Consider the following 228568-nt stretch of genomic DNA (forward strand, 5'->3'; position numbering starts at 1 on the left):
TCCGGTATTAGACCCCGTTTCCAGGGCTTGTCCCAGAGTGAAGGGCAGATTGCCCACGTGTTACTCACCCGTTCGCCACTAATCCCCCACCGAAGCGGGTTCATCGTTCGACTTGCATGTGTTAAGCACGCCGCCAGCGTTCGTCCTGAGCCAGGATCAAACTCTCCGTGAATGTTTACCGGTAATCCGGTGTCAACACTCGCGTTGAGCGGAACCGGAGGGGAGGAATGATCCCCTCGGTTCACAGCGTCCTCGCTGTGTTTCTTCAAAGGAACCTCATCTCCGTGATGGAGACGGGGTATCAACTAATCTGGCGTTGATTTTTGGCACGCTGTTGAGTTCTCAAGGAACGGACGCTTCCTTTGTACTCACCCTCTCGGGCTTTCCTCCGGGCGCTTCCCTTCGTTGTTTCCAACCTTACCAGATCCGTTTTCCGTTCCGTTTCCGGTTCGGATTCTGTTTCCGGCGGCCGTTGGAGGGCCTTTGCCTTTCGGCTGCCTTTCGACCGGACCGACTTTATCAGAGATTCTGAGTCGGTTTTCCCGGTCCTCCGGGGACCCTCATCGGCGCACTGCTGCGCCGGGTCCCCGTCGGGCGGAGCCGTAAACGTACTGGAGCGGGGAGCCCCGATGCAAATCGGGGCTCCCCGCTCCGGAGGACGGTCCGACGGAGCGTCAGACCTCCACCACCACAGGGAGGATCATCGGCCGGCGGCGGTAGGTGTCGGAGACCCACTTGCCGATCGCGCGGCGGATCAGCTGCTGGAGCTGGTGGGGTTCCGCGACGCCGTCGGCGGCCGAGCGGGACAGGGCGTCCTGGATCCTCGGGATGACCGCGTCGAACGCGTTGTCCTCGATACCGGAACCGCGGGCGTGGATGTGCGGGCCGCCGGTGATCTTGCCGGTCGTGGAGTCGACCACGACGAACACCGAGATGATGCCCTCCTCGCCCAGGATGCGGCGGTCCTTCAGCGAGGTCTCGGTGACGTCGCCGACCGAGAGGCCGTCGACGTACACGTACCCGGCCTGGACCTTGCCGACGATGCGGGCACGGCCGTCGACCAGGTCGACCACGACGCCGTCCTCGGCGATGACGATGTGGTCCTTGGGGACACCCGTCAGCGCGCCGAGCTCGGCGTTGGCGCGCAGGTGGCGCCATTCGCCGTGGACCGGCATGAGGTTGCGCGGCTTGCAGATGTTGTAGAAGTACAGCAGCTCGCCCGCCGACGCGTGGCCCGAGACGTGGACCTTGGCGTTGCCCTTGTGGACGACGTTGGCGCCCCAGCGGGTGAGGCCGTTGATCACGCGGTAGACCGCGTTCTCGTTGCCCGGGATGAGGGACGACGCCAGGATCACCGTGTCGCCCTGGACGATGCGGATCTGGTGGTCCCGGTTGGCCATGCGGGACAGGGCCGCCATCGGTTCGCCCTGGGAGCCCGTGCAGACGAGCACGATCTCGTGGTCGGGCAGGTCGTCGAGCGTCTTGACGTCGACGACCAGGCCCGGCGGGACGCGCAGGTAGCCCAGGTCGCGGGCGATGCCCATGTTGCGGACCATCGACCGGCCGACGAAGGCCACCCGGCGGCCGAACTCGTGCGCCGCGTCGAGGATCTGCTGGATGCGGTGGACGTGGCTGGCGAAGCTCGCCACGATGATCCGCTTCTGCGCGCCCGCGAAGACCGTCCGCATGACGTTGGAGATGTCGCGCTCGTGCGCGGTGAAGCCGGGGACCTCGGCGTTCGTGGAGTCCGACAGCAGGAGGTCGATGCCCTCCTCGCTGAGGCGGGCGAACGCGTGCAGGTCGGTGAGGCGGTTGTCCAGCGGCAGCTGGTCCATCTTGAAGTCGCCGGTGTGCACGACCATTCCCGCGGGGGTGCGGATGGCCACGGCCAGGGCGTCCGGGATGGAGTGGTTCACCGCGATGAACTCGCAGTCGAACGGACCGAGCCGCTCCCGCTGCCCCTCGGCGACCTCGAGGGTGTAGGGGCGGATGCGGTGCTCCTGGAGCTTGGCCTCGATCAGGGCGAGGGTCAGCTTGGAGCCGATCAGCGGGATGTCCGGCTTCAGCCGGAGCAGGAAGGGGACGCCACCGATGTGGTCCTCGTGACCATGGGTGAGGACGATGCCCTCGATGTCGTCGAGGCGGTCCCGGACGGTGGTGAAGTCGGGCAGGATCAGGTCGATGCCGGGCTGCTCCTCCTCGGGGAACAGGACACCGCAGTCGACGATCAGCAGCCGGCCGTCGTATTCGAAGACGGTCATGTTCCGGCCGATCTCGCCGAGACCGCCGAGCGGGGTGACGCGCAGGCCGCCCTTGGGCAGCTTCGGGGGCGCGCCCAGTTCAGGATGCGGATGACTCAAAAGACTCTCCTCACCACACGCGCCACGTACCGCTTGGGCACGTGGCGCGCGTGACATTCGTGCACTTGCTGTTGTCTTGGGATGATCTCGTATTCAGTTGATCGCTTATTCAGTTATGAAGTCTGTGGTTACAGCTCTACCCCGCCCGCGGCAAGGTCGATCTTGAGCTGTGCCGTTTCCTCCGGCGAGAGCTCCACGAGCGGCAGGCGCAGGGGGCCCGCCGGGAGGCCCAGGAGGGCGAGGGCCGCCTTGGTGGTGATGACGCCCTGCGTACGGAACATGCCGGTGAAGACCGGGAGCAGCTGCTGGTGGATCTCGGTGGCCTTCTGGACGTCACCGGTGAGGTGGGCGTCGAGGAGGGCGCGCAGCTCCGGGGTGACGACGTGGCTGACGACGGAGACGAAGCCGCAGGCGCCGACGGAAAGCAGCGGGAGGTTGAGCATGTCGTCGCCGGAGTACCAGGCCAGGCCGCTGCGCGCGATGGCCCAGCTGGCGCGGCCCAGGTCCCCCTTGGCGTCCTTGTTGGCGACGATCCGGGGGTGGTCGGCGAGGCGGACGATCGTCTCGGTGTCGATCGGAACGCCGCTGCGGCCGGGGATGTCGTACAGCATCACGGGGAGCCCGGTGGCGTCCGCGATGGCGGTGAAGTGGCGGAGCAGGCCCTCTTGCGGGGGCTTGTTGTAGTACGGCGTGACGGCGAGCAGGCCGTGCGCTCCGGCGCGCTCGGCGGCGCGGGCGAGCTCCAGGGAGTGGTGCGTGTCGTTGGTGCCGATGCCGGCGACGACGTGGGCCCGGTCGCCGACCGCCTCGACGACCGCTCGTACGAGCTGGTCTTTCTCCGCGTCGCTGGTGGTCGGGGACTCGCCGGTGGTGCCGCTGATGATCAGGCCGTCGTTGCCTGCATCCACCAGGTGGGTGGCGAGCCGCTGAGCGCCGTCGAGATCGAGTGCGCCGTCCGCCGTGAAGGGCGTGACCATAGCGGTGAGGACCCGCCCGAAGGGGGTCTGCGGAGTCGAGATCGGAGCCATGGGTAACACGCTACTCGCTGCTCAGCGCGCGGGGTCCCCTCGGGGGACGCGGGAGTGGAGCCCGGCACTGCCTGCTCGGGGGTTCAAGCAGTGCCGGGTCCGTTTGATCAGCCTAGATGAACTTCTCGGAACGCCGCAATACGGACACTTCGGGCGGCTGAACCGTACATCTGTGCCGTGTGGGGCTTATGGGGCGACGCGGCCGTTGGCGTTGAAGGCGGCGTACGTGAGCGGCATCAGGCGCGCCCAGTGCTCCTCCATCTTCTCGCCGACCATCTCGATCTCCCGCTGGGGGAAGGACGGGACCTTCGCCAGCTCGTGCTGCGTGCGCAGGCCGAGGAAGTGCATCAGCGAGCGGGCGTTGCAGGTGGCGTACATGGAGGAGAAGAGGCCCACGGGGAGCACCGAGCGGGCGACCTCGCGGGCGACACCGGCGGCCAGCATCTCCTGGTACGCCTCGTACGCCTGGACGTACGAGGTCTCCATGGTGCGCTCGACGAGCTCCGCCTGGGCCTCGGTGCCCTCGACGAAGACGTACTTGCCCGGGCGGCCCTGCTGGACCAGCTTGCGGGAGCCGCCGGGGACGTAGAAGACGGGCTCCAGCTCGCGGTAGCGGCCGGACTCCTCGTTGTACGACCAGCCCACGCGGTGCCGCATGAACTCGCGGAAGACGAAGATCGGGGCGCTGATGAAGAACGTCATCGAGTTGTGCTCGAAGGGGCTGCCGTGGCGGTCCCGCATCAGGTAGTTGATCAGGCCCTTGGAGCGCTCCGGGTCCTTCTGCAGCTCGTCGAGGGACTGCTCGCCGGCCGTGGAGACACGGGCCGCCCACAGCACGTCGGAGTCGGCGGCGCTGTGCTTGACCAGCTCGACGGTCACATCGCTGCGGAAGCTGGGCTTGAGGTCTGCGGCGGGGGTGTCGGTCACCGGCGGGGGTCCTTCCAATTGCGTCGCTCGGGCGGCGCCCACTCTACGGCCCGGCACCGACAGCCCCCGACCGGACGGACCGCGGGGACATTGTTCGGCCGATCCGTGGAAACCGGGCACCAAAGTGGTGCTTCATGCGTCTGTCCCAGTAGCAGCGTCCGTCACGAGTCACAAGGAGGGTTCTCACATCATGTTCCGCCGGCGTGAGGCAGTCCCGTTCGCTTTCGTCGCCGAAGCCGACCGCTTCCGGAGTAACGTCACTCCTCCGCCCCGCGAGCGTCCCAGTCTGTCCGAGGTCGCCGGTCGTACGCTGATCGGACTGACCGTCGTGGCCGGCCTGGCGGGATCGCTGCTCTTCGGGATCCCGGCGCTGGAGAGCGGCCCGGCGACCGGTCATGCGCAGCAGTCCGAGGCGTCCCGAAGCCGGTAGCCCTTTCGGCCACCCTGAGGTGGCCCGTCCGGAAGGTGCTGGGTAGCCTCACCGGGCACAGCCCCATCGAGCGTGCGTATGAGTGAGGATCAGTCGTGCCCCTGCCCTTCCTGACGGCCGACAGTGCTTTCGACACCAGCGAGGACGACGTCGCGCTCCCTTACGAGGACCTCGACCAGTGGCGTCGTCCGTACCGGCCGGGGCCCTACCGGGTGGGCGCCGCGGCGCTGGCCCTCCTCCTGGCGTCGTTCGTGCTGCTGGCCGCGATGATCATCGCCTTCGCCGGGGCGCTGCCCGGCGCGGTGAGCTGTCTGGCGGTGGCCGCGCTGGTGATCGGCGCAGCGCTGCGGCTGCTGCGCATGGGCACCTGGGTGAGCCGGGAAGGGGTGCGGCGCGTCGGGTTCTTCCGGACGGCGACCGTGCCGTGGGCGCGGGCGACCGCCGTACGGACCGTGCAGCAGCCCGTGCGCTGGCTCGGGCTGCCGCGCACCGTGCAGGGGCAGGCCCTCGTCCTCGTACGGCAGGGGGAGGGTGAGCCGCTGACGCTGCTCACCGATCACAACGCGGACTTCCTGGCGCGGGTCGAGGCGTTCGACCGGGCGGCGGACGCGGTCGAGGCGTGGAGCGCGGAGTACGCGGTCAGTTCCTGACCGGCCGCCGGCCCTCGTGGAGGGCGATGGCGTGCTGCATCGCCTTGCGGGCGCGCGGGGTGTCACGGGCGTCGTGGTAGGCGACCGCGAGACGGAACCAGCAGCGCCAGTCGTCGGGGGCGTCCTCGGTCTCCGCGCGGCGGGCGGCGAAGACGGCGTCGGCCGAGTCGCGGTCGATGCGGCCGCCGGGCGTGCGCTTCAACTCGTCGACGGGCAGGCCGCCTTCGGCCTCCAGTGCGGCGGCGAGCCGGTTGGCCTTGGTGACGAACTGCGTGTTCTTCCAGAGGAACCAGACACCGATGACCGGCAGGACGAGCACCGCGCCGCCGAAGGCGACGGTCAGCGCGGTGCCCTGCTGGATCAGCATCACGCCACGGCTGCCGACCAGGACGAAGTAGACGACCAGGACGGCTGCCGTGACGAAGTAGGTGATCTTGGCGCGCATGACTCAGTTCAGGTCGAGGAAGTTTTCCAGGCCGAAGGTGAGGCCGGGAGTGGTCACCACCCGGCGGGCGCCGAGCAGGATGCCGGGCATGAAGCTGCTGTGGTGCAGCGAGTCGTGCCGGATGGTCAGCGTCTCGCCCTCGCCGCCGAGCAGCACCTCCTGGTGGGCCAGCAGGCCCCGCAGGCGTACGGCGTGGACCGGGACGCCGTCGACGTCCGCGCCGCGGGCGCCGTCCAGGGCGGTCGTGGTCGCGTCCGGCTGGGGGGCGCTGCCGGCCTCGCGGCGGGCGGCGGCGATCAGCTGGGCGGTGCGGGTGGCGGTGCCGGACGGGGCGTCCACCTTGTTGGGGTGGTGCAGCTCGACCACCTCGACCGACTCGAAGTACGGCGCCGCGATCTGCGCGAACTTCATGGTGAGGACCGCGCCGATGGAGAAGTTCGGGGCGATCAGGACACCGGTGCCGGGGGATCCGTCCAGCCAGCCGGACAGCCGGCCGAGGCGCTCCTCGGTCCAGCCGGTGGTGCCGACGACCGCGTGGATGCCGTGGCGCACGCAGAAGTCGAGGTTGCCCATGACGGAGGCCGGGGTGGTGAGTTCCACGGCCACCTGCGCACCGGCCTCGACCAGGGTCTCCAGCTTGTCGCCCCGGCCGAGGGCGGCGACCAGTTCCATGTCGCCGGCGGCCTCGACCGCGCGGACGGCCTCCGAGCCGATGCGTCCCCTGGCCCCGATGACCGCGACCCGCAGCTTGCTGCTCATGCTCGTACTTCCTTCGGTTCCGTCATGAGTGTCGTCAGGCGACCGCTTCGTGGAGGCGGTCGGCCTGCTTGTCCTTGAGGGGGCCGATCACGGACAGCGACGGGCGCTGTCCGAGCAGCTCGGCGGCCACGTCTCGTACGTCGTCGGGGGTGACCGCCGCCATGTGGGCGAGCATGTCGTCGACCGACATCTGGTCGCCCCAGCACAGTTCGCTCTTGCCGATGCGGTTCATCAGGGCACCGGTGTCCTCCAGGCCGAGGACGGTGGAGCCGGAGAGCTGGCCGATGGCCCGCCGGATCTCGTCGTCGGACAGGCCTTCGCGCGCGACGCGGTCGAGCTCGTCCCGGCAGATCCTCAGCACGTCGTGGACCTGGCTGGGGCGGCAGCCCGCGTACACGCCGAACAGGCCGCAGTCCGCGAAGCCGGAGGTGTACGAGTAGACGCTGTAGGCCAGACCGCGCTTCTCCCGCACCTCCTGGAAGAGGCGGGAGGACATGCCGCCGCCGAGGGCGGTGTTCAGGACGCCCAGCGCCCAGCGGCGGTCGTCGGTGCGGGCGAGGCCCGGTACGCCGAGGACGACGTGCGCCTGCTCGGTGCGCCGGTTGAGCACCTCGACGCGGCCGGCCGTGCGCAGGGCGCGCGAGCCGCCGCGCGGGGCGACCGGGACGGCGTCGGTGCGGGTGAGGGCGCCGGCCTTCTCGAAGGTCTTGCGGACGTGGCGCACGACCGTGGCGTGGTCGATGTTGCCCGCGGCGGCGACGACCAGGTGGGTCGGGTCGTAGTGCTTCTTGTAGAAGCGGCGGATGCGGTCCGCGGTGAGCGCCTCGATGGTGTCGACGGTGCCGAGGACGGGGCGGCCCAGCGGTGTCTCGCCGAACATCGTCCGGGCGAAGAGGTCGTGGACGACGTCGCCCGGGTCGTCCTCGGTCATCGCGATCTCTTCGAGGATGACGCCGCGCTCGGCGTCGACGTCCTCCTGGCGGATCAGCGAGCCGGTGAGCATGTCGCACACCACGTCGATGGCGAGCGGCAGGTCGGTGTCCAGCACCCGCGCGTAGTAGCAGGTGTACTCCTTCGCCGTGAAGGCGTTCATCTCGCCGCCTACCGCGTCGATGGCGGAGGAGATGTCGAGGGCGCTGCGCTTGCGCGTGCCCTTGAAGAGGAGGTGCTCCAGGTAGTGGGTGGCGCCGTTGAGGGCGGGCGTCTCGTCGCGGGAGCCGACGTGCGCCCAGATGCCGAAGGTGGCGGAGCGTACGGACGGCAGGGTCTCGGTGACGATGCGCAGGCCGCCGGGGAGGGTGGTGCGGCGGACCGTGCCGATGCCGTCCTTGCCCTGGAGAAGCGTTTGGGTACGGGCGACGGCCCGCGCCTCCGAGGAGGTGCGGGCCGTCGCCTGTGAGCTACGGGACGTCACTGGTCGGTGTCGTCCTTCGCGTCGTCGGAGGCAGCGTCCTCGTCCGCGACCACGGGGATCAGGGAGAGCTTGCCGCGCTGGTCGATCTCGGCGATCTCCACCTGGACCTTGGAGCCGACCGCGAGCACGTCCTCGACGTTCTCCACGCGCTTGCCGCCGGCGAGCTTGCGGATCTGCGAGATGTGCAGCAGGCCGTCCTTGCCCGGGAGCAGGGAGACGAACGCGCCGAAGGTGGTGGTCTTGACGACCGTGCCCAGGTAGCGCTCGCCGACCTCCGGCATGGTCGGGTTGGCGATGCCGTTGATCGTGGCGCGGGCGGCCTCGGCCTGCGAGCCGACCTGGGCACCGATGTAGATGGTGCCGTCGTCCTCGATCGTGATCTCGGCGCCGGTGTCCTCCTGGATCTGGTTGATCATCTTGCCCTTGGGGCCGATGACCTCGCCGATCTTGTCCACGGGGATCTTGACGGTGATGATCCGCGGGGCGTTGGGGGACATCTCGTCCGGGCGGTCGATCGCTTCCATCATCACGTCGAGGATGTGGAGGCGGGCGTCGCGGGCCTGCTTGAGGGCCGCGGCCAGGACGGAGGCCGGGATGCCGTCCAGCTTGGTGTCGAGCTGGAGGGCGGTGACGAACTCCTTGGTGCCGGCGACCTTGAAGTCCATGTCGCCGAAGGCGTCCTCCGCACCGAGGATGTCGGTGAGGGTGACGTAGTGCGTCTCGCCGTCGATCTCCTGGGAGATCAGGCCCATGGCGATACCGGCGACGGGGGCCTTCAGCGGCACACCGGCGTTCAGCAGCGACATGGTGGAGGCGCAGACCGAGCCCATGGACGTCGAACCGTTGGAGCCGAGAGCCTCGGACACCTGGCGGATCGCGTAGGGGAACTCCTCGCGCGTCGGCAGCACCGGCATCAGCGCGCGCTCGGCGAGGGCGCCGTGGCCGATCTCGCGGCGCTTCGGGGAGCCGACGCGGCCGGTCTCACCGGTGGAGTACGGCGGGAAGTTGTAGTTGTGCATGTAGCGCTTGCGGGTCACCGGGGAGAGGGTGTCCAGCTGCTGCTCCATGCGGAGCATGTTGAGGGTGGTGACGCCCAGGATCTGGGTCTCGCCACGCTCGAACAGCGCCGAGCCGTGCACGCGCGGGATCGCCTCGACCTCGGCGGCCAGCGTGCGGATGTCCGTCAGGCCACGGCCGTCGATGCGGACCTTGTCCTTGATGACGCGCTCGCGGACCAGGGACTTCGTCAGCGAGCGGTACGCCGCGGAGATCTCCTTCTCGCGGCCCTCGAACTGCGGGAGCAGCTTCTCGGCGGCGACGGCCTTGAGGCGGTCGAGCTCTGCCTCGCGCTCCTGCTTGCCGCCGATCGTGAGCGCCTGGGCGAGCTCCGTCTTGACGGCGGCGGAGAGGGCCTCCAGGACGTCGTCCTGGTAGTCCAGGAAGATCGGGAACTCGCCGACCGGCTTGGCGGCCTTCGCGGCGAGGTCCGACTGCGCCTTGCACAGGACCTTGATGAACGGCTTGGCGGCCTCGAGACCGGCGGCGACGATCTCCTCGGTCGGCGCCTGGGCGCCGCCCTTGACGAGCTCGATGGTCTTCTCGGTGGCCTCGGCCTCGACCATCATGATCGCGACGTCGCCGTCCTCCAGGACGCGGCCCGCGACCACCATGTCGAAGACGGCGTCCTCGAGCTCGGTGTGCGTCGGGAAGGCGACCCACTGGCCCCGGATCAGGGCGACGCGGGTGCCGCCGATCGGGCCGGAGAAGGGCAGGCCGGCCAGCTGCGTGGAGCAGGAGGCGGCGTTGATGGCGACCACGTCGTAGAGGTGGTCGGGGTTGAGCGCCATGATCGTCTCGACGATCTGGATCTCGTTGCGGAGCCCCTTCTTGAAGGAGGGGCGCAGCGGCCGGTCGATCAGGCGGCAGGTGAGGATGGCGTCCTCGGAGGGCCGTCCCTCACGGCGGAAGAAGGAGCCGGGGATCTTCCCGGCCGCGTACATCCGCTCCTCGACGTCGACGGTCAGCGGGAAGAAGTCCAGCTGGTCCTTCGGGTTCTTGGAGGCGGTGGTGGCCGACAGCACCATGGTGTCGTCGTCCAGGTACGCCACGGCGGAGCCGGCGGCCTGCTTGGCCAGGCGGCCCGTCTCGAAGCGGATGGTGCGGGTGCCGAAGGAGCCGTTGTCGATGACGGCCTCGGCGTAGTGGGTCTCGTTCTCCACTAGCGGTTTCTCCATTTACTTGTCGTCTTTGCGTCCCCTGGACGCCCGTGTGGCGGGGGACGTGGCGGAGAAGCGCGCCTTGGGTGCGGGCCGGTCTTCGATCGAAGCACCCGGGGTCATGTGCCCCGGGGGCCACTACCGAGGACCGGCGACGGCGAGGGCGCCCCTCCCTGCCAGCCTTGCGGCTTTTATGGCGTTTTCGTTATTGCGTTGTGCGACCAGATTACTGAGCTCGGGCTCAGGTTGGCATTCCGATCACCCTGCGTACGGGCTGCGGGCCGGTACGGCGGTGCCGTACGCACGTCCCGCAGTGCGTCTCGTACGGCCGGTACGTGGTGTACGGGCGTACGGCGCGTGCGTCCCGCACGCTCTCGTCCTACGAGTACCCCGTGTACCGGCGGCACATCCCGTACCCCGGGTACCGGGCGTATACACCCGGTACGGGGACCGCGCGTGCGTCACCGGGGTCACGCGGGTCACGCGCCACACGCGTCACGCGCAGCGCGTACAGCAAAGGGAGCGGCTCCCTCAGCGTGGGAACCGCTCCCTTCACGGCGTCTTACTTCGCACCGCCGGCCGCACCACGGCGGATGCCGAGGCGGTCGACCAGCGCACGGAAGCGCTGGATGTCCTTCTTGGCCAGGTACTGCAGCAGGCGGCGACGCTGGCCGACCAGGATCAGCAGACCACGACGGGAGTGGTGGTCGTGCTTGTGCGTCTTGAGGTGCTCGGTCAGGTCCGAGATGCGGCGGGAGAGCAGCGCGACCTGCACCTCGGGGGAGCCGGTGTCGCCCTCCTTGGTGCCGAACTCGGACATGATCTGCTTCTTCGTAGCGGCGTCGAGAGACACTCGGTACTCCTCTTGGTGTTCGATGCGCCTGCGAGTGCCCCTGGTCTTGGTCTCAGGGGAGCTTCCGTGACTCGGAGGCGAAGGCACGATGGGCGCTGCTCCCAGATGCTCCGGGGGCGCGTACACAAACGGCCGTCACACAGCGTACCAGCCCCGGAAGGGTCCCTCGCACTTGCCTGCCGGGGCCGGTCTCACTTGCTCGTCATCGAGCGGATCGAGTGGTAGACGTCGAATACCGCAAGGCACAGCGGGATCAGCGTCAGCAGCACGAAGGTCTCGGCGATCTCCAGGAAGCGTCCCCAGAACGGCGTCACGCCCTTGCGCGGCACGATCAGCCCGATCGAGACGATCACCGCGGCGACCGCCGCGACGGCGGCGGCGAGCCAGATCGTACGGATGCCGAGCGCCGTGCCGTCCCCGCGCAGGGCGTCCTGCAGCAGCTCCGCCGGAGGGTTGAGGCACAGCCCGAGGCCGAGCAGGACCAGCGACCCCAGCCCCGCGGCCAGCGCGCAGCCGACCTGTGCGGTGTAACGGAACAGATGGGCGCGCATCATCATCGCCACACCGGTGCCCAGCGCCAGGAGCTGGGCCCACACGTCGTCGGAGAAGCCGAGGACCGCCGACGCGCCCACGGCCAGGAGCGCGCAGCCGCCGACGAGGCCGACCAGCAGTTCGTGGCCGCGCCGGGCCTGGGCGGCGATGCGCTCGGCGTCGACCGGGCCCTGCGGCTCGGGGTCGGTGTCGTACCCGCCGATGGCCGTACGGGGCGGCTCGAAGCCGATGGGCAGGCGGGCGAAGCGGGTGGAGAGGCCGGGCAGGAAGGCGAGGGCGCCCACGGCGAGCGTCGCGCTCACGCCGGCGGACTCGACCGGCTCCAGCCGGGTGAGGACGGCGACGAAGGTCACCAGCAGGCCGACGGCGGAGGCGAGGACGAACGCCACGAAGGGGCCGTCGCCGCCGGGGGCGACGATCGTCAGGATGACGGAGAAGACCAGGACGGCGGCGCAGGCGAGCAGGAACTGCAGCCGGCCGATGCCCTGCCCGTCCGCGAGCGGCAGCAGACCGGCGCCGGCGACGCCGGCGTTGGCCATGGCGCCGATGCCGAGGGCGACGGCCGAGCCGCGGTCGTCGTAGACGCGGGCGCGGACGCACGCGAGGGCCAGCAGCAGGACGCCGGCCACGGCGGCCAGGATGCCGGGCAGGCCGTGCATGTCGTGCCGGGGGGCGGACGACCACAGCACGAACGCGAGCAGCACGAGCAGGACGGAGCCCCCGAAGAGGCCGGCGCCCCGCATCAGGCTGTCGCTCCACAGCGTGCGGTCGCGGGCGACGGCGGAGGCCACGGCGTCGGACACGTCGTCGAAGACGGCCGGCGGCAGCGACTCGGCGAAGGGCCGCAGCGACAGCAGTTCACCGTCGAGAATGCGCTGCGCGGCCAGCGAGCGCGCGCCGTCGAGCACGGTGCCGTCGCGCCGCACGAGGTGGTAGCCGACCGGGGCGCCGGGTGCCGGGCTCTGCCCGGACAGCCGGAGCACCTCCGGGTAGAGGTCGGCGACGGGGATGTCCTCGGGCAGTGCCACGTCGACGCGGCCGTCCGGTGCGACGACCGTGACGCGGCAGAAACCGGTTCCGCCGCCGGACGGAGTCACGGGAGCCGGGTGGCCGGTTCCGGTGGCCGCGGCTGGGGCCGTCATACTCACCTGCTGCTTCCCCTCGTGGTTCTCATGCGGCTGGTTCTGTGTGTGCGTTCCGCGTCCGGCGCGTGCGTGCCGCGTCCGCTGCTCGCCTCCGCGTCCGCTGTACGCACGTCCGCCTCCGCTGCTCGCCTCCGCGTCCGCTGTGCGCGCGTCCGAGTCGGCGTGCCGGCACTGCGGCGCTCCGTGTGCCCGGGCCGGTGATCCGGCCCGGTGGATCGGGCCCGGTGGGTCTGGCGCGCGGTTGCGGCGCCGGTTCCCCGTCCTGTTGCGGCCGGTTCCGGCACTGCTTCCGGCACCGGGTGACCCGTTCCGGACGACCCGTTCCGAATCACCGGATTCTTTGCGGAGGTTCACAGGTGCGCGTGCACTTCGCGCCACCCTACCGCCCACCCGTAACCCCCTGCGCAAGTAGGATCCTTCCCCGCGGTCGGAACCCGTCGCCACGGGGGCGCCGATAGGAACGTTTCCGTCCGCCAAGGGAATTGGTGAGCTGTGAGTCAAATCGTCGTCAAGCGCCCACCACGGGCCCTGCCCTCCGAAGTGCCCGGCGAGCAGGTGCAGCTGCAACCCCCGCCCGAGCTGCCGAGAGGGCAGCAGGAGGGCGTGCTGATGCAGCTCCTGCCGACGCTCGGCATGGGTGGTTCGGTCGTCTTCTTCTTCATGACGCCGAACCCCATCATGCGGATCATGGGCATGGTGATGATCGCGTCGACGGTCGCCATGGCCATCGCGATGCTCGTGCGCTACCGGCGCGGCACCCAGGGCCAGCTCGCGGACATGCGGCGCGACTACCTCAAGTACCTCACCCAGGTCCGGCGTACGGTGCTGAGGACGGCACGGCTCCAGCGCGACGCGCAGTACTACCTGCACCCGTCCCCCGAGCAGCTGTGGGCGCTGGTCGCCGAGGGCAGCCGGGTGTGGGAGCGGCGCATCGGCGACGACGACTTCGGCCAGGTGCGCATCGGTCTGGGCAGCCAGCAGCTCGCGAGTCCGCTCGTCGCCCCCGAGACGGCGCCCGTCGACGAGCTGGAGCCGCTCACCGCCGGCGCGATGCAGCAGTTCCTCAGGGCTCACAGCACCCTCGACGGTCTGCCCATGGCGGTGTCCCTGCGCGCCTTCTACTCCTTGACGGTCAGCGGTGACACCGAGTCGGTGCGGTCGGCGGCGCGGGCGATGATCGGCTCGCTCGCTTCGCTGCACTCCCCCGAGGATCTCGTCATCGCCGTCGCGGCCGGCCCGGAGGCGGCCCACCAGTGGGAGTGGGCCAAGTGGCTCCCGCACGTACAGGCGCAGGGCGAGACCGACGGCGCGGGCACGCGGCGCCTGATCACCACGGACGTGCGCCACCTTGACGAGATGCTCGCGCGGCGCCTCGAAGGCCGGCCGCGGTTCCAGGGCGGCGGCCACCCGCTGCTGGACCAGCCGCACATCGTGGTGGTGCTGGACGGCCAGTCGGTGCCGCCCATGTCGGCGCTGGCGGCGGCGGAGGGCCTCCAGGGCGTGACGATCATCGAGGTCGTCCCGGGTGAGCCGACCGGTCCGCGCGGGGGTGGTCTGTCGGTGGTGGTGCACCCCGACGCGCTGCGGCTGGAGTCGGGCCACGGTCTGGTGTACGAGGGTGTCCCGGACGGGCTGAGCCTGGAGGCCGCCGAGGCGCTGGCCCGTCAGCTCGCTCCGCTGCGGGTCGCCTCCGGTGCGGACGACGACGAACCGCTGCTGGCCAACCTCGACTTCACCGACCTGCTCAACCTGGGTGACGCGGCGTCCATCGACGTCAGCCGGACGTGGCGGCCGCGTTCGCAGTCGGAGCGGCTGCGGGTGCCCATCGGCGTGGGCGAGGACGGTGTCCCCGTGATGCTGGACCTCAAGGAGGCGGCGCAGGAGGGCATGGGGCCGCACGGCCTGTGCGTGGGCGCGACCGGTTCCGGCAAGTCGGAGCTGCTGCGCACGCTGGTGCTGGGTCTGGCCGTCACGCACTCGTCGGAGACGCTCAACTTCGTCCTCGCGGACTTCAAGGGTGGCGCCACGTTCGCCGGGATGTCGCAGATGCCGCACGTCGCGGCCGTCATCACCAACCTCGCGGACGACCTGACGCTGGTCGACCGCATGGGCGACTCCATCCGCGGTGAGCTCAACCGCCGCCAGGAGATGCTGCGCGACGCGGGCAACTACGCCAACATCCACGACTACGAGAAGGCGCGTGCCGCGGGAGCCCCGCTCCAGCCCATCCCCTCGCTGGTGCTGGTCATCGACGAGTTCAGCGAACTGCTCACCGCCAAGCCGGACTTCATCGAGATGTTCGTGCAGATCGGCCGGATCGGCCGTTCGCTGGGCGTGCACCTGCTGCTCGCCTCGCAGCGCCTGGAGGAGGGCCGCCTGCGCGGCCTGGAGACGTACCTGTCGTACCGCGTCGGTCTGCGAACCTTCTCCGCGGCGGAGTCGCGGGCGGCGCTGGGCGTGCCGGACGCGTACCACCTGCCCAATGTGCCGGGCTCCGGCTACCTGAAGTACGGCACGGACGAGATGGTGCGGTTCAAGGCCGCGTACGTCTCCGGTGTGTACCGGTCGAACCAGCACGCCGTGGTGCCCGGCGGTCCGCTGCCGGTGGACCGGCGGCCGGTGCGGTTCACGGCCGCGCCCGTTCCGGTGCGGTACGTCGAGCGGCCCGCGCAGCCGGTCGTGCCGGACGCGCGGACGCCCGAGGACGACGCGCTGGCGGACTCCGTGCTGGACGTGATCGTGCGGCGGCTCGAAGGACGGGGGGCGGAGGCGCACCAGGTGTGGCTGCCGCCGCTGGACAACCCGCCGCCGCTGGACGAGCTGCTGCCCGGCCTCGCCGCGGTGCAGGGCCGCGGGCTGACGCAGCCCGGGTACCAGGGGGCGGGGCGGCTCGTGGTGCCGCTCGGTGTGGTCGACAAGCCGTTCGAGCAGCGGCGTGACACGCTCTACCGGGACTTCTCGGGCGCGGCCGGCCACATGCAGATCGTCGGTGGTCCGCAGTCGGGCAAGTCGACCCTGCTGAGGACGCTGATCTCGGCGTTCGCGCTGACGCACACCCCGTACGAGGTGCAGTTCTACGGTCTGGACTTCGGTGGTGGCGGTCTCGCGTCGGTCGCCGGCCTGCCGCACGTGGGAGGGGTCGCCTCGCGGCTGGACCCGGAGAAGGTGCGGCGCACGGTCTCCGAGGTGTACTCCGTCCTGGAGCGGCGCGAGGAGTACTTCCGCAGCGCGGGCATCGACTCGATCGCGACGTACCGCAGGCTGCGCGAGCGCGGGGACATCTCCGTGACGGAGCAGCCGTGGGGTGACGTGTTCCTGGTCATCGACGGCTGGGGCAACTTCCGGACCGAGTACGAGGGCCTGGAGTTCGCCGTGCTCGACATCGCGGCGCGCGGCCTCGGTTACGGCGTCCACGTCATCCTGACCGCGTCGCGCTCCATGGAGGTCCGGGCCAACCTCAAGGACCACCTGATGAACCGGCTGGAGCTGCGCCTCGGCGACACGATGGACTCCGAGCTGGACCGCAAGGCGGCCGTCAACGTGCCGCAGGGCGTTCCGGGACGCGGTCTGACACCGGAGAGCCTGCACTTCATGGCGGCGGTGCCGCGGATCGACGGCATCAACTCCGACAGCGACCTGGCGGAGGCCACCGCGGCGATGGCGCAGGAGGTCAGCCGTCACTGGACGGCGCCGGGTGCGCCGGCGGTGCGGCTGCTGCCCCGGGAGCTCCCGGTGGAGCAGCTCCCGGCCGGGTACGCGGAGCCGAAGCGCGGCATCGCCTTCGGCATCGACGAGAACAGCCTGGAGCCTGCTTTCGTCAACTTCGACCGCGATCCGTTCTTCCTGGTCTTCGGCGAGAGCGAATCGGGCAAGTCCAACCTGCTGCGGCTGCTGATCAAGCAGCTGTGCGAGCGGTACGACGGGGACTCCGCCAAGTTCTTCGTGATCGACAACCGGCGCGCGCTGCTGGACGTCACACCGGCGTCGCACCTGGCGGAGTACGTCCCGATGTCCAACAACATGGACCACCACGTGGACGCGCTGTCCGACCTGATGCAGCGCCGTACGCCGTCGCCGGACGTCACCGCGCAGCAGCTGCGCGACCGAAGCTGGTGGCGGGGGCCGTGCGTGTACGTCGTCGTCGACGACTACGACCTCGTGTCCACGTCGAGCGGCAATCCGCTGGGCAAGCTCACCGAGCAGCTGCCGTTCGCCCGTGACGTGGGCGTGCGCTTCATCATCGCCCGCAGCGCGGCGGGCGCGAGCCGGGCGACGTACGAGCCGTTCATGCAGCGCATGATGGAGCTCGGCGCGCAGGGCGTGCTGCTGTCGGGCGACCCGCAGGAGGGCGATGTCCTCGGCGGCGTGAGGATGCGCCCGATGCCGCCGGGCCGCGGCATCTTCGTCTCCCGCCAGCGCGGCAACCCGCTGGTGCAGACGGGTCTGATGCCGTCGCAGTTCTAGGGGTGGGCAGTCAGCACAGCACCGCGGCGTTCCTCCGGGAGCGCCGCGGTGCTGTGTGCATCGCGGGCTTCGTGTGGCAGGTCGGGGCGGCGGTCATGGCCAGGCTTCGGCTCTGCCGGTCGTTGCGGGCCACGTACGGGATCTTGAGACCACGAGCAGCCCATGGCAGCCTCATGCCGCATGATCGATGAATTCGCGTGCGGCCTACTGCGCGAAGATCGAGCAGGCCGCCAGGTCGGCCGCCCCGGTCAAGGCTTAGAGCCGAGGTGGCCAAGCCACCTGCCGACCGGTTCCCCCCAACAGCTCGGCTGCGGAAGCCCTTTCCTGCCTTCGTTGCGCCGTGTGGATCACCTCGGCCCAAGCCTGATCGGACTCTCGCGAGAGAACGAGTCAGGGTGGGCACCTCCCGCACGTGCCCACCCTGTCGTTCCGACCGCCACTCAGCTCCTAGTAGTAGCCGGCGGCCTTCTTGTCACCGGCCTGGTACGCCGGGCCGGCCTCACGGACCGCCTTGGCGATGCCCTTGAGGGCCTCGTGGATCAGGCGGGTCTCGGTGTCCCACTGCTTGTGGGCGCCGTCCGCGGCCGTCTTGGCCTCACCCTCGAAGGTGGAGGAGATGCTGCGGATCTTCCCCTGGATGGCCTCGAGGGCCTCGTCCAGGTTCTTCGCCTGCGTCTCGATCGTCGTCGCGGCCTGCTCCAGGGAGGAGTAGGTGACGACCATCACGTCATCGGTTGCTCGTGGCACTGAGCCCTCCAAATGCCTTGTGTGTGCTGAACTGTGGAATGGGTGCTGACGTAAGTGCTGACGCGGTTGCGCGTCAGAGGCTGGCGATGTTCGAGGTGGCGCGGCGCGTCGCGGCAGCGTCACCCGAGAAGCCGCCGGTCACGTCGACACCGCGCAGCGCCTTCTCCACCTCGTCTTCGGTGTTGCCGGCGGTCGTACGGGTGACCTGGATCGCTTCCTGGAAGTTCAGCAGCAGCTTCGCGATACGCACCATGGCCTGGTTGATCTCGGTCTGCTTGGTGTCGAAGGCACCGGCACCGATGCCCTTCCAGTTGCCCTCGAGGCTGTCGATGACGCCCTGGAGGCTCTTCAGCTGGCCCTTGACGGATTCGAAGCGGTTCGAGATCTCGTCCTGGAAATCCTTGAGACTCTGATCGCCAACCTTCTGGACTGCCATGTGTCGCTCTTCCTTTCTTGGGTTCTCACGGAGCTGCGACGTGTCGGTTCACATCGGCAGCGGTGGTTTCTGTGGGTCAGGCGCTGCGGCGGCGCCGGAGGACGGCGAAAGCCGCTCCCGCGAGGACGACCACGACTGCCGCCCCGCCGATGATGAGGCCCATCCGGCTGTTGCTCCCCGTCCCGGCCTCGGCCCCGGCCTTCTCGCCGGAGCCTGCCACGATCGCGTCGCTCCCGGGCTTGGCCTGCGGGGCTTGTGACGAAGCTGGTGCAGACGGGGCGGTGGCGCCGGACGAGGCGCCTGCGCCGGGGACGCCGCCCACCTTCTCGTTGGTCAGGGGGCTGACGCTCGGGTCACCGGGCTTGCCCAGCCCCCGGGTGATGTGGGCGTTGGGACGGACGATGCCGTGCCCGAGGAAGCTGCTGACGCTGCCGGGCTTCCAGTCGTCGCCTCGGCTGGCCGACTCGAACATCACCCTGAGGACCTGGTTGCCGGTCCACTCGGGGTGCTTGGACCAGATGAGGGCGGCGGTGGCGGAGGCGAGGGCGGTGGCGGAGCTGGTACCGCCGTCGCCGTCGCAGTAGGCCTTGAAGGTTTCGTCGCACCAGCGAGGGATGGCGCCAGAAGGAGCTGCGATGTCTACGAAGTCGCCATGCTGGGAATAGTCGGCCACCTTGCCGTCCGGGCCGGACGCTGCAACCGCAACAGCTTCCGGGTAGCTGGCCGGATACTGAGGCTTGTTGCCCTTCTTCGCACCGTTTCCGACACCAGCGAAGAGAAGCTTCCCCTTGCTCTGCGCGTACTTAACTGCGTCACGCACTGCGGAGTTGTAGTAGTCGCTTGACATCGACACGTTGATGATCTGGGCATCGCTGCTCGCAGCCGCACGAATGGCGTCGCGCATATCGAAGCCGTTCACCTTCTCCGTGTTCTGGAGCTCAGTGTCGGACACTCGATAAGGGATGATCTTCGTCGCCGGCGCCAATCCCTTGATGCCGCCCCCTGCGCCTGTGCCGGCGATGATCTCAGCCATCGTCGTGCCATGCCCAGTGAGGTCGTCCGTCTCCTCACCCTTGACGCCCGTAAGGTCCTTCCCCTTCAACACCTGACCTTTGAGGGACGGCGTAGAGGGATTGACGCCGCTGTCGATGACCGCGACCTTGATGCCCTTGCCCGTGGCGGTCTTCCAGATCTCGTCGGCGCGCATGGCGTCCAGGTACCACTGCTTCGACTGTGGATCCGTGATGGTCGCTGCTGTGGCCGAACCGCTGATACCCACGGCCCACGCTCCTGCCGCTGCCACGGCACAGAGCAGGCCGCGCCGCACGGTGGAAGTGCTGCGCTTCGGGACCTGGCTCATTACTGGCGTCATCCTGACTTCCGAACCTTCCGAGTGCCTAGTCGATCACCGGTGGCACAGCACCGCGTCGCCGCGCTGTCCACGTCTCTTCGTCTTCGGTCAGGTAGTCCGGGCGGGTTGAGCCAGCTCGCTCCTGCTCTTCGTCACGCGACGGGCGCTGGCCACCACGACCACCCGCAACGGCTGCACCGGCGGGTCCCGTGGCGCTGCGAGGAGTCCCGACCACACCGTTCACGCTGGGCGTGCCGCGTCCGGTGGGGCGAGACGCACCGGCCCCCTGGTGGGCTCCGATGACCCCGGACTGGCTCGGCCGGGCAGTGGAGGGGCGACCCGCGGCGGGAGTTTCTCCACCGATGACCGTTCCCTTGGGGAGACGTGCTCCGGTGTTTCCGCCCGTGGGCCGCTGCGGCGTGCCACCGACGATCCCGTTCGAGTGACCACCCCGGGGGGCGGCCGAGGGACCCTGACGTCCGGCCGGCCCCTGAGCGGGCATTCCCGGACGGCCGCCCATCGGGGTCTGGTTCGTACCGCCCACCAGGCCGTTCCGCCCGGCCGGGCCAGGACCGGTTCCCATCATTCCCGGACGGCCGACGGGGTTCGCACTGCGTCCGGCTGCCGGTCCCGAAGAAGTGGGACCGGGCATGCCGGGCCGTCCGACCGGCCCCGTGGGACGCGCGCTCGACGGGCCGTTGCCCGTGGGACGGCCCACCGTGGTGGGCCCCTGCCCGCTGGGCCGGGGCACCCCCTGCGTGCCGATGGTCTTGGGCGGAGTGATGCCGCGCGGAGGCGTGCCGATGGGGCCGATCAGCGGAGGTGCAGTGTTGGTCGGGCCCGTCGGGTTCGGGGTCGGCGCGGTCGGAGGAGTGCCGACGGGCGCCGTGGGAGCGGGAGGCGTCGCAACGGTGTCGATGACCACCGAGGGGTTCGAGCCCACTGGCGCGACGGGCTTGTCCGGGACTTCAACGGGCCTTCCGGACGCGTCTGGCCGGGACGCGCTTTCGACCTCGGTGGTGTTGGCGCGGCTCACGGAGGTGGGTGTGGCCGTCGCTTGCCGAAGGTCGGCCGACCCGGTAGCCCCCTGCGAAGGGGACTCGTCATAGATGCCGCCGGACGGCAGCGGCACCGCCACATCCAACGGCTTCGGCGGTGTCGGTGGCTCCTGGGCCGCCAGGGTGCTTTCCGAGACCGCGTAGAAGGAGGCCAGGCGGTTCATCTGGTTGATGGCCTCCTGGCGGTCCTTCTCGACCTGGAGGGCCTTCTGGTAGTCCTGGTTGTCCTGCGTGCGCTCCGGCATCGCGAAGTCGTCGGGCTTCTTCTGGACCGGCCGGCCGTCGCGCGGCGGCTTGGAGTTGCGGACCGAGGCCAGGCCCGTGCTCGCCACCTTCATCTGCTCGCCGACCGTGTTGGCGAAGGTGCCGAGGCCGTACGTGTAGGTGACGAGCTCCGCGCCGTAGCGGCGGAACTCGTTGGCCGCCTGGCCCTCCCAGTCGGTGTCCTTGACGAAGTGGGCGAGGTCCGTCGCCGCCTTGTTGAGGGCGGTCGTCGCGTCCGTCAGCGCGATGCCCGCCTGCTCCAGGTCCTCCGGGTTGGCGCTGTCCAGGAGGTCGAGCATCGCGTTGAGCGGGGCGTTCTCGAAGCTGGTCTTGCCGAAGAGGCTGACCCCGGTGCCGGAGCCGAAGACGTCGCTCAGGATCGAGGTGACGCGCTGCGCCATGTCCGTGGCGGCGAACTGGCCGTGGATCTGGGCGTCGTCGGCGTTCTGCTGCTGCTGTGCCTGCGAGGCCTGCTGCTCGGGATCCGGCAGCGTCGGCGGCTTGTTGTCAGTCATCGGTCATCACCCCAGGTCCGCATCGGCGGACTGGTTGTCGTTGCGAGGCTGCTCCGGCGCACCACTGTTGTCCTTCGCCTTCCGGCGGTCCACGGCGTCGTCGTACTGCTTGTCCAGCCGCGCGTGGATGACGTGGAACCGGCGGCGCATGTCCTCTTCCACGTTGTCGTAGCCGACATCGGCCGCGTGGACCGCGATGCTGTACATCTCGATCTGGTCGTTGAGGGACTTGGAGAGCGAGACGAGCGCCTTGTGGACGCGGTTGTACTGGGTGTAGAAGCCGTCCGCCTCGGCGAACTGCATGCCGACTCCGAGCGAGCTGCGGGTCATGCGCTCGTTCGCGACCTTGGAACCGGTGCCGGTGGCTCCTTCGAGGTTCGACAGGACGTCGTTCACCCGGTCACGGAATTTCTTCAGCGCGCCTACACCGCGCTCGAGGTCACTCGCCACAGCCGTCGCCCCCGATACCTACAGCCACGAGCACGTTGCTCATGCCTCCCCGTTTACTCAGTCGTCCAGCACATCTCTGTGCCACAGCCACTCTAGTCACTGGCTATGACAACTGAAGTGCCTTGTCCATCACGCCTGTTCCCCGCAGTGCGGTTGCAACGTCAGCCGCCCGCCCCGGTCGCGACCCGTCTCGCGCGGCGCCGTGCATCGCGTACGGCGACCGCGCCGCCGGCGATGGCGGCGACCAGGACCCCGCCGCCCACGACCACGTACGTCGCGAGGCGGGCCGTGCGTTCCTCCGGTGATTCGCCGAGGTGGGCCATGGCCGGGGTGGGTGCCTCGGCGCGGGTGAGGCCCTCCTGGGCGACGGGCTTCTCGATGGGCCTGTCGTCCTCGGTCAGCGCACGGACCGGGTCGACGACGCCCCAGCCGACGAGGCGGTCGTGTCCCGCGACCGAACGCTCGGCGGTCTGCTGGATCTGGGCGACGATCTGCTGCCGCGTCCACGTGTCGTGCTTGCTCTTGATGAGGGCCGCGACGGCGGCGACGTACGGCGCGGAGAAGCTGGTGCCGTTGTCCGCGCAGTGACCGCCGCCGGGAACGGTGGAGATCATATCCACACCGGGAGCGGCGACGCCGACGAAATCCCCGGACTGCGAGAAGGCGGCGCGCTCGTTGTTGCGGTCCGAGGAGGCCACCGCGAGGACCCCCTCGTACGAGGCGGGATAGGTCTTCTTGACGTTGCCGCCGAGGCCGTCGTTGCCCGCCGAGGCGACGACGACGATCTCCTGCTCCAGCGCCGCGTCGACGGCCTCCTTCAGCTCCGGCGCCGGCTCCACCGCGTTGGCGGTGTCCTGGGAGATGTTGATCACGTCGGCTTCCTCGTCGATGGCGTGCCGGATGGCACGGGCGAGGGAGGTGGCCGTGCCGTTGCCCTCCGCGTCGTTCTGCTTGACGGGGATGATCGTGGCGCCCGGTGCGAGACCGACGAAGCCGGTGCCCTTGGCGGGGCGGGCGGCGATGATGCCGGCGACCTTGGTGCCGTGGCCCACGGTGTCCGTGGTGCCGTCGGCCTTGCCCCGGTCGAGCTTGTCGCCCTTCGCGTCCTTCTCGGGCAGCAGGTTCGCCCCGCTCCCGGTGTCGACGGCCTTCGCCAGCTGCGGGTGCTTGACGTCGACGCCGGTGTCGATGACGGCGACCCGCACGCCCTTGCCGGTGGACTGCTTCCACAGCTCGTCCAGCAGGACCCGCTGCAGCGCCCACGGACGGCCTTCGTAGGTCTTGCCCGGGAAGGTGCACTGCGTGGACTCCTCCGCGGCGGCGGGGGGCGCGGGCAGCGTGAGGACCGTGAGGGCCGCGACCGCGGTGGCCGCGGCGGCGGTCCGCAGGCGCCGGCAGGTGTGCGGGCGGCGCGCGGCCGTGCCCGCGCCCGCGTCGGTGCTCGTCTTCGTGTACGTCATCGTCGTCGCCCCTGCCTCAGGAGCCCTGCGGCTGGGCGGCGGCGCCGCTCGACAGGCGCGGCCCGGTCGGCAGGAAGGTCGACCACGCGGCCGGCACCGGCACGGGCACGACGTTCTTGTACCCGAGCTTGTTCTGCGCCTGCTGCGCCTCCATCATCCGCGCCTGCTTCTCCTTCTCCGAGCCGGAGTCACCGATGCCGGAGTCGTCGGTGGCGTTGTCACCGTTGGACTGCATCGCGTAGCGCAGCCCGGTGTCGGTGACGAGGAAGAGGAAGCCCGTGTCGGTCCTGGCGCCCTTGTACTGGCGGAAGAGCTGGCCGGATCCGGGGGTGACGTAGGCGCTGCTCGACCCGGTCGGCAGCGGGGCGGGGAAGTCGGTTCCCGCCCAGGTGCTGAGTGTGGTGGCGCCGTTGTCGCGGTCCACGTCGCGCAGCACGTTGCACACGGTGTTGCGGCTGCCCTCGGCGGTACCGGCCTCGTTGACGGGCTTGGGCGCGAACCGCGGCCACTTCTTGTCCTGTCCGAACGCCTCGCTCGGCTGGAAGGCGGCGGCACTGACCGACGTGGCCCGGCCCGCCTGCCCCAGCTTGATCAGCTGGCGGCTGTTGAGCAGCAGCTTGGCGGTGAAGTCCGAGACGGGCGCGACCCGGCCGCGCAGCACGACGTACTGCTGGTCGCGGGTGCCGTCCGTGGCGGTGAGCACCATGCCCACCTTGTTGGTGGCGGGGTCCAGGTCGCCGGGGACGTCCGCGTCCTCGCCCGCAGTGCCGGGGACGGTGGGGAAGCTGATGGTGTCGCCCTTGTGGAGGGTGTCCAGCCAGGCGGCGGAGACGCGCTGCGCGGCGCGGCCCTGGCCGACGAGCTGGCGCAGGAGCAGCTCGTCCTCCTCCACGGGGTACGCGGTGCCCTGGGCGTCGACGACGTACCGCTTCTTGTCGGGGCCCTCCACGTACAGCAGCTCCCCGCCGCGCAGGCGGTCGCTGCCCTCGGTCTTCTTCTCCTCGCGCTGGGCGAGGACGAAGGCCGCCTTCTGGATGGCCCGGCCGCCTTCGCCCGGGCGCTCGCAGACGGCCCAGCGCTTGGCGGTGCCGGCGTCCTTGGGGTCGGGCAGCCGGTCGGGGGCGTAGGGGATTCCGAGGGTGGCGCCGTGCGGGATGCGGCCGCTGTCGAGCACGGACTCGTCGACGTTGATGACCTTGCCCTTGTCGGGGTCGAGGAGCAGCTTGGCCGACGACATGTTGAGGACGGGGTGCAGCTGCGTCTTCCTGCCGGTCTTGAGGACGACGTAGCGGGTGGTGGACTTACTGGCGATGATGACGTTCTCGCCGGGCCGGTCCCAGCCCTGCGGAGCCACCGGTTTGAACATGCCCCAGGCCGCGAACACCGCGAGCACCACCACACCGACGATGGCCCCCGGCAGCACCGCGCGCAGCGGCCGTGGCGCGGCCTCCTCCGAGCCGGTCGCGTTCGGCTGCACGAACTGCGCGACAAGCCTTCGCTTCGCGAAGGTGTAGGCGTTGAGTTCGTCCCGACGTGATGCCATTTATCTGCTGTCCCTCTCCCCGCTGGGCTGCCAGGTTCCCACCCGCATCGCGCGGGCCCTGCCGCCGTGGCGACCTCTACTATGCCTGCTGGCGGCTGCGTGTTACTGCTCAGGTAGGGTGATCGCCCGGCCAACGCCCATGGGAATTTGGGAATTACGGACACGAGGGGGCAACGCGGCGATGGGTACGGCGACGCGCGCGCGCAATGGGCGGACTACCGGTCGGGCCCCTGATACTTCCCGACGGCAACGCAGCAACGCCCCTGCGGCTCCACCGCCGGCCGTCCCCGCGACGACGACACTGCGCCCGGTGTCGGGCCACAGCCGCCTCGGTCCGCTGCAGCTGCGCCAGTTGGTGCTCGTGGAGTCGGCGCTCGCACTCGCCGCGGTCGGTGTCGCCCTCGGTGATCTGTGGCTGGTGCCCGCGTGTGTGCTCGGTTGCGTACTGGTGCTGTTCGCCGTGATACGCCGGCGCGGCCAGGCGCTTCCGGACTGGTTGTCCACCGTCCTCGCGATGCGCGCGCGCCGGCGGGCCGCCGCGCCGGCCGCGCCCGACGTCGACCCGTCGCTGGCGGCCGTCGCGGAGAGCGTGCCGGACTTCGGCCCGTACCCCTTCGTCGACGCCAAGCGCCGCACCGTCGGCATGCTCGGTGACGGCACCTTCCTCACCGCGGTCGTACGGGTGGAGGCGAGCGGTTCCGCGCTGCGCCCCGCGTTCGGCGCCCGCGCGCTGCCCCTGTCGGTCCTGGGCGGTGCCCTGGAAGTGGACGACATCGTGCTGGAGTCGGTCCAGGTCGTGCAGCACGTCCGCCCGGCGCCCGCCCCGCACCTGCCCCAGCAGTCGGTGGCGCGGTTGTCGTACGCCCCGCTGCAGGAGCGGACCGGCGCTCCGGCCCTGCGCATGACCTGGGTGGCCGTGAAGCTCGACCCGGAGCTGTGCCGTGAGGCGGTGGCGGCGCGCGGCGGCGGGATCGAAGGCGCCCAGCGCTGCCTGGTGCGCGTGGCCGACCACGTCGCGAGCCGCATGACCGGGGCCGGCTTCCAGGCGGTCGTCCTGGACCAGGAGGAGCTCAACTCGACCGTGGCCATCGCCGCCTGCGCCAGCCCGCGGCTCGCCGCCCGTGCGAGCCGGGGCGACGCGGCGCCGCAGCGCCGTACCGCCGAGACGTCCCGGGTGTGGCGGTGCGACGACCGCTGGCACACCACGTACGCGGTCGGGCGCTGGCCCGAGTTGGGGCGGGGGGCGTCACCGCTGCCCAAGCTGATCGCGCTGCTCACCGCCGTCCCGGCGTACGCCACCACCATCAGCCTCACGCTGCGGCGGGGCACGCGCCAGGGGGCGATGAACGTGCTCGGACACGTACGGATCACCGGTGGTTCCGACACGGAACTCGTCGGGGTGCGGCGGGCCCTGGAGCAGGCGGGCCGGACCGCGAAGGTCGGGCTGCTGCGGCTGGACCGTGAACAGCTGCCGGGCGTGCTCGCCACGCTGCCGCTGGGAGGTGCCCGCTGATGGCCCGTACCGCATCCCGCCCGACCGCCGCTTCGGCCTCGTCGGCACCGATGTCCGCACGCGGCAGGCGCGGCCTGCGGGGCATGTTCGGCCCGCGTCACGCCGGGCACACCGTGGCCACGGACCACCTGGCGGCGCTGTCGCTGCCGGTCGGGGACGACGGCGTGGTCATCGGCGACGACGCCGAGGGACGCCCGCAGATGGTGGGCTTCCACCGTTCGACGCCGTACGAGGTGCTGCTGATCGGCGGCCTGTGGACGGCCCAGGTGCTGGCGCTGCGCGCGGCGGGCACCGGCGCACGGGTCGCGGTGGAGACCGGCCGTGCGCAGGAGTGGACCGTCCTGGCGCAGACCGCGGGCGCCGGCCTGGAGTGCGTCACACTGCACGACGTGGGGCGCGTCCCGCCCATGGGAGCGACGGTGAGCAGCCCCGTCCTGGTGGTACGGGACTGCGGCATGCGGCCCCCGCGCGGACGGGTGGTGTCCTCGCCCTGGCAGTCCGTGCTGACGCTGCTGCCGTACCTGAGCCCGGTCGCGCCCCGGTTGATGCGGGCGTCGACGCTGGTGGGCGTCCAGCGGGTGTCGCCGCAGGAGGCGGAGCAGATCGGCCGCATCCTGGGGCTGTCCCGGGCCGAGACGGAGGCGCTGCCCACCCTGGCGGACGGTGTCACGCTGTGGTGCTCCGGGCGCGAGCGCCACTGGGTGATGACGAACGCCACGGACGCGGAGTCGGGTCTGCTGGGCATGCCCCGCCGCATGGACTGAGATCCCGCGCTGCTCTCCCGTCGCCCACCGGTTCTTTCCGGCCGCCCGATGCACGTTTCCGCGCCCCTCGGGTGGCCTAGGATTGGGACGACGGTGACGCGCAGCTACGAACAACTACGCGTCGCCACAGGCTGTTTGGGATCCGTTCGCCGCGACCGTGATCGAGAGGAAGCCTCATGGGGAGCGCACAGGAGAAGGACGAGCTGTACGCCCTCGACATCTCGGGTGTCGAGTGGCAGGGCGCTCCCGGGACGAGCGCCGACGAGGAACGCGTCGAGATCGCGTACCTGCCGGGCGGCGCCGTCGCGATGCGCTCGTCCCTCGACCCCGACACCGTCCTGCGGTACACGGAGGCGGAGTGGCGGGCGTTCGTGCTCGGGGCGCGGGACGGGGAGTTCGACCTCCAGTAGCGCGGCTCCCGTGGTGCGGCTCGCGTCGTGCCGCCCCGGTCGTGCCGCCCGCGTCGGCACCCGTACGGGTCGCGTCGTACGGCTCGCGTCGTACGGCTCGTCGCTGCCGAGACGGAATCGTGAGCAGCACCCGCCCCGGCACGGGTGCCCCTTTCTTTTCATGGGGCTTGTGCCGGTTTCGCCCGGCGTGCTCTTCACGCTGCGCCCCACCCGTGTCACCAACGGGCAGTGCGGGGCGCGGGGGACGGCGGGCGACCGTGGACGGGCCTGCCGGTCCGGCACCCTTGACGATTAGGGTGGGGTCAGGGCGCCGTGGACGGACGGACAGCCGCATGCGCCGCGTCCCAGGGGGAGAGCCGGGCCGATCGGACGTCAGCGGTGGCCCCCGCCCACCACGACACAAGGGTGCTCGACCACACCAGGAGGCAAAGTGAACGGCGATCGGGACGACATCCACGGGAGCTGGGACCTTCCCGTCGACGAGTCCGACGCGGATCCCGTCGAGATGACGGGTGAGTTCACCATCGACTACACCCCGCCGGCCTGGTACACGCAGAACGCGGGTGACACCTCCGGTGGTGGCGCGTCCCCGTCGGTGCCCGCTCAGGGCGGTACGCCCGGGTCCGCACCTCCCCCGCCGCCCGGGGCCCAGCCGGTGTACGTGCCCGGCCTGCCCTCGGGCAGCGGCTTCGAGCCGCACGGGGCTCCGGCGCCCGCGGTCCCGCCCGCTGCTCCGGTCGCCCCCGCGCCGGCCGCCGGCGAGGCGCCGCACGGGAGCGGTGACGCGGCCGAGGCGTCCGCCGGGGACACGCCCCAAGCGCCGCACGCGCCGCAGCCCTTCGGCGGCGGCGACCTGGAGAGCGGCGCGACCATGCGCTTCTCGCCCTCCGCCCTGAAGCGGGAGATGGCCGAGATCGCCGAGCGTGAGGCGGCCGCGTCGGCCGAGGCATCCGCGCCTTCCGGCAACGGCTCCACCGAGGCGGCGGCGCAGGACGCGGACGGCACGGCGTCCGGCACCCCCGCCGACGCGGACGCCACGCACGACGCGCAAGACACACAGGACGCGTGGGACACGGGAAGCACGGGGGACGACGGCCTCGCCGCCGCCCCGGTGGACGCGAGCACCGGGGCGTCCGCACCGGCCGCGGACCGGCCGGAGGCCGTTGCGGAGGCCGAGGCCGAAGCCGTGGCCGATGTGCGCAGTGACAACGAGGGTGAGGCCGGGGCCGCAGCCGGCGGCGAGGACGCACCGGAGCCCGCTCCCGCGGTCCAGGCGGAGACCGCGGAGGAAGCACCCGAGGACACCGGCGCACCGCAGGAGCCGGTCGACGCCGACGCCGTACCGCGAGACGCCGTGCCCCAGGACGCGATGCCGCAGGACGGCGTACCGCAGGACGCACCGCCGGCCGGGGCGGCGCACGGCGACGCTCCGGTGACCGGCCTTCAGGTCGCCGACGCCCCCGCGGCCCCGGTGCCCGCAGCGGACGCGCCGGTCCAGCCGTGGTCTCCCCCGCCGGGTCCGCAGGGCACGGCCCTGCCGCCGCTGCCGCCCGCGTTCCAGCCCGCCGCGCCGGCGGGGGCCCCGCAGTGGCCGGCTCCGGCGCCGGGCGCGGAGCAGGCCGCCCTCCCGGCCGCCGACCAGCCGCACGTCCCCGCGCTGCCGGCCCAGGCGCCCGCGCCGCAGGGCGGCTACGGCTTCCCGCAGTCCGCACCGCAGCCTCAGCCGCAGCCCCAGCCCGGACAGCCGCAGCCGCAGGCCCAGCCCGCTCCCCCGGCCGGCTACGGCTTCCCCCACCCCGGCCAGCCCCACCCCGGCCAGCCGCAGCCCGGCCAGCCCGTCGTACCCGGCCAGCCGCAGGCGGGCCGGCCCGGCCAGCCGCAGCCCGGTGCCGGGCTCCCGCCGCAGGCCCAGCCCGCCCCTCAGCCCGGTTACGGATTCCCGCACCCCGGCCAGCCCGGCGTCCCTGCCCAGCCGCAGCCGCACGCGGGTCAGCCCGTACCACCGCAGTACGTACCGCCGCAGGCCGCACTGCCGCAGCCCGCTCCCGGCGGCGCCCTGCCGGCCCAGGCGCCCGCGCCGCAGGGCGGCTACGGCTTCCCGCAGCCCACGCCGCAGCCGCAGCCCGGGGAGCCGCAGGCCCAGCCCGCTCCCCCGGCCGGCTACGGCTTCCCCCACCCCGGCCAGCCGCAGCCCGGCCAGCCCGTCGTACCCGGCCAGCCGCACCCGGGACAGCCGCAGCCCGGTGCCTACGACCCGCGGACCGGCGCCGCCTGGCCCACGCCCGTCGCGCACGACCAGCGGGAGCGCTCCGTGCCGGGCGCGCCGCTCGGCTACACCGCGGCCGTCGAGCTGTCCTCCGACCGTCTGCTGCGCAACAACAAGCAGAAGGCCAAGTCGAGCCGTACCCCCTCCGCCGCGTCGCGCTTCAAGCTCGGCGGAAAGAAGGAGGAGCAGGAGCGGCAGCGCAAGCTGGAGCTGATCCGTACGCCGGTGCTGTCCTGCTACCGGATCGCGGTCATCTCCCTCAAGGGCGGTGTCGGCAAGACCACGACGACCACCGCGCTGGGCGCCACCCTGGCCACCGAGCGGCAGGACAAGATCCTGGCGATCGACGCCAACCCGGACGCCGGGACGCTCGGCCGGCGCGTGCGCCGCGAGACCGGGGCGACCATCCGCGACCTCGTCCAGGCGATCCCGTACCTGAACTCGTACATGGACATCCGCCGCTTCACCTCGCAGGCGCCCTCCGGTCTGGAGATCATCGCCAACGACGTGGACCCGGCCGTCTCGACGACGTTCAACGACGAGGACTACCGGCGGGCCATCGACGTCCTGGGCAAGCAGTACCCGATCATCCTCACCGACTCGGGCACCGGTCTGCTCTACAGCGCCATGCGCGGGGTCCTCGACCTCGCCGACCAGCTGATCATCATCTCGACCCCGTCCGTCGACGGCGCGTCGAGCGCGTCGACGACGCTCGACTGGCTGTCGGCGCACGGGTACGCGGAGCTGGTGCAGCGCTCGATCACGGTGATCTCGGGGGTCCGCGAGACCGGCAAGATGATCAAGGTCGAGGACATCGTCCAGCACTTCGAGACCCGGTGCCGCGGTGTCGTCGTGGTGCCGTTCGACGAGCACCTCGCGGCGGGCGCCGAGGTGGACCTCGACATGATGCGGCCGAAGACCCGGGAGGCGTACTTCAACCTCTCGGCGATGGTCGCCGAGGACTTCGTACGGGCGCAGCAGGCGCAGGGTCTGTGGACCGGGGACGGGCAGGGCGGCATGCCGCCGCAGATGGCGCCTCCGGTGCCGGGCCAGTCGTACGCGCCGCAGCAGCCCGCGCCCGGGCAGCCGTACCCGCCGCAGGGCCGGCCGTACGCGCCGCAGCAGCCCGCGCCCGGGCAGCCGTACGCCCCGCAGCAGCCCGCGCCCGGTCAGCCGTACGGACCGCCCCAGCAGTGGCAGCAGCAGCCGCAGCAGCCCGGTCAGGCGCCGGGCCAGGCACCCGGTCAGGCGCCCGGCGGATGGCCCGCGCAGCAGCCCCCGCAGGCGCCGCCAGCCCCTCAGCAGTAAGGCGGCAGAGGACTGGACCACTGAGGGCCCGCACCGTCACCACGGTGCGGGCCCTCCGTCGTATTCCCGCAGCGCACAACGGGTTTGACGCATCGTTGACGCGGCCGTCGGGCGCTGATAGACCTCCTTCACCAGCTGGCGCCCCGAGATCGACGCGAGGTTCACCTCATGGTCACCATGGCTCCGCACCGCTCCCTCAGACTGCTTCTCGCCTCAGGCGTCACCGCCACCAGCCTTCTCTGCTTACCGGCGCAGGCGGCCGGCGACGACGGCCCCGGGAACGTCCTGACGATCGCCGTCTCGCAGAGCGTGGACTCCCTGAGCCCCTTCCTCGCGCAGCGGCTGGTCTCCACCACCCTCCACCGGCTGACCTACGAGTACCTGACGAACTACGACGTCAAGGACGCCCGGACGATCCCGGGTCTCGCCACCGCGTGGAAGCCCTCCCCCGACAAGCTGACGTGGACCTTCACCGTCCGCGACGACTCCAGGTGGTCGGACGGCAAGCCGGCGACGGCCGAGGACGCGGCCTGGACCTTCAACAAGATGATGACGGACGAGGACGCCGCCACGGCCAACGGCAGCTTCACCGCCAACTTCCGCAAGGTCACGGCGCCCGACCCCCGCACCCTCGTCATCGAGCTGAAGAAGCCGCAGGCGACGATGACCGCGCTCGACGTCCCGATCGTGCCCAAGCATGTCTGGGAGAAGGTCGGCGACTTCTCGAAGTTCAACAACGACAAGCAGTTCCCGATCGTCGGCAACGGCCCGTTCGTCATCACGGACCACAAGGTCGACCAGTACGTGAAACTCAGGCCGAACAAGCACTTCTGGCGCGGGGCGCCGAAGTTCGACGAGCTGGTGCTGAAGTACTACAAGGACGGTGACGCCGCCGTCGCCGCGCTGCGCAAGGGCGAGGTCTCCTTCGTCCCCAACCTCACCCCGGCCCAGGCCGCGTCCCTCCGGTCCACCCCCGGCATCAAGGTCAACGACGCGCCCGGCCGCCGGTTCTACGCCCTCGCCACCAACCCGGGGGCGCGCGCCAAGGACGGCAAGAGGTTCGGCACCGGGCACCCCGCCCTGCTCGACCCGCAGGTCCGCAAGGCGCTCTTCCTCGCCGTCGACCGCAAGGCGATCGTGGAGAAGGTCTTCCAGGGGCACGCCGTGGAGGGCGCCGGCTACATCCCCCCGCGCTTCGACCGCTACTTCTGGAAGCCGGAGGGCTCCCAGGAGCGGGGTTACGACCCGGCCGGGGCGGAACGGCTCCTCGACACCGCCGGCTACCGCAAGAACGCCGCGGGCAAGCGCGTCGGCAAGGACGGCAAGCCGCTGGACTTCCGCATCCTGTGCCACGCCACCGACCCCAACGACAAGGCCGTCGGCAAGTACCTCCAGGAGTGGTGGTCCGAGCTCGGCATCGGGCTGAAGGTCGACTGCCTCGACAACGTCTCGGACCCCTGGGCGAAGGGCGACTACGACCTGGCCTTCGACGGCTGGTCGGTCAACCCCGACCCGGACTTCGTCCTCTCCATCCACACCTGCGCGGCGCTCCCCGCCACCCCGAAGGACACCGGCGCCACCGACAACTTCATCTGCGACCGGCAGTACGACGAGCTGTACGCGCGGCAGGCGGCCGAGTACGACCCCGCGAAACGGGCCGGGATCGTCAAGCAGCTGCAGTCGCGGCTGTACGACACCGGATACATGAACGTCATGGCGTACCCGAACGCGGTGGAGGCGTACCGCACCGACCACATCGCGTCCATCACGACGATGCCGGAGGCGGCCGGCAATCTCTGGGGGCAGGACGGCTATTGGAGCTGGTGGTCGGCCGAGCCGGCGGCGGCCGGTGACGGCGGGGACCCGGGCTCCGCGACGGGCGTGTGGCTGGTGATCGGCCCCGCCGCGCTCGTTCTCCTCGCGGTCGGCGTCTGGGCCGCGGTCCGCCGCCGCTCCACCGCCGACGACCGCGAGTAGCCGGTGACGACCGCGAGCGCGCCCGCCGGTGCGGCGGGGCGCGGCGTCACGGCGCCGGGCAGGGCCACGGCGTACCCGCGCTACCTTGCGGGCCGGCTGGGGGGTGCGGTGGTGTCCCTGCTCGCCGTCCTCGTCACCAGCTTCTTCCTCTTCCGGATCCTGCCCGGCGACCCGGTCAGGGCGATGACGCACGGCCAGCCGACGTCCGCCGCGCAGATGGCCACGCTGCGCCGGCAGTTCGGACTGGACCTGCCGCTGTGGCAGCAGTTCACGGAGTACTGCGGCAAGGCGCTGACCGGTGATCTGGGGATGTCGTACCAGTTCCGCGCGCCGGTCGGCGAGCTGATCGCGCAGAAGGTGCCGGCGACACTGCTGCTGACCGGGACGGCCGTGGTGCTCTACTCGGCGATCGGGCTGTGGCTCGGCACCCGTACGGCCTGGCGGCACGGCGGTACCGGCGACCGGGTGCACACGGGTGTCGCGCTGACCTTGTGGTCGGTGCCGTCGTTCTGGCTCGGCCTGCTGCTCATCATCGTGTTCGCGGTGGGCATCGGGCCGGTGCCGGGGATGTTCCCGACCGGCGGCATGGAGTCGGGCGACGGCGGTACGGGGCTCGCGTACGTCCTCGACGTGGCGCACCACATGGTGCTGCCCGTGGTGACGCTGGTGGCCGTCGGGTACGCGCAGACACTGCTCGTGATGCGTTCCTCGCTCCTCGACGAGATGGGCGGCGACTACCTGACGACCGCGCGGGCCAAGGGGTTGCGCGACGATGCCGTACGCCGCCGGCACGCGGTGCCGAACGCGCTGCTGCCGACCGTGACCATGGTCTTCATCAACCTGGGCCATGTGGCGGCCGGTTCGATCCTCGTGGAGACGGTCTTCTCCTGGCCCGGCCTCGGCGGGCTGTTCTACCAGGCGCTGTCCGTGCCCGATCTGCCGCTCGTGCAAGGGCTGTTCGTCGTCTTCGCGGGAGCGATGATCGTGATGAATTTGCTGGCCGACCTGCTCCATCCGCTGCTCGACCCCCGGGTGGGCCGATGACGTCCCTGGTCCGGGCCCGGCGGCGGGAGTCGGCCGGGCGCTTCTGGCGGCAGTACCGGACGCACCGGGCCGGGCTGTGCGGGCTGGCCGCTCTCGCGCTGATCGCGCTGGTGGCGCTGGCCGCGCCGCTGCTCGTCGGCGATGACGTGCAGAGCGTGACGGACGCGCGGGGTACGGCACTGGAGGCGCCGAGCGGCGCCTTCCCGCTGGGCACGGACCAGTTCGGACGGTCGCTGCTCGGGCTGCTGGTCTGGGGGGCGCGGGTGTCGCTCGCCGTGGGGCTGCTCGCGGCGGCGCTGTCGGTGGCCATCGGCACGCTGGTCGGGATCGTCGCGGGCCACTACGGCGGCCGGCTGTCGACCCTGCTGATGCGGATCACCGACTGGTTCCTGGTGATGCCGTCGCTGGTGCTGGCGATCGTGCTGGCGACGGTGATGTCGCGGAGCATGTGGACGGTGATCCTCGCGATCGGCGTCACGAGCTGGCCGACCACGGCGCGGCTGGTGCGCGCGCAGACGATCGCGGTCGAGTCGCGCCCGTACATCGAACGCGCCAGGGCGCTCGGCGGCGGGCACGGACACGTCATGAGCCGCCACGTCCTGCCCAATGTGATGCCGCTGGTGCTGGCCCAGACGACGCTGTGCATCTCCGGCGCGATCCTGACCGAGGCGACGCTTGCGTTCCTCGGGCTCGGCGACCCGACGGTCGTGTCGTGGGGCGGCATGCTGCAGGACGCGCGCGAGGCGGGTGCGGTGTCGTCCGGGCACTGGTGGTACCTGGCGCCGCCGGGGATCGCGATCGCGGTCGTCGCGCTCGCCTTCACCCTGTGCGGGCGGGCGGTCGAGTCCGTGCTCAACCCGCGGCTGGGGGTGGGGCGTTGAGCCTGCTGGAGGTCAGGGACCTGAAGGTCACGTACGGGTCGGGCGCGGCCGCCGTGCCGGCGGTCCGCGGTGTCGACCTCACCGTCGGCGCGGGGCGGAAGCTCGGTATCGCGGGCGAGTCCGGGTGCGGGAAGTCGACGCTGGCGCTGGCGCTGCTACGGCTGCTGCCCGCGTCGGCGCGGCTGAGCGGCCGGGTCCTGCTGGACGGCGAGGACGTGCTGACCATGAAGTGGGGGCGGCTGCGGGCCGTGCGGTGGGCCGGCGCGTCGATCGTGTTCCAGGGGGCGATGCACTCGCTGAACGCCGTGCACCGCATCGGCGACCAGATCGCCGAGCCGCTCCTCGTCCACGGCATGGCGGCGCCCGCGGCGGCGCGCAGGCGGGCCGGGGAGCTGCTGGAGCAGGTGGGGCTGCCGGCGGCCCGGGCGGCCGCGTACCCGCACGAACTGTCCGGCGGGCAGCGGCAGCGGGTGATGATCGCGATGGCGCTGGCCTGCGATCCGCGGCTGATCGTCGCGGACGAGCCGACCACCGCGCTCGATGTGATGGTCCAGGCGCAGATCCTGCGGCTGATCGAGCGGCTGGTCGCCGAGCAGGACATCAGCCTGGTGATGATCAGCCACGACCTGGCGGTGCTGGCCGACACCTGCGACCGGCTGGCGGTGATGTACGCGGGGCGGGTCGTCGAGGAGGGCCCGGCGCGGCAGGTGTACGACGCGGCCGCGCACCCGTACGGGCGTGCGCTGTCCGCCGCCTTCCCGCGCATCGGGGACCCGGCGTCGCGGCGGGCACCGCGCGGTCTGCCGGGTGATCCGCCGGACCCCGCCTCTCCGCCGCCGGGGTGTCCCTTCCACCCGAGGTGCCCGGTGGCGCTGGAGACCTGCCGGACCGACGTGCCGCCGCTGGCCGAGGTGGCGCCGGGCCATCGCTCGGCCTGCGTCCTGACCACCGGGAGCCCCGCATGAGGTGCCCGCCGACCATCGGGAGCCGCGCATGACGTCCGTCCTGACCATCGGGAGCCGCGCATGACGTCCGTCCTGACCACCGGGAGCCCCGCATGACGTCCTTGCTGTCCGCCGACGGGCTGCACGTGACCTTCCCGGGGCGGCGCGGCGGCCCGTCCGCGCGCGCCGTGGACGGGGTGGACCTGGAGATCGGGGCCGGCGAGATCGTCGCTCTCGTCGGGGAGTCGGGGTGCGGCAAGACGACCCTGGCGCGGGCGCTGCTGGGGCTGGTGGAGCCGGCGTCCGGCTCCGTCTCCTTCGCCGGAGCACCGCTCCGGTACAGGAGCGGCGCTCTCAAGGCGTACCGGCGGCGCGTCCAGCTCGTGCTGCAGGACCCCAGCGGCTCGCTCAACCCGCGGCACACGGTGTACGACGCGGTCGCCGAGGGCCTGCGCATCCACGGGTACGACGGGAGCGAACGCGCCGCCGTCGGCGGGGCGCTGGCGCGCGCGGGGCTGCGCCCACCGGAGCGTTTCTTCCTGCGCTACCCGCACGAGCTGTCGGGCGGTCAGCGGCAGCGGGTGGTCATCGCCGGCGCGCTGGTCCTGGAGCCGGAGCTCATCGTCGCCGACGAGCCGGTCGCCTCGCTCGACGCGTCGGTACGCGGCGAGATCCTGGCGCTGCTGCTGCGCCTGCGCGACGAACTGGGCCTGGCGGCGCTCGTCGTCACGCACGACCTGGGACTGGCGTGGAACATCGCGGACCGGGTGGCCGTGATGTACCTCGGGCGCATCGTGGAGACCGGCACGGTGGAGGAGGTCCTGTCGGCGCCCCGGCACCCGTACACGCAGGCCCTGCTGTCCGTCCTGCCGGAGTCCCCCACGCCGCCGGTGGTCCTCACGGGTGAACCCCCGGACCCCTCGCGCATCCCGCCGGGCTGCCGCTTCCACGCGCGGTGCCAGGTCCTCGCCTCGGGCGAGGCGTCCCGCGCGGGCGTCGCGGACGCCTGCCGCACGCGCGACCTGCCGGTGCTCCCGGGCGCGGGCCGGGGAGCCGCCTGCCACTGGGCCCCGGACCCGTCCGGCGACCGGGACCGGTCCGGCGGGCGGACGGCGACCGACCGGCCCGGAGGAACGTCCGGTACGCCCGGTCCTTGACCGCCCCGGGCGTACGGTGCGGACCCGGCCCCGCGGACGGCCGGTGCCCGCGGGTGGGTGACAACGGCCGGTGGCCGGCCGGCGGCGCCCCGCCCCGGGATCCCGGGAAGCGCCGGCCGGCCCGTCAGCCGGTCAGCCGGTCAGCCGGTCAACCCGTCCAACTCGTTCAGTCCGTCCGGTCCGTTCAGTCCGTCCGGCCCGTCAGGAGAGCTTCGCGTCGTACGTGTCCGTCAGGGCGCGGCAGCGCTTGACGTCCTCCGCGATCGCTTCGAGGAGCGCCTCGATGGAGGCGAACTTCTCCTGGCCGCGGACATAGGCGAGGAAGTCGACCGCCACGTGCAGCCCGTACAGGTCGAGGCCGACGCGGTCGATCGCGTACGCCTCGACGGTCCGCTCGGTGCCGTCGAACTGCGGGTTGGTCCCGACCGAGATGGCCGCCGGCATGCGCTCGCCGCCGGCCGTGAGCCAACCCGCGTACACGCCGTCGGCCGGGATCGCGGTGTGGGGCAGGGTCTCGACGTTCGCCGTCGGGTAGCCGAGCTCGCGGCCGCGCTGGGCGCCGCGGACCACCACGCCCTCGACGCGGTGCGGGCGGCCCAGGATCTCGGCGGCGCCCTCGACGTCGCCCTCGGCGATCAGGCGGCGCGTCAGGGTGGACGAGAACGGCTCGCCGCCGCCCGCGTCACCGGTGACGTACAGGTCGATGACCTCGACCTCGTAGTCGTAGGTGCCGCCCATCTCGCGGAGGAACGCGACGTTCCCGGCCGCCTTGTGGCCGAAGCGGAAGTTGGGGCCCTCGATGACCGTGCGGGCGTGGAGCTTGTCCACGAGGACCTTGACGATGAAGTCGGCCGGCGAGAGCTGGGAGAACTCGGCCGTGAACGGCAGCACCAGCACGGCGTCGACCCCGAGGTCCGCCATCAGCTCGGCACGCCGGTGGTGCGGCGCGAGCAGCGGCGGGTGGCTGCCGGGGCGGACCACCTCCGACGGGTGCGGGTCGAAGGTGACGACGACCGAGGGGACGCCGAGCTCGCGCGCCCGCTCCACCGCGCGGCCGATGATCAGCTGGTGCCCGCGGTGCACTCCGTCGTAGGAGCCGATGGTGACGACGCTGCGCCCCCAGTCCTGGGGGATGTCCTCCAAGCCACGCCAGCGCTGCACTGTGACCGCTCCTCGCCCGAACCCGTGTACGTCATGGACCGCTTACGCAGGTCTAAGACTGCCATGCCCGTGGCTCCCGGCCCGCATCGGCATCGGACTGCCCAGCGTCCCGACGGTCCACCGGGCGCTCGGCCCGACGACGAAGACCCAGTCCTCCGGGGCCGCGGCCAGCCATCCGGCGGTGAGGGCCGCGAAGCCGGGCACCTCGCGGGCGAGCTCGACGAGGAGCCGGTCGAAGCGGGTGGCGCCCTCCGGGGTGCGCACCATCAGCAGGCCGGTGCGGTGCACCAGCTCGCGGGTGCGGGCCTCGGGCCGGTGCGCGGCGCCGAGGGCGACGGCCCGCAGGAGCGCTTCCGGTACGGCGGGGTCGCGCTCGGCACGCCGGTCGTACTCGTGCGCCAGGAGCACGTCGAGGAGTTCGTCGCGCAGCGGCCCGGACGTGCGGGTGCCGGGCGCCGCGAGGATCCGGGCCAGCTCGGCGCGCACCTGCGCGGGATGGTCCTGGAGCAGGCCGGCGACCAGCGGGAGGAGCACCGCGCGGGCGGCCGGGCCGTGCTCCAGGCGGCGGTCGAGGTACGCGGCGGCGTGCGCGGCGCCCTCGGGGTGCAGGGAGACGTACTCGTGGACGAGCGCGGCGGCGCGGCGGGCGAGCGCGGGCGGGTGGAGGTCGGCGAGCGCGGACAGGACGGCGTCGGCGCAGGCCACCGCCCGGGTTCCGGCACCCGTCTCCCGCAGGCGCGCCCGGAATGCCGCGAGGACCGGCTCGGGGTGGGTCTGCGCGGCGGCGGCGAGGGCGCTCGGGGGCAGCCCGGGGTCGCCGTCCCGGAAGGCGGCCAGGGCCCGCGGGAGGTGGTGCGCCCGGGACTCGGGGTCGCGGACCAGCAGGCCGAGCGCCGGGCCGTGCAGGGCGCGGTCGCCGGGGCGGGCGAGCAGCGCGAGGGCGGCGTACCGCAGGAGCTCACGGTCGGCCGCGGTGGTGGCGTGGTGGGCGACGAGCTGCCCGTACGCGGCGGCGGCGACCCGGCGGCCGGGGCGCGTGTCGTCGTGGGCCCAGCGGTCGACGGCCCGGCACAGGGCGGACGGCTCGTCCTCGGCGAGGGTGGCGAGCAGTTCGTCGGCGCGCGGATGGACCGTGGTGACGAGCGCTTCGCACAGGTCGTCGACCGCCAGGGCGCGATGGGCGTACAGCAGCGCCTGGGCCGCTCCGGCGACGGTGGGCCGCACCCCGGACCCGGGCGGGGCGGGCAGCGGCCGTTCGTCGCCGAACCAGCGGCACAGCAGCGGCTGGACGCCCCGGGGGTCCGCCACGAGCAGCGCGGTGACGGTGTCGAGGTAGCCGGGCGGGTGGGGGGAGCAGTGGGACGGGCGGGGGGAGCAGTGGGACGGGCGGGGAAAGGGGTGGGGCGGCCGGGCGGTCTCGTCCGGGCCCGGGGCGGCGGGGGCGCCGTCGGCGGGCACGAGCCGGCGCAGCAGGTCGACGCGCTCGTCCTCGCCGAGGCGGAGGCCCTCCCAGAAGGAGGGCCCGAACGCGGCGAGCCCGCCGAGGTGCCCGGGGCCGCCGTCGCGCAGGGACCGGTCGGTGATCCGGTCGGCGAGCATCCGCAGCACCGGCAGATACGGCCGGGTGTCCGGGACCCTGGCCAGCACGTCCCGCAGCAGCCGGGCGGCCCACCACAGGGCGTCCCCGGCGCCGTCGGGCGCGTCCGGGCGGTGCAGGGCGCCGATCAGGCCCTCCAGGCGCTCGGCCAGGGCCGAGGGGCCGTGGACGCGGTGGAGGCGCAGCAGTGCCTGGAGGACCGGGCCGATGCGGTGGCGCGGCACCGGCGGCCCGGGAGCGGGGTCCCCCGGCGCGGGCTGTACCCACCAGCGGTGCACCAGGCAGTGCAGCGCCGCGTCGACGTCCAGGTGGGCGCCCTGGAGCCAGTCGGCGAGCTCCTCGTGGGCGAAGCGGTAGCCGGCGCCCGCCGGGGTGAGGAGGCCCTCGGTGAGGACCGCCGAGGCCCAGCCGGCGTTCCAGGGGAACAGCTCCTCGAACGCCGCGCGGTCCAGCTCGCCCCGGCCGGCGCCCAGGCAGCGGCGGGCCGCCTCGTGGACGCGGCCGGACACGCGCGCGGCGAGCCGCCGCACCGCGGTGCCGCGCACCGGGGGCCGGGCGGCGGCCGCGAGGCGCACCGCGATCCGCAGGCACATCAGGTCGAGGTGGGCGGTGAAGATCTCGTCGCGGCCGGGGCGCCCGGGAACGTCCCCGGGCAGCGCCTCCCGGACCTCGGCGAGCAGCCGCAGCGCCAGCGGGTGGCGGGCGTCCTCGGCGGCGATGGCCCTGCCGGGCAGGCCGTACGCCGCGCGGGCCCACCGCGCCTCCCGCGCCGTGAGGTCGCCGACCGGTACGCGCCGCGCCGTGCCGGCCGGGTACAGCGGGCCGGCCTGCTCCCAGTGCTCGGGGCGGCAGGCGACCAGCAGCCGGGCGTCGTGCGCGCGCAGCCAGGCCGCGGTGCCCGCCGTCCAGGCGGGCAGCCGGTGGGCCAGATTCGGGGGCATCTCCTCGGGGCTGTCGAGGAGGACGAGCAGGGGGCGGCCCTCCGCGCGGGCGAGGCGTGCGATGCGCTCGGGGGTGGCGGCGGCCGATCCGTCCCACAGGCCCTGCCGGCCGGAGGCGGCGACGATCCGCCCCGCCCGGCGCAGGGCGCGGGCGACGGCGTCCGCCACCGAGGTGTCGTCGGCGCGCAGGTCAGCGCCGCGCAGCCATACGGTCGGGGCGGGCTCGGCGCCGCGGGCCCGGCGGGCGGCGACCGCGGCGAGCTCGGTGGTGCGCCCGGTGCCGGGCTCCCCGACGAGTGCGAGCACCGGTGTCCCGGAGGCGGCGGACAGCTCGTAGGCACCGGTCACCTCGGCCCGCTCGACCGGGTCCGGCCAGTGGCCGGGCCCGCCGACGGCGCCGCCGGAGGTGGCGGTGAGTTCCAGGACGCCCGCGAGGTTCAGGTCGCGCCCGTAGGCGGGGACGGTCGCGGCGCTGCGCCGCAGGAGGGCGGCGAGCGGTCCGTCGGGGTCGCGGGCGGCCACCGCCGCGAGCGGTACGGCGAAGCCGGCCGCCCGGCGCTCGGCGTGCAGGGCGGTGCCGAGCACGGCGAGGACCGCGCCGGTCTCCGCGTCCACGACGGGGCCGCCCGCGGCCTCGCCGCCGAGTCGCAGCGCCTCGCTGCCGTCGGTGCCGATGGCGAGTTCGAGGACGCCGCTGAGGTGGTGGAACCGGTCGGTGGCGGTGTAGGTCACCTCGGCCGTGCCGAGGACGCGGGCCTGGCGCCAACCGCCGGCGGCGATCCGGACGTACCCGCCGGGTGCGACGTGCTCGCGCCCGGCCAGCGGCAGGGGGCGCACGCCGAGCCCCTCGGTGCGCACCAGGGCGAGGGCGGCGCCGGGCAGCGGGGTGATGTGGTCGGCCCCGGCGGTGAACGTGCGGCCGCACGGCCCGTGCAGGACGACCCGTACCAGGCCGTCGACTGCTTCGTGGCTGGTCACGACGGTGCCCAGGTCGTCGGTGGCGAAGCCGGTGCCGCGCAGCCGGCCCGCCGGGTCACAGATCTTGACCAGCGTCGCCCGGTCCCCGCGTTCCATGGTTCGACGGTAGGACCGTGATGATCACCAGGAGAAGGACGCGGGACGAAAGCGCCCCCCGGCGCTCCCTCGGTTCGCTCCGAGCGCCTCGCCAAGTGGGTGAAAGTCGGCGCCGGGAGGGTTGGACCGGGGAGGAGCGGGATCGTGGAGCGGGCCTCCGGCCCGCTCCACGGTGGGCGGCGGGGTCAGCCGAACACGGCGAGGCTCTTGGCCTTGCCGTTCTTCTCCTCCACGAGGGCGAGGAAGCGGCCGTCCGGCCCGAACACCGCGACCGGCGCCGGGCCCGTGCCCGGGGTCCGGGAGGCGTCCGGGGCCGGCATGTCGAGGCGTACGCCGTTGAGCAGGAGCTTCGCGCGCCGCTCGTCCACGTCCCAGCGCGGGAACGCCGCTGCCGCGGCCTCGGCGATCGGCATCACGGTCAGCTCCTCCTGGAGCTGGTCCAGCGTGCGCGCCGCGTCCAGCTTGTACGGCCCCACCCGGGTGCGCCGCAGCGCGGTGAGGTGGCCGCCGACCCCGAGGTGGGCGCCCAGGTCGCGGGCGAGCGCCCGGATGTACGTACCGGAGGAGCAGACCACCGACACGACCAGGTCGACGACGGCCGTGCCGTCCTCGGCGACGGCCTCGCGCATGTCGTACACCTGGAAGGACGACACGGTGACCGGCCGGGCCGGGATGTCGAACTCCTCACCGCCGCGCACCCGCGCGTAGGACCGCTTGCCGTCGATCTTGATGGCGCTGACCTTGGACGGCACCTGCATGATGTCGCCGGTCAGCCCGGCGACCCCGGTGTCGACGGCCTCGCGCGTGACGGCGGAGGCGTCGGCGGACGAGGTGATCTCGCCCTCGGCGTCGTCGGTGACGGTGTTCTGCCCGAGCCGGATGGTGCCCAGGTACTCCTTCTCGGTCAGCGCGAGGTGACCGAGGAGCTTGGTGGCCTTCTGGACACCGAGGACGAGCACGCCGGTGGCCATCGGGTCGAGCGTCCCCGCGTGTCCGACGCGGCGGGTCCTGGCGATCCCGCGCATCTTCGCGACGACGTCGTGCGAAGTGAAGCCGGACGGCTTGTCGACGATGACAAGGCCGTCCGGCGTGGTGTGCTGGCTCATTCGGCGGCGGCGTCCTCGTCGTCGTCCGGCTTGCGGTACGGGTCCGTCTCACCCGCGTACGCGGCACCGGAGGCCGCCTCGCGCACCTTGGCGTCCGAGGCGCGGGCCTGGTCGAGGAGCTCCTCGATGGTCCGGGCCGTCTCGGGGAGGGCGTCCGGGACGAAGGACAGGGTGGGCGTGAACTTGGTGCCCGCCGCCGCGCCGACCGCCGAGCGCAGGACGCCCTTGGCGCTCTCCAGGCCCGCGGCGGCCGCCTTGCGGTCCTCGTCGTCGCCGTACACGGTGTAGAAGACGGTCGCCTCCCGCAGGTCACCCGTGACCCGGGTGTCGGTGATGGTCACGTGCGTGCCGAGCCGCGGGTCCTTGATCCCGCGCTGCAGCTTCTGCGCCACCACCTCCCGGATGAGGTCCGCCAGCTTCTTCGCCCGCGCGTTGTCGGCCACTGGTCCGTCTCCTCTTTCTCGCGCCGTGCACGGTCGTGTGCACGTCTCGCGCTTCTTGCTCGGTCAATCTTCGTCGGTGTGCAGCCGCCGCCGTACGGACAGCAGCTCCACCTCGGGCCGGGCGGCGACCATCCGCTCGCACCGGTCCAGTACCTCCGTGAGATGCCCGACGTCACCGGAGACCATCGCCAGGCCTATCTCGGCCCTGCGGTGGAGGTTCTGGTCGCCGGTCTCCGCCACGCTCACCGCGTACTTGCGCTGCAGCTCCGCGACGATCGGGCGGACGACGGAGCGCTTCTCCTTCAGCGACCGTACGTCGCCGAGAAGCAGGTCGAAGGAGAGTGTCCCCACGTACATGTATGCCCGGATGTCCCGCCGGTTCGGGTTCGAACGGCCCCGCCGTCCACGCGGCGGGGACACAAGAACCGTACACGCAACGGCCGGGGCCGATCGACGGATATTCTCCGCCGACCGGCCCCGGCTGCCGCATGGGGATCAGACGCGCGGCTTCTCGCGCATCTCGTACGTCGCGATGACGTCGTCGACCTTGATGTCGTTGAAGTTTCCGAGGTTGATACCGCCCTCGAAGCCTTCGCGGATCTCGGTGACGTCGTCCTTGAAGCGACGCAGACCCTCGATGTTGAGGTTCTCCGCGATGACCTTGCCGTCGCGGATGAGGCGCGCCTTGGTGTTGCGCTTGACCTCGCCGGAGCGGATGAGGACACCCGCGATGTTGCCCAGCTTGGACGAGCGGAAGACCTCGCGGATCTCCGCCGTACCGAGCTCGACCTCTTCGTACTCCGGCTTCAGCATGCCCTTCAGGGCCGCCTCGATCTCCTCGATGGCCTGGTAGATCACCGAGTAGTACCGGACGTCGACGCCCTCGCGCTCCGCCATCTGCGCGGCACGGCCGGCCGCGCGGACGTTGAAGCCGATGACGATGGCGTCGGAGCCCATCGCCAGGTCGATGTCCGACTCCGTGACCGCACCGACACCGCGGTGCAGGACCCGGATGTCGACCTCTTCGCCGACGTCGAGCTGGAGCAGCGAGGACTCGAGAGCCTCCACCGAACCGGACGCGTCGCCCTTGATGATGAGGTTGAGTTCCTGGATCTGACCGGCCTTGAGCACCTTGTCGAGGTCCTCGAGGGACACCCGGCGGGTGCGCTTGGCGAAGGCGGCGTTGCGCTCGCGCGCAGCGCGCTTCTCGGCGATCTGGCGTGCCGTGCGGTCCTCGTCGACGACGAGGAAGTTGTCGCCGGCGCCCGGGACGTTGGTGAGGCCCAGGACCAGGACGGGGGTCGACGGACCCGCTTCCTCGACGTTGTTGCCCTTGTCGTCGAGCATCGCGCGGACACGGCCGTACGCGTCGCCGACGACCATCGTGTCGCCGACCCGCAGCGTGCCGCGCTGGACCAGGATGGTCGCGACGGCACCGCGGCCGCGGTCGAGGTGCGACTCGATCGCGATGCCCTGCGCGTCCTGCTCCGAGTTGGCCCGCAGGTCGAGCGAGGCGTCCGCCGTGAGGATCACGGCCTCCAGCAGGGAGTCGATGTGCAGACCCTGCTTGGCGGAGATGTCGACGAACATGGTGTCGCCGCCGTACTCCTCGGCCACCAGGCCGTACTCGGTCAGCTGACCGCGCACCTTGACCGGGTCGGCGCCCTCGACGTCGATCTTGTTGACCGCGACCACGATCGGCACGTCGGCCGCCTTGGCGTGGTTCAGCGCCTCGATCGTCTGGGGCATCACACCGTCGTTCGCCGCCACCACGAGGATCGCGATGTCGGTGGACTTGGCACCACGGGCACGCATGGCGGTGAACGCCTCGTGACCCGGGGTGTCGATGAAGGTGATCTTGCGCTCTTCGTCGTTGACCTGGGTCGCGACCTGGTAGGCACCGATGTGCTGGGTGATGCCGCCGGCCTCACCCGCGACGACGTTCGTCTTGCGGATCGCGTCCAGCAGTCGCGTCTTGCCGTGGTCGACGTGACCCATGACGGTGACGACCGGCGGACGCGGGGTGAGGTACTCCTCGCCGCCCTCGTCCTCGCCCCATTCGAGGTCGAAGGACTCCAGCAGCTCGCGGTCCTCCTCCTCCGGGGAGACGATCTGAACCGTGTAGTTCATCTCGTCGCCGAGGAGCTGCAGCGTCTCGTCGGAGACGGACTGCGTGGCGGTGACCATCTCGCCGAGGTTCATCATGACCGCGACGAGCGACGCCGGGTTGGCGTTGATCTTCTCCGCGAAGTCGGTGAGGGACGCACCGCGCGACAGGCGAACGGTCTCGCCGTTGCCGCGAGGCAGCATCACGCCGCCGACCGACGGGGCCTGCATGGCCTCGTACTCCTGGCGCCTCTGCCGCTTCGACTTGCGACCGCGACGCGCCGGACCGCCGGGACGGCCGAAGGCGCCCTGCGTGCCACCACGGCCACCGGGGCCGCCGGGACGGCCACCGAAGCCGGGACGGCCACCGCCGCCGCCGAAGCCGCCGCCACCGGGAGCACCGGGACGACCGCCGCCACCGCCACCGGGACGGCCGGCGAAACCGCCGCCACCGCCGCCGGGACCGGCCGGACGACCGGCGAAGCCGGGACGACCGCCGCCGCCACCGCCCGGACGACCGCCGGCCGCGGGACCGCGACCGCCGCCACCGGGGCCCGGACGCGGGCCGGCAGCGGGACGCTGCGGCATCATGCCCGGGTTCGGGCGGTTACCGGCGGGGCCGCCGCCGGGACGCGGGGCCTGGGGCCGCGGCATGCCGCCGGGAGTGGGGCGCGGACCACCGGGACCGGCCTGCGGACGGGGACCGCCCTGACCGGCGCCCTGCGGGCGCGGACCACCGGGGGCGCCGGGAGCACCCGGACGCGGGGCGCCGCCCGGACGGGGCGCCTGCGGGCGCGCCATGCCGGTGGAGCCGCCGGAGGTGAAGGGGTTGTTGCCCGGACGCGGACCCGCGGGACGGGCACCGCCCGGACGCGGGGCCTGCTGGCCGGGGCGCGGCGCGCCGGGGCGGCCACCGCCCTGACCGGGGCGTGCGGCCGGCCGGGGGCCGGGGGTCGCACCGGGGCGCGGACCGGCGGCCGGGGCCGACGGAGGCGCGGTGAACTCCGGGTTCGCCGGAGCCGGGGACGCGGGCGCCGGCTTGGGCGTCGCGGGGGCCGGCTTGGGACCCGGGGTCGGACGCGGGCCGGGGGCCGGCGTCGTGGCTCCGCCCGCGCGGCTCGGCGCCGCGGGGGAGGACGATTCGGCCGCCGCGGGCTTCGGTGCCGGGGCACCGGGCTTCGGGGCAGCCGGACGGGCGGCCTGCGCCGGGGAGGGCGCGGGTGCCGCGGGCTTGGGGGAAGGCGCTGCCTTGCGGGGCGCGCCGGGCTTCGCTGCGGTCTTGCCGGCGGATCCGCCGGACCCCTGCAGCGCGTCAGTCAGTTTGCGTACAACCGGCGCTTCGATGGTCGAAGACGCCGAACGGACGAATTCACCGAGTTCCTGGAGCTTGGCCATGACGACCTTGCTCTCCACACCGAACTCCTTGGCGAGTTCGTATACCCGGACCTTAGCCACTTCGCTCCTTTTAGGTCCGGGTTACCGCCGGACCGTCGCTACTTCATGGGCGTACTCATCGCGTACTCATCGAGTGCTCATCGCAATCTCGACCTACTTCCACTCGCGAGGTACCTGACCGCACGGGGTGTCCGTGCCGTACTTCTTTCTTACAAGGTCACTGCTCTGCGTACCGGCGCAACTCCGCGGTTTCGAGCGGTCCCGGGACCTTGAAGGCCCTCGGGAACGCCCGGCGGCGGACCGCCAGGTCGAGACAGACCGAGGCGGGATGCACGTACGCACCCCGGCCGGGCAGCGTACCGCGTGGATCGGGGGCACAGGCGCCCTCGATCAACACGATGCGCAGCAGATCGCGCTTGGCCGCCCGCTCCCGGCATCCCACACAGGTGCGCTCAGGGCATGCGCGGGCATGCGTCCGGCCAGACACGGTTAAGTCTACCTCCCCGCACCGACCTCACCCCTTTGGGGCAAAAATCGAACGGTTGTTGTCGTGATCTCGTCGTGGCACAACGTGACCATGGCGGGTTCTATTCCCGGCGCACCCCGCCAGGTGCGCGCCGGGGGCGGCGTCAGTCCTGCTCGGCCGGCTGCTGCTCCGTGTCGGGACGGATGTCGATGCGCCAGCCGGTGAGACGGGCGGCCAGGCGGGCGTTCTGCCCCTCCTTGCCGATCGCCAGGGACAGCTGGTAGTCCGGCACGGTCACCCGGGCGGAGCGGGACGCCAGGTCGACGACCTCCACCTTGGACACCCGGGCGGGTGACAGCGCGTTCGCCACCATCTCGGCCGGGTCGTCCGACCAGTCCACGATGTCGATTTTCTCACCGTGCAGCTCGGCCATCACGTTGCGGACGCGGCCGCCCATCGGGCCGATGCAGGCACCCTTGGGGTTCAGGCCCGAACGGGTGGACCGTACGGCGATCTTCGTGCGGTGACCGGCCTCACGCGCGATGGCGGCGATCTCCACCGAGCCGTCGGCGATCTCCGGGACCTCCAGGGCGAAGAGCTTCTTCACCAGATTGGGGTGCGTACGCGAAAGGGTGACGGACGGGCCGCGCACCCCCTTCGCGACACGGACGACGTAGGTCCGCAGCCGCAGGCCGTGCGTGTACTCCTCGCCCGGCACCTGCTCCTGCACCGGAAGGATCGCTTCCAGCTTGTCGTCCAGCTTGACGAGGACGTTCTTGGGGTCCTTGCCCTGCTGCACCACACCGGCGACGACGTCGCCCTCGCGGCGCGCGTACTCGCCGAACGTCACGTCGTTCTCGGCGTCCCGCAGCCGCTGCTGGATGACCTGGCGGGCGGTGCTCGCGGCGATCCTGCCGAAGTCCGACGGCGTGTCGTCGAACTCCTTGGGCTCCTGTCCCTCCTCCAGGTCGGCCGGGTCCTCCTTCGCCCACACCGTCACGTGCCCGGTCTGCCGGTCCAGCACGACACGGGCGTGGCGGCGGGCGCCCTCGGTGCGGTGGTACGCGATGAGGAGGGCCGACTCGATCGCCTCGACCAGCAGGTCGAAGGGAATCTCCTTCTCCTGTGCCAAGCCCCTCAGGAGCTTCACGTCGATGTCCACGGCTACGCCTCCTCTTCCTTCTTGTCCTTGCGGTTGAACTCGATCTCCACGCGCGCCTTCACGATGTCCGGGAACTCCGCGCGGCGGGTGGTGGGCTTGCGCCCCTTCACGCCCGGCACCTCGAGATCGAGGCCCTCGTCGTCCACGGAGAGGATGCGTGCCACCAGTTCGCCGGCTTCCCGCAGCTGCAGCCTGACCAGCCGGCCGGTGGCGCGTACGTAGTGGCGGTGCTCGGTCAGCGGGCGGTCGGCGCCCGGCGAGCTCACTTCGAGGACGTACTCCTCGTCGCCCATCGCGTCCGTCTCGTCCAGCGTGTCGGAGACGGTGCGGCTCAGCTCGGCGCAGGCGTCGAGTTCCACGCCCTCGTCCGAGTCGACGACGATCCTCAGCATCCGGCGGCGGCCGGCCCGGGACACCTCGATCTCCTCGAGATCCAGACCCTTGGCGCTGACGAGCGGTTCCAGCAGCCCGCGCAGCCGTTCGCTCTGGGTGGTGCTCATCCGGGTGACTCCTCGGCCGCGTGTGCTGTTGTGGGTTCGTCGCGTGTCAGACCAAAGGGTATCCGGTCGCGGGGGGTGTTGCCGTCCACCTCGCGCCGAGCCGCAGGTACGCTCGCCTGCGGTGATCTTCGGACCCGGCCGATGGGAGAGACGCGTGGGGCGCACGGGTACGACACGCAGGCGCGCGCTCCTCGCGACGGGTGCCCTGGCCACGGCCGGTCTGTGGGCCGCCGGCTGCTCGCCGGCCGGGCGGGGCGGGACGCGCTCCGCGGCCGAGCGCGCGGCGCGCGAGGAGGCGCGGCTGCGGCGGCGCTCCGTGGCGGTCAGCGCGGCGCTGCTGGCCCGGTACGACGCGGTCCTGGCCGCGCACCCCTCGCTGGGCGTCCGGCTGTTCCCGCTGCGCGCGGCGGTGGCGGCCCACACGGCCGCCCTGGGCGAGGACGGCGCGGGCACGGGCGGCACCGCCACACCGGGTCCCGACTCCGGTGCGGCCGCGCCCGGCGCGGTGACGCCCTCCCCCGGCGGCCCGGCCGCGGCGAGCTCTCCGGCCGCCGCGGCCGACCCCGTGCCGCCGGACCCGGGCACCGCCCTCGCCGGGCTGGCCGCGGCCGCCCGTACGGCATCCGACGCGCACACCGCCGCGCTGGCTTCCGCCCCGCCCGAGTACGCGCGGCTGCTCGCGTCCGTCGGGGCGGCGACCGCCGCGCAGGCGTACCTGCTGACCGCCGGCCGGGACGCGTAGCGCGCCCCGCGCGACGAGAGGGAGAGGAGCCGCTCATGAGCGCCCTGGACGCCGTCCAGGCGGCACTCGCCGCCGAGCACGCGGCCGTGTACGGGTACGGGGTCGTCGGCGCCCGCGTCGGCGAGGACCGGCGGGCCGAGGCGACCGCCGGGTACGCCGCGCACCGCGCCCGCCGGGACGCGCTGGCGCGGACCGTGCGCGACCTGGGCGCGAAGCCCGCGGCGTCGGCCGCCGGGTACGCGCTGCCGTTCGCGGTGCCCGACGCGGCCGCGGCGGTCCGGCTCGCCGCCGAGCTGGAGGACCGGATCGCGGGCGTCTACGCGGATCTCGTCCGGGCGTCCGAGGGGCCGTTGCGGCGGGAGGCGGCGGGCGCGCTGCGGGAAGCCGCGGTGCGGGCCGTGCGCTGGCGGGGCAGCGGCGTAGCCTTTCCTGGGCTCGCCGAGCGGCCGGGCCGCTGAGCCGGACCGGCGCGGAGGGCAGGAGCCGCGTGGCGACGGCGGCGCCCGCCCGCGGCGGCGGCGCGGCGGAACGCGACGACGAGAGGACTGTGAGCCCCGGCCGGTGGAAGGGAACAACGCACGCATGGCTTTCGAACCGCCGCAGCGACTGGTGCGGGCGCTCGGCGAGGTGTACGGGGACTCGGCCGCGCGGGACTGGCTGGACCGGCTGCCCGGCATCGTCGAGGACGCGCTGGCCCGGCGGGACCTCCGGGCGGAGCGGGTCGTCGTCCCCGGCGGGCGCAGCAGCGTCGTCGTACTCGTACGGGACCGCGAGGAGCGGGCCGCGGCGCTGAAGCTGGCCCCGCCGTCCGCCGCGCCGGAGCGCGAGCTGGCCGCACTGGCGCACTGGGACGGCTGGGGCGCGGTGCGGGTCCTGGACGCCTCCCCGGGCCCGGGGCTGCTGCTGGAGCGGCTGCACACCGAGGTGTCGCTGCGCTCGCTGCCCGAGGCCAAGGCGCTGCTGGAGGCGGCGGGCACGGTGCGGCGGTTGTGGGTCGATCCGCCCGGGGGCCACGGTTTCGCGTCGGTCGCCGAGCGCACGGCGGGCCAGGCGGAGGCCATGCGGGCGGCGAAGGACGCGGAGAGCGCCGGCCTGGTGGCGGCGGCGCTGGCGGCGCGCGAGGAGCTGGTGGGGAGCGCGCCGGAGGAGCTGCTGCTGCACGGTGCCTTCCGGCAGGGCAAGGTGCTGGCCGGGGACCGTACGCCGTGGCTGGCGGTGGGGCCCGACCCCGTGGTGGGCGAGCGGGCGTACGACCTGGCGCGGCTGGCGCGGGACCGGGTCGAGGACCTGGTCGCGACGGCCGCGGGGGCGTCGGTGGCGCGCCGCCGGGTGAACAGGCTGGCCGACTCGCTGGACGTGGACCGCGAGCGGCTGCGCGGCTGGACGCTGTTCCGGGCCGTGGAGTCGGGCACCCGGGCGCTGGCGGCGGGGCGGCGGCAGGACGGCGAGCTGCTGCTGGAGTACGCGGGCTGGCTGTAGGAGTCCGCGGGCCGGCCGCGGGCCGTCCGGGAGCGCGGCTCCGACCTCCGCGAACCACCCCTTTGGTGCAATATTGGGCATAACACACCCGTATGCACCACCCGGCTTCGACGGCAGGGGGTTGTCATGGTCGAGGAACTGCTGACGGCGGTCGCGGTGACGGCATCCGCGGGCGCGTTGTACCTGGCGGCCGCCGCCCGCGTCGTGAAGCAGTACGAGCGGGGCGTCGTGCTGCGGTTCGGCCGGCTCCGCACCGGCGTCCGGGCGCCCGGGTTCACCATGATCGTCCCGTTCGTGGACCGGCTGAACAAGGTCAACATGCAGATCGTGACCCTGCCGGTGCCCGCCCAGGAGGGCATCACCCGGGACAACGTGACGGTCCGCGTGGACGCCGTCGTGTACTTCAAGGTCGTGGACCCGGCCGCGGCGATCATCCGCGTCGAGGACTACCGCTTCGCGGTCTCGCAGATCGCCCAGACCTCGCTGCGGTCGATCATCGGCAAGAGCGACCTCGACGACCTGCTGTCGAACCGGGAGAAGCTCAACCAGGGCCTGGAGCTGATGATCGACAACCCGGCGGTGGAGTGGGGCGTGACGATCGACCGGGTCGAGATCAAGGACGTCTCGCTGCCGGAGACGATGAAGCGCTCGATGGCCCGGCAGGCGGAGGCCGACCGGGAGCGGCGGGCGCGCGTCATCAACGCCGACGCGGAGCTGCAGGCGTCGAAGAAGCTGGCGGAGGCCGCCGGAGTGATGTCGCAGACGCCCTCCGCGCTCCAGCTGCGGCTGCTGCAGACGATCGTGGCGGTGGCGGCCGAGAAGAACTCGACGCTGGTGCTGCCCTTCCCGGTGGAGCTGCTGCGCTTCCTGGAGCGGGCCGGGCAGAACCCGGCGCCGGAGGAGCGGCCGGCCCCGCCGCACGCGCCGGCGCTGCACGTCCAGGAGCCGCACGCGCACCTGGCCGAGGCGGACGGGGCGCACCGGGACGAGCCGCTGGAGGCGGACGCCCACGAGGCCCGGACGCGCGAACCGGCGCCGTCCTCCCACGTCAGGGACGTGCGGGAGGACGACACCGGTACGGCAGGCTGTATGTGAGCGACGACGCCGAGCGCCGCCCCGGCCTATTACGCGGACAGGCGGGCGATCGCCTCGTCGACCGTGAGCTCTTCGCGCTCGCCGGTGCGGCGGTCCTTGAGCTCCAGGACGCCTTCGCCGGAGCGGCGGCCCGCGACGAGGATCTTCGGCACGCCGATGAGCTCCGCGTCGGTGAACTTCACGCCCGGGGAGACGCCGGCCCGGTCGTCGACCAGGACCCGCAGGCCCGCCTCGCGGAGCTTCTCGGAGACGTCGAGCGCCAGCTCGGTCTGGAGGGCCTTGCCGGCCGCGACGACGTGGACGTCGGCCGGGGCGATCTCGCGGGGCCAGCACAGGCCCTGCTCGTCGGCGTGCTGCTCGGCGAGGGCGGCGACGGCACGGGAGACGCCGATGCCGTACGAGCCCATGGTGACGCGGACGGGCTTGCCGTTCTGGCCCAGGACGTCGAGCTGGAAGGCGTCGGCGTACTTGCGGCCGAGCTGGAAGATGTGGCCGATCTCGATGGCCCGGTCGATCTTGAGGTCGGAGCCGCAGTTCGGGCAGGGGTCGCCCTCTTCCACCACGACGACGTCCAGGTACTGGTCGACCTCGAAGTCGCGCCCGGCGACGACGTTCTTCGCGTGAGTGCCGGGCTTGTTGGCGCCGGTGATCCAGGCCGTGCCGGGCGAAACGCGCGGGTCGGCGATGTACCGGACCTTGTCCAGGCCCTGCGGGCCGACGTAACCGCGTACGAGGTCGTCGCGGCCCTCGAAGTCCTCGGCGGTGACCAGCTCGACGGTGGCCGGGGCCAGGTGGTCCTCCAGCTTGCCGAGGTCGACCTCGCGGTCGCCGGGCACGCCGACGGCGACGATCTCGCCGTCGACCTTGACCAGCAGGTTCTTCAGCGTGCGGGCGGCCGGGACGTCCAGGTGCGCGGCGAGCGTCTCGATGGTCGGCGTGTCGGGGGTGTCCAGCTCCTCGACCGGGCCGTGCGCGGTCGGGTCCTCCGGCTGCTGGTTGAACGTGACGGCCTCGGTGTTGGCGGCGTAGTCGCAGTTCGGGCAGTAGACGAAGGTGTCCTCACCGGCGGCGGCCGGGGCCAGGAACTCCTCGGAGGCCGAGCCGCCCATGGCGCCCGACACCGCGGAGACGATCTTGTGCCGCAGGCCGAGCCGGTCGAAGATCTTGATGTACGCCTCGCGGTGCAGGGCGTACGACTCGGCCAGGCCCTCGTCCGTGGTGTCGAAGGAGTACGAGTCCTTCATCTGGAACTCGCGGCCGCGCAGGATGCCGGAGCGGGGACGCGCCTCGTCGCGGTACTTCGTCTGGATCTGGTAGAGGATCACCGGCAGGTCCTTGTAGGACGTGCACTGGTCCTTGACCAGCTGGGTGAAGATCTCCTCGTGGGTGGGGCCGAGCAGGTAGTCGCCGCCCTTGCGGTCCTTGAGGCGGAACAGCTCCGCGCCGTACTCGTTCCAGCGGCCCGTCGCCTCGTACGGCTCCTTGGGCAGCAGCGCCGGCAGCAGGACCTCCTGCGCGCCGATCGCGTCCATCTCCTCGCGCACGACCCGCGCGACGTTCTCCAGGACCTTCATGCCGAGCGGCAGCCAGGACCAGATGCCCGCGGCGTTGCGGCGCACGTAACCGGCGCGGACGAGCAGCTTGTGGCTGAGCGTCTCGGCGTCCGCCGGGTCGTCGCGCAGTGTCTTGACCATCAACCGGGACATGCGCTGGACCTGGGCCATGGGGAACTCTCCTGCGGTGAAAAGTGTGATGGCTAGGAGGTTAGCCCTGGGCCCCCGCCCGGCGGAAATCAGTTCCCCGGCGGGGCGTCCCCGCGCCGCCGCAGCGGCAACTCCGCCCCCATCACCGCGTACGGCCTGGCCGCGCTCGGGAAGTGCACGCGGCGGGCCAGGTCCTGGTAGCCGAGGGAGCGGTAGAGCAGGCGGGCCGGGTTCTCGATGTCGATCGCGGAGAGGATGGAGCGCGGCCGGTCGGCGGTGTCCGTGATGGTGGTGATCAGCTCCCGGCCGATGCCCCGGCCCTGGAAGTCGGGGTGGACGTGGAGCTCGGTGATGACGAAGGAGTCGTCGAGCCAGCCGTCGTTGCCGTTCATGCGCAGGTACGGCTGGACGACCGTGGACCACCAGTGGGCGCGGTCGTTGGGCATGCCGTAGACGAAGCCGACGAGCCGGTCGGCGGGCGTCGTCGCGGCGTACGCGGTCGCGCCGGGACACAGCAGGTGGCGCAGCACGATGTGGCGTCGTACGGCGACTTCGTCCTCGCTCAGGCCGAAGGCGAGGGCCTGCACCGCGAGGGCCGCGTCCACGCGCTCGGCGAGGTTGACCGGTCCGACCACGACGTCTTCCATGGGCCGAACCCTAGCCTCAGAACAGCACGCTCATGAAGGCGCCGACCTCGCGGAATCCGACGCGGCGGTACGCCGCCCTGGCGGGGGCGTTGTAGTCGTTGACGTACAGCGAGACGACCGGGGAGACGTCGTCGAGGGCGTAGCGCAGGACGGCGGCCATGCCGGTCTCGGACAGGCCGCGGCCGCGGTGCTCGGGGGCGACCCACACGCCCTGGATCTGGCAGGCCTGCGGGGTCGCGGCGCCGATCTCGGCCTTGAAGACGACCTTGCCGTCCTCGATGCGGGCGAAGGCGCGGCCGGCGCCGACGAGTTCGGCGACGCGCGCCTGGTAGAGCAGTCCGCCGTCGCCGGCGAGCGGTGAGACGCCGACCTCCTCGGTGAACATCGCCACGCACGCCGGCATGATCACGTCCATCTCGTCCTTGCGGATCCGGCGGACCAGGGGGTCGGGCTCGATGTCGGGCGAGGGCCGGTCGGTGACCATGAGCGGCTGGTGGGCGCGGACGTCACGGGCGGGGCCCCAGCTGGGTTCGAGCAGCCGCCACAGCCGGGCCGTCGGTTCGGCGGGGCCGACGATCGAGGAGCAGCGGCGGCCGGCCCGGCGGGCGCGGTCGGCGAAGGCGCGGACGGCGTCGGGCGTGGCGCAGATGGGGACGAGGTTGGCGCCGGAGTAGCACAGCGAGGTCAGCCGCCCGTCCGCGTACCAGCCCCACATCTCGCCGCCGAGACGCCACGGGTCGAGACCGGCGGCCCGGACGCGGGCGGTCACGAACGCGTTGGAGACGGGGTCGCTCTCGAGGATGGCCAGCGCGGCTCCGAGGTCGCCGGGTTCGAGGACCCGGGTGGTGGTCTGCGTCAGCACGAGGGGGCCTCACCGTGGTCGAACAGGGTCCTGGCACTGTACCTGGCACGGCGGGGCGCGTGGCAGGGACGACGGCGGCCCGGACGGCGAGGAGCCCCGCCGCGCGGGCGGCGGGGCTCCTGTGCTGCGTAGACCGGGCGGGTCAGCCGGCGACGGAGACGGAGGGTTCGCCGGAGGCGATGCCGTCCTTCTCCATCTGCTCGGCGATCTTCATGGCCTCTTCGATGAGCGTCTCGACGATCTTCGACTCGGGGACGGTCTTGATGACCTCGCCCTTCACGAAGATCTGGCCCTTGCCGTTGCCGGAGGCGACACCCAGGTCCGCCTCGCGGGCCTCGCCGGGGCCGTTGACGACACAGCCCATGACGGCCACGCGCAGCGGCACCTCCATGCCCTCCAGACCCGCCGAGACCTCGTCGGCGAGCTTGTACACGTCCACCTGCGCGCGCCCGCACGAGGGGCAGGAGACGATCTCCAGGCGCCGCTGGCGCAGGTTCAGCGACTCCAGGATCTGGATGCCGACCTTGACCTCCTCGGCCGGCGGCGCCGACAGCGAGACCCGGATGGTGTCGCCGATGCCCTCGCTGAGCAGCGCGCCGAAGGCGACGGCCGACTTGATGGTGCCCTGGAACGCGGGGCCGGCCTCCGTGACGCCGAGGTGCAGCGGGTAGTCGCAGGCCGCGGCCAGCTGCCGGTACGCCGCGATCATCACGACCGGGTCGTTGTGCTTCACCGAGATCTTGATGTCCCGGAACCCGTGCTCCTCGAAGAGGGACGCCTCCCACAGCGCCGACTCCACCAGCGCCTCCGGCGTGGCCTTGCCGTACTTCTGCAGCAGCCGGCGGTCCAGCGAGCCCGCGTTCACCCCGATCCGGATCGGCACACCGGCGTCACCGGCCGCCTTCGCGATCTCCTTGACCTTGTCGTCGAACTGCTTGATGTTGCCCGGGTTCACGCGTACCGCCGCGCAGCCCGCGTCGATCGCCGCGAACACGTACTTCGGCTGGAAATGGATGTCCGCGATGACCGGGATCTGCGACTTCTTCGCGATCACGGCCAGCGCGTCGGCGTCGTCCTGCGTCGGACAGGCCACCCGCACGATCTGGCAGCCGGACGCCGTCAGCTCCGCGATCTGCTGCAGCGTCGCACCGATGTCCGACGTACGCGTCGTCGTCATCGACTGCACCGAGACCGGGGCGTCACCGCCGACCGGGACGTTTCCCACCATGATCTGCCGGGACACGCGGCGGTCGGCGAGCTTGGTGGGAACGGACGGGATACCGAGAGAAATCGCGGTCATCTGGTGTGCAACCCCAAGGTGTGGATCGAGGTCCCGAGATCGGCGGGCTCCGGCTTCGAGATTACAGGCCCGGTGCCGGGCGGCCGGACACCGCGGGGTGTCCGGCGGCCGGCGTTCACCTGTGCGCCGCGCACCGCTAGGAGATCTTCACCGGGTTCACGATGTCCGCGACGAGCACGAGCAGCGTGAAGCAGATGAAGATGCCGGCCACCACGTACGCCACCGGCATCAGCTTGGCCACGTCGAACGGTCCGGGGTCGGGGCGCCGGAAGACCTTCGCCACGTTGCGGCGTACGGACTCCCACAGCGCGCCCGCGATGTGCCCGCCGTCCAGCGGCAGCAGGGGCAGCATGTTGAACAGGAAGAGCGAGAGGTTGAAGGTCGCCAGCAGCATCAGGAACGACGCGACGATGTTCTGCGTCGGGATGTCCAGGTTCATCACCTCGCCGCTGATCCGGGCGGCCCCGACCACGCCCACCGGGGAGTCGGCCTTGCGCTCGCCGTCGCCGAACGCCGCGTCCCACAGGTCGGGGATCTTGGACGGCAGGGCGATGACGGAGTCGACGCCGTTCTCGATCATGTCGCCCATGCGGTCGAGCGACTGGCCGAAGGTGAGCGGCTGGATCTCGGTCCGGGAGGCGAAGCCCAGGTAACCGGCCTTGACGTACTTGTCCGGGATCACTTCCCCGTCGGCGTCCTTGGCGACCACCAGGTTCTCGATCAGATCGGGCCGCAGGGTCACCTCCTTGCCGTCGCGTACGACGGTGAGGGTCGCCGGGCCGATGGTCTCGCGGATGCGCTCGGAGAGGGTGGGCCAGTCCTGCACGGGCTCGCCGTCGAAGGCGACGATCCGGTCGCCCTCCCTCAGGCCGGCGGCGTAGCCGGGCGAGACGGGGTCGCCCTTGGCGCAGGTGTCCCGCTTCTCGCTCTGCTCGATGACGCACTTCTGGACCCCGGCGACCTCGGTCGTCTGGGTCTGCATGCCGAACGTCATGCAGACGCTCAGGAAGATCGCGACGGCGAGCACCAGGTTCATGAACGGGCCCGCGAACATCACGATGACGCGCTTCCAGGGCTTGCGTGTGTAGAACAGCCGGGTCTCGTCCCCGGGCTGGAGCTCCTCGTACGCCGCCGAGCGGGCGTCCTCGATCATGCCGCGGAACGGCGAGGTGGAGCGGGCCTCGATGCGGCCGTCGTCGCCGGGCGGGAACATCCCGATCATGCGGATGTAGCCGCCGGCGGGGATGGCCTTGATGCCGTACTCCGTCTCGCCCTTCTTCCGCGACCAGATGGTGGGGCCGAAGCCGACCATGTACTGCGGTACGCGGATGCCGAAGAGCTTGGCCGTGGAGAGGTGGCCGAGCTCGTGCCAGGCGATGGAGAAGAGCAGTCCGAAGGCGAAGAGCGCGATGCCGAGGACCGTCAACAGAATCGTCATGCGCGAGCCTCCGCGGTCGTCTGCGCTGTCGTGCCGGCGGCCTGCGCCGCCAGTTCGCGGGCCCGGGCGCGCGCCCAGGTCTCCGCCTCCAGGACGTCCGGGACCGTCAGCGAGGTTCCCGAGTCCGGTGTGCCGTGCTCGGCCACCACGGCCGTCACCGTGTCCATGATGCCGGTGAAGGGGAGCCGTCCGGCCAGGAACGCCCCGACGCACTCCTCGTTGGCGGCGTTGAAGACCGCCGGGGCGGTGCCGCCCAGCTCGCCGACGTGCCGGGCGAGGCCGACGGACGGGAAGGCCTCGGTGTCGAGGGGGAAGAACTCCCAGGTGGACGCCTTCGACCAGTCGAAGGCGGGTGCCGCGTCGGGAACGCGCTCGGGCCAGCCGAGCCCGATGGCGATCGGGCCGCGCATGTCGGGCGGGGTGGCCTGGGCGAGGGTGGACCCGTCGGTGAACTCGACCATCGAGTGGACGTACGACTGCGGGTGCACCACCACCTCGATCCGCTCGAAGGGGATGTCGTAGAGGAGGTGCGCCTCGATGACCTCCAGGCCCTTGTTGACGAGCGTGGCGCTGTTCACCGTGATCACCGGGCCCATGGCCCAGGTGGGGTGGGCCAGGGCGTCCTCGCGGGTGACGTGCGCCAGCTGCGCCTTCGTACGGCCGCGGAAGGGACCGCCGGAGGCGGTGACCACCAGCTTGCGGACGTCGGCGCGGGTGCCGGCGGCCAGCGCCTGGAACAGCGCGGCGTGCTCGGAGTCGACCGGGATGATCTGGCCCGGCCGGGCGAGGGCCTTCACCAGCGGGCCGCCGACGATCAGCGACTCCTTGTTGGCGAGGGCGAGGGTGCGGCCCGCTTCGAGCGCGGCGAGGGTGGGTGCGAGACCGATGGAGCCGGTGATGCCGTTGAGCACGGTGTGGCAGTCGGAGGCGGCGACCTGGGTGGCGGCGTCCGGCCCGGCGAGGATCTCCGGCAGCGGCTCGGTGCCGTACTGCTCCTTCAGCGCCTCGCGCAGCGCCGGCACCGCGTCCTCACGCGCCACGGCGACGGTCCGGACCCGCAGCCGGCGCGCCTGCTCGGCGAGGAGCGCGGCCCGGCCGCCGGCGGCGGACAGGGCCGTGACACGGAACCGGTCGGGGTTGCGCAGGACCAGGTCGATGGCCTGGGTGCCGATGGACCCGGTGGAGCCGAGGACGACGATGTCCCGGCGGCCTTCGGACGGATCGAAGGCGATGCGCGGGTCGGCGAGGGGGGCTGGACTGTCGCTCATGCCCCCCATTCTTGCCGCAACGGCCGGGCGCCCGGACACAGGTGCCCCCGAGCGGTCCGCTTCACGCCGAGTTGGCGGGTGCCGCGCGGAACTTCTCCCACTGGGCGGTCACCACCTCGCGCGGGACACCGCCGAAGTCCTTGGTGTCGAGGATGTCGGCGCGGAAGGAGAGCGTGGTGGAGCCGGACCGTACGACGGTGAGGTACTCGTACAGCTTCAGGTCCTTGTCCTTGACGTCCTGGATGGTGAAGCGGAACGCGACGGCCTCGTCGCCGATGGCGGGGGCCTCGACCGGCTCGGCCTTCAGGTAGCGGGCCTTCGCGATGGCGCGCTCCTCGGTGAAGCCGCCCGCGCAGGCGGTGCCCGCCTTCCGCAGCGCCGCCAGGACGGCGCGGGCGCCACCCGCGGCGTAGGAGCGGAGCTGGACGGTGACGTCGACGGAGCGGAGCTCTCCCGCGATGCTCAGGTCGCGGTTGACCTCGGCGACCGGGTCGTGGGGCGTGGCGCCCGCGGCGAGGCTGACCAGCGGCTGGCAGACGGCCGGGTCGGCGGTGTAGGCGTCGCTGAGCGGTGCGTCCCCGACGAGGAGGGTGCCGGCGGTGTACGGGCCGGCCTTCTCGCCCTCGCCGAAGGCGGCGGCGGTCAGCCGGGCCTCGGAGAGGGGCTCCGGGTCCTTCGCCCCGCCGCCGGCGGACGGGCCGCCGCCCGCGCTCGTGCCCGCGGACGCCGAGGGTCGCTCCGGCGCCTTGCCGTCACCCCCGGGCTCCGGGTCCGCGCCGCAGGCGGCCGCCAGCGCCAGCGTGGTGAGCGCGACGGCGAGGCGCCCTCCCCGCCGGTGCCGGCCCTGCGCGCTCCGTCCCTGCCCGGACCGTCCCCGCCCGTACCGCGGCATCCGTTCGCCCCCGTCCCGTTGGTGATCGCGGCTCGATTATGGGGCCTCTACGAGGTCCCGGAGCGGAACTCGGCGAAGACCCGGTGGAAGTCGGGGAACGTCTTGCGGACGCAGCCGGGGTCGTCGAAGCCGATGCCGGGGGTGCGCAGGCCCGTCACGGCGAAGGACATCACGATCCGGTGGTCGCCGTGGGTGGCGATGGCGGCGGGGCGCGGGGAGCCGGGGCGGATCTCGATGCTGTCGGGGCCCGTGGTGACGGTGATGCCGAGGCGGCGCAGGTTCGCGGCGCAGACCTCCAGCCGGTCGCACTCCTTGACCCGGGTGTTGGCCACGTCCTCGATACGGACCGGGCCGTCCGCGTACGGGGCGATGGCGGCGAGGGTCGGCATGGTGTCGGAGATGTCGCGCATGTTCACGGTGAGGCCGTGCAGCCGACCGGTGCCGCGCACCGTGGTGGCCCGGTCGGTGACCTCCACGTCGGCGCCCATGCGGCGCAGGACGTCGACGAAGGCGAGGTCGCCCTGGAGGGCGCCGCTGCCGAGGCCGGGGACGGTGACCTCGCGGCCGGTGAGCGCGGCGGCGGCGAAGAAGTAGCTCGCCGTGGAGGCGTCGGGCTCGATGGCGTACGTGGTGGCGCGGTATCCGGTGGGCGGGACGGTGAAGACGTCGCCCTCGCGGGCGGGCTCGGCGCCGAAGGCCCGCATCATCGCGAGCGTGATCCCCACGTACGGCTCCGAGACCAGGTCCGTGACGGTGATCTCCAGGCCCTCGGCGGTGAGCGGGCCGAGCATCAGCAGCGCGGTGAGGTACTGCGAGGACTGCCCCGCGTCCAGCAGGAGGGCTCCGCCCTTGACGCCGCGGGCGGCGATGCGCAGCGGGTGGTGGCCCTCGGCCCCCTCGTGGCGCAGGTCGACGCCCAGGCGGCGCAGGGCTTCGGTGAGCGGTCCGACCGGGCGGCGGCGCATCTGCGCGGAGGCGTCGAAGCGGAAGTCGCCGTGGCCCGCGGCGGCGAGGGCGGGCAGGAAGCGGGCGGTGGTGGCGCCGTCGCGGCAGTGGACGTCGGCGGTGGCGGCCGCGGGACCGGCCGGGCGGCCCCGGACGCGCCACGCGCCGGGGGTCCGCTCGACCTCGTACCCGAGCGTCGTGAGCCCTTCGGCGAACCCTTCGGTGTCGTCCGAGGCGAGCGGCCGCAGGAGGGTGGTGACGCCGTCGGCCGCGGCGGCGAGGAAGAGCGCGCGTGCGGTGACGGACTTGGAGCCGGGGATCTCGATGACGGTCACGGCGCCCATCCTGCCGTTCGGGGCGGCACGGGCGCCGGGCGTCTCAGCTGCTGGTCGGCGCCTCCGGCGGCGGGGCCGGCGGAGCGCCTGCCGTGGCCGTCCGGCGGCCGGTTGCCGGCCGTCGCGGTATCAGCGGCGGCCGGTAGCCGGCGGTCGGCGGTCTCAGCGGATCGGACGGTGGACGTTCTCGCGGGTGGAGGGCCCCGGGGTGGCGTCGGCGATCCACGGGCCGTCGCCGCTGGGGTCGAGGATGCCCTCCTCCAGCCAGGTGTACGTGCCCGACAGCACGCCCTTGACCACCGTGCGGTCGAGGTCGTCGGTGTTGTGCCAGAGCCGGCCGAAGAGCTCCTCGACCCGGATGCGGGACTGGCGGCAGAAGGCGTCCGCGAGCTGGTACGCCTCGCGGCCGTGGTCGCCGGTGGTGCGCAGCAGCTCCGCCCGTACGCAGGCGGCGCTCATGGCGAAGAGCTCGGCCCCGATGTCGACGATCCGGCCGAGGAAGCCCTGCTTGGTCTCCATGCGGCCCTGCCAGCGCGACATGGCGTAGAACGTGGAACGGGCCAGCTTGCGCGCCGCGCGTTCGACGTAACGCAGGTGCGCGGCCAGGTCCGGGTGGCCCGCCGGGTGGAACTCGGCGTACGCGCGCGGGAGCTGCCCGGGGCCGGCGACGAGCTTCGGCAGCCAGCGGGCGTAGAAGGCGCCGGCCTGGACGCCCGCCTTCGCCTTGTCACCGAGCGTCTTGTCGGGGTCGATGATGTCGCCGGCGACGGCCAGGTGCGCGTCGACCGCCTCGCGGGCGATGAGCAGGTGCATGATCTCGGTCGAGCCCTCGAAGATCCGGTTGATGCGCAGGTCGCGCAGCATCTGCTCGGCCGGGACGGGCCGCTCGCCGCGGGCGGCGAGGGAGTCGGCGGTCTCGAAGCCCCGGCCGCCGCGGATCTGGACCAGTTCGTCGGCCATGAGCCAGGCCATCTCGGAGCCGTACAGCTTGGCGAGGGCGGCCTCGATGCGGATGTCGTTGCGGTCCTCGTCGGCCATCTGGCTGGCCAGGTCCACGACGGCTTCGAGCGCGAAGGTGGTGGCGGCGATGAAGGAGATCTTCGAGCCGACCGCTTCGTGGTGGGCGACCGGCTTGCCCCACTGCTCGCGCACGCCCGCCCACTCACGGGCGATCTTCAGGCACCACTTGCCGGCGCCGACGCACATCGCGGGCAGCGACAGGCGCCCGGTGTTGAGGGTGGTCAGGGCGATCTTGAGCCCGGCGCCCTCGGCTCCGATGCGGTTGGCGGCCGGGACGCGGACCTGGTGGAAGCGGGTGACGCCGTTCTCCAGGCCGCGCAGGCCCATGAAGGCGTTGCGGTTCTCCACGGTGATGCCGGGCGACTGGGCCTCGACGACGAAGGCGGTGATGCCGCCCTTGTGGCCCTCCGTCCTCGGTACGCGCGCCATGACCACGAGCAGGTCGGCGACGACGCCGTTGGTGGTCCACAGCTTCACGCCGTCGAGGATGTACTCGTCGCCGTCGGGCACGGCGGTGGTGGCCAGGCGGGCGGGGTCGGAGCCGACGTCCGGCTCGGTCAGGAGGAAGGCGGAGATGTCCGTGCGGGCGAGCCGCGGCAGGAAGGTCTCCTTCTGCTCCGGCGTGCCGAACATCTTCAGCGGCTGCGGTACGCCGATCGACTGGTGTGCGGAGAGCAGGGCGCCGACGGCGGGGCTCACGGAGCCGACGAGGGCCAGGGCCTTGTTGTAGTACACCTGGGTGAGCCCGAGGCCGCCGTACTTGGGGGCGATCTTCATGCCGAGCGCGCCCAGTTCCTTGAGGCCGTCGATCACGGCGTCGGGGATGAGGGCGTCCCGCTCGATCTGCGCGCCGTCGATCTTCGTCTCGCAGAAGTCGCGGAGCTTGGCGAGGAACTCCTCGCCGCGCTGCGCGTCCTCGTCGGGCGGCATCGGGTGCGGGTGGATCAGGTCCAGCCGGAAACGCCCGAGGAACAGCTCCTTGGCGAAGCTGGGCTTGCGCCAGTCCTGTTCACGGGCGGCCTCGGCGACCTGGCGTGCTTCGCGCTCGGAGACCTTGGGCTTGTGGTGGGGGCCGGACATGGTGGGCTCACCTCGCCGCTTCAGTCGGGGGCGGCCGCCCGGTGACGTCCGGCCGACCGCTGCTACTCGACCGTATTACCCGATTACGCCGGGTACGAAAAGGCGGCGGGAGCCCTCGCACAGGGCGTTTGTCGAACCGCCTGCGACCTGCGACATCGCCTGACCTGCAGAGACGATGAGCGCCTCAGCTTGGACTCATCACCCGTCTGCCCGGCGCTCCCCTACCGCGCCTGGCCGGTACCCGTGTCTCTCGGCCGGTCCGGCCCCTGGAAGAGAGCGAGGAGCGGCATATGAGCCCGCGATTGCTTCCGGCTGCAACCTGCAGCCTGATCGTCACCGTTGGTCCTCGGATGGGGAAGCAGTGGCGCCGCTTCGTGATCACACCCCGACGCGCCCGGCGCCCGGATACTTCCGGCACCGGACATTGCCCCGGCCGCACTCGGCCGGAATGAAGACGGCCGGAGCCCCCGCACAGTGGGCTCCGGCCGCCGGTCTGGGCCGTACGAAGGACGGGCTCTACAGGGCCAGGCCCGTGAGGACCAGCACCCTCTCGTACGTGTAGTCGTCCATCGCGTAGCGCACGCCCTCGCGGCCGACGCCGGACTGCTTGACGCCGCCGTACGGCATCTGGTCGGCGCGGTAGGAGGGGACGTCGCCGATGATCACGCCGCCGACCTCCAGGGCGCGGTGGGCGCGGAAGGCGGTCTGGAGGTCACGGGTGAAGACGCCGGTCTGCAGGCCGAACTTGGAGTTGTTGACCTCGGCGAAGGCCGCGGCCTCTCCCTCGGCGCGGTGCAGGGTCAGGACCGGGCCGAAAACCTCCTCGCAGGCGAGGGTGGTGCCGGCGGGCAGGTCCGCGAGGACGGTCGGGGCGTACGTCGCGCCCTCGCGCTTGCCGCCGGTGAGCAGCGTGGCGCCGGCCTTGACGGCCTCGTCCACCCAGGACTCGACGCGCTTGGCGGCGTCCTCGCTGACCAGCGGGCCGACGTCGGTGGTGTCGTCGGACGGGTCACCGGTGCCCTGGGCCTCGACGGCGGCGACGACCTTGGGGACGAGCCGGTCGTAGACGGAGGCGTCGGCGATCACGCGCTGCACGGAGATGCAGGACTGGCCGCCCTGGTAGTTGGAGAAGGTGGCGATACGGGTCGCCGCCCAGTCCAGGTCCTCGTCGGAGGCCCAGTCGGCCAGGACGACGGCCGCGGCGTTGCCGCCCAGCTCCAGGGTGCAGTGCTTGTGCGGCACCGACTCCTGGATGGCGTATCCGACCTTGTCCGAGCCGGTGAAGGAGATCACCGGCAGGCGCTCGTCCTTGACCAGGGCGGGCATGCGGTCGTTGGTGACCGGCAGGATCGACCAGGAGCCGGCCGGCAGGTCCGTCTCGGCGAGCAGCTCGCCGAGGATCAGGCCGGAGAGCGGGGTGGCCGGGGCGGGCTTGAGGATGATGGGCGCGCCGACGGCGATGGCCGGGGCGACCTTGTGGGCGCACAGGTTCAGCGGGAAGTTGAACGGCGCGATGCCGAGGACGACGCCCTTGGGGAAGCGGCGGGTCAGGGCGAGACGGCCCTGGCCGCCGGCGTCGGTGTCGAGGCGCTGGGCCTCGCCGCCGTTGAAGCGGCGGGCCTCCTCGGCGGCGAAGCGGAAGACGGAGACCGCGCGGCCGACCTCGCCGCGGGCCCACTTGATGGGCTTGCCGTTCTCCGCGGAGATCAGCCGGGCGATCTCCTCGGTGCGCTCGGCGAGCCGCTTCGACACGTGGTCGAGGGCGGCGGCGCGGACGTGGGCCGGGGTGGCGGCGAACTCGTCGACGACCGCGTGGGCAGCGGCCACAGCCTCCTCGACCTGCGCCTCCGTGGGCACGCTGACCTCACCGACGAGGCGGCCGTCCCAGGGGGAGGTGACGTCGAAGGTGGTCTCGCCGGTGGCCTGGCGGCCGGCGAGCCAGAAGGCGGTGGCAGTCATTGCGATCCCGGCCCTTTCGAAGCTGTGCGGAGGTGGGTGCTGAGTCTTCCGCTCACACGGTAGGGCCGAGCGGCCGGACGGTGGTTTGTCCGGGGTGGAGTGGTGCGGGCATCAGTTTCGCCGTTCCGTACGTTCCGGGCGGCGTTCCGTGCTGACGATGAGGCAGACCCCGGCCACCACGACCGCGCCGCCGAGGGCGATGGGCCAGGTCACGGCCTCGTCGAGGAGGAGCGCACCGAGGGCGACCGCGACGACGGGGTTGACGTACGCGTAGGTGGCGACGAGCGAGAGCGGCGCGCTCTGCAGGAGCCAGGCGTACGCGGTGAAGGCGATCAGCGAGCCGAACAGGACGAGGTAGGCGAGCGCGGTCCACGAGCGGGCGGAGAAGGCGCCGAGGTCGAGCCCCCGGTGCTCGCCGCGGACCAGTCCGAGGGCGAGGCAGCCGAGGCCGCCGGCGATCATCTCGTACGCGCTGGCGGTGAAGGGGTTCTTCGGCAGGGGGATGCGGGAGGACGAGAACGAGCCGGCCGACCACATGACGGTGGCGGCGATCACGGTGAGGACGCCGCCGATGCGTACATCGCCGCTGAGGCCCGGCAGGGTCAGCACGGCGAGGCCGGCGAGGCCGAGGAGCACTCCGGTGTACGCGCCGAGGCCGGGGCGCTCGCCGAACGCGGTGCGCAGGAGGACCACCCAGGCGGGCACGACCGCGATGAGCAGGGCGGTGAGGCCGGAGGGGACGGACGTCTCGGCGAGGACGACCAGGCCGTTGCCGCCGAGAAGCAGCAGCAGGCCGACGACGGCGGCGGAGGCGAGCTGCGGCCGGGTGACCTTCAGCACGGCGGGGCCGTGCCGCCAGGCGAGCAGCCCGGCGAGGACCGCCCCGGCGACGACGAAGCGCGCGCCGGCGGAGAGGAAGGGCGGCATGGTCTCGACGACGACCCGGATGCCGAGGTAGGTGGAGCCCCACACGACGTACACGATGACGAGCGCGAGCCAGACGGCGCCGCTGATGCGGCGGCGGGGCGCGGGCACGGGTGCGGGGAGCGGCCCCCCGGGGAGCGGCTCCTTGGAGAGGGAAGCCGGGGAGGGCGTGGGGAGTGCCGGGTCGGCGGCGGGGGTTGTCATGCACCGGAGATTATGGAGCCCGGAGCTGAAACGCCAAGGATTTTGCCCGGAATCGGGCAGGATCAACGGTTGAGCGCGGTGCACCACGGTGATCGCGGCGCGCGGACACCTGGCTGGAACCGCCGGGCGCCGCGCCGGAGTCCTGAGGGCGTACGCAGCGCGGCCGTGCGATCACCGGCCGCCCCCGATCACCGGAGAGCCCTTCATGACCGCCTCCTACAGTGAGCAGCTCCTCGCCCTCGCCCGGCCGCACCTCGCCTGGGTGTGCGAGCAGCTCGACCTCTTCGACTCGCTGGTGCCGGCCGGCGTGGTGTCCTTCGACCGGAGCGAGCCGTCCGTCACCCGCTCGGGCATCACCCTGCGCGCCCACGTCATCGGCACCTACGCCCTGGACGGCACCTGGATGTGGGCGTGGGCCAACGAGTCCTACCGGGACGACGTCATCGCCGTGCGCGCCCGGGAGCTGCGCGAGCTGGGCGAGCGCGCCGGCGTCCCCGAGCTGACCGAGCCCATGCCGGACCTCAACCACTTCCCTGACCCGCGGCTGGCCGCCGACCACCTCCTCCTGATGTGCATGGGGCTGCTCGACGCCCGGGGCGGGGTGATCTGCGCCGTGAACGAACGCGGCCGGCTGTTCATGGTCGTCGACGACCCCGCCGTACCGCGGGCCGAGCCGCGCCCCGCCCGGCTCACCACGGCCCTGCGCGACGGCGCCGCGCTGCTCCCCGGCCCGGCGCTGGAGCCGGTGCGCGGCTGGTTCGCCCGGCACGGGGCCGACCCGGTGTACGGGCCGGGCCGGGTGGAGGGCGTCCTGGGCGGGGGCGACCGTGTCGTGGTGTTCCTGGACGGCGAGGTGGTCACCGGGGTCGAGGTCACCGGCCCGGACGGGGGAACGCCCGGCTGCGGCACGGCGGGCGAGCAGGAGCTGGAGGGGGCGCGGCTCTCCCCGGACGCGCCGCACCGGACGTTCCCGCGGCCGCTGCTGGCCGTGGCGGGCCGGGAGATGGCCTTCTCGGTCCTGCGGACGCGGGCGATGGTGCAGTACGCGGACGACCATCTGGGCTTCTCCGGCCGCCCGCCGGTGTGGGACGAGCGGGCAGGGGAGCTGAGGTTCCCCGGCGGCGGCCTGAAGGCACGCCGCCTCGGGTACTGCGGCGCCGAGGAGGGCTGGTTCCGGTGGGCTCCGGGGACGGAGGACATCCGGGACCGGTTCCGGGAGGCGGCCGGGCTCGGCCCCGGCGCCGGGGACCTGCCCGAGCTGTCCGGCGAGCGGCTCGACCTGACCGCGTACGGGCCGCGCGAGGCGGTCGCGGTGACACTGGCCCGCACCGCCGCGACCGTGGCGGGCCACACCTTCACCTCGCTCGGGAACCACTTCTTCGCCGTCACCGACGAACGCCTCGCCGGCGAATGCCTCACCGGCACCGGAGCGGGCGGCCTCGACGGCGCCGCGACGGACATCCGCAACGGCGCGAGCTGGCTCCACGGCCTGGTGGAGCAGGAGACCCGCGACGAGACCATGCGGTCGCTGGCCCGGTCGTACTTCGAGCGGACCGGGTTGCAGGTGTGGCACTACGGGCAGCCGGACTTCCTCAGCGGCGTGCGGGGCCTGTACGAGGTGCGCGTGTACTTCGCCCCCGACGGCACCATCACGGAGGTCACCCCGGGCATGGTGATGGGCGCCACCGGGTGACGCCTACCGCGGCGGCGCCCCGCCCGTGGCCTTGAGCGCCAGCCACAGCTCCATCCGGGCGTCGGGGTCGTCCAGGGAGCGGCCCAGGATCTCCTCGACGCGGCGCATGCGGTAGCGCAGGGTGTGGCGGTGGACGCCCAGGTCGGCCGCCGCCGCGTCCCACTGGCCGTGGCGGGAGAGCCAGGCGCGCAGGGAGGCGACGAGGTCGCCGCGGCCGGTGGCGTCGTGCTCGTACAGGGCGCGCAGCATGCCGTCCGCGAAGGCGCGTACGGCGTCGTCGGCGAGGAGCGGCAGGACCGAGCCGGCCGCCAGCTCCTCGTGCTCGACGAGGGCGCGGCCGCGGCGGCGGGCCACGGAGAGCGCCTGCTCGGCCTGCTTGTAGGCGGAGGCGGCCGCGATGGGGCCGGTCGGCGCGGACAGGCCGACCACGATGCCCGCCTCCTCGGCCTCCTTCGCGGCGTACGCGTCGCACGCCGCGACCACCGCTCCCCCGTCGCCGGCCAGCACCACGAGCCGGTCGTCGCCCTCCGGCACGGCGAGCAGGGCCTCGCCGGTGCGGGCGGCCGCCGTCTCCAGGGCGTCGGCGAGGGCCGCCAGGGGCGGCTCCGCGCCCGGGTCGCGCTCGCCGGCCGGTTCGGCGATCAGCAGCCTGAAGGGGGCGTCGAGGAGTCCGCCGTACAGGTCCCCGGCGGCCGCCCGCGCGTGGTCCGGCTGACCGGACAGCATCATCCGCAGCACCGCCGCGCCGAGCCGCTGCTCGGCGGCCTGCAGGGAGCGCGAGCGTTCGGTGGTGAGGGTGAGCAGGGCGATGGCCGAGTGGACGGCGTAGCGTTCCGCCGTTCCCAGCGGCGCCCCGGTGCCGACGGCGAGCGCGCCGCGCACGCGGCGCCCGGAGCCGAGCGACTGGAGCTCCACCCGGTCGTCGGTGCCGCCGACGACCGCGCTGGCCGGGGCGGAGCGCTCGCGCAGCCGCTCCACGTCCGCGGTCAGCCGCGCCGCCCGCCGCGCCGCCCACTCGGGGGCCGCCGCCACCACCGCGCCGGAGGCGTCGTACAGCGCCGCCCAGCCGTCGACGTGCGCGGCCAGGCGGGCCACCACGGCCGCCGGGCCGTCGGTGAGCGCCGCCCGCGTCATCTCGCGCTGCGCCTCGAAGCCGGCTGTCACCGCCCGGTACTGGTCCGCCGCGATGGCCGCCGAGACCGCCTTGGAGATGGCCAGGAACGGTGTGCGCCGCGGCACCTCCAGCAGCGGCAGGCCCTCGTCGCGGGCCGCGTCCAGCAGCGCCTGCGGGGTGGCGTCGTAGTTGACGCCCACCGCGAAGCCGAGCCCGACGACCCCGGCGCCGGCCAGCCGCTTCACGTAGCGGCGCATGGCCTCGGGGTTGTCGGCGTCCAGGGTCATGGCGGTGGTCAGCAGCAGCTCACCGCCCTCCATGTAGGGGACGGGGTCGGCGAGCTCGCTGACGTGGGCCCAGCGGACGGGCGTCCCGAGGTGTTCCTCCCCGGCGCGGACGGTGAGTTTCAGCGCCGAGTGCTGGACGAGCGAGGCGAGCGTGGGCGGCATGGCTGGACCGTCGGACTTTCGGGAGGGGATTTCGCCGTCCCGTATGAACGGCTCCCCCAATTCTGCCAGGTTGTCACGTCAGGTCCGCAGGTCGACCAGGAGCGGGGGGGTGTGCTCCCCCCGGACGCCCGTCAGGGACAGCACGGCGTGCCCCGGCGGCACGGCGTGCGCCAGATCGGAGGCGGACCAGCGCTGCCGCTCGACCTCGCGGACCGTCACCGCTTCCGCGGTGGCCGCCTTGCCGGTCACCAGGCGGCGCATGAAGTGCATCGCCTTGGTCAGCGGCTCGTCCGAGATGATCTGCCGGTTGGTCACGTCCCGCATCTGCACCCACTCGGTGCCCCAGGTCTCCGCGAACCGCCCGCCGTCCCACGGCGCCAGCCCGGCGAACGCCATCCGGCACCCCACCGCGCCGAGCAGCGGCCCCCGCAGCGCCTCCGGTACGTCCTCCAGGGTGCGCAGCGCCAGCACGACCCCCGCGTTCGCCGAGCGCAGCCGCTGGACCGCCCGCACGGAGTCGGCGGTGACGGTGTACGTGGCGTCGTCCAGCACCAGGCAGGCGAACAGCGACCGGTCGGTGCGCGCGGGGGCCGCCTCGGTGAACTGGGCGAGGAGCAGCCGGGTCACGATCCGGGACGCCTCGGCGTGCCCGCGCTCGGGCAGGTCGACGCGGACGCGCAGCGGGTGCTCGATCGCCCGCATCGAGAATCGCCGGCCCCCGCCGTCCGGGCGGAAGAACCGCGCGAACGCCGGCCGGTCCAGGAACGCGATCCGCTCGGCGAGCAGCATGCCGACGTCGTCGCCCCGCTCCGCCTGGCGGGCCCGGGCGTCCAGCTCGCGCAGCTGGGCCGGGTCGCCCGCGACGGCCGAGCGGAGCGCGGAGAGCGCCTGCGGAGCCCCGCCGAGCAGCTCGCGCAGCTCCGGCACGGCCGGGTAGTGGCCGTGCGCGGCTCGGTACGGGCCGATGAGCTGGGCGAGCGCGGTGGCGGCGCGGCGGCTGTCCGGCACCAGGTCGCCGACGAGTGCCTCGGCGAGCATGCGGGCGGCCTCGTCGGGGTCGTCGGCGCCACCGTACAGGTCGAGGTCGTGCGTGGAGTCGGGGCGGCCGACGCGTACGACGAGGTCGAAGGCCTCGTCCGGGGCGAGCGCGGTGCCGTGCGCGGTGACCGCGACGACGGCCGCGCGGTTGGCGAGCGCCTGGAGGCACAGCGACTCGGTGACCGGACGGACCAGGCGGACCGTCTTGCCCGACCCGGCGGGCCCCACCGCCAGCAGGGACGTGCCGAGCACGTCCGGCTCCAGGGCGACCCCGGTGGTGCGGCGGGCGTACGGGTTGCGGGGGTGGTCGGCCGCGGTCCCGATCCGCACCTGGGCGGTGGCGAGGTCGTGCACCGCGGTGCGCACCGGCAGGTCGCGGACGCCGGAGGGGTGGGCGCAGGCGGCGGGGCCCTGCGCGCGGACGGCGTCGGTGAACGCGGCGAGCCGCTCGGGGTGCGTCCGCACGCCCTGCCAGGCGCGGCGGATGCGGGCGTAGTCCACGTCGCCGAGCGCGCCGGACCGGGTGGCCTCGGCGAGCCGCCCGGCGGCTTCGGTGAGCCCGGCCTCGCGCAGCTCGGGCCAGTCGGCGGGGTCGGCGTCCGGCGGCGGGGGCGGCGGCGGGACGTCCTTCTTCTTCGCGTAGCGGCGCCAGATCTCGGGGACGTGGCCGAGCCGGGCGAAGAAGACCAGCAGGCCGCCGCCGACGAGGGCGTAGTAGACGTAGCTGGCGGTGGCCCAGGTGTCGGGCTCGCTGCGCCACTCGTCCGGGGTGAGGACGAGCAGGGGCCACAGCCAGTAGTGGCCGAGGTAGCCGTTCCAGAGCAGGGACCACAGGAGCCAGCCGCTGAGCAGCGCGATGAGTGCCCCGGCGAAGAGCCGGCGGGCCGGCACGGCCTCCGGCTCCTCCTTCGGCCGCGGCCGGTGCCCGAACCGCCACACTCCGGGCTCGGCGGCCGGCCGCGGTGTCCGCAGCCACGCGACGGTGCCGCCGCCGGCGGTCCCGGCCCCGGGCGCGTGCGCGGGCCGCGGCGGCACGGCCGGCGGCCGCGCGGGTGGCGGCACGGCGGCGTGGGTGCCACGTGCGTCGTACGTACCGTCGGTGTCCATGAACCCCTGCCCCCTGACCAGCCGGGTCGCGCGCGTGTGTGCACCCGTCAATCTAGTGCGGTCGCGGGCCGGTTGCCCCGGTGGACCGCCCCCGGCCCCGCCCTTTCCCGGATCCGGGGGGCGCGTCCCCGCCCCGCAGCCGCGCCCCGGCTCCTCCCGCGGGGCGCCCCACGGGGACGGGAACCGGTCCGGCAGCCCCGCGACCCGCCCCGCGCGGCGGGCCGGCGGCGCTGCGGCGCGGCGCAGGGGCTCTATGTCCGCCGCGGACAACGACGCGCCACCACCACTCCCGAACGGAGCATGCCTGCACCCCTCCCCCGCGCCTAGCCTGCGGAAGAAAGAGAAGCAGCGTCCGAAAGACACCCCCCAGGAGCCCCGCATGACCGAAATCCCGCAGGAGCGCCGCGTCGTCACCGCCATCCCCGGCCCGAAGTCGCAGGAGCTTCAGGCCCGCCGTCTGTCCGCGGTCGCGGGTGGCGTGGGCTCCGTGCTGCCGGTGTTCACCACGCGCGCCGGTGGCGGCGTCATCGAGGACGTCGACGGCAACCGTCTGATCGACTTCGGTTCCGGCATCGCGGTGACGTCCGTCGGCGCGTCCGCCGAGGCGGTCGTGCGCCGGGCGAGCGCCCAGCTGGAGCAGTTCACCCACACCTGTTTCATGGTCACGCCGTACGAGGGGTACGTCGAGGTCTGCGAGGCGCTCGCCGAGCTGACGCCGGGCGACCACGCCAAGAAGTCCGCGCTGTTCAACAGCGGTGCCGAGGCCGTCGAGAACGCGGTCAAGATCGCCCGTTCGTACACCAAGCGCCAGGCCGTCGTCGTCTTCGACCACGGTTACCACGGCCGTACGAACCTCACGATGGCGCTGACCGCCAAGAACATGCCGTACAAGCACGGCTTCGGTCCGTTCGCGCCCGAGGTCTACCGCGTCCCGGTGGCGTACGGCTACCGCTGGCCGACCGGCCCGGACAACTGCGGTCCCGAGGCCGCCGCGCAGGCGATCGACCAGATCAGCAAGCAGATCGGCGCCGAGAACGTCGCCGCGATCATCATCGAGCCGGTGCTCGGCGAGGGCGGCTTCATCGAGCCGGCCAAGGGCTTCCTGCCGGAGATCGTGAAGTTCGCCAATGACAACGGCATCGTGTTCGTCGCGGACGAGATCCAGTCCGGCTTCTGCCGCACCGGCCAGTGGTTCGCCTGCGAGGACGAGGGCATCGTCCCCGACCTGATCACCACCGCCAAGGGCATCGCGGGCGGTCTGCCGCTCGCCGCCGTGACCGGCCGTGCCGAGATCATGGACGCCGTGCACGGCGGTGGCCTGGGCGGCACCTACGGCGGCAACCCGGTGGCCTGCGCCGGTGCGCTCGGCGCCATCGAGACGATGAAGGAGCTCGACCTCAACGGCAAGGCGCGGCGCATCGAGGAGCTCATGAAGGGCCGCCTCGCCGCCATGCAGGAGAAGTACGAGATCATCGGTGACATCCGTGGCCGCGGTGCCATGATCGCGATCGAGCTGGTGAAGGACCCGGCGACCAAGGAGCCGAACCCGGAGGCCGCCGGCGCGCTGGCGAAGGCCTGCCACGCCGAGGGCGTGCTGGTCCTGACCTGCGGCACCTACGGCAACGTGCTGCGCTTCCTGCCGCCGCTGGTCATCGGCGAGGACCTGCTCAACGAGGGCCTGGACGTCATCGAGGGCGCCTTCGCGCGGATCTGACGGGTCCGGCGCTCCGGCGGATCCGACCACGGATCGGGCCGTGTGAAGAGGTTGTGGGGGGCCGATGGCGGGATGGGGATCCGGCTGTCGGTCCCCCCTTCTTCTGCCGTACGGTTTCCGCAGATGAGAGAAACACCTCGCCCGCAGGGGACTGCGGGTGATTCCAGGGCGGAGCCTCCCCAGCGACACCCTGGCCGTGCCCTCGCGCACACCGACGGAGCCTCCGGCTCCGGATCTCCTCACCGATCGGACCGTCGCCCGCCCCATACCCCCCGGGGCGTGCGGCACACCGGTCCTGGCGGCCGCCCCGGAACCACCCCCCCTGTTCCGGGGCGGCCGGCTTCTCGTGCGTCGGTCCCGGCGGCGCTCCTCCTTCTCTTCACGGTGGTGACCTGGCAGGTCGTCGCCGACGGGCCTCTCGCCCGGCTCGACGCGCGCGTCAGCCGCGCCCTCGCCGGCCGCGGGCCCGTCCCGCTCACCGAGCTCCTGGCCGATCTGGGCAGCGTCCCGGTCGCCGCCCCCGTCCTCGCCGCCGCGATGGCGTACGCCGCGTGGCGCGGCCGCCGCGGGCCGGCGCTCCGCGCGGGGCTGGCCCTGGCCCTCGTACCGGCCCTGGTCGTCCCCCTCAAGGTGCTGGTCGACCGGGCCGGTCCGCTGACCGCGGAGACCGGCTACTACCCGTCCGGGCACACGGCGACGGCCCTGGTGGCGTACGGCGGCGCCGCGCTGCTGCTGCGCAGGCGCTGGGCGGTGTCCGTCGCCGCCCTGCTGACGCTGGCGACGGGCACCGGGCTCGTGCTGCGCGGCTACCACTGGCCGCTGGACGTGGTGGGCAGCGTCTGCCTGTTCGGCTGGCTGTACGCCGGCGGCCTCCTGGTCAGCTCCATCCGTAGGCGTCGAAGTTCTTCGAGAACTCCCAGCCGCCGAACCGGTCCCAGTTGACCGACCAGGTCATCAGCCCGCGCAGGGCGGGCCAGGTGCCGTGGGTCCGGTACGCGCCGCAGTTCACCCCGCGCGTCAGGCAGTCGAGCGCCTGGTGCACCTCGGCGGGCGCGGTGTGGCCGTTGCCGGCGTGCGGCGAGGCGGGGAGGCCGATGGCGACCTGCTCGGGGCGCAGGGCGGGGAAGGACCGGGAGGCGTCACCCGCCACCGGGAAGCCGGTCAGCAGCATGTCCGTCATCGCGATGTGGAAGTCGGCCGTGCCCATGGAGTGGTACCGGCCGTCGAGGCCCATGATCGGGCCCGAGTTGTAGTCCTGGACGTGCAGCAGGGTCAGGTCGTCGCGCAGGGCGTGGATGACCGGCAGGTAGGCGCCGGCGCGCGGGTCCTGGCCGCCCCAGGGGCCGGAGCCGTAGTACTGGTGGCCGAGCTGCACGAAGAACGTCTCCGGGGCCATGGTGAGGACGAAGCCGGGGCCGTACGCCGCCTTGAGGGTCTTCAGGGCGGAGATGAGGTGGACGATGACGGGGGTCGTCGGGTTGCGGAAGTCGGTGTCGCCGGTGGCGAGCGACAGGGAGTGGCCCTCGAAGTCGATGTCGAGGCCGTCGAGGCCGTACTCGTCGATGATCCGGGAGACGGAGGCGACGAAGGTGTCGCGGGCGGCGGGGGTGGCCAGGTGCACCTGGCCGTTCTGGCCTCCGACGGAGATCAGGACCTTCTTGCCGGCCGCCTGCTTGGCCTTGATCGCGGCCTTGAAGTCGGCGGCGGATTCGACGCCCGGGCACTCCGTCGCCGGACAGAGGGAGAAGCGGATGTCGCCGGAGGTGACGGAGGTCGGTTCGCCGAACGCCAGGTTGATGACGTCCCAGGAGTCCGGCACGTCGGCCAGGCGGGTGTAGCCGGAGCCGTTGGCGAAGCTCGCGTGGAGGTAGCCGACGAGGGCGTGGGGGGCAGCCCCTGGCCCGGCGGCGGGTCGGTGGGGCCGGGGGCCGTGGTCGCGGTGACGGCGGCGGACTTCGGGGACTCGCCGGCCGCGTTCACCGCCGTGACCTGGAAGGTGTGGGGGGTCGCGGGCGTGAGGCCGGTGACCGTGGCCGTGGTGCCGGTGACCGTGAGGGCCCGCGCCGTGCCGCGGTAGACGTGGTACGCGGTGGCGCCGGCGACCGGCGTCCAGGTCAGCGGCACGGTGGTGGGACCGGGGGTGCCGGCGGTCAGACCGACCGGGGCGGCCGGGACCTGGACGGGGTCGCCGCCCGGGCCGGTCAGGGACAGGTCGTCGGCGTGGTAGGCGCCGGTGCCGTACCAGCCGTGCACGTGGACGGTCACGGTCCGCGTGGCGGGGCCGGTGCGGAAGGTGGTCGCCAGGCGCTGCCAGTCGGGGGCGGACTGCGTCCAGGCGGAGACGTCGGTGGTGCCGGTGCCGGAGGCGCCGAGGTGGACGTAGCTGCCGCGCACCCAGCCGCTGAGCGTGTAGGCGGAGTCGGGCCGCACGGTGACGGTCTGGGTGCACCGGGCGTTGTCGCCGCCGGCCGGGGTGGCCCGTAGGGCCTGGGCCCCGCCGTGCACGGGCGCGGCGACGACCGCTCCGCTCCCGGCCGTGCAGCTCCAGCCGTCCAGGCCGGCTTCGAATCCGCCGTTGCGCGCCAGTTCGGCGTCCGCGGCCCCTGCGGTGGCGGTGGGGCCGGCGAGCGTGAGCACGGCGGCCAGGGCGACGACGAGAGCGGCGAGCGGGGTGCGGTCCACAACTGCCTCCGGGCGTGGGGGTGTCGGGGTGCGGCGCCGCACAGCTTGGTCCAGACCAATTGAGTGGTCAATCCCCCGCGCGCCGCCGGTTCCGGCTCTCCCTCACCGCACGCCCCCGGCCAGCTGTGCCGCGGCCTCGTGCAGCGCCAGCTCCAGCAGCACGGGGTCGGTCAGCGCCCCCGACCCGTCCGGCGCCACCAGCCACCGCGTCCCGCCGGTCACCCGGCCCGGGCAGGGGTGGGGCACCACGATCCACGTGCCGCGGCCGGCCGCCCGCATCCCGGTGCCGACCCAGCGCGCCGCCGTCCCCGGGGGGACGAAGAAGCCCATGCGGGCGTCGCCGAAGTCCGCGAGCACCGGACCGGGCCGGTCGGCGAGCCGGGACAGCACGTCCAGGGCCGGGTAGCCCAGCGCGGCCGGGACGATCAGCACGTCCCAGCGCCTGCCCGCCGGGAGCAGGGCGATCCCCGAGGGGTTGCGCTCCCACTCCCAGCGGCAGCCGCCGGGATCCGGTGCTACCGACACCAGCCATTCCACCGCGCCACCCCTGGCCCCCGAACCGGTCATCTCCCACATCCTCCACATCCGTCTCTGTGACTGCCCTGCTCAGCAGTGCCTTCACACCGGGAGAGGCGGGTGGACGCGGATCATGACGCGGCTCGGGACTTCGTACGGTGGTGAACGGTGCACGGGAGCGCACGACCGGCGCACGAAGGGGCGCATTCGGTGGAGCGGCGGGTCAGCTGTCGAAGCCGAGGCCCATCCGGTCCATAACGCGCAGCCACAGATTGCGCCGGCCGCCGTTCGCATCGGCCCGGGCGAGCGACCACTTGGTCAGCCCGATGCCGGCCCAGGCGATCGGCTCCGGCGGGAACGGCAGCGGCTTGGAACGCACCATCCGCAGCTCCGTGCGCTCGGTCCGCTCGCCGGACAGCAGGTCGAGCATGACGTCCGCGCCGAACCGGGTGGCGCCCACGCCCAGACCGGTGTACCCGGCCGCGTACGCGACCCGGCCGCCGTGCGCGGTGCCGAAGAAGGCGGAGAAGCGGGAGCAGGTGTCGATGGCGCCGCCCCACGCGTGGCTGAATCGGACCCCCTCCAGCTGCGGGAAGCAGCGGAAGAAGTGCTCGGCGAGCGTCAGGTACGTCTCCGGGCGCTGGTCGAGTTCGGCGCGCACCCGCCCGCCGAAGGGGTAGATGGCGTCGTAACCGCCCCACAGGATGCGGTTGTCGGCGCTGAGCCGGAAGTAGTGGAACTGGTTGGCACTGTCCCCGAGGCCCTGGCGGTTCCTCCAGCCGATGGACGCCAGCTGGTCACCGGTCAGCGGCTCGGTCATCAGGGCGTAGTCGTACACCGGGACGGTGTAGTGGCGCAGCCGCCTGACCAGCGAGGGGAAAACGTTGGTGCCGAGGACCACCTGCCGGGCGAGGACCCGGCCGTACGGGGTGCGGACGGCCATGCCGCCGCCCGCGCGGGCCAGGTCCAGGCCGCGGGTGTTCTCGTAGACGCGCACGCCCAGCTCGACGCAGGCCCGCTTGAGGCCCCACGCCAGCCTGGCCGGGTTCAGCATGGCGACGCCGCGCCGGTCCCACAGCCCGCCGAGGAAGGTCGGGGAGTTCACCTGGGCGCGGACGGCGTCCCGGTCGAGCGGTTCGAGGCCGTCCGCGAGGCCGAGCCGGGCGGCCGCCTCGTACATCCCCGCCAGCTCCGCCATCTGGTGCGGTTCGGTGGCGACGTCGATCTCACCGCTGCGCTCGAAGTCGCAGTCGATGCCGTACGCGGCGACGGCCGCCTCGATCGCGTCGAGGTTCCGCTCGCCCAGCTCCTCGAGGGTGGCCAGCTCGTCGGGCCAGCGGGCGAGTCCGTTGCCGAACCCGTGGGTGAGGGAGGCGGCGCAGAAGCCGCCGTTGCGGCCGGAGGCGGCCCAGCCCGCCTCCCGGCCCTCGATGAGGACGACGTCCCGCGCGGGGTCGCGCTCCTTGGCGAGGAGCGCGGTCCACAGGCCGCTGTAGCCGCCTCCGACGACGAGCAGGTCGCAGTGTTCCGTGCGGGTGAGCGCGGGCAGCGCGGCCGGCTTGCCGGGGTCCTCCAGCCAGAAGGGGACGGGCTGGGCGTCCGAAAGTGATGATGCAGCGGTACGCATGGCGGCTGGGGCCATGGTTTCCAACTCCCTCAGGGATGACAGGTGCTCATTGGACGGTGCGCTTCCGCCGGCCGGCCGCCAGCTGGCCGACGACGACCACCAGCACCGCGATGACGAACATCGCCGTACCGATGACGTTGATCTGTACGGGCGTGCCGCGCTGCGCCGAGCCCCAGACGAACATGGGGAAGGTCACGGTCGAGCCCGCGTTGAAGTTGGTGATGATGAAGTCGTCGAACGACAGCGCGAAGGCGAGCAGTGCGCCGGCCGCGATGCCGGGGGCGGCGATGGGCAGGGTGACCCGCAGGAAGGTCTGCACCGGCCCGGCGTACAGGTCCCGGGCGGCCTCCTCCAGGCGCGGGTCCATGGACATCACCCGGGCCTTGACCGCCGTGACGACGAAGCTGAGGCAGAACATGATGTGGGCGATCAGGACCGTCCAGAAGCCCAGCTCGGCGCCCATGTTGAGGAAGAGCGTGAGCAGGGAGGCGGCCATGACGACCTCGGGCATCGCCATCGGCAGGAAGATCAGCGAGTTGATCGCACCGCGTGCCCGGAAGCGGTAGCGGACCAGCGCGAAGGCGATCGACGTGCCGAGGAGCGTGGCGCCGAGCGTCGCCCAGGCGGCGATCTGCAGGGACAGCGCGAGCGAGCCGCACAGGTCGGCGACGCCGCACGGGTCCCGCCAGGCCTCGGTGGAGAACGCGCGCCAGGAGTAGTTGAAGCGTCCCGCCGGCTGGTTGAAGGAGAACACCATCACGACGATGTTCGGCAGGATCAGGTACGCGAGGGTCAGCAGCCCCGCGAGCACGACGAGGTTGCGCCGTATCCAGCGGATCATCAGACCAGGTCCTCCGTTCCGGCCCGGCGGATGTAGACGGTGACCATGATCAGCACGACCGCCATGAGGATGAAGGACAGCGCGGCGGCCGTCGGGTAGTCGAGCACCCGCAGGAACTGCGACTGGATGACGTTGCCGACCATCTTGGTGTCGGTGGAGCCGAGCAGTTCGGCGTTGACGTAGTCGCCGCTCGCCGGGATGAAGGTGAGCAGCGTGCCGGAGACGACGCCCGGCATGGACAGCGGGAAGGTCACCTTGCGGAAGGTGGTGGCGGGGGACGCGTACAGGTCCTTGGCCGCCTCGTGCAGCCGGCCGTCGATCCGCTCCAGCGAGGTGTACAGCGGCAGGATCATGAACGGCAGGAAGTTGTACGTCAGACCGCACACGACCGCCAGGGGGGTGGCGAGGACGCGGTCGCCCTGGGTCCAGCCCAGCCAGGCGGTGACGTCGAGGACGTGCAGCGCGTCCAGCGCGCCGACGACCGCGCCGCCGTCCGCGAGGATCGTCTTCCACGCCAGCGTGCGGATCAGGAAGCTGGTGAAGAACGGCGCGATGACGAGGACGAGCAGCAGGTTGCGCCAGCGGCCCGCCTTGAAGGCGATGAGGTACGCGAGCGGGTAGCCGAGCAGCAGGCACAGGAAGGTCGCCGTGCCCGCGTACAGCAGGGACCGGACGAACTGCGGCCAGTACTCGGTGAGGGCCTCCCAGTAGGTCGCGAAGTGCCAGGTGACCTGGAAGCCCTTCTCCAGGGAGCCGGTCTGCACGGAGGTGGAGGCCTGGTAGACCATCGGCAGCGCGAAGAAGACGAGCAGCCAGAGGATGCCGGGCAGGAGCAGCCAGTAGGGGACGAGCCGCTTGCGCGCCGCCGTCTTCCGTACGGCGGGTGGGGCTTCGGGCGCTTGGGGCGCCTGCGGTGCTGCGGTGGTCGTCACGCGGCGTCCCCCACCTTTTCCACACCCGCGTCGATGTCCTGCGCGGCGTCCAGGCCGAAGGTGTGGGCCGGATTCCAGTGCAGGACGACCTCGGCGCCGGGCGCGAGGCGGGAGTCGCGCTCGATGTTCTGCTCGTACACCTGGAGGCCGGCACCGGCGGGGCCGTCGACGACGTACTGGGTGGAGACGCCGATGAAGGAGGTGGCGGTGATCCGGCCGGTGACCTGGTTGCGCCCGGTGGGGATCGCGCCCGCGTCGTCGGCGTGGGCGAGCGTGATCTTCTCGGGGCGGATGCCGACGAGCAGCCGGCCGCCGGTCGTGACGGGGGCGGAGCACCGGTCGGCGGGCAGGCGCAGCTTGCTCCCGCCGGCGGTGACGGTGATGTCCGTGGACGCCCCGACGATCTCGGCCTCGATGAGGTTGGACGTGCCGAGGAAGTTGGCGACGAAGGTGGTGCGGGGGTTCTCGTAGAGGTCGGCCGGCGCGCCCAGCTGCTCGACCCGGCCGCCGTTCATCACCGCGACGGTGTCGGCCATGGTCATGGCCTCCTCCTGGTCGTGGGTGACGTGGACGAAGGTGATGCCGACCTCGGTCTGGATGCGCTTGAGCTCCAGCTGCATCTGCCGGCGCAGCTTCAGGTCGAGGGCGCCCAGCGGCTCGTCGAGGAGGAGCACCTGGGGGTGGTTGATCAGGGCCCGGGCGACGGCGACGCGCTGCTGCTGGCCGCCGGAGAGCTGGTGCGGCTTGTGCCCGGCCTTGTCGCCGAGCTGGACGAGGTCGAGCATGTCGCCGACCTGCTTCTTCACCGACTTGATGCCGCGGCGGCGCAGCCCGAAGGCGACGTTCTCGTGGATGTCCAGGTGGGGGAAGAGGGCGTACGACTGGAAGACGGTGTTGACCGGCCGCTTGTACGGGGGGAGGTCGGTGACGTCCCGGTCGCCGAGGAAGACGGTGCCGGTGGTGGGCTCCTCCAGGCCGGCGATCATGCGCAGGGTGGTGGTCTTGCCGCAGCCGGAGGCGCCGAGGAGGGCGAAGAAGGAGCCCTGCGGGACGGTCAGGTCGAGGGGGTGGACGGCGGTGAAGGAGCCGTAGGTCTTGCTGATCCCGGAGAGGCGGACGTCGCCACCGGTGTGTGTGCTGTCAGTCATGGGTCGCGATCCCAGGGGGTGTCGGGGGCGGGCGTTGGCGGCGGGCTCAGGCGCCGATGAGCTTGGCGAACTTCTCCTCGTACGCCGTCTCCTCCGTGCTGCTGAGGGAGCGGAAGGCACGGGACTTCGCGGCCATCGCCTTGTCGGGGAGGATCAGGGTGTTCGCCGCCAGCGCGGGGTCGATCTTCGCGAGTTCGCCGCCCACGCCCTCGACGGGGCAGACGTAGTTGATGTACGCGGCGAGCCGGGCGGCGTTGGGGAGCTCGTAGTAGTAGTCGATGAGCTTCTCGGCGTTGGTCTTGTGCCGGGCGCCGGCGGGGACCAGCAGGTTGTCGCTGGAGGTGATGTAGCCGGCGTTGGGGATCGCGAACGCGATGTCGGGGTTGTCGGCCTGGAGCTGGATGACGTCACCGGCCCAGGCGAGGCAGGCGGCGATGTCGCCCTTGTTGAGGTCGCCGGTGTAGTCGTTGCCGGTGAAGCGGCGGATCTGCTGGGTGTCGACGCCCTTCTGGAGGCGGCCGAGGGCCGCGTCGAAGTCCGCGTCGGTGAACGTGCCCGGGTCCTTGCCCATGTCGATGAGCGTCATGCCGACCGAGTCGCGCATCTCCGAGAGGAACGCCACCCGCCCCTTGAGCCGGGGGTCGTCGAGGAGCTGGGTGACCGAGTCGACCTTCCGGCCGCCGGTGGCCTTCTTGTTGTACGCGATGACCGTCGAGATCCCGGTCCAGGGGTAGGAGTGGGCGCGGCCGGGGTCCCAGTCGGGGCGGCGGAACTGGGGGGAGAGGTTCGCGTACGCGTGGGGGAGGTTGGCCGGGTCGAGCTTCTGCGCCCAGCCGAGCCGGATGATGCGGGCGGCGAGCCAGTCGGTGACGCAGATGAGGTCGCGGCCGGTGTCCTGGCCGGCGGCGAGCTGCGGTTTGATCTTGCCGAAGAACTCGACGTTGTCGTTGATGTCCTCGGTGTACTTGACCGCGATGCCGGTGCGCCGGGTGAAGGCCTCCAGCGAGGGCCGGTGCTTCTCGTCGTCGCTGATGTCGATGTACTGCGTCCAGTTGGAGAAGGTGAGCCGCTTCTCCTTCGCCGAGTGGTCGGTGGAGGCGGGACCGTCGCCCTCCCGCTCGGCGGGCGGGATTCCACAGGCGCTCAGGCCGGCGAGACCGCCGAGCGTGAGCGCGCCCGCGCCCGAGGCACGCAGCATCGAACGGCGCGTGAGGGCTCCGCGGCCGCTGGCCATGCTGCGCCGCATCGCGGCGAGCTGTGCCGCGGAGAGGCTGTCGGGCTCGTACTGCTCCATGCGCTGTGCCTTTCGGGTGGTGTGGCGGCGGCCGCTGGTCGGGCGGGCCGCGTGCGTGGCTATCGGTCCCCGAAGATCGTCCGGTGCCAGTCCTTCCTGGCGACCGCCGTGTTGTCGTACATCACATGCTTGACCTGCGTGTACTCCTCGAAGGAGTAGGTTGACATGTCCTTTCCGAAGCCGGATGCCTTGTATCCGCCGTGCGGCATCTCGCTGATGATCGGGATGTGGTCGTTGATCCAGACGCAGCCCGCCTTGATGTCCCGGGTGGCGCGGCCGGCCCGGTAGACGTCGCGGGTCCAGGCCGAGGCGGCGAGGCCGTACGGGGTGTCGTTGGCCAGCCGGATGCCCTCGTCGTCGGTGTCGAAGGGCAGCACCACGAGGACCGGGCCGAAGATCTCGGCCTGGACGATCTCGCTGTCCTGCGGAGCGCCGGTGATCAGGGTCGGCCGGTAGAAGGCGCCGTCGTGGTGCGGCGCTGCCCCGCCGGTGACGACGGTGGCGTAGGCGCGGGCCCGGTCGACGAAGCCGGCGACGCGGTCGCGCTGGGCGTGGCTGATGAGCGGCCCGAGGTCGGTGTCCTCCCGGAAGGGGTCGCCCAGGCGCACCGAGGCCATCAGGTCCGCGACCTGCTCCACGAAGGCGTCGTACAGCGGGCGCTGGACGTAGGCGCGGGTGGCGGCGGTGCAGTCCTGGCCGGTGTTGATCAGCGCGCCGGCGACCGCGCCGTGCGCGGCGGCCTCCGGGTCGGCGTCGTCGAAGACGACGAAGGGGGCCTTGCCGCCCAGTTCCAGGTGGAGGCGCTTGACGGTGGCGGTGGCGACTTCGGCGACGCGCCGGCCGACGGCGGTGGAGCCGGTGAACGACGTCATCGCCACGTCCGGGTGCCCGACGAGGTGCTCCCCCGCTTCCCTGCCGGCGCCGGTGACGATGTTGACGACGCCGTCGGGGATGCCCGCGTCGGTGGCGGCCTGCGCGAACATCAGGGAGGTGAGCGGGGTGAGTTCGGCGGGCTTGAGGACGATGGTGTTGCCGGCGGCGATGGCGGGGAGCACCTTCCAGGCGGCCATCTGCAGCGGGTAGTTCCAGGGCGCGATGGAGCCGACGACGCCGATGGGCTCGCGGCGGACGTAGGAGGTGTGGTCGCCGCTGTACTCCCCGGCCGACTGGCCCTGGAGGTGGCGGGCGGCCCCCGCGAAGAACGCGGTGTTGTCGACCGTGCCCGGCACGTCGAACTCGCGCGTGAGCTTGATGGGCTTGCCGCACTGGAGGGACTCCGCCTGCGCGAACTCCTCGGCCCGCTCGGCGAGCCGCCCGGCGAAGCGGTGCATCGCGTCGGAGCGTTCGCCGGGTGTCGCGCCGGCCCAGCCGGGCAGCGCGTCGCGGGCCGCGACGACGGCCGCGTCCACGTCCGCGGTCCCGGCGAGCTCGTAGGTGAGGACGTCCTCGCCGGTGGCGGGGTCGACGACGGTGTGCGTGCGCCCCGACGTGCCGGCCCGTACGCGCCCGCCGATGTACTGCGCGCCCGCGGCGAAGCGGTCGCGCACGTCCTTCACCTGGAAGCGGTTGCCCATGACGCTCTCCGTTGTCCCGGCTCGAATTGAGTGCCGATCCTGACAGAGGGATGCCTACCCAACAAGGGATTCCGTTGTTGCCTTTTGGTTACGCGACGGAATCGGTCGACCATGTGTCGGGTGGGGGCGGGAAACCCGGTACGGAGTGTCCGTGGCGGCTGCCACACTCGCGTGCATGGAGACGATCGAGGACCTGTTGGCGCAGGTCAACCGGGGCGAGCGCGTGAAGTACCTGCACTTCTGGGGCCACCGGCCGAGACCCGGCGGCACGATCGGCGCGAGCTGCCTGAGCCAGTGGTGGCCGGCGCCGTTCACGGTCGACGGCGTGAGGTACGCGACCGCCGAGCACTGGATGATGGCGTCGAAGGCCCGGCTCTTCGGGGACGCGGAGGCCGAGCGGCAGGCCGTCGGGGCGTCGAGCCCCGCCGCCGCGAAGAAGGCGGGGCGGCTGGTGCGCGGCTTCGACGAGGAGACATGGGCGCGGGAGCGGTTCGGCATCGTGGTGGCCGGCAGCGAGCACAAGTTCGGACAGCACCCGAGGCTGCGGGACTTCCTGCTGTCGACGGGCGGCCGCGTGCTCGTGGAGGCGAGCCCGATGGACCGCGTCTGGGGCATCGGGCTCGCCGCGACCGACCCCCGCGCCGGGAACCCCGCCCAGTGGCGAGGCCTGAACCTCCTGGGCTTCGCCCTGATGACCGCGCGGACCCGCCTGCGCGCGTCCGGCTCCTGAACCCCGGCTGCGGGGGCCGTCAGTCCCGGGTGACGACCAGCGACGTCGCGAAGGGGTCGCTGTCGTCCCCGTAGGAGTCGCGGTCGTTCTCGCTCTCCACGATGGCCCAGATGATGAAGGCCAGGAACACCGCGCTCACGACCGTGCCGATCGCGCCCAGGATGATGCCGGCGGTGGCCATGCCGCCGTTGTTGGCCTCGCCGCGCTGGACCCGCTTGCGGCCGACGATGCCGAAGATCAGGGCGAGGATGCCCAGGATGATCCCGAGCCCGTACATGCAGAAGCCGGCGGTGGCGATGATGCCGAGGACCATCGAGGTGATGCCCATGCCGTTGGCGGGCCCGGCCTGCCAGCCGCCGGGGCCGTAGGCCGAGTAGCCGGGGTAGCCCGGGTACCCGTACCCGTTCGTGGCCGGCGGCGGCGCGGCGGGCACCCCGGGGGCCGGGTAGCCGTACGGGCCCGGCGCGGGCTGGGCGGGCCCCCCGGGGGCTATCGGCGGCGGCGGGACGTCCCCCGCGGCCGGCATGGACGTCACCGTGGGCTGGTCGTGCACCGGCGGCTTGTTCAGCCCGACCGCGTCATGGGGCGGCCTGCTCTCCGGCGGAGCCCAGGGATCGTTCGGCTCACTGTTGTCTGGCATGGGCCCTCCCCCGTCGTGTCCCGTCATGCTAACGGCCGCCCTACGATGATCCCTGACCAGCCCGGCCCTGCCCTGCCCACAGGAGGCCCCGATGACCGATCTGCACCCCTTCATCGCGGGGCTGCCCAAGGCGGAACTCCACGTCCACCACGTCGGCTCCGCGTCCCCGCGCATCGTCTCCGAACTGGCCGCCCGCCACCCGGACTCCGCGGTGCCCACCGACCCCGAGGCGCTCGTCGACTACTTCACCTTCACCGACTTCGCCCACTTCATCGAGGTGTACCTGTCGGTGGTGGACCTGATCCGCACCCCGGAGGACGTGCGGCTGCTGACCTACGAGGTCGCCCGCGACATGGCCCGGCAGAACATCCGGTACGCCGAGCTGACCGTCACGCCGTTCAGCTCCACCCGGCGCGGCATCGACGAGAAGGCGTTCATGGCGGCGATCGAGGACGCCCGCCTCGCGGCCGAGACCGAGCTCGGCGTCATCCTGCGGTGGTGCTTCGACATCCCCGGCGAGGCCGGGCTGGAGGCCGCCGAGGAGACCACGCGGCTCGCGGTCGACCTGCGCCCCGAGGGCCTGGTCTCGTTCGGGCTGGGCGGCCCCGAGATCGGCGTGCCGCGCCCGCAGTTCAAGCCGTACTTCGACCGCGCCATCGCCGCCGGCCTGCACTCGGTGCCGCACGCGGGCGAGACGACCGGGCCCGGGACCGTGTGGGACGCCCTGAGGGAGCTGCGCGCCGAGCGCATCGGCCACGGCACCAGCGCCCCGCAGGACCCCGAGCTGCTGGCCCACCTCGCCGAGCACCGCATCGCGCTGGAGGTGTGCCCCACCTCCAACATCGCCACGCGGGCGGTCGCGGACATCGAGGAGCACCCGATCAGGGAGATGGTGCGCGCGGGTGTCCTGGTGACCGTCAACTCCGACGACCCGCCGATGTTCGGCACCGACCTCAACAACGAGTACGGCGTCGCCGCCCGGCTGCTGGGGCTGGACGAGCGCGGGATCGCCGAGCTGGCCAAGAACGCCGTGGAGGCGTCCTTCCTGGACCCGGCGGGCAAGGCCCGGATCGCCGCCGAGATCGACAGCTACACCACCGAGTGGCTCACCCGCTGATGCGTCCGGTCACGGTGGTGGCGCACCGGGGCGACCCGTACCGCGTCCGGGAGAACACGATCGCGTCGCTCCGCTCGGCGCTGGCGCGCGGCGCGGACGTGGTGGAGATCGATGTGCGGCTCACCCGGGACGGCGTCCCGGTCCTCCTCCACGACGACTCGCTGAAGCGGCTGTGGGGCATCGACCGGCCGCTGGCCCGGCTGTCCCTGGCGGAGCTGCGCGGGCTGACCGGTGAGGAGGGTGTGCCGACCCTGCGGGACGCGCTCGGCGCGGCCGGTCCGCACCGGGTGATGATCGACCTGCCGGGAGCCACGGAGGCGTCGGTGCGCGCGGTCGTCGGCACCGTCCGCGAGTGCGGCGCGGCCGACCGCGTGTACTACTGCTCCAGCGCGGCCGCGATGCTGCTGGTGCGGGCCGCCGACCCGGCCGCCGAGATCGCCCTGACGTGGACGACGCTCGCCCCGCCCCGCCCCGTCCTGCTCGACGCGGTGGCGCCGCGCTGGCTGAACTACCGCTTCGGGCTGGTCGGCCGGGCGCTGACCGAGCGCGTCCACCGGGACGGGCTGCTGGTCTCGGCGTGGACGGCCGACACGCGCCGGACCATGCGCCGGCTCGTCGCGTCCGGGGTGGACTCGATCACCACCAACCGGGTGGACACGCTCGCCTCGGTGCTCGCGAGCCGCGGATGAGGGACTTCCGGGGGAAGTCGTGGGCGACGGACATCGGCCTCGCGCTGCTGGTGCAGGCCGCGATGACCATGCCGTTCGTCGTGCCGCGCGCGCCGGACCTGCCGCCGGCGACCTGGACGGCGTACGGGCTGACGACGCTGACGGTGGTGCCGCTCGTGTGGCGCCGCCGGGCGCCGATCGCCGTGCTGGTGGCGGTCCTGGCGACGAGCGCCCTGTACGAGCTGGCGGTCGACGGGCCGGGCCAGCCGCTGCCGTACACCGGGCTGGTCCTCGTCCACACGATCGCGTCCCTGTCGCCGCGCCGCACCCGGCTGGCCGTGCTGGCGCTGCTGCCGGCGCTGATCACCGTATCGGTGTGGCTCAACACCCGTTCGGCGCGGGAGCTGTCGTTCTCCCTGTTCGTGTTCGGCGCGGCGTACGCGCTGGGGCGGCTGTCGGACACGCGGCAGCGGTACGTCGCGGAGATGGCCGCCGCCCGTGAACGCGCCCGGATCGCCCGGGAGATGCACGACATCCTGTCGCACGCGGTGAGTCTGATGGTCGTGCAGGCGGAGGCGGGCCCGGTCGCGGTGCGTGCGGCTCCCGAGCGGGCGGAGGCCGCGTTCGAGGCGATCTCCGGAACCGGCCGGGAGGCGATGGTCCAGCTGCGGCGCATGCTCGGGGTGCTGCGCGAGGGGGACGACGCCCCGCGGGTGCCGCAGCCGGGCCCGGCGGACCTCCCGGCGCTGCTGGAGCGGGTACGGGACAGCGGCCTCGACGTGTCGTACGACGTGACCGGCGCCGCCCGCGCGCTGCCGCCGGACCTCGGGGCGACGGTGTACCGCGTGGTGCAGGAGTCGCTGACGAACACGGTGAGGCACGCGCGGGCCGGTTCGGCGGCGGTGCGTCTGGCGTACGCGGAGGGCGAGGTGGAGGTCACGGTCACGGACGACGGGCGCGGACCGGCCGGCGGGTGGAACCGCGGGCCGGCCGGCGGCCACGGGCTGGCCGGGATACGGGAACGCGCGGCCGCGCACGGCGGGACGGCCGCGCATGGACCGGGCCCCGGGGGCCGCGGTTTCCGGGTCGCGGTGGCGCTGCCCCTGGCCCGGGAGGTGGCGGTGTGATCCGCGTGGTGGTGGCCGACGACCAGGAGCTGGTGCGCAGCGGGTTCGCCATGATCCTGGACGCGCAGCCGGACATCGAGGTGGTCGCCGAGGCGGGCGACGGTGCGCGGGCTGTCGACGCGGTCCGGCTGCACGCACCCGACGTGGCGCTGCTCGACATCCGGATGCCGGTCATGGACGGCATCGAGGCGTGCCGCGCGATCACCGCCGCGGGGGGCGGCTGCCGCGCGGTGATGCTGACGACGTTCGACTCCGACGAGTACGTGTACGAGGCGCTGCACGCGGGCGCGAGCGGTTTCCTGCTCAAGGACGTGCGCCGCGACGACCTGGTGCACGCGGTGCGGGTGGTCGCGCGGGGCGACGCGCTGCTGGCCCCGTCGGTGGCCCGCCGCCTGGTCGAGGAGTACACGGCCCGCGGGGCGCGGCGCGTCGACGGGGGCCGGCTGGAGGTGCTGACCGCCCGGGAGCGGGAGACGCTGCTCCTGCTCGGGCGGGGGCTGTCGAACGCGGAGATCGCCGCCGAGCTGGTGGTCAGCGAGCACACGGTGAAGACGCACGTCGGGAACGTGCTGGCGAAGCTGGGCCTGCGCGACCGCATCCAGGCGGTCATCTGCGCGTACGAGACGGGGCTGATCGCCGCCGGGGATCCCCCGCGCGGGGGAGGCGGCCCGGCGCGATACCGCTCGCTCCGGCGATCCGCGCGGCGCCCGGTCTGACCAGGATGGGAAGCGCCGACAACGGCTCGATCACCTGGAGTTGAACCATGCACGCACGTACGCGCGCACTCGTCGCGGCCGCTCTCGTCCTCGGTGTGACGGCGGGGCCGCTCGCCGTTCCCGCGGGCGCCGCCGCGCCCCCCGTCATCCGCACGCAGGACGGCCCGGACGCCGGTGCGCTGAGGGCCGCGCTCGCCGGACTGCCCGACGCCGGCGCGACGGCCGCGCTCGTCCGGGTCGGCGGCACCGGCGGCAGCTGGCGCGGCAGCGCGGGCGTCCACGACCTTGGCACCGGCCGGCCCGCCGACCCGCACGCCCGCTTCCGCGCCGGTTCGGTGACGAAGGTGTTCACCGCCGCGGTGGTCCTGCAGCTGGCCGGTGAGGGCAGGCTGCACCTGGACGACCGGGTCCGCGACCACCTGCCGGAGCTCATCCCGGCGGCGTACGCCGGGGTCACCGTGCGCCAGCTGCTGAACCACACGCACGGCCTGCCGGACGGCGACTTCCCGGGGAAGAACCTGGAGGAGTGGTACGCCCACCGCTTCGACGTGCACGACCCGCGGGCGATCGTGGCCTCCGCCACCGCCAAGAAGCGCATCGCCCCGCCCGGGGAGGTGCAGCGGTACAGCAACATCGGCTACACCGTGGCGGGCCTGCTCGTCGAGCGGGTCACGGGCGACGCGTACGCCGACCAGGTCACCCGCCGCATCCTGCGCCCGCTCGGTCTGCACGGCACGTACTTCCCCGGCGCCTCGCCGGCGATCCGCGGCCCGCACAACCGGGGCTACCAGGTATTCCCCCTGCCCGACGGCTCCACCGAGCTGCGGGACGTGACCGAGTGGGGCGTCACGGACGGCTGGGCGGCGGGCGACCTGGTCTCCACGACCGCCGACCTGGAGCGGTTCCTGGTGGCGCTGTTCCGGGGGCGGGTGGTGCGCGGCCCGCTGCTGCAGGAGATGTTCACCGTCCCGGCGGGTGTGCCCGGCGCGACGATGAGCGCGGGGCTGCAGCGGTACCGGACGGACGACGGCCGGGTGCTGTGGCTGAAGACGGGCGGCCGCTGGGGCTACAACACGGTGATCGCGGCGACACGGGACCTCTCCCGCACCCTGGTGTACTCGGTGAACTCGACCGACGCCAAGGGCAAGGGGATGAACCCGGTGGCCGAGCGGATCATGCGGGCAGCGTTCGGGCAAGCCTGACGGGCTCGGTCAGTGCGGCCAGGCGCTTGATCATGCGATGGACGATCAGCAGCGGGATCACCCCGAAGACCCCGAAGGACAGGTCGATCACCGTCCACCAGAAGGGGATGCCCCGCAGGGGACCGCAGATCAGCGCGAGCGGGATGATCCCGGCGCAGGCGATCATGCCGAACTCGACGACCCAGATGTTGCGGACGGGATCGCGGTAGGGGCCGTAGAAGGCCACCGCGATGACCAGGTGCGCGAAGGCGAGCCAGTCGGTGCCGTAGAGGACGAAGGGGTGGTCGCGGTCGGCGGCGTCGAGCCCGGTGCGTACGCGCCCGATCCACTCGTGGAGGCCGGGGAGGGCGTCGGCGACCGGCGACGCCCAGCCGTTCAGCGCGCCGTCGGCGAGGCGCACTTCGGTGACGAGCGGAAAGGCCGTCAGGCCGCTCAGCACCAGGCAGACGATGAACACCGCCAACCACGCTCGGATACGCCGCAGAAGGGCGCGGGTCTCGCTCATGTCCGCAGCGTACGCCGGGGTTTACCGAGCCTTTACCGCGCCCCCCGCGGTGGGTGCCGGGCTCCGGCTCACTGGCCGTGGGCGTCGTCCTCGTCGGCCTCCACTCCCTTGAGCGGCTCCCCGCCTCCCGTGCCCTCGCCGGGGCGGTAGCCCTCGGCGGCGCTCGAGGTGCCGGGGACGGTACGGCGGCCGGCCTGGCGCTCGGCGCCCGAGTGGGCTCCGGGCTCCTCCTCCGCCCGCTTGCGGGCGCGGTCCTCCGGCGGCTGTGGCGTCTGGTCGTTCATGTCACCTCCCGGGTCGGCCCTCCGGGTACCCGGGCCCGGGCGGCCCATACGCCCGGAGAACGGGGGCGGGCGGGCCGGGGAGACCCGGCCCGCCCGCGGTGCGTCCGGCGGGGGTCAGCCCAGCGAGGTCATCACGTGCTTGATGCGCGTGTAGTCCTCGAAGCCGTACGCCGACAGGTCCTTGCCGTAGCCGGACTTCTTGAAGCCGCCGTGCGGCATCTCCGCGACCAGCGGGATGTGCGTGTTGATCCAGACGCAGCCGAAGTCCAGCGCCTTGGACATGCGCATGGCGCGGGCGTGGTCCTTGGTCCAGACGGAGGAGGCGAGGGCGTACTCGACGCCGTTCGCGTACGCGACGGCCTGCTCCTCGTCGGTGAAGGACTGGACCGTGATGACGGGGCCGAAGACCTCGTTCTGGATGATCTCGTCGTCCTGCCGGAGGCCGGAGACGACGGTCGGGGCGTAGAAGTAGCCCTTGTCGCCGACCCGGTGGCCGCCCGCCTCGACCTTGGCGTGGGCGGGCAGGCGGTCGATGAAGCCGCTGACCTGCTGGAGCTGGTTGGCGTTGTTGAGCGGGCCGTACAGCACGTCCTCGTCGTCCGGCTGCCCGGTCTTCGTCTCGGCGGCGGCCTTGGCGAGCGCGGCGACGAACTCGTCGTGGATGGACTCGTGGACCAGGACGCGGGTGGCGGCCGTGCAGTCCTGGCCGGCGTTGAAGAAGCCGGCGACCGAGATGTCCTCGACGGCCTTGGCGATGTCGGTGTCCTCGAAGACGACGACCGGCGCCTTGCCGCCCAGCTCCAGGTGGACGCGCTTGACGTCCTTGGCGGCGGACTCGGCGACCTGCATGCCGGCGCGTACGGAGCCGGTGATGGAGGCCATGGCGGGGACCGGGTGCTCGACCATGGCGCGGCCGGTCTCGCGGTCGCCGCAGATGACGTTGAAGACGCCCTTGGGGACGATGGAGCCGATGATCTCGGCGATCAGCACGGTGGACGCGGGGGTCGTGTCCGACGGCTTGAGGACGACGGTGTTGCCCGCGGCGAGCGCCGGGGCGAACTTCCACACCGCCATCATCATCGGGTAGTTCCACGGCGCGACCTGGGCGCAGACGCCGACCGGCTCGCGCCGGATGATCGAGGTCATGCCCTCCATGTACTCGCCCGCGGACCTGCCCTCCAGCAGCCGGGCCGCACCCGCGAAGAAGCGGATCTGGTCCACCATCGGCGGTACCTCCTCGCTCCGGGTGAGCGCGAGGGGCTTGCCGGTGTTCTCCGACTCGGCGGCGATCAGGTCCTCGGCGCGCTCCTCGAACGCGTCCGCGATCTTGAGCAGGACCTTCTGGCGCTCGGCCGGCGTGGTGTCCCGCCAGGCGGGGAAGGCGGCGGCGGCCGCCTCCATGGCGGCGTCGACGTCGGCCTGCCCGGACAGCGGAGAAGTGGCGTACACCTCGCCGGTGGCCGGGTTGACCACGTCGATGGTCCGTCCGTCGGCGGCGTCCCGGAACTCCCCGTTGATGTAGTTGCGCAGACGACGCAGCTCGGTGGTCACTTGCCACCCCTCCTGTCGGTCTCGTGGTGCTCGGTGGCTCAGGTGTCCACGTGGTGGACAGGCCCACCCTAATCGGTGGGGCGACGATTCCGACAGGGTCGACGCTCTACAACTTCGGATTCAGTGGTTCAGGATCACTACGACAACGAATTTCCTCGATCTGGGCTTGCGCGACTGACGAGACTCGGTGCAGAGTGAAGACGTGGCCAGTCGAAGCGCAGAGTCCAGGACCGGGAACGGATCGTCCCCCGCGATCGATGCCGTGTCCCTGGCGATCATCGAACAGCTCCAGGAGGACGGACGCCGTCCGTACGCCGCCATCGGCAAGGCCGTCGGCCTGTCGGAAGCGGCCGTGCGCCAGCGCGTCCAGAAGCTCCTCGATCAGGGCGTGATGCAGATCGTCGCCGTCACCGACCCGCTCACCGTCGGGTTCCGGCGGCAGGCGATGGTCGGCATCAACGTCGAGGGCGACGTGGAGCAGGTGGCGGACGCGGTGACGGCCATGGCCGAGTGCGAGTACGTCGTGATGACCGCGGGCTCCTTCGACCTGATGGTGGAGATCGTCTGCGAGGACGACGACCACCTGCTGGATGTGATCAACAAGCGCATCCGCACCCTCCCCGGCGTGCGCTCCACCGAGAGCTTCGTCTACCTCAAGCTCAAGAAGCAGACCTATATGTGGGGAACCCGATAGCCGTGAGCAAGGACCTCTCCAAGACCGCCTACGACCACCTGTGGATGCACTTCACCCGCATGTCGTCGTACGAGAACAGCCCCGTGCCGACCATCGTCCGCGGTGAGGGCACGTACATCTACGACGACAAGGGCAAGCGCTACCTCGACGGCCTCGCCGGCCTGTTCGTGGTCCAGGCGGGCCACGGCCGGACCGAGCTCGCCGAGACCGCGTACAAGCAGGCCCAGGAGCTCGCCTTCTTCCCGGTGTGGTCCTACGCCCACCCGAAGGCCGTCGAGCTGGCCGAGCGCCTCGCGCACCACGCCCCCGGCGACCTGAACAAGGTCTTCTTCACCACCGGCGGCGGCGAGGCGGTCGAGACCGCCTGGAAGCTGGCGAAGCAGTACTTCAAGCTGGTGGGCAAGCCGACCAAGTACAAGGTCATCTCACGCGCGGTCGCCTACCACGGCACGCCGCAGGGCGCCCTGTCCATCACCGGCCTGCCCGGCCTGAAGGCCCCCTTCGAGCCGCTGGTCCCCGGCGCCCACAAGGTGCCGAACACCAACATCTACCGCGCCCCGATCTTCGGTGACGACCCCGAGGCCTACGGCCGCTGGTGCGCCGACCAGATCGAGCAGCAGATCCTCTTCGAGGGCCCCGACACCGTCGCCGCGGTCTTCCTGGAGCCGGTGCAGAACGCCGGCGGCTGCTTCCCGCCGCCCCCCGGTTACTTCCGGCGCGTCCGCGAGATCTGCGACCAGTACGACGTGCTGCTCGTCTCCGACGAGGTCATCTGCGCCTTCGGCCGCCTCGGCACGATGTTCGCGTGCGACAAGTTCGACTACGTACCGGACATGATCACCTGCGCCAAGGGCATGACCTCGGGCTACTCCCCCATCGGCGCCTGCATCATCTCCGACCGCCTGGCGGAGCCGTTCTACAAGGGTGACAACACCTTCCTGCACGGCTACACCTTCGGCGGCCACCCGGTCTCCGCGGCCGTGGGCCTCGCCAACCTCGACATCTTCGAGCGCGAGAACCTCAACCAGCACGTCCTCGACAACGAGGGCGCCTTCCGGTCCACCCTGGAGAAGCTGCACGACCTGCCGATCGTCGGCGACGTCCGCGGCAACGGGTACTTCTACGGCATCGAGCTCGTCAAGGACAAGGTCACCAAGGAGTCGTTCGACGACGACGAGACCGAGCGCGTCCTGTACGGCTTCCTCTCCAAGGCGCTGTTCGACAACGGCCTCTACTGCCGTGCCGACGACCGCGGCGACCCGGTCGTCCAGCTGGCGCCGCCGCTGGTTTCCGACCAGTCCACGTTCGACGAGATCGAGCAGATCCTCCGGGCCACCCTCACCGAGGCCTGGACGAAGCTCTGACCGAGGAAAACGTTCCGGGACCGCCCTCACGGTCCCTGATCGTCCGATCGTAGGCTGAACGCGGCCCGGGTCATGCCCCATCCGAGTGATGTGGCCGACCCGGGCCGCGTGCTATGAGTACACCCGGTCATGTATCCCTACGGTGCGCAGTGACCGATCGGCCTGACCTTTGTTCCCCCGTACGGGGGAACCCGATACCGAGCTGAGACCGAGGTGTACCCCATGGTGGCCCCGCCGGACAACGACGTGCTCTGGGCGCGTTCCCTCCACCACGCCCACAACGGCTCCCCCGCCCTCAGCGGTGTCTCCCTCGGCGTGCGCGAGGGAGAGATCCTCGCCGTGTGCGGCCCGCGCGGATGCGGCAAAACGACACTGCTCCACTGTTTGTCCGGTCAGCTCGTCCCCAAGGACGGCGAGGTCTGGTTCAACAGCGCCCCGGTCCACACGATGAACGCCGTCCAGCGCGAGCGGCTGCGCCGTGACCGGTTCGGCTGGGTCGGCCCCGAGCCCTGCCTGGTCCCCGAGCTCAGCGCCTGGGAGAACGCGGCGCTGCCCCTGCTCCTGCGCGGCTCCTCGCGCCGTGCCGCCAAGGCCGCCGCCCTGGAGTGGCTGGAGCGCCTCGACATCGGCGACTGCGCCCGCAAGCGTCCCTCCGCCCTGCTCCAGGCCCAGCGCCAGCGCGTCGCCGTCGCCCGCGCCCTGGTGCCCATGCCGCTGGTGCTCTTCGCCGACGAGCCGACCGCCCCGCTGCACCGCGCCGACCGGGCGCAGGTCCTGCGGACGCTGACCGCCGCCGCCCGCTCCCACCGCATCACCGTCGTCCTCGCCACGCACGACGCCGACGTCGCCGCCGTGGCCGACCGCACGATCCACCTGCTCGACGGGCGCCGGGTCAGCTCCGTACCGCAGCACGAAGCGGAGGGCCGCGACGCGTGCTCGCTCTCCGTCTGACCCTGGGTACCCACCCCCTGGTCCTGCTGCGCCGCCTGCTGGTCGCGGCCGCCTCGGCCGGGGTCGGCTTCCTGCTGCTCAGCGCGCTCGGGTACGCCGTGGGCCACCCGGGCGAGTCGCCGGCGGCGCTGCGGCGGCTGCTGTGGTGCGTGCTGCCGCTGGCGGCCACCGTGCACTTCGCGGTCGCCGTCGCCCGCACGGACCCCGGCACCCGCCCACGGACCGGGCTGTCCGCGCTGGGGCTCGGCCCCGCGCGACTGGCCGCGCTCGCCGCCGCGTCCACCGCCGTGTCGTGCACGCTCGGCTCCGCCGTCGCGCTGCTGGTCTTCCTGCACCTGCGGGGCGACCTCACGGGCCTGCCGTTCGACGGGGCGGCCGCCGAGCTGCTGGCGTCCGGGCACCCGCTGCCGCCCGCCGCCACGGTGACCCTGCTCGCGGTCGTCCCGCTCGTGGCGTCCGTCGCCGCCGGGCTGACCCTGCGCCCGAGGCGCAAGCCGCTCCCGGAGGGGGGTGCGGCCCCGGCAGCCGTGGAGGACCGGGCCGCCCCGCCGCGCCGTACGCCCGCCGCGCCGGCCGGCCTGCCGTGGGGCGTGGCCCTGATCGCGGTGGGTCTGGCCATCGAGACGTACGCCGCCGAGGACGGCTCCGGCGCCGCGGTGACGCTGCCGCGCGGCGTCCTCGCGGGGTGGGTGCTGGCCTCGCTCGGCCTCGCCCTCGCCGGACCCGGCGTCACCCACCTGTGCGGGCGGCTGCTGCAGGCGGCGCGGCCGGGGGCGATGCGGCTGCTGGCCGGGCGCGCCCTGATGGAGGAGGCCCGGCGCATCGGACGCCCGCTCGGCGTGGCCTGCGCCGTGGCGGCGGCGACGCTCACCGCGACCACGCTGTACGCGGACGGGGGCGAGAGGCCCTACGGTCCGCTGACCGGGCTCGGCGCGGGGCTGGTCCTCGGGTGCACCGCGGCGACGCTGCTCACGGCGGCGCTGGAGTCCCGTCAGACCCGCGTCGACACCAAGGACGCCCTGCTGCGCCTGGGCGCCTCGCGCGCCCTGCTGCGGACGGCGGCGGGGGTACGGGCGCTGGCGCTGCTGGCGGTCTTCGCACCGCTGACGTGGGCGGTCGCGGCCCTGGCGGTGTTTCCGCTGCGCGGTTAGGGCCCGCGCGGGAGGCCGCGGCCCGGCGGTGTTTCCGCTCCGCGGCTGAGCCTGCGCGCGGCCGGCGCGGGAGGCCGCGGCGCCGGCCGTGGGGGGCCGCCCCCGACCGAGCCCTGCGCCCCCGACCCGGCAGACCGCGGCGCCGGCCGTGCTCCCACCGCGCGGTCGGGGCCTGCGCCTCGGCCCGGGGACGGGGCCGGCACCCGGGGCGTACGGGCGTCGTCGGTCCCGAGGCGGACTCGGGGCCGCCGGTCCGCCCCCGGGCGGACCCAGGTCCGCCCCGGCGGCGGACGTGGCCGGGCGGCCCGGCTCCCTAGCCTCGGGGCATGCATCGACTGCCCCGCGGCACCGCCGCCGCACTGATCGGACTGTCCCTCGCCCTGGCCGGCTCCGGCGCGGCCCAGGCGTCACCCGCACCCGCCGCCGCGTCCGCCACCGCCGGGACCGGCGACCACGTACGCCTCGCCCTGGCCGGCTCCGGCGCAGCCCGGGCCTTACCCGCACCCGCCGCCGCCAGGACCGGCGACCACGTACGCCTCGCCCTGCCGCAGCCCACCGGCCCCCTGGCCGTGGGGCGCGACACCCTGCACCTGGTCGACACCGGGCGCCCCGACCCGTGGGTCCCGGAGGCCGGGGCGCGGGAGCTGATGGTGTCGCTGCACTACCCGGCCCGCGGCGCGCGCGGCCGGACCGCCCCGTACATGACCACCGAGGAGGCGCGGGCCTTCCTGGAGGACCGCGACCTGGCCGGCGCGGTGCCCGCCGCGACGCTCAGTGGTACGCGCACCCACGCCCGCCCCGGCGCGGCGCCGGCCCGCGGCACCTACCCGCTCGTCGTGCTCTCGCCCGGCTTCACCGTCAACCGGGCGACGCTCACCCTGCTCGCGGAGGACCTGGCGAGCCGGGGGTACGTCGTCGCCGCCGTCGACCACGCCCACGAGTCGGTGGGCACCGCCTTCCCGGGCGGCCGTCTGCTCACCTGCGCGGCCTGCGGCCCGGCGGAGGAGCGCGGGTACGCCGCGGTGGCCCGCGGCCGCGCCCAGGACGTCTCCTTCCTGCTCGACCGCCTGACCGCCCGGCATCCGGCCTGGCGGCACGCCCGCATGATCGACCGTACGAGGATCGGCATGGCGGGCCACTCCATCGGCGGCGCCTCCGCCGCCACCGCCATGGCGGCCGACGGGCGGGTGCGGGCCGGCCTCAGCCTCGACGGCTCCTTCCAGGAACCCGTACCCGCCGGGGGGCTCGGCGGCCGCCCCTTCATGATGATGGGCACCGAGGAGCCGAAGGACTCCTGGGTGCGGGACTGGCCCCTGCTCGACGGCTGGAAGCGCTGGCTGACGGTGACCGGCTCGGGCCACTTCACCTTCACCGACATACCCGCCCTCGCCGACCAGCTGGACCTGCTGCCCCCGGAGGAGCCCCTGTCGGGTGAGGTGTCGCAGCGGATCACCCGGCGCTATGCGGCGGCCTTCTTCGACCTCCACCTCAAGGGCCTCGCCCGGCCCCTGCTGGACGGCCCGTCGGCGGAGCACCCCGAGGTGGTCTTCCACCGGTCCGGCTGAACGCCGGGACACGGGGTGCCGTGCCGGGCCGTCACCGCGCGCCTTATCGTGGCCGCATGGCGCATACCCCCCGGCACGGCCACGACCGCGAGATCGAGACGCTCCAGGAGTTCGACGAGGTCGTCGCACGCGGCAGCCTCGTCGGACACCGGGTGCAGTCCGTCGACCTGACGGACCGTACGCCGGCGCTGCTGGGTGTGGAGACGACCGGCGCGATATTCCTCGGGTGCCCGATGGAACCCGGCGCCGCCGCGAAGGTGCGGGCGGACGGCGCGCTCGTCTTCCCGCCCGTACCCGACCTGCCGTTCGACCCGTACCGGGGGCGTCTGTACTCCCCCGACGAGCTGTACGCGGGCCTCGGCGAGGACGGCACGGGGTACGCGGGGACGCCCGACGCCCGCGCGTACGCGTGGTTCCGCAGGACCAGGGCGGACGGTGACGTCTTCGCGTCGATGCTGCGCGCCGTGCACGACGACGCCGTCTCCGACGCGCTCGACGAACACCTCGCCGGGGCGCGGGTGGTGGGTGTGATGGGCGGCCACGCCATGGCCCGGGGCACGGACGCGTACGCCGGCGCCGCCCGCCTCGGCCGCGGCCTCAGCCGTGCCGGACTGACCGTCGCGACCGGCGGCGGGCCGGGCGCCATGGAGGCGGCCAACCTGGGCGCCTACGCCGCGCCGCACGACGACGCGATGCTGGACGAGGCCCTGCTGCTGCTCGGCAAGGAGCCGTCGTACGGCGCGTCGGTGGGCGACTGGGCGCGGGCGGCGTTCGAGGTGCGGTCGCGCTGGCCGGAGGGCGGCGACTCGGTCGGCATTCCGACCTGGTTCTACGGGCACGAGCCGCCGAACGCGTTCGCCGCGCACATCGCCAAGTACTTCTCCAACGCCACCCGTGAGGACGGACTGCTGGCCCGCTGCACGGCGGGCGTCGTCTTCCTGCCGGGCGCGGCGGGGACGGTCCAGGAGGTCTTCGACAACACCACGCCCAACTACTACGGGTCGCGCGGCGAGCCGACCCCGATGGTCCTGGTGAACCGCACCCACTGGACGGAGCACCTCCCGGCCTGGCCGCTGCTGCGGGCCCTGGCCGCGGGGCGCTCGATGGAGGCCCGGATCGCGCTCGTGGACACCGTGGAGGAGGCGCCGGAGGCGCTGCTGCGGCTCGCGGCCGAGTAGCGCCTCCGGGCCTGCCGCCCGACGGGGCGTGTCAGTTGGCGTCGACCAGGTCGTGCGCGGGCACGGTCACGGTCCGGGCGCCGGGCTTGCCGCCCAGCACGATCTTGCGGAGCGCGCTGTTGTTGTTCAGGTTGGTCTCCTTCAGGCGCTTCTCCGGGTTCGCCAGCACCTGGATGTAGTAGGTGCCGTTCGGCACGCCGGTGATGTCGAAGGACTGGCCGGGCAGGTCCTGGGTGTACGTGTCACCGGAGCCGACGTCGAGCACCTCGCGGACGGAGATGGAGTTCTCCACACCGCACGCGGTCGACAGGTCGGTGTTGTACGGGTGCCAGTTGGCGTTCTTCACCGTGTAGTCGACGGCGTCGGTGTTGGCCAGGCAGAAGGCTTCCTTGCCGCTGCGCACGGCCTCCTTCTTGTCGGCCTTCAGCAGCCGGTAGCTGGCGAAGTCAGTGAAGTGCCAGTGCTCGTGGCCCGGCCGCGGGTCCCACTCCATGGTGCCGGTCGGCGTGTAGCCGACCTGCTTGCCCTTGGCGTCGTAGAAGTACTGGTAGGCGTCCATCAGCTCCTTGCCGGGCGAGCGGAAGCCGTCGACCACGAGCTGGGCGGGCCCGGCGTTCCACACGTTGGCGCTGAAGGCCAGGTAGTCCTTGCCCGCGACCTCGTCGGGTCCGTCGCTGATGGTGATGCCGTAGGCGGGCAGGGACCGCAGGTCGGGCTTGGGCACGTCCGGCACGGCCGGCTTGCCCGTCGGGCGCTTCGGGGCGGCCTTGAGGGCGGGCGCCTTGCGGGAGCCGTCGGTCCGGCCGGTGCCGTCACCGGCGGCCTGCGCGGCCTTCAGCTGCGCCCTCTTCAGCGCCCAGGGCAGCGCGGGCGGCGCGGGCGGGTAGGGGCCGTGGCCCACGTTGTACGAGGGGCCCGCGCCGCTCGTCGGGGCGGCCAGGTCGGCCGCGGGGGCACGCTTGGCGGCGTGGCCCGCGTGACCCGACGGCGCGGCCTGCCCGGCGTGCGCACCCGGTGCGGCGTGCCCGGCGTGGGCGCCCGCCGCGGGAGCCTGCTTGGCGGCGGCGACGCCCCGGCCCCCCTCGTTGCTGACCTCCTTGACGGTCACCTTGACCGCCCGGGGCTTGTCCTCGATGCCGAACACGTCGCGGTAGCGCTTGTCGACGGACACCTTGGCGGTGTAGGTGCCGGGCTTCAGCACCACCGGCTCTGAGTCGTAACCGGAGAAGGTGTTGGACGCCCAGCCCTTCTCGACCCCCCACACGGAGCCGAGCGTGAACGGGTTGCCGGGGCAGCTCTCGGGATACTTCGAGGTGGCGGGCGCGTCGGGGCGGACCCGGCCCGAGGCGTTGTTGGGGCAGAAACTCTCGTTCCTGGTCAGCACGGTCTTGCCGGTCGCGTCGGTGACGGTGATCCGGGTGAAGCCCGGCAGGCCCTTGAAGTCCTTCACCAGGCCCTTGGGCAGGGTCGTGGTCCGGGTCGTCTTCCCGTCGCGGACGATCTGCCGGGCGACGACCTGCTCCTTGTAGGAGGCCCGCTTCACCTGGAGCTCGAAGGCGGCCTTCTCGGCCGTCAGGTACGTACCCAGGTCCAGGTAGACGCCGGGCTCCTCCTTCGAGGAGTAGAGGGTCACCGACGCGGAGGCGGCGATCAGGCTGAGCTTGGGAGAGAGTGGTGCCTTCGGTGCTTCGGGCGCGGCGGCCACCACTCCGGCGATCACGGCGGTCGCCGCGGCGACGGCGATCCCCGAGCGCCAGAGGGTACCCCGGTGAAGTCTGGTCATCATTCCTCGTCTTCCACGATCCTGCTGGGCCGGGAACGCACGGCCGGCGCGGGGGAATCCGGTCGGCGGCTGAGGCGCGACGGGCTCACGGGCACCGGAGTGCTTCCCTGTCCGTGGAGAGCGACCGGCGGGAGCGCGGGTTGTCCGCACCGTGCCGGGCCGTGGATGTTTGGCCGAAACCACGCCGTTGAGCAGGGATCAGGACGTTGTACGGGCGTTCCGCCTTCTCCGCGGCCTTGGTTGTGGTAGCGCCCGCCGTCCGCGCACCGGCCCCGCACCGGCCGAAGGGCACCTGGAAGCCGCCCCGTATCCGCCTCGTACACTCCCGGCAGGGAGATGAGACATGGGGCTACGGCTCAAGATAGGTGCCACGATCACCGCCACCGCCGCGCTGGCCGCCCTCGTGACGGGTGTGCAGGTGCCGCGGCTGATGGAGGACCGGGGCCGGGACCAGGCCATGGAACGGCTCCTGGTCGCCGAGCGCATGTACGAGCAGCTCGGCCGGCCCCGCTTCGGGCTCAGGATCGACCCGCCGAACATCCCCGAGGAGCTGCGCCGCCAGGCCCTCGCCGGGCGCCGCGCCACCTATGTGCAGGTCGACGGGGACAGCCGGCAGATCTGGGCCGCCACGTCGCTGGACGGCCACGTCCTGGCGCTCAAGCAGCACGAGGACCCGCTGTCCGGGGAGCTCCAGACGGACATGTTCATGGCCGGCGTCATCGGTACGGCGGTGGCCACGCTCATCGGGCTGCTGCTGGCGACCCGGCTGGGCCGGCGGCTGCGGCTCTCCGCGCGGCGCGCCGCGCAGATCACGGGCGGCGACCTCGACGCCCGGCTCCCGGACGCGGGCCGGGACGAGATCGCCACCCTCACGCGGGCGGTGAACACCATGGCGCAGGCGCTGGGCGACCGGCTGCGTGCGGAGCGCGAGGTGACGGCGAACATCGCGCACGAGCTGCGCACCCCGGTCGCCGGGCTGGTCGCCGCCGCCGGGCTGCTGCCGGACGGCCGGGCCGAATCGATGGTCAAGGAGCGGGTCGCGCGGATGCGGGACCTGATGGAGGACGTGCTGGAGGTCGCCCGGCTGGACAACGGCGGCGAGGAGGCCGACCTGCGGCCGGTCGAGCTCGGCACGCTGGCCCGCCGGGCGGTGCGGGCCGTGGAGCCGTCGGCCGGGGTACGCCTCGACATCGTTGCCGACGCGTGGGTGGAGACCGACGCGCGGCGTGTGGAACGCGTCCTGACGAACCTGGTCAGCAACGCCCTGCGGCACGGCAGGCCGCCGGTGGTGGTCGAGGTCGACCGCGGAGTGGTGCGCGTGCGGGACCGGGGCGACGGTTTTCCCCCGCACCTCCTGGCGCACGGGCCGCAGCGCTTCCACACCGGCGCGGTGGGCACGGGCCTGGGCCTCGGCCTGACGATCGCCGCCGGCCAGGCACGGGTGCTCGGCGCGGGGCTGGCCTTCACCAACCCGGACGGGGGCGGCGCCTGCGCCGTACTGGACCTGACGGCCGCCGTACACGACGACGTACGCGGCGAGGCAGACGACGTCGGGCCCGACCGGGAGACGCGGGGCGTGGACGGGCGTGCGGCGGGCCGGCAGGACGACGGCGTACCGGCAGACGCCCGGCGTGCGGCGGGCCGGCAGGCGGAGGGGCATGACGGCGGCATGCCCGGCGACGGGGCGCAGGGCGGGCCGGCCGGCGGCTGACGGCCGGTTCCCCGCATGCGCCGCCCCGGGGCGCCCCGGGAACGCGCCGAAGCTCTGCGCGGCGACGCGCGTACGGCCGCCCTCGGCGCCGGGCACGCCCGCCGCGAGCAGGGCGATGCCGTACACGAGTACGGGCCGCACGGCAGGTGCCGAGCCGGCCTCAGTCGAGGACGACGACCTCGTCGGCGGCGAAGGTCACTCCGACCACCGCCCCCTCCGCGGGTGCGTCCCGCAGGGGGCACTCGGCCTCCAGCGGCGGTACCGCGCCGCCCGCGGGCGCCGTGGGAGCGAGCCGGAGCGCGACGTGGTGGCCGCGGAAGGTGCGGGCGTCGACGGTGCAGCGCAGCCCCTCGGCCGGGTCGCCGAGGCGGACGCCGGCCGGCCGCACCAGCAGCTGCGCGGGCCCCCGGGGGGTGCCGGCGGGCACCGGGATCCGGCCCCAGGGGGTCTCGGCGGTCCCGCCGCCGACCGTGGCGGCGACCACGTTGTCGAAACCCAGGAAGCGCGCGACGAACGCCGAGGCCGGGCGCTGCCAGACCTCCAGCGGCGTACCGCTCTGCTCGATGCGTCCGTCCCGCATGACGACGACCCGGTCGGCCAGCGCGAACGCCTCGCCCTGGTCGTGGGTGACGGCGAGCACCGTCGTCCCGAGCCGCCCGAACAGGTGCCGCAGCTCCACCACGAGCCGCTCGCGCAGCCCCCGGTCGAGCTGGCCGAGCGGCTCGTCCAGCATCAGCAGCCGGGGGCTCGGGGCCAGCGCCCTGGCCAGCGCGACGCGCTGCTGCTCACCGCCCGACAGTGCGGCGACCGCCCGGCGGCCGGCGCCGGGCAGCCCGACGAGCTCCAGCAACTCCCGTACCCTCTCGGCCTGTTCGTGCTTCGAGGCGCCGCGCATCCGCAGACCGAAGGCGACGTTCCCGGCGACGTCCCGCTGCGGGAACAACTGGTGGTCCTGGAACATCAGACCCACGCCGCGCCGGTGCACGGGCACCCCGCTCTGGTCGGCGCCGCCCAGCAGGACGCGGCCCTCGTCCGGGGCCAGGAGGCCGGCGACGACCCGCAGCAGGGTCGACTTGCCGCTGCCGCTGGGGCCGAGCACGCAGACGATCTCGTGGTCGGCGACCTGGAGGTCCACCGCGTCGAGGGCGGCGCGGGGCCCGAAGCGTACGGTCACGCCGTCAAGTCGCAGCATGGTCAGAACTCTCCGGAGCGATCGGTGGTGCGGATCCGTTCGAGCAGCAGCAGCGCCACCGCGCACACCGCCATCAGGATGGTGGACAGGGCCATGGCCTGGCCGTAGTTGAGCTCCCCGGGCCGTCCGAGGAGCCGCGCCACGGCGACCGGCAGCGTCGGGTTGTCGGGCCGGGCGATGAACACGGTCGCGCCGAACTCGCCCAGCGACACGGCGAACGCGAACCCCGCCGCCACCAGCAGCGCGCGCCGAACCAGCGGCAGGTCGACCTCCCGCCACGCCCGCAGCGGCGACGCCCCGAGCACGGCCGCGGCCTCCCGCAGCCGGTCGTCCACCGCCCGCAGCACCGGCAGCATGGTCCGTACGACGAAGGGCACGCCGACCAGGGCCTGGGCGAGCGGCACCAGGATCCACGACGAACGCAGGTCGAGCGGCGGCTCGTCGAGAGTGATCAGGAAGCCGAAGCCGACGGTGACGGCGGACACACCGAGCGGCAGCATCAGCAGCGCGTCGAAGCCGCGGACGAGCCGTCCGGCCCGCCGGGTGAGCGCCGCGGCGGCGAGCCCGCCGACCACCAGCGCGAGGGCGGTGGCAACGAGCGCGTACTGCAGCGAGTTGCCGATCGCCTCGACGGGCGGCACGAGGAAGGTCCCGCCGCCCGCGCCGGCGTCCTGGAGGGCCCGGTAGAAGCCGAGGCCGCCGGACCCGCCGCCGAACGAGCGCAGGACGAGGACGCCGAGCGGCAGCAGGAGCAGCAGCACCACGGTGAGGAGCACACCGCCGAGCAGCGCCCACTGCCCGGCCCCGCGCGGCCGCCGCGCGGTCTGCGCCGCGTCGACCAGGTGCAGCGCCGTCTCCCGCCGGCGGACCGTCCAGGCGTGCACGGCGAGGATCGCCCCCACGGCCGCGAACTGCAGCAGCGTGAGCACGGCCGCCGTCGGCAGGTCGAGCAGCTGCGCGGTCTGCCGGTAGATCTCCGCCTCCAGCGTCCGGTACGCGGGCCCGCCGAGGATCTGGACGATGCCGAAGGAGGTATAGGTGAAGAGGAAGACCATCAGCGCGGCGGCGGCCACCGCGGGCGCGAGCGCCGGCAGCGTCACGCGCCGCCAGGCACCGAACCGGGAGGCGCCGAGGACCCGCGCGGCCTCCTCCTGGCGCGGGTCGAGCTGCGCCCACAGGCCGCCGACCGTGCGGACGACGACCGCGTAGTTGAAGAAGACGTGGGCGAGGAGGATCGCCCACACGGTGGTGTCCAGCCGCACGCCCCACAGCTCGTCGAGGAGGCCGCCCCGCCCGACGAGCGCGAGGAAGGCGGTCCCGACGACGACGGTCGGCAGCACGAACGGCACGGTCACCACGGCCCGCAGGACCTGCTTGCCGGGGAACTCCAGCCGGGCGAAGACGTACGCCGCGGGCAGCCCGATCAGCAGGGTGAGCGCGGTGGAGGCGAGCGCCTGCCAGGTGGTGAACCACAGCACGTCCAGGATGTCCGGCCGGCCGAGCACCTCGCCGAGCCGCCCGAACTGCCAGCCGCCGTCCTGGGTCCTCAGCCCGCGGCCGACGATCGCGGCCACGGGGTAGGCGAAGAAGACGGCGAAGAACGCCACGGGCAGGACCATGAGTCCCGCCCGCAGCGCGCCGCGCCGGAGCGGGGTCACTTCAGGACGAGCGAGGCCCACGACCGGATCCACTGGTCGCGCTTCTCGGCGATCTTCGCGGGTGCCACGGTGTGCGGCTTGTCGACGGTCACGCCGTGCCGGGTGAACAGCTCCGGCAGCTGGGCATCCTTGATCACCGGGTTCACGAACATCTGGAGCGGCATGTCCTCCTGGAACTTCTTGCCGATCAGGAAGTCGATGAGGGCCTTGCCGCCGTCGGGGTTCTCCGCACCGGTCAGCAGGCCGGCGAACTCGATCTGGCGGAAGCAGGTGCCGGTGGAGACCCCGGTGGGCGCCTCGGCCGGCTTCGGCTCGGCGTAGAGGACCTCGACGGGCGGGCTGGAGGCGTAGGAGACGACGAGCGGCCGGTCCGCCTTGGCCTCCTTGCCGCCGGCGGAGCCGGAGAACTCCTGGTTGTAGGCCAGTTCCCAGCTGTCGACCACCTTGACGCCGTTGGCCTTGAGCTTCTTCCAGTAGTCCTGCCAGCCGTCGTCGCCGTACCGGGCGGCCGTGCCCAGCAGGAAGCCGAGGCCCGGGGACGACCGCTCGGGGTTCTCGACGACGAGGAGGTCCTTGTACCGCGGCGCGGCGAGGTCGTCGAAGGTCTGCGGCGGCGCGAGCTTCTTGTCGGCGAAGTACTTCTTGTCGTAGTTGACGCAGACGTCCCCGCTGTCGACCGGCGTGACCCGGTGCTTGTCCCCGTCGAGCCGGAGAGCGTCCGGAACCCGGTCCAGGCCCTTGGCCTCGTACGGCTCGAAGAGCCCGTTGTCGAGGGCGCGGGAGAGCAGGGTGTTGTCGACGCCGAAGAAGACGTCGCCCTGGGGGGCGCCCTTGGTGAGGATCGCCTTGTTGACGGCCTCGCCGGCGTCCCCGCTCTTGAGGACCTTGACCGTGTAGCCGGTCTGCCGGGTGAACTCCTTCAGGACGGCCGGGGAGGCGTTGAAGGAGTCGTGGCTGACGAGGGTCACGGTCTTGGACGCCGTACCGCCGCCCTCGGACTTCTCGCCGGCGTCACCGCCGCAGGCGGTGAGCGTCGTGACGCCGATCGCGGCGGCGAGGACGCCGGCCGCGATCCTGGTGGTGGTGCTCACTGAGATTCCTCCTGGGTGTGACCAGGAAGAGACGCGGCCCTGCCCACCGGGTCCGTCCGGTGGGCAGGGCGCAACAGCTCGAGTAACGACCGAACTTCCTACCCAGAATGACCTGGGCGAGGTTCAGAGGGTCTGCAGCCGCCGTGCTTGCGTCGCCGGCGTGTGCCGCACTCTCAGCGCTGTGGCGCTCCCCTGTCGGAATATGCAGATGTGTTCGAGGCCAGACTACAAGGTCAGCGTTCCGCCGCCGCGAGCTGTCCACAGGCACCGTCGATCTCCTGGCCTCGGGTGTCCCGCACGGTGACGGGGACGCCGTGGGCGGCGATCGCCTCGACGAACGCCTTCTCGTCCTCGGGGCGGGAGGCGGTCCACTTCGACCCGGGGGTCGGGTTGAGCGGGATCAGGTTGACGTGGACCCGCTTGCCCTTGAGCAGCCGGCCCAGCAGGTCGCCGCGCCAGGCCTGGTCGTTGATGTCGCGGATGAGCGCGTACTCGATGGAGACGCGGCGGCCGGACTTCTCGGCGTACTCCCAGGCGGCGTCCAGCACCTCCCGGACCTTCCAGCGCGTGTTGACGGGGACGAGGGTGTCGCGCAGCTCGTCGTCGGGGGCGTGCAGCGAGACGGCGAGGCGGCACTTGAAGCCCTCGTCGGCGAACCGCAGCATGGCGGGGACCAGGCCCACGGTGGAGACGGTGATGCCGCGCTGCGACAGGCCGAGGCCGTCGGGCTCGGGGTCGGTGAGGCGGCGGATGGCGCCGACGACCCGGTTGTAGTTGGCGAGCGGCTCGCCCATGCCCATGAAGACGATGTTGGACAGGCGGGCCGGGCCCCCGGGGACCTCGCCGTCACGCAGGGCGCGCATGCCGTCGACGATCTGGTGCACGATCTCGGCCGTCGACAGGTTGCGGTCGAGGCCGGCCTGGCCGGTGGCGCAGAACGGGCAGTTCATGCCGCAGCCCGCCTGCGACGAGATGCACATGGTCACGCGGTCGGGGTAGCGCATGAGGACCGACTCGACGAGCGTGCCGTCGTGGAGCCGCCACAGGGTCTTGCGGGTGGTGTCGTCGTCGCACGAGATGTGCCGGACGACGGACATCAGGTCCGGCAGCAGCTCCGCGGCGAGCTTCTCCCGGGACGCGGCGGGGATGTCCGTCCACGCGGCCGGGTCGTGCGCGTACCGCGCGAAGTAGTGCTGGGAGAGCTGCTTGGCGCGGAACGGCTTCTCGCCGATCGCGGCGACGGCTTCCTTGCGCTCGGCGGGCGAGAGGTCGGCGAGGTGCCGCGGCGGCTTCTTCGCCCCGCGGGGCGCGACGAAGGTGAGTTCTCCCGGGGCGGGGGGTGCCATGACCTGGTACTCCTCAGTAAGACGAGGCCGCGGTACGTGAGCCGGGTGACCTCACCGGATGATCCCCGCGGTGCGCGGGGCCGAAAGGGCCCGCCGCCTCGACGCGACGGGCCCTTCCAGGGTAACCGGATGGCGCTGCGGCCTGTTCCCGGCGGCGCACCGGCCCCGGGCGGCCGGCGCCCGGGTCGGTCAGCCCGCCCCGACGAACAGCACCAGCAGCAGCCACACCACCGGCGCGGTCGGCAGCAGCGAGTCCAGGCGGTCCATGATGCCGCCGTGCCCGGGGAGCAGGGTGCCCATGTCCTTGATGCCCAGGTCCCGCTTGATCATCGACTCGCCCAGGTCGCCGAGCGTGGCGCTCACCGCGACCGCGAGGCCCAGCAGCAGGCCCTGCCACCAGGTGCCGCCGTCGATGGCGAACTCCATGCACAGCGCGCCCGCCGCCATCGCGAACGCCACCGCTCCGGCGAGCCCCTCGCGGGTCTTGCCGGGGCTGATGCGCGGCGCGAGCTTGTGGGTGCCGAAGCGCCAGCCGACCGCGTACGCGCCGGTGTCGCTGACCACGGTCAGCAGCAGGAAGGTGAACACCCGCAGGGGGCCGTCGTCCGCGGTGAGCATGAGCGCCACGAACGTCGCGAGGAACGGCACGTAGAAGGCGGCGAACAGGCCGGCCGTGACGTCCTTGAGGTAGCCCTCGGGCGGTTCGGTCATCCGCCACACGAGGACCGCGAGCGCGGTGAGCGCCATCGCCACCCAGGCGCCCTCGGTTCCGCGTACGTAACCGGCCACGACCATCGCCACGCCGCCGACCGCCAGCGGCACGAGCGGGGCCTTGATGGCCTTGCGCTCCTGGAGGCGCGAGGTCAGCTCCCACAGCCCGACCACGACGGCGACCGCGATGACGCCGACGAAGACGGCCTTGACGACGAAGAGCGAGGCGATGATCACCGTGCCGAGGGCGACCCCGACCCCTATCGCGGCCCGCAGGTCCCGGCCGGCCCGCTTCTTCTGGTTCTGGGGCGGACCCGGCTGCTCCGGCTGTCCCGGGGGCTGCGGCGCTCCCGACGGCGGGGTCATGGGCTCCTGCGGCATCTCGTCACGGAACAGGGGACCGCTCGGCCGAGCGGTCCCCCGGTCACGGGTGTCGTCCTGGTCTCCGCGTCCGTACCCCGAGGGGGGAACGTCGGCGGGTACGAGGGGCATGGGCCGCGTCTGCTGCGCGTCCTGCCCATCGTATGCGGGACCCGCCGGGGCTGCCGGGGCGTGGCCCGCGGCGAGCCCCTGGTCGGGCGGACCCCAGTAGCCGCCATGCGGCGGGGCCCCCCAGGAAGAGTCGTTCATCAGACCTCGAGCAGCTCGGCTTCCTTGTGCTTGAGCAGCTCGTCCACCTGCGCGACGTACTTCGCGGTGGTGTCGTCGAGCTCCTTCTCGGCGCGGCGGCCCTCGTCCTCGCCGACCTCGCCGTCCTTGACGAACTTGTCGATGGTCTCCTTGGCCTTGCGGCGGACGGAGCGGATCGAGATCTTGGCGTCCTCGGCCTTGCCCTTGGCCACCTTGATGTAGTCGCGGCGGCGCTCCTCGGTGAGCTCGGGGAACACCACACGGATGATGTTGCCGTCGTTGCTCGGGTTGACGCCGAGGTCCGAGTCGCGGATGGCCTGCTCGATGTTGCGCAGCGCGCTCTTGTCGAACGGGGTCACCACGGCCATGCGCGGCTCCGGCACGGAGAACGACGCCAGCTGGTTGATCGGCGTCAGGGCGCCGTAGTAGTCGGCGACGATCTTGTTGAACATCGCCGGGTGCGCACGGCCGGTGCGGATCGCGGCGAAGTCCTCCTTGGCGACCACGACGGCCTTCTCCATCTTCTCCTCGGCCTCGAGGAGGGTCTCTTCGATCACCACTTGCTCCTGCGTGTCTTGAGTAGGCGCGTCTTTACGCTCCTGCACGGTGTCCGACCGGCAGGGCTTTGTCCATCCCCGGATCAGGGCATCGGGGCGGGACGGGTCGGTCCGGAACGGACCCGGTAGGGCCCGTCAGTTCCTGGTGCCCTGGTCGCTCACGAGCGTCCCGATCTTCTCACCCTTCACCGCGCGGGCGATATTGCCCGCCGCGAGCAGTTCGAAGACGAGGATCGGCAGGTTGTTGTCGCGGCAGAGAGTGATCGCGGTGGCGTCGGCGACCTTGAGGTCCCGGCCGAGCACCTCGCCGTACTCCAGCGCGTCGAACTTCACCGCGTCCGGGTTGACCTTCGGGTCGGAGTCGTAGACGCCGTCCACGCCGTTCTTGCCCATGAGGAGCGCCTCGGCGTCGATCTCCAGGGCGCGCTGGGCTGCGGTGGTGTCGGTGGAGAAGTAGGGCATGCCCATACCGGCGCCGAAGATGACGACGCGGCCCTTCTCCAGGTGGCGCACGGCGCGCAGCGGGATGTAGGGCTCGGCGACCTGGCCCATGGTGATGGCGGTCTGGACCCGGGAGTCGATGCCTTCCTTCTCCAGGAAGTCCTGGAGGGCGAGGCAGTTCATGACGGTGCCGAGCATGCCCATGTAGTCGGAGCGCGCCCGGTCCATGCCGCGCTGCTGCAGCTCTGCGCCGCGGAAGAAGTTGCCACCGCCGATCACGACGGCGATCTCCGCGCCGTCGCGTACGACCGCGGCGATCTCGCGTGCGATGGCGTGTACGACGTCGGGGTCGACGCCGAGGCCGCCGCCGCCGGCGAACGCCTCACCGGACAGCTTCAGCATGAAGCGGCCGGACTTTTTGCCGTGGTTGTCGTCGCCCTGTGCGGCGCCCTGATTCATGGGGATCTCCTCGTGCACATACGAAGAAGGCCACTGCCGGGGGTACTGGTGATCCCTCACGGCAATGGCCTCCTCGTCAGATCTGCGGGCGTCCGGCCGCTCACGCGCCGACGTCCACGTGGGAAACCCTAGCGGGCTGCCCGGTCGATCGCGTACCGGCTCAGATGCCGACCTTGATGCGGCTGAAGCGCTTCAGGGTGACACCGGCCTCGTCCAGGATCTGCTGGACGGACTTCTTGTTGTCCAGCGCGTACGGCTGGCCCAGCAGGGTCGCGTCCTTGAAGAAGCCGTTGAGGCGACCCTCGACGATCTTCGGGAGCGCGGCCTCGGGCTTGCCCTCGGCGCGGGTGGTCTCCTCGGCGACGCGGCGCTCGGCCTCGACGACCTCGGCCGGGACGTCCTCGCGGGAGAGGTACTTCGGCGCGAAGGCGGCGATGTGCTGCGCGACACCCTTGGCGATCTCGGCGTTCTCCTTGTCGAGCTCGACGAGAACACCGATCTGCGGGGGCAGGTCGGGCATGGTGCGGTGCATGTAAGCGGTGACGTAGCCGCCGGAGAACTGCGCGAAGCGGTCCAGGACGATCTTCTCGCCGAGGTTGGCGTTGGCCTCGTCGACGTACGCCTGGACGGTCTTGCCGGCCTCGATCTCGGACGCGAGCAGCGCCTCGAGGTCGGCCGGGGAGGTCTTGGCGACGTGCTCGGCCAGGGCCGTGGCGACGCTCTGGAACTTCTCACCCTTGGCGACGAAGTCCGTCTCGCACTTCAGCTCGACGAGGACACCGGAGGTGTTGTCGTCCGCGATGAGGGAGACGACGGCGCCGTTCTCGGCGGAGCGGCCCTCGCGCTTGGCGACGCCCTTCTGGCCCTTGATGCGCAGGGCCTCGACGGCCTTGTCGACGTTGCCGTCGGACTCGTCCAGCGCCTTCTTGCAGTCCATCATGCCGGCGCCGGTGAGCTCGCGGAGCTTCTTGACGTCAGCGGCGGTGTAGTTCGCCATGATCTGTGAATCTCTCTCGAAGTCTGGAAGATCTACGAAGATCTAGGGGTGAACGGCGGGGGCTTCGTGGGCCCCCGCCGTCTCCTGCCGAACCTGAAAGGGTCAGGCCTGCTCGGCGTCCGCGGCCGGAGCCTCGGCGGCCGGGGCCTCGGCCGGGGCCTCCGCAGCGGCCTCGGCCGGCTTCTCGGCGGCCTCGTCGGACTCCGCCTTCTTCTCGCCCTCGAGCAGGTCGCGCTCCCACTCGGCCAGCGGCTCACCGGCGGCCTTGTCGCCCGGCTTCTGGTCGCCGGTGGCGGCGCCGGAGCGGGCGATGAGGCCCTCGGCGACGGCGTCGGCGATCACGCGGGTGAGCAGGGTGACGGAGCGGATCGCGTCGTCGTTGCCCGGGATCTTGTAGTCGACCTCGTCGGGGTCGCAGTTCGTGTCGAGGATCGCGACGACCGGGATGTGGAGCTTGCGCGCCTCACCGACGGCGATGTGCTCCTTCTTGGTGTCGACGATCCAGACGGCGCTGGGCACCTTCTGCATCTCGCGGATACCACCGAGGGTCTTCTCCAGCTTGGCCTTCTCGCGCGAGAGGACCAGGAGCTCCTTCTTGGTGAGACCCGAGGCCGCGACGTCCTCGAAGTCGATCGCCTCCAGCTCCTTCAGACGCTGAAGGCGCTTGTAGACGGTGGAGAAGTTGGTGAGCATGCCGCCCAGCCAGCGCTGGTTGACGTAGGGCATGCCGACGCGGGTCGCCTGCTCGGCGATCGCCTCCTGCGCCTGCTTCTTGGTGCCGACGAACATGATGGAGCCGCCGTGCGCGACGGTCTCCTTGACGAACTCGTAGGCGCGGTCGATGTACGACAGCGACTGGAGCAGGTCGATGATGTAGATGCCGTTGCGCTCGGTGAAGATGAAGCGCTTCATCTTCGGGTTCCAGCGACGGGTCTGGTGACCGAAGTGGACGCCGCTCTCCAGCAGCTCCCGCATCGTGACGACGGCCATGGCCGTATCTCCTTGGAATCTCGGTTGTGTCCTGACGCCCCGACGCGCTGCTGCCACGAAGGACCGAAGAGCGCTACCACGGCTTGTGAGGGCTGTGGCGGGGCGTGCGAAGTCGACCCGGTGACCCGGGTCGCCAGAAGAAGTGTACGGGACCTCGGCAGCAGCGGGTGACGGCGCTGTCCACAACCCACCGCCGGTCCACAGCCCGCGGCGCCCGCCCGGCGCCTGCGCCAGAGTCGGCCCATGCGCCTGATCACCCTGCTGCTCGCCCTGGCCGTCGCGCTCCCCGCCTTCCGGGCGGCGGATCCCCCGGACCCTCCGGCCCCTCCGCGTCCCGGCCCGGCCGGGAAGACCTCCGCCCGGCCGGCGGACCCCGGCGCCGGCCCCGGCACCCCGGCGGAGGGCGGGGTCGGGGGCGCCGTCGGGGCCGGGAGCGGTACGTGGCCGCTGGGGCCGCCGCGGCCGGCGGTGGTGCGGGGCTGGGAGCCGCCGGCGTCGCCGTACGGGCCGGGTCACCGCGGGGTGGACCTCGCCGCCCCGGCCGGTACGCCGGTGCGCGCAGCGGCCGCGGGACGGGTGTCGTTCGCCGGCCCGGTGGCGGGGCGTGGCGTCGTGACGGTCACCCATCCGGGTCCGGGGCCCGCGCTGCGCACCTCGTACGAGCCGCTCCAGCCGCTGGTCACGGTGGGGACGGAGGTGGCGGCAGGACAGGTGGTGGGCCGTCTGACGGCCGAGCTACCGCACTGCGCCCCGACGTGCCTCCACTGGAGCCTGCGCCGCGGCACCGTGTACCTGAACCCCTTGTCGCTGCTGCCGGCGCACCTGCTGGGCCGCCGGCCCTCGCGGCTGCTGCCCGTGGGCGGCGCGCAGGACGCGGACGACGGGGAGCACGCGGAGGGCGCGGGTGTGCCTCGGGGGTCGCGAGCCGCGGGGAGCCGGCGGCGGGGAGGTCAGGTGCCGTGGACGCCGTGAAGGGCCATCGCGACCGCGGCGTCCGCGATGGACTCAGGGTGCTCCGCGGCGCCGAGCTCGATGCGCCGGACCGCCGCGTCGACCACGCCCTGGAGCAGCATGGCCGTCAGCCGCGGCTCCTTCTGGCCGAGCTCCGCGAGCGCCTCGACGATCATGGCGATGAGCCCGCCGTGGGCGGCGCGGATCTTCTCGCGGGCGCCGTCGTCCAGCTCGCCGGCCGAGATCGCGACGACCGCCCGGTGGCGCCGGTCCCCGACCAGCTCCAGCTGCTTGCGGACGTACGCCCCGACCTTGCCCTCGGGCGTGTCCGCCCGTTCCATCGCCGCCTCGACCTCGGCCGCCCACACGGGGAAGTCCACCGCGCACAGCTCCTCCACCACCGCGGCGCGGGAGCGGAAGTACTCGTACACGGACGACCGGGCGAGGCCGGTGCGCTCGGCGAGTGCGGGGAAGGTCAGCGCCTCCGTCCCGCCCTCGGACAGCAGGGAACGCGCGGCGTCCAGCAGGGCGCCGCGCTGCATGGTCCGGTGCTCGGCCACGGAGGCCGCTCGAATCCTGGGCACGGCTCCACTTTACGGTTCACGGTCGTCCGTTCGACCTCATCGGCCGACATCGGCCAGCTTCGCCCGCAACTGCAGCACCGACTTCGTGTGGATCTGGCTGACCCGGCTCTCGGTCACGCCGAGGACGTTGCCGATCTCGGCCAGGGTGAGGCCCTCGTAGTAGTAGAGGGTCACGACGGTCTTCTCCCGCTCGGGCAGCGTGTTGATCGCCCGGGCGAGCAGCCGCCGCAGCTCGCGGTCCTCGGCGACCTCGACCGGGTCGTCCGCGGTGGTGTCCTCCAGCGTGTCCATGAGGCTGAGCCGGTCGCCGCCCTCGCCGCCGACGTGCAGCAGCTCCTCCAGCGCCACGACGTTCGCCAGTGACAACTGGCTGAAAACCGCGTGCAGTTCCTCCAGGGCGATGCCCATCTCCGAGGCGACCTCGCTCTCCGAGGGCGTGCGCCGCAACTGCGCCTCCAGGGTGGCGTAGGCGCGCTCCACCGCCCGCGCCTTCTGCCGCACCGACCGGGGGATCCAGTCGAGTGCCCGCAGCTCGTCGATCATCGCGCCCCGGATGCGGGTGATCGCGTACGTCTCGAACTTGATCGAGCGCCCGATGTCGAACTTCTCGATCGCGTCGATCAGCCCGAACACCCCGGAGGAGACGAAGTCCGCCTGCTCCACGTTGGACGGCAGGCCCACGCTCACCCGGCCGGCCACGTACTTCACCAGGGGCGAGTAGTGCAGGATCAGCTGTTCCCGCAGCCGCTCGTCGCCCGTGTCCTTGTACGACCGCCACAGCTCCTCGAGCGAGGAGGGTGCGGGCGGCCGTACGGTGCCCCGCGCGGCGGGGGGCACCGCCGCGCGGTCGGACCCGGAGGTGTGCTGGGGCATACGTCGCCTTGAGCCGTTCTGGGGTGGTGGTGAGCCGGTACGGGGAGCGGAAGGAGTAATTCTGGTGAGCGTAGCGTGACTGGACGGTCGCAGTGCGCTAAGGAAGCCGCATCATGCCTCCTCGGGGGCGTGCCGTCGGCCGCATCTTCGAATGGGACCGCCGGGACCGGGCGGCCGCACGCCGGCCTCCCGAACGGCACCCGGAGCACCGCGAACGTCATCGGCATCACCTTTTCACCCGAATGCTCCAGGTCAAGCACCGCCTCGCCGGGCGTTCGGGCGGTGTGTCGCGCCCGCCGCCAACTCCCAGCGGTCCCCGTGGCGTTCGACGAATCCGAGCGAGTGGAGTTCGTACAGCCTGCCGAGCGCCTCGTCAACAGCGGTGCCGGCACCGTGCGCCACCTCCCGCCCGGTCGCGCCCCTGCCGCGCGGCGGTATCGCTTCGAGCACCCGCGTGCTGACCGGGTCGAGCAGGTCGCGCGGCAGCACGGGCCCCCGCCGGGCGGGCGCGAGGTCACCGATGTCCCCGACCAGTTCGGCCACTTCGGCGGCGTCGGTGACCAGGACGGCCTCGCCGCGCAGCAGTTCGTGCACCCCGGCGGAGAGCCCACTGGTGGCCGGCCCGGGCACGCCCATGGTGTACCGGCCGAGCCGCTGCGCGCTGCGCGCCGTGACGAGCGAACCGCTGCGGTACTCCGCCTCGACGACCACCGTCCCGCGGGTCAACGCGGCGATGACGCGGTTGCGGAGGATGAACCTGCTCGGCGTCGGGTGGGCGCCCGGCGGCAACTCGCCGACCAGCAGGCCCTGTTCCGCGATGCGCCCGATCAGTCCGGCGTGGCCGCGCGGGTAGGCCGCGTCGACCCCGCAGGCGAGCACGGCGACGGTGGCGCCCTGCACGGCCAGCGCCCCGCGGTGCGCGGCCCCGTCGACCCCGAAGGCGGCGCCGGAGACCACGACCCAGCCGCGCTCGGCGAGCCCCGACGCGAGGTCCGCGGCCATGTGCGCCCCGTACGGCGTGCAGGCCCGCGCCCCGACCACCGCGACCGAGCGCAGCGCCCACCGGCGCAGGTCCGGCCGCCCGCGCACCCAGAGCCCCACGGGGCGGGCGTCCCCGAGGTCGTCGAGCTGACGGGGCCACTCGGCGTCGCCGGGTACGACGAACCGCCCGCCCACGGCGTCCACCGCGGCCAGGTCCCGCTCCGGCTCGGCGCTCGCGGCCCGTACCCGCAGGCCCTCGATCCGCCGCTCGCTCGCCCCGGCCAGCGCGCCCGGCGCGTACGGCTGCGCGGTCAGCCGCCCGAGCAGCTCCACGGCTCCGAGCTCGCGCAGCCAGCGGCCGCCGTATTCGTCGCCCGGTTCGATGATCCGCGTCAGCGCGGCGCGCGCCCGCCGCTCCTCCTCGCTCGCGCCCGTCCCCCGGATCACCGCGCCGCCCCCGTCTCCAGCGGCACCCCGCGGGCGATCCCGGTGCGCAGCTCCAGCGCCAGGCCGACGTCGCCGGGCCCCGGGTGGTCGCGGCCCGCGAGGTCGGCGAGGGTCCAGGCCACCCGGAGCACCCGGTCCAGGCCGCGCGCGGTGAGCAGGCCGCGCTCGATGTCCCGCTCGGCGGCGTCGAGGGCGCCGGGGGCGACGCTCCAGCGGGTGCGCAGCTCATGCCCGGGCACTTCGGAGTTGACGGTCCACGGGGTGCCGTGGAGGCGCGCGGCGGCACGCGCCCGGGCTTCGAGGACCCGCGCGGCGACCGCCGCGGTGGTCTCCCCCCGTCCGCCGCACCCCAGCAGGTCGGCCCGGCGGACCGGCTCCACGTGCACCCGCAGGTCGACGCGGTCGAGCAGCGGCCCGGACAGCCGCGCCTGGTAGCGGCGGATCACCGAGGCCGGGCACTCGCAGCCGCCCCCGGTGCCGTGCGCGGTGTGCCGGCCGCACGGGCAGGGGTTGGCGGCCAGCACCATCAGGAACCGCGCGGGCAGGCGCACCACGCCCGCGCTGCGGGCGACGACCACGTGCCCCGACTCCAGCGGCTGGCGCAGCGCGTCCAGCGCCTTGCCGGAGAACTCCGGGGCCTCGTCCAGGAAGAGCACGCCCCGGTGCGCCAGGGAGACGGCGCCGGGCCTCGGCAGCCCGTTGCCGCCGCCCACGAGCGACTGCATCGTCGCGGAGTGGTGGGGCGCGCAGTACGGCGGCCGGTGCACCAGCGGTTCGCCCGGCGGCAGGATCCCGGCCACCGAGTGGACGGCGGTGACCTCCAGGGACTCCTGCCGGGTCAGCGGAGGCAGCACGCTCGGCAGCCGCTCGGCCAGCATGGTCTTGCCCGCGCCGGGCGGGCCGGACAGCAGCAGGTGGTGGCCGCCGGCTGCCGCCACCTCCAGGGCGACGCGTGCCGCTCGCTGCCCGGCGACGTCCGCGAGGTCGGGGCCGTCGGCCGGGTCGGCGGCGAGCCCGGTGCCCACGCCGGCGCCGGGCACCATCAGGCCGGACAGCAGGGCGTCCGGGCGGCCCTGCTCGTCGGGGTCCTCATCGGGCACGGGTTCGTCCGCCAGGACGGCGATGAGCTGGCGCAGGGTGCGTACGCCGAGGACGGAGACGCCCGGCACGAGGGCGGCCTCGCCGGCCGTCCGCTCGGGGACGACGACCTGCCGGTAGCCCGCCTCGGCGGCCGCGAGGACGGCGGGCAGCACGCCCCGCACGGGTCTGACCCGCCCGTCCAGGCCCAGTTCCCCGATGAGCACCAGGTCGGCGATGGTCCGCGGGTCGATGCGCCCGGCGGCGCCCAGGACCGCGCTCGCGACGGCGAGGTCGAACCCCGAGCCGCCCTTCGGTACGGAGGCCGGGCTGAGCCCGACCGTGAGCTTCTTCTGCGGCCAGCCCTCGCCCGAGTTGACGACCGCGGCCCGGACCCTGTCGCGGCTCTCGGAGAGGCTCTTGTCGGGCAGCCCGACCAGGGCGAACGCCGCCACTCCGGGTTCCAGACCGGCCTGGACCTCGACGACCACGCCCTCGACGCCGACCAGGGCCACCGCACACGTCCGTGCGAACCCCATCAGGCCACCCCCCGCACGTGCTCGACCACGGGTGCGCCTCGCCGGGGCAGCAGCACACCGATCAGGTCGATGCGCAGCCCGCCCGGAGGGGGACCGCCGTGCCGGTCGAGCCAGCACGCGGCGAGCCGTCTGAGCCGGTCGGCCTTGGCGGGCGTCACCGCCGCCATGGGGTGCTGGAAGCCTCCGCCCCTGCGGGTCTTGACCTCGCAGACCACCACCGTGTCGCCGTCCCGGGCGACGATGTCGATCTCCCCGGTCCGCCCGCAGCGCCAGTTCCGTGCCAGCACGGTCATACCGCACTCGCCGAGCCGGCGGACCGCCAGCTTCTCGCCGTACGTGCCCAGTGCCCCCGTCGCGTTCATCTCGGCACCACCTCCGTCACTCACTGTGACGGATCGGCGCGAAGCTTGTGGATCTTGGTGGACAACCGGATGGCTGTGGACAACCCCTTCACCCCTGCGAGTGACAGCGGGGCGTGCGTGCGGGCCACCGGGGGCGACAGCGCAGGCGCTGCCACCTCCGCTGGTGAGCGGAGGGTGAGCGCCCTGCGCGCTAGCTTCCCGGGAGCTCCAGGTCGCTCTTGTTGAGCTCCTCGATGTTGACGTCCTTGAACGTGAGCACCCGCACCTGCTTGACGAACCGCGCCGGCCGGTACATGTCCCAGACCCAGGCGTCCGCCATCGACACTTCGAAGAAAACCTCGCCCTGCACCGAGTGCACTTGCATCTCGTAGTCGTTGGTGAGGTAGAAGCGGCGCTCGGTCTCGATCACGAATTTGAAAAGACCGACGACATCGCGGTACTCCCGGTAGAGCTTCAGCTCCATCTCGGTCTCGTACTTCTCGAGGTCCTCGGCGCTCATGGCATGTTCCCCTTCAGCCGTGCGTCCCCCCATTGTGCGCCGGGATCCCGCGCCCCTAGACGATCTCGGGGGCCAGGACCACCGGCGATTCCGGGGGCCCCTCGTCGAGCAGCGTGCGCAGCAGCCCGGCGAGTCGTGTCGGGTACACCGTCTCACGCGCCGCCGACAGTTCGGCGGAGGTCCACCACCTCAGCCCCGTGACACTGCGCGCCTCCAGCTCCGTGGGGTCGGCCAGGGCCACCGCGGCGGCCGGCCGGCGCGTACGGGCGAGGTAGTACCACTCGTCCTGGTCCCAGCGGCGCCCGGCGAACGGGAAGGAGCAGTAGCGCTGCCACACCACCGGTCCCAGCTCCACGTCCGTGAGGCCGGTCTCCTCGGCCACCTCGCGCAGCGCGGCCTGCTCGCGGGTCTCGTCGCCCTCCACGCCGCCACCCGGCGTGAACCACCAGGTCCGCTCCGGGTCGTCCGGTTCGTACCCGTGCAGGAGCAGGATCCGATCGTCGGGGTCGAGCAGCACCACCCGCGCGACCCTCCGCGGCTCCGCCGCCCCCGGGTGCCCCGGCCGCTCCTCACCCACGGGCGCCCGCCTCCGTACGGGCCCGGCCCGGTCGCGACAGCCGCCGGGCGATCGGTCCGTACGCCGCTCCGCAGAGGATCAGCGCGGCGCCGGCGACCACGGAGCCCACCACGAGCCTGACCGGCCCGGGCCGCGACACGCCTCCCGGCAGCGCGGCGAAGCCCCGGGGGCGCTCCACCACTCCGCCGACCGGCCACGCCACGGCGTCGACCCGGGCGGTGACGGCGCTGCGCGGCACCGAGCCGTTCGCGGCGTCCTCCAGGTGCACCCGGGAGTCCTGCGAGGTCATCCGCTCGTCGCCCAGGAGGAAGATCCGCCCCTGAGGGACGGTCACCGAGAACGGCGTCGAGGCGGGACCCTGCGACCGCAGATACGGTTCCGCAATCGGTGTGCCGTTCACCGTGAGCCGGCCGCCGTCGCCGCAGCAGGCCACCTTGTCGCCGCCGAGGCCGACCACCCGCTTGATCATCGGCAGGTCGCCCCAGCTCGCGTCCTCGAAGATCACGACGTCGCCGCGGCGCACCTCGGCGTCGTCGATCCGCTGGGCCAGCACCCGGTCCCCGGACACGACGGTCGGCGACATGGAATTGGTCGGCACGGTGTAGGGCTGGTACTGGACGGCTCCCCAGACGAACCCGCCCAGGAACAGCACACAGCCGACGGCCACGGCCAGTCCCGACAGCGCGCTGCCGAGACGGCCGCGGCCGTCGTCCGTCCGTTGTGTTCCGCTCATCCCAGCGCTCCCCATCCTCGCCGGGCCGGCCGTGGCGGCCGGCCCTCGGATCGACGACGTGGGACGGAACCCTACCCGCCGCGCCCTACTCGGCGGTACGCCTCTTCCTGCGCCGGAGCACGAACGGCAGTGCGCCCGCCAGGCCCAGCGCCCCCGGCGCGACCGCCGCGGCGGTGGCGGCGTTCAGCCCGGGCTGGTCGAAGACGGACGGCACCGGCAGCGTGGACCAGCGGCCCAGCGGCCAGGCCACCACGACCGCCCGCCCGACGACCCGCTCGTTGGCGACCGTGCCGTTGCCGGGGAGCTCCTGGTGGTAGCGGGAGTCGAGCGAGTTCTGGCGGTTGTCGCCCATCACCCAGATCCGGCCCTCGGGCACCTTGATCGGCCCGAACGGCTCGTCGTCGCACGGCGTGGAGCCGGGGGCGATGTACGACGTCTCGTCGAGCGGCTTGCCGTTCAGGACGACCTTGCCGCCCTTCTTGCACTCCACCGTGTCGCCGCCGACCGCGATGACCCGCTTGATGAGGTCCTTCTCCTCGGAGGACGGCATCAGCCCGATGAAGCTGAGGAACTCCTGAAGGAAGTTGGGGTCGGGGGTGGGCTCGCCCTCCAGCCAGCCGCCCGGGTCGTGGAAGACCACGACCTCTCCGCGCTCCGGCTCCGAGCCGAACCACGGGGTGAGCTTGTCGACCAGGACCCGGTCGCCGCGCTGCAGCGTGTTCATCATCGAGTCGGACGGGATGGAGAACGCCTGCACCAGAAACGTCTTGATCAGCAGCGCCAGCAGCAGCGCGATACCGATCAGCAGGGGCAGTTCCTTCCAGAAGGACCGGGGCTTCTTCGGCCCGCCGTCGCCCGTTCCGTCGTCGCCCGGCCCGCCGTCCGCGTCCGCCGACGGCCCCTCAGCGTGCCCGGTTCCGGGGGAGGGCTCCCCGGCCGACCCGGGGGAACCGGCGGAAGAAGCCCCGGAGAACTGCTCCGGCCTCTCCTCCGGTTCGCCGTGCCCGGATCGTGCGCCGACCGCCAAATCCCCCACATCCACTCCTCACTCCGTGCAACCGCCCGCCCCACAGCAGGGGTGGGCCCACCACTCCCATAACGAGCGGGAGTTCCGCAGGGCTCGGGAGCCGGACCATTCCGTTCAGAATCCGAGAGGACACACTATGCGAAGCGTCCAGCGGCGGCGCAGTTCCACCCCGCGAGTCAGGGACGGAGGCGAACGTCTCCGGCTCCTCCAGCCTCCGCCAGTGGTCGAAGGGCCAGGCGATCACGACCGCCTTCCCGACCACCTCCTCCTCGGAGACGGTCCCCTGGTACGCCTCGTCCAGGTGGAAGCGCGAATCCGCGGAGTTGGCCCGGTGGTCGCCCAGCACGAACAGCCGCCCGGCCGGGACCTTCACCTCGAACGTGATGGTGGAGGGAACGTTCCCGGGATGCAGGTACGGCTCGTTCAGCGGTACGCCGTTGACGGTGACGCGCCCGTCCCGGTCGCAGCACTTGACGGTGTCCCCGCCCACGGCGACGACCCGTTTGATCAGGTCCTGCTCGTCGTCCGAGGGCAGCAGTCCGATGAAGGTGAGGGCCTGCTTGACCTGCTTGACGACGACCGGGTCGTCCTTCTTGGGGGTGTTCTCCTCCTGGAGCCAGCCGCCGGGGTCCCGGAAGACCACGACGTCACCGCGCTCCGGCCTGGACCCGAACCAGGGGGTGAGCTTGTCGACGAGGACCCGGTCGTCGATCCGGATCGTCTGCTCCATCGAGCCCGAGGGGATGACGAAGGCCTGGACGAGGAAGGTCTTCAGGACGAGGGCGATGAGCACCGCCACCGTGATCAGGAGAGGTATCTCCTTCACGGCCGATCTCTGCCGGCGCCGCTTGACGCGGCGGGCGAGCTTGCGCCGCTCCGCACGCCCGGGCAGCGCCCGGCCGCCGTCCGTGGGCCTTGAGCCGGTGGGCAGCCGCGTGTCGGCCCGGTGGCCGCCGCGCCTGCCCCGGTTACCCATGGCCCCCGCCCGCCGTGCCCGAACCCGGCGCGATCGGCGGGACGCCTTTCAGGGCCGGGGCGGGCCGCACCGATGACCAGCGGCCCACCGGCCAGCCGATCCAGTCCGCCCGGCCGATCACCTTGTCCACCGGGACCACGCCGCCGCCCGGTTCGCCCAGGTGGTCGCGGGAGTCGCGGGACTGGCTGCGGTGGTCGCCCATGACCCACAGGGTGTCCCGGGGCACGACGATGTCGAAGGGCACCTGGGAGGGTGCGTCGCCGGGGTGCAGATACCCCTCGTTCACCGGTACGCCGTTCACCTCGACCCTTCCCCCCTTGTCGCAGCACGTCACGCGGTCTCCCCCGACGCCCAGCACGCGCTTGACGAAGTCGGTGTCGGCGGGCTCGACCAGGCCGAGTGCCGCCCCGGCTCCGTGCAGCAGCCCGGTGAGCGGGTCCTGCTCCGGTGCCTCGCGCACGAAGGACCCGGTGCCGTCGAAGACGACCACGTCCCCGCGCCGGGGCTCGGAACCGAAACGGTACGCCAACTTGTTGACCAGCACCCGGTCCCCGACCTGGAGCGTGGGCTCCATGGAGCTGCTGGGGATCTGGAAGGGCTGCACCACGAGGTGGCTGAACAGCAGCAGGAGTACGGCGCAGAGGAGGCCGATCATCCCGGGCCGGCGCCATGAGCGCCCGGCGGGCCCGCCGGAGAGCCACGCGGCGACGCGCCCGGTGAGCCGGCCGGAACGCACGGAGCGCGACTCCTCCTCCGGGTCGGAGGAGGAGTCGCGCTCGGTGTGCTGTGCTTCGGTGTCCATCGGGGCCAGATGCTATCCGGCCGTCCTGTGGACGCCCGCGCGGCGGAGGTGAGCCGGGGCTCAGTTGTCGCGCTTCTCCTTGATCTTCGCGGCCTTGCCGCGCAGCTCGCGCAGGTAGTACAGCTTGGCGCGACGGACGTCACCGCGGGTGACGAGCTCGATCTTCTCGAAGATCGGGCTGTGCACCGGGAAGGTGCGCTCGACGCCGACGGAGAAGGAGACCTTGCGGACCGTGAAGGTCTCGGAGACGCCCGAGCCCTGACGGCGGATGACGACACCCTTGAACTGCTGGATACGGGAGCGGTTGCCCTCGATGACGCGAACGTGGACGTTCACGGTGTCACCGGGACGGAACGCCGGGACGTCGGTCCGCAGGGAGGCGGAGTTGACGGCGTCGAGCACGTGAGACATGTTCGTCTGCTTCCTCACTGATGCCACAGGTCATCAGCGGCAACTAGAAATGGGGTTCGGGGGCCGTCGTCGGGGTCGGCGTCGTGTCCCCCTGTGGCAGGGGCGCCGACCGGACGTACGACAGCGGTCTATTCTTCCACGGCTCCCGGCCTGCGCCAAAATCGGCCGCCAGGCTCGGGGGCCCAGCCCAGGATGGAGAGCGTCTCCCGGTCCTTCTTGTCGAAGGCGGCGGGGTCGGTCCGCTCGATCAGGTCGGGCCGGTTGGCCGCGGTGCGCCGCAGCGCCTCGTCGCGCCGCCAGCGGGCGATCCTGCCGTGGTGCCCGCTGAGCAGCACGTCGGGGATGCCGCGGCCGCGCCACTCGGGCGGCTTGGTGTAGACGGGGCCTTCGAGCAGGTTGGCCATCGCGCCGGGGGCGAAGGAGTCGTCCCGGTGGGACTCGGCGTTGCCCAGGACGCCGGGCAGCAGCCGGGCCACGGCCTCCGTGATGACCAGGACGGCGGCCTCGCCGCCGGCCAGCACGTAGTCACCGATGGAGACCTCGTAGACGGGTATCCGGGTGGCGTACTCGTCGATGACGCGGCGGTCGATGCCTTCGTACCGGGCGGGGGTGAAGACCAGCCAGGGCCGCTCGGACAGTTCGACGGCGAGCTCCTGGGTGAAGGGGCGCCCGCTGGGTGTCGGCACCACGAGGGCGGGGCCGTGGGCGCCCGCCTCGTATCCGTCGGCCAGGGTGTCGTCGAGTGCCTCGCCCCACGGGCCGGTCATCATGACCATGCCGGGGCCACCGCCGTACGGGGTGTCGTCGACCGTGTTGTGCCGGTCGTGGGTCCACTCGCGCAGGTCGTGCACGTGCACGTCGAGCCGGCCGCGCGCACGCGCCTTGCCGACGAGGGAGACGTTCAGCGGTTCCAGGTACTCGGGGAAGATCGTGACGACGTCGAGCCGCATCAGGCTCCGTCCTCCTCGCGGGAGGACGCGATCTCCGCGCGGTCGTCGATGAGGCCGGGCGGCGGGGCGATGACCGCCCTCTGCTCGGTCAGGTCGACGTCGGTGACGATCTCCTCGACGAACGGGATCATGACCTCGTCGCCGTCGGGCCGCTCCACCACCAGCAGGTCCTGGTAGGGCAGGTGGGAGACCTCGGTGATCCGGCCGATCACGGTGCCGTCGGCCAGCACCACGTCGAGGTCGACGAGCTGGTGGTCGTAGTACTCGTCGGGCTCTTCCGGCCGCTCTTCGGGGTCGACGTCGGCGATCAGCAGCGTGTTGCGCAGGGCCTCGGCGGCGTTGCGGTCGCGCACGCCCTCGAAGCGGAGCAGCAGCCGACCGCTGTGGACCCGGCCGGTCTCGATGGTCAGCGGGCCCGCGGAGGCGGGGTCCGTGGCCAGTACGGCGCCGGGTGCGAGCCGCAGCTCCGGCTCGTCCGTACGCACCTCGACGGTGACCTCGCCCTTGATGCCGTGGGCGCGGCCGATCCGTGCGACTACCAGCTGCACTTCTCAACTCTCCTGTCGGAACGACTACGGGCCGGGGCGGGCCGTAGCCCTCCCCGGCCCGTGCCGGCGTTCAACTTCGATCAGCGGACCTGATCCGCGTCGACGAGGTCGACCCGGATGCCGCGGCCGCCGATGGCGCCCACGACGGTCCGCAGAGCACGCGCGGTGCGGCCGTTGCGGCCGATCACCTTGCCGAGGTCGTCGGGGTGGACCCGGACCTCCAGCACGCGCCCGCGACGCAGGGTGCGCGAGGCCACCTGCACGTCATCGGGGTTGTCGACGATGCCCTTCACGAGGTGCTCGAGAGCCTCCTCGAGCATGCTCAGGCCTCGGTCGACTCGGTGGACGCGGCTTCGGCCTCGTCCGCCTTCTTGTCGGCCTTCTTGGCCTTGGGGGTGATGGCCTCACCCTTCGCCTCGTCACCCTCGAGCGCCTTGGCGAAGGCGTCGAAGGAGGCGCGCTTGTCTTCCTTGGTCGCCGGGGCAAGCAGCGGCTTCTCGGGGGCCGGGAGGCCCTTCGCCTTCTGCCAGTCGCCGGTGAGCTTCAGGATCGCGAGGACCGGCTCGGTCGGCTGGGCGCCGACGGACAGCCAGTACTGCGCACGCTCCGAGTCGACCTCGATGCGCGACGGGTTCTGCACCGGGTGGTACAGGCCGATCTCCTCGATGGCCCGGCCGTCACGGCGGGTGCGGGAGTCGGCGACGACGATGCGGTAGTGAGGCGAACGGATCTTGCCCAGACGCTTCAGCTTGATCTTGACTGCCACGGGTGTGGTGTCTCCTGGTCTTGACGTGGTTGGGCACGACGAAATGCCACGTGGGGTTGCGGTACCCGAGTGCCCGATGGACGCGTCAGCCGGAGGAGAGAGGGGTCCTGTTCGACTGTCGAGTACAGCTAGCCATTGTGCCACACCACGCGGGGTCAGCTCGCCGCGCCCACCGCTTCCGGAATGCGGAACGGCTTACCGCATCCGCCGCAGACGATCGGGGCCTGGGCGAGGACCGAGGGAACGACGCGTACGTTGCGACCGCAGTCGCAGACCGCCTTGACGCGCACGCCCCCGCCCGAGGACCCGTGCCGGGCGGCCGGACCGCGGAAGGAGCGCTTGGTGTCGGCGGCGGTGGCGGCCGTGTGCGCCTTCAGGGCGCGCTGGAGCCGCTCGATGGTCGGCCGGTACCGGCGCTTCGCCTCGGGGTTGAGCGTGACCAGCGAGAAGCCGCTGCTGGGGTGCGGCTCCTCGGGGTGGTCGAGGCCCATCTCCTCGGCGATCGCCAGGAATCTGCGGTTGTGGTAGCGGCCGGCGCGGGAGGTGTCGCGGACGCCTCGCGCGGCGGCGATGCCGTGGACTGCCTCGTGGAGCAGTCGTTCGAACGAGAGCTCGGCGCCACAGGCGGACGACGACTCTCCGATCAGGGATTCGGGCGCGGCAAGATCGGGCAGCTCGGGGTGGTGCCGCTGAATGTCGGCCCACGCCTGTGCCAGCTCTGCGGCGAGAACAGGTGGTGTCGTGCTCACGTCGTGACAACGAGCCGGAGCGGCGCTGGGTTCCATTCCAGGGCATCCCAAATAATTTGCACGTACCCGTCAGTTGCCGTTGATGCGTCGGGACGAGGGCCAGTGCGCTGATCTGCGGAGAAGGCGCACAGCTCGCACCAAGGTGGTACGTAGCGCCGCTCGCGCCCCCGCTCCCGCGCTCCCGCGCGGTTCCTCCGGACGAGGCGCCCGCGGTGTGACAGTACTCCCGCGCAGGGGGGCGCACGGCACCCGGGCCGCTGGCATGGCGGGATTCGCTCGCCGACCCCACTATGGGAGAAGTTCGTGCCGACTCGGGGGCGCACGCCCGGGGCACGCAAGCATTGCGACCCAACCCCTGGACTTGGGGGCGGATGCGGAGTTCCCTGGGCGTCGGGGAGTGCGCGCGCACGTACACGGGGGCCTGTCAATCAGGGCACAGACGCACAGATGGACCTCTCGGCGGATTGGGGCGCTTTCGATGACACCTATGCTCGTCCAGCACCACCCCCACCCGGCCTCGGCTCCTCCGGCGACGGATGCGCCCGGCCGTGCCCGCGACTGGGCGGAGATCCAGGAGCGGATGCTGGTCCCGCTCTACGAAGCGGTGTACGAGCACCTGGAGGTAGGCACCGGGACGCGGCTGCTGGGTCTCGGGTGCGGCTCCGGACTCGCCCTGCTGATGGCGGCCGCGCGCGGCGCGCAGGTCACGGGCGTCGACACGGACCACGCACGCGTGGACCTGGCCAAGGAGCGCCTGCTCCCCGGCTCCGGGGCGCACGACACCCCGCGCCGCGGCGAGACGCGGCTGCTGTACGGAGGGCCCGCCGAGGCGGCGGACCCCACCCGTCCGGCGTACAACCTCATCACCGCCTTCCAGCCGATCGGCTGCACCGCAGGGGACTCCGAGGGCCTGGTGCCCGCCCTGGCGAGCGGTATGCGGCTGGCGGAGCGGGGCAGTGCCGTGGTCCTGGCGGGCTGGGGCCCGCCGGAGCGGTGCGCCACCTCGACCGTGCTGCGGGTGGCGGGCCGGCTCACCGAGCGGCTGCGGACGCGCTCGGGCTGGCGCCCGGCGGCACGGGACGACCTGGAGGACGTCGCGGCGCGGGCCGGGCTCAAGCCGGACGGGTCCGGACGTGTGGCGTGCCCCTTCGGGTACGCGGACGTCGAGAGCGCCGTGCGCGGCCTGTTCTCGACGGGCCTGTTCGACGCGGCGGTGGAGGCATCGGACCAGGCGACCGTCGAGAAGGAGGTCACGGAGGCCCTCCACCCGTACCTGCGCCCCGACGGGACGGTCTGGATGCCCAACGTCTTCCGCTACCTGGTGGCCCGGACGCCCTGAGCGGCCGCCCCGGGCGCGGCCCGGACGCTCCGAGCGGTCTTCCCGGGCGCCCCGGACGCCGTGAGCCCTCCCCCGGGTGCGACCCGGGGGACGCTCATTCCCCGGAGTGCTCCTTGGTGAGGCGGGGGATGCCGGCCGCGCGGTAGGCCTCGTCCTCCTCCAGCGTCTCGTTCTCCAGGAGCGCGGCCGCCAGGGCGTCGAGCCGCGGACGGTGCTCCTGGAGGAGCCGGCAGGCGCTCGCGTAGCACTCGTCCACGATGCGGCGCATCTCGTCGTCGACCCGGTCCAGGGTCGCGGGCGCGGCCGACAGCCCGTACGCCTGCTGGCCGTCGCCGGGGATCGCGGTGAGCCGGCCGACCCGGCCGCTCATCCCCCAGCGGCCGGCCATGCCGCGCGCGATCCTGGTGACCTGCTCCAGGTCGCTCTCGGATCCCGTGGTGACCACGCCGAAGACGACCTCCTCGGCGGCCATCCCGCCCAGCGCGCCGATGATCCGGCCACGCAGGTACTCCTCGGTGTACGCGTACTTGTCGGCGTCCGGCGTCGACAGGGTCACACCCAGGGCCCGCCCGCGCGGCACGATGGTGACCTTGCGGACCGGGTCGGCGCCGGGCTGGAGCATGCCCAGCAGGGCGTGGCCGCTCTCGTGGTACGCGGTGCGGCGGCGCTCCTCCAGGGGCATCACGAGCGCGCGTTCCGCGCCGAGCTGGACCTTCTCCAGGGCTTCGGAGAGGTCCGAACGGGTGACCTCGTCCCGGCGGCGCTTGACGGCGAGGAGGGCGGCCTCGTTGGCGAGGTTGGCCAGTTCCGCACCGGTCATGCCCGGTGTCGTACGGGCCACCTGGGCCAGGTCGACGTCGCCGGCGAGCGGGATGCCGCGGGTGTGGATCCGCAGGATGGCCTCGCGGCCGCCGCGGTCGGGCGGGCTGACGTGGACGATGCGGTCGAAGCGGCCCGGCCGGGTCAGGGCGGGGTCCAGGACGTCCGCGCGGTTGGTGGCGGCGATGACGATGACGCCCTCCGAGCCGGAGAAGCCGTCCATCTCGGTGAGGATCTGGTTGAGGGTCTGCTCGCGTTCGTCGTGGCCGCCGACGGCGGCGCCGCCGCCCCGCACGCGCCCGATGGTGTCGATCTCGTCGATGAAGATGATCGCGGGGGCGACCTTGCGGGCCTCGTTGAACAGCTCCCGCACCCGGGAGGCGCCGACGCCCACGATCATCTCGATGAACTCCGACGCGGACGCGGAGAAGAACGGCACACCCGCCTCCCCCGCCACCGCGCGCGCGAGGAGCGTCTTGCCGGTGCCGGGCGGCCCGGCGAGCAGCACGCCGCGCGGCATCTTGGCGCCCATGCGCCAGTACGCCTCGGGGTTCTTGAGGAAGTCGACGACGTCGTTCAGCTCGCCCTCGACCTCGTCGATGCCGGCGACGTCGGCGAAGGTGGTGCGCTGCTCGGCCGTGACCTCGACCGGCTTGGGGGGCGCCTTGCGGCCGAGCATGCCGCCGGCGCCGAGGCCGGCGCGCATCCGCCGGGAGACGAACACCCACAGCAGGACGAGGAGCAGGATCGGCGCGAGCGAGAGCAGCAGGTTGGCGAGGAAGCTCGGCCGCTCGACCACCGGCTCGGCGGTGACGGTGACCTTCTGCTCGGTCAGCTCCCGCCAGAGGTCGTCGTCGGCGAAGGCGGGGCGCTGGGTGGTGAAGCGCTGGCCGTTGTCCAGCTCGCCCTCGATGGCGTCGCCCTTGGAGTAGATCTTGCTGACCTTGCCGTCGGTGACCTGCCGGCTGAACTCGGTGTACGAGATGGTCCGCTCATCACCGTTGCCGAGGAGCGTCAGGGACAGGTTGGTCAGGACGAAGACGGCCACCGCGGCGAGGAGGAACCACATCCAGCCGGGCATGCGCCGCCGCGGCGGTGGCGGCGGTGCGCCCTCGGAGCGCCAGGGCTGGTCGGTGCGGTCGCGTGGGGGTACGGAATTGGCCACGCTGCCATGATGCGAGAGCGCCATGAAAGCGGCATTCCGTACGCCGTCGGCCGGGGGCGGGCCCGCGAGCCCGCGAGCGGGACGCCGAAGGGCGCCCACCGGTGCGGTGGACGCCCTTCGGGTCGTGGTGCGGACGCTCAGCCCATGAACTTCTTGAACTCGTCGGGGAGCTCGAAGTCCTGGCCCGGCTGCCCGGCGGGGAGGCCGAACGCGCCGCCCTGCGCCGCCGCCTGCTCGCGGCGCGCGGCCGCGGCCTGCTCCTCGGCCTTCCGCTTCATCGGGTTGCCGCTCTTGCGCTTGCCCTTGGCCTGCTTCTGCTGCTTCTTCTGGCGGCCCGGCCCGCCGCCCATGCCCGGGATCCCCGGCATGCCCGGCAGCCCGCCGCCCTGTGCCATGCGCGACATCATCTTGCGGGCCTCGAAGAACCGCTCGACGAGGTTCTTGACGGCGCTGACGTCCACGCCCGAGCCGCGGGCGATGCGCGCCCGGCGCGAGCCGTTGATGATCGTCGGGTCCTGGCGCTCGCCCGGGGTCATCGACTTGATGATCGCGGCCGTGCGGTCCACGTCCCGCTCGTCGATGCTGTTGATCTGCTCCTTCATCTGCGCCATGCCCGGCAGCATGCCGAGCAGCTTCGAGATGGAGCCCATCTTGCGGACCTGCTCCATCTGGGCCAGGAAGTCGTCGAGCGTGAAGTCCTTGCCCTTGCTGCTCGCCAGCTTGGAGGCCATCTTGGCGGCCTCTTCCTGGCTGAAGGTCTGCTCGGCCTTCTCGATCAGGGAGAGCACGTCGCCCATGCCGAGGATGCGGGACGCCATGCGGTCCGGGTGGAACGCGTCGAACTCGTCCAGCTTCTCGCCGTTGGAGGCGAACATGATCTGGCGGCCGGTGACGTGCGCGATCGACAGGGCGGCACCACCACGGGCGTCGCCGTCGAGCTTGGAGAGCACGACGCCGTCGAAGCCGACGCCGTCGCGGAAGGCCTCGGCGGTGTTGACCGCGTCCTGACCGATCATGGCGTCGACGACGAAGAGGACCTCGTCGGGGCTGACGGCGTCGCGGATGTCCGCGGCCTGCTGCATCAGCTCCTGGTCGATGCCGAGGCGGCCCGCGGTGTCGACGATGACCACGTCGTACTGCTTGGTCCGGGCGTGCTCGATCGAGTCCTTGGCGACCTGGACCGGGTCGCCGACGCCGTTGCCGGGCTCCGGCGCGTACACGCCGACGCCGGCGCGCTCGGCGACGACCGCGAGCTGGTTGACGGCGTTGGGGCGCTGGAGGTCGCAGGCGACCAGCAGCGGCGCGTGGCCCTGGCCCTTGAGCCAGAGGCCCAGCTTTCCGGCGAGCGTCGTCTTACCGGCACCCTGGAGACCCGCGAGCATGATGACGGTGGGCGGGTTCTTGGCGAACCGCAGGCGGCGGGTCTCGCCGCCGAGGATGCCGACGAGCTCCTCGTTGACGATCTTGATGACCTGCTGCGCCGGGTTCAGCGCCTGGGAGACCTCCGCGCCGAGTGCCCGCTCCTTGACCTGCTTGATGAAGGCGCGGACCACGGGCAGCGCCACGTCCGCTTCGAGCAGGGCGATGCGGATCTCGCGGGCGGTGGCGTCGATGTCCGCCTCGGACAGGCGGCCCTTGCCCCGGAGGTTCTTGAATGTCGCGGCAAGGCGGTCGGAGAGGGTATCGAACACGGTGGTCGCGGATCCTCGGGTCTCGGGGTCGGGCGGACGGTCGCCCCCCAGGGTATCCGGCCCGCGGCCATCCGCATCAGCCCCGGCCGGAAGCCGCCCCCGAAGCGCCCCCGCGCGGGCCGGAGCGCGCCGGACGGGCGCGCCTTCCAAAGGCGCGCCCGCGCTCCGACGCCCGTCAGGCGCGCAGGCCGGATTCCAGGGCGCGCGCGACCTCCGCGGCGTCCTCCGGCGCCAGCGGGGCGCCCGAGGCGTCGGTGACGTAGAAGGCGTCGACCGCGTTGGCGCCCAGTGTCGAGACGTGCGCGCTGCGCACGCGCACCGCGGCGGTCTCCAGGGCGCGGCCGATGCGGTGGAGGAGGCCCGGTGCGTCGTGGGCGCGGACCTCGATGACCGTGGCCAGCGTCGAGCCGGCGGCCGCGACGGTGACCCGGGGCGGCGGGGCCTTGACGCCGCGCCGCCGCGGGTAGGCGGCCTCCCGTTCGGCGAGCCGGGCCCGCAGGTCCAGGGAGCCGTCCAGGACGCGGACGAGGTCGGCGCGCAGCCGGGCGGCCTGCGGCAGGGAGCCGTACTCGGCGGCGACGCGCCAGTTCAGTACGAGGACGGTGCCGGGGCCGAGCTCGGTGGGCAGCTCGATGGCCCGCAGGTCGGCCGAGCGGACGGTGAGCCGGTGCAGGGCGAGGACACCGGCGACGGCGGGCAGGACCCCCGGCTGGTCGGGCAGGGCGATGAGCAGCTCGACGCCGACGGGTTCCGGGGCGTCGCCGGGCTGCGGCGCGCTCTCCGCGTGCAGGGCGAGGACGGGGCCCCGGGTGCGCAGCGCCTCGACGGCGAGCCGTTCCTCCTCGGCACCGGGGGTGGTGGGCTCGGGCGCCGCCGGGGCGTCGCCGACGAGGGCGCCGGCGACGCGTTTGACCAGGTCCGCGACGAGGGAGCCGCGCCACGAGGACCAGGCGGCGGGCCCGGTGGCGAGCGCGTCGGCCTCGGTGAGGGCGTGCAGCAGCTCCAGCGTGGAGGTCGAGCCCACGGCGGCGGCGACGGACGCGACGGTCGCCGGGTCGTCCAGGTCGCGACGGGTCGCGGTCTCGACGAGGAGCAGGTGGTGGCGTACGAGGGTGGCGAGGACGGCCGCGTCGGCGCGGTCGAAGCCGATCCGCACCGCCACGTCCCGCGCGATGGTCTCGCCGGCGACGGAGTGGTCGCCGGGCCAGCCCTTGCCGATGTCGTGCAGGAGCGCGGCGACGAGGAGCAGGTCGGGGCGGCCCACCCGGCGGGTCAGGGCGGAGGCGCGCACCGCCGTCTCGACCAGGTGCCGGTCGACGGTCCAGGTGTGCACGGGGTTGCGCTGCGGGCGGCAGCGGACGCGTTCCCAGTCGGGCAGCAGCCGTGTGACGATGCCCTCGGCCTCCAGCGCCTCCCAGACCGGGACCGTGGACTCCCCGGCGCCGAGGAGGGTGACGAGCGCGTCGCGTGCCTCCGCGGGCCAGGGCACCGGCAGGGGTGCGGCGGTGGCGGCGAGGCGGCGCACGGCGTGCAGGGAGAGGGGCAGGCCGTTCTCGGCGGCCGCGGCGGCGGCGCGCAGCGGGAGGACCGGGTCGCGTTCGGGGCGTGCGGTGCGGGCGAGGACGGCCTCGCCGTCCATCTCGACGACACCTTCGGCGAGCGGGGTGCGCTCGGGCTGCGGTTTGCCGCCGCCGAGCAGGGCGCGCAGCCGGGGGCGTACGGAGCGGGCGCGCAGGACCCGGTTGACCTCGCGCCAGGTGACGTCGCCGGCGTACGAGATGGTCCGGGCGGCCTCGTAGACCTGGCGGAGCAGGGCGTCGGGGTCGAGCACGCCGAGGGCGCCGGCGACCTGGGACTGTTCCTGGAGGGCGAGCCGGTCGGTGGCACGGCCGGTGACGAGGTGCAGCGCGTCACGGGTGTCGAGGAGGGTGCGGCGGGCTTCGGCCAGTCCTTCGCGGGGCGCGTCGGCGAGCCAGGAGGCGGCGACGGCGCGCAGGGCGGTGGCGTCGCGCAGGCCGCCGCGGGCCTCCTTGAGGTCGGGTTCGAGGAGGTACTGGAGCTCCCCCTGGCGTTCGGCGCGTTCGCGGCACAGGGCGTCGAGCTCCGGGAGGCGCCCGGGCGCCTGGTTGCGCCAGTCGGCGAGGACCGCGGTGCGCAGCGCGGTGACCATGCCGAGGTCGCCGGCGATGTGGCGGGCGTCGAGCAGGCCGAGCTGGACCTTCAGGTCCTCGCCGGCGGTCCTGCGGGCTTCGGCGGGGGTGCGGACGGAGTGGTCGAGGGCGAGGCCCAGGTCCCACACGGGGTACCAGACGCGGTCCGCGAGGGCGGCCACGGCGCCGGCGTCGGCGCTGCCGTCATGGAGGAGGAGCAGGTCGAGGTCGCTGCGGGGGGAGAGCTCCCCGCGCCCGTAGCCCCCGACGGCGACCAGCGCCGCGCCGCGCGCGGGGGCCGCCGCGGTGAACAGGGCCGCGAGCCAGTCGTCGGTGAGCCGGGACAGGGCCGCACGGCGCGGCGGCCCGGACTGCGCCTCCTGTGTCAGGAGACGCAGCCGGGCCGCCGCGTAGCCGCTGGGTCCCGAGTCCTCCGCCCGTGTGTTCTCCATGCTCGACACCCAGCAGCTCCTTACAGTGCGTCGGGTCCGCGCTCGCCGGTGCGGACGCGGACGGCCGTGTCGACGGGGACGCTCCACACCTTGCCGTCACCGATCTTGCCGGTGCGGGCGGCCTTGACGATGACGTTGACGAGCTCTTCGGCGTCGCCGTCCTCGACCAGGACCTCGATGCGGATCTTGGGGACGAGGTCGACGGTGTACTCGGCGCCCCGGTAGACCTCGGTGTGGCCGCGCTGCCGCCCGTATCCGCTGGCTTCGGTGACCGTCAGTCCCTGGACCCCGAAGGCCTGGAGGGCCTCCTTGATCTCGTCGAGCCGGTGCGGCTTGACGACTGCGGTGATGAGCTTCATGCGTCCACCTTCTTGTTCTCCACCACGGGAAGGGCGTCGGTGAGGGTCCTGCGCGAACCGGCGCCGCCGCCGGCGCCGCTGAAGTCGTACGCCGTCTCGGCGTGCTCGACCTGGTCGATGCCGGCGACCTCCACATCCTCGCTGACCCGCATGCCCATCGCCTTGTCGATGACGAAGGCGAGCAGGGCGGAGACGACCAGGGAGTAGGCGAGGACCGCGAAGACACCGGTGGCCTGCTTGCCGAGCTGCTCCAGGCCGCCGCCGTAGAAGAGGCCCTTGGCCTCCGACTGGACTCCGCCGGTGGCGAAGAAGCCGACCAGCAGGGAGCCGATCACACCGCCCACGAGGTGGACGCCGATGACGTCGAGGGAATCGTCGTAGCCGAACTTGTACTTCAGGCCGACGGCCATGGCGCAGAGCAGACCGGCGATGGCGCCGATGGCGATCGCGCCGAGCGGCGAGCAGGAGCCGCCGGCCGGGGTGATGGCGACGAGACCGGCGACGGCACCGGAGGCGGCGCCGAGGGTGGTGAAGGCCCCGTGGCGGATCTTCTCGTACGCCAGCCAGGCGAGCATCGCGGCGGCGGTGGCGACCTGGGTGTTGACGAACATCACCGCGCCGACGCCGTCGTCGTTGCCGAGCCAGGAGCCGGCGTTGAAGCCGAACCAGCCGAACCACAGCAGACCGGCGCCGAGCATGACCAGCGGGAGGCTGTGCGGGCGCATCGGGTCCTTCTTGAAGCCGACGCGCTTGCCGATGACCAGGATGACGCCGAGGGCGGCGGCACCGGCGTTGATGTGGACCGCGGTGCCGCCCGCGAAGTCGATGACGCCCATCTCGAAGAGCCAGCCGCCGGTGCCCCAGACCCAGTGCGCGACGGGGAAGTAGACGACGGTGGCCCACAGGGTGATGAACAGCGCCCAGGCGGTGAACTTCACGCGGTCGGCGAGGGCGCCGCTGATCAGGGCGGGGGTGATGATCGCGAACATCAGCTGGAAGACGGCGAAGACGTACACCGGGACGGTGTAGCCGGGCCACAGCTCGGTGATCCCGATGCCGCTGAGGCCCACGTACTCGGACGACCACCCGATGAGCGAGCCGGAGTCGGTGCCGAAGGCGAGGCTGAAGCCGTAGAGCACCCACAGGATCGTGACGATCCCGAGGCTGATGAAGCTCATCATCAGCATGTTGAGGGTGGACTTGACGCGGACCATGCCTCCGTAGAAGAAGGCGAGGGCCGGCGTCATGAGCATCACCAGGGCGGAACAGATGAGCATGAACCCGGTGTTCGCGGCAGACAGCGTGGGTGCGTCTGCGGCAAGGGTCGTGATGCCTGGGGGCATCGGCGTCTCCTCGTCGTCGGTCGGCCTGTGCGGGGCGGAGCCGGTGCTGCGCCGGCTATGAGGGGTGGCCGGTTATGGGCCCGAGATTCGCGCAGCGCGGTTTCGGTCGATGCCGCACGATGTTTCGCCGCAGTGACGAAGAGGGCGGGTGTGTTACACCGCCATGAACCGCAGGGTCACGGGCGTGTAACGGGGGTACGCTCCGCGGGCGTCATGGGACCGGCCGCGACGGTCACCCTGTTGACCTGGCGTGAGGGAGCCGAGTCGGGCTGTACAGGGGTGACGGTCGCGGCCGGGGTCGTGGGGCCGCCCTCCTCAGACCGCTTCGGCGGTCTCGGGCAGCTGAGCGGTGAGGATGTCGGTGAGCCGGGCGACCTCCGGTACGTCCCCGAAGTCGCGGGCCGCCGTGTCGACGGTCTTGCGCAGCCGGGTGTTGACCCGCTCGGAGCGCACCCGCTTGGCGACGTGCAGGGCCTGTTCGGCGAGGATGGTGGACTGCTCGGGCTCGCGCTTGAGCAGGTGCACGGTGGCCATGCCGATGAGGTTCAGGGCGTACGAGCGCTGGTGCTCCTCGTCGTTGCGGAACAGCTCGACGGCGCGCCGCATCACCGGCTCGGCGAGCGAGGCGTACGTGGGGCTGCGGCCCGCCACGTAGGCGAGGTCGCGGTAGGAGTGGGCGTTCTCGCCGTTGAGCTCGGCCTCGGAGAAGAAGCGGATCCAGTCGGGCTCGGGCTCGCCGTCCAGTCCGGCGTCGGCGAAGGTGTCCTCGGCCATCCGCACGGCGCGCTTGCACTTGCTGGGCTGCCCCATGTTGGCGTACGCGCGGGCCTCCATCGCATACAGCATGGCCTGGGTGCGCGCGGTGGCGCAGTCGCGGCTGCCGTACTGGGCGAGGTGGATGAGCTCCAGGGCGTCGTCGGGCCGCCCGAGGTGGATCATCTGACGGCTCATGGAGGAGAGGATGTACGAGCCCAGCGGCTTGTCGCCGGCCTCCTTGGCGGCGTGCAGGGCGAGGACGAAGTACTTCTGGGCGGTGGGCTGCAGGCCGACGTCGTAGCTCATCCAGCCGGCCAGTTCGGCCAGTTCGGCCGCGCAGGCGAAGAGCCGGCGGGCGGTGGCGGGGGGCTGGGGTTCCTGGAGCAGGTCGGTGACCTCGTGGAGCTGGCCGACGACCGCCTTGCGGCGCAGCCCGCCGCCGCACTGGGCGTCCCACTGGCGGAACATGGCGGTGGTGGACTCCAGCAGGTCCAGCTCGGGCTTGGACAGCCGGGTGGGGCGGCGCAGGGCGGTGGGCTGCTCCGGCCGGCCGGTGTCGGCTGCCGGTGTCGGCACCAGCCAGCGCTGCATGGGCTCGATGAGCGCGGGACCGGCGGCCAGGGACAGGGAGGTGCCGAGGAAGCCGCGGCGGGCCAGCATGAGGTCACTGCGGGAGAACTCGCTGAGCAGGGCGACGGTCTGGGGTCCGGCCCAGGGCAGGTCGACACCGGACACCGAGGGTGACTGGTGCGCGGTGCGCAGGCCGAGGTCCTCGATGGCGACGACCGTGCCGAAGCGCTCGGAGAAGAGCTCGGAGAGGATGCGCGGGATGGGCTCGCGGGGCTGCTCGCCGTCGAGCCACCGCCGTACGCGGGAGGTGTCGGTGCTGATGTGGTGTGCGCCCATCTGGCGCGCCCGGCGGTTCACTTGACGCGCGAGTTCGCCCTTGGACCAGCCGCTGCGCACGAACCACGAGCTCAGTTGCTCGTTCGGGCGCTTGCCGGCATTCGTACCGTCTGCGCCGCTGCCGCCCACGGGAACGCCCCCATCCGCTGTCATCGCTGTTGCGCGAACCTTTACCAGAATGCCGTCGGCCGCGACCGTCCGTCCGGAGGATGCACTCGTCGGACACGGACCCGGCTTGCCTCCGGCATACCCGTGAGAACGGCCGCCACCCGAGGGTTCGTGCACCGAAAGTAATCCTACGATCACCCATCAGGCGAGGGCGTTCTCATAAACGCCACCATTCGCCACCCCTTCGGATGAACTCGGCCGCACCCAGGCGCGATTCACTTGACACACGACCGATCGGGGTCGGGCGGATCGTGGCACACGGCGGCGTGCGTGACGGCCCGCGCCACCCTTATTGCCTCCGCGCGCCGCCCGTCAGGGCATGGTGGCGACGGAGGGTCACGACAAGACTCCAGGTCGTAACCACCGGCGAGTTCCACCCGTTGGAGGGGGCATGGGCTTCACGATCGGCTCCACCCGCACCCGCACCCGTATCCGTGACATCCGGCGGCGCGGCACCCGTACCGCCGAGTGCACCGTGGTGGCGGAGTACACCGGCCTGTGGGGCTGGGACGTGGTCCCGGGCGCGCGCGCCGCCTCCGGCCGCTGCTCCTGCGGCGACCGCGCCTGCCCGGCCCCGGGCGCGCACCCGCTGGACTTCGCACCCGAGGTGCCGGCGGGTGCGACGCTCGACACGGTCACCGAGGCGTGGTCCCGGTTCCCGGGAGCCGCGCTGATGCTGCCGGTCGGGCGGACCTTCGACGTCCTGGAGGTCGCCGAGCCGGCGGGCCGCCGCGCGCTGGTGCGGATGGAGCGGATGGGGCTGCCGCTCGGGCCGGTGTGCGCCACCCCGACGGGCCGCGCGCAGTTCTTCGTGGCGCCCGGCGCAGCGGCCGAGCTGCCGCAGCTGCTGTACCGGATGGGCTGGGACGACGCGGACCTCGACCTGCAGTGCCTGGGCCCCGGCGCGTACATCACCGCCCCGCCCTCCGACCGCGCGGGGCGGGGGCCGGCCCGGTGGCTGCGCCCGCCGTCGCTCGACGCGGGGACGCCACCGCAGGCCCGTCTGCTGCTGGGCACGCTGGCGTACATCTGCCACCGCTCGGCGGCGTGATCCCGCGTTCCGCCGGTGCGCAACACGGACCGGACGGAACAGGACCGAACGGAACAGGGCCCGCCCCCGGTGGGGGCGGGCCCTGTCGCCGGGCGGGGAGGGGGTCAGTCGCCGATCAGGGCGTCGACGAAGGCTTCCGGCTCGAACGGGGCCAGGTCGTCCGGCCCCTCGCCGAGGCCGATCAGCTTCACCGGTACGCCCAACTCGCGCTGGACCGCGATCACGATGCCGCCCTTGGCCGTGCCGTCGAGCTTGGTCAGGACGATGCCGGTGATGTCGACGACCTCGGCGAAGACCCGGGCCTGGACCAGACCGTTCTGACCGGTCGTGGCGTCGAGGACCAGCAGGACCTCGTCCAGCGGGCCGTGCTTCTCCACGACGCGCTTGACCTTGCCGAGCTCGTCCATCAGGCCCGTCTTGGTGTGCAGCCGGCCGGCCGTGTCGATGAGGACGACGTCCGCGCCCTCGGCGATCCCTTCCTTGACCGCGTCGTACGCGACCGACGCCGGGTCGCCGTTCTCGGGGCCGCGGATCGTGCGGGCGCCCACGCGGTCGCCCCAGGTCTGCAGCTGGTCGGTGGCGGCGGCGCGGAAGGTGTCCGCCGCGCCGAGGACGACCGACTTGCCGTCGGCGACCAGCACGCGGGCGAGCTTGCCGGTCGTCGTGGTCTTGCCGGTGCCGTTGACGCCGACGACCATCACGATCCCCGGGGTGTCCAGGGCGCTCTCCGTGTGCACGGTGCGGTCGAGGTCGGTGCCGACGAGGGTGAGCAGCTCCTCGCGGAGCAGTGCCCGCAGCTCCTCGGGGGTCCGCGTCCCGAGGACCTTCACGCGCTCGCGCAGCCGCTCCACCAGCTCCTGGGTCGGCGTCACGCCGACGTCCGCGGTGAGCAGGGTGTCCTCGATCTCCTCCCAGGTGTCCTCGTCGAGGTGCTCCCGGGACAGGAGGTTGAGCAGGCCCTTGCCCAGGGTGTTCTGCGAGCGGGCGAGCCGGGCGCGCAGCCGGACCAGGCGGCCGGCGGTCGGCTCGGGGATCTCGATCTCGGGCGCGGGCGGCGCCGCGACGAGCGGGTCCTCGACGGCGGCGGGCGCTTCGAGCGCCTCCTCGGCCGTCGGGAGGTCCACCTCCTCGATGGTGCGGCGCGGTTCCTCCCGCGGGGTCTCCGCTTCCTCACCGACGTGCGGCTCGGCGGGCGGAGCGGTGATGGTCGGCGTGCTCGACGGCGCCTGCGGCGGCGGCAGCTGCTTCTTCTTGCGGCTGCTCACCACCAGGCCGCTGATCGCGCCGATCGCGACCAGAGCGATGACTACAGCAAGGATGAGGATGTCCATAACCCGTCCAGTATCCCCCAGGGGTGTAGGCCCCTATCTGAGCCTTTTGGGGGGAATGTGCGAGGCCGTGGCTCCCCCGCCACCCGTCCGGAGCCGGTCCCTGCCCGCGCCGGAAGGGGCGCGGCGGTGTCGAAAGGGAGAACGCGCGGAGGTTCCGAGGAACGAGGAACCGAGCACGATCGACCGTCGACACCGACAACAGGCGCCCCGGAGCCGAACCGAGCCCGAAAAACGGCACCCGGAGGCGCGAGGGAAACCCGGCGGCGCCGCGCCTGCCGGACGAAAACGTACTGCCCCGGCTCGGGCCGTCGGGGCCTGAGCCGGGGCAGTTCTCGTGCCCGAGGAGAGGGGCAGCGGGGTATTAGCCCATCTCCTCCAACGCCTTGCCCTTGGTTTCCTTCACGAACCGCAGTACGAAGGGGATGGAGAGCACGGCGAAGATCGTGTAGATGATGTACGTGCCGGACAGGTTCCAGTCCGCCAGGGACGGGAAGCTCGCGGTGATGGCCCAGTTGGCGATCCACTGCGCGGAGGCGGCGACGCCCAGGGCGGCGGCGCGGATGCGGTTGGGGAACATCTCGCCGAGGAAGACCCAGACCACCACGCCCCAGGAGAGGGCGAAGAAGAGGACGAACACGTGGGCGGCGATCAGGGCGACGACGCCCTGGGTCTCCGGCAGCTTGTCGTTGACCAGGTCGGCGGAGAAGGCCCACGCCTCGACGGCGAGGGCGAGCGCCATACCGGCGGAGCCGATCAGGGCGAGCGGCCGGCGGCCGATGCGGTCGACCAGGACCATCGCGATCACGGTACCGATGATGTTGATGATCGACGTGGTGAACGAGTAGAGGAACGAGCTCGCGGGGTCGATGCCGACGGACTGCCAGAGCGTCGCGGAGTAGTAGAACGCGACGTTGATGCCGACGAGCTGCTGGAAGACGGACAGGCCGATACCGATCCAGACGATGGGCAGGAAGCCGAAGCCCGAGCCGAGCAGGTCCTTGAAGGTGGACTTGTGCTCACGGCGCATGGCCGTCTCGATCTCGGTGATGCGCGCGTCCAGGTCGACGTTCTTGCCCTCGACCTCGGAGAGGACCTCGCGGGCCCGCTCCCTGCGGCCGACGGAGATCAGGAAGCGCGGGGACTCGGGGATGGCGAAGGAGAGCAGCCCGTACAGGACGGCCGGGACGACCATGACGCCGAGCATCCACTGCCAGGCCTCCAGGCCGCCGATCTCGCCGCGCTGCTGGCCGTCGGCGAGCTGGAGGATGCCGTAGTTGACCAGCTGCGAGACGGCGATGCCGATGACGATGGCCGCCTGCTGGAAGGAGGCCAGCCGGCCGCGGTACGCGGGCGGCGACACCTCGGCGATGTAGGCGGGGCCGATCACGGACGCCATGCCGATGGCGAAGCCGCCGACGATGCGCCAGAAGGCGAGGTCCCACAGCGCGAACGGGAGGGCGGAGCCCACGGCGCTGACCGTGAAGAGGACCGCGGCGATCTGCATGCAGCGGATGCGGCCGATGCGGTCGGCGATCCGGCCCGCGGTGGCGGCACCGATGGCACAGCCGATGAGCGCGATCGCGATGACCTGGGCCAGGGTCCCGGAGCCGATGTCGTACCGGTCCCGGATGGCCTCGACGGCGCCGTTGATGACGGAGCTGTCGTAGCCGAAGAGGAAGCCGCCCATCGCGGCTGCGGCCGTGATGAAGATGACATGGCCGAGGTGGTCGGGATGGGCCTCGCGGGCTCCCGACGCAGGGGGCTGCGCGGTGCTGGTCACGTGAACTCCTGGGCCCGGCAGCGTCGCCGAGCATGGGGGGCGAGCCCTTCCAGTGGCGCACAACTTCACGCCGCCCACCACTTGAAGGTAAAAGCAACGTTGCAGAGACTATGCCTTCAAGTTTCGAAGTCAAGAGTTTGCAGCTTATGAGTTTCAGCAGTCGGCGTGTCGACTTGCGTTCACAACTTGAAGGCACTGTGAAGCGGCCCGCTCCCGGAGGTCAGCGCAGGCGCTGGCTGATGACCTTGGACACGCCGTCACCCTGCATGGACACGCCGTAGAGGGCGTCGGCGACCTCCATGGTCCGCTTCTGGTGGGTGATCACGATCAGCTGGGAGCTCTCCTGGAGCTCCTGCATGATCCGGATCAGCCGCTGGAGGTTGGTGTCGTCCAGCGCCGCCTCGACCTCGTCCATCACGTAGAACGGGCTGGGGCGGGCCTTGAAGATCGACACCAGCAGCGCCACGGCCGTCAGGGACCGCTCCCCGCCGGACAGCAGCGACAGCCGCTTGACCTTCTTGCCGGGCGGGCGGGCCTCGACGTCCACGCCCGTGGCGAGCATGTTGTCGGGGTCGGTCAGGACCAGGCGCCCCTCGCCGCCGGGGAAGAGGCGGGAGAAGACACCCTCGAACTCGCGCGCCGTGTCGCGGTACGCCTCCGTGAAGACCTGTTCGACGCGTTCGTCCACCTCCCTCACCACCTGAAGAAGGTCGGCACGCGTCTTCTTCAGATCCTCCAGCTGCTCCGACAGGAACTGGTGGCGCTCCTCCAGCGCGGCGAACTCCTCCAGCGCCAGCGGATTCACCTTCCCGAGCTGCTGGTACGCCCGTTCGGCCGTCCTCAGCCGCTTTTCCTGTTCCGCGCGGACGAAACGCCGCGGCCGGTCGCCGGGGTGGCCGGGCTCCTCCGGCCGCGCGGCGGGGCCGGAGGAGTCACCGCCCTCGTCCTCGGCGGGCGGGGACGGCGGTACCGGCTGGTCGGGCCCGTACTCGGCGACGAGGACGGCCGGCTCCACCCCCAGCTCCTCCAGGGCCCTGGTCTCCAACTGCTCGATCCGCAGCCGCTTCTCGGCACCGAGCACCTCGCCCCGGTGGACCGAATCCGTGAGCTTGTCCAGTTCGCCCTTCAGCTCCCGGCCCCGGACGCGGGCCGCCGCCAGCTCCTGTTCCCGCGCCGCCTTCGCGGCCTCGGCGGCGGCCCGCTCCTGCTCGGCCCGCACGAGGGAGACCTCGACGTGCGCGAGGAGCTGGCGCGCGCCGGAGGCGACGGCCGCCGCGACCTCGGCCTCGTGGCGCAGCCGGGCGCGGCGCTGTTCCGCACGCGCACGGGCCTCGCGTTCGGCGCGCGCGGCCCGGTCGAGCCCGTCGGCCCGGCCGGCCAGGCCCTTGACCCGCTCCTCGTGGGTACGGACCTGGAGCCGGGCCTCCATCTCCGTCTGGCGGGCGTTGGCGCCGTCGGCGGCGAGCCGGTCGCGCACGGAGGTGTCGGGCTCCTCCTCGGCCGGCGCCTCCTCGGCGACCAGCAGCCGCTCGGCCAGCTCCTCGGCCTCCTCGGTGGCCCGCTCCAGCGCCTCCTGCGCACGGGCGGCGGCCGCGGCGGTGCGCTCGGCCTCGCCGGCGGCGCCCCTCGCCTGCCCGGCGAGGCGGCCGAGCGCCTGCGCGACCTGGGACTTCTCCCGGTCGGCGGCGCGGCGCCGCTCGCCCAGCTCCTCCACGCGCGCCGCGCACAGGCGGCGCCGCTCGGCCGCCTCGTGCTGCGCGGCGGCGAGCCCGTCGCAGCGGACGGCCAGTTCGGCGAGCTCGGCGGCGGCCTCGTCCACGGAGGCCTGGACCTCCAGCAGGCTGGGCGCCCCGGCGGAGCCGCCGTGCGCGAAGTGCGCGCCCAGGACGTCCCCCTCGGCGGTGACGGCCACCGTGTCGGGGCGGGCGGCCACCAGGTCCTCGGCGTCCTCCAGGGTCCCGACGACGACCATGCCCCCGACGAGCCGGCGCACGGCGGCGACCAGTGCCTCGGGCCCCTGTACGAGCCCGGCGACAGCGGGCGGTTCGCTCGTGCCACCGCCCGGCTGCGCGAGGGCGGGCGGCTCGCTCGGAGCGCCGCCACCGGGGAGCGCGCCGGGCGGCTCCCCCGCGGCACCCGGGAGGCGGGTTGCGACGCTCTCGCCGCCGACCAGCAGCGCCGCGCGGCCCGCGTCCTGCTTGCGCAGGAGGCGGATCGCGTCGGCGGCCGTCGCGGGGTCGCGGACCGCGAGCGCGTCGGCCGCGGCGCCCAGGGCGGCGGCGACCGGAACCTCGTACCCGGGCGTGACGGTGAGGAGCTCGGCGGCCGGGCCGAGCAGCCCCGCGAGACGGTCGGCCGCGCCCAGCAGCGCGCCCGAGCCGTCCTTGCGGCGCAGGCCGAGCGCGAGGGCGTCGTGACGGGCCTGGGTGGCCGCGCGCTTGCGCTCCGCCGCGGTGAGCGCCTCCCGCGCGGCGGTCAGCGCGGCCTCCGCACCGGCGAGCTCCGCCCGGGCGGTCTCGTGCTGCCCGGCGAGCTCGGTGTCGTCCGCCTCCAGCCCGTCGACCTCCGCCTGGAGCGTCTCGTACTCCGCCTGCGCGGCGGCCGCCCGCTCACGCGCCTCGTCGCGGGCGGCGGCCAGCCGGCCGATCTCGGCCTGCGCGGCGGCGGCACGCGACCGGGCGGCGCCCACCTGCCCGGACAACCGGGCCAGCCCCTCGCGGCGGTCGGCGATCGCCCGTGCCGCGTCCTTCAGCCGCCGCTCCTCCGCCGCCAGCCGGCGCTCCAGCTCGGCGCGGTGCGCGACGGTGTCCTCCAGGGCCCGCTGGGCCGCCTCCAGAGCGGCCTCCAGCTCCGCCTCCTGCTCCCGGATGCGGGCCGCCTCGCGCTCCATGTCCTCGGGGTCGCGGCCCCGGCGCTCCTCCACCGGCGGCGCGGTGGCGCTCTTCACCCGGGCGTCGGCCAGCGAGACCGTGCCGCGCACCCGCTCGGCCAGCTGCGACAGCTCGTACCAGGTCTGCTGGGCGCGCTGCAGCCGCGGTGCGAGGCGCCGCACCTCGTCCTCCAGCTCCGCCTCGCGCCCGAGCGCCGCCTTCAGCTCGGCCTCCGCGTGTTCCTTGCGCTGCTTCAGGGCCGCCTCGTCCGCGACCTCCGCCCGCAGCGCCTCCCGCAGGCGTACGAGGTCGTCGGCGAGCAGCCGCAGCCGGGCGTCGCGCAGGTCGGCCTGGATGACGGCGGCGCGGCGGGCCACCGCGGCCTGCCGCCCGAGCGGCTTGAGCTGCCGCCGCAGCTCGTCGGTGAGGTCCTGCACGCGCGCGAGGTTGGCCTGCATGGCGTCGAGCTTCCGCAGCGCCTTCTCCTTGCGCTTGCGGTGCTTCAGGACGCCCGCGGCCTCCTCGATGAAGGCCCTGCGGCCCATGGGGTCGGCGTGCAGGACGGAGTCGAGCTGCCCCTGCCCGACGATGACGTGCATCTCCCGGCCGATGCCGGAGTCGCTGAGCAGGTCCTGGATGTCCAGCAGCCGGCAGGTGTCGCCGTTGATCTGGTATTCGCTGCTGCCGCCGCGGAACATGATCCGCGTAATGGTGACCTCGGCGTAGTCGATGGGCAGGGCACCGTCGGAATTGTCGATCGTGAGGGAGACCTCGGCGCGGCCGAGCGGCGGCCGTCCGGTCGTCCCGGCGAAGATGACGTCCTCCATCTTGCCGCCGCGCAGGGATTTGGCTCCCTGTTCCCCCATGACCCAGGAAAGGGCGTCCACCACATTGGACTTGCCCGAGCCGTTCGGTCCCACGACGCACGTGATCCCCGGTTCGAACCGCAAGGTGGTGGCGGAGGCGAACGACTTGAAACCGCGGAGGGTCAGGGCCTTGAGGTGCACGCCCCGGGACTCTACCCGGCGCCTCTCGTTTGGCCCATGACCATGAAGGGCAGATCAGACGTGAGGAGAGGGGATACGGCAGGTGAACAAGGGGGAGAAAAGAAAGAAGGGACGCCGTAGCGTCCCTTGCATATCTCGCGAGAGTGTTTCTCACCTGCCCGATGGGGGCTGAGGTCAGGTGAGCGCAGGCTCCGCCTTGGATACGTCGATGTCGATGCCGTCGAGCAGCGACTCGCCGTGTGCGGCAGCTGCGTTCAGCGCGTCGTTCTCGGACTGGATCCGTACGAGCTCGGATTCCAGGTCCTGTACGCGCTGCTGAAGCCGCCGCATCTCGGCGAGAAGTCGCGGGTCGGTACCGCCGACATAACCGAGAAGCGCCTTTGCCATGACTGATGGTCCTCCACACTGAGTGACCGACCGAAGCGGTGTGGGTCGTGAGGGTTCGCACCCGCGGTGCTCGGCAGCATTGCTTGGTGCCGCTGCGGTTCCTACTGCCAAACAGCTAAGGTGCGCGGGGCTTCCAGAGTCTCACCAAAAAGTTTGACGGTCAACACGATCACGCCCGTCATCGTGGGGCATCCGGGGGGTCTGCGGCCGCGGATGGTGCGGCGGCGCCTCGCGCGCGGTGCCCACAGGGGCGTGTCGATCAATTACCGCGCAGCCTGGCACGAGACCTCCGCTCTTGGCAACCACCCGTCCGAATTCGCCGTACGCAGCGACGATGGCCGGAGCGGGCCGTCCGGCCGGCTGCCGTCACACCGGCTTCCGAGGAGGAGCGAGCCCGTTCCTCAGCGGACGTCGAATCCGTCGTAACCGCCGCGGGGCGTGTCCCAGATCTCAGTGACTCCGTCGACGCGACCGGGTGTGTCGCCGGAGCGCAGCCATTCCAATAGACGGTGGCAATTGTCACTCGGCCCTTCGGCCACCACCTGCACCCTGCCGTCCTCCAGATTGAGGGCGAATCCGGTGAGGTCGCCGATCTCCAGAGCATTTGCCCTGGTGAACCAGCGGAAGCCCACTCCCTGTACTCGGCCGCGTACCCAGGCGGTGAGCCGTGCGTGATCGTTCATGGCTGCACGCTAACCGGCACATTGCTCTTCCGGCACTTCCTCCCCACCCGTCATGGCGTACAGTCCCGACGCAATGAGCCTCACTCATTCGGGTGAGTCGCACCGAGTCGGCAGGAAAGGGGCGGAGCAGATGGGACGCCACCGGAAGAAGCGGGCCGCGGTCCCGGTACGCACCGGCCTGCTCGGCGCCTCCGCGGCGATGGCGGTGGGCGCCGTCGCCGTCGCCTCCGGTCTGCTGCCCGGCGGCGACACCTACAAGGTGGGCGGCGGCCCCTCCGGCGAGCAGATACGCACCGGGGTGCCCGAGCTGCAGACCCAGGGCGAGGCGAGCGCCACGCCGACCGGGCGCGCGTCGGTCTCCCCGAGCCGGAGCGCCGAGCGGACGCAGGCGCCGTCGAGGACGCCCTCCGCGAAGCCCTCGCCGACGGCCGCGAAGCCGTCCTCCACGCCGGCGAAGACCAAGACCAAGACCAGGACCGAGGCGCCGGGGCCGGCGAAGACGCAGGCCCGGCCCAGCAGCGCGACCCCCTCCCGTACGTCCGCCGCGCCCACGCCCCGGCGGACGGTGGAGCAGCCCCCCTCCGCGTCGCGGCTCGCCGGCAAGGAGGCGACCGCCGAGGCCGCCGTGGTCAGCCTGGTGAACGCCGAGCGCGCCAAGGTCGGCTGCAGCCCGGTCCGTCCCGACGCCGGCCTGGCGTCGCTGGCCGGGGCGTTCAGCGCGGACATGGCCGCGCGGAACTTCTTCGCGCACACCGACCCCGACGGGGACTCCCCCTGGGACCGTGCCGCGCAGGCCGGTGTGCCGAATCTGAGCGCCGAGAACATCGCCCGCGGGCAGGCCGACGCCCAGGCCGTCATGGACTCCTGGATGAACAGTGACGGCCACCGCGCGAACATCCTCAACTGCGACTACACCAAGCTCGGCGTCGGCGTGCACTTCGCCGACGGCGGTCCGTGGTGGACCCAGGACTTCGGTTTCTGAGCAGGCCTCCGGGCCCGGCCGGGGCGGCAGTACGCTGACGGACATGGACGACGACCGCGCGGGCGACGACCGGCCGGCCCCCGGGGACGGCCGCCCGGCGTTCGACGTGTTCTCCCGGCTGTGCCCCTCGCGCGGCACCCTGGAGCACGTCACGGGCCGCTGGGGCGGTCTCACCCTCGGCGCGCTGTACGAGGGCCGCTTGCGCTTCAGCGAGCTGCGGCGCCGGGTGGACGGGGTGAGCGAGAAGATGCTTTCGCAGACGCTGCACGCCCTGGAGCGCGACGGACTGGTGCGCCGCGAGGCCCGGCCGGTCACTCCCCCGCACGTGGACTACGAGCTGACGCCGCTCGGACGGGCCGTGGCCGAGCGGCTCCTCGGCCTGATCGAGCTGGTCGAGGGCCGGATGCCGGAGGTCGTGGCCGCCCGCGCGCGTTACGACGCGGAGCGCTCCGGCCCCACCCGCGGCGGGCGCTGACAGCGCGGGCAGAAGTAGCTGGAGCGGTTCATCCAGGGGCGGCGGCGCATCGGGGTGCCGCAGCGCCGGCAGGGCTCGCCCTCGCGGCCGTACGCGTCCAGGGAGCGGTCGAAGTAGCCGGACTCGCCGTTGACGTTGACGTACAGGCTGTCGAAGCTGGTGCCGCCGACGGCGAGCGCGGCCGTCATCACATCCCGTACGTGGCCGAGGAGCTCGGCCGAGCGGGGGCGGGTGAGGGTGGCGGTGGGGCGGTCGTAGTGGAGCCGGGAGCGCCACAGCGCCTCGTCCGCGTAGATGTTGCCGACGCCGCTGATGAGGGACTGGTCGAGCAGCGCCCGCTTGACGGTGGTGCGGCGCAGGCGCAGCGCGGTGTGGAAGGCCGCGTCGTCGAAGGCGGGGTCGAGCGGGTCGCGGGCGATGTGGGCGATGGCCAGGGGCAGGCCGTCGGGGGTGTTCTCGTGGAGCGAGAGCCCGCCGAAGGTGCGCTGGTCGACGAAGCGCAGTTCGGTGCCCAGGTCGTCGGCGAACCGGATGCGGATCCGCAGGTGCTTCTCGTCGGGGGCGTCCTCGGGCTGGACGAGCAGTTGCCCGCTCATGCCGAGGTGTCCGAGCACGGACGTCCCGGAGTCCTCCAGCGGCAGCCACAGGTACTTCCCGCGCCGCTGCGCGACGCCGAGGCGCTGTCCCCGCAGGCGCGCCGCGAAGTCCTCGCCGCCCGCCAGGTGCCGCCGTACCGCGCGGGGGTGCAGCACCCGCACGTCCCGGACGGTCCGGCCGCCGACCCAGCGCTCCAGGCCGCGCCGGACGACTTCGACCTCGGGCAGCTCGGGCACCGGGACTCCTCCACACGGAAAAAAGGGGGCTGGACGGGGAAAACCCCGCCGCACCGGCCTGCGCCCGGGGGCGCGGGAGGAGCGACGGGGTGGAAGCGTCAGCGCTTCAGGCCGAGGCGGAGTCCGCCGCGGTCCGAGGGGCTTCGGGGACCGAAGAGGTGTCGGCGGCCTCTTCGGATCCGGTGTCCGAGCCCGCGCCTGCGGGCGCGCCGGATTCGGCCGCGGCCTTCGCCGCCGCCTCCCGCTCGTCCGCGGCGGCCCGGATGGCCCGCCAGGCGGACTCCGCCGCCTGCTGTTCCGCTTCCTTCTTGCTGCGGCCGGTGCCGGTGCCGTACGAGACACCACCGACGCGGGCGGCAGCAGTGAAGGTCTTCTCGTGGTCCGGTCCGGTCTCGGTGACCAGGTACTCCGGAACGCCGAGGCCTTCGGCGGCGGTGAGCTCCTGGAGGCTGGTCTTCCAGTCCAGGCCGGCGCCGAGGTTCGAGGACTTCTCGATCAGCGGGTCGAAGAGCCGGTGCACCAGCTCGGACGCCGCTTCGAGGCCCTGGTCGAGATAGACCGCGCCGATCACCGCTTCCAGGGTGTCGGCGAGGATGGACGCCTTGTCCCGGCCGCCGGTGCCCTCTTCGCCCCGGCCGAGCCGGATGAAGGAGCCCAGGTCGAGGCCGCGGCCGACCTCCGCCAGTGCGCGCGAGTTGACCACCGCGGCCCGCAGCTTGGCCAGCTGGCCTTCGGGCAGGTCGGGGTGGGTGCGGTACAGCGTGTCCGTGACCACCAGGCCGAGCACGGAGTCCCCGAGGAACTCCAGGCGCTCGTTGGTGGGCAGGCCGCCGTTCTCGTACGCGTAGGAGCGGTGGGTCAGCGCACGCACCAGAAGGGCGGACTCGAGCTTGTACCCGAGCCGCCCTTCCAGAAGCGTGTGGGACGAGGCCGTGTTCTCCGCCTGCTTCTTGGCGTCATCCGCCGTTTTGGAGCTAGACACGGTGCCTCTCACCAGCCCGCTCAGACCGAGAGGACCTGGCGCTTGTTGTACGTGCCGCAGCTGGGGCACGCGATGTGCTGCTGCTTCGGCTCCTGGCAACGCTCACACGAAACCAGGGTGGGGACCGCAGCCTTCCACTGCGACCGGCGGTGGCGCGTGTTGCTGCGCGACATCTTCCGCTTCGGAACAGCCACGGCTACTTCTCCTGCTTCTCGTCGACGCCCGCTTCGGCGCCGCTCATGTTGTCCTTCTCCCCGGTCCCGAGTGAACCGGCGAGTCCCTGCAGTGCCGCCCAACGGATGTCGACGGCGTCGTGGTGGTGGTCCGGGTCGTCGTTCAGGTTGGCGCCGCATTCGGCGCACAGCCCTGCACAGTCCTCCCGGCACACCGGCTGCATCGGCAGTGCGAGCACCACCGCATCACGCAGCACGGGCTCGAGGTCGAACATGCCGTCCTCGAGGGGGGTCATGTCCTCGTCGTCCTCGGCATCGTCGTCCGCGGCCGCCTTGCGGTGGCCCCGGTCGTCGGTGTCGGGGTACGAGAACATCTCCTGGAAGTCCGCCGCGACATCCTGGCGCAGCGGCTCCAGACACCTTACGCACTCCCCCTCGGCCGACGCACGGGCGGTGCCCGTGACGAGCACCCCTTCCATGACCGACTCGAGGCGGAGCTCCAGCTCGACGGGCGAGCCCTGCGGTACGCCGATGACTCCGTCGATGCCGAGGTCCGCGGGGGCCTCGACCGTGCGGGAGAGCCGCTGGAGGGCACCGGGACGCCGGCCCAGCTCGTGCGTGTCGAACACGAGGGGGTTGCGGTGGTCGAGGCGCGTACTCAGGGCTCTTCCTGCTTTCGAAAATCGTCTGGAGGGCGGCCCGGCATCGGAACGGAGCCGACGCGGGCACGCAGGATCGCGGACGTACTCGCGACCGAAGAGCCAGGATACTGGACGCTTCGCTCACAGCCCAATCCGGGGCGGCCGGGGGGCGTGCGGCCCGGCCTGCTCAGCGGCCCTGCTCGTACCGGCGCAGCTGTTCCATGTCGATCATGGAGGTGTCGAAGAAGCTGGTCTCGTCGAGGGCGGCGGGCTGCTGCCCGTGCGGGTGCTGCGGCGGGACGGGGGGCTGGGGCGGCATCTGCTGCTGCCCGTACCCGTACGGGTCGGCGTAGCCGCCCTGGTCGTAGCCCTGCGGCGGGTAGGCGGCGTAGGGGTCCTGGCCCCCGTAGCCCCCGGCATGGGCGCCACCGCCCGTGTAGGCGTCCTGCGCGACACCCTGGGGCTGGTACGCGTACGGGTCGGGCTGCGGGGCGGGGGCGGGCGGTACGGGCGGTACGGGGGCCGCCACGGGCTGCTGCGCGGGCGCCGGGTCGGCCAGCTCGGCGAGGCCGGCGAGGTAGTCCGCGTCGCTGGTGTGGCGCTGCTGCGGGAGGCCGGCCGCGTCCTGGGCCGCCATGTGGGCGCCCAGCTCGTCGGTGGCGATGCGGCCGTGGAGCTTCTGCCGGCCGCGGCCGACCGCCTCCAGGGTCTTGGACAGGACCGCCTCGAAGGCGCTGATCTTTGCGTCGACGTACTCGTCGGCGCGCCGGATCAGGGTCTGCGGGTCGGAGCTGTACTCGGGGGCGTCCTCTTCGGCGTAGCCCTGCTCGTCCAGGCCGGGGCCGCGGCCGAGGAGCTTCTCGCGGCCGCGGTCGACGGAGCCGATGGTCTTGGTGAGGACGACCTCGAAGTTGGCGAGCTTGGAGTCGACGTAGTCGTCGGCCTCGGCGCGGATCTCCTCGGCGTCCCGGCGGGCCTCGGCGAGGATGCGGTCCGCCTCCTCCTGGGACCGGCGGGCGATCTCGGTGTCGGAGATCAGCGCGCCGCGCTCGGAGTGGGCGGCCTCGATGATCCGTTCCGCTTCGGCGCGGGCCTGCTCGACCAGCTGCTCACGGCCGCCGATCAGCTCCTGGGCCTGGGCCAGGGAGCCGGGCAGGGCCTGGCGCACCTCTTCGAGCATCGCGAGCAGCTCGGCGCGGTTGACCACGCAGGAGGCCGACATGGGCATGGAACGGGCGTTCCTGACCGCCTCGACGATGTCGTCGAGCTTCTTCTGCACGTCCACCGTGTGCTCGCCACTCTCTACAGCCGGGTTGGAGACGGACGGGTCGACTGTACGGCCAGTCGGCGCGGTCCCGACAGCGGGTGACGGTCCGTCAGCCGGTCACTGTTCGCGCAGGCGCTGCACGAGGGCCTCGTGGACCACCGGCGGGAGGAGGTGCGAGACGTCGCCGCCCCAGGCGGCGACCTCCTTCACCAGGGAGGAGGAGAGGAAGCTGTAGGTGGGGTTGGTCGGGACGAAGAGGGTCTCGACACCCGAGAGGCCGTTGTTCATCTGGGCCATCTGCAGCTCGTAGTCGAAGTCGCTGACCGCGCGCAGGCCCTTGACGATGGCGGGGATGTCCCGTTCCTTGCAGAAGTCGACGAGCAGGCCGTGGTGGGACTCCACCAGGACGTTCCCGTAGTCGCTCGTCACCTGGCGGATGAGGTCCATCCGCTCCTCGACGGTGAACAGCCCCTTCTTGGACTGGTTGATCATCACCGCGACGTGCACGACGTCGTACAGCTTGGAGGCGCGGGCGATGATGTCGAGGTGCCCGTTGGTGATGGGGTCGAACGACCCCGGACAGACTGCGCGGCGCAACTGAAGTCCCTCGCTCTCCGAACCGGTCATCGTGCGTCTTCGCACGTAGAGGCGGCGCGACCGTACCAAAACGTTCCCTCGCCGTAGCGACGGGACCTCAGCGGCTCGAACCCGTCCGGCCAGGCGAACCGCCCGCCTCTGGTGCTGCGCTCCACGGTGACGAGCGCATCGGCCGCGAGCCAGCCCTTGGCCCGGAGTGTGAGGAGTATCTCGCCAAGATCGTCGTCGGTGACCGCGTACGGCGGGTCGAGGAAGACCACGTCGTACGGCTGCTCCGGCGCCGGTCCTGTCACGATCTGCTCCGCTTTGGCGGTGCGGATCTCGGCCCCGGGCAGGCCGAGCCCGCGGACGTTCTCCCGGACCGTGCGGGCGGCCCGGGCGTCGGCCTCGACGAGCAGGGCGTGCGCGGCGCCGCGCGAGAGGGCCTCCAGGCCGACGGCGCCGGAACCGGCGTACAGGTCGGCGATCCGGATGCCGTCGAGCGTCCCGAGGAGCGCTTCCCAGGTGGAGAAGAGGCCCTCGCGCGCCCGGTCGGAGGTGGGACGGGTGCCGTTGCCCGGCGGCACCGCCAGACGGCGTCCGCCGGCCACACCGGCGATCACGCGGGTCATCTCAGTCCTTGCCGTTCCCTCGGGTGCTGATGGGTCCACGATATGGGCTGGCGCCGCGTCGGGGCGGTCAGCCCTTCTCCAGGTACTCCTCCCGCTCCTTGTCGAGCAGGGCGTCGAGGGCGGTGCGCAGTCCGGGCAGGTGCTCCAGGTCCGGGTCCGCGCCGACGACCGCGACCGCCTCCTCGCGGGCGGCGGCGATGATCTCCTCGTCCTCGATGACCGCGAGCATGCGCAGGCTGGAGCGCACCCCGGACTGGGCCTGGCCGAGCACATCGCCCTCCCGGCGCTGTTCGAGGTCGATGTGGGAGAGCTCGAAGCCGTCCAGGGTGGCGGCGACGGCGGCGAGCCGCTGCCGCGCGGGGCTCGCCTCCGGCATCTCGGTGACGAGGAGGCACAGGCCGGCGGCGGAGCCCCGGCCGACGCGGCCGCGCAGCTGGTGGAGCTGGGAGACCCCGAACCGGTCGGCGTCCATGATGACCATGGCGGTGGCGTTGGGGACGTTGACGCCGACCTCGATGACCGTCGTCGCCACGAGGACGTCGACGGCGCCCGCGGCGAAGCGGCGCATCACGTCGTCCTTGTCGTCCGGGGCCATCCTGCCGTGGAGCACCTCGACGCGCAGACCCGCCAGCGGCCCCTTCGCGAGCTGGTCGGCGACCTCCAGGACGGCGAGCGGCGGCCGCTTGTCGGCGTCGTGCTCCCGCTGCTTCTTCCGCGGCTCGTCCTCCTCGTCGCCGATGCGGGGGCAGACCACGTACGCCTGGTGGCCGTTCTCCACCTCCTCGCGGACCCGCTCCCAGGCGCGGGCGAGGAAGTGCGGCTTGTCGGCCGCCGGGACGACGTGGCTGGCGATCGGCGAGCGGCCGGCCGGGAGCTGGTCCAGGACGGAGGTCTCCAGGTCGCCGAAGACCGTCATCGCGACCGTACGGGGGATGGGCGTGGCGGTCATGACCAGCAGGTGCGGCGGCTGCTTCCCCTTGCCGCGCAGGGCGTCGCGCTGCTCGACACCGAAGCGGTGCTGTTCGTCCACCACGACCAGGCCGAGGTCGTGGAACTGCACCTTGTCCTCGATCAGGGCGTGGGTGCCGATGACGATGCCGGCGTCCCCGGTGACCAGGTCGAGCAGGGCCTGGCGGCGGGCGGCGGCGCCCATGGAGCCGGTGAGCAGGACCACCTTGGTGGCGTGCTCGGCGCCGCCGAGCATCCCGCCCTCCGCGAGGTCGCCCATCATCTCGGTGATGGAGCGGTGATGCTGCTGGGCGAGGACCTCGGTGGGGGCGAGCATCGCGGCCTGGCCGCCCGCGTCGACCACGGCGAGCATGGCGCGCAGGGCGACCATCGTCTTGCCGCTGCCCACCTCGCCCTGGAGGAGGCGGTGCATGGGGTGGTCGGTGGCCAGGTCGTCGAAGATCTCCCGGGAGACTTGCCGCTGGCCCTCGGTGAGGGTGAACGGCAGCCGGGAGTCGAAGGTGTCGAGCAACCCTCCGGCAGTGGGTTTGCGGGGGACGGCGGGCAGTTGGGTGTCGGCGTACCGGCGGCGGGCGAGGGCGACCTGGAGGACGAACGCCTCGTCCCACTTGAGCCGGTCGCGCGCCTGCGCGATGTCCGCCTTGGTGCGCGGCCGGTGGATCTTGCGCAGGGCGTCCGGCAGGTCGGTGAGCCCCCGGCCCTCGCGCAGCGCGGGCGGCAGCGGATCGGCGGCGTCCTGGGCGCTGGGCAGCACCGCGTCGACCGCCTTGGCGATCTTCCAGGACTCCAGCTTGGTGGTGGCCGGGTAGAGGGGGATGAGCGCCCCGGCCCAGGAGTCCACGGCCGTCTCGCCGTCCTCGCCGCGCAGCAGCTCGTACGCGGGGTGGGCGAGCTGCATCCTGCGGTTGAAGACGGAGACCTTGCCGGCGAACATCGCGCGCGTGCCGGGCAGGAGCTCCTTGTGCGGCTTGTGCACGCCCTTGCCGAAGAACACCAGTTGCAGCCGTCCGCTGCCGTCGGTGATGGTCACTTCGAGGCGCTGGCCGCGGCCCTTGGCGCTGTTGAAGGTCATCACGCGCGCGTCCGCCACGCGGGCCACCACCGTGACGTGCTCGTCCAGCGGCAGGTCGCCGAGCGAGGTGAGCTCGCCGCGCTCGGCGTACCGCCGCGGGTAGTGGTGCAGCAGGTCGCCGACGGTGTGCAGGTCGAGATGCTCGGCCATCACCTTGGCGGTGGCGGCGCCGAGCTGCTTCTTCAGTGGTTCGTCGAGGGCTGACACGCGTCCCATTGCACACCACGGCACCGACATGCGCCGCCACCTGTGGACAGCGGGGGCGCCGTGCCACCGGGCGGGCCGGGGCGCGGTGTCATTCGACGCCGATGAGCAGCAGCGGGGCCTGGGGGCCGCCCGGGTAGGTGAGGGTGTCGACCGCGAGGTGGGTCTCGCGCACATGGGTCTCCAGGCGGCCGGCGAGGCTGTCCGGGGCGTGGTCGGCGACGACCAGGGTGACCAGTTCGCCGCCCCCCGAGAGCATGCGGTCCAGGACGGTCTCCGCGACGGCCGCGACGTCCTGGCCGATCACGGCGACGTCGCCGTCGATGAGGCCCAGCACGTCACCGGCCTGGCAGACGCCGGCCGAGGTGAACGACCGGTGCTCGGCGAGGGCCAGTTCGCCGTAGCGGGTGGCGCCGGCCGCCGCGGTCATCGCGACCACGTCCTCGTCGAACCGGCGGTCCGGTTCGTGGACGGCGAGGGCGGCGATGCCCTGGACGGCGGCGCGGGTCGGGACGAGCGCGACCCGGATGCCCTCCGCGCGGGCCTGTTCCGCGGCGGCCGCGGCGGTGTGCCGCAGCTCCGCGTCGTTGGGCAGGAGCACCACCTCGCGCGCGTGGGCCCGCCGGACGGCGTCGAGGAGTTCCCCGCTGGCGGGCGGCTCGCCGGGGCGGGCGAGGACGGTCGTGGCGCCGGCCTCGGCGCACAGGGCAGCGAGGCCCTCCCCGGGCAGGACGGCGACGACCGCGCGGCCGGCGCGCTCCTGCGGCGGCGCGGTCCGGGCGCCGAAGTGGGTGATCCGGATGCGGTACGGGCGTCCCGCCTCGACGCCCGCCTCCACCGCCGCGCCCGCGTCGTCCACGTGGACGTGGACGTTCCACAGTCCGTCGCCGCCCACCACGACGAGCGAGTCGCCGAGGCCGTCCAGCCGGTCGCGCAGCCGCGCGACGGCCGTGTCGTCCGCCTCCAGGAGGTAGATGACCTCGAAGGCGGGTCCCCCGGGCGAGCAGGCCTCCGCCGCGGTGACCACCGCCCGGGGTGCGCGGGCGGGCCGCGCGGGCGCCTCCCCCGACACCGCCTGGACCAGCGCGCCCAGCACCGTGACCAGTCCCCGGCCGCCCGCGTCCACCACACCGGCCCGCTCCAGGACGGCGAGCTGTCCGGGCGTGCGCTCCAGCGCCGCGCGCGCCCCGTCGTACGCGGCGCGCGTCACGGAGACCACATCGGCGCCGTCCGCGCCGTCCGCGGCGGACGCCGCCGCCGCGGCGGCCACGCTGAGGATGGTGCCCTCGACGGGGTGGGCGACGGCCCGGCGTGCGGACGCCGCCGCGCGGCCCAGCGCCCGGGTCAGGTGGTCCGCGTCACGGCCCTCGGCCAGGACCTCGCTCATCCCGCGCAGCAGCTGCGCCAGGATCGTGCCGGAGTTGCCGCGTGCGCCGATCAGCGCCCCGTGCGCCATGGCACGTACGACGTCGCCGTCCTCGGGGTCCGGGAGGGCGCTGAAGACGGCCTCCACCGCCTGGGAGGCGGACTCCAGCGTCAGGTACAGATTGGTGCCGGTGTCCCCGTCCGCGACCGGATAGACGTTGATCGCGTCGATCTCCTCGCGCTCCCGCCCCAGTGCCTCCAGCGCCAGCGAGCACCAGGCACGGACCACGGCGGAGTCGATCTGCGGCACCTGGGGATCCTCCTTCATGGGGTCCCCCCGCGCCCCCCGGGCGTAGGGGGAGGGCTGCACCGCAGGGTAGACCCCGCCCGGCGCCGGGGCCCCACGCGGGGGCCGGGCCGGTCATGGTAGTTTCGTTGTACCGAAGCAGGCGTTGTATGCTGCTCCGGTTGCCCGATGAAAGTCGGGCCATTCCCCCGGCAACGCCACTTCAGTCACCAGATCTGATTCCGGCTCGCCGGATTTCTCTGTAAGTGCACCTGAAGTCTTTGGAGTGACCCGTGGCTGCCAACTGCGACGTCTGCGGCAAGGGGCCGGGCTTCGGCAACAACATCTCGCACTCGCACCGCCGTACGCCCCGTCGCTGGAACCCGAACATCCAGCGCGTGCGTGCCGTGGTCGGTGGGACGCCGAAGCGGCTCAACGCTTGCACCTCGTGCATCAAGGCCGGCAAGGTCTCGCGCTAAGAGATGCTCCCCGCATGTGCGGGGATGATCCCGCCGACGACGATTCGTCGTAGCGCAGCCTCTGCGGTTGCCTTGAAAGCCGGTCCACCTCGGTGGGCCGGCTTTTTGCCGTGCCGGGGCACGCGCCTGCGCGCGTACCTCCGTACGCGGCGCCGCACGGAGGTACGCCCGTTCCCCCCGCCGCGGCCTCAGGGCCGGGACGGGCGGAACCGCCAGCCGTGATCCACCGGGCCGATGCCGCCGCCGAGGGCGAACCCGGCGGCGATCGCCCCGGTGACGTACTCCTTGGCGGCCCGTACGGCCGCCGGCACCGACAGGCCCTTGCCGAGGCCCGCCGCCACCGCCGAGGCGAGCGTGCAGCCCGTCCCGTGGGTGTGGTGGTTGTCGTGCCGGGGGGCGCGCAGCCAGTACTCCTCGGTGCCGTCCGTCAGCAGGTCCACGGCGTCACCGGCGAGGTGCCCGCCCTTGATCAGCGCCCAGCGCGGCCCGTACGCGAGCACCGCGTCGGCGGCCCGCCGCAGTCCTTCCTCGTCCTCCACCGTCACACCGGTGAGCTGGGCGACCTCGTCGAGGTTCGGCGTCGCCACGGTGGCGACCGGCAGCAGCCGGGTCCGTACGGAGTCGAGGGCGGAGGCGGCCAGCAGCGGGTCGCCGTGCTTGGACACCCCGACCGGGTCGACCACCACCGGCGCGTCCGTCCCGGCCAGCAGCTCCGCCACCGCCTCCACGAGCGGCGCGGACGCCAGCATGCCCGTCTTGACGGCCTGGACGCCGATGTCGTCGACGACGCTGCGGTACTGGGCGCGGACCGCCTCCACGGGCAGCTCCCAGGCGCCTTGCACGCCCAGGGAGTTCTGCGCGGTGACGGCGGTGATCACGCTCATGCCGTGCACGCCGAGCGCCAGCATGGTCTTCAGGTCGGCCTGGATGCCCGCACCGCCGGCGGAGTCGGAACCGGCGACCGTCAGGACCCGCGGGAGGCGGCCGGTCACGCGTCCTCCTCGTAGCCGCCGAAGTGGTCCCAGCCGCCCTTCGTGTGCCAGGGGGCGCCGTCGACGGTGACCTGGGGCAGCGCCGAGGGGTTGAGGACCTCGCCGATCACCTTCCAGCGGGCCGGGAGCTTCACGTCCGGCGGGAAGGTGGCGACGATCGCGTGGTCCTCTCCCCCGGTGAGGACCCACTGCATCGGGTCGACACCGACGGCCTGCCCGATGTCGTTCATCTGCGTCGGGATGTCGATGAGCCCGGACCGCAGGTCGATGCGCACCTTGCTGGCCTCGGCGATGTGCCCGAGGTCGGCGATCAGGCCGTCGCTGACGTCGCACATGGCGGTCGCGCCGAGCCCGGCCGCCGCGGGGCCCGCGTGGTACGGCGGTTCGGGCCGCCGGTGGGCCTCGACGAAGGCGCGCGGCGAGCGGAAGCCGCGGGAGAGGACCGCGTACCCGGCGGCGGACCAGCCGAGCCAGCCGGTGTACGCGACGACGTCGCCGGGCTGTGCGCCGGCCCGGGTGACCGGCTCGTGGTTGCGCAGGTCGCCGAGGGCGGTGATGGAGACGGTGATGGTGTCGCCGCGCACGACGTCACCGCCGACCACGGCGGCGCCGGCGACCTGGCACTCGTCGCGCAGGCCGTCCATCAGCTCGGTGGGCCAGGTCACCGGGAGTTCGGCGGGGACGACCAGGCCGAGCAGCAGCGCGGTGGGCACGGCGCCCATGGCGGCGATGTCCGCCAGGTTCTGCGCGGCGGCCTTGCGGCCGACGTCGTACGCGGTGGACCAGTCGCGGCGGAAGTGCCGCCCCTCCAGCAGGATGTCCGTGCTGGCCACCACGCGCCGGTCGGGGGCGGCCACCACCGCGGCGTCGTCGCCCGGCCCGACCCGTACCGCCGGGGTGGAGGTGAGCCGCGAAGTGAGCTCCCTGATGAGCCCGAACTCGCCGAGCTCTCCGACAGTGCCCTTCACCGAGGTTCACCTCTCCATGTCGTCGTGGACGCACCGTGCGACCGGTCGCGACCCGTCACTGCTCTCGGTACCGTCACGTGGAACGTCAACTCTTCCGTGCCTGTACGCCGACCGCGCGCGCCACCGGCGGCGCAGGTCTCCCCGCGGCCCGCGGCGACGCGGTACCGTGGCGTCCCTTTCTCATTCCACAAGATCCTCGTGGCCGCCCTGGAGGTTCCGTGGTTCAGGCGTACATCCTTATTCAGACCGAGGTGGGCAAGGCGTCGACCGTCGCCGAGACCATCTCCAAGATCCCGGGGGTGATCCAGGCCGAGGACGTCACGGGTCCGTACGACGTGATCGTGCGCGCCCAGGCCGACACGGTCGACGAGCTGGGCCGCATGGTGGTCGCGAAGGTCCAGCAAGTGGACGGCATCACCCGCACCCTGACCTGTCCGGTCGTCCACCTCTAGCCCCCGTTTACGCTTGGCCGGTGACGTCTTCCCACCGGCTCGTGTGTGTCCCCGCCGCCGCTGCCGCCGCCGTCCTGCTGGCGGCCGCGGGCTGCTCCCCCACGGACGCCCCGGCGTCGGTCGCGGTTCCCAGCCCGTCGGCGGAGGAGACCACCTTCTGCCGCGCGCTGGACCGGGAACTGCCCGGGACCGTCGCCGGCCTCGGCCGGAGCGATCCCGAACCCGGATCCGAGCTGACCGCCGGATGGGGGGACGGGGCGATCGTACTGCGCTGCGGTGTCCCGCGGCCCGCCAGGATGAGCGATCCCGACGCGCTGGGGGCCGAGGTGAACGGCGTGGGCTGGCTGGTGGAACCGCGGGAGGGCGACGGCCCCCGGCTCACCTCCGCGTCCCGCAAGGCCTATGTGGAGGTGCTGCTGGGCGAGCGGTACGCCCACGACGTCAGCGGCCCGCTGCTGGACCTCGCCGGCGCGCTGAAGAAGGCCGTGCCGCCCACGCTGTAGCCGGTGTGCCGGACCGGGGCCGCCGCCCCGGGAAACACACGCGCACGCAGGCCGTACGACCGGCCGGGTGCGGGGAGGGGCGGCGGCGCGCGGGACGCGGCCCGGCCGGACCGGCGGGTGAGCCGGGGCGGCCGGGCCGCGGTGCGTCAGCGCAGACCGGTCGAGCGGCGCAGGGCGGCCTGGATGAGCCGGTCGATCAGCTCGGGGTAGCCGACCCCGGTCTCCTGCCACATGCGCGGGTACATGGAGATCGGCGTGAACCCGGGCATGGTGTTGATCTCGTTGATGACGAACTCGCCGTCGTCGGTGAGGAAGAAGTCCGCGCGGACCAGGCCCTCGCAGGACACCGCCTCGAACGCGGCGATCGCGAGCCGCTGCACCTCGGCGGTCTGCTCGGCGGTGATCGGGGCGGGCACCACACCGGACGCGGAGTCGATGTACTTCGCCTCGAAGTCGTAGAACTCGTGGTCGGTGACGGGCGGGATCCACGCCGGCACGCTGGCCCGCGGGCCGTCCTCGAACTCCAGCACGCCGCACTCGATCTCGCGGCCGCTGAGCAGCGCCTCCACGATGATCTTCGGGTCGTGGCGCCGGGCCTCCTCGATGGCCTCGTCCAGCCGGGCCGGGTCGTCGACCTTGGTGATGCCGAAGGAGGAGCCGGCCCGGGCGGGCTTCACGAAGAGCGGCCAGCCGTGCTCGCCGGCGAAGTCCATGATCCTGCGGCGGGCGGAGGAAGGATCCTGCTCCCACTCGCGGGGGCGGATCACCTCGAACGGGCCGACCGGCAGCCCGTACGACTGGAAGACCCGCTTCATGTACTCCTTGTCCTGGCCGACGGCCGAGGCGAGCACGCCCGCCCCGACGTAGGGCACCCCGGAGAGCTCCAGCATGCCCTGCAGCGTGCCGTCCTCGCCGTACGGGCCGTGGAGCATCGGGAAGACCACGTCGACGTCGCCCAGGGCCTTGGGCACGGCGCCCGGCTCGCTGTAGACGACCTCGCGGTTGCCGGGGTCGACCGGCAGGACGACGGTGCCCTCGTCGGACTCGGTGAGGTCGGCGACGCTCGGCAGCGCGCGGTCGGCGATGGCCATCCGCTCCGGCTCGTCGGCGGTCAGCGCCCAGCGGCCGTCCGTGGTGATGCCGATGGGCAGCACGTCGTACTTGTCCCGGTCGATGGCGCGCAGGATGGCACCGGCCGTGACGACCGAGATGGCGTGCTCGGAGCTGCGGCCGCCGAAGACGACGGCCACGCGCGGCTTGTGCCCGGGGCTGGTGGGGAGGTTTTCGCTGCTCATATCGCGATGAGCGTACCCGCTCGTTCCGGTTGCGTCAGCGACCGGCCACCGGCCGACCGGGTCACCTGCGCTCGGGCTTGGCGGCCCGCGACATCAGCTCCTTGAGCGCCACCATCGGGGGCTTGCCCTCGTGGACGATGTCGACGACGGTCTCCGTGATGGGCATGTCGACGCCGTGCCGTCGGGCCAGATCCAGCACCGATTCGCAGGACTTGACGCCCTCGGCGGTCTGCTTGGTGACCGCGATGGTCTCCTCCAGGGTCATGCCCTTGCCGAGGTTGAAGCCGAAGGTGTGGTTGCGGGAGAGCGGCGAGGAGCAGGTGGCGACGAGGTCGCCGAGGCCTGCGAGACCGGAGAACGTCAGCGGGTCGGCGCCCATGGCCAGGCCGAGGCGGGTGGTCTCGGCGAGGCCGCGGGTGATGAGGGAGCCCTTGGCGTTGTCCCCCAGTCCCATGCCGTCCGCGATGCCGACGGCGAGGCCGATCACGTTCTTCACGGCCCCGCCCAGCTCGCAGCCGACCACGTCGGTGTTGGTGTACGGGCGGAAGTACGGGGTGTGGCAGGCCGCCTGGAGCCGCTGGGCGACCGCTCCGTCGCGGCAGGCGACGACGGCGGCGGCGGGCATCCGGGCGACGATCTCCTTGGCCAGGTTGGGGCCCGTGACCACGGCGATCCGGTCCTGCGGGACGCCGGTGACCTCCCCGATGACCTCGCTCATCCGCTTGGCCGTGCCCAGTTCGATGCCCTTCATCAGGGAGACGAGGACGGTGCCGGGGGCCAGCTGCGGCTGCCAGGCGGCCAGGTTGCCGCGGAGCGTCTGGGAGGGGATGGCGAGCACGGTGAAATCGGCGCCGTGCGCGGCCTCGGCGGGATCGGTGGTGGCGCGCAGGGAGGCGGGGAGCTCGGTGCCCGGGAAGTAGTCCGGGTTGGTGCTGGTGGTGTTGATGGCGTCGGCGATCTCCTGGCGGCGGCCCCAGAGGGTGACCCGGCAGCCGGCGTCGGCGAGCACCATGCCGAAGGCCGTGCCCCAGGACCCGGTGCCGAAGACGGCGGCCCTGACCGGGCGCTCGCCGGCTTCCGCGCGGGATGGCGCGGCCGGTCCGGCGGCGGGCACCGGGTGCGGGCGGTCGGCCTGGCCGGCGCTGTCGGGGTGTGTCACTTCGCTTCCTCCCCTGCGGCCCTGCGCCGCTGTTCCAGGCGGGCCTTGCGGTGATCGTACGGCTGGGCGGGGGCCTTCTCCCCGCGCACCTCCTCCAGGAGGGCGGTGATCGCGGCCATGATGGTCTCGGTCGCCTCGCGCAGCACCTCGGGGGTGGGTTCCCGGTCGTAGAACCGGCTGAGGTCGACGGGCGGTCCGGCCTGCACGATCAGCGTCTTGCGCGGGAACAGCCGGACCTTGTTCTCCTTGGCGTACGGCGGCATCGCCAAGTTGGCGCCCCACTGGGCGACCGGGATGACGGGCACCTTGGTGAGCAGCGCGACGCGGGCGGCGCCGGTCTTGCCCGCCATCGGCCACATGTCGGGGTCCCGGGTGAGGGTGCCCTCCGGGTAAAAGGCGACGCACTCGCCGCGCTCGATGGCGGCCACGGCGGCGCGGAAGGCGTCCAGGGCGTTGGTGGTCTCGCGGTACACGGGGATCTGGCCGGTGCCGCGGAGCATCGTGCCGACGAAGGAGCCCTTGAACAGGCCGGCCTTGGCGAGGAAGCGCGGGACGCGTCCGGTGTTGTACTGGTAATGCGCGTACGACAGCGGGTCCAGATACGAGTTGTGGTTGACCGCGGTGATGAATCCGCCCTCGGCCGGAATGTGCTCCATTCCCCGCCAGTCCCGCTTGAACAGAACCACCAGCGGCGGTTTCGCGATGACCGCCGCCAGGCGGTACCAGAAGCCGATTCTGCGGCGGGACACTCGGACACCTTCCTCTGGGCTGCTTTGCCGGGGGTCAAGTGTCGCCCCAGGCCCCTGGTCTGTCGAGAACACCGTACGCCCCACCTCGGACGGAGGCCGTCGGGGCTGTGGACAATGGGCCCGATGCGCAAGGACGGAGAGCTCGCCGCGGACCCCGGCCCGACCGGCCCCTGGTCCCTGATCGTGCCGCTCAAACCCCTCCCGCTGGCCAAGAGCAGGCTCGCCGAGGCCGTGGGACCACTGGTCCGGTCCCGGCTCGCGCTGGCGTTCGCGCAGGACACCGTGGCGGCGGCGCTGCGCTGCCCGGCGGTGCGGGATGTGGTGGTCGTCACGGACGACCCGCTGGCCGCGGCCGCGCTGGGCGCCCTCGGAGCACGTGTCGTACCGGACGCGCCGGCCGCCGGACTCAACGCGGCGCTGGCGCACGGCGCGGACGTGATCCGCGCACGGCGCCGCGCGGCCCCGGTGGCGGCCCTCAACGCGGACCTTCCGGCGCTGCGCCCGGAGGAGCTGCACCGGGTGCTCGTGAGGGCGGGACAATTTCCCCGTGCTTTTCTGGCGGACGCCGCCGAAATCGGTACGACATTGCTGTCGGCGGCGCCCGGAGCGGAATTGCGCCCGGCATTCGGCGGCGCCTCGCGGCACCGCCATTTGTCGTCGGGCGCGGCGGAAATTCTGCTGACCGGTGTCGATTCCGTACGCCGGGACGTGGACACCGGGGAGGATCTGCGGGCCGCCCGGGAACTGGGCGTGGGCCCCCGCACGGCCGAGTGGTGGCCCGCGGACGCGCCGGAACCGGCGTAGCGGAAGTGCGGCGCCACCGCGGCGGGCGGCCCCGTGCGGCAGCGGGCGCACGGAGGGGTGCGGGGCCGTGGCGAGGGCAGGCCCGGGCGGGCGGGCAGCGGGCCTGGTGGGCGCGGGGCCGGCGCGGTCCGGATAGGCTCGGCCCATGCAGGCCACCGCGTACACGTACGATCCCGCATCCCGCAGCGGCAGCGTCCTCCTCGACGACGGCACCCCGGTGCCCTTCTCCGCCCCGGCCTTCGACGCCGGCGGCCTGCGCCTGCTGCGTCCGGGCCAGCGCGTGCGCATCGAGACGGAAGGCGAGGGCGAGTCCCCCCGCATCACGCTGATCACGCTGCAGACCTTCTGACCGCCTCTCCCCCGCCCCACGACGCACCGCGGGCCGGGCTCCCTTCCAGGGAGTCCGGCCCGGCGTGTGAGGGGCCTGAAGGGCCTTCGCCGCTTACTTGTTGCGCGCGGTGGTGGTCTTCTTGGCGGTGGTCTTGCGCGCGGTGGTCTTCTTGGCGGGAGCCTTCTTCGCCGTGGCCTTCTTCGCCGGCGCGGTCTTCTTCGCGGTGGTCTTCTTCGCGGCGGCCGTGGTCTTCGCCGGGGTCGCCTTCTTGGCCGCCGCCGTCGTGGTCTTCTTGGCGGGGGTGGCCTTCTTGGCGGTGGTCTTCTTCGCGGCGGCGGTGGTGGTCTTCTTGGCGGGGGTGGCCTTCTTGGCCGCCGTCTTCTTCGCCGCGGCGGTGGTGGTCTTCTTGGCGGCAGCCTTCTTGCCCACGGACTTGGCGATGGTGGGCGGGGCGCCCGAAAGGCTGCCCTTGGGCGCCTTCTTGACCGCGACCTCGCCGCCCTTGGGCAGCTTCTTGGAGCCGCTTACCAGGTCCTTGAAGCCCTGACCTGCACGGAAGCGCGGAACCGAGGTCTTCTTGACCCGGACGCGCTCACCGGTCTGCGGGTTGCGGGCGTAGCGGGCCGGGCGGTCGACCTTCTCGAACGAACCGAAGCCGGTGACCGAGACCCGGTCACCGGCGACCACGGCACGCACGATCGCGTCCAGCACCGCGTCGACAGCATCGGCGGCCTGCTGGCGGCCACCCATCTTGTCGGCAATCGCTTCTACGAGCTGCGCCTTGTTCACGTCTTCCCCTTCGGAGACATTGCCGGAACGAAATGTTCAAGCGTTTTCGCACGTTAGGCAGATATATACCGCAAATCAAACACGAAACGGGCTAATCACCCTAGTGCCGCAACGAAGTAGGCGGCCGCGGAGTTCGGAGTGTCAGTCCCCTTCAGGGAATCGGCCCTCGTCGAGGTCCTCCATCAACCGGTCCAGACGCTGAGCCGCGCCTGCGAGATCGTGCTTCGCCGAGGCCGTGATGACCAACAGCTTCCGGGACAGCGCCATCCTTACGCCCTCCGGGACTTGCAGTGCGCGCACTCGGGTGTGCGCTTCTTTCAGTCGGGCTGCGACCGCCTCGTAGAGCTGCAGTTGGCTGTCGCGTTCCATGCACCGATTGTGCCATCTGGGGCGAGTTGTCGCCTCCGTAGGGGGTAACTGGCCTGTCCCCAGGGCCATTCGGGGGCCCCTGAGCCACCACCTCCGGGCACCCCGTCCCAGCTGCGATTTCCTTGTGGGGAACGGAAGTTGATGACCGCATGCAGGCTCCCGGAGAGAGTTCGCCGGCCTGCCGCGACACACGGGCGAGCCGTCAGCCGGATGGCCCCCCGGCACGTCATCATGCTGCCCCGCAAGGGCACTTTCACGCCATCCTGCTACGACTGTTACGTCCGCCGGCTGCCGCGCGTGCCGGTGCCTGCGCCCTGCGGCTCACCTTCCGGCGCGGGGGGGACAACACCCTGCTCGCACGGGTCGCGTTGGCGATCGGGGGCGCCGGAGTGCGCGCGGTCGCCACCGCGCCGGGCGGGAGCGCCTCCCCGGGCGGGCGCGGGTATACCTGCGGGGCGGGCGCGGACCGGGCGGCCGGGAAGATCGAAGGCAGCTCTGAACTGCGGAGATACGCCGAGCGCGCGGTTTCGCCACCGCAGCCCCCGGGGCGACAACGGGGAGGGGGCCGCCGGACTGGGCGCCGGCCACCGGCGCACGAACGCCCGGCCGGGAAACCCGGCCGGGCGTCGGTTCACACTGCTCGCATCCGCTGGGGGCTGCCGCGCCCCGGCCGGCCGCTCACGTCCGGGCGGCGGCCGTGGCACCGGAAGGGTGCGGGGGAGGTCAGACCGGAAGGGTCCGCGGCTTGTACGACGGGCGCTTCGCCTCGTACGCGGCGATGTCGGGCTCGTTCCGCAGCGTGATGCTGATGTCGTCCAGGCCGTTCAGCAGCCGCCAGCGGGCGTTCTCGTCCAGCTCGAAGTCCGCGGTGATCCCCTGGGCGCGCACCTGGCGGTCCCGGAGGTCGACGGTGATCTCGGCCTGCGGGTCGGCCTCGGTCAGCTCCCACAGCGCGTCCACGGTCTTCTGGTCCAGGACCACCGTGAGCAGGCCGTTCTTCAGCGAGTTGCCGCGGAAGATGTCGGCGAAGCGGGAGGAGACGACGGTCTTGAAGCCGTAGTTCTGCAGCGCCCAGACGGCGTGCTCGCGGGAGGAGCCGGTGCCGAAGTCGGGGCCGGCCACCAGGACCGTGGCGCCCTGCCGCTCGGGGCGGTTGAGGACGAACTCGGGGTCCTTGCGCCAGGCCTCGAACAGGCCGTCCTCGAAGCCGTCGCGGGTGACCTTCTTCAGCCAGTGCGCCGGGATGATCTGGTCGGTGTCGACGTTGCTGCGGCGCAGCGGGACGGCCCGGCCGGTGTGGGTGGTGAAAGCTTCCATGATTGCTCAGACTCCGGCGGTCGCGGGGGCTTCGGACAGGTCGGCGGGCGAGGCCAGATGGCCCAGCACCGCGGTGGCGGCGGCGACCTGGGGAGAGACCAGGTGGGTGCGGCCGCCCTTGCCCTGCCTGCCCTCGAAGTTGCGGTTGGAGGTGGAGGCGGAACGCTCGCCGGGCGCGAGTTGGTCGGGGTTCATGCCCAGGCACATCGAGCAGCCCGCGTGCCGCCATTCGGCCCCGGCCTCCTTGAAGACCGTGTCCAGGCCCTCCTCGACCGCCTGCAGGGCGACCCGGACCGAGCCGGGCACGACCAGCATGCGTACGCCGTCGGCGACTTTGCGCCCGTTCAGGACGGCGGCGGCGGAGCGCAGGTCCTCGATGCGGCCGTTGGTGCAGGAGCCTACGAAGACGGTGTCGACCTTGATGTCGCGCAGCGACTGCCCGGCGGTCAACCCCATGTACTCCAGGGCCTTTTCGGCGGCCAGGCGCTCCGAAGCGTCTTCGTACGAAGCCGGGTCGGGGACGGAGGCCGAAAGGGGTGCTCCCTGGCCGGGGTTGGTGCCCCAGGTGACGAAGGGGGCCAGCTCGGTGGCGTCGATGACGACCTCGGCGTCGAAGACGGCGTCGTCGTCGGTCCGCAGCGTCTTCCAGTAGGCGACGGCCGCGTCCCAGTCCTCGCCCTCGGGCGCGTGGGCGCGGCCCTTGAGGTAGGCGAAGGTGGTCTCGTCCGGGGCGATCATGCCCGCGCGGGCACCGGCCTCGATCGACATGTTGCAGATGGTCATCCGGGCTTCCATCGAGAGCTTCTCGATGGCGGACCCGCGGTACTCCAGCACGTACCCCTGGCCGCCGCCGGTGCCGATCCTGGCGATGATCGCCAGGATCAGGTCCTTGGCGGTGACGCCGTCCGGCAGCTCGCCCTCGACCGTGATCGCCATGGTCTTCGGGCGCGCCATCGGCAGCGTCTGCGTGGCCAGGACGTGCTCGACCTGCGAGGTGCCGATGCCGAAGGCCAGCGCGCCGAAGGCGCCGTGCGTGGAGGTGTGGGAGTCGCCGCAGACCACGGTCGTGCCCGGCTGGGTCAGGCCCAGCTGCGGTCCCACGACGTGGACGACGCCCTGCTCGACGTCGCCCAGCGGGTGCAGGCGGACACCGAACTCCGCGCAGTTCTTGCGCAGCGTCTCCAGCTGGGCCCGGGAGACCGGGTCGGCGATGGGCTTGTCGATGTCGAGGGTGGGGGTGTTGTGGTCCTCGGTCGCGATGGTGAGGTCGAGGCGCCGCACCTGCCGGCCGTTCTGGCGGAGGCCGTCGAAGGCCTGCGGGCTGGTCACCTCGTGCAGCAGGTGCAGATCGATGAAGAGGAGGTCGGGCTCGCCCTCGGCGCGCCGGACGACATGGTCGTCCCAGACCTTCTCCGCGAGTGTCCTACCCATCGCTTTCCCTCCGGCCGGCGGGTGCGCCGGCGCCTCTAGAGATCAGTGGCCCCACGTCCGGGCCCCACGTATCCCACGTGCCGGACGGGCATCGGACCCGTTGGTCCGCGGGCCGTACGTACAGGGTGGCAAGTTCCCGGGAAAATTGAACTTGCGTTTCACAGAGTGAGACGTGAATATCGTTGCATGGACAACTCTAGCGGCGTCGGCGTTCTCGACAAGGCAGCTCTGGTTCTGAGCGCCCTGGAGTCCGGTCCGGCCACCCTCGCCGGGCTGGTCGCGGCGACCGGGCTCGCACGACCCACGGCACATCGCCTTGCCGTGGCACTGGAACATCACCGGATGGTGGCGAGGGACATGCAGGGCCGGTTCATCCTCGGACCGCGGCTGGCGGAGCTCGCCGCCGCGGCCGGCGAGGACCGCCTGCTGGCCACGGCCGGACCCGTACTGACTCATCTGCGGGACGTGACCGGGGAGAGCGCGCAGCTCTACCGGCGCCAGGGCGACATGCGCATCTGCGTCGCCGCGGCGGAGCGGCTGTCCGGATTGCGGGACACCGTGCCGGTCGGCTCCACGCTCACCATGAAGGCCGGCTCCTCGGCCCAGATCCTCATGGCCTGGGAGGAGCCGGAGCGGCTGCACCGGGGCCTCCAGGGGGCCCGCTTCACGGCGACGGCCCTGTCGGGCGTACGGCGCCGCGGCTGGGCCCAGTCGATCGGTGAGCGCGAGCCGGGCGTGGCGTCCGTCTCCGCGCCCGTGCGGGGCCCGTCGAACCGCGTGGTGGCCGCCGTGTCGGTCTCGGGGCCGATCGAGCGCCTCACGCGCCACCCGGGCCGTATGCACGCCCAGGCCGTCATCGACGCCGCCGCCCGGCTGTCCGAGGCGCTGCGCCGCTCGGGCTGAGTCCGGCCCGCTTGTCCATCCACTTCTGCCAGCTCCCGGTCCACCGCTTCAACGCCGCAGCGGTGGACCGGAGTTGTTGTCGGGGACCCTCCCGGCCCGCGAGGGTCCGGGAACGCGAAGAAGCCCTCCCCTGCTGGGGAGGGCTTCCTCTGTGCGTACCCCCGACCGGATTCGAACCGGCGCTACCGCCTTGAGAGGGCGGCGTGCTAGGCCGCTACACAACGGGGGCAAGATCAATGATCGATCCGCTGGCCTACCTGGACTCGAACCAAGACTAACTGAACCAGAATCAGTCGTGCTGCCAATTACACCATAGGCCACTGGTGGTTTAGACCAGTTGGTACCCCCGACCGGATTCGAACCGGCGCTACCGCCTTGAGAGGGCGGCGTGCTAGGCCGCTACACAACGGGGGCCCTAGCGATCCTGCAGCGTGATCATCGGGAGCGACCCTGGTGATCACGTGGGAAGGATCTGTACCCCCGACCGGATTCGAACCGGCGCTACTGCCTTGAGAGGGCAGCGTGCTAGGCCGCTACACAACGGGGGCTTTGCAGATGAGCTCTGCGAGCTGGCCTACCTGGACTCGAACCAAGACTAACTGAACCAGAATCAGTCGTGCTGCCAATTACACCATAGGCCACCAAAACTCAACCCCCTGAGAGGGTTTTGTTCGGGTTACGCTTCGGAGTTTCGGGCTTTCGACCCGCTCCCCTCGGCGCAGGAAGAACATTACCTGAAGGTGTCCGGGGCTCCAAAACGGGTTTGGTCGCGCAGCAGGCCGGGGAGCTGATCGAGGCTCGTGATCCGGGTGAGCTCGGGGCGTCCGCCGATGCCGGTGCGGTCCAGCCAGATGCCCGTCAGGCCCGCCTCGACGGCCCCGCGGGCGTCGATGTCCGGCTGGTCGCCGACGTACGCGACCTCCTCCGGCGGCAGGTCGATGAGGGTGCAGGCGGCGTGGAACGCCTCGGGGGCGGGCTTGGACACGCCGAGCTCGGCCGCGCAGACCAGGGCCTCGAAGCGGTCGTACACGCCCAGTGCGCGCAGCTTGCGCTCCTGGTTGCGGATCGTGGAGTTCGACAGGACGGCGTGCCGGTAGTCGGCCGCCAGGACGTCGAGCACGGGCAGGGTGTCCGGGAAGAGCGCCCAGGCGACCTCGTAGTGCGCCAGGTACCGCTCGAACCAGGCGTCGGCCTCCGGATCGGTCAGCGGACGGCCCAGGAAGTCGCGGACCCGGTCGCGGCGCTGGTCCTCGAAGGCGACCCCGCCGGCCTCGAAGCGGCGCCAGTGGTGGGTGGTGAGCTCCTTCCAACGCCGGAGGGCCTGGTCGACGGAGGTGTCTCCGTCGACCAGGCCCTCGGCCGTCAGGTGGTGCAGCATCCCGGCGCGGTCGGCGCTCGCGTAGTCGAAGATCGTGTCGTCGATGTCCCAGAGGACCGCACGGATCGGCATACCCCCGACCGTACCGCCGGGGCGGGGGTCAGGACCCCAGCTTCGCCAGGGCGGCGTCGATGCGGGCGAGCGTCCGGTCCTTGCCCAGGATCTCCAGGGACTCGAAGAGCGGGAGCCCGACCGTGCGGCCGGTGACCGCGACGCGGACCGGGGCCTGGGCCTTGCCCAGCTTCAGGCCGTGCTCCTCGCCGGCCGCGAGGACGGCCTCCTTGAGGGACTCGGGGCTGGTCCAGTCCGCCGCCTCCAGCTTGGCGCGGGCCGTGCGCAGCAGGGCGTCGGAGCCCTCCTTCATGGCCTTCTGCCAGGAGGCCTCGTCCTCGACGGGCTCCGGGAGGAAGAGGAAGTCGACGTTCTGGGTGATCTCCGACAGGACGGTCAGGCGGGTCTGGGCGTGCGGCGCGATGGCCTCCCAGGCCGCGCGGTCGAAGTCCTCCGGTGCCCAGGGGGCGTGCGGGGCGCGCAGCCAGGGCTCGCACGCCTCGGTGAACGCCTTCACGTCGAGCCGGCGGATGTGGTCGGCGTTGATCGCCTCCGCCTTCTTGAGGTCGAAGCGGGCCGGGTTGGCGTTCACGTCCGCGATGTCGAACCGCTCGACCATCTCGGGAACGGTGAAGACGTCCTGGTCGGCGGAGAAGGACCAGCCGAGGAGCGAGAGGTAGTTGAGCAGGCCCTCGGGGAGGAAGCCGCGCTCCCGGTAGAGGTTCAGGGAGGACTGCGGGTCGCGCTTGGAAAGCTTCTTGTTGCCCTCGCCCATGACGTACGGCAGGTGGCCGAAGGCGGGGATGTCCTTGGCGATGCCGAGCTCGATCAGCGCCTTGTAGAGCGCGATCTGGCGCGGGGTGGAGGACAGCAGGTCCTCGCCGCGCAGCACGTGCGTGATCTCCATCAGCGCGTCGTCGACGGGGTTGACGAGCGTGTAGAGGGGGGCGCCGTTGGCGCGGACGATGCCGTAGTCCGGGACGTTGTCCGGGGTGAAGGTGAGCTCGCCGCGGACCAGGTCGGTGAAGGTGATGGGCTCGTCGGGCATCCGGAAGCGGACGATCGACTCGCGGCCCTCGGCCTCGAAGGCCGCCCTCTGCTCGGCGGTCAGGTCGCGGCACGTGCCGTCGTACCCGGACGGCTTGCCGGCGGCGCGGGCGGCCTCGCGGCGCTCGTCGAGCTCGGTGGCCGTGCAGTAGCAGCGGTACGCGTAGCCGCCCTGGAGCAGCTTGCCGGCGACGTCGCGGTAGATGTCCATGCGCTGCGACTGGCGGTACGGCGCGTGGGGGCCGCCGGTCTCGGGGCCCTCGTCCCAGTCCAGGCCCAGCCAGCGCAGCGAGTCCAGGAGCTGCTGGTACGACTCCTCGGAGTCGCGCGCCGCGTCCGTGTCCTCGATGCGGAAGACCATGGTGCCCTGGTGGTGCCGGGCGAAGGCCCAGTTGAACAGGGCGGTGCGGACCAGCCCCACGTGGGGGTTGCCGGTCGGGGAGGGACAGAAACGGACGCGGATCGCGTTAGCCACGCTTGATCACCTTGTTGGTGAGAGTGCCGATGCCTTCGATGGTGACGGCGACCTCGTCGCCGACGTTGAGCGGTCCGACTCCGGCCGGGGTGCCGGTGAGGATGACGTCGCCCGGGAGCAGCGTCATGGCCTCCGAGATGTGGACGACGAGGTCCTCGACGGAGCGCACCATGTCGCTCGTACGTCCCAGCTGGCGCTGTTCGCCGTTGACCGTGCACTGGACGGCGAGGCCCTCGGCGACGGCGGCCGGCTCGATGCCGGTCTCCACCCAGGGTCCGAGCGGGCAGGAGGTGTCGAAGCCCTTGGCCCGGGCCCACTGCTTCTCGCGCTGCTGGACGTCGCGGGCCGTGACGTCGTTGGCGCAGGTGAAGCCGAAGATGACGTCCTTGACGCGCTCGCGCGGGACCTCGCGGCACATGCGGCCGATCACGACGGCCAGCTCGGCCTCGTGGTGCAGCTCCCGCGAGAAGGAGGGGTACTCGATCGCGTCGCCGGAGCCGATCACCGAGGTGGTGGGCTTGAAGAAGGCGACGGGGACCTCGGGGACCTCGTTGCCGAGCTCCGCGGCGTGCTCCGCGTAGTTGCGGCCGATGGCCACGACCTTGTTGGGCAGGACGGGCGGCAGGAGGCGGACCTTGCTCAGCGGAACCTTGGTGCCGCTGAGTTCGAAGTCGGCGTACGGAATACCCTTGATGATGTCGAGGACGAGGTCGCCCTCTTCGCCGGGGGCGCTGCCGCCCTCGACCGCGCCGAAGGCGACATTGCCGTCGATGGAGAATCTGGCGATGCGCACGGGATGCCGTGCCCCTTACTTCCGCTGGTGACTGGAGTCTGACGCTCCAGGCTAACGCGGAAGGGGCGGGCGCCCCGCCGACATCACTGCGCCGCGGCCAGCGGGGCTTCCATGAGGGTGGTGCGGCGCGGGTTGGCCGTGCTGGCCGGGAGGTCTGCCGAGTGCTCCGGCCGGACGCCCTGCTGCAGTTCACCGGCGTCGGTGAGGGTGGCGAGGGTGGTGCGGCGCGGGTTGGCGATGCTGCGGAACGTCATCGTCGTCTTCATCGGTGGCTTCAGACCTCGGTGTAGGGGTTGACAGTGCACTCACTCTGTAAAGCGTCAGGCTAAACATTCGATTCCCCGCCCATAGCGGCAGGAGACGGCGATCTATATGTGAGTTTGCTCACGACCAGGGGGACATTCCGGTCATCTCAGACCGTCGGCTGGACCAATGGAAACGGACATTGCGTACCTGAATGCTTCATTCCGCTCCTGATCATGGCGACTGGGACACCCCCCACCCCTACACGACTCGTCCACCGATGTCCGCTTCCTCCCTGATCCGTATCCACGGCAGGTGATGAGGCCCTCACGGATCGTGAACCGGCCGGAGGTGGCCACCACCGCCCTTGTTGGAGATCCGGCACTGTGCTGGAATTCCACGCACCGCCGCGGGATTTCAGACCGGCGCGCAGCGGCGCAACGCAGCGCCCAAGCGGCGGCGGGAGGGGGGATCCGAGCCGGTCACTCACGACCACCATGGGGCGCGCTCGCGCTCCACGACGCCGACACCGTCCCGTCCGTTCGCGCGGAGGGACGCCTGGTCCAGAGGTTGCGACGCTAGTGCAGGGACGTTTCAAGAGGGATGGCATGGGGTCTCCCCCGACCCGCCAGGGCCGAGGGGAAGCTGCGGCGGGCGAGGAGCCGCGCGGCGGGACCGACCGCGGCTCCTCGGCCCAGCACACCCAGAACCCGGGTCAGACGGCCGCCTCCGACGGCGCCGACCGCGCGGGGCGCGGGAGTGCCGCACCGGGCGGCGCCGAGCCCCCGGCCGCGCCCAAGGCGAAGGGCAAGGCCAAGGGCAAGGCGAAGAGCCCGACCGACACCGGGCCCCGAATAGCCCTGCGCAACTGGCGCATCAGCACCCGTCTCGTCTCCCTGCTCGCCCTGCCCGTGGTCGCCGCGACCACGCTGGGTGGACTCCGTATCAACGAGTCCATGAACGACATGGAGCAGCTGGACCACATGCAGCTGCTCACCAAGCTCACCGAAGAGGCGACCGACCTCGCCCAGGCGCTCCAGGAGGAGCGCGACCAGACCGCCGGACCGCTGGCCAACCGGACGTCCGACGACGGTCCGATCGCGTCCGACTACAAGATCTCCCAGCACTACGAGTCGACCGACCGCGCGCAGAAGGCGTTCCTGAAGGCCACCGAGGAGATCGGTGACACCCAGAACGACGAGGCGCTGCAGTCGATCCGCTCCAACGTGACGCAGATCGCCAACCAGGTGATCTCGCTGAAGAGCATTCGCGAGAACGCGTACGACGACAAGGTGCTGCACTCGCAGACGGTCGAGCGCTACAGCCGGCTGATCGAGTCGCTGCTGAGCCTGTCGCAGGACATGGCGCAGGCGACCAGCAACCCGGACATGATCAAGCGCACGCGTGCGCTGGCGGCCTTCTCGTCCGCCAAGGAGTTCGCGTCCATCCAGCGCGCGATCATCGCGGCGGCCCTGCCGAAGAACGACCGCGAAAAGGGCAAGCTCAACGCCAACGACCGGCTCTACGCCGAGGCGGCCCGCAAGAACGAGAACGACGCCCTGAAGTCGTTCCAGGCGATCTACTCCTCCGCCGGCGGTGACGCCACCGAACTGCTGGCCCCGCTGACCAGCGGCAACCCGAACATCATCGAGGCCGACAAGTACGCGGACCGGGTGCTGAGCTCCCCGGACGGCATGGAGAAGCAGCCGGCGCGAAGCTACCTCGACTGGGCGGACGAGGACAGCACCAAGATCCAGGCCATGAAGACCATCGAGGCCGACCTGCTCGGCCAGATGGAGAGCAAGGCCCGCGAGCTGCACCAGGAGTCGCAGCGCGACGCGATCATCAACGGTGCGCTGATCCTGCTCGTCCTCGGCGTCTCGCTCATCGGCGCCTTCGTCGTGGCCCGGTCGATGATCCGGTCGCTGCGGCGGCTCCAGGACACCGCGACCAAGGTCGCCCAGGAGCGCCTGCCCGAGCTCGTCAAGCAGCTGTCCGAGTCCGACCCCCAGGACGTGGACACCTCCGTCGAGTCCGTCGGTGTGCACTCCCGGGACGAGATCGGCCAGGTGGCCGCGGCCTTCGACGACGTGCACCGCGAGGCGGTCCGCCTCGCCGCCGAGCAGGCCCTGCTGCGGGGCAACGTCAACGCGATGTTCACCAACCTCTCGCGCCGCTCCCAGGGTCTGATCCAGCGCCAGCTGTCGCTGATCTCCGAGCTGGAGTCCCGCGAGGCCGACCCGGACCAGCTCTCCTCGCTGTTCAAGCTCGACCACCTCGCCACGCGCATGCGCCGTAACGGTGAGAACCTGCTCGTCCTCGCCGGTGAGGAGCCGGGCCGCCGGTGGACCCGGCCGGTCCCGCTCGTCGACGTGCTCCGCGCCGCCGCGTCCGAGGTGGAGCAGTACGAGCGCATCGAGCTCGCCGCCGTCCCGGCGACCGAGGTCGCCGGCCGCGTCGTCAACGACCTCGTGCACCTGCTCGCCGAGCTGCTGGAGAACGCCACGTCGTTCTCCTCGCCGCAGACCAAGGTGCGCGTGACCGGTCACGCGCTGCCCGACGGGCGCGTGCTCGTCGAGATCCACGACACCGGCATCGGCCTCTCCCCCGAGGACCTCGCCGCGATCAACGAGCGGCTGGCGTCGCCGCCCACCGTGGACGTGTCGGTCTCCCGGCGCATGGGTCTGTTCGTGGTCGGCCGGCTGTCGCTGCGCCACGGCATCCGCATCCAGCTGCGGCCGTCCGACTCGGGCGGTACGACCGCGCTGGTCATGCTCCCCGTGGACGTCGCCCAGGGCGGCAAGAAGCTTCCCGGCAAGCCGGGCCAGGGCGGTCCGGCGGGCCAGGGCGGTATGCCGCAGGCCCAGGCGGGCTCCGGCGGCCGGCTGGCCGGCGGTCCCGGTGGCGGCCGTCCCGGTCTGCCCGGCGGACCGGGCGGCGCGGGCGCGGGACGCTCCGGTGCGGCCGCAGGCCTCGCCGGTGCCGCCGCGGCGCGCGGTCAGGTCGGCGCGGGCGCCGGACCCCGGGCAGCGCTGCCCGGCCGCGACGGAGCACCGGGCGGACAGCCCGGTGGACAGCCGGGTGGTCAGCCCGGTGGTCAGCAGCAGCCGCGACAGGGCAAGCACGGCCGGCCGGGTCAGTCCCCGCAGCAGCCGCAGCAGCCGCAGCAGCCCCAGGACCCGTTCAGCGGCACCGCGGGCGCGGCGCCCGGCGGCATCCCGACGCGCTCGGACGTCTGGCAGAACAACGCCCAGGCGCCGCAGGCCGACGCCCAGCAGCCCGGCCGCCCGCAGGGCCCCGGACAGCAGCAGCGTGCCGGTCAGCAGGCCCCCGGCAACCCGCGCCGCCAGCCCGGCGCCGGCCCGCGGGCCGAGCTGCCCGGTGGCTCCCCGCAGCCGCAGCGCCCCCAGCGCCCGCAGGCCGCGAGCTGGGGCAACGACCAGGCCGGCCCCGTGCCCCCGCAGCAGCGCACCACTCCGCTGGACGCGCCGCGCGGTCACGAGGAGCCGGAGACCACCGGCCAGTACGCGCGTCCCGACCAGCTGAACGGGCACCGCCCGCAGGACCCGGCGTCCACGGCGCAGTTCCAGCGGCCGGACGACACGAGCCCGCGCCCGCCGGCCGGCAGCCTGCCGTCGCAGCCGCGGCCCGAGGCGCTGCCGCCCGCTCCGGACGCCGGGGACGGTCGCACGCCGCTGTACGACACGCTTGAGACCAACTGGTTCCGCGGGCAGGAGGGCCAGCAGGCCCAGCAGCCCCCGGCCCAGCAGGGACAGCAGGCTCAGGCACCGCAGGCTCCGCAGGCACAGCAGCCCCAGGGCCGCCGGCCGGAGAGCCCGCAGGCCCGTCAGCCGCAGCAGGCCCGGTTCGCCGGCAACGACCAGACGGTGCCCGTCCCGGTCGTGCCGCAACAGCAGGCCCCGCAGCGCCCCGCCCGCGACGACGCCGCGTCCACCACGGGCGCCTGGCGTACGTCGCCCAACGACGAGCTGGTGCGCCAGGCCGAGCGGGTTCGCAAACCCGCGGCCGGCGGCGTCACCACGTCGGGCCTGCCCCGGCGGGTCCCGCGTGCCAACCTGGTACCCGGTACCGCGCAGGAGCAGCAGCACCAGTCCGGGCCGCAGGTCTCCCGCGCGCCCGACGACGTGCGCGGCCGACTGACCAACCTCCGCCGGGGCATCCAGCAGGGGCGTCAGGCGGGCGGCTCGACCACGGGCAGCTTCAATATCGGCCCCACACACCCGCAGGAGCGCTAGTTGAGACCGATGAGCCAGGCGGCGCAGAACCTGAACTGGTTGATCACCAACTTCGTGGACAACACCCCCGGGGTGTCGCACACGGTGGTGGTCTCGGCCGACGGCCTCCTGCTGGCCATGTCCGAGGGGTTCCCGCGTGACCGCGCCGACCAGCTCGCGGCCGTGGCGTCCGGACTCACCTCGCTGACCGCGGGGGCGTCCCGGATCTTCGAAGGCGGCCAGGTCGCCCAGACCGTGGTGGAGATGGAGCGCGGCTTCCTCTTCATCATGTCCGTCTCGGACGGTTCCTCCCTCGCTGTGCTGGCCCACCCGGACTGCGACATCGGCCTCGTCGGCTACGAGATGACGCTTCTGGTGGACCGTGCCGGCACCGTGCTGACCCCGGACCTGAGAGCCGAGCTCCAGGGCAGCCTGCTCCGCTGATCCGCCCGGGGTGGTACGTACTCCTTCCCCCCTCGTGTACGTACCGCCTCACGTTCTTGTTCATCTGTCGGCCGCCCCATCCGGCCCCCCACCGGCCCCGTCACGACGGCACGCAGACCACCTGCTGTCACGACCCGGAGGATCCATGACCCCGCCCACCGCCTCTCACGATCCGTACGGTGCGTCCCTGGACGACCCGTACGGTCACGAAGGCGATCAGCCGCTGGTCCGTCCGTACGCCATGACCGGCGGACGGACGCGGCCGCGCTACCAGCTCGCCATCGAGGCGCTGGTCAGCACGACCGCCGACCCGGCCCATCTGGGAACACTGCTGCCCGAGCACCAGCGGATCTGCCACCTGTGCCGCGAGGTGAAGTCGGTGGCCGAGGTGTCGGCACTGCTGTCGATGCCGCTCGGGGTGGCCCGGATCCTCGTCGCCGACCTGGCGGAGGCGGGCATGGTGGCGATCCACCAGCCGGGCAATGGAGAGGCCGGCGGTACGCCGGATGTGACGCTGCTGGAAAGGGTGCTCAGTGGACTTCGCAAGCTCTAGCGGCGGATCGGGCGCCGGCCGTTCCACCACCAGCGCGAAGATCGTGGTGGCGGGCGGCTTCGGCGTGGGCAAGACCACGTTCGTCGGTGCCGTCTCGGAGATCAACCCGCTGCGTACCGAGGCCGTCATGACGTCCGCGTCGGCGGGCATCGACGACCTCACCCACACCGGGGGCAAGACCACCACCACGGTGGCGATGGACTTCGGCCGCATCACCCTGGACCAGGACCTGATCCTGTACCTCTTCGGTACACCGGGCCAGGACCGCTTCTGGTTCATGTGGGACGACCTCGTACGCGGCGCGATCGGCGCCGTGGTCCTCGTCGACACCCGCCGTCTCGCGGACTGCTTCCCGGCGGTGGACTACTTCGAGAACAGCGGCCTGCCGTTCGTCATCGCCCTCAACGGTTTCGACGGACACCAGCCCTACACCCCCGACGAGGTGCGCGAGGCCCTGCAGATCGGTCCCGACACCCCGATCATCACCACCGACGCCCGCCACCGCGCCGACGCCAAGAGCGCATTGATCACGCTCGTGGAGCACGCGCTCATGGCACGACTCAAGTAGGCGTATGTATACGGAAGTTGTCGTAGACATTCGGTGGTGCATACAGGGACGCCGTGTGTCGTCCGACACGGTCGGCCCGCCAGGTTCATAACGTTTCGACAGAGAATTGGTGGGCACTGGACACAACGCGCATCCGGCTGGTGCCGCTGTGCTCACATGGGCCCCGCCTTTTGGCGGGGCTCGTTCTTTATGCCCGTTTTATCTGGGGTCTGGACCAGTGGCAATGGCCTATTTCCGCTGTTTGGAACGGGGCCGCTTTACATGCTGCAATGCGACGAACTCCCGAGTAGTACGGCCCTGAACAGAAAACGGCACAACGTAGGTGCCGGCGCCGAGAGGTTGTTGGTCGAGTGAGGCGAAGCAAGAACAGCGCCGCGGAGCAGCAGGCGCGGGGCAACTTCACCCCGCCCATGCGCACTGCGGTGCCGCCTGCCGATGCGCCCGGAGCACCGTCGGACGGCGTGGCCGCCGGCACCGGCAGCACGAGCAAGTTGTCCCCGCGCAACTGGCGGGTGCCGACCAGGCTGAACGCGATCCTCCTCATACCCGTGCTGGTCGGCCTCGTCATGGGCGGCTTCCAGGTCAAGCAGTCGATCGACACCTGGAGCGAGGCCCAGGACGCCGAGAAGACGGCCCTCGTGGTGCGCGCCGCCTCGGAGTACGGCGCGGCCCTGCTCAACGAGCGCGACCTCACCGCCGCGCCGCTGCTGACCGCGAAGAGCGCCCAGGACCGCGAGGCCGCCGAGGTCAAGCAGGCGTACGCCGCGACGGACGCCGCCAAGGTCCGGTTCGACGCCGCCGTCGCGAACATGCCCGAGGACCAGGGCCTGGAGCGCCGCCTGAAGCTGTTCCGGGCGGAGGAGCCGACCCTGGAGCAGCTCCGGGAGACCGCGTACACCAAGGCCCTCGACCCGGTGCGGACCGAAGAGGGCTACGTCAAGGTCCAGCACTCGCTGATGGAGTTCTCCAACGAGCTCGGCCTCGGCACCGGCAACATCACCAGCTACGGCCGGACGGTCTACGCCGTCCAGCTCGCCAAGGCCGCGACCTCCCTCCAGCGCTCCATCGGCATGCACCTGCTCGTACGGCCGAGCAAGGACGACGAGGACTTCGCCCAGCAGTCGGTGGCCTTCAACTCGTACAACTACCTGGAGCAGATCGCCATCGGCGAGTACGTGTCCGGCGGCACCGCCGAGGACACGGAGAAGCTCAAGCAGGTCATGACCGGCAAGGCGGCCGACGGCGCCAAGCGGCTGCAGGAGGCCGGTCTCAAGCCGCCGGTCGTCGACGGTTCCGTCTTCACCGGCATGGCCGGTGCGATCGGCAAGGCCAAGGACGCCGACGAGATCCAGGAGCTGCGGGCGAAGGACGTCACGCCGCAGACCTGGATGGGCGCCGCGACCGCCAAGTTCGACGGCTACAGCGAGATCGAGGCCGACCTCGTCACCAAGGCGGTGGACGAGGCCGCGGAGATCTCCGGCGACGCCAAGACGGACGCCTTCGTCAACGGTGCCATCGTGGTGATCGCGCTGCTCGCGGCGTTCATCCTGGCCGGGATGATGGCCCGCCAGATGAGCACCTCGATGAGCCGTCTGCGCACCGCCGCCTTCTCCATCGCCGAGCAGCGCCTGCCGATGCTGGTCGACCAGCTCTCGCGCACCGACCCGGGCCGCGTCGACACCCGCGTGGAGCCCATCCCGATCAACTCCCAGGACGAGATCGGCGAGGTCGCCCGCGCCTTCGACCAGGTCCACCGCGAGGCCGTCCGGCTCGCCGCCGAGCAGGCCCTGCTCCGGGGCAACGTCAACGCGATCTTCACCAACCTGTCGCAGCGCAACCAGTCGCTGATCGAGGGCCAGCTGACCCTGATCACCGACCTGGAGAACAACGAGGCCGACCCGGACCAGCTGGAGAACCTCTTCAAGCTGGACCACCTGGCCACGCGTATGCGCCGCAACGGCGAGAACCTCCTCATCCTCGCGGGCGAGGAGCCCGGCCGCCGCTGGAACCAGCCGGTGCCGCTCGTCGACGTGCTGCGCGCCGCCTCCTCCGAGGTGGAGCAGTACGAGCGCATCGAGATCACCGGTGTGCCGGAGTCGGAGATCCACGGCCAGGCCGTGACCGACCTCGTGCACCTGCTCGCCGAGCTGCTGGAGAACGCCACCACGTTCTCCTCCCCGCAGACGAAGGTCCGCGTCACCGCCACCCGTCTCCCCGACGGCCGCGTGATGGTCGAGATCCACGACAAGGGCATCGGTCTGACCGCCGAGGACTTCGCCGACATCAACCACAAGCTGGCCAACCCGCCGACCGTGGACGCCGCGATCTCGCAGCGCATGGGTCTGTTCGTGGTCGGCCGCCTCGCCGACCGGCACGGCATCCGCGTCCAGCTGCGCCCCTCGGGCGAGCAGGCGGGTACGACGTCGCTGGTCATGCTGCCGGACGCGATCACCCACGGTGGTGGTGGCGACCCGCTGGAAGACGACTTCACCGTCTCCCAGATCATTCCGGAGCAGCCGGCCTTCGAGGCCGCCCCGCTGCGCACGGCGGCGGAGCTCGGCTTCGACGACTCCCGCTACGAGCAGCCGTCCGGTGAAGGCACCGCGCTCGACCCGGTGGGCCGCTCCCTGAAGCGCGAGGAGCGCCGCGCGCAGCTGGGCGCCCAGCTGTTCCGCGACGAGACGGACCAGCAGCCGCAGGGCGCCTACGGGCAGCCCCAGGAGCAGTACGACCCGCAGCGTGACGCGTACGCCTCCCAGGAGCACTACGACGGCTCCCAGGAGCGCTACGACGCCCAGGAGTCGCCGTACGAGCCGCAGGAGCAGTACGGCGCCCAGGAGTCCTCGTACGAGCCGCAGGAGCAGTACGGCGCGCAGGAGCAGTACGGCAGCCAGGCGCCGGCGTACGGGCAGAACGGCGGCTACGAGCAGCAGCAGCCCGGCACCGGCTACGACCAGTACGGCGGTGGCGAATATGCCACCGGCGAGTACGCTGCGCCCGGCTATGCGGAACCGTCCTTCCCGGATGGTGAGGCGCAGGAGCCGCAGTACGACCGTCAGTTCGACACCGGTACCCACCAGGGCGACTGGGCGGACCAGGGCACGTACGCGGGCGGTTTCGACGGCTCGTACGGTGCGGAATCGGAATCTTCCCAGGGCGCTCCCGCGAACGGCCGCGAACGCGTAGGCTTCTCCTCGGGTCCCCCCGCTCCGAGCACCGGACACGAGCTGACCGACGCCGGTCTGCCGCGCCGGGGCAGCAGTGGCGGCCCGCAGCAGGCCTCGCAGCCGGCACAGCAGCAGGCGCAGCAGCAGGAGCGGTCGCAGGCACAGCAGCAGACGGCTCCGCAGCAGCAGGCTCAGCAGGGCGAGGACGGCTCCGAAGGCTGGCGCTCGACGAACGACGAGCGCTGGCAGCGGGCCGAGAAGCTCCGCAAGCCCGCGGCGGGCGGGGTCACCCCGTCCGGGCTGCCGCGGCGGGTCCCCAAGGCCAATCTGGTCGAGGGCAAGGCCGAGCAGACCCCGCAGGGCGGCCCACAGGTCTCCCGCGCCCCGGAGGACGTGCGTGGCAGGTTGAGCAACCTGCGGCGCGGTGTCCAGCAGGGACGCAACGCGGGAACGGACACGAACGGACCGGGCCTCGGCCCGGGTAGCACCTACAACCAGGAGCGTTAGTGTGAGCCCGATGAGCCAGGCGGCGCAGAATCTGAACTGGTTGATCACCAACTTCGTGGACAACACCCCCGGGGTGTCCCACACGGTGGTGGTCTCCGCCGACGGACTCCTGCTGGCGATGTCCGAGGGGTTCCCCCGTGACCGTGCCGACCAGCTCGCCGCCGTCGCCTCCGGCCTGACCTCGCTGACCGCGGGGGCGTCCCGGATCTTCGAAGGCGGCGCGGTCAACCAGACCGTGGTGGAGATGGAGCGCGGCTTCCTCTTCATCATGTCCATCTCGGACGGCTCCTCGCTGGCCGTCCTCGCGCACCCCGACGCCGACATCGGCCTCGTCGGGTACGAGATGGCGCTCCTGGTGGATCGCGCGGGCAGTGTCCTCACCCCGGACCTGCGCGCCGAACTGCAGGGCAGTCTTCTCAACTAACAGACGGACCGTGCGTTTCTCGCCACCGCACCATAGGGTGCGGTGGCGCGGGTCCACAGGGACATGGACCGGCGAACGGCAGTCGGAGGAGGAAGAAACGTGGCAACACCCCCAGGCGGACACCACCCATATGACGGTGCGCACCAGTCGCAGGGTGAGAACGGCCAGAACCGCTTCAACTTCCCTTCGGCACCGAGCGGGCAGGGCGGCCAGCAGCCCTACCAGGGCCCTCCGTCGTACGTTCAGCCGCAGGCACCGCGCATCCAGCCGGTGCACCAGCGGCGCAGGGCCCCGGAGACCGCGTCCTCGTCCGGCTCCACGGGGAACCACAATCCGCTGGTCCGTCCGTACGCCATGACCGGCGGACGGACGCGGCCGCGCTACCAGCTCGCCATCGAGGCGCTGGTGTCGACCACGGCGGATCCGGCCAGGCTGCAAGGGCAGTTGCCCGAACACCAGCGGATCTGCCGGCTGTGCTTCGAGATCAAGTCGGTGGCTGAGATCTCGGCACTCCTCTCCATCCCCCTCGGCGTCGCCCGGATCCTCGTAGCCGACCTGGCGGAGGCCGGACTTGTCGCCATCCACCAGCCCGGCGGCGACGAGTCCGCCGGCGGCCAGCCAGACGTGACACTGCTCGAAAGGGTGCTCAGTGGACTTCGCAAGCTCTAGCGGCGGTGCAGCCCGCTCAACCACCAGCGCGAAGATCGTGGTGGCGGGCGGCTTCGGCGTGGGCAAGACCACGTTCGTCGGTGCCGTCTCGGAGATCAACCCGCTGCGTACCGAGGCCGTCATGACGTCCGCGTCTGCCGGTATCGACGACCTCACCCACACCGGCGACAAGACCACCACCACGGTGGCGATGGACTTCGGCCGCATCACCCTGGACCAGGACCTGATCCTGTACCTCTTCGGTACACCGGGCCAGGACCGCTTCTGGTTCATGTGGGACGACCTCGTACGCGGCGCGATCGGCGCCGTGGTCCTCGTCGACACCCGCCGTCTCGCGGACTGCTTCCCGGCGGTGGACTACTTCGAGAACAGCGGCCTGCCGTTCGTCATCGCCCTCAACGGCTTCGACGGACACCAGCCCTACACCCCGGACGAGGTGCGCGAGGCCCTGCAGATCGGTCCCGACACCCCGATCATCACCACCGACGCCCGCCACCGCGCCGACGCCAAGAGCGCATTGATCACGCTCGTGGAGCACGCGCTCATGGCACGACTCCGGTAGGCAGTCCTCCCGTCCCCGCGAAGGCCCCGCACCACCTCCGGTGGGCGGGGCCTTCGTCGTGGGGCCGGGTGCGGCGGTCCGGCCGCCCGGTCCGTACGACCGCGTCGCCGTACGGCGAAGGGCCCCGCACTCGCGTGGAGTGCGGGGCCCTCGGGGAGCCGGGTCAGCCCTGCCAGCTGTGCGGGGCGCGGAAGCCGGACTGGCGCTCCAGGCGCCGCCAGCCGGCCGTGGAGCGGGTCCCGGCGGCGCTCTCGGCGGGGCGGGAGCCCGCGCGGGCCATCAGGATGGCGGTGATGGCGGCCAGCTCCTCGGGGTCGGCGTGGCCCTTCTCGACACGGAGGAGGGATGCGTTGGTCACGTGGTGCTCCTCTTACTGGGGCGGGTTGCCGTGCTTGCGCGACGGCAGGTCGGCGTGCTTGGTGCGCAGCATCGCGAGGGACTTGATCAGGACCTCGCGGGTCTCGGCGGGGTCGATGACGTCGTCGACCAGTCCGCGCTCGGCCGCGTAGTACGGGTGCATCAGCTCGGCCTTGTACTCCTTGACCATGCGGGCGCGCATGGCCTCGGGGTCCTCGGCGTCGGCGATCTGACGGCGGAAGATGACGTTGGCCGCGCCCTCGGCGCCCATCACCGCGATCTCGTTGGTGGGCCAAGCGTAGGTGAGGTCCGCGCCGATGGACTGGGAGTCCATGACGATGTACGCGCCGCCGTACGCCTTGCGCAGGATCAGGGAGATCCGGGGCACGGTGGCGTTGCAGTACGCGTACAGCAGCTTGGCGCCGTGGCGGATGATGCCGCCGTGCTCCTGGTCGACGCCGGGCAGGAAGCCGGGCACGTCCAGCAACGTGATGATCGGGATGTTGAAGGCGTCGCACATCTGGACGAAGCGGGCCGCCTTCTCGGAGGCCTCGATGTCCAGGACGCCCGCCAGCGTCTGCGGCTGGTTGGCGACGATGCCGACGACCTGGCCGTCGAGGCGGGCGAGCGCGCAGATGATGTTGCGGGCCCACCGCTCGTGGATCTCCAGGTAGTCGCCGTCGTCGACGAGCTCCTCGATCACCTTGGTCATGTCGTACGGCCGGTTGCCGTCGGCCGGCACCAGGTCGAGCAGCATGTCGGAGCGGCGGTCGGCCGGGTCGTCGCCGGCGTGGACCGGCGGGTTCTCCCGGTTGTTCGACGGCAGCATCGACAGCAGGTAGCGGACCTCCGCGATGCAGGTCTCCTCGTCGTCGTACGCGAAGTGCGCCACGCCACTGGTCTCGGCGTGCACGTCGGCGCCGCCGAGGCCGTTCTGGGTGATCTCCTCGCCGGTCACCGCCTTGACCACGTCCGGGCCGGTGATGAACATCTGCGAGGTGTCGCGCACCATGAAGACGAAGTCGGTCAGCGCCGGGCTGTAGGCGGCGCCGCCCGCGCACGGGCCGAGCATCACGCTGATCTGCGGGATGACGCCCGAGGCGCGCGTGTTGCGCTGGAAGATGCCGCCGTAGCCGGCGAGCGCGGAGACGCCCTCCTGGATGCGGGCGCCGGCGCCGTCGTTCAGGGAGACCAGCGGCGCGCCCGCGGCGATGGCCATGTCCATGATCTTGTGGATCTTGGTGGCATGGGCCTCGCCCAGCGCGCCGCCGAAGATCCGGAAGTCGTGCGCGTAGACGAAGACCGTACGGCCCTCGACGGTGCCCCAGCCGGTGATGACACCGTCGGTGTAGGGCTTCTTGTGCTCCAGACCGAAGCCCGTCGCGCGGTGTCGGCGCAGCTGCTCGACCTCGCGGAACGAGTCCGGGTCCAGGAGGAGCTCGATGCGCTCGCGCGCGGTCAGCTTCCCCTTGGCGTGCTGTGCTTCCGTCGCACGGTCACTCGGGCCACGGCGGGCCTCCTCGCGCAGGGCGTGCAGTTCGGCCACACGCCCACGGGCGTCGGTCGGCTCGCCCTGGGTTTCGTCCACAACGGTCATGTACTGACCCTACGAAGCCGACCAAGAAAATCACGCCGTTGACTCCGTACAGTCTCCGGAGTCATCTCCTGTCAGCCTTGAACAGAACCATTCGGCGGAACGGCGAAACCACCATCTCCGGACCACTCCCCCTTGTGGGGGTCCGACAAGGCCCTCAGCCGAGGGCCACCCGGCAGCCGTGGCCCGCGCCCGCCGTGCCCGGCGTGATGCGCAGCCGTAGCGTACGCCCGGTCGCCAGGACCTCGACGGTGGGGTCGTGGCCGAGGACGCGGTCGACGGGGTGGTGCCAGGTGATCTCCAGTGGCTCGCCGGTGCGCGGCGGCTCACTCGCGTGGAGGGTGGCGGTGCGGCCGTTCCGGCGCAGCAGAACGCTCGCCGGCGCCGTGGCGCCGAGCGGCCCGGACCTGCCGGGCTGCCAGAAGTTCGCGGCGGTCAGGCCCAGCGGGTGGACCGTGACGGCCTGGCGGGCGGCGGTGTTGTCGTGGATCTCCAGCCACCGGGGGTCGTGGGCGCGGGCCGCGACCGTGCGGCGGTCGGCCCCGGGCATCAGGACGTAGGTGTACGTGGCGCCGGCCGGGTCGGTGCCGTGGTCGAGCCAGAGGGTCTGGTAGCGGCGGGTGCGGCGCTCGGTGGTGGAGGTGGTGTTGATGTCGCGCCAGGCGCCGGTGCGCTCCTCGCGCAGGGTGCGCAGCGCCGCGGTGCCGCCCGGGAGGATCCAGCCGCCGTGGCCTTCGAGGTGGGCCCAGTGCGAGCCGGTGGTGAAGGCGGGGTCGGCGGTTCCGCCCGCCGGGTCCCCGAGGCAGCGGTTGTCGACGATCGTCTCGACGGGGACGCCGTCGGTGGCGGTGATGCCCGCGCCGAGGCAGACGACGGCGTCGGCGGTGCAGAACCAGGACTTGCGGGCCTGGAGCGTGGAGCCGAGGCCGCGCAGGTGCTGGCCGACGGCGGCGGACTCCCCGTCGGTGACGCCGCCGACCCAGCGCACGTCGGGTTTGGGCTCGCCCCACTCGCCGCCCGCGCGGTCGGGCAGGCGCCGGGTGGAGACGGTGGTGCCGGGCAGCCGGTACCAGTCGACGGTGGGCCAGAACCAATCGGTGTACTGGGCGTCGCCGCCCGCTCCGGCGCCGGGGCCCCACCAGGAGAGCATGCCGGCGCCGGTGTGCCAGCCGCGCGGGTTCTCGCCGTTGCCGCATTCGTAGTACGCGATGCGGTCGGAGGCCATGGCGAGGGAGGCGGCCCATCCGGGGCGGCGGTGCACGGCCCGGTCCATGGAGGCGAAGAGGGTGTGGCCGACCGGTTCCGGGGCGGCGGGGACGGGAGAGGCGGCGACCGCGTGCAGCCGGGCCAGGTCGGCGACGCCGAACCGGCCGGCGGTCAGGACGGGGCTCACGGTGTCGCGTGCGATCCAGCCCTTCACCCGGGCGTGCCACCGGGTGCGCTGGGCGGGGCCGGCCGCGTCGGCGAGCAGCGCGATGGCCGCGATGATGCCGTGCCCGTGGTAGTGGTCGCTGCGCAGGGTGCCCCGGACGTCGTTCCTGAGCAGGCCGCGGCTGATGGCCCGGCCGTTGACGCAGTCCATCATAAGGCCGTTGTGGAGGAGGGGGGCGTACGCCTTCTCGACGGAGTCGAGGACGATCGAGCGGGCCGGGTCGGTGACGGCCCAGGACGACCCGGTCAGCAGCGCGAAGAGCCGGCCGAGGCCGTCGAGCAGGACCTGTCCGTACGTGCCGGAGTAGGCGACCCAGGTGTGCTGGATGAAGCCGCCGTCGGCGTAGAGCCCGTCGCCGGAGGTGACGTACGGGAAGACGGGCGAGAGCGCGTCGCGGGCCAGCGCGATCTTCGCCGGGTGCCGGCCGAGGACTCCGCGCAGGGCGACGGAGCGGCACAGGTCGACGCGGTTGGCGCCGGTGGAGGTGCCGCTGTAGTCGCCGAGCACGCTGTCGGGGATGAAGTGGTCGACGGCCGCGCAGGCGGCCTCGATCCGGACGGGGCCTGCCTCCTCGTACAGGGTGGCGATGATGTCCATGAGGAGGCGGGGGCTGCCGATCTGCCACTCCCACCAGTTGCCGTAGCGGGAGGTGGCGGGGTTGTAGACGCGCTCGGCCAGGTGGTCGAGGCCGCGCAGGACGTCGGCGAGGAGGGCGGGGTCGCCGGTGCGGCCGGTGCCCTGCTGGGCGTACGCCTGGGTCATGGTCCACAGGCGGTGGTAGCTCTGGGTGATGCCGGAGGGCGGGTCGAAGGCGTAGCCGGGCCACAGGGAGGTGGGGGTGGGGGCCATGGAGGCGCGGAAGCGGGCGGCGAGGTCGCCGGTCTCGGCGAGGCGGGAGGCGTACGGCTCGGCGGCGGGGTCGTAGCCGCTGCCGAGCTGGAGGTCGAGCCAGCGGAGCCGGAGCTTCTCGAACTCGTCGAGGTCGTGGGGGTGCCGGTCTGCTCGGGCGGTCGGCGCCATGGCGACTCCGAGGGCGGTGGCGGAGGTGGCGGCGAGGAAGGTGCGACGGGACCAGCGGGGCGCGTTCGGCTGCACGGGGCCTCCCGGGGAAGTGGTGCCGGCCGGTCGGGCCGGTCCGGCGCGTCACTCTCTCCGCCCAATGTGCATGACAATCGCGGCTCGGCCCAGACGCACCACCGCCTTGTGGACGGCGCCCAGTGTGCCGGGCGGCACCCGCCGCCGCAGGGCGGAGCCGGTCGACGGCACCTGAACGAGGGCGTGTCGGCGGGGCGGGCCCCGGGAGGGCCCGGCGGACGGGCATGCGGGGGAACCTCCGGGGAACGGGGTGCGTCGTTGAACCGAGAACCACAGCGATGAGCGGTTTTCCCACGCGTACGGACAACCGGTCGATGAACCGCGCAGGACCACTCAGGAACGATCGACGAGACGGGAGCCGGAGCTGCACATGCACGCCGAAGAAAGGCACCAGGCCATACTCCGCAGGCTGCGGGAGCGCGGCTCGTTGCGCGTCACCGACTTCGCGCACGAGGTACGCGTCTCCCCGGTGACGATCCGCCGGGACGTGGAGCAGCTCGCGGAGCGGGGTCTCCTCACCCGGGTCCACGGGGGCGCGGTCCTGCCCGGGGCGGAGGCGGCGGCCCCGCACGAGGAGCTGGTCTTCGGTCTCGTCGTACCGGCGGCCGACCACTACTACCCCGAGGTGATCAGGGGCGCTCGGGAGGCGGCCGCCGAGCGGGGCGTCCGGCTGGTGCTCGGTATCTCGCAGCACGACCGGGAGCAGGAGCGGGCGCAGTTGCGGCGGATGCTCGCGGACGGTGTCGACGGCCTGCTGCTCACCCCGTGCGGCGCGCCGGACGAGACGGAACTCCCCGTCCCGCACGTCCTGGTGGAGCGCCGTCCCGCGGACGACCTGTCACCGGCGGAGCACGTGGCCACCGACCACGCGTACGGCGCGGGGCTCGCCGTCCGGCACCTCGCCGGACCGGCCGGGCGGCGGCGCGTCGGGCTGGTGGTGCGGGACGACAGCCCGCACGCCGCGGCCGTGCGGGACGGCTACCGCCGCGGCCTCGCGGCGGCCGGACTGACCGCGCCCGACGGGGGTGTCCTGCACCTGCCGGCGCCCGCCGACGACGATGCCGGACGCGAGCGGCAGCTCGCCGCGTTCACGGACGCGGTGACCGGCGGGGCGCTGGACGGTGTCCTGGTCCACCACGACCACGACGCGCTCGTCCTGCTGCAGCGGCTGCGGGCGCACGGCGTGGACGTGCCCGGCGACCTCGCCGTCGTCGCGTACGACGACGAGGTCGCCGCCCTCGCGGACATCCCGCTCACCGCGGTGGCCCCGCCGAAGCACGCCGTGGGCGCGGCGGCCGTCGACCTCCTGACCCGCCGCCTGACCGACCCGAGGGCACCACGCCACCGCCTGACGCTCCTGCCGGAGCTGCGCGTGCGTGCGTCGACGGGTGGGGGGTAGTCCCGCGGGCGGGGGCTGCCGGGCGCGGGCGCGACCCGAATCGCGCCCGGGCGAGGGGCCGGCCGTGCCCGCGCCACAGGCTCGGCTCCGGGGCGCAGCCCTCGGCGCTGCGGGCGGGCGTTCCGGCTCCGCCGGGCGCGGACGTCCGCCGGGCCCGCGGGCCGGCTCGGCAGACCTACGGCGTCGGCTGCACCCGCTTGCCACTGACAGCGTCGAGGAAGAGATCCCGGCTTTCGGAGCCGGACTTCACGCCGAGCGTCCAGACAGGCCTCCATCGGGTCCCGATCTTCTGCGCCAGCAGCACCGCCGCTTCGGCTTCCACGCCGGTCTCCTCCCTTGCGAGCCGCATCGCCTCGTCCCTGCTGATGGCTGCGCCGGGGAGCGCCGGATCGGGTACGGGCCTGGAGGCGAACCCCATCATGCGTCCGCTGGAGGTGATGGTGAGGTCCAGTCTCATCGGCATCATCACGCCGCCCTTGTAGCGACGGTAGGTGAGGACGTACACCGTGCCCCGGCCCTCGCCCATGACGTCGACGGTTTCCCTGCTCCCGGAGATGCTGGCCGGGAACCACCTTTCGGCGCACCTTCGGCCCGGCGCGCGCACCTCGTCCTTCGCCAGGTCACCCGCGTCGACCCTCATGTCGGAGGTCCAGGCCCGTTCGAGCGTGCGCTCGGGCCACCATCCGGTCACCTGACCGCGGTTCGTGGTCAAGGTGATGCGGGTGCGGCCGGCGACTTTCTCCATCGTCGTACCCCCGCCTCTCGTGCCGGGACCGAACACACTCTCGGCAGCATCCGCAATCCATTCGTCGGCACCGGCGAGGGACTCCATGTACGCGTCTCTCCGGTCCTCCGCCGCCACGACTCCACGCGGACGACGGATGAGTGGAACCACCCGAGGAGCACCGCAGCGCCGACGACGACGAGGCCGGCGCCCCAGCACGCATCCCGCGCGACGCCCGCGCTCCGCATCCCGCGAAGGCGCAGCCATACGGCTCCGGCGCAGGTGCCCAGAAGGGCTCCCGCCGCGTTGGCCACGACGTCGGTGGCGCTGCAGGACCGCCCCAGGGCACCGGTTGTCTGCACGAGTTCCACGGTCCCGCTACCGATGACCGAGACCGCCGCCACCGTCAGGGGCCGGCGGAAGACGAGTACCGCCAGAAGCGCCGCAGGAACGAAAAGAGCGATGTTGAGAAGAGAACTGGGCGAGGCGAAAGACGTGTCGGCCAGCCTGTGTCGCACAAACCCTTCATCGCGGAGCCTGCGCTGCCCGGAAGAAGCGTCACGGAGACGACTCCTGCCACGGCAATGGCGAGCAGACTCGGCAGCAGGGCCGACCGCTTTCGCGCTCGCGAGATGAGCGCCGCGGGAAGGGCCAGCAGCGCTGCCAGCACGAGGAAGAAGGACAGAAGGCCCGGCACGGCCCCGATGGAAGCTTCGATCACAGAATCCGGCCTTTTCGAAACAGGGCCGGGAAGCGGCCACGGTGCCCGCTCCCGACCCCAGGGACGTGCGAGGCTCAGCAGAAGGTGACGGTCGGGGTGGTGTACTGACCGCTGGTCGCCACCATGTAACCCGTCGCCTTGCAGTCGGGTGCCCACAGCGCCTTGGACAGGCCACCCCACGACTTGGCCTTTGTCCGCCCTGCTGAGATCTTCATGGCATCCGTCTTGTGCAGCCTCGTGGTGGTCCAGATCGCCAGCTGGATACTGGTCTCGCCACCACCCGTCTTCGTGTACTTCGTGACGGAGTAGAACAGCTTGGAGTTCCCGCTCACCTGCGAGCCGTCCTGCGCCTCGAAGTAAAGAGTTCCGTTCGAAAGCTTGGTGCTCGTGGAAACGGCGAAGGCGTTATTGCCGACAAGGACAAGAGCGGCGGTCATTGCAGCCGTAGCCATAACCCGTTTGAACATGAGATCCCCCCTCCTTCTCTGCTGCGCCCCTCCCGGAAGGTCAACCCCGGACCTCGGCAGCGAAGACGAACGTATGCCGATGCCTGCTCGACGCGCCAATGGGAAAACGATTTCGTGGCGAGAAAGGCCGCACCTCTCGAAACAGTGGGATCCGCTCGGTGGAACGCGTCGGCGAGCATGCAGTGGTGTGGGCCATCGGGAACATCGACACTTCTCGCAGCGGAAGCGCGCGGCCCTCCAGTCCGTGTGGTCGTTGCCGTCGCCGGCGTCCGTGACGGTGAGGGCGGCTACGACGCGCCCGTGAGGCCCGCCGCCGGCTGGTGTGCGCTGTCCCGGGACGAGTGAAGCCGGCTTCTCCGTACCGTCGGCCAGGACGCGGAGGCGGACCGTGCCGCGGGTGACCCGCTCGCCGTCGAACCCACCTCGGCGGTGCAGGACCCGCACCGGCCGTCCATCCGCGAGGGAAGCCACGGGCGGCGGCCACGGTAGGCCCAACTCGCATGCTCACAGGCCAACTTGTGAATACATACGAAATCTGAGAGCGCTCTCAGTCACATGTCTTGACGCGTCATCCGGGCGCCACGAGAGTGTGTGCCACCTCCCACCACTCCCGACCCCCACTAGGAGTGCCCCCATGACCATTCGCCCCTCCGGCCGCCTGACCCGCCGCGGGTTCCTCGCGGGGACCGCTGCCGCCGCCGCGACCGCCGCGCTGACCTCCCGCTCCCCCGCCTCCGCGGCTCCCGCGACCTGCGAACTGGCGCTGGTGAACCGTTCGTTGCCGGGCACGGTGCACGCCTACGTCACCGGTCACGAGCAGGGCACCGGCCGCTGGGTGCTGCTGCGCCCGGGCGGCGGGGTCTACCGCCCCGAGTCCCCCGCGCGCCCGCTGACCCCGCTGCCCGTCGACTGTGCCATCCCGCTCCGCCCGGCCGGCGCGGGCCCGGTGGTGCTGACGCTGCCGCAGATGTACGGCGCCCGCGTCTACTTCGTCCGCGACGCCAAGCTCGACTTCTTCCTCAACCCCGGCCCCGCGCTGGTCGAACCCGCCTTCGCGACGTCCGCGGACCCCAACTACGGCCGCGTGTGGTCCTTCGCGGAGTTCACGTTCAACCCCTCGCAGCTGTACGCCAACATCAGCTACGTCGACCTCGTGACGGCCCTGCCCATCGGCATCACGCTCACCGGCGACGCCACGCACACCGTCGCCCCGCTGCCCGCCGGAGCGCTCCAGCGGATAGCGGACGGGCTGGTGGCGCAGGCCGCGAGGGACGGCCAGCCGTGGGACAAGCTGGTCATCCGCTCCTCCAGCGGCTCGGTGCTCCGGGTGATCTCCCCGCAGAACCTCATGGCCCCGTACTTCGACCGCCCCGACCAGATGCCGTTCCGCACCGCCTTCACCGGCTACATCGACCGCGTCTGGCAGAAGTACCGCACCACCGACCTGCGCATCGACCTGCAGGGCGGCCGCGGCGTCCGGGTCGGCCGGGTCAACGGCGACGTCCTGACCTTCACCGGCGGCCACAGCTTCACCAAGCCGAGCTCGAAGGACGTGTTCACCTGCAACCACGGCCCCTTCGCCAACAACCCCGCGGACTCCGACGACCGCAAGGCCCTGCTGGCCCGGCTGGCGGCCGGCTTCAACCGCACCACGCTGCTCACCCACCCCGACCAGCCCAACGGCCCGGCGCCCACGGACTACTACCGCGACCCGTCGACGAACCACTGGGCACGGGTCGTCCACGCCAACACCCCGATCGGCTACGCCTTCCCCTACGACGACGTCCGCCCGGACGGCCGCCCGGACGTCTCGGGCGCGGCCCACGACCCGAACCCGCGCCGCTTCACCGTCTCCGTCGGCTCCTAGCAGCAGGACAGCCCGGCGAACACGACCGCCCACGCGCAGGCGATGCGCCGCCACAGCGTGGGCGGGGCCGCGAGCCGGGTCAGCGCAGCCGGGGCGGGACCCAGGCGTGGTGCCGGAGGATCATGCGCGTCGCGGCGCGGGAGGGTGTCAGGCGCATCGCCGTGTTCCTCAGCGCGACGGCCACGGGGTGGGAGAGCTGCTGGCCCATCCGCCCGGCCTGCCGGGCCGCCCGCGCCACCGCCTGCGAGCGGGGCCGGCGCTCGGCGTCGTAGCGGGCGAGCGCGGCCGCGACGGTGGACTCGGCGGCGAGGGCGGCGGCCAGGGTGACCGCGTCCTCCAGCGCCTGGCAGGCGCCTTGTCCGAGGTGGGGGGTCATCGCGTGGGCCGCGTCACCGAGCAGCGCGATGCGGCCGGCCGTGAACGACGGCAGCGGAGTGCGGAGTTCGTCGACGTCGTGGTGGAGTACGGCGGCGGGCCGGGTCGCGTCGAGCAGCGCGGGGATCGGGTCGTGCCAGGTGCAAAAGCGCCGGCGCAGTACGGACAGCGGGTCGGCGAACCGCGTCCCCGCGGGAAGGCCGAGGACGGCGTGCCACTCGGCCCGCCCGTCCTCGAAGGCGATGTGCCCGAACTCGGCCCCGTGGCCCCAGGTCAGCTCGAAGTCGGTCTCCAGGTCGACCGGCTGCTCGGTGATGGCGCGCAGCACCGCCGAGCCGCTGTGGACCGGGCCCGGGTGAGCCGGGAAGAGCAGGCCGCGCACCTTGCTGCGGATGCCGTCGGCCGCCACCACCAGATCGGCGTCCAGGATCCTGGCGCCGCAGTCGACCCGGACCGCCCCGGGGCCGGCCTGCTCGACCGTCGCCTGCGAGCCGATCAGCAGTGCCCCGGCAGGCAGGGACGCGCGCAGCAGCCGGTGGAGGACCGAGCGGGGGATGCCCATGATCGGCGTGCCGACCGCCCTCTCCAGCACCGCGCCGTCCATCCGGGTCAGCCATCCGCCCCCCGGCGTACGGGTCCCACCGCTGTACTGGCCTCGTGAGGCCTCCCGTACCGCTGCGCCGACGCCGAGTTCGTCCAGGGCCCGCAGCCCGTTGGCGGCGAGCGAGATGCCCGCCCCGGCGTCCTCGGGCAGGGACGCGCGCTCGACGACCGTCACGTCCCAGCCGATGCGGCGCAGGCCGATCGCGGCGGCCAGTCCGCCGATGCCCGCTCCGACCACTACCGCCGTGCCGCCCATACCGCATCCTCTCCTTCTACACCTGTAGAAGAACGACGCTACCGGAAGGCTCTACAGGTGTAGAAAGGGGGTATGACAACGGAACGGCGCACCCTCCTCGCGGACGCGGCTCTCGACGTACTCGCCGACGAAGGGATCCGCGGCCTGACCCACCGGGCGGTCGACCGGAGAGCGGCCCTCCCGCTCGGCACCACGTCGGCCTACTTCCGCACCCGGGCCGCCCTGCTCACCGGACTCGTCACCCGCCTCGTCCAACGCGACCAAGCGGAACTGCAAGCGATGGCCGAAGCGCTTCCGCCCCTGCGCACGGTCGGCGCACTGGTCGACGGCCTGGCCCGGCTCACCCGGCAGCGACTCACGGGCGAGGGCCGCCGCCGCTCGCTCGCCCGGTACGCCTGCGCCGTCGAGAGCGTGCGCGACCCCGAGCTGCGCGAGATCCTCGTCCCCCGCGAGAACGCAGGCCGCGAGGCCGTTCGGCTCTTCCTCTCGCGGCACGGCGTCGCGGACGTCGAGAACCGCGCCCACACCCTGCTCACCTGCGTCGACGGGCTGGTCTTCGATCGACTGGTGAGCGGCGGCGACGTTCCGCGCGAGGCGCTGGAAGGTCTGGTCGCCGCCGCCCTGCGTTAGCACCGGCGCTCAGCGGGCGCCCTCGGGCACGCCACCGCTCCGCCGCCCCGGCCACGCCTCACGATTTCGCCGGAGCGGAGGTCCAGCCCTGCCGGTGGAGGCGTTCGAAGCCGTCCAGGAGCAGGTCCAGCGCGAACTCGAACTCGAACTGGTCGTCGCAGCCGCCGCCGACGACCGAGTCCGCGTCATGGGCGGCCGCCGCCGCGATCTCCGCGACCCAGGGGTACGCCACGGCCGCCCCCACCGCAGCCGCATCCGGGGCCACAGCCGCGGCCGAGGTCGCAGCCGGAGCCGCATCCGGCACCGGAGCTGCATCCGACGCCGGCACCGGGACCTCAGCCGGCGCCTGGGGCGCGGCCGGAGCGGCCGCCATCGCCCGGCCGCCGTCGAACAGCTCCCGGGAGAAGCCCAGCAGCCGGCTGCCCAGCGCGTGCATCACGTGGTGGGTGAGGTCCGCGGAGAGGCCGCCCTCCCGGAACGTCCGGATCGTCGCGTCCAGGTACGCCAGCACGGCAGGCGTCGGCCCCGTCCGCGACTCGATCACGGCCGCCGCCCACGGGTGGCGCAGCAGCACCCGCCGCGCCGCGAGGATCCGCTGCCGCACGGCGCTCTTCCAGTGGGCCCCGGCCTCCGGCGGCTCGATCTCGCCGACGACCGCGTCCACCATGCCGTCGAGGAGTTCCTCCTTGTGGGCGACGTGCTTGTACAGCGCCATCGGCACCACGCCGAGCTCCTGGGCGAGCCGGCGCATGCTGAGCGCCTCGGCCCCGGCGGCGTCGGCCAGTTCGACGGCCGCGCGCAGCACCCGGTCCCTGCTCAGCGGCGCACGGCCACCGGTTCCCCGCTGCGGAGTCATCCGCTCTCCTCCCCTTCTCCTTCAAACCCGGTTGACGAGTGTACGACGTACACCTAAGGTGACCGCCAGAGCCGAGGTGTACGCCGTACACCTCGCACAGCTCAGGAGGGGAGTCCCCATGGAGGCCACGAGAAGGACCGCCGCGGTGACAGGAGCACTGTTCCTGGTGACCGAGGTGGCCGCCATCGCCGGGCTGGCGCTGTACCGCCCCGCCCTGGACGGTGCCGCGTACGTCACCGGGGCGGGCGCGGACCACCGCGTGCTGCTCGGAGCGCTGTGCGAAGTGGTGCTGCTGGTCGCCGTGGTGGGCACCGGGGTGAGCCTCTTCCCGGTGCTGCGGCGCCGGCACGAGGCGCTCGCGCTGGGCTACGCGTGCGGCCGCCTGCTCGAAGCGGCCGTGATCGCGGTCGGCATCGTCGGCATGCTCGCCCTGGTGACGCTGCGCGGGGAAGCGGCGGCCGCCGGGAGCGGCGACGGCGCCCCCTTCGAAGCCGCCGCCACCGCCCTCACCGCGGTCCACGACTGGACCTTCCTGCTCGGCCCCAACATCGTCCTGGGGGCGAACACCCTGGTCCTGGCGTACGCGATGCACCGGTCGAGGCTGGTGCCCCGGGCGCTCACCCGGCTGGGCCTGGTGGGCGGCACGGCGATCTGCGCCTCGGCCGTGGCCGTGCTGTTCGGTGTGTACCCGCAGGTGTCCGTCGCCGGTTCGGCCGCCGCCCTCCCGGTGTTCGCCTGGGAAGTGATCCTGGCGGTACGGCTGCTGACCCGCGGTTTCGAGCCGGCCGCCCCGGCGCCGGCCCCGGCCTGAGCGCGGACCGCGGCCGATCCGCTGGCTTCACCCCCGCTGCCCCGGCGCCGGTCTGAGCGCGGCCGCGGGACCCGACAGCCACCCCGGCGCCGGCCCCGGCCCGGGCGCGGACCGCGGGACTCAGCAGCCGCCGCAGTTGTAGTACGTCACGTCCCAGTGGTTGCCCTCGTCGGCGTAGATGTTGCCGGAGCCGGACTTCCACTGGGGCGCGCCGTCACCGCGCACGCCGATGTAGGTGAAGGTGTTCCTGATGTAGTTCCCGATGCACGTGTACTTGCTGTAGTCGAGCTTGTAGCCGTTCCAGTGGGAGTACGTACCCCCGGCGTGGCCGGTCTCCGTGCCGCCGGTGATGTTGAGCGCGCAGCCGCTCGCGCTCTTGAGCGTCTGGGCCCCCTTGGCGGTGGCGAGGTTGAGCTGCTCGAAGGACGTACAGGTCGGGTTGTTGCGGTCGGAGCAGCCGCCGGACGACGACCACGTGATGCCGGACGAGCGGAACATCGAGGTCGCGGTGGCGTGACTGATCTTGGTGACGGCGTGGGCGTCGCCCGCGCCGGTGAGGACACCGAAGCCGGGGGCGAAGAGGGCTCCGAGGACGAGCGCGAGCGCGCCGATGACCGAGCGGACCTTCATGGGCATTCCTCCTGCTGGTGCTGTGGCGGGCGGTGCAGGTGGAGCAGACAGATGGTGCCCGAGCTCTCCGCGCGTCCGCCAGAGGGCGTCGCCGGACGATGCGGGACGCCCGGAGAAAACCCCCGCAAGACTTGTTGAAAGTTGAACGGAATAGGACTACAGTCGGTCTCGTTGAAGGTTCAACCAACGGCGGTCCGACCGGCCGCCCCGTCCCCCAGGAGCACGTCATGGGCCTGTTCAGCCGCACCTCCGCCGCCCCGGCCACCGCCACCACCGCCGCCGTCGCCGTCGCCGTCGCCGTCGACCCGGCCCTCGCCGCCCTGACCGGCGAGTACGCCATCGACCCGGCCCACAGCAGCATCGGCTTCACCGCCCGCCACGCCATGGTCACCAACGTCCGGGGCTCCTTCGCCGACTACTCGGGCTCGCTGACGCTCGACGGCTCGGACCCGGCCGCGTCCGCCGCCTCGATCGACGTCAAGATCGGCTCGATCGACACCGGCAACGCCGACCGCGACGGGCACCTGCGCAGCGCCGACTTCTTCGACGCCGAGCAGTTCCCGCTGATGACCTTCCGCTCCACCTCGGCCGAGGCCCTGGGCGGCAGCGACTACCGCATCACCGGCGACCTGACCATCAAGGGCGTCACCAAGCCGATCTCGATCGACCTGGAGTTCAACGGCGCCGCCAAGGACCCCTTCGGCAACGAGCGCGTCGGCTTCGAGGGCAAGGCCGAGCTGCTGCGCTCCGAGTGGGGCCTCACCTGGAACGCGGCCCTGGAGACCGGCGGCGTCCTCGTCAGCGACAAGATCAAGCTCACGTTCGAGATCTCCGCCATCCGCAACGCCTGACGGGGCGCTCGATCCGGTGCGGAACGCGCACCACACGATCTTGCCGGGGTTCCGCTCCCCCACTCCCCAGGCATCGGCCAGCGCGGCCACCAACAGCAGCCCGCGCCCGGACTCCGACCGGGCGTCGGGCTGCCGCGCGTCCACCGTGCCGTCGCCGCTGTCGTGGAGTTCGACCCGCAGCAGGCCGGCGCCCGCGGGCCGCAGCAGCCGCAGCCGGTACCCCCGCCCCGGCGGTACGCCGTGCACCAGCGCGTTCGTGGCGAGCTCGCTCACGCAGAGCACCACGTCCTCGGCGCGGCCCCCGATCCCCCACACGGTGAGCGCCCGCGCCGCGAAGCGCCGGGCCTCCCGCACCGACCTGCGCTCCCGCCGATAGAAGGCCTCGCACAGGTACGGCAGTTGAAGTTCGTCGTTCATGGACCCACTGTCACTGTGCGTCACTATGCTGGACCAGAGCGTCAGGCCGTACAAACCACTTGTACGGCTCCTGACCGCGTCATGTACTCCAGCGGGTGGGAAGAGGGCGACCATGCACCCAGCGACCAAGCCCAGGAAGAACGCCACCTGGCACCTCATCGGTGCGCAGCTCGGGCAGCTCCGCAGAGCCGCGGGCCTCACACAGCCCGAGCTGGCCAGGCGGCTCTGCATCCACCCCGAGACCATCGCCTCCATCGAGCAGGGCCGCAGACCGCTGAAGTACGACCTGGCCGAGCAGCTCGACCAGATGCTGGGCGGCCGGGGCGTGCTGGCGGCGGGCGTGGCGCGCGTGCCGGAGCGCGAGCGGTACCCGGCGTTCGCGCGGGACTTCATCGAGCACGAGCAGCAGGCGCTGACGCTGCTGTGGTACGAGCAGAAGCTGGTGCCCGGACTGCTCCAGACTGAGGGGTACGCGGCGGCCGTCTTCGCCTCCCTCTACCCGCCGATCAGCACGGACGACGCCGAGGAACGGCTCTCGGCCCGGCTCGACCGGCAGAAGCTCTTCGACCGCAAGCCCTGGCCGCCGATGATGAACTTCATCATCGAGCAATCTGTGCTGGAACAGCCGCTCGGCGGCCGCCACGTCCTGCGTGAGCAGATCCGCCACCTGCGCCGCTGCGCCGGACTGCCCTTCATGGGCGTCCAGGTGATGCCGACCGCCCGTGAGAAGCACGCCGGGCTCAACGGCCCGATCGTGCTGCTGGAGACCCCGGACCACGATCAACTGGCCTATATCGAAGGCCAACGGGTCAGCTTCCTCGTGGACGACCCCGACGAGGTCAGTGTGCTGCACCAGATGTATGGGATGCTGCGGTCACAGGCCCTGAGCCCCGAGGAGAGCATGGGCCTGCTGGACGATCTGGCAGGAGAGTCATGACACCCGCAGCAGCACTTACCTGGTACAAGTCCAGCTACAGCGGTCCCGAAGGCGGCGCCTGCGTCGAAGTCGCCTACGCCTGGCGCAAGTCCGGCTACAGCGGCAGTGAGGGCGGAGACTGCGTCGAGGTCGCCGCTCACCCCGCCGCCGTCCACGTCCGGGACTCCAAGGTCCAGGACGGCCCCATCCTCACCGTCTCCCCCGCCGCCTGGACCGCGTTCCTCACCGACCGGGGCTGACTGCTGCAGGTGGAAGGCCCCGGCCGGAGGGGATGGGCCGGGGCCTCCATGCTTCCGGGGCCTCCTTGTTTCTCCCGGGCGCTCCTTGTTTCCAGGGCCTCCTCGTTTCCGAGCGGGGCGTCAGAACCCGCCGCCGCCGAAGTCGCCGCCACCTCCCCCGCCCCAGTCGCCTCCGCCGCCTCCGCCCCAGCCGCCGCCGAAGTCGGAGGCGTTGAAGTCGGCGCCGGAGACGTCGCCGCCCTCGAAGCCGCCGAAGTCACCGCCGCCGTACTCCGTCGCGTACGCCGGGGTGGCGAGCATCGAGCCCATCATGGTGCCGACGAGCAGGCCGGGCAGCAGGCCGCCGCCGAAGTAGCCGCCCGCCCACGGGCCGTACACCGGTCCGGCGTCCCAGTAGGGCCTGCGGCCGTACTCGGTCTCGACCGTGCGGGCCATCGGGGCCTCGCCCTGCTCCAGCCGGGTCGCGTCCGCCGCGCACACGGGCACCTCGCGCGCCGCGCCGCCGGGCGGGGCCCACGGGACCTCGGTGGCCGCCGGGCCGTGGCGCGGGTCGAAGAAGCAGGGTGCCCGCCGCTCGGGAAGCGGGCGGCCCTCGCGGCGGGCGGCGAGGACGGCCAGGGCGTAGCGGCCGTCCTCCAGGGCCTCGGTCACGCCCCTGACGTCATGGGGGTGCCGGGCCTGGCCCATCAGGGTCTTGGCCTTCTCGTACGAGTCCAGAGAGCGCTCGTAGTCGGCGCGCATCGCGTCGTCGGCGCCCGGTTCGGCCGGATGGAAGTCCAGCCGGTCCAGTTCCTCGCCGTACGCGGTGATGTCCTCGTCCACGACGACCCGGAGCCGGTCGAGCGCCTCGCGCTCCTCGGCCTCCAGCCGCTGCTTCCTGCGCCGGCGGACGGCGACCACCGTGGCGGTGCCGGCGGCCGCGACGGCGCCGAGCGTGATCAGCCCGCCGACCGGGACGTCGTCACCCGGCACTCCGGTCCAGGAGCCGGGTGCGGAGCCGCGGGTGCTCGGCAGGGCCTGCCCGACGAAGTCGTTGAGCTGTGTGTCGGCGTCGACGCCGGGCTGGCGGACGGAGCTGAGGATGTTCTGGACCGCCTGGTTGGACAGGACGGTCCGGTCGGCGCCGGCGGTGAACCGGTCGCCCAGCCGGATCGCGTACACGCCTGTGATGCCGGTCTCGGAGCGCAGGTTGCGTAGCAGTCCGTCCGGCGGGAACTCGTTCGTGGCGGGCAGTACCGCTACGAAGATCGGTTTGTCGGCATTCTTGATCCGCTCCGCCAGCGCGTCCGCCTCGGCGGGCGGGAGCTGGTCGGCAGCGGCGGGGTGGACGTACACCGGCCCCTTCTTCAGGGCCGCCGCGGCGTCGTCGAGGCCCGTGGCGGCCCCTGCTGAGGGGGCGAACGCCATGAGCAGGATCAGTGCCAGCCCGGCCAGGGCCGACAAGAAGGGGAACGGCCTGGTCCTCATATCATCGACGCTACCCGAATGCGCATAAACAAGACATACGAGTGTGAGAAGAACCCCTGTCGCCGACTTCGAGGTGCCGGCGGCACAAGTGGCAGGATTGCCCACCATGGACATCCGCAGCAGGAACAACGTGTCGGTGATCGGCCCCGAGGACGGACCGGTGGTCGTGCTGGCGCACGGCTTCGGCTGCGACCAGAACTTGTGGCGGCTCGTGGCGCCCGCTCTGGCGGAACGTTTCCGTGTCGTCCTGTTCGACTACGTCGGCTCCGGCAAGTCCGACCTGTCCGCCTGGAGCGCCGAGCGGTACGGCTCGCTCGACGGATACGCGCAGGACGTCCTGGACGTGTGCGAGGAGCTCGACCTGCGGGACGCCGTGTTCGTCGGCCACTCGGTGAGCGCCATGATCGGCGTCGTGGCCTTCGCCCGGCAGCCGGAGCGGTTCGGCAAGCTCGTGCTGCTGACCCCCTCGCCGTGCTACATCGACGACGAGGGCTACCGCGGCGGCTTCAGCCGCGAGGACATCGACGAGCTGCTCCAGTCCCTGGAGGCCAACTACCTCGGCTGGTCGGCGACGATGGCGCCGGTCATCATGGGCAACCCCGACCGCCCCGAGCTCGGTGAGGAACTCACCAACAGCTTCTGCCGCACCGACCCGGAGATCGCCCGGGTCTTCGCCCGCACGACCTTCCTGACCGACAGCCGCGGGGACCTGGCGAAGGTCACCGTGCCGTCCCTGGTCGTGGAGTGCGCCCAGGACGTCATCGCCCCGCGCGAGGTCGGCGCGTACGTCCACGCCGCGATCCCGGGCAGCCGACTGGTGACGCTGGACGCCACCGGTCACTGCCCGCAGCTGAGCGCCCCGCAGGCGACCGCCGCCGCGATCATCGAATTCGTCGAGGACGTGCAGTGACCCGCGCCGCGGAGCCGGACCGGATCGGCGGCTGGACGGCCGCGGACCGGGACGTGCTGTTCGCGACGCTCCTGGAGGACAGTGTCGAGGACCTGTACGAGAACGCGCCGTGCGGGTACCTGTCCACCCTCATGGACGGCACCATCGCCAAGGTCAACACCACCCTGCTGACCTGGCTCGGCCACCACCGCGCGGACCTGGTCGGGCGCCGGTCGTTCACCGACCTGCTCTCGGTCGGCGGCAAGCTGTACCACGAGACGCACTTCGCCCCGCTGCTGCACCTCCAGGGGGAGGTGCGCGGCATCGCCATGGAGCTGCGGACCGCGGACGGCGGCCGGCTGCCCGTGCTGGTGACCTCCACCGTCAAGCGGGACGACGCGGGCCAGCCGCTGCTGATCCGCACCACCGTCATCGACGCGCGCGACCGCCGGTCGTACGAGGAGGAGCTCCTGCGGGGCCGCCAGGTCGCCGAGGAGGCCCGCCGCCAGGCCGAACAGGACCGCCAGCGCCTCCAGGACGTGCTGGCCACGCTCCAGCGCAGCCTGCTGCCGCCCGCCCTGCCCGCCGTGCCGGGCCTGGAGTCGGCCGCCCACTACCACACCGCCTCCCCGGAGCACCTGGGCGGCGACTTCTACGACCTGTTCGCCCTGGGCGGCGGGCGCTGGGGCTTCTTCCTCGGCGACGTGTGCGGCAAGGGCCCCGAGGCGGCCGCCGTGACCTCGCTGGCCCGCTACACCCTGCGGGCCGCCGCGATGAACGACCCCGACCCGCGGGCGGTGCTGCAGACACTCAACACCGTGCTGGCCGACCGGTACCGGGCGGGCGACCCCCGCTACTGCACCGCCATCTTCGGGGTGCTCGACCACCGGGGGCCGGACGGCGCGGACGGCTTCGAGGTCACCCTCGCCAGCGGCGGCCACCCGTCGGCGCTGGTGCTGCGCGGCGACGGCGGCGCCACCTACCTGCCGACCCCGGGCGGCGTGCTCATCGGCATACTGCCCGACCCCGCCTTCTCCGTGGCCCGTACGGTTCTGGGCCCGGGCGACACCCTGGTCCTCTACACCGACGGACTCACCGAGGCGCGGACCGGTGACGGGCGCTACGGTGATGAGGCACTTCTCGGCTTCGCCGCCGGTCTGGCACCCTGCGGCGCCGAAGCCACGGTCAAGGCCGTCGCCGATCTGCTCGACGGATTCGGTGAGGGTCTCGATGACGACACCGCCGTGCTCGCGCTCGGCGCTCCCGTCGTCGGCAGCCCTTCTCCCGACCCCACCCTGACGACACCATGCTGAAGATCATCCACGCGCCCACGGCGTCCGGAGCCGTGCTGCGCATCGACGGCGACCTGGACTTCCGCACCACGCCCCAGTTCCGCGAAGCCCTGAACGACGTCGCCCTCGACGCCGGGGAGCGGCTCGTGCTGGACCTGGCCGGGCTGCGGTTCTGCGACTCCAGCGGTATCACCGCCTTTCTCGCAGCCCGCAACCACGCGGTGGCGGCAGGCGCGGACGTCGCCCTCGCCGCCGTACCCGACAACACCGTGCGGATCCTGCGCGTCGTAGGCCTCGACCAGATCTTCACCATCGAGGAACCCGACCACGCCTGAGCGGGCGCGGCCGGGTGCGGCGGACGCCGGTCACTCGGTGGGTTCGACGCCCGCCCGCAGCAGACCGTAGGTGTACGCGTCCTCCAGCGCCTGCCAGGAGGCGGCGATGACGTTCTCGCCGATGCCGACCGTGGACCACTCGCCGGCGCCGTCGGTCGTGGTGATCAGGACGCGGGTGGTCGACTGGGTGCCGTGGACGCCCTCCAGGATGCGGACCTTGTAGTCCACCAGCTCCAGCTTGGCGAGCTGCGGGTAGATCCGCTCCAGACCGGCGCGCATCGCCAGGTCCAGGGCGTTGACCGGGCCGTTGCCCTCCGCGGTCGCGACGATCCGCTCGCTCTTGGCCCACAGCTTGACCGTCGCCTCGTTGGCGTGGGTACCGTCGGGGCGGTCCTCCACGATCGCCCGCCACGACTCCGTACGGAAGTAGCGCCGCGCCCGGCCCTCCACCTCGGCGCGCAGCAGCAGCTCGAAGGAGGCGTCGGCGGCCTCGTACGTGTACCCCCTGAGCTCCCGCTCCTTGACGCGCTCGACGACCCGGCCGACCAGCTCGCGGTCGCCGCCGAGGTCGATGCCGAGCTCCCTGCCCTTGAGCTCGACGGAGGCGCGGCCGGCCATGTCGGAGACGAGCATCCGCATGGTGTTGCCGACCAGCTCGGGGTCGATGTGCTGGTACAGGTCCGGGTCGACCTTGATCGCGGAGGCGTGCAGCCCGGCCTTGTGCGCGAAGGCGGAGACGCCCACGTACGGCTGGTGCGTGGAGGGGGTCAGGTTGACCACCTCGGCGATGGCGTGCGAGATGCGGGTCATGTCGGCGAGCGCGCCCTCGGGCAGGACCTTGCGACCGTACTTGAGCTCCAGCGCGGCGACGACCGGGAAGAGGTTCGCGTTGCCGACGCGCTCGCCGTAGCCGTTGGCGGTGCACTGGACGTGCGTGGCACCGGCGTCGACGGCGGCCAGGGTGTTGGCGACCGCGCAGCCGGTGTCGTCCTGGGCGTGGATGCCGAGGCGGGCGCCGGTGTCGGCGAGCACGGTGGAGACGACGGCCTGGATCTGGGCGGGCAGCATGCCGCCGTTGGTGTCGCACAGCACGACGACGTCGGCGCCCGCCTCGTGCGCCGCGCGGACGACGGCCTTGGCGTAGGCGGGGTTCTCCCGGTAGCCGTCGAAGAAGTGCTCGCAGTCGACGAAGACCCGCCGGCCCTGCTCGCGCAGGTACGAGACGGTGTCGGCGACCATCGCGAGGTTCTCGTCCAGGGTGGTGCGCAGGGCCAGCTCGACGTGCCGGTCGTGCGCCTTGGCGACGAGCGTGACGACCGGGGCGCCGGAGTCGAGGAGCGCCTTGACCTGCGGGTCGTCGGCGGCTCGGGCGCCGGCCCGGCGGGTGGCGCCGAAGGCCACGAGCTGGGCGTTGCGGAAGCGGATCTCGTTCTTGGCGCGGGCGAAGAACTCGGTGTCGCGCGGGTTGGCGCCGGGCCAGCCGCCCTCGATGAAGCCCACGCCGAAGTCGTCCAGGTGCCGGGCGATGGTCAGCTTGTCGGCGACGGTGAGGTTGATGCCCTCGCGCTGGGCACCGTCGCGCAGCGTGGTGTCGAAGACATGGAAGCTGTCGTCGACGGAACGGCTGTCGGTCTCCGTGGTCATGACGGTGTTGGCTCCTGTGGGAAACGGCTTCTGGGGGTCTCCCCTGGTCCGGCGGTACCGGGCTCGGGGGAGAAACGCTCCACCTGCCCCCATCGTCGCGCGCCGCTCGCCTTCGGCCGGGGTGGGGCCGGAAAACGAAAAAACCCCTCGCGGGTGCGAGAGGTCTGCGCGCGGGTCTGGGGCACGGTGTCCGCCGCTCGCGGGTGTTCTGCCGCGGGTTCAGCGGTCACTGCGGACCGGCGCGCTGCTGCCCATAATCATGGCGGTAGCAAGCACGCGGGCAGTCTGCCACAGATGTGAAGACGCACGGACACGGATCTCACGATGCGGTCGCACCGCCGCCACGCCTCCACCGGCCCGCGCCCGCCGGCCGCCCCGGCCCCACGGGGGCGGCGGCCGGCTCACGGCAGCAGCGTCTGCTCGGTGAACTCGCGGACGTGGTCCAGCACCTGCGCGCGGCTCGTCCCGGGTATGCCGACGGCGACGTGCACGCTGAACCCGTCGAGCAGGGCCCGCAGCCGGGCCGCGTACCGGTCGGGGTCCACGGGCCGCAGCTCGCCGTGCGAGACGCCTTCGGCGAGGAGCGCAACCAGGTCGCGGTGCCAGGCGCCCTCGATGGCGGCCTGGCGGGAGCGGGCGTCCGCGTCGGCGTTCTGCGAGCGGTTCCAGACCTCCAGCCACAGCGTCCAGTGCGGGTCGCGGGGCCCGTCGGGCACGTACAGGTCGACGTAGGCGGCGAGCCGCTCGCGGACCGGCACGGCCTGCCGGGACAGCAGCGCGCTGCGCTCGGCGCCGAGGCGGCCCTCGCTCCACTCCAGGGTCTGCAGCAGCAGTTCGTCCTTGGTGCGGAAGTAGTACAGCAGGTGCCCGCTGCTCATCCCGACCTCGCGCCCGAGCCCGGCCATGGTGAGCCCTTCGAGCCCGCGCTCGGCGATGGTCTCCATGGCGGCGGCGAGCACCTCTTCGCGCGGTGGCGCGGCATTGCGGCCCCGCCGCCGGGCGGCGGGCGCCGGGGCGGGGGTCGGACGGGGTTCATTCACTCGTACGTTGTACCCGATCCTTCCAGGTCGTCGGCGGGGATCGTCCAGCCGTCCCCGGCCAGGCGCGCGCGCAGGGCGGCGACCTCGGCGGGGGACGCCTCCGGCAGGCCGGGGTCGGGCAGCTCGCCGAAGGCGCCCTCCAGGACCGGGGCGAGTTCCTCCTCGGCGACGAGCTCGCGCAGGATCACCGTCAGCGCCGGGTACTCCTCGTCCCGGGGGCCGCCCTGGTAGATCTCGCGCAGCTGCCGGACGATCTCCACGAGCCGGGGTCGCAGCCGCATCCAGCCGCGGCTGGTGCGGATCTCCGCCTCGACCTGGTCCAGGAACCAGCGCATGACCTCGTACGGCACCTCGTGGTGCTCGACGTCCGGGTCGGGGCCGGGGTGGAAGCAGACCGTCGGCTCGCGCCGCGGGTCCTCGTCGGGGACGATCGCGAGGGCGAGGAGCCGGTGCCGGGGTACGTCGTACAGCTCCAGGTACCAGGCGTCGTCGGGTAAGGCGTACATGATCTGCAGCGCGTAGTCGCGGCCGCCGTGCTCGATCAGGGGCATGGCCGCAGGCTGCCACAGCCGCGGCCGGCCCCTCGAACGGTTTTCAGACCTTCGGCTGCTGCTGCGTGATGCAGTGGATGCCGCCGCCGCCCGCGAAGATGGTGCGGGCGTCGACCAGGGTGACCGTGCGGTCCGGGAAGAGGCGGCGGAAGATGCCGGCCGCGATCTCGTCGCGCGGGTCGTCGAAGGCGCACAGCACCACGCCGCCGTTGCAGAGGTAGTGGTTGATGTACGAGTAGTCCACCCACTCGCCGTCCTCCTGCACGACGGTCGGAGCGGGGACCTCGACGACCTCCAGGCGGCGGCCCCTGGCGTCCGTCTGCTTGCGCAGCAGGTCGACGTTGGCCTTGCAGAGCTCGTGGTCCGGGTGGGACGGGTCGGGCTGGGTGTGGGCGACGACGACGCCGGGACGGGCGAAGGCGGCGACGATGTCGACGTGGCCGCGGGTGCCGTACATGCCGTAGTCGCCGGTCAGGCCGCGCGGGAGCCAGATCGCCCTGGTGGTGCCGAGCCTGGCGTGGATCTCCGCCTCGACCTGCTCGCGGGTCCACTCCGGGTTGCGCTCGGGGCCGAGCTGCACCGTGTCGGTGAGCAGGACCGTGCCCTCGCCGTCGACGTGGATGGCGCCGCCCTCGTTGACCAGGGGGCTGCTGTGCACGGGCACGCCGGCGAGGTCCGCGACATGGCGGGCGATCTTGGAGTCGTGCTCCCAGCGCGCCCAGTCCGCGGCGCCCCAGCCGTTGAACACCCAGTCCACGGCGGCGAGCTGCTCGCCGTCGGTCACGAAGGTCGGGCCGATGTCGCGCATCCAGGCGTCGTCCAGGTCCCGCTCGACGAGGTCGACGTCCGGGCCGAGCAGCTCCCGGGCGCCGGCCGACTGGCCCGGTCCGACGACCATCGTGACGGGCTCGAAGCGGCGGACGGCGCGGGCGACCGACGCCCAGGCGCGGCGGGCCTCGGCGAGCTCCTCGTCGTTCGTGAAGGTCGGGTTCGGGCCGGGCCAGGCCATCCAGGTGCGCTCGTGCGGGGCCCATTCGGCGGGCATGCGGAACATCGCGTGGTCCTTCACAGGAAGTAGAGGCGGTTGAGGGAGACGGAGTCGGCGGGGTCCGAGCGGACCGGCTCGCCGTCGAGGGTGACCAGGCCGGTGCGGCCGTCGACGGCGACGTCGCCGATGCGGGAGTTGAGCAGCAGGTTCCCGGGGCCGATGCCGCGCGTGCCGCGCACCGCGACCCGGCGGCGGCGCGTGGGCATCCGGTCGGCGCCGAGCTGCGCCGCCGCGCCGGAGACGAACGCCACCGAGAGGTCGGCCGCGGTGGCGCCGTGGGCACCGAACTGCGGTCCGAGGACGAGCGGTTCGCAGGTGTCGGTGGCGGCGTTCGGATCGCCCACGACCCCGTACGCGGGAAAGCCCGACTTCAGGACGAGCTGCGGTTTGGCGCCGAAGAACTCGGGCCGCCACAGCACGATGTCGGCGAGCTTGCCGGTCTCGATCGAGCCGACCTCGTGCGCGAGGCCGTGGGCGATCGCCGGGTTGATGGTGAGCTTGGCCATGTAGCGCAGCACCCGCGCGTTGTCGTCGCCGTCCCCGTCGCCCTCCAGGGGGCCGAGCTCGGCCTTCATCTTCCCGGCCATGGCGAAGGTCCGGCGTACGGTCTCGCCGGCCCTTCCCATCCCCTGCGCGTCCGACGAGGTGATGCCGATCGCGCCGAGGTCGTGCAGGACGTCCTCCGCGCCCATCGTCCCGGCCCTGATCCGGTCGCGGGCCATGGCCGCGTCACCGGGCAGGTCGGTCTTCAGGTCGTGGACGGAGACGATCATCCCGTAGTGCTCGGCGACCGCGTCCCGCCCGAAGGGCAGGGTGGGGTTGGTCGACGAGCCGATGACGTTGGGGACGCCCGCCATCTTCAGGACGTTGGGGACGTGCCCGCCGCCGCAGCCCTCGATGTGGAAGGCGTGGATGGTCCTGCCCTCCAGCACCTTCAGGGTGTCCTCGACCGACAGGCACTCGTTCAGGCCGTCGCTGTGCAGGGCGACCTGGACGTCGTGCTCCTCGGCGACGCGCAGCGCGGTGTCCAGGGCCCGGGTGTGGGCGCCCATGTCCTCGTGGACCTTGAAGCCGCAGGCGCCGCCCTCGGCGAGTGCCTCGACCAGCGGCGCGGCGTCCGAGGACGAACCGCGGCCGAGGAAGCCGATGTTGACCGGCCAGGCGTCGAAGGCGTTGAAGGCGTGGCGCAGCGCCCAGGGCGAGTTGACGCCGACGCCCCACACGGGGCCGAACTCCTGGCCGATGACCGTGGTGACGCCGGAGGCGAGCGAGGCCTCCATGATGCGCGGTGACAGCAGGTGGACGTGGGTGTCGACGGCGCCCGCGGTGGCGATGAGGCCCTCGCCGGAGACGATCGACGTGCCCGTGCCGACGACGACGTCCACGCCGTCGAGGGTGTCGGGGTTGCCCGCCCGGCCGATGGCGTGGATGCGGCCCTCGCGGATGCCGATGGACACCTTGCGGATGCCCTGCACGGCGTCGATCACCAGGACGTTGCTGATCACGACGTCACAGGTCTCGCGGACGGCGGCGGCCTTGAGGTGCAGTCCGTCGCGGGCCGTCTTGCCGAAGCCGGCGAGGAACTCCTCGCCGTACCGCTGCGCGTCCGACTCGACCCGGACCGTGAGGCCGGAGTCGCCGAGGCGCACCCGGTCGCCGGCCCGGGGGCCGTGGGTGGCGGCGTACTCGTACGGGGTGAGGCGGCGCGCTTCGGCGGGGTGGCCTCCGGGGCGGCTCATCGCCCGGCCTCCTGTCCGGTCGTTCGCGGTACGCCGAGGTAGCCGCAGGCGGCGGCGCGGCGCAGTGCCTCCTCGCGGGCGCCGGGCGCGTCCAGCGGCCCGTCGACCAGTCCGGCGAAGCCGATCGCGATCCGGTCGCCGCCGATCGGCACCAGCCCGACCTCGTCGCTCTCGCCCGGTCCGAAGCGCACGGACGATCCGGCGGGGACGGCGAGCCGCATGCCGTAGGCCCGGGGGCGGTCGAAGTCGAGGCGCGGGTTGGCCTCGAAGAAGTGGAAATGCGAGGTGACGGAGACCGGCACGCTCGCGGTGTTGGTGACGCTCAGCCGCACCACGGGCGCGGGGTCGGAGTGCTCCGGACCCGGCAGCAGCGCGCCGGGGGCGTCGCTCTCCCGGCCGCCTCCTCCGATGGGGTCGCCGACCACGGCGAGCCGGGAGCCGTCGTCGAAGACGGCCTCCACGTGGACCTCGGTCACGATGTCCGCGACGCCCGGCAGTACGTCGTCGGGCCCGAGCACCGAGCGGGCCGCCTCGATCGCCTCGGCCAGGCGGCGGCCGTCGCGGGCGGCCTCGCAGACGGTGTCCGCGATGAGGGCGGTCGCCTCCGGGACATTGAGCTTGAGGCCCCGGGCCCGGCGGGCCCGGGCGAGCTCGGCGGCGCTGAAGATCAGCAGCCGGTCGCGTTCCGTGGGGGTCAGTCGCACGTCACCACACCTTCCTGTTTGAGCACCACTCTAACCACAGCTTTTCTTCGGGGGAAACCTTGACGGGCAGCACAGGGCCGGGTCACATTGAGCGTCGCTCCAATTAGAGCGACACTCAAACCGATGCAGAAGCCGGCGCCCGGCCAGCAGGGAGCAGCGCATGCCGATCGAACAGCGGGGAGTCGACACCATCCCCGAAGCGGAACGCACCAGCGGCCCGCGTGACCTGATATCGATCCTGGTGGGGTCGAACCTGTGCCTGGGAGTGATCGTCTTCGGCTGGCTGCCGGTCTCCTTCGGGCTCGGCCTGGGGCCCGCGGTGAGCTCGATCGTGGCCGGCACGATCGCCGGCGTGGCCGTCACCGCCCCGCTCGCCCTGGTCTCGCTGCGCACCGCGACCAACCTGTCGACCTCCAGCGGCGCCTTCTTCGGCGTGCGCGGGCGGCTCGTCGGCTCGGTCGTCGGACTGCTGCTGTCGCTCGGGTACACCGCGCTGACGCTGTGGATCGGCGGCGATGTGGTGCTCGGCACGCTCTCCCGCCTCTTCGACGTGCCGACCGGAGCCGGGGCGCACACGCTCGTGTACGTGCTCCTCGCCGGCTGCACGGTGGTCGCCGCCGTGTACGGCTACCGGTTGCTGCTGCGGCTCAGCATGGCGCTGGCGATCGGCATGACGCTGCTGCTCGCCCTCGGCATCGTCGCCTACGCGGGCGACTTCACCGCCGCGCCGCCGCCGGACACGCCGTACCTGCTGGGCTCCTTCTGGCCCACCTGGCTGCTGTCCGCCGTGGCCGCGGGCCTGAGCGGGCCCATCGCCTTCATCACGCTGCTCGGCGACTACACGCGGTACGTCTCGCCCCGGCGGCACAGCCCGCGCGCCGTGTGGCGGGCGACCTGCGCGGGCCTGCTCGCCGGTCTGCTGATCCCGCAGCTGTTCGGGACCTTCACCGCGCTGGCCGCGCGGGCCGGGGCGGACTACGCGGGACCGCTGGTGGCGGCCGCGGCCCCGTGGTACCTGCTGCCGCTGCTCCTGGCCGCGAGCGCCGGGTCGGTCGGCAACGCGGGGCTGATGCTCTACTCGATGGGCCTCGACCTGGACGCCATCGTGCCGCGCGCCACGCGGACCACGGCCACGCTGGTGGTGGCGGCCGTCGCGACGGTGTTCGTGTTCCTGGGGCACTTCGCGTGGGACGCGCAGTCGGCGATGACGTCGTTCGTGCTGCTGCTGACCGCGATCGGCACCCCGTGGGCCGTCATCACGCTGATGGGCCACCTCCGCTGCGGCGGTGTGTACGACCCGGAGGCGCTCCAGGTCCTCAACCGCCGCGCGAGGGGCGGCGCGTACTGGTTCCGCGCCGGCTGGGAGCCCCGCGCCGCGGCCTCCTGGGCGCTGGGCGCGGCGGTGGGTCTCGGGTCCGTGGCGACGCCGCTGTACGAGGGCCCGCTCCTGGCGCTGACCGGCGGCGTGGACTGCAGCTTCATCCTGTCGGGCCTGGCCGGCGGCCTGGTGTACGCGGCCCTGACGGCCCTCTCCCCGGCCCCGGCGCCGGAGCCCCGGACCGCCGCGTCCTGACCCGCGGCAAGCGGAACGCCCGTGCCCTTCGAGCGGGGGGCACGGGCGTTCCGCGTCACGTACGGACGGGAGGTCAGCCGACCTGGTGGGTCCAGCCGTGGACGTCCTCGGCGGCGCCGGTCTGGATGTCCAGCAGCGCCTTGCGCAGCTTCAGGGTGACCTCACCGGGCGTGCCGTCGCCCTGGGTCCACTCGCCGGCCGTCGACTTCACCGTGCCGACCGGGGTGATGACCGCGGCCGTGCCGCAGGCGAAGACCTCGGTCAGGGTGCCGTTCTCGGTGTCGCGCTTCCACTGCTCGGTGGAGATGCGGCCCTCCTCCGACGCGTACCCGAGGTCCCCGGCGAGGCGGAGGAGCGAGTCACGGGTGATGCCGGCGAGGAGGGAGCCGGTCAGCTCGGGCGTGACGATCCTGTCCCCGTACACGAAGTACAGGTTCATGCCGCCCATCTCCTCGACCCAGCGGTGCTCCAGCGCGTCGAGCCAGACCACCTGGTCGCAGCCCTTCTCCGCCGCCTCGGCCTGCGCGAGCAGCGAGGCCGCGTAGTTGCCGCCGGTCTTGGCGAAGCCCATGCCGCCGGGGACGGCGCGGACGTAGTTCTCCGACAGCCAGACCGAGACGGGCTTGACGCCGCCGGGGAAGTACGCGCCGGCGGGCGAGGCGATGACGATGAAGAGGTACTCGTTGGCCGGGCGGACGCCGAGGCCCACCTCATTGGCGATCATGAAGGGCCGCAGGTAGAGCGACTCCTCACCTCCGTGCGGCGGCACCCACGCCTCGTCCTGCCGGACCAGGGCGTCGCACGCGGCGACGAACGTCTCCACCGGCAGCTCCGGCATCGCCAGACGCCGCGCGGAGCGCTGGAACCGCTCGGCGTTGGCCTCCGGCCGGAACATCGAGACCGAGCCGTCGGGACGCCGGTACGCCTTCAGTCCCTCGAAGATCTCCTGCGCGTAGTGCAGGGTCATGTTCGCCGGGTCGATCGACAGCGGCGCGTACGGCGTGAGCTCGGCGTCGTGCCAGCCGCGGCCCTCGGTCCACTTGATGGTCACCATGTGGTCGGTGAAGTGGCGGCCGAAACCGGGGTTCGCCAGGATCGCCTGGCGCTCCGCGTCGGACAGCGGGTTCGAGGAGGGCTTGAGCTCGATCGTGGGCGTCGTCATGAGTGCTGTGTCCTTCACCGGTTGGTTGTGACGGACCGCGCTCACGCCGCTACTAGGACGTCCGAGCTTTCCCGCATGCCGCGGCCCCGCGTTCGATTATCGCCCGGGGGGCCGGGTGAAAGAAACGGCATGAAGGAACGCGAAGAGGTACGGCTGAGTGCGGTCCAGGGTTGATGGTGACACCCGGGGCCGCACAGGAGAAGCCGCCGGGTGCAGGTGCGACCCGGCGGCTGTGTCTGGGTTCTCCCAGTCGGCGGGTCAGCTCGCTACGCGTACCGCGAGCGCGTCGCCGATCTCGTCGGTCGTCCGCGGCGTGGAGCCGTCCCGGGCGGCGAGGTCCGCGGCGACGGCGTCCTCGATGCGGACGGCCTCGGCCTCGTACCCGAGGTGACGCAGGAGCAGCGCCACGGAGAGGATCGTCGCGGTGGGGTCGGCCTTGCCCTGGCCCGCGATGTCGGGCGCGGAGCCGTGCACGGGCTCGAACATCGACGGGAACGCGCCCGTCGGGTTGATGTTGCCGGATGCGGCCAGGCCGATGCCGCCGGTCACGGCAGCGGCGAGGTCGGTGAGGATGTCGCCGAAGAGGTTGTCGGTGACGATGACGTCGAAGCGCTCCGGCTGGGTGACGAAGAAGATCGTCGCGGCGTCGACGTGCAGGTAGTCGGTGGTGACGTCCGGGTACTCGGCGCCCACCTTGTCGAAGATGTTCTTCCACATGTGCCCGGCGTAGACGAGCACGTTGTTCTTGTGGACGAGCGTCAGCTTCTTGCGCGGACGGGCGTTGGCCCGCTCGTACGCGTCACGGACGACGCGCTCCACGCCGTACGCCGTGTTGAGGCTGACCTCGGTGGCGACCTCGGCCGGGGTGCCGGTGCGCAGCGAGCCGCCGTTGCCGGTGTACGGGCCCTCGGTGCCCTCGCGGACGACGACGAAGTCGATGTCCGGGCGGCCGGCCAGCGGGGTCGCGGTGTTGGGGAAGAGCTTCGAGGGGCGCAGGTTGACGTAGTGGTCGAAGGCGAACCGCAGCTTCAGCAGCAGCCCGCGCTCCAGCACGCCGGACGGCACGGACGGGTCGCCGATCGCGCCGAGCAGGATGGCGTCGTGGTTCTTGAGGGACTCCAGCTCCGCGTCGGGGAGGGTCTCCCCGGTCCGGTGCCAGCGCTGCGCGCCGAGGTCGTACTCCTTGGTCTCCAGCTTCACATCCTGCGAGAGGACCGAGCGGAGGACCTTGAGGCCCTGGGCCACGACTTCCTGGCCGATGCCGTCACCGGGGATCACTGCGAGATCGATGCTGCGAGACATGTCCGCACCCTACTCTTCGTCCCAGTGCCTGACACACATCCGTCCATCATGTGGACCTCGGAGTGTCCCCGGCGACACCTCGGCGCGCCGTGCCGACGGCCGGCGGTACGTCTCAGTGGCCGGTCTCGCCGCCGTTGTCCCTGCGGTCGAGGGCGCGCTGGAGTGCGGCGGCGGCGTTGCGGCGCTCGGCGTCGGTGGGATGGGGGGAGGTGCGGCGGACGCGGCGGCGGGCGGTCTCAGCGGCCATGGGGATCGACTCCTTGGGATCAGAAAAATGATCGACAGGCGCCGGAAGGGGCGGGGAGCACGGCCGCAGGGGTGACCTGCCGGAGGCACGGGCGCTCAGACCGCCGTTCGCTGGATGGAGCGAGACGTTCGGCTCCTACAACGCTACGCGCGAGCGGAGCGTCTGTCTCCACAATTACTTTGACTTCCTACTATCTGAGACGGAGCTTCGGCCCGGGGCGTACGAATGGTCACGGCACAGCGAGAGCAGCGCCGGCCGCCCGCTACAGCAGGTCGCCGTCGCGCCAGTCGAAGAGGAGCGCCCCCTGATCCGCCGCCGGGAGCGTCCGGCCGCGCGAGGGGCGCAGGTAGGTCGAGTCCTCCTCGTCCGGCAGGGGCACCACGCCCCCCGGCCCGAAGGCCTGGAGCGGTCCGTTCCACAGCTGCCAGCCGCGCGCCCGGTACAGCTCGGCCCCGTCGTCGGACGCGGACAGCGCGCCGAACGCGTACGCCCCGTCGATGACTTCCTCCAGCGCCGCCATCACCCGGCCGCCCAGGCCGCGCCGGCGCCGGTCGGCGCGTACGGCGACCGCCTCCACGTAGCCGACGCGGTACGCCCGCCCCGCGTGCACCACCCTGCGCATGATCACGCTGCCGTGCGCGGCGATACCGCGCTCGTCCCGGACGTACGCGTGGATGCCGCCGAGCCCGTGGTCCCAGTCCTCGTCGCCGAAGTCCCCGTGGAAGGCGGCGTCCAGCATCGTGCGTATGGCGCCGAGCGTGTCGGGGGCGAGCTCGTAGGTGTGGGAGGTGTGCAGTGAGTCGGTCATACGGCCCACTGTGGCAGGCCGGGCCCGGCGCGCTCCTGTGCGGGCGCGGGGCGTGGTGCGGATCCGGCCAGGTCACCGCCGGTACCCGTGCCGGGCCCTTCCCGCGGCGCCGCCCCCGCAGCAGACTCGGCCGCATGTCACCCACGACCGAACGACCGTGGACGCCCACCCATGGCGCTCCCTACCGGCCCGTCCCGTACCGCCCGGAGCGCATGCCGGCGACCGAGTCGCTCGCCCGTGCGGCACAGTTGCGCGCACGCATGGAGCAGCGGCGTACGGTACGGCAGTTCGCCCCCGATCCCGTGCCGGACCAGGTCGTGCGGGACGCCGTCGCGTGCGCGTCGACCGCCCCGTCCGGCGCCCATCAGCAGCCGTGGACGTTCGTCCTGGTCAAAGATGCCGCGGTCCGCCGGCGCATCCGCGAGGCCGCCGAGCGCGAGGAGCGGATCTCGTACGACGGGCGGCTGGGCGAGGAATGGCTGGCGGCGCTGCGCCCGCTGGGCACCGACGCGGTGAAGAGCCACCTGACGGACGCCCCGGCCCTGATCGTCGTCTTCCAGCAGCGCTACTGGCTGGGCGAGGACGGCACCAGGCACAAGCACTACTACGTCGACGAGTCGGTCGGGATCGCCGTCGGCATGCTGCTGTCGGCGCTGCACCTGTCGGGCCTGGCCGCGCTGATCCACACGCCCAGCCCGATGCGCTTCCTGTCGGAGGTGCTGGACCGCCCGGAGAACGAGAAGGCGTTCGCCGTGATCCCGGTCGGCTACCCGGCGGACGACTGCCAGGTGCCGGACCTGGTGCGCAAGTCGCTGGACCAGGTGCTCGTGGAGTTCTGAGGCGTCACCCGCTCGCGGGACCGCCCGGGTCAGGTCCGGGCGGCCCCGCGCTCACGGGTGCCTCGCGCCTGCCGGCGTACGGCCTCAGAGCCGGCCGCCGGTGAGGCGGGAGAGCGGTCCGCGCTGCCGCAGGCCCACCCGGCGGCCGAGCGCGTAGGAGCCGGCCACGGCGGTGGCGACGCCCGCTCCGGCCCCCGCCACCACGGCCTTGCGGGCCTTGACCACCGTCCACACCACACCCGCGGTGCCGGCGGCGCGCTCGGCCGCCGAAACGGCGGTGCGCTGGACGGTCCGCGCCGTGGCCAGCGCCTTGTCGGCGGTCACGCCTCCGAGACCGCGCGCGGACCCTGCGGCGTCCTGGGCCGCCTGCGTGGTCTTCTTGGCGGCGGCGGTCGTGCGCGTCTGCTTCTGGTTCGTCTTCGTGTCAGCCATGGAAGTGCGTGTTACCGGCTGGGGCTCCCCGAAACTGACCGTCTTTCACATCTTGCTCACGAAAACCGCCCCCTTCCGGTGTGGGGCCGGAAGGGGGCGGCGTACGGGGTGGGCCGGAAGGGTCAGCCCATGTGCGGGTACGTGTAGTCGGTCGGCGGGACCAGCGTCTCCTTGATGGCGCGGGTCAGCGTCCAGCGCATCAGGTTCTGCGGGGCGCCGGCCTTGTCGTTGGTACCGGAGGCGCGGCCGCCGCCGAAGGGCTGCTGGCCGACGACGGCGCCGGTCGACTTGTCGTTGATGTAGAAGTTGCCCGCGGCGTACCGCAGCTTCTCCATCGTGTACGCGGCCGCCGCGCGGTCGTTCGCGATGACCGAACCGGTCAGCGCGTATGCCGACACCGACTCCATCTGCTCCAGCATCGCGTCGTACTGGTCGTCCTCGTACACGTACACCGCGAGGAACGGGCCGAAGTACTCGGTCGTGAAGACCTCGTTGGCCGGGTCGGTGCACTCGACGACCGTCGGGCGGACGAACCAGCCGACCGAGTCGTCGTAGGTGCCGCCGGCGACGATCGTGCAGGCCGGGTCCTCCTTGGCCCGGTCGATCGCGGCCTTGTTCTTGGCGAAGGCCCGCTCGTCGATGACGGCGCCGATGAAGTTCGTCAGGTCGGTGACGTCACCCATCCGGATGCCGTCGACCTCGGCCGCGAACTCCTCCTTGAAGCCGGAGTTCCAGATCGAGGCCGGGATGTAGGCGCGCGAGGTCGCCGAGCACTTCTGGCCCTGGTACTCGAAGGCGCCGCGGGTCAGCGCGGTCTTCAGGACGGCGCGGTCGGCGCTCGGGTGCGCGACGACGAAGTCCTTGCCGCCCGTCTCGCCGACGATGCGCGGGTAGGAGCGGTACTTCTCGATGTTGTTGCCGACCGTCTTCCACAGGTGCTGGAAGGTCTTGGTCGACCCGGTGAAGTGGATGCCGGCGAGCATCGGGTGGTGCAGGGCCACCTCGGAGACGGCGATGCCGTCGCCCGTCACCAGGTTGATGACGCCCTTGGGCAGGCCGGCCTCCTCCAGCAGCTGCATGAGCAGCACGGCGGCGTGGGTCTGCGTCGGGGACGGCTTCCAGACCACCACGTTGCCCATGAGGGCCGGGGCGGTGGGCAGGTTGCCGGCGATGGCGGTGAAGTTGAAGGGCGTGATCGCGTAGACGAAGCCCTCCAGCGGGCGGTGGTCGAGGCGGTTCCACACGCCCGGCGCGTTGGCCGGCGGCTGCTCGGCGAGCAGGTCACGGGCGTACTTGACGTTGAAGCGCCAGAAGTCGACGAGCTCGCACGGGGTGTCGATCTCGGCCTGCTGGACCGTCTTCGACTGGCCGAGCATGGTCGAGGCGGCCATGGTCTCGCGCCACGGGCCGGCGAGCAGCTCGGCGGCGCGCAGGATGATCGCCGCGCGGTCGTCGAAGGACATCGCGCGCCAGGCCGGGGCGGCGGCGAGGGCGGCGTCGATGGCGTCCTGGGCGTCGGCCTGCGTGGCGCCCGCGAAGGTGCCGAGGACCTTGGCGTGGTGGTGCGGCTGGACGACGTCCACGCGCTCACCGCCGCCCATGCGCTTGACCCCGCCGATGGTCATCGGCAGGTCGATGGGGTTCTCGGCCAGCTCCTTGAGCTTGGCCTCCAGACGGATGCGCTCGGCCGAACCGGGGGCGTAGGTGTGGACCGGCTCGTTGACCGGAGCGGGGACCTGGGTCACAGCGTCCATGAGTTCCGTAACTCCTTCAGTTCTTGGTGATCATCGAGCGGACGAAGAACAGCAGGTTGGCCGGCTTCTCCGCGAGGCGGCGCATGAAGTACCCGTACCAGTCGGTTCCGTACGCGGTGTAGACGCGCATGCGGTGACCCTCGGCGGCGAGCCGTACGTGCTCGTCGCTGCGGATCCCGTACAGCATCTGGAACTCGTACTCGTCCAGTTTGCGCCCGGCGCGGCGCGCGAGCTCCTGGGTGACGGCGATGAGCCGCGGGTCGTGGGACCCGATCATGGGGTAGCCGTCGCCCTCCATCAGGATCTTCAGGATCCGGACGTACGCCTTGTCGATCTCCGCCTTGTCCTGGTACGCGACGGAGGCGGGCTCCTTGTAGGCGCCCTTGACGATCCGGACGCGGCTGCCGTTCGCGGCGAGGCGCCGGGCGTCCTCCTCGGTGCGGAAGAGGTACGCCTGGATGACGCAGCCCGTCTGGGGGAAGTCCTTCCGCAGCTCCTCGTGGATGGCGAACATCGAGTCCAGGGTGGTGTGGTCCTCCGCGTCCAGGGTGACGGTGGTGCCGATGGCGGCCGCGGCCTCGACGACCGGCCGGACGTTGGCGAGCGCCAGCTCGTGTCCCCCGTCCAGCGCCTGGCCGAACATCGACAGCTTGACCGACATCTCGGCCCGGGTGCCCAGCTCCAGGCCCTTCAGGTGCTCGATGAGCTCCAGGTAGGCGTCACGTGCGGCGAACGCCTGTTCGCGCGTGGTGATGTCCTCCCCGACCACGTCCAGGGTGACCTCCAGGCCCTTGGCCGCCGCCTCGCGGACGATCGGGACGACCTGCTCGACCGTCTCGCCGGCGATGAACCGCGCGACGACCTGCTTGGTGCCCGGCGCGGCAGAGACGAAGCGGCGCATGCGGTCACTGCGCGACGCGGCGAGGATCACGGGACCCAGCACGGGGCACCTCCACGGAACAGGGGTTGAAGGGGGCCGGAAACGGACGCGGGGAACGCGTACGTGTCGGCACGGAGAACCACCGTGAAACCTAAGGATCGCTCCGATGCCCGGCCATCGACACCTGTCACGCATCCGTGCCCCGGATCTCATACAGATGTCTGATCGAGTGGCAGACTGTCCGGGTGAAGGGCGCTTACGGCGATTACCAGGACCTGGTCGACGAGATCTCGGCGCTGCTGGGCGCCCCCGCGACGCTGGAGAACCGCGACTTCGGGCTGATCGCCTTCGGCGCGCACGACAGCGACGACGACACCGCCATGGACCCGGTGCGGACCCGCTCGATCCTCACCAGGAAGTCCACGCCCGCGGTACGGGCCTGGTTCGAGGGCTTCGGCATCACCCGGGCGACCGGCCCGGTCCGCATCCCCGCCGCGCCCGACGCGGGCGTCTTCCGGGACCGCATCTGCCTGCCGGTCCGCCACCGGGGCGTCGTCCTCGGGTACGTGTGGCTGCTCGACGCCGACCCCGGGCCCTCGCCCGACCGGCTGACGGCGGCGATGCAGGTGGCGGAACGGATCGGGGCGCTGCTCGCCGACGAGGAGCGGGCGGGCGCGGACCTCTCGCGCGAGCTGCGCGCCGCGCTCACGGCCGAGCGGGGCTGGCAGTACGACATGGCGCTGACCGCCCTGCGCTCGGCGCTCGGCCCCGACGCGGACGGCCTGCACGCCCTGGTGTGCGTGGTGCCGTGGCCGGGGGGCGAGGCTCCCTCGCCGCGCACCGCTCCGGGCGCCGCGGCCCTGTGCACGCTCCCGTGGCCAGGTCCGCTGCCGACGGGCGCCACCGCGCCGGACGCGGCACGCGCCTCCCGCCCGGGGGCGGGTTCCGGAGCCGCGCAGGGCCCGGGCGCGGGTTCCCGCGGTGGCGGATCGGGCTCGGGTGCCCGAGCCGGGACGGGGTCCGCGGGGGCGGGCGGGACCGCCTCCGGGATCGCCGGGAGTTCCGGGGCTTCGGGGACGGCCGAGGGCACCGGCGCTGCCGGGGGCGAGGCGGCCGGGGCCCATGCCCTGGCCGCCCTGATCCGCCTGCGCTCGGCCGACGTGCCCGCGCCCGCCCTCACGGCGGCGGACCGGCTGCGCGCGGCGGCCACCGGCGGCCAGGCCCCCGCTGCCCCGGGAGCGGCGGGCACGGCCGGGGCGCAGGCGCAGCCGGGTGCCGTACGCGGCGGACGCGCGGCCGTGCCTCCCACCGCGGCGTGGGCCGCGCGGGCGGGGGGCGACCGGCCGGACGTGGTCGCCGGGATCGCGGAGCCGCGCCGGGGACTGGCCGACGTGGGCGAGGCGTGGCGCGAGGCGTCCTCCGCGGCCCGTGCCGCGGCGGCCCAGCCCCGGCTCGGGCCGGTCGCGCGCTGGTCGGCGATCGGCCCGTACCGGCTGCTGACCGCGCTCCCGCCCACCGCGCCCGGTGACCCGGCCGCCCGCGCCCTGCTCGCCCCGGCGCACCGGGAGCTCGCCCGGACCGCGGAGACGTTCCTGGACTGCGCCGGGCAGGCGGGCCGCACCGCCGCCGCCCTGGGCATCCACCGCCAGACGCTCTACTACCGCCTGTCCCGGGTGGAGCAGCTCACCGGCCTGGACCTGGACGACGGCGAGGACCGCCTGCTGCTCCACATGGCCCTGAAGGCCGCCCGGCTCTGACGGTTGGGGGTCCGCTCACGCGCCCGGCCCCCGGGCACTCGTGGGAACGAGCGCCCGGGGGCCGGGAAGCGGAGCGGGGAACCGTCAGGTGAGGTTCACGGAGCGGGCCGACGTCGCGCCGATCTCCGCGGCGACCTCCGTCAGCACCTGCGGCGGGACCGTGTCGTCGACGGTGAGGACCGCGAGGGCCTCGCCGCCCTCCGCCGCACGGGCGACCTGCATGCCCGCGATGTTCAGCCCGGCCTCGCCGAGGATCCGGCCGACGGTGCCGACGACACCGGGACGGTCCTCGTAGCGCAGCACGACCATGTGGTCGGCGAGCGCGAGGTCCACGTCGTAGTCACCGACGGCGACGATCTTCTGCAGGTGCTTGGGACCGGCCAGGGTGCCGGAGACCGCGACTTCCTCGCCGCCCGAGAGCGTGCCGCGCACGGTGACGACGTTGCGGTGGTCCGGGGACTCGGAGCTGGTGGTCAGGCGCACCTCGACGCCGCGCTCCTGCGCGAACAGGGGGGCGTTGACGTACGACACCGTCTCGTCGACGACGTCCTCGAACACGCCCTTCAGCGCGGACAGTTCGAGCACCTTGACGTCGTGCTGGGTGATCTCGCCGTACACCTCGACGTCGAGACGCACCGCGACCTCGCCCGCCAGCGCGGTGAAGATCCGGCCGAGGCGCTCGGCGAGCGGCAGACCCGGCTTGACGTCCTCGGCGATGACGCCGCCCTGGACGTTGACCGCGTCGGGGACCAGCTCACCGGCGAGCGCGAGCCGTACGGAGCGGGCGACGGCGATACCGGCCTTCTCCTGTGCCTCGTCCGTCGACGCACCGAGGTGCGGGGTGCACACCACCTGGTCGAGCTCGAACAGCGGGGAGTCGGTGCACGGCTCCTTCGCGTACACGTCGAGGCCGGCGCCCGCGACCCGCCCCTCCTTGAGCGCCGCGAACAGCGCCTCCTCGTCGACGATCCCGCCGCGGGCGGCGTTGACGATGCGGACGGCCGGCTTGACCTTGTGCAGCGCCTCGTCGCCGATCAGGCCGAGCGTCTCGGGGGTCTTCGGCAGGTGGACGGTGATGAAGTCGGAGACCTCCAGCAGCTCGTCCAGCGACAGCAGCTTGACGCCCATCTGCGCGGCGCGGGCCGGCTGCACGTACGGGTCGTACGCGACGATCTTCATGCCGAAGGCGGACATGCGCTGGGCGACCAGCACGCCGATGCGGCCGAGGCCGACGACGCCGAGGACCTTCTCGCTGAGCTCGACGCCGGTGTACTTGCTGCGCTTCCACTCGCCGTTCTTCAGGGCGGTGTTGGCCTGCGGGATGTTGCGCGCCGTGGCGATGAGCAGGCCGCACGCGAGCTCCGCGGCGGTGACGATGTTCGACGTCGGTGCGTTGACGACCATCACGCCGGCCTTGGTGGCGGCGGAGACGTCGACGTTGTCCAGGCCCACGCCCGCGCGGGCGACGACCTTCAGGCGCTTCGCGGCGGCGATCGCCTCGGCGTCGACCTTGGTGGCGGACCGCACCAGGATCGCGTCCACGTCCGCGACGGCGGGCAGCAGCTCGGCCCGGTCGGCGCCGTTGCAGTGCCGGATCTCGAAGTCCGGGCCCAGCGCGTCGACGGTGGCGGGCGACAGCTCTTCAGCGATGAGTACGACGGGTTTCGAGCTCACGTGAGTCCTCACAAGTCCAGTGCAGACGGCCGTCCCGGGGCCGCAGGCGGTGGAGGGGGGCATGCCGCGTGGAAGACGCACGACGCTGTGGGCCTGACGCGTTTGTTGTTCTGAAGTGTAGTGGCGGTCGGTGCCATACATTCCGCCGTGGCGGAAGGATCACCCGTCCGTGGTTGGACTGGTTGTCCAAGGGCGGACGACACGGGGACGGCGGGCCCGGGGAAGCCCCGGACCCGCCGCCGCGAGGCTCACGCCTCCTCGTTGTCCACCCAGCTCATGAGCTTGCGCAGCTCCTTGCCGGTGGTCTCCAGCAGGTGCTCGGAGTCCTGCGTCTTGTACTCGTCGTACTTCTTCAGGCCGCCGTGGTACTCGTCCATCCAGTTCTTGGCGAACGTGCCGTCCTGGATCTCGGAGAGGACCTTCTTCATCTCGGCCTTGGTGGCGTCCGTGATGATCCGCGGGCCGGTGACGTAGTCGCCCCACTCGGCGGTCTCGGAGACCGACCAGCGCATCTTCTCCAGGCCGCCCTCGTACATCAGGTCCACGATCAGCTTCAGCTCGTGGAGGCACTCGAAGTACGCGATCTCCGGCTGGTAGCCGGCCTCGACCAGGGTCTCGAAGCCCGCCTTGACCAGCGCCGAGGTGCCGCCGCAGAGCACGGCCTGCTCGCCGAACAGGTCGGTCTCGGTCTCCTCGGTGAAGGTGGTCTTGATGACGCCGGCGCGGGTGCCGCCGATCGCCTTCGCGTAGGAGAGGGCGAGCGGGAAGGCGTTCCCGGTGGCGTCCTGCTCGACCGCGGCGATCGCGGGGACGCCGCGGCCCTCCTCGTACTGGCGGCGGACCAGGTGGCCCGGGCCCTTGGGGGCGACGAGGGCGACGTCGACGCCGGCCGGGGGCTTGATGAAGCCGAAGCGGACGTTGAAGCCGTGGGCGAAGAACAGCGCGTCGCCGTCCTTCAGGTTGTCCTTGACGGACTCCTCGTACACCTGGGCCTGGATCGGGTCCGGGATCAGGATCATGATGACGTCGGCCTCGGCGGCGGCCTCGGCGGGCGTCACCACGCGCAGGCCCTGCTCCTCGGCCTTGGCCTTGGACTTGGAGCCCTCGTGCAGACCGACGCGGACGTCGACACCCGAGTCACGGAGCGACAGCGCGTGGGCGTGGCCCTGGCTGCCGTAACCGATCACCGCGACCTTGCGGCCCTGGATGATGGACAGGTCGGCGTCGTCGTCGTAGAACAGCTCGGCCACTGGGTCTTCTCCTTGGTGTGCTGGTGTTGCGTCCCACCGTACGGTGGGGAGGGATGTGGAAGTCGGGGGGTCTCGCTACGCGGAACGGTCGAGCGCCCGCAGCGAACGGTCCGTGATGGACCGGGCGCCACGCCCTATGGCGATCGTGCCGGACTGGACCAGCTCCTTGATGCCGAACTGCTCGAGCATCTTCAGCATGGCGTCGAGCTTGTCACTCGAACCGGTGGCCTCGATCGTGACCGCCTCGGGCGAGACGTCCACGGTCTTGGCGCGGAACAGCTGGACGATCTCGACGATCTGGGAGCGGGTCTCGTTGTCGGCGCGGACCTTCACCAGGACGAGCTCGCGCTGGATCGCGGCGCTGGGCTCGAGTTCGACGATCTTCAGGACGTTGACCAGCTTGTTGAGCTGCTTGGTGACCTGCTCCAGCGGGAGGTCCTCGACATTGACCACGATCGTGATGCGGGAGATGTCGGGGTGCTCGGTGACGCCGACGGCGAGCGAGTCGATGTTGAATCCGCGGCGGGAGAACAGGGCGGCGATCCGGGCGAGGATGCCGGGCGTGTTCTCCACCAGGACGGAGAGCGTGTGCTTGGACATGGTTCTTGACTCAGCTCTCTCTCAGTCGTCTTCGCTGTCGCCGAAGTCGGGGCGGACGCCGCGGGCGGCCATGACCTCGTCGTTGGAGGTGCCGGCGGCGACCATGGGCCAGACCTGGGCGTCCTCGTGGACGATGAAGTCGATGACGACCGGGCGGTCGTTGATGGCGTTGGCCTCGGCGATGACCTTGTCCAGGTCCTCCGGGCGCTCGCAGCGCAGCGCCACGCAGCCCATCGCCTCGGACAGCTTCACGAAGTCCGGGATCCTGGTGCCCGCGCTCGGCTCCTTGCCGGTCGCCTCCGGGCCGGAGTGCAGCACGGTGTTGGAGTAGCGCTGGTTGTAGAAGAGGGTCTGCCACTGGCGGACCATCCCCAGGGCGCCGTTGTTGATGATGGCGACCTTGATGGGGATGTTGTTCAGCGCACAGGTGACCAGCTCCTGGTTGGTCATCTGGAAGCAGCCGTCGCCGTCGATCGCCCAGACCGTGCGGTCCGGCATGCCGGCCTTGGCGCCCATGGCGGCCGGGACGGCGTAGCCCATGGTTCCGGCGCCGCCGGAGTTCAGCCAGGTGGCGGGCTTCTCGTAGTCGATGAAGTGCGCGGCCCACATCTGGTGCTGGCCGACGCCGGCCGCGTAGATGGTGCCCTCGGGGGCGAGCTGCCCGATGCGCTGGATGACCTGCTGGGGGGCGAGGGTGCCGTCCTCGGGCTGGTCGTAGCCGAGCGGGTAGGTCTCGCGCCAGCGGTTGAGGTCCCTCCACCAGGCGGTGTAGTCGCCGGTGTTGCCCTCGGTGTGCTCGGCCTGGACGGCCTGGACCAGGTCGGCGATGACCTCGCGGGCGTCGCCGACGATCGGCACGTCGGCCGCGCGGTTCTTGCCGATCTCCGCCGGGTCGATGTCCGCGTGGACGACCTTGGCGAACGGGGCGAAGCTGTCGAGCTTGCCGGTGACGCGGTCGTCGAAGCGGGCGCCCAGGGCGATGATCAGGTCGGCCTTCTGCAGGGCCGTGACGGCCGTGACGCTGCCGTGCATGCCGGGCATGCCGACGTGCAGCGGGTGGCTGTCGGGGAACGCGCCCAGCGCCATCAGGGTGGTCGTGACGGGGGCCTGGGTCAGCTCGGCCAGCACCCTCAGCTCGGCGGTGGCGCCGGCCTTCAGGACACCGCCGCCGACGTACAGGACGG

Annotated in this window: 198 protein-coding genes, 5 tRNA genes, 1 rRNA gene, 4 pseudogenes and 1 riboswitch (1 of these 209 cut by a window edge); of the genes and pseudogenes, 64 read left to right on the top strand and 144 right to left on the bottom strand. The window is 72.4% G+C overall.

Annotation, left to right across the window (positions count from 1 at the left end; all coding sequences use genetic code 11):
* From ACIA79_RS07080 to thyX, 4 genes are all read right to left on the bottom strand, one after another.
* Window positions 1-172, bottom strand: a 16S ribosomal RNA gene (locus tag ACIA79_RS07080); the annotation flags it as partial.
* Between the two features lie 502 nt (window positions 173-674).
* The gene (locus tag ACIA79_RS07085) at window positions 675-2360 is read right to left on the bottom strand and encodes a ribonuclease J (protein WP_399427140.1); all 1686 of its coding nucleotides are present in this window, start codon (window positions 2358-2360) and stop codon (window positions 675-677) included.
* 128 nt (window positions 2361-2488) lie between these two features.
* Window positions 2489-3388 carry a 4-hydroxy-tetrahydrodipicolinate synthase gene (gene dapA / locus ACIA79_RS07090; RefSeq protein ID WP_399427141.1) on the bottom strand — a complete coding sequence of 300 codons (900 nt, stop codon included), beginning with the start codon at window positions 3386-3388 and terminating at the stop codon, window positions 2489-2491.
* A 186-nt stretch (window positions 3389-3574) separates the two neighbouring features.
* Entirely contained in the window at window positions 3575-4315 is a 741-nt protein-coding gene (gene thyX, locus ACIA79_RS07095; protein ID WP_399427142.1) for an FAD-dependent thymidylate synthase, read from the bottom strand.
* Between the two features lie 190 nt (window positions 4316-4505).
* On the opposite strand from thyX, the gene ACIA79_RS07100 reads away from it, so the two are divergent.
* Both ACIA79_RS07100 and ACIA79_RS07105 read left to right on the top strand, forming a co-directional pair.
* Entirely contained in the window at window positions 4506-4745 is a 240-nt protein-coding gene (locus tag ACIA79_RS07100; RefSeq protein WP_399427143.1) for a hypothetical protein, read from the top strand.
* Window positions 4746-4840: 95 nt separating this feature from the next.
* On the top strand, window positions 4841-5395 hold the full coding sequence (locus ACIA79_RS07105; RefSeq protein WP_399427144.1) for a hypothetical protein: 555 nt from the start codon (window positions 4841-4843) through the stop codon (window positions 5393-5395).
* Here the strand turns inward: ACIA79_RS07105 and ACIA79_RS07110 are convergent.
* The 6 genes from ACIA79_RS07110 to eccD all read right to left on the bottom strand — a co-directional run bounded on the left by ACIA79_RS07110 (window position 5385) and on the right by eccD (window position 12776).
* Complete coding sequence (locus ACIA79_RS07110) at window positions 5385-5840, bottom strand: hypothetical protein (RefSeq protein WP_399427146.1); 456 nt, start codon at window positions 5838-5840, stop codon at window positions 5385-5387. The two genes, ACIA79_RS07105 and ACIA79_RS07110, sit on opposite strands and share 11 nt — an antisense overlap.
* A gap of 3 nt (window positions 5841-5843) precedes the next feature.
* The gene (gene dapB, locus ACIA79_RS07115) at window positions 5844-6599 is read right to left on the bottom strand and encodes a 4-hydroxy-tetrahydrodipicolinate reductase (protein ID WP_399427147.1); all 756 of its coding nucleotides are present in this window, start codon (window positions 6597-6599) and stop codon (window positions 5844-5846) included.
* A 34-nt stretch (window positions 6600-6633) separates the two neighbouring features.
* The gene (locus ACIA79_RS07120) at window positions 6634-8013 is read right to left on the bottom strand and encodes a M16 family metallopeptidase (RefSeq protein WP_399427148.1); all 1380 of its coding nucleotides are present in this window, start codon (window positions 8011-8013) and stop codon (window positions 6634-6636) included.
* Window positions 8010-10232, bottom strand: a complete 2223-nt coding sequence (locus ACIA79_RS07125; protein WP_399427480.1) for a polyribonucleotide nucleotidyltransferase — start codon at window positions 10230-10232, stop codon at window positions 8010-8012. The genes ACIA79_RS07120 and ACIA79_RS07125 overlap by 4 nt, the downstream gene beginning before the upstream one ends.
* Window positions 10233-10791: 559 nt before the next feature.
* On the bottom strand, window positions 10792-11082 hold the full coding sequence (gene rpsO, locus ACIA79_RS07130; RefSeq protein WP_399427149.1) for a 30S ribosomal protein S15: 291 nt from the start codon (window positions 11080-11082) through the stop codon (window positions 10792-10794).
* Between the two features lie 191 nt (window positions 11083-11273).
* Window positions 11274-12776: a type VII secretion integral membrane protein EccD gene (gene eccD, locus ACIA79_RS07135; RefSeq protein ID WP_399427150.1), complete on the bottom strand. Its 1503-nt coding sequence runs from the start codon at window positions 12774-12776 to the stop codon at window positions 11274-11276.
* A 495-nt stretch (window positions 12777-13271) separates the two neighbouring features.
* On the opposite strand from eccD, the gene eccCa reads away from it, so the two are divergent.
* Window positions 13272-17243: a type VII secretion protein EccCa gene (eccCa, locus tag ACIA79_RS07140; protein ID WP_399427151.1), complete on the top strand. Its 3972-nt coding sequence runs from the start codon at window positions 13272-13274 to the stop codon at window positions 17241-17243.
* A 447-nt stretch (window positions 17244-17690) separates the two neighbouring features.
* Here eccCa and ACIA79_RS07145 read toward each other — a convergent pair whose 3' ends face one another.
* The 7 genes from ACIA79_RS07145 to eccB form a co-directional block, all read right to left on the bottom strand.
* Window positions 17691-17990 carry a WXG100 family type VII secretion target gene (locus ACIA79_RS07145; RefSeq protein ID WP_399427152.1) on the bottom strand — a complete coding sequence of 100 codons (300 nt, stop codon included), beginning with the start codon at window positions 17988-17990 and terminating at the stop codon, window positions 17691-17693.
* A 73-nt stretch (window positions 17991-18063) separates the two neighbouring features.
* The gene (locus tag ACIA79_RS07150; RefSeq protein WP_031074841.1) at window positions 18064-18426 is read right to left on the bottom strand and encodes a WXG100 family type VII secretion target; all 363 of its coding nucleotides are present in this window, start codon (window positions 18424-18426) and stop codon (window positions 18064-18066) included.
* Between the two features lie 76 nt (window positions 18427-18502).
* Complete coding sequence (locus ACIA79_RS07155) at window positions 18503-19798, bottom strand: S8 family serine peptidase (RefSeq protein ID WP_399427154.1); 1296 nt, start codon at window positions 19796-19798, stop codon at window positions 18503-18505.
* A gap of 25 nt (window positions 19799-19823) precedes the next feature.
* On the bottom strand, window positions 19824-21614 hold the full coding sequence (locus ACIA79_RS07160) for a hypothetical protein (protein ID WP_399427155.1): 1791 nt from the start codon (window positions 21612-21614) through the stop codon (window positions 19824-19826).
* A gap of 6 nt (window positions 21615-21620) precedes the next feature.
* Window positions 21621-22010: a hypothetical protein gene (locus ACIA79_RS07165; protein ID WP_399427156.1), complete on the bottom strand. Its 390-nt coding sequence runs from the start codon at window positions 22008-22010 to the stop codon at window positions 21621-21623.
* Window positions 22011-22225: 215 nt separating this feature from the next.
* Entirely contained in the window at window positions 22226-23524 is a 1299-nt protein-coding gene (gene mycP, locus ACIA79_RS07170; RefSeq protein WP_399427157.1) for a type VII secretion-associated serine protease mycosin, read from the bottom strand.
* Between the two features lie 16 nt (window positions 23525-23540).
* On the bottom strand, window positions 23541-25067 hold the full coding sequence (gene eccB / locus ACIA79_RS07175; RefSeq protein ID WP_399427158.1) for a type VII secretion protein EccB: 1527 nt from the start codon (window positions 25065-25067) through the stop codon (window positions 23541-23543).
* Window positions 25068-25248: 181 nt separating this feature from the next.
* Between eccB and eccE the strand changes: the two genes are divergently transcribed.
* From eccE to ACIA79_RS07220, 9 genes are all read left to right on the top strand, one after another.
* Entirely contained in the window at window positions 25249-26580 is a 1332-nt protein-coding gene (gene eccE / locus ACIA79_RS07180; protein ID WP_399427159.1) for a type VII secretion protein EccE, read from the top strand.
* Window positions 26581-26630: 50 nt separating this feature from the next.
* Window positions 26631-27344 carry a hypothetical protein gene (locus ACIA79_RS07185; RefSeq protein WP_399427481.1) on the top strand — a complete coding sequence of 238 codons (714 nt, stop codon included), beginning with the start codon at window positions 26631-26633 and terminating at the stop codon, window positions 27342-27344.
* A 176-nt stretch (window positions 27345-27520) separates the two neighbouring features.
* Entirely contained in the window at window positions 27521-27754 is a 234-nt protein-coding gene (locus ACIA79_RS07190) for a DUF397 domain-containing protein (RefSeq protein ID WP_031074826.1), read from the top strand.
* Between the two features lie 430 nt (window positions 27755-28184).
* Window positions 28185-31328, top strand: a complete 3144-nt coding sequence (locus ACIA79_RS07195; protein ID WP_399427160.1) for an SCO5717 family growth-regulating ATPase — start codon at window positions 28185-28187, stop codon at window positions 31326-31328.
* A 168-nt stretch (window positions 31329-31496) separates the two neighbouring features.
* Window positions 31497-33305 carry an ABC transporter substrate-binding protein gene (locus ACIA79_RS07200; RefSeq protein WP_399427161.1) on the top strand — a complete coding sequence of 603 codons (1809 nt, stop codon included), beginning with the start codon at window positions 31497-31499 and terminating at the stop codon, window positions 33303-33305.
* A 3-nt stretch (window positions 33306-33308) separates the two neighbouring features.
* Window positions 33309-34349 (top strand): ABC transporter permease, encoded by a 1041-nt coding sequence (locus tag ACIA79_RS07205; protein WP_399427162.1) that lies wholly within the window; start codon window positions 33309-33311, stop codon window positions 34347-34349.
* Window positions 34346-35230 (top strand): ABC transporter permease, encoded by an 885-nt coding sequence (locus ACIA79_RS07210; protein WP_399427163.1) that lies wholly within the window; start codon window positions 34346-34348, stop codon window positions 35228-35230. The genes ACIA79_RS07205 and ACIA79_RS07210 overlap by 4 nt, the downstream gene beginning before the upstream one ends.
* The gene (locus tag ACIA79_RS07215; RefSeq protein WP_399427164.1) at window positions 35227-36195 is read left to right on the top strand and encodes an ABC transporter ATP-binding protein; all 969 of its coding nucleotides are present in this window, start codon (window positions 35227-35229) and stop codon (window positions 36193-36195) included. Before ACIA79_RS07210 ends, ACIA79_RS07215 begins: the two co-directional genes overlap by 4 nt.
* Window positions 36196-36287: 92 nt before the next feature.
* Complete coding sequence (locus ACIA79_RS07220) at window positions 36288-37331, top strand: ABC transporter ATP-binding protein (RefSeq protein ID WP_399427165.1); 1044 nt, start codon at window positions 36288-36290, stop codon at window positions 37329-37331.
* 201 nt (window positions 37332-37532) lie between these two features.
* Here the strand turns inward: ACIA79_RS07220 and ACIA79_RS07225 are convergent, their stop codons facing one another.
* The 9 genes from ACIA79_RS07225 to rimP all read right to left on the bottom strand — a co-directional run bounded on the left by ACIA79_RS07225 (window position 37533) and on the right by rimP (window position 49282).
* On the bottom strand, window positions 37533-38492 hold the full coding sequence (locus ACIA79_RS07225; protein ID WP_399427166.1) for a bifunctional riboflavin kinase/FAD synthetase: 960 nt from the start codon (window positions 38490-38492) through the stop codon (window positions 37533-37535).
* A gap of 42 nt (window positions 38493-38534) precedes the next feature.
* Window positions 38535-42104 carry a serine protease gene (locus tag ACIA79_RS07230; protein WP_399427167.1) on the bottom strand — a complete coding sequence of 1190 codons (3570 nt, stop codon included), beginning with the start codon at window positions 42102-42104 and terminating at the stop codon, window positions 38535-38537.
* Between the two features lie 185 nt (window positions 42105-42289).
* Window positions 42290-43210, bottom strand: coding sequence for a tRNA pseudouridine(55) synthase TruB (gene truB / locus ACIA79_RS07235; RefSeq protein WP_399427168.1), 921 nt, complete (start codon window positions 43208-43210; stop codon window positions 42290-42292).
* Window positions 43207-43653, bottom strand: a complete 447-nt coding sequence (rbfA, locus tag ACIA79_RS07240) for a 30S ribosome-binding factor RbfA (protein WP_399427170.1) — start codon at window positions 43651-43653, stop codon at window positions 43207-43209. The genes truB and rbfA overlap by 4 nt, the downstream gene beginning before the upstream one ends.
* A 63-nt stretch (window positions 43654-43716) precedes the next feature.
* Entirely contained in the window at window positions 43717-44010 is a 294-nt protein-coding gene (locus ACIA79_RS07245; RefSeq protein WP_399427171.1) for a DUF503 domain-containing protein, read from the bottom strand.
* Window positions 44011-44148: 138 nt separating this feature from the next.
* Window positions 44149-47214, bottom strand: coding sequence for a translation initiation factor IF-2 (gene infB / locus ACIA79_RS07250; RefSeq protein WP_399427172.1), 3066 nt, complete (start codon window positions 47212-47214; stop codon window positions 44149-44151).
* A 157-nt stretch (window positions 47215-47371) separates the two neighbouring features.
* Entirely contained in the window at window positions 47372-47641 is a 270-nt protein-coding gene (locus ACIA79_RS07255) for a YlxR family protein (RefSeq protein ID WP_399427173.1), read from the bottom strand.
* Between the two features lie 142 nt (window positions 47642-47783).
* Window positions 47784-48782 carry a transcription termination factor NusA gene (gene nusA, locus ACIA79_RS07260; RefSeq protein ID WP_031074801.1) on the bottom strand — a complete coding sequence of 333 codons (999 nt, stop codon included), beginning with the start codon at window positions 48780-48782 and terminating at the stop codon, window positions 47784-47786.
* A 2-nt stretch (window positions 48783-48784) separates the two neighbouring features.
* Window positions 48785-49282: a ribosome maturation factor RimP gene (gene rimP, locus ACIA79_RS07265; RefSeq protein ID WP_399427174.1), complete on the bottom strand. Its 498-nt coding sequence runs from the start codon at window positions 49280-49282 to the stop codon at window positions 48785-48787.
* Between the two features lie 154 nt (window positions 49283-49436).
* Between rimP and ACIA79_RS07270 the strand changes: the two genes are divergently transcribed.
* The 4 genes from ACIA79_RS07270 (at window position 49437) to ACIA79_RS07285 (ending at window position 52598) form a co-directional block, all read left to right on the top strand.
* Window positions 49437-50024, top strand: a complete 588-nt coding sequence (locus tag ACIA79_RS07270) for a hypothetical protein (RefSeq protein WP_399427175.1) — start codon at window positions 49437-49439, stop codon at window positions 50022-50024.
* Between the two features lie 35 nt (window positions 50025-50059).
* A complete protein-coding gene (locus ACIA79_RS07275; RefSeq protein WP_399427176.1) occupies window positions 50060-50482 on the top strand; it encodes a ferritin-like domain-containing protein in 423 nt (140 codons plus the stop codon).
* 124 nt (window positions 50483-50606) lie between these two features.
* On the top strand, window positions 50607-51503 hold the full coding sequence (locus ACIA79_RS07280) for an aminoglycoside phosphotransferase family protein (RefSeq protein WP_399427177.1): 897 nt from the start codon (window positions 50607-50609) through the stop codon (window positions 51501-51503).
* A gap of 126 nt (window positions 51504-51629) precedes the next feature.
* Window positions 51630-52598, top strand: coding sequence for a slipin family protein (locus tag ACIA79_RS07285; RefSeq protein ID WP_399427178.1), 969 nt, complete (start codon window positions 51630-51632; stop codon window positions 52596-52598).
* 29 nt (window positions 52599-52627) lie between these two features.
* Here the strand turns inward: ACIA79_RS07285 and ACIA79_RS07290 are convergent, their stop codons facing one another.
* From ACIA79_RS07290 to ACIA79_RS07340, 11 genes are all read right to left on the bottom strand, one after another.
* A complete protein-coding gene (locus ACIA79_RS07290; protein WP_399427179.1) occupies window positions 52628-54322 on the bottom strand; it encodes a proline--tRNA ligase in 1695 nt (564 codons plus the stop codon).
* Window positions 54323-54390: 68 nt separating this feature from the next.
* The gene (locus ACIA79_RS07295) at window positions 54391-54948 is read right to left on the bottom strand and encodes a GNAT family N-acetyltransferase (RefSeq protein ID WP_399427180.1); all 558 of its coding nucleotides are present in this window, start codon (window positions 54946-54948) and stop codon (window positions 54391-54393) included.
* A gap of 16 nt (window positions 54949-54964) precedes the next feature.
* A complete protein-coding gene (locus ACIA79_RS07300) occupies window positions 54965-55810 on the bottom strand; it encodes a GNAT family N-acetyltransferase (protein WP_399427181.1) in 846 nt (281 codons plus the stop codon).
* A gap of 142 nt (window positions 55811-55952) precedes the next feature.
* Entirely contained in the window at window positions 55953-57110 is a 1158-nt protein-coding gene (ispG, locus tag ACIA79_RS07305; protein ID WP_399427182.1) for a flavodoxin-dependent (E)-4-hydroxy-3-methylbut-2-enyl-diphosphate synthase, read from the bottom strand.
* Between the two features lie 136 nt (window positions 57111-57246).
* Entirely contained in the window at window positions 57247-58548 is a 1302-nt protein-coding gene (locus ACIA79_RS07310; RefSeq protein WP_399427183.1) for a M50 family metallopeptidase, read from the bottom strand.
* Window positions 58545-59816, bottom strand: coding sequence for a 1-deoxy-D-xylulose-5-phosphate reductoisomerase (dxr, locus tag ACIA79_RS07315; protein WP_399427184.1), 1272 nt, complete (start codon window positions 59814-59816; stop codon window positions 58545-58547). Before dxr ends, ACIA79_RS07310 begins: the two co-directional genes overlap by 4 nt.
* A 61-nt stretch (window positions 59817-59877) precedes the next feature.
* Window positions 59878-60708: a hypothetical protein gene (locus ACIA79_RS07320; RefSeq protein WP_399427185.1), complete on the bottom strand. Its 831-nt coding sequence runs from the start codon at window positions 60706-60708 to the stop codon at window positions 59878-59880.
* A gap of 47 nt (window positions 60709-60755) precedes the next feature.
* Window positions 60756-61988, bottom strand: coding sequence for a 3-phosphoshikimate 1-carboxyvinyltransferase (gene aroA, locus ACIA79_RS07325; protein WP_399427186.1), 1233 nt, complete (start codon window positions 61986-61988; stop codon window positions 60756-60758).
* A gap of 162 nt (window positions 61989-62150) precedes the next feature.
* Entirely contained in the window at window positions 62151-64088 is a 1938-nt protein-coding gene (locus tag ACIA79_RS07330) for an acyl-CoA dehydrogenase family protein (protein WP_399427187.1), read from the bottom strand.
* Window positions 64089-64604: 516 nt separating this feature from the next.
* Entirely contained in the window at window positions 64605-66047 is a 1443-nt protein-coding gene (locus tag ACIA79_RS07335; protein WP_399427188.1) for an aldehyde dehydrogenase family protein, read from the bottom strand.
* 111 nt (window positions 66048-66158) lie between these two features.
* On the bottom strand, window positions 66159-67175 hold the full coding sequence (locus ACIA79_RS07340) for an EamA family transporter (protein WP_399427189.1): 1017 nt from the start codon (window positions 67173-67175) through the stop codon (window positions 66159-66161).
* Window positions 67176-67380: 205 nt separating this feature from the next.
* Between ACIA79_RS07340 and ACIA79_RS07345 the strand changes: the two genes are divergently transcribed.
* Window positions 67381-68868 carry a DUF6882 domain-containing protein gene (locus ACIA79_RS07345; protein WP_399427190.1) on the top strand — a complete coding sequence of 496 codons (1488 nt, stop codon included), beginning with the start codon at window positions 67381-67383 and terminating at the stop codon, window positions 68866-68868.
* A gap of 3 nt (window positions 68869-68871) precedes the next feature.
* On the opposite strand, the gene ACIA79_RS07350 is transcribed toward ACIA79_RS07345, so the two are convergent.
* Together ACIA79_RS07350 and ACIA79_RS07355 are read right to left on the bottom strand one after the other, a co-directional pair.
* Window positions 68872-70431: a PucR family transcriptional regulator gene (locus ACIA79_RS07350; RefSeq protein WP_399427191.1), complete on the bottom strand. Its 1560-nt coding sequence runs from the start codon at window positions 70429-70431 to the stop codon at window positions 68872-68874.
* A gap of 78 nt (window positions 70432-70509) precedes the next feature.
* Window positions 70510-72576, bottom strand: coding sequence for an ATP-binding protein (locus tag ACIA79_RS07355; RefSeq protein WP_399427192.1), 2067 nt, complete (start codon window positions 72574-72576; stop codon window positions 70510-70512).
* A gap of 379 nt (window positions 72577-72955) precedes the next feature.
* On the opposite strand from ACIA79_RS07355, the gene gabT reads away from it, so the two are divergent.
* Together gabT and ACIA79_RS07365 are read left to right on the top strand one after the other, a co-directional pair.
* The gene (gene gabT / locus ACIA79_RS07360; RefSeq protein WP_399427193.1) at window positions 72956-74290 is read left to right on the top strand and encodes a 4-aminobutyrate--2-oxoglutarate transaminase; all 1335 of its coding nucleotides are present in this window, start codon (window positions 72956-72958) and stop codon (window positions 74288-74290) included.
* A 123-nt stretch (window positions 74291-74413) separates the two neighbouring features.
* Window positions 74414-75232, top strand: a complete 819-nt coding sequence (locus ACIA79_RS07365; protein WP_399427194.1) for a phosphatase PAP2 family protein — start codon at window positions 74414-74416, stop codon at window positions 75230-75232.
* Here ACIA79_RS07365 and ACIA79_RS07370 read toward each other — a convergent pair.
* The 8 genes and pseudogenes from ACIA79_RS07370 to ACIA79_RS07405 all read right to left on the bottom strand — a co-directional run bounded on the left by ACIA79_RS07370 (window position 75168) and on the right by ACIA79_RS07405 (window position 84904).
* Window positions 75168-76972: pseudogene (locus tag ACIA79_RS07370) on the bottom strand (chitinase). The gene ACIA79_RS07365 and the pseudogene ACIA79_RS07370 overlap by 65 nt on opposite strands.
* Window positions 76973-77074: 102 nt before the next feature.
* The gene (locus tag ACIA79_RS07375) at window positions 77075-77539 is read right to left on the bottom strand and encodes a hypothetical protein (protein ID WP_399427195.1); all 465 of its coding nucleotides are present in this window, start codon (window positions 77537-77539) and stop codon (window positions 77075-77077) included.
* Window positions 77540-77711: 172 nt separating this feature from the next.
* On the bottom strand, window positions 77712-79130 hold the full coding sequence (locus tag ACIA79_RS07380) for an NAD(P)/FAD-dependent oxidoreductase (RefSeq protein WP_399427196.1): 1419 nt from the start codon (window positions 79128-79130) through the stop codon (window positions 77712-77714).
* Between the two features lie 31 nt (window positions 79131-79161).
* On the bottom strand, window positions 79162-79956 hold the full coding sequence (locus ACIA79_RS07385) for an ABC transporter permease (protein ID WP_399427197.1): 795 nt from the start codon (window positions 79954-79956) through the stop codon (window positions 79162-79164).
* Window positions 79956-80888, bottom strand: a complete 933-nt coding sequence (locus ACIA79_RS07390; protein WP_399427198.1) for an ABC transporter permease — start codon at window positions 80886-80888, stop codon at window positions 79956-79958. The genes ACIA79_RS07385 and ACIA79_RS07390 overlap by 1 nt, the downstream gene beginning before the upstream one ends.
* Window positions 80885-82036, bottom strand: a complete 1152-nt coding sequence (locus ACIA79_RS07395) for an ABC transporter ATP-binding protein (protein WP_399427199.1) — start codon at window positions 82034-82036, stop codon at window positions 80885-80887. Before ACIA79_RS07395 ends, ACIA79_RS07390 begins: the two co-directional genes overlap by 4 nt.
* A 46-nt stretch (window positions 82037-82082) precedes the next feature.
* Window positions 82083-83330 carry a spermidine/putrescine ABC transporter substrate-binding protein gene (locus ACIA79_RS07400; protein ID WP_399427200.1) on the bottom strand — a complete coding sequence of 416 codons (1248 nt, stop codon included), beginning with the start codon at window positions 83328-83330 and terminating at the stop codon, window positions 82083-82085.
* 59 nt (window positions 83331-83389) lie between these two features.
* Entirely contained in the window at window positions 83390-84904 is a 1515-nt protein-coding gene (locus ACIA79_RS07405) for a gamma-aminobutyraldehyde dehydrogenase (RefSeq protein ID WP_399427201.1), read from the bottom strand.
* Window positions 84905-85079: 175 nt separating this feature from the next.
* Here ACIA79_RS07405 and ACIA79_RS07410 point away from each other — a divergent pair, with 175 nt between their 5' ends.
* Window positions 85080-85634, top strand: coding sequence for an NADAR family protein (locus tag ACIA79_RS07410; RefSeq protein ID WP_399427202.1), 555 nt, complete (start codon window positions 85080-85082; stop codon window positions 85632-85634).
* Window positions 85635-85653: 19 nt separating this feature from the next.
* Here ACIA79_RS07410 and ACIA79_RS07415 read toward each other — a convergent pair whose 3' ends face one another.
* A complete protein-coding gene (locus ACIA79_RS07415) occupies window positions 85654-86274 on the bottom strand; it encodes a DUF4190 domain-containing protein (protein ID WP_399427203.1) in 621 nt (206 codons plus the stop codon).
* A 91-nt stretch (window positions 86275-86365) separates the two neighbouring features.
* Between ACIA79_RS07415 and ACIA79_RS07420 the strand changes: the two genes are divergently transcribed.
* Genes ACIA79_RS07420 through ACIA79_RS07440 form a run of 5 tightly spaced genes read left to right on the top strand, consistent with a single transcriptional unit; the run spans window position 86366 to window position 91104 of the window.
* Window positions 86366-87391: an adenosine deaminase gene (locus ACIA79_RS07420; protein ID WP_399427204.1), complete on the top strand. Its 1026-nt coding sequence runs from the start codon at window positions 86366-86368 to the stop codon at window positions 87389-87391.
* Window positions 87391-88080, top strand: a complete 690-nt coding sequence (locus ACIA79_RS07425) for a glycerophosphodiester phosphodiesterase (RefSeq protein ID WP_399427482.1) — start codon at window positions 87391-87393, stop codon at window positions 88078-88080. Before ACIA79_RS07420 ends, ACIA79_RS07425 begins: the two co-directional genes overlap by 1 nt.
* On the top strand, window positions 88077-89186 hold the full coding sequence (locus ACIA79_RS07430) for a sensor histidine kinase (protein WP_399427205.1): 1110 nt from the start codon (window positions 88077-88079) through the stop codon (window positions 89184-89186). Before ACIA79_RS07425 ends, ACIA79_RS07430 begins: the two co-directional genes overlap by 4 nt.
* 50 nt (window positions 89187-89236) lie before the next feature.
* The gene (locus tag ACIA79_RS07435) at window positions 89237-89902 is read left to right on the top strand and encodes a response regulator (RefSeq protein ID WP_399427483.1); all 666 of its coding nucleotides are present in this window, start codon (window positions 89237-89239) and stop codon (window positions 89900-89902) included.
* Between the two features lie 47 nt (window positions 89903-89949).
* On the top strand, window positions 89950-91104 hold the full coding sequence (locus ACIA79_RS07440; RefSeq protein WP_399427206.1) for a serine hydrolase domain-containing protein: 1155 nt from the start codon (window positions 89950-89952) through the stop codon (window positions 91102-91104).
* Here the strand turns inward: ACIA79_RS07440 and ACIA79_RS07445 are convergent.
* The 3 genes from ACIA79_RS07445 to ACIA79_RS07455 all read right to left on the bottom strand — a co-directional run bounded on the left by ACIA79_RS07445 (window position 91076) and on the right by ACIA79_RS07455 (window position 93444).
* The gene (locus ACIA79_RS07445) at window positions 91076-91609 is read right to left on the bottom strand and encodes a hypothetical protein (RefSeq protein WP_399427207.1); all 534 of its coding nucleotides are present in this window, start codon (window positions 91607-91609) and stop codon (window positions 91076-91078) included. The two genes, ACIA79_RS07440 and ACIA79_RS07445, sit on opposite strands and share 29 nt — an antisense overlap.
* Before the next feature lie 68 nt (window positions 91610-91677).
* Window positions 91678-91893 (bottom strand): hypothetical protein, encoded by a 216-nt coding sequence (locus ACIA79_RS07450; protein ID WP_399427208.1) that lies wholly within the window; start codon window positions 91891-91893, stop codon window positions 91678-91680.
* 114 nt (window positions 91894-92007) lie between these two features.
* Window positions 92008-93444, bottom strand: a complete 1437-nt coding sequence (locus ACIA79_RS07455; RefSeq protein ID WP_399427209.1) for a gamma-aminobutyraldehyde dehydrogenase — start codon at window positions 93442-93444, stop codon at window positions 92008-92010.
* 187 nt (window positions 93445-93631) lie between these two features.
* Between ACIA79_RS07455 and ACIA79_RS07460 the strand changes: the two genes are divergently transcribed.
* The 6 genes from ACIA79_RS07460 (at window position 93632) to ACIA79_RS07485 (ending at window position 100347) form a co-directional block, all read left to right on the top strand.
* Complete coding sequence (locus ACIA79_RS07460) at window positions 93632-94138, top strand: Lrp/AsnC family transcriptional regulator (RefSeq protein ID WP_039947143.1); 507 nt, start codon at window positions 93632-93634, stop codon at window positions 94136-94138.
* A complete protein-coding gene (locus ACIA79_RS07465; protein WP_399427211.1) occupies window positions 94123-95502 on the top strand; it encodes an aspartate aminotransferase family protein in 1380 nt (459 codons plus the stop codon). The genes ACIA79_RS07460 and ACIA79_RS07465 overlap by 16 nt, the downstream gene beginning before the upstream one ends.
* A 222-nt stretch (window positions 95503-95724) precedes the next feature.
* Window positions 95725-96453, top strand: coding sequence for an ABC transporter ATP-binding protein (locus ACIA79_RS07470; protein ID WP_399427212.1), 729 nt, complete (start codon window positions 95725-95727; stop codon window positions 96451-96453).
* On the top strand, window positions 96435-97604 hold the full coding sequence (locus ACIA79_RS07475; protein WP_399427213.1) for a hypothetical protein: 1170 nt from the start codon (window positions 96435-96437) through the stop codon (window positions 97602-97604). The genes ACIA79_RS07470 and ACIA79_RS07475 overlap by 19 nt, the downstream gene beginning before the upstream one ends.
* A gap of 326 nt (window positions 97605-97930) precedes the next feature.
* The gene (locus ACIA79_RS07480) at window positions 97931-99169 is read left to right on the top strand and encodes an alpha/beta hydrolase family protein (protein WP_399427214.1); all 1239 of its coding nucleotides are present in this window, start codon (window positions 97931-97933) and stop codon (window positions 99167-99169) included.
* 56 nt (window positions 99170-99225) lie between these two features.
* Entirely contained in the window at window positions 99226-100347 is a 1122-nt protein-coding gene (locus ACIA79_RS07485; RefSeq protein WP_399427215.1) for an LOG family protein, read from the top strand.
* A gap of 31 nt (window positions 100348-100378) precedes the next feature.
* On the opposite strand, the gene ACIA79_RS07490 is transcribed toward ACIA79_RS07485, so the two are convergent.
* Window positions 100379-102133 (bottom strand): lysyl oxidase family protein, encoded by a 1755-nt coding sequence (locus tag ACIA79_RS07490; RefSeq protein WP_399427216.1) that lies wholly within the window; start codon window positions 102131-102133, stop codon window positions 100379-100381.
* A 340-nt stretch (window positions 102134-102473) separates the two neighbouring features.
* Here ACIA79_RS07490 and ACIA79_RS07495 point away from each other — a divergent pair, with 340 nt between their 5' ends.
* Window positions 102474-103841, top strand: a complete 1368-nt coding sequence (locus ACIA79_RS07495; RefSeq protein WP_399427217.1) for a sensor histidine kinase — start codon at window positions 102474-102476, stop codon at window positions 103839-103841.
* Between the two features lie 160 nt (window positions 103842-104001).
* Here the strand turns inward: ACIA79_RS07495 and ACIA79_RS07500 are convergent, their stop codons facing one another.
* The 9 genes from ACIA79_RS07500 to rpsB all read right to left on the bottom strand — a co-directional run bounded on the left by ACIA79_RS07500 (window position 104002) and on the right by rpsB (window position 113913).
* A complete protein-coding gene (locus tag ACIA79_RS07500; protein WP_399427218.1) occupies window positions 104002-105033 on the bottom strand; it encodes an ABC transporter ATP-binding protein in 1032 nt (343 codons plus the stop codon).
* 2 nt (window positions 105034-105035) lie between these two features.
* Window positions 105036-106652, bottom strand: a complete 1617-nt coding sequence (locus ACIA79_RS07505; protein WP_399427484.1) for an ABC transporter permease — start codon at window positions 106650-106652, stop codon at window positions 105036-105038.
* A 35-nt stretch (window positions 106653-106687) separates the two neighbouring features.
* On the bottom strand, window positions 106688-107782 hold the full coding sequence (locus ACIA79_RS07510; protein WP_399427219.1) for a thiamine ABC transporter substrate binding subunit: 1095 nt from the start codon (window positions 107780-107782) through the stop codon (window positions 106688-106690).
* A 77-nt stretch (window positions 107783-107859) separates the two neighbouring features.
* A riboswitch (TPP riboswitch) is annotated at window positions 107860-107986 on the bottom strand.
* Window positions 107987-108015: 29 nt separating this feature from the next.
* Window positions 108016-109128, bottom strand: coding sequence for a 23S rRNA (adenine(2503)-C(2))-methyltransferase RlmN (gene rlmN, locus ACIA79_RS07515; protein ID WP_399427220.1), 1113 nt, complete (start codon window positions 109126-109128; stop codon window positions 108016-108018).
* A gap of 189 nt (window positions 109129-109317) precedes the next feature.
* On the bottom strand, window positions 109318-110469 hold the full coding sequence (locus tag ACIA79_RS07520) for a phosphatidate cytidylyltransferase (RefSeq protein ID WP_399427221.1): 1152 nt from the start codon (window positions 110467-110469) through the stop codon (window positions 109318-109320).
* Complete coding sequence (frr, locus tag ACIA79_RS07525) at window positions 110469-111026, bottom strand: ribosome recycling factor (RefSeq protein WP_031074715.1); 558 nt, start codon at window positions 111024-111026, stop codon at window positions 110469-110471. The genes ACIA79_RS07520 and frr overlap by 1 nt, the downstream gene beginning before the upstream one ends.
* A 135-nt stretch (window positions 111027-111161) precedes the next feature.
* Window positions 111162-111926, bottom strand: coding sequence for a UMP kinase (gene pyrH, locus ACIA79_RS07530; RefSeq protein WP_399427222.1), 765 nt, complete (start codon window positions 111924-111926; stop codon window positions 111162-111164).
* A 160-nt stretch (window positions 111927-112086) separates the two neighbouring features.
* Complete coding sequence (gene tsf, locus ACIA79_RS07535; RefSeq protein WP_399427223.1) at window positions 112087-112923, bottom strand: translation elongation factor Ts; 837 nt, start codon at window positions 112921-112923, stop codon at window positions 112087-112089.
* 102 nt (window positions 112924-113025) lie between these two features.
* Window positions 113026-113913, bottom strand: a complete 888-nt coding sequence (rpsB, locus tag ACIA79_RS07540) for a 30S ribosomal protein S2 (protein WP_031074709.1) — start codon at window positions 113911-113913, stop codon at window positions 113026-113028.
* A gap of 243 nt (window positions 113914-114156) precedes the next feature.
* Here rpsB and ACIA79_RS07545 point away from each other — a divergent pair, with 243 nt between their 5' ends.
* On the top strand, window positions 114157-114885 hold the full coding sequence (locus ACIA79_RS07545) for a murein hydrolase activator EnvC family protein (protein WP_399427224.1): 729 nt from the start codon (window positions 114157-114159) through the stop codon (window positions 114883-114885).
* Here the strand turns inward: ACIA79_RS07545 and ACIA79_RS07550 are convergent.
* From ACIA79_RS07550 to ACIA79_RS07630, 17 genes and pseudogenes are all read right to left on the bottom strand, one after another.
* Window positions 114864-115424 carry a TetR/AcrR family transcriptional regulator gene (locus ACIA79_RS07550; protein ID WP_399427485.1) on the bottom strand — a complete coding sequence of 187 codons (561 nt, stop codon included), beginning with the start codon at window positions 115422-115424 and terminating at the stop codon, window positions 114864-114866. The genes ACIA79_RS07545 and ACIA79_RS07550 overlap by 22 nt on opposite strands.
* A 60-nt stretch (window positions 115425-115484) precedes the next feature.
* On the bottom strand, window positions 115485-116321 hold the full coding sequence (whiG, locus tag ACIA79_RS07555) for an RNA polymerase sigma factor WhiG (RefSeq protein ID WP_399427225.1): 837 nt from the start codon (window positions 116319-116321) through the stop codon (window positions 115485-115487).
* A 252-nt stretch (window positions 116322-116573) separates the two neighbouring features.
* Window positions 116574-117749 carry a DNA-processing protein DprA gene (gene dprA, locus ACIA79_RS07560; protein ID WP_399427226.1) on the bottom strand — a complete coding sequence of 392 codons (1176 nt, stop codon included), beginning with the start codon at window positions 117747-117749 and terminating at the stop codon, window positions 116574-116576.
* Window positions 117746-119365: a YifB family Mg chelatase-like AAA ATPase gene (locus tag ACIA79_RS07565; RefSeq protein WP_399427227.1), complete on the bottom strand. Its 1620-nt coding sequence runs from the start codon at window positions 119363-119365 to the stop codon at window positions 117746-117748. The genes dprA and ACIA79_RS07565 overlap by 4 nt, the downstream gene beginning before the upstream one ends.
* A complete protein-coding gene (locus ACIA79_RS07570) occupies window positions 119365-119727 on the bottom strand; it encodes a YraN family protein (protein ID WP_399427228.1) in 363 nt (120 codons plus the stop codon). The genes ACIA79_RS07565 and ACIA79_RS07570 overlap by 1 nt, the downstream gene beginning before the upstream one ends.
* A gap of 190 nt (window positions 119728-119917) precedes the next feature.
* Window positions 119918-120226, bottom strand: a complete 309-nt coding sequence (locus tag ACIA79_RS07575) for a DUF2469 domain-containing protein (protein WP_056791138.1) — start codon at window positions 120224-120226, stop codon at window positions 119918-119920.
* A 55-nt stretch (window positions 120227-120281) separates the two neighbouring features.
* Window positions 120282-120803 (bottom strand): NUDIX hydrolase, encoded by a 522-nt coding sequence (locus tag ACIA79_RS07580; protein WP_399427229.1) that lies wholly within the window; start codon window positions 120801-120803, stop codon window positions 120282-120284.
* Window positions 120796-121536 carry a signal peptidase I gene (gene lepB / locus ACIA79_RS07585; protein ID WP_399427231.1) on the bottom strand — a complete coding sequence of 247 codons (741 nt, stop codon included), beginning with the start codon at window positions 121534-121536 and terminating at the stop codon, window positions 120796-120798. The genes ACIA79_RS07580 and lepB (ACIA79_RS07585) overlap by 8 nt, the downstream gene beginning before the upstream one ends.
* Window positions 121537-121621: 85 nt before the next feature.
* Window positions 121622-122563 carry a signal peptidase I gene (gene lepB, locus ACIA79_RS07590; RefSeq protein WP_399427486.1) on the bottom strand — a complete coding sequence of 314 codons (942 nt, stop codon included), beginning with the start codon at window positions 122561-122563 and terminating at the stop codon, window positions 121622-121624.
* Window positions 122457-123539, bottom strand: a pseudogene (lepB, locus tag ACIA79_RS07595) (signal peptidase I); the annotation flags it as partial. The gene lepB (ACIA79_RS07590) and the pseudogene lepB (ACIA79_RS07595), both read right to left, overlap by 107 nt.
* The gene (gene lepB / locus ACIA79_RS07600) at window positions 123532-124341 is read right to left on the bottom strand and encodes a signal peptidase I (protein WP_399427232.1); all 810 of its coding nucleotides are present in this window, start codon (window positions 124339-124341) and stop codon (window positions 123532-123534) included. The pseudogene lepB (ACIA79_RS07595) and the gene lepB (ACIA79_RS07600), both read right to left, overlap by 8 nt.
* A gap of 60 nt (window positions 124342-124401) precedes the next feature.
* Window positions 124402-124752, bottom strand: a complete 351-nt coding sequence (gene rplS / locus ACIA79_RS07605) for a 50S ribosomal protein L19 (protein WP_073754586.1) — start codon at window positions 124750-124752, stop codon at window positions 124402-124404.
* A 128-nt stretch (window positions 124753-124880) separates the two neighbouring features.
* The gene (gene trmD / locus ACIA79_RS07610; RefSeq protein ID WP_399427233.1) at window positions 124881-125702 is read right to left on the bottom strand and encodes a tRNA (guanosine(37)-N1)-methyltransferase TrmD; all 822 of its coding nucleotides are present in this window, start codon (window positions 125700-125702) and stop codon (window positions 124881-124883) included.
* The gene (rimM, locus tag ACIA79_RS07615) at window positions 125702-126250 is read right to left on the bottom strand and encodes a ribosome maturation factor RimM (protein ID WP_399427234.1); all 549 of its coding nucleotides are present in this window, start codon (window positions 126248-126250) and stop codon (window positions 125702-125704) included. Before rimM ends, trmD begins: the two co-directional genes overlap by 1 nt.
* A gap of 80 nt (window positions 126251-126330) precedes the next feature.
* Window positions 126331-126570, bottom strand: coding sequence for an RNA-binding protein (locus tag ACIA79_RS07620; RefSeq protein WP_356722838.1), 240 nt, complete (start codon window positions 126568-126570; stop codon window positions 126331-126333).
* A 2-nt stretch (window positions 126571-126572) separates the two neighbouring features.
* Window positions 126573-127016 carry a 30S ribosomal protein S16 gene (rpsP, locus tag ACIA79_RS07625; protein WP_399427235.1) on the bottom strand — a complete coding sequence of 148 codons (444 nt, stop codon included), beginning with the start codon at window positions 127014-127016 and terminating at the stop codon, window positions 126573-126575.
* Window positions 127017-127171: 155 nt separating this feature from the next.
* The gene (locus tag ACIA79_RS07630; RefSeq protein WP_399427236.1) at window positions 127172-127801 is read right to left on the bottom strand and encodes a hypothetical protein; all 630 of its coding nucleotides are present in this window, start codon (window positions 127799-127801) and stop codon (window positions 127172-127174) included.
* Window positions 127802-128243: 442 nt separating this feature from the next.
* Here ACIA79_RS07630 and ACIA79_RS07635 point away from each other — a divergent pair, with 442 nt between their 5' ends.
* Window positions 128244-129104, top strand: a complete 861-nt coding sequence (locus ACIA79_RS07635; protein WP_399427237.1) for a methyltransferase domain-containing protein — start codon at window positions 128244-128246, stop codon at window positions 129102-129104.
* A 94-nt stretch (window positions 129105-129198) separates the two neighbouring features.
* Here the strand turns inward: ACIA79_RS07635 and ftsH are convergent, their stop codons facing one another.
* From ftsH to ACIA79_RS07665, 6 genes are all read right to left on the bottom strand, one after another.
* Window positions 129199-131088 carry an ATP-dependent zinc metalloprotease FtsH gene (gene ftsH / locus ACIA79_RS07640; RefSeq protein WP_399427238.1) on the bottom strand — a complete coding sequence of 630 codons (1890 nt, stop codon included), beginning with the start codon at window positions 131086-131088 and terminating at the stop codon, window positions 129199-129201.
* 137 nt (window positions 131089-131225) lie between these two features.
* The gene (ffh, locus tag ACIA79_RS07645) at window positions 131226-132779 is read right to left on the bottom strand and encodes a signal recognition particle protein (RefSeq protein ID WP_031074679.1); all 1554 of its coding nucleotides are present in this window, start codon (window positions 132777-132779) and stop codon (window positions 131226-131228) included.
* Window positions 132780-132954: 175 nt separating this feature from the next.
* Window positions 132955-135381 (bottom strand): [protein-PII] uridylyltransferase, encoded by a 2427-nt coding sequence (locus ACIA79_RS07650; protein WP_399427487.1) that lies wholly within the window; start codon window positions 135379-135381, stop codon window positions 132955-132957.
* A 20-nt stretch (window positions 135382-135401) separates the two neighbouring features.
* Window positions 135402-135740 (bottom strand): P-II family nitrogen regulator, encoded by a 339-nt coding sequence (locus ACIA79_RS07655; protein WP_031074677.1) that lies wholly within the window; start codon window positions 135738-135740, stop codon window positions 135402-135404.
* Window positions 135737-137083 (bottom strand): ammonium transporter, encoded by a 1347-nt coding sequence (locus tag ACIA79_RS07660; protein WP_399427240.1) that lies wholly within the window; start codon window positions 137081-137083, stop codon window positions 135737-135739. The genes ACIA79_RS07655 and ACIA79_RS07660 overlap by 4 nt, the downstream gene beginning before the upstream one ends.
* A gap of 315 nt (window positions 137084-137398) precedes the next feature.
* Window positions 137399-138874, bottom strand: coding sequence for a hypothetical protein (locus ACIA79_RS07665; protein ID WP_399427488.1), 1476 nt, complete (start codon window positions 138872-138874; stop codon window positions 137399-137401).
* A gap of 430 nt (window positions 138875-139304) precedes the next feature.
* Between ACIA79_RS07665 and ACIA79_RS07670 the strand changes: the two genes are divergently transcribed.
* A complete protein-coding gene (locus tag ACIA79_RS07670; protein WP_399427241.1) occupies window positions 139305-139964 on the top strand; it encodes a bifunctional DNA primase/polymerase in 660 nt (219 codons plus the stop codon).
* Between the two features lie 104 nt (window positions 139965-140068).
* On the opposite strand, the gene ftsY is transcribed toward ACIA79_RS07670, so the two are convergent.
* The 5 genes from ftsY to ACIA79_RS07695 form a co-directional block, all read right to left on the bottom strand.
* Window positions 140069-141295: a signal recognition particle-docking protein FtsY gene (gene ftsY / locus ACIA79_RS07675; RefSeq protein ID WP_399427243.1), complete on the bottom strand. Its 1227-nt coding sequence runs from the start codon at window positions 141293-141295 to the stop codon at window positions 140069-140071.
* Window positions 141296-141656: 361 nt separating this feature from the next.
* Entirely contained in the window at window positions 141657-143075 is a 1419-nt protein-coding gene (locus ACIA79_RS07680) for a sugar porter family MFS transporter (RefSeq protein WP_399427244.1), read from the bottom strand.
* A gap of 220 nt (window positions 143076-143295) precedes the next feature.
* Window positions 143296-146952, bottom strand: coding sequence for a chromosome segregation protein SMC (smc, locus tag ACIA79_RS07685; protein ID WP_399427245.1), 3657 nt, complete (start codon window positions 146950-146952; stop codon window positions 143296-143298).
* Between the two features lie 174 nt (window positions 146953-147126).
* A complete protein-coding gene (locus ACIA79_RS07690) occupies window positions 147127-147339 on the bottom strand; it encodes a hypothetical protein (protein WP_031074664.1) in 213 nt (70 codons plus the stop codon).
* 401 nt (window positions 147340-147740) lie between these two features.
* Window positions 147741-148022: an acylphosphatase gene (locus tag ACIA79_RS07695; protein ID WP_399427246.1), complete on the bottom strand. Its 282-nt coding sequence runs from the start codon at window positions 148020-148022 to the stop codon at window positions 147741-147743.
* Between the two features lie 130 nt (window positions 148023-148152).
* Here ACIA79_RS07695 and ACIA79_RS07700 point away from each other — a divergent pair, with 130 nt between their 5' ends.
* Together ACIA79_RS07700 and ACIA79_RS07705 are read left to right on the top strand one after the other, a co-directional pair.
* A complete protein-coding gene (locus ACIA79_RS07700) occupies window positions 148153-149004 on the top strand; it encodes a CAP domain-containing protein (RefSeq protein ID WP_399427247.1) in 852 nt (283 codons plus the stop codon).
* A 43-nt stretch (window positions 149005-149047) separates the two neighbouring features.
* Window positions 149048-149479, top strand: a complete 432-nt coding sequence (locus tag ACIA79_RS07705; RefSeq protein WP_399427248.1) for a winged helix-turn-helix transcriptional regulator — start codon at window positions 149048-149050, stop codon at window positions 149477-149479.
* On the opposite strand, the gene mutM is transcribed toward ACIA79_RS07705, so the two are convergent.
* From mutM to ACIA79_RS07750, 9 genes are all read right to left on the bottom strand, one after another.
* Window positions 149437-150312 carry a bifunctional DNA-formamidopyrimidine glycosylase/DNA-(apurinic or apyrimidinic site) lyase gene (gene mutM / locus ACIA79_RS07710; RefSeq protein ID WP_399427249.1) on the bottom strand — a complete coding sequence of 292 codons (876 nt, stop codon included), beginning with the start codon at window positions 150310-150312 and terminating at the stop codon, window positions 149437-149439. The two genes, ACIA79_RS07705 and mutM, sit on opposite strands and share 43 nt — an antisense overlap.
* Window positions 150313-150418: 106 nt before the next feature.
* Window positions 150419-151294, bottom strand: a complete 876-nt coding sequence (gene rnc, locus ACIA79_RS07715; RefSeq protein WP_399427250.1) for a ribonuclease III — start codon at window positions 151292-151294, stop codon at window positions 150419-150421.
* Between the two features lie 20 nt (window positions 151295-151314).
* A complete protein-coding gene (rpmF, locus tag ACIA79_RS07720) occupies window positions 151315-151488 on the bottom strand; it encodes a 50S ribosomal protein L32 (protein WP_030496967.1) in 174 nt (57 codons plus the stop codon).
* Window positions 151489-151490: 2 nt separating this feature from the next.
* The gene (locus ACIA79_RS07725; protein WP_399427251.1) at window positions 151491-152096 is read right to left on the bottom strand and encodes a YceD family protein; all 606 of its coding nucleotides are present in this window, start codon (window positions 152094-152096) and stop codon (window positions 151491-151493) included.
* A gap of 199 nt (window positions 152097-152295) precedes the next feature.
* Window positions 152296-153393, bottom strand: a complete 1098-nt coding sequence (locus tag ACIA79_RS07730) for an ATP synthase F0 subunit B (RefSeq protein WP_399427252.1) — start codon at window positions 153391-153393, stop codon at window positions 152296-152298.
* Window positions 153394-153492: 99 nt separating this feature from the next.
* A complete protein-coding gene (coaD, locus tag ACIA79_RS07735; RefSeq protein WP_391813664.1) occupies window positions 153493-153972 on the bottom strand; it encodes a pantetheine-phosphate adenylyltransferase in 480 nt (159 codons plus the stop codon).
* A 26-nt stretch (window positions 153973-153998) separates the two neighbouring features.
* Complete coding sequence (gene rsmD, locus ACIA79_RS07740) at window positions 153999-154583, bottom strand: 16S rRNA (guanine(966)-N(2))-methyltransferase RsmD (RefSeq protein ID WP_399427253.1); 585 nt, start codon at window positions 154581-154583, stop codon at window positions 153999-154001.
* A gap of 67 nt (window positions 154584-154650) precedes the next feature.
* Complete coding sequence (gene recG / locus ACIA79_RS07745) at window positions 154651-156840, bottom strand: ATP-dependent DNA helicase RecG (RefSeq protein WP_399427254.1); 2190 nt, start codon at window positions 156838-156840, stop codon at window positions 154651-154653.
* 79 nt (window positions 156841-156919) lie between these two features.
* On the bottom strand, window positions 156920-158521 hold the full coding sequence (locus ACIA79_RS07750; RefSeq protein ID WP_399427255.1) for a DAK2 domain-containing protein: 1602 nt from the start codon (window positions 158519-158521) through the stop codon (window positions 156920-156922).
* Window positions 158522-158772: 251 nt separating this feature from the next.
* On the opposite strand from ACIA79_RS07750, the gene rpmB reads away from it, so the two are divergent.
* A complete protein-coding gene (rpmB, locus tag ACIA79_RS07755; protein ID WP_030195073.1) occupies window positions 158773-158958 on the top strand; it encodes a 50S ribosomal protein L28 in 186 nt (61 codons plus the stop codon).
* 188 nt (window positions 158959-159146) lie between these two features.
* Here the strand turns inward: rpmB and thiD are convergent, their stop codons facing one another.
* Both thiD and ACIA79_RS07765 read right to left on the bottom strand, forming a co-directional pair.
* Window positions 159147-159950 carry a bifunctional hydroxymethylpyrimidine kinase/phosphomethylpyrimidine kinase gene (gene thiD / locus ACIA79_RS07760; RefSeq protein ID WP_399427256.1) on the bottom strand — a complete coding sequence of 268 codons (804 nt, stop codon included), beginning with the start codon at window positions 159948-159950 and terminating at the stop codon, window positions 159147-159149.
* The gene (locus ACIA79_RS07765) at window positions 159947-160918 is read right to left on the bottom strand and encodes a thiamine-phosphate kinase (RefSeq protein ID WP_399427257.1); all 972 of its coding nucleotides are present in this window, start codon (window positions 160916-160918) and stop codon (window positions 159947-159949) included. Before ACIA79_RS07765 ends, thiD begins: the two co-directional genes overlap by 4 nt.
* A gap of 218 nt (window positions 160919-161136) precedes the next feature.
* On the opposite strand from ACIA79_RS07765, the gene ACIA79_RS07770 reads away from it, so the two are divergent.
* On the top strand, window positions 161137-161370 hold the full coding sequence (locus ACIA79_RS07770) for an Lrp/AsnC family transcriptional regulator (RefSeq protein ID WP_028802415.1): 234 nt from the start codon (window positions 161137-161139) through the stop codon (window positions 161368-161370).
* Between the two features lie 20 nt (window positions 161371-161390).
* Window positions 161391-161873 (top strand): DUF3515 domain-containing protein, encoded by a 483-nt coding sequence (locus ACIA79_RS07775; RefSeq protein ID WP_399427258.1) that lies wholly within the window; start codon window positions 161391-161393, stop codon window positions 161871-161873.
* A gap of 146 nt (window positions 161874-162019) precedes the next feature.
* Here the strand turns inward: ACIA79_RS07775 and ACIA79_RS07780 are convergent, their stop codons facing one another.
* From ACIA79_RS07780 to ACIA79_RS07790, 3 genes are all read right to left on the bottom strand, one after another.
* Complete coding sequence (locus ACIA79_RS07780; RefSeq protein WP_399427259.1) at window positions 162020-163168, bottom strand: D-alanine--D-alanine ligase family protein; 1149 nt, start codon at window positions 163166-163168, stop codon at window positions 162020-162022.
* A 61-nt stretch (window positions 163169-163229) separates the two neighbouring features.
* On the bottom strand, window positions 163230-164282 hold the full coding sequence (locus ACIA79_RS07785) for an NAD(P)H-dependent glycerol-3-phosphate dehydrogenase (RefSeq protein WP_399427489.1): 1053 nt from the start codon (window positions 164280-164282) through the stop codon (window positions 163230-163232).
* A gap of 41 nt (window positions 164283-164323) precedes the next feature.
* Entirely contained in the window at window positions 164324-165076 is a 753-nt protein-coding gene (locus tag ACIA79_RS07790) for a lysophospholipid acyltransferase family protein (protein WP_399427260.1), read from the bottom strand.
* A gap of 123 nt (window positions 165077-165199) precedes the next feature.
* On the opposite strand from ACIA79_RS07790, the gene cofC reads away from it, so the two are divergent.
* Entirely contained in the window at window positions 165200-165880 is a 681-nt protein-coding gene (gene cofC, locus ACIA79_RS07795) for a 2-phospho-L-lactate guanylyltransferase (protein WP_399427261.1), read from the top strand.
* A 145-nt stretch (window positions 165881-166025) separates the two neighbouring features.
* A complete protein-coding gene (locus tag ACIA79_RS07800; protein WP_399427262.1) occupies window positions 166026-166229 on the top strand; it encodes a hypothetical protein in 204 nt (67 codons plus the stop codon).
* 93 nt (window positions 166230-166322) lie between these two features.
* Here the strand turns inward: ACIA79_RS07800 and ACIA79_RS07805 are convergent, their stop codons facing one another.
* The 4 genes from ACIA79_RS07805 to leuC all read right to left on the bottom strand — a co-directional run bounded on the left by ACIA79_RS07805 (window position 166323) and on the right by leuC (window position 170117).
* A complete protein-coding gene (locus ACIA79_RS07805) occupies window positions 166323-167000 on the bottom strand; it encodes an HU family DNA-binding protein (protein ID WP_399427263.1) in 678 nt (225 codons plus the stop codon).
* 141 nt (window positions 167001-167141) lie between these two features.
* Window positions 167142-167369, bottom strand: coding sequence for a hypothetical protein (locus ACIA79_RS07810; RefSeq protein WP_399427264.1), 228 nt, complete (start codon window positions 167367-167369; stop codon window positions 167142-167144).
* Between the two features lie 723 nt (window positions 167370-168092).
* Entirely contained in the window at window positions 168093-168686 is a 594-nt protein-coding gene (leuD, locus tag ACIA79_RS07815) for a 3-isopropylmalate dehydratase small subunit (RefSeq protein WP_399427265.1), read from the bottom strand.
* Between the two features lie 6 nt (window positions 168687-168692).
* Window positions 168693-170117, bottom strand: coding sequence for a 3-isopropylmalate dehydratase large subunit (gene leuC / locus ACIA79_RS07820; protein WP_399427266.1), 1425 nt, complete (start codon window positions 170115-170117; stop codon window positions 168693-168695).
* Between the two features lie 186 nt (window positions 170118-170303).
* Here leuC and ndgR point away from each other — a divergent pair, with 186 nt between their 5' ends.
* Window positions 170304-171020 (top strand): IclR family transcriptional regulator NdgR, encoded by a 717-nt coding sequence (ndgR, locus tag ACIA79_RS07825; protein ID WP_026278050.1) that lies wholly within the window; start codon window positions 170304-170306, stop codon window positions 171018-171020.
* A gap of 156 nt (window positions 171021-171176) precedes the next feature.
* On the opposite strand, the gene ACIA79_RS07830 is transcribed toward ndgR, so the two are convergent.
* From ACIA79_RS07830 to ACIA79_RS07870, 9 genes are all read right to left on the bottom strand, one after another.
* Window positions 171177-171249: transfer RNA gene (locus tag ACIA79_RS07830), tRNA-Glu, on the bottom strand.
* Between the two features lie 19 nt (window positions 171250-171268).
* A tRNA-Gln gene (locus ACIA79_RS07835) sits at window positions 171269-171340 on the bottom strand.
* An 18-nt stretch (window positions 171341-171358) separates the two neighbouring features.
* Window positions 171359-171434, bottom strand: a tRNA-Glu gene (locus ACIA79_RS07840).
* Window positions 171435-171495: 61 nt separating this feature from the next.
* A tRNA-Glu gene (locus tag ACIA79_RS07845) sits at window positions 171496-171568 on the bottom strand.
* A gap of 21 nt (window positions 171569-171589) precedes the next feature.
* A tRNA-Gln gene (locus tag ACIA79_RS07850) sits at window positions 171590-171661 on the bottom strand.
* 89 nt (window positions 171662-171750) lie between these two features.
* Window positions 171751-172470, bottom strand: a complete 720-nt coding sequence (locus ACIA79_RS07855; RefSeq protein ID WP_399427267.1) for an HAD family hydrolase — start codon at window positions 172468-172470, stop codon at window positions 171751-171753.
* A gap of 28 nt (window positions 172471-172498) precedes the next feature.
* Window positions 172499-173971, bottom strand: coding sequence for a glutamate--tRNA ligase (gltX, locus tag ACIA79_RS07860; protein WP_399427268.1), 1473 nt, complete (start codon window positions 173969-173971; stop codon window positions 172499-172501).
* Window positions 173964-174764 carry a fumarylacetoacetate hydrolase family protein gene (locus ACIA79_RS07865; RefSeq protein ID WP_399427269.1) on the bottom strand — a complete coding sequence of 267 codons (801 nt, stop codon included), beginning with the start codon at window positions 174762-174764 and terminating at the stop codon, window positions 173964-173966. Before ACIA79_RS07865 ends, gltX begins: the two co-directional genes overlap by 8 nt.
* Before the next feature lie 83 nt (window positions 174765-174847).
* A complete protein-coding gene (locus tag ACIA79_RS07870) occupies window positions 174848-175030 on the bottom strand; it encodes a hypothetical protein (RefSeq protein WP_399427270.1) in 183 nt (60 codons plus the stop codon).
* A gap of 585 nt (window positions 175031-175615) precedes the next feature.
* Between ACIA79_RS07870 and ACIA79_RS07875 the strand changes: the two genes are divergently transcribed.
* From ACIA79_RS07875 to ACIA79_RS07910, 8 genes are all read left to right on the top strand, one after another.
* Window positions 175616-179263: a nitrate- and nitrite sensing domain-containing protein gene (locus tag ACIA79_RS07875; RefSeq protein ID WP_399427271.1), complete on the top strand. Its 3648-nt coding sequence runs from the start codon at window positions 175616-175618 to the stop codon at window positions 179261-179263.
* Window positions 179264-179272: 9 nt separating this feature from the next.
* A complete protein-coding gene (locus ACIA79_RS07880; RefSeq protein ID WP_031074604.1) occupies window positions 179273-179686 on the top strand; it encodes a roadblock/LC7 domain-containing protein in 414 nt (137 codons plus the stop codon).
* A 145-nt stretch (window positions 179687-179831) separates the two neighbouring features.
* Entirely contained in the window at window positions 179832-180239 is a 408-nt protein-coding gene (locus tag ACIA79_RS07885) for a DUF742 domain-containing protein (RefSeq protein WP_391813519.1), read from the top strand.
* Window positions 180220-180807, top strand: coding sequence for an ATP/GTP-binding protein (locus ACIA79_RS07890; RefSeq protein WP_391813520.1), 588 nt, complete (start codon window positions 180220-180222; stop codon window positions 180805-180807). Before ACIA79_RS07885 ends, ACIA79_RS07890 begins: the two co-directional genes overlap by 20 nt.
* A 350-nt stretch (window positions 180808-181157) precedes the next feature.
* Complete coding sequence (locus ACIA79_RS07895) at window positions 181158-184481, top strand: nitrate- and nitrite sensing domain-containing protein (RefSeq protein ID WP_399427272.1); 3324 nt, start codon at window positions 181158-181160, stop codon at window positions 184479-184481.
* 10 nt (window positions 184482-184491) lie between these two features.
* Complete coding sequence (locus ACIA79_RS07900) at window positions 184492-184905, top strand: roadblock/LC7 domain-containing protein (RefSeq protein WP_006127847.1); 414 nt, start codon at window positions 184492-184494, stop codon at window positions 184903-184905.
* 99 nt (window positions 184906-185004) lie between these two features.
* Window positions 185005-185574, top strand: a complete 570-nt coding sequence (locus ACIA79_RS07905; RefSeq protein WP_399427273.1) for a DUF742 domain-containing protein — start codon at window positions 185005-185007, stop codon at window positions 185572-185574.
* Window positions 185555-186136, top strand: a complete 582-nt coding sequence (locus ACIA79_RS07910; protein ID WP_069978110.1) for an ATP/GTP-binding protein — start codon at window positions 185555-185557, stop codon at window positions 186134-186136. The genes ACIA79_RS07905 and ACIA79_RS07910 overlap by 20 nt, the downstream gene beginning before the upstream one ends.
* Before the next feature lie 163 nt (window positions 186137-186299).
* Here ACIA79_RS07910 and ACIA79_RS07915 read toward each other — a convergent pair whose 3' ends face one another.
* The 3 genes from ACIA79_RS07915 to ACIA79_RS07925 all read right to left on the bottom strand — a co-directional run bounded on the left by ACIA79_RS07915 (window position 186300) and on the right by ACIA79_RS07925 (window position 190539).
* Entirely contained in the window at window positions 186300-186494 is a 195-nt protein-coding gene (locus tag ACIA79_RS07915; RefSeq protein ID WP_399427274.1) for an acyl-CoA carboxylase subunit epsilon, read from the bottom strand.
* Window positions 186495-186506: 12 nt separating this feature from the next.
* The gene (locus ACIA79_RS07920; RefSeq protein WP_399427275.1) at window positions 186507-188090 is read right to left on the bottom strand and encodes an acyl-CoA carboxylase subunit beta; all 1584 of its coding nucleotides are present in this window, start codon (window positions 188088-188090) and stop codon (window positions 186507-186509) included.
* Between the two features lie 154 nt (window positions 188091-188244).
* On the bottom strand, window positions 188245-190539 hold the full coding sequence (locus ACIA79_RS07925) for a polysaccharide lyase 8 family protein (protein WP_399427490.1): 2295 nt from the start codon (window positions 190537-190539) through the stop codon (window positions 188245-188247).
* Between the two features lie 445 nt (window positions 190540-190984).
* Here ACIA79_RS07925 and ACIA79_RS07930 point away from each other — a divergent pair, with 445 nt between their 5' ends.
* Window positions 190985-192013 (top strand): substrate-binding domain-containing protein, encoded by a 1029-nt coding sequence (locus ACIA79_RS07930; protein WP_399427276.1) that lies wholly within the window; start codon window positions 190985-190987, stop codon window positions 192011-192013.
* Between the two features lie 175 nt (window positions 192014-192188).
* Here the strand turns inward: ACIA79_RS07930 and ACIA79_RS07935 are convergent, their stop codons facing one another.
* The 3 genes and pseudogenes from ACIA79_RS07935 to ACIA79_RS07945 form a co-directional block, all read right to left on the bottom strand.
* Window positions 192189-192845 carry a hypothetical protein gene (locus ACIA79_RS07935; RefSeq protein WP_399427504.1) on the bottom strand — a complete coding sequence of 219 codons (657 nt, stop codon included), beginning with the start codon at window positions 192843-192845 and terminating at the stop codon, window positions 192189-192191.
* A 179-nt stretch (window positions 192846-193024) separates the two neighbouring features.
* Window positions 193025-193633: pseudogene (locus ACIA79_RS07940) on the bottom strand (VanZ family protein); the annotation flags it as partial.
* Window positions 193533-193925, bottom strand: coding sequence for a hypothetical protein (locus ACIA79_RS07945; RefSeq protein ID WP_399427277.1), 393 nt, complete (start codon window positions 193923-193925; stop codon window positions 193533-193535). The gene ACIA79_RS07945 and the pseudogene ACIA79_RS07940, both read right to left, overlap by 101 nt.
* A 634-nt stretch (window positions 193926-194559) precedes the next feature.
* Between ACIA79_RS07945 and ACIA79_RS07950 the strand changes: the two genes are divergently transcribed.
* Window positions 194560-195792, top strand: coding sequence for a glycoside hydrolase family 64 protein (locus tag ACIA79_RS07950; RefSeq protein ID WP_399427278.1), 1233 nt, complete (start codon window positions 194560-194562; stop codon window positions 195790-195792).
* A 79-nt stretch (window positions 195793-195871) separates the two neighbouring features.
* Here ACIA79_RS07950 and ACIA79_RS07955 read toward each other — a convergent pair whose 3' ends face one another.
* Window positions 195872-197026, bottom strand: a complete 1155-nt coding sequence (locus ACIA79_RS07955) for an FAD-dependent monooxygenase (protein ID WP_399427280.1) — start codon at window positions 197024-197026, stop codon at window positions 195872-195874.
* A gap of 72 nt (window positions 197027-197098) precedes the next feature.
* Between ACIA79_RS07955 and ACIA79_RS07960 the strand changes: the two genes are divergently transcribed.
* Entirely contained in the window at window positions 197099-197656 is a 558-nt protein-coding gene (locus ACIA79_RS07960; protein WP_399427281.1) for a TetR/AcrR family transcriptional regulator, read from the top strand.
* A gap of 58 nt (window positions 197657-197714) precedes the next feature.
* On the opposite strand, the gene ACIA79_RS07965 is transcribed toward ACIA79_RS07960, so the two are convergent.
* Window positions 197715-198512 carry a TetR/AcrR family transcriptional regulator gene (locus tag ACIA79_RS07965; protein WP_399427282.1) on the bottom strand — a complete coding sequence of 266 codons (798 nt, stop codon included), beginning with the start codon at window positions 198510-198512 and terminating at the stop codon, window positions 197715-197717.
* A gap of 145 nt (window positions 198513-198657) precedes the next feature.
* Here ACIA79_RS07965 and ACIA79_RS07970 point away from each other — a divergent pair, with 145 nt between their 5' ends.
* Window positions 198658-199323 carry a DUF4386 domain-containing protein gene (locus ACIA79_RS07970; RefSeq protein ID WP_399427283.1) on the top strand — a complete coding sequence of 222 codons (666 nt, stop codon included), beginning with the start codon at window positions 198658-198660 and terminating at the stop codon, window positions 199321-199323.
* A gap of 120 nt (window positions 199324-199443) precedes the next feature.
* On the opposite strand, the gene ACIA79_RS07975 is transcribed toward ACIA79_RS07970, so the two are convergent.
* Window positions 199444-199953 (bottom strand): hypothetical protein, encoded by a 510-nt coding sequence (locus ACIA79_RS07975; protein ID WP_399427284.1) that lies wholly within the window; start codon window positions 199951-199953, stop codon window positions 199444-199446.
* A gap of 227 nt (window positions 199954-200180) precedes the next feature.
* Here ACIA79_RS07975 and ACIA79_RS07980 point away from each other — a divergent pair, with 227 nt between their 5' ends.
* Window positions 200181-200804, top strand: coding sequence for a YceI family protein (locus ACIA79_RS07980; protein WP_399427285.1), 624 nt, complete (start codon window positions 200181-200183; stop codon window positions 200802-200804).
* 18 nt (window positions 200805-200822) lie between these two features.
* On the opposite strand, the pseudogene ACIA79_RS07985 reads toward ACIA79_RS07980, so the two are convergent.
* Window positions 200823-201221 (bottom strand): annotated as a pseudogene (locus ACIA79_RS07985) (ATP-binding protein); the annotation flags it as partial.
* A 112-nt stretch (window positions 201222-201333) separates the two neighbouring features.
* Here ACIA79_RS07985 and ACIA79_RS07990 point away from each other — a divergent pair.
* Both ACIA79_RS07990 and ACIA79_RS07995 read left to right on the top strand, forming a co-directional pair.
* Window positions 201334-202158 carry a helix-turn-helix domain-containing protein gene (locus ACIA79_RS07990; RefSeq protein WP_399427286.1) on the top strand — a complete coding sequence of 275 codons (825 nt, stop codon included), beginning with the start codon at window positions 201334-201336 and terminating at the stop codon, window positions 202156-202158.
* The gene (locus tag ACIA79_RS07995; RefSeq protein WP_399427287.1) at window positions 202155-202397 is read left to right on the top strand and encodes a DUF397 domain-containing protein; all 243 of its coding nucleotides are present in this window, start codon (window positions 202155-202157) and stop codon (window positions 202395-202397) included. Before ACIA79_RS07990 ends, ACIA79_RS07995 begins: the two co-directional genes overlap by 4 nt.
* Window positions 202398-202517: 120 nt before the next feature.
* Here the strand turns inward: ACIA79_RS07995 and ACIA79_RS08000 are convergent, their stop codons facing one another.
* Window positions 202518-203864: a hypothetical protein gene (locus tag ACIA79_RS08000; protein WP_399427288.1), complete on the bottom strand. Its 1347-nt coding sequence runs from the start codon at window positions 203862-203864 to the stop codon at window positions 202518-202520.
* Window positions 203865-203970: 106 nt separating this feature from the next.
* Between ACIA79_RS08000 and ACIA79_RS08005 the strand changes: the two genes are divergently transcribed.
* The 3 genes from ACIA79_RS08005 to ACIA79_RS08015 are packed head-to-tail and all read left to right on the top strand — an operon-like array spanning window position 203971 to window position 206380.
* Window positions 203971-204774 (top strand): alpha/beta fold hydrolase, encoded by an 804-nt coding sequence (locus ACIA79_RS08005; RefSeq protein ID WP_399427289.1) that lies wholly within the window; start codon window positions 203971-203973, stop codon window positions 204772-204774.
* Complete coding sequence (locus tag ACIA79_RS08010) at window positions 204771-206066, top strand: PP2C family protein-serine/threonine phosphatase (protein WP_399427290.1); 1296 nt, start codon at window positions 204771-204773, stop codon at window positions 206064-206066. Before ACIA79_RS08005 ends, ACIA79_RS08010 begins: the two co-directional genes overlap by 4 nt.
* The gene (locus ACIA79_RS08015; protein WP_399427291.1) at window positions 206060-206380 is read left to right on the top strand and encodes an STAS domain-containing protein; all 321 of its coding nucleotides are present in this window, start codon (window positions 206060-206062) and stop codon (window positions 206378-206380) included. Before ACIA79_RS08010 ends, ACIA79_RS08015 begins: the two co-directional genes overlap by 7 nt.
* 30 nt (window positions 206381-206410) lie before the next feature.
* Here the strand turns inward: ACIA79_RS08015 and cimA are convergent, their stop codons facing one another.
* From cimA to ureA, 6 genes are all read right to left on the bottom strand, one after another.
* Window positions 206411-208024: a citramalate synthase gene (gene cimA, locus ACIA79_RS08020; RefSeq protein ID WP_399427292.1), complete on the bottom strand. Its 1614-nt coding sequence runs from the start codon at window positions 208022-208024 to the stop codon at window positions 206411-206413.
* A gap of 401 nt (window positions 208025-208425) precedes the next feature.
* Window positions 208426-208968: a TetR/AcrR family transcriptional regulator gene (locus ACIA79_RS08025; RefSeq protein ID WP_399427491.1), complete on the bottom strand. Its 543-nt coding sequence runs from the start codon at window positions 208966-208968 to the stop codon at window positions 208426-208428.
* Window positions 208969-209060: 92 nt separating this feature from the next.
* On the bottom strand, window positions 209061-209615 hold the full coding sequence (locus tag ACIA79_RS08030; RefSeq protein ID WP_399427293.1) for a hypothetical protein: 555 nt from the start codon (window positions 209613-209615) through the stop codon (window positions 209061-209063).
* Between the two features lie 43 nt (window positions 209616-209658).
* Entirely contained in the window at window positions 209659-210669 is a 1011-nt protein-coding gene (locus ACIA79_RS08035; RefSeq protein ID WP_399427294.1) for an agmatine/peptidylarginine deiminase, read from the bottom strand.
* An 11-nt stretch (window positions 210670-210680) separates the two neighbouring features.
* Window positions 210681-212402, bottom strand: coding sequence for an urease subunit alpha (locus tag ACIA79_RS08040; protein WP_399427295.1), 1722 nt, complete (start codon window positions 212400-212402; stop codon window positions 210681-210683).
* Window positions 212399-213106, bottom strand: coding sequence for an urease subunit gamma (gene ureA / locus ACIA79_RS08045; protein ID WP_399427296.1), 708 nt, complete (start codon window positions 213104-213106; stop codon window positions 212399-212401). The genes ACIA79_RS08040 and ureA overlap by 4 nt, the downstream gene beginning before the upstream one ends.
* Window positions 213107-213266: 160 nt before the next feature.
* On the opposite strand from ureA, the gene ACIA79_RS08050 reads away from it, so the two are divergent.
* Window positions 213267-214679, top strand: coding sequence for a cytosine permease (locus ACIA79_RS08050; protein WP_399427297.1), 1413 nt, complete (start codon window positions 213267-213269; stop codon window positions 214677-214679).
* 73 nt (window positions 214680-214752) lie between these two features.
* Here the strand turns inward: ACIA79_RS08050 and ACIA79_RS08055 are convergent, their stop codons facing one another.
* The 4 genes from ACIA79_RS08055 to ACIA79_RS08070 form a co-directional block, all read right to left on the bottom strand.
* Window positions 214753-215841 (bottom strand): branched-chain amino acid aminotransferase, encoded by a 1089-nt coding sequence (locus ACIA79_RS08055; RefSeq protein WP_399427298.1) that lies wholly within the window; start codon window positions 215839-215841, stop codon window positions 214753-214755.
* 258 nt (window positions 215842-216099) lie between these two features.
* Window positions 216100-217143 (bottom strand): 3-isopropylmalate dehydrogenase, encoded by a 1044-nt coding sequence (locus ACIA79_RS08060; protein WP_399427299.1) that lies wholly within the window; start codon window positions 217141-217143, stop codon window positions 216100-216102.
* Window positions 217144-217255: 112 nt separating this feature from the next.
* On the bottom strand, window positions 217256-217390 hold the full coding sequence (locus ACIA79_RS08065) for a hypothetical protein (RefSeq protein WP_399427300.1): 135 nt from the start codon (window positions 217388-217390) through the stop codon (window positions 217256-217258).
* Window positions 217391-217652: 262 nt separating this feature from the next.
* Complete coding sequence (locus tag ACIA79_RS08070; RefSeq protein ID WP_399427301.1) at window positions 217653-218198, bottom strand: GNAT family N-acetyltransferase; 546 nt, start codon at window positions 218196-218198, stop codon at window positions 217653-217655.
* 134 nt (window positions 218199-218332) lie between these two features.
* Between ACIA79_RS08070 and ACIA79_RS08075 the strand changes: the two genes are divergently transcribed.
* Complete coding sequence (locus ACIA79_RS08075; protein WP_399427302.1) at window positions 218333-219037, top strand: nitroreductase family protein; 705 nt, start codon at window positions 218333-218335, stop codon at window positions 219035-219037.
* 84 nt (window positions 219038-219121) lie between these two features.
* On the opposite strand, the gene ACIA79_RS08080 is transcribed toward ACIA79_RS08075, so the two are convergent.
* From ACIA79_RS08080 to ACIA79_RS08090, 3 genes are all read right to left on the bottom strand, one after another.
* Window positions 219122-219469, bottom strand: coding sequence for a hypothetical protein (locus tag ACIA79_RS08080; RefSeq protein ID WP_399427303.1), 348 nt, complete (start codon window positions 219467-219469; stop codon window positions 219122-219124).
* A gap of 122 nt (window positions 219470-219591) precedes the next feature.
* Window positions 219592-221223 carry an L-glutamate gamma-semialdehyde dehydrogenase gene (gene pruA, locus ACIA79_RS08085; protein ID WP_399427304.1) on the bottom strand — a complete coding sequence of 544 codons (1632 nt, stop codon included), beginning with the start codon at window positions 221221-221223 and terminating at the stop codon, window positions 219592-219594.
* 16 nt (window positions 221224-221239) lie between these two features.
* Window positions 221240-222166, bottom strand: coding sequence for a proline dehydrogenase family protein (locus tag ACIA79_RS08090; protein ID WP_399427305.1), 927 nt, complete (start codon window positions 222164-222166; stop codon window positions 221240-221242).
* A gap of 182 nt (window positions 222167-222348) precedes the next feature.
* Between ACIA79_RS08090 and ACIA79_RS08095 the strand changes: the two genes are divergently transcribed.
* A complete protein-coding gene (locus ACIA79_RS08095; RefSeq protein WP_399427306.1) occupies window positions 222349-223860 on the top strand; it encodes a PucR family transcriptional regulator in 1512 nt (503 codons plus the stop codon).
* 84 nt (window positions 223861-223944) lie between these two features.
* Here ACIA79_RS08095 and serA read toward each other — a convergent pair whose 3' ends face one another.
* The 4 genes from serA to ACIA79_RS08115 all read right to left on the bottom strand — a co-directional run.
* Window positions 223945-225534 (bottom strand): phosphoglycerate dehydrogenase, encoded by a 1590-nt coding sequence (serA, locus tag ACIA79_RS08100; RefSeq protein WP_399427307.1) that lies wholly within the window; start codon window positions 225532-225534, stop codon window positions 223945-223947.
* Window positions 225535-225782: 248 nt separating this feature from the next.
* Entirely contained in the window at window positions 225783-226784 is a 1002-nt protein-coding gene (ilvC, locus tag ACIA79_RS08105; protein WP_399427308.1) for a ketol-acid reductoisomerase, read from the bottom strand.
* A gap of 75 nt (window positions 226785-226859) precedes the next feature.
* Complete coding sequence (ilvN, locus tag ACIA79_RS08110) at window positions 226860-227384, bottom strand: acetolactate synthase small subunit (RefSeq protein ID WP_019889675.1); 525 nt, start codon at window positions 227382-227384, stop codon at window positions 226860-226862.
* A 21-nt stretch (window positions 227385-227405) separates the two neighbouring features.
* A protein-coding gene (locus tag ACIA79_RS08115) for an acetolactate synthase large subunit (RefSeq protein ID WP_399427309.1) crosses the window boundary here: on the bottom strand, window positions 227406-228568 show its 3' portion. The gene runs 691 nt beyond the window's last position; the window shows 1163 of its 1854 coding nt (coding positions 692-1854); its start codon lies beyond the right edge, outside the window; the stop codon is at window positions 227406-227408.

This window comes from Streptomyces sp. NPDC051310, assembly GCF_044455245.1.
Classification (GTDB): Bacteria; Actinomycetota; Actinomycetes; order Streptomycetales; family Streptomycetaceae; genus Streptomyces.

What these genes read in the sequence shown, in the direction of transcription:
- ACIA79_RS07635 (WP_399427237.1), top strand. Translation starts at nt 128,244, where the DNA reads ATGACACCTATGCTCGTCCAGCACCACCCCCACCCGGCCTCGGCTCCT.
- ACIA79_RS08035 (WP_399427294.1), bottom strand. Translation starts at nt 210,669, where the DNA reads ATGTTCCGCATGCCCGCCGAATGGGCCCCGCACGAGCGCACCTGGATG.
- eccD (WP_399427150.1), bottom strand. Translation starts at nt 12,776, where the DNA reads ATGACGGCCCCAGCCGCGGCCACCGGAACCGGCCACCCGGCTCCCGTG.
- ACIA79_RS07185 (WP_399427481.1), top strand. Translation starts at nt 26,631, where the DNA reads ATGTCCGCACGCGGCAGGCGCGGCCTGCGGGGCATGTTCGGCCCGCGT.
- pruA (WP_399427304.1), bottom strand. Translation starts at nt 221,223, where the DNA reads ATGGACGCTGTGACCCAGGTCCCCGCTCCGGTCAACGAGCCGGTCCAC.
- ispG (WP_399427182.1), bottom strand. Translation starts at nt 57,110, where the DNA reads ATGACCGCGATTTCTCTCGGTATCCCGTCCGTTCCCACCAAGCTCGCC.
- lepB (WP_399427231.1), bottom strand. Translation starts at nt 121,536, where the DNA reads ATGAGCGGAACACAACGGACGGACGACGGCCGCGGCCGTCTCGGCAGC.
- dapB (WP_399427147.1), bottom strand. Translation starts at nt 6,599, where the DNA reads ATGAGCAGCAAGCTGCGGGTCGCGGTCATCGGGGCCAGGGGACGCATC.
- ACIA79_RS07920 (WP_399427275.1), bottom strand. Translation starts at nt 188,090, where the DNA reads ATGACCGTTGTGGACGAAACCCAGGGCGAGCCGACCGACGCCCGTGGG.
- ACIA79_RS07210 (WP_399427163.1), top strand. Translation starts at nt 34,346, where the DNA reads ATGACGTCCCTGGTCCGGGCCCGGCGGCGGGAGTCGGCCGGGCGCTTC.
- ACIA79_RS07700 (WP_399427247.1), top strand. Translation starts at nt 148,153, where the DNA reads ATGGGACGCCACCGGAAGAAGCGGGCCGCGGTCCCGGTACGCACCGGC.
- ACIA79_RS07410 (WP_399427202.1), top strand. Translation starts at nt 85,080, where the DNA reads ATGGAGACGATCGAGGACCTGTTGGCGCAGGTCAACCGGGGCGAGCGC.
- ACIA79_RS07330 (WP_399427187.1), bottom strand. Translation starts at nt 64,088, where the DNA reads ATGTCCGGCCCCCACCACAAGCCCAAGGTCTCCGAGCGCGAAGCACGC.
- ftsY (WP_399427243.1), bottom strand. Translation starts at nt 141,295, where the DNA reads ATGGACATCCTCATCCTTGCTGTAGTCATCGCTCTGGTCGCGATCGGC.
- ACIA79_RS07415 (WP_399427203.1), bottom strand. Translation starts at nt 86,274, where the DNA reads ATGCCAGACAACAGTGAGCCGAACGATCCCTGGGCTCCGCCGGAGAGC.
- ACIA79_RS08040 (WP_399427295.1), bottom strand. Translation starts at nt 212,402, where the DNA reads ATGAGCCGCCCCGGAGGCCACCCCGCCGAAGCGCGCCGCCTCACCCCG.
- rplS (WP_073754586.1), bottom strand. Translation starts at nt 124,752, where the DNA reads ATGTCTCACGTGCTCGACGCCGTCAACTCCGCCTCCCTGCGGACCGAC.
- ACIA79_RS07350 (WP_399427191.1), bottom strand. Translation starts at nt 70,431, where the DNA reads ATGCCGCCCACGCTCGCCTCGCTCGTCCAGCACTCGGCGCTGAAACTC.
- leuC (WP_399427266.1), bottom strand. Translation starts at nt 170,117, where the DNA reads ATGGGTAGGACACTCGCGGAGAAGGTCTGGGACGACCATGTCGTCCGG.
- mycP (WP_399427157.1), bottom strand. Translation starts at nt 23,524, where the DNA reads ATGACGTACACGAAGACGAGCACCGACGCGGGCGCGGGCACGGCCGCG.
- ACIA79_RS07110 (WP_399427146.1), bottom strand. Translation starts at nt 5,840, where the DNA reads ATGCGCGCCAAGATCACCTACTTCGTCACGGCAGCCGTCCTGGTCGTC.
- ACIA79_RS07190 (WP_031074826.1), top strand. Translation starts at nt 27,521, where the DNA reads ATGGGGAGCGCACAGGAGAAGGACGAGCTGTACGCCCTCGACATCTCG.
- gabT (WP_399427193.1), top strand. Translation starts at nt 72,956, where the DNA reads ATGACCGAAATCCCGCAGGAGCGCCGCGTCGTCACCGCCATCCCCGGC.
- ACIA79_RS07230 (WP_399427167.1), bottom strand. Translation starts at nt 42,104, where the DNA reads ATGGAACGCGGGGACCGGGCGACGCTGGTCAAGATCTGTGACCCGGCG.
- ACIA79_RS07420 (WP_399427204.1), top strand. Translation starts at nt 86,366, where the DNA reads ATGACCGATCTGCACCCCTTCATCGCGGGGCTGCCCAAGGCGGAACTC.
- ACIA79_RS07100 (WP_399427143.1), top strand. Translation starts at nt 4,506, where the DNA reads ATGTTCCGCCGGCGTGAGGCAGTCCCGTTCGCTTTCGTCGCCGAAGCC.
- ACIA79_RS08070 (WP_399427301.1), bottom strand. Translation starts at nt 218,198, where the DNA reads ATGACCGACTCACTGCACACCTCCCACACCTACGAGCTCGCCCCCGAC.
- ACIA79_RS07450 (WP_399427208.1), bottom strand. Translation starts at nt 91,893, where the DNA reads ATGAACGACCAGACGCCACAGCCGCCGGAGGACCGCGCCCGCAAGCGG.
- rlmN (WP_399427220.1), bottom strand. Translation starts at nt 109,128, where the DNA reads ATGGCACCCCCCGCCCCGGGAGAACTCACCTTCGTCGCGCCCCGCGGG.
- eccE (WP_399427159.1), top strand. Translation starts at nt 25,249, where the DNA reads ATGGGTACGGCGACGCGCGCGCGCAATGGGCGGACTACCGGTCGGGCC.
- ACIA79_RS07485 (WP_399427215.1), top strand. Translation starts at nt 99,226, where the DNA reads ATGGCGCATACCCCCCGGCACGGCCACGACCGCGAGATCGAGACGCTC.
- ACIA79_RS08000 (WP_399427288.1), bottom strand. Translation starts at nt 203,864, where the DNA reads ATGAGGACCAGGCCGTTCCCCTTCTTGTCGGCCCTGGCCGGGCTGGCA.
- ACIA79_RS07870 (WP_399427270.1), bottom strand. Translation starts at nt 175,030, where the DNA reads ATGAAGACGACGATGACGTTCCGCAGCATCGCCAACCCGCGCCGCACC.
- ACIA79_RS07880 (WP_031074604.1), top strand. Translation starts at nt 179,273, where the DNA reads ATGAGCCAGGCGGCGCAGAACCTGAACTGGTTGATCACCAACTTCGTG.
- ACIA79_RS07990 (WP_399427286.1), top strand. Translation starts at nt 201,334, where the DNA reads ATGCACCCAGCGACCAAGCCCAGGAAGAACGCCACCTGGCACCTCATC.
- whiG (WP_399427225.1), bottom strand. Translation starts at nt 116,321, where the DNA reads ATGCCCCAGCACACCTCCGGGTCCGACCGCGCGGCGGTGCCCCCCGCC.
- ACIA79_RS07975 (WP_399427284.1), bottom strand. Translation starts at nt 199,953, where the DNA reads ATGAAGGTCCGCTCGGTCATCGGCGCGCTCGCGCTCGTCCTCGGAGCC.
- ACIA79_RS08030 (WP_399427293.1), bottom strand. Translation starts at nt 209,615, where the DNA reads ATGCCCCTGATCGAGCACGGCGGCCGCGACTACGCGCTGCAGATCATG.
- ACIA79_RS07630 (WP_399427236.1), bottom strand. Translation starts at nt 127,801, where the DNA reads ATGGAACCCAGCGCCGCTCCGGCTCGTTGTCACGACGTGAGCACGACA.
- ACIA79_RS07490 (WP_399427216.1), bottom strand. Translation starts at nt 102,133, where the DNA reads ATGATGACCAGACTTCACCGGGGTACCCTCTGGCGCTCGGGGATCGCC.
- rsmD (WP_399427253.1), bottom strand. Translation starts at nt 154,583, where the DNA reads ATGACCCGCGTGATCGCCGGTGTGGCCGGCGGACGCCGTCTGGCGGTG.
- ACIA79_RS07445 (WP_399427207.1), bottom strand. Translation starts at nt 91,609, where the DNA reads ATGAGCGAGACCCGCGCCCTTCTGCGGCGTATCCGAGCGTGGTTGGCG.
- ACIA79_RS07285 (WP_399427178.1), top strand. Translation starts at nt 51,630, where the DNA reads ATGGTCGAGGAACTGCTGACGGCGGTCGCGGTGACGGCATCCGCGGGC.
- ACIA79_RS08025 (WP_399427491.1), bottom strand. Translation starts at nt 208,968, where the DNA reads ATGGAGACCATCGCCGAGCGCGGGCTCGAAGGGCTCACCATGGCCGGG.
- ACIA79_RS07570 (WP_399427228.1), bottom strand. Translation starts at nt 119,727, where the DNA reads ATGAACGCGACGGGGGCACTGGGCACGTACGGCGAGAAGCTGGCGGTC.
- ACIA79_RS07220 (WP_399427165.1), top strand. Translation starts at nt 36,288, where the DNA reads ATGACGTCCTTGCTGTCCGCCGACGGGCTGCACGTGACCTTCCCGGGG.
- dapA (WP_399427141.1), bottom strand. Translation starts at nt 3,388, where the DNA reads ATGGCTCCGATCTCGACTCCGCAGACCCCCTTCGGGCGGGTCCTCACC.
- ACIA79_RS07335 (WP_399427188.1), bottom strand. Translation starts at nt 66,047, where the DNA reads ATGACTGCCACCGCCTTCTGGCTCGCCGGCCGCCAGGCCACCGGCGAG.
- ACIA79_RS07695 (WP_399427246.1), bottom strand. Translation starts at nt 148,022, where the DNA reads ATGAACGATCACGCACGGCTCACCGCCTGGGTACGCGGCCGAGTACAG.
- ACIA79_RS07500 (WP_399427218.1), bottom strand. Translation starts at nt 105,033, where the DNA reads ATGCTGCGACTTGACGGCGTGACCGTACGCTTCGGGCCCCGCGCCGCC.
- ACIA79_RS08080 (WP_399427303.1), bottom strand. Translation starts at nt 219,469, where the DNA reads ATGGCTGACACGAAGACGAACCAGAAGCAGACGCGCACGACCGCCGCC.
- ACIA79_RS07780 (WP_399427259.1), bottom strand. Translation starts at nt 163,168, where the DNA reads ATGAGCAGCGAAAACCTCCCCACCAGCCCCGGGCACAAGCCGCGCGTG.
- ACIA79_RS07965 (WP_399427282.1), bottom strand. Translation starts at nt 198,512, where the DNA reads ATGACTCCGCAGCGGGGAACCGGTGGCCGTGCGCCGCTGAGCAGGGAC.
- ACIA79_RS07470 (WP_399427212.1), top strand. Translation starts at nt 95,725, where the DNA reads ATGGTGGCCCCGCCGGACAACGACGTGCTCTGGGCGCGTTCCCTCCAC.
- ndgR (WP_026278050.1), top strand. Translation starts at nt 170,304, where the DNA reads ATGGACAACTCTAGCGGCGTCGGCGTTCTCGACAAGGCAGCTCTGGTT.
- ACIA79_RS07670 (WP_399427241.1), top strand. Translation starts at nt 139,305, where the DNA reads ATGGGCTTCACGATCGGCTCCACCCGCACCCGCACCCGTATCCGTGAC.
- ACIA79_RS07275 (WP_399427176.1), top strand. Translation starts at nt 50,060, where the DNA reads ATGAGCGCCCTGGACGCCGTCCAGGCGGCACTCGCCGCCGAGCACGCG.
- ACIA79_RS07565 (WP_399427227.1), bottom strand. Translation starts at nt 119,365, where the DNA reads ATGGGGTTCGCACGGACGTGTGCGGTGGCCCTGGTCGGCGTCGAGGGC.
- ACIA79_RS07495 (WP_399427217.1), top strand. Translation starts at nt 102,474, where the DNA reads ATGGGGCTACGGCTCAAGATAGGTGCCACGATCACCGCCACCGCCGCG.
- ACIA79_RS07160 (WP_399427155.1), bottom strand. Translation starts at nt 21,614, where the DNA reads ATGACTGACAACAAGCCGCCGACGCTGCCGGATCCCGAGCAGCAGGCC.
- ACIA79_RS07345 (WP_399427190.1), top strand. Translation starts at nt 67,381, where the DNA reads ATGACCGCCTCCTACAGTGAGCAGCTCCTCGCCCTCGCCCGGCCGCAC.
- ACIA79_RS07955 (WP_399427280.1), bottom strand. Translation starts at nt 197,026, where the DNA reads ATGGGCGGCACGGCGGTAGTGGTCGGAGCGGGCATCGGCGGACTGGCC.
- ACIA79_RS08015 (WP_399427291.1), top strand. Translation starts at nt 206,060, where the DNA reads ATGCTGAAGATCATCCACGCGCCCACGGCGTCCGGAGCCGTGCTGCGC.
- ACIA79_RS07900 (WP_006127847.1), top strand. Translation starts at nt 184,492, where the DNA reads ATGAGCCAGGCGGCGCAGAATCTGAACTGGTTGATCACCAACTTCGTG.
- ACIA79_RS07355 (WP_399427192.1), bottom strand. Translation starts at nt 72,576, where the DNA reads ATGGACACCGACGGTACGTACGACGCACGTGGCACCCACGCCGCCGTG.
- recG (WP_399427254.1), bottom strand. Translation starts at nt 156,840, where the DNA reads ATGGGACGCGTGTCAGCCCTCGACGAACCACTGAAGAAGCAGCTCGGC.
- ACIA79_RS07750 (WP_399427255.1), bottom strand. Translation starts at nt 158,521, where the DNA reads ATGAAGGAGGATCCCCAGGTGCCGCAGATCGACTCCGCCGTGGTCCGT.
- ACIA79_RS07380 (WP_399427196.1), bottom strand. Translation starts at nt 79,130, where the DNA reads ATGGCCCCAGCCGCCATGCGTACCGCTGCATCATCACTTTCGGACGCC.
- ACIA79_RS07945 (WP_399427277.1), bottom strand. Translation starts at nt 193,925, where the DNA reads ATGTTCAAACGGGTTATGGCTACGGCTGCAATGACCGCCGCTCTTGTC.
- ACIA79_RS07435 (WP_399427483.1), top strand. Translation starts at nt 89,237, where the DNA reads ATGATCCTGGACGCGCAGCCGGACATCGAGGTGGTCGCCGAGGCGGGC.
- trmD (WP_399427233.1), bottom strand. Translation starts at nt 125,702, where the DNA reads ATGCGGCTCGACGTCGTCACGATCTTCCCCGAGTACCTGGAACCGCTG.
- ilvN (WP_019889675.1), bottom strand. Translation starts at nt 227,384, where the DNA reads ATGTCCAAGCACACGCTCTCCGTCCTGGTGGAGAACACGCCCGGCATC.
- ACIA79_RS07310 (WP_399427183.1), bottom strand. Translation starts at nt 58,548, where the DNA reads ATGACGATTCTGTTGACGGTCCTCGGCATCGCGCTCTTCGCCTTCGGA.
- ACIA79_RS08075 (WP_399427302.1), top strand. Translation starts at nt 218,333, where the DNA reads ATGTCACCCACGACCGAACGACCGTGGACGCCCACCCATGGCGCTCCC.
- ACIA79_RS07150 (WP_031074841.1), bottom strand. Translation starts at nt 18,426, where the DNA reads ATGGCAGTCCAGAAGGTTGGCGATCAGAGTCTCAAGGATTTCCAGGAC.
- ACIA79_RS07575 (WP_056791138.1), bottom strand. Translation starts at nt 120,226, where the DNA reads ATGAGCGCCGAGGACCTCGAGAAGTACGAGACCGAGATGGAGCTGAAG.
- ACIA79_RS08060 (WP_399427299.1), bottom strand. Translation starts at nt 217,143, where the DNA reads ATGTCTCGCAGCATCGATCTCGCAGTGATCCCCGGTGACGGCATCGGC.
- tsf (WP_399427223.1), bottom strand. Translation starts at nt 112,923, where the DNA reads ATGGCGAACTACACCGCCGCTGACGTCAAGAAGCTCCGCGAGCTCACC.
- ACIA79_RS07650 (WP_399427487.1), bottom strand. Translation starts at nt 135,381, where the DNA reads ATGGAGAACACACGGGCGGAGGACTCGGGACCCAGCGGCTACGCGGCG.
- cimA (WP_399427292.1), bottom strand. Translation starts at nt 208,024, where the DNA reads ATGACCACGGAGACCGACAGCCGTTCCGTCGACGACAGCTTCCATGTC.
- ACIA79_RS07480 (WP_399427214.1), top strand. Translation starts at nt 97,931, where the DNA reads ATGCATCGACTGCCCCGCGGCACCGCCGCCGCACTGATCGGACTGTCC.
- ACIA79_RS07505 (WP_399427484.1), bottom strand. Translation starts at nt 106,652, where the DNA reads ATGGTCCTGCCCGTGGCGTTCTTCGCCGTCTTCTTCGCCTACCCCGTG.
- ACIA79_RS07290 (WP_399427179.1), bottom strand. Translation starts at nt 54,322, where the DNA reads ATGGCCCAGGTCCAGCGCATGTCCCGGTTGATGGTCAAGACACTGCGC.
- ACIA79_RS08055 (WP_399427298.1), bottom strand. Translation starts at nt 215,841, where the DNA reads ATGACGACGCCCACGATCGAGCTCAAGCCCTCCTCGAACCCGCTGTCC.
- ACIA79_RS07705 (WP_399427248.1), top strand. Translation starts at nt 149,048, where the DNA reads ATGGACGACGACCGCGCGGGCGACGACCGGCCGGCCCCCGGGGACGGC.
- eccB (WP_399427158.1), bottom strand. Translation starts at nt 25,067, where the DNA reads ATGGCATCACGTCGGGACGAACTCAACGCCTACACCTTCGCGAAGCGA.
- ACIA79_RS07385 (WP_399427197.1), bottom strand. Translation starts at nt 79,956, where the DNA reads ATGATCCGCTGGATACGGCGCAACCTCGTCGTGCTCGCGGGGCTGCTG.
- ACIA79_RS07660 (WP_399427240.1), bottom strand. Translation starts at nt 137,083, where the DNA reads ATGCCCCCAGGCATCACGACCCTTGCCGCAGACGCACCCACGCTGTCT.
- dxr (WP_399427184.1), bottom strand. Translation starts at nt 59,816, where the DNA reads ATGAGCGACAGTCCAGCCCCCCTCGCCGACCCGCGCATCGCCTTCGAT.
- ACIA79_RS07950 (WP_399427278.1), top strand. Translation starts at nt 194,560, where the DNA reads ATGACCATTCGCCCCTCCGGCCGCCTGACCCGCCGCGGGTTCCTCGCG.
- pyrH (WP_399427222.1), bottom strand. Translation starts at nt 111,926, where the DNA reads ATGAATCAGGGCGCCGCACAGGGCGACGACAACCACGGCAAAAAGTCC.
- ACIA79_RS07885 (WP_391813519.1), top strand. Translation starts at nt 179,832, where the DNA reads ATGACCCCGCCCACCGCCTCTCACGATCCGTACGGTGCGTCCCTGGAC.
- ACIA79_RS08005 (WP_399427289.1), top strand. Translation starts at nt 203,971, where the DNA reads ATGGACATCCGCAGCAGGAACAACGTGTCGGTGATCGGCCCCGAGGAC.
- rimP (WP_399427174.1), bottom strand. Translation starts at nt 49,282, where the DNA reads ATGAGCACCACCCAGAGCGAACGGCTGCGCGGGCTGCTGGAACCGCTC.
- ACIA79_RS07295 (WP_399427180.1), bottom strand. Translation starts at nt 54,948, where the DNA reads ATGGAAGACGTCGTGGTCGGACCGGTCAACCTCGCCGAGCGCGTGGAC.
- rpsB (WP_031074709.1), bottom strand. Translation starts at nt 113,913, where the DNA reads ATGGCCGTCGTCACGATGCGGGAGCTGCTGGAGAGCGGCGTCCACTTC.
- ACIA79_RS07155 (WP_399427154.1), bottom strand. Translation starts at nt 19,798, where the DNA reads ATGACGCCAGTAATGAGCCAGGTCCCGAAGCGCAGCACTTCCACCGTG.
- ACIA79_RS07400 (WP_399427200.1), bottom strand. Translation starts at nt 83,330, where the DNA reads ATGGAGCAGTACGAGCCCGACAGCCTCTCCGCGGCACAGCTCGCCGCG.
- ACIA79_RS07810 (WP_399427264.1), bottom strand. Translation starts at nt 167,369, where the DNA reads ATGGAACGCGACAGCCAACTGCAGCTCTACGAGGCGGTCGCAGCCCGA.
- ACIA79_RS07935 (WP_399427504.1), bottom strand. Translation starts at nt 192,845, where the DNA reads ATGGAGTCCCTCGCCGGTGCCGACGAATGGATTGCGGATGCTGCCGAG.
- ACIA79_RS07405 (WP_399427201.1), bottom strand. Translation starts at nt 84,904, where the DNA reads ATGGGCAACCGCTTCCAGGTGAAGGACGTGCGCGACCGCTTCGCCGCG.
- ACIA79_RS07655 (WP_031074677.1), bottom strand. Translation starts at nt 135,740, where the DNA reads ATGAAGCTCATCACCGCAGTCGTCAAGCCGCACCGGCTCGACGAGATC.
- ACIA79_RS07375 (WP_399427195.1), bottom strand. Translation starts at nt 77,539, where the DNA reads ATGACCGGTTCGGGGGCCAGGGGTGGCGCGGTGGAATGGCTGGTGTCG.
- ACIA79_RS07280 (WP_399427177.1), top strand. Translation starts at nt 50,607, where the DNA reads ATGGCTTTCGAACCGCCGCAGCGACTGGTGCGGGCGCTCGGCGAGGTG.
- ACIA79_RS07545 (WP_399427224.1), top strand. Translation starts at nt 114,157, where the DNA reads ATGCGCCTGATCACCCTGCTGCTCGCCCTGGCCGTCGCGCTCCCCGCC.
- ACIA79_RS08050 (WP_399427297.1), top strand. Translation starts at nt 213,267, where the DNA reads ATGCCGATCGAACAGCGGGGAGTCGACACCATCCCCGAAGCGGAACGC.
- lepB (WP_399427232.1), bottom strand. Translation starts at nt 124,341, where the DNA reads ATGGACACCGAAGCACAGCACACCGAGCGCGACTCCTCCTCCGACCCG.
- ACIA79_RS07365 (WP_399427194.1), top strand. Translation starts at nt 74,414, where the DNA reads ATGAGAGAAACACCTCGCCCGCAGGGGACTGCGGGTGATTCCAGGGCG.
- cofC (WP_399427261.1), top strand. Translation starts at nt 165,200, where the DNA reads ATGCGCAAGGACGGAGAGCTCGCCGCGGACCCCGGCCCGACCGGCCCC.
- ACIA79_RS07430 (WP_399427205.1), top strand. Translation starts at nt 88,077, where the DNA reads ATGAGGGACTTCCGGGGGAAGTCGTGGGCGACGGACATCGGCCTCGCG.
- ACIA79_RS08065 (WP_399427300.1), bottom strand. Translation starts at nt 217,390, where the DNA reads ATGGCCGCTGAGACCGCCCGCCGCCGCGTCCGCCGCACCTCCCCCCAT.
- ACIA79_RS07200 (WP_399427161.1), top strand. Translation starts at nt 31,497, where the DNA reads ATGGTCACCATGGCTCCGCACCGCTCCCTCAGACTGCTTCTCGCCTCA.
- ACIA79_RS07620 (WP_356722838.1), bottom strand. Translation starts at nt 126,570, where the DNA reads ATGCTCGAGGAGGCTCTCGAGCACCTCGTGAAGGGCATCGTCGACAAC.
- ACIA79_RS07995 (WP_399427287.1), top strand. Translation starts at nt 202,155, where the DNA reads ATGACACCCGCAGCAGCACTTACCTGGTACAAGTCCAGCTACAGCGGT.
- ACIA79_RS07875 (WP_399427271.1), top strand. Translation starts at nt 175,616, where the DNA reads ATGGGGTCTCCCCCGACCCGCCAGGGCCGAGGGGAAGCTGCGGCGGGC.
- ACIA79_RS07980 (WP_399427285.1), top strand. Translation starts at nt 200,181, where the DNA reads ATGGGCCTGTTCAGCCGCACCTCCGCCGCCCCGGCCACCGCCACCACC.
- ACIA79_RS07800 (WP_399427262.1), top strand. Translation starts at nt 166,026, where the DNA reads ATGCAGGCCACCGCGTACACGTACGATCCCGCATCCCGCAGCGGCAGC.
- leuD (WP_399427265.1), bottom strand. Translation starts at nt 168,686, where the DNA reads ATGGAAGCTTTCACCACCCACACCGGCCGGGCCGTCCCGCTGCGCCGC.
- ACIA79_RS07320 (WP_399427185.1), bottom strand. Translation starts at nt 60,708, where the DNA reads ATGCCGCGGTACGGGCGGGGACGGTCCGGGCAGGGACGGAGCGCGCAG.
- ACIA79_RS07520 (WP_399427221.1), bottom strand. Translation starts at nt 110,469, where the DNA reads ATGAACGACTCTTCCTGGGGGGCCCCGCCGCATGGCGGCTACTGGGGT.
- ACIA79_RS07960 (WP_399427281.1), top strand. Translation starts at nt 197,099, where the DNA reads ATGACAACGGAACGGCGCACCCTCCTCGCGGACGCGGCTCTCGACGTA.
- truB (WP_399427168.1), bottom strand. Translation starts at nt 43,210, where the DNA reads ATGAGCCAGCACACCACGCCGGACGGCCTTGTCATCGTCGACAAGCCG.
- ACIA79_RS07690 (WP_031074664.1), bottom strand. Translation starts at nt 147,339, where the DNA reads ATGGCAAAGGCGCTTCTCGGTTATGTCGGCGGTACCGACCCGCGACTT.
- ACIA79_RS07395 (WP_399427199.1), bottom strand. Translation starts at nt 82,036, where the DNA reads ATGACTGACAGCACACACACCGGTGGCGACGTCCGCCTCTCCGGGATC.
- ACIA79_RS07245 (WP_399427171.1), bottom strand. Translation starts at nt 44,010, where the DNA reads ATGTACGTGGGGACACTCTCCTTCGACCTGCTTCTCGGCGACGTACGG.
- ACIA79_RS07925 (WP_399427490.1), bottom strand. Translation starts at nt 190,539, where the DNA reads ATGGCGCCGACCGCCCGAGCAGACCGGCACCCCCACGACCTCGACGAG.
- ACIA79_RS07930 (WP_399427276.1), top strand. Translation starts at nt 190,985, where the DNA reads ATGCACGCCGAAGAAAGGCACCAGGCCATACTCCGCAGGCTGCGGGAG.
- ACIA79_RS07855 (WP_399427267.1), bottom strand. Translation starts at nt 172,470, where the DNA reads ATGCCGATCCGTGCGGTCCTCTGGGACATCGACGACACGATCTTCGAC.
- ACIA79_RS07440 (WP_399427206.1), top strand. Translation starts at nt 89,950, where the DNA reads ATGCACGCACGTACGCGCGCACTCGTCGCGGCCGCTCTCGTCCTCGGT.
- ACIA79_RS07340 (WP_399427189.1), bottom strand. Translation starts at nt 67,175, where the DNA reads ATGACAACCCCCGCCGCCGACCCGGCACTCCCCACGCCCTCCCCGGCT.
- ACIA79_RS07425 (WP_399427482.1), top strand. Translation starts at nt 87,391, where the DNA reads ATGCGTCCGGTCACGGTGGTGGCGCACCGGGGCGACCCGTACCGCGTC.